General features: G+C 67.5%; 200 protein-coding genes, 1 pseudogene and 1 riboswitch (1 of these 202 cut by a window edge). Of the genes and pseudogenes, 112 read left to right on the top strand and 89 right to left on the bottom strand.

The genetic code is table 11. From position 1 onward, the window contains the following. Positions 1 to 3: 3 nt before the first annotated feature. Positions 4 to 135, top strand: a riboswitch (guanidine-I (ykkC/yxkD leader). Positions 136 to 192: 57 nt separating this feature from the next. The 7 genes from CFB81_RS33430 (at position 193) to CFB81_RS33400 (ending at position 10,078) form a co-directional block, all read left to right on the top strand. After that, complete coding sequence (locus tag CFB81_RS33430; protein WP_089437990.1) at positions 193 to 948, top strand: urea amidolyase associated protein UAAP1; 756 nt, start codon at positions 193 to 195, stop codon at positions 946 to 948. An 11-nt stretch (positions 949 to 959) separates the two neighbouring features. After that, a complete protein-coding gene (locus tag CFB81_RS33425) occupies positions 960 to 1,616 on the top strand; it encodes an urea amidolyase associated protein UAAP2 (protein ID WP_089437989.1) in 657 nt (218 codons plus the stop codon). 88 nt (positions 1,617 to 1,704) lie between these two features. Continuing rightward, the gene (gene uca / locus CFB81_RS33420) at positions 1,705 to 5,331 is read left to right on the top strand and encodes an urea carboxylase (RefSeq protein WP_089437988.1); all 3,627 of its coding nucleotides are present in this window, start codon (positions 1,705 to 1,707) and stop codon (positions 5,329 to 5,331) included. Next, positions 5,328 to 7,199 (top strand): allophanate hydrolase, encoded by a 1,872-nt coding sequence (atzF, locus tag CFB81_RS33415; RefSeq protein WP_089437987.1) that lies wholly within the window; start codon positions 5,328 to 5,330, stop codon positions 7,197 to 7,199. Before uca ends, atzF begins: the two co-directional genes overlap by 4 nt. A gap of 64 nt (positions 7,200 to 7,263) precedes the next feature. Then, positions 7,264 to 8,238, top strand: a complete 975-nt coding sequence (locus CFB81_RS33410; RefSeq protein ID WP_089437986.1) for an ABC transporter permease — start codon at positions 7,264 to 7,266, stop codon at positions 8,236 to 8,238. A gap of 45 nt (positions 8,239 to 8,283) precedes the next feature. After that, positions 8,284 to 9,195, top strand: a complete 912-nt coding sequence (locus CFB81_RS33405; protein WP_069619902.1) for an ABC transporter ATP-binding protein — start codon at positions 8,284 to 8,286, stop codon at positions 9,193 to 9,195. A gap of 145 nt (positions 9,196 to 9,340) precedes the next feature. Beyond that, positions 9,341 to 10,078, top strand: coding sequence for a transporter substrate-binding domain-containing protein (locus CFB81_RS33400; protein WP_089437985.1), 738 nt, complete (start codon positions 9,341 to 9,343; stop codon positions 10,076 to 10,078). Between the two features lie 72 nt (positions 10,079 to 10,150). Here CFB81_RS33400 and CFB81_RS33395 read toward each other — a convergent pair whose 3' ends face one another. Genes CFB81_RS33395 through CFB81_RS33385 form a run of 3 tightly spaced genes read right to left on the bottom strand, consistent with a single transcriptional unit; the run spans position 10,151 to position 12,290 of the window. Then, entirely contained in the window at positions 10,151 to 10,747 is a 597-nt protein-coding gene (locus CFB81_RS33395) for an NADPH-dependent F420 reductase (protein ID WP_089437984.1), read from the bottom strand. A gap of 27 nt (positions 10,748 to 10,774) precedes the next feature. After that, positions 10,775 to 11,542 (bottom strand): SDR family NAD(P)-dependent oxidoreductase, encoded by a 768-nt coding sequence (locus CFB81_RS33390; protein WP_089437983.1) that lies wholly within the window; start codon positions 11,540 to 11,542, stop codon positions 10,775 to 10,777. Positions 11,543 to 11,555: 13 nt separating this feature from the next. Continuing rightward, on the bottom strand, positions 11,556 to 12,290 hold the full coding sequence (locus CFB81_RS33385; RefSeq protein WP_069619906.1) for an SDR family NAD(P)-dependent oxidoreductase: 735 nt from the start codon (positions 12,288 to 12,290) through the stop codon (positions 11,556 to 11,558). 108 nt (positions 12,291 to 12,398) lie between these two features. Here CFB81_RS33385 and CFB81_RS33380 point away from each other — a divergent pair, with 108 nt between their 5' ends. Next, positions 12,399 to 13,322 carry a LysR family transcriptional regulator gene (locus CFB81_RS33380; RefSeq protein ID WP_089437982.1) on the top strand — a complete coding sequence of 308 codons (924 nt, stop codon included), beginning with the start codon at positions 12,399 to 12,401 and terminating at the stop codon, positions 13,320 to 13,322. A gap of 107 nt (positions 13,323 to 13,429) precedes the next feature. On the opposite strand, the gene CFB81_RS33375 is transcribed toward CFB81_RS33380, so the two are convergent. Then, the gene (locus CFB81_RS33375; RefSeq protein ID WP_069619908.1) at positions 13,430 to 14,347 is read right to left on the bottom strand and encodes a LysR family transcriptional regulator; all 918 of its coding nucleotides are present in this window, start codon (positions 14,345 to 14,347) and stop codon (positions 13,430 to 13,432) included. A 140-nt stretch (positions 14,348 to 14,487) separates the two neighbouring features. On the opposite strand from CFB81_RS33375, the gene CFB81_RS33370 reads away from it, so the two are divergent. Further along, complete coding sequence (locus tag CFB81_RS33370) at positions 14,488 to 15,252, top strand: SDR family NAD(P)-dependent oxidoreductase (protein ID WP_069619909.1); 765 nt, start codon at positions 14,488 to 14,490, stop codon at positions 15,250 to 15,252. A gap of 121 nt (positions 15,253 to 15,373) precedes the next feature. On the opposite strand, the gene CFB81_RS33365 is transcribed toward CFB81_RS33370, so the two are convergent. After that, on the bottom strand, positions 15,374 to 16,252 hold the full coding sequence (locus CFB81_RS33365) for an SDR family oxidoreductase (protein ID WP_089437981.1): 879 nt from the start codon (positions 16,250 to 16,252) through the stop codon (positions 15,374 to 15,376). A 196-nt stretch (positions 16,253 to 16,448) separates the two neighbouring features. On the opposite strand from CFB81_RS33365, the gene CFB81_RS33360 reads away from it, so the two are divergent. Beyond that, complete coding sequence (locus CFB81_RS33360) at positions 16,449 to 17,411, top strand: GlxA family transcriptional regulator (RefSeq protein ID WP_089437980.1); 963 nt, start codon at positions 16,449 to 16,451, stop codon at positions 17,409 to 17,411. A 119-nt stretch (positions 17,412 to 17,530) separates the two neighbouring features. Here the strand turns inward: CFB81_RS33360 and CFB81_RS33355 are convergent, their stop codons facing one another. Continuing rightward, a complete protein-coding gene (locus CFB81_RS33355) occupies positions 17,531 to 18,463 on the bottom strand; it encodes a LysR family transcriptional regulator (protein ID WP_069619912.1) in 933 nt (310 codons plus the stop codon). 209 nt (positions 18,464 to 18,672) lie between these two features. Between CFB81_RS33355 and CFB81_RS33350 the strand changes: the two genes are divergently transcribed. The 3 genes from CFB81_RS33350 to CFB81_RS33340 all read left to right on the top strand — a co-directional run bounded on the left by CFB81_RS33350 (position 18,673) and on the right by CFB81_RS33340 (position 21,154). Next, positions 18,673 to 19,539 (top strand): NmrA family NAD(P)-binding protein, encoded by an 867-nt coding sequence (locus tag CFB81_RS33350; RefSeq protein ID WP_089437979.1) that lies wholly within the window; start codon positions 18,673 to 18,675, stop codon positions 19,537 to 19,539. Between the two features lie 222 nt (positions 19,540 to 19,761). Continuing rightward, positions 19,762 to 20,169, top strand: a complete 408-nt coding sequence (locus tag CFB81_RS33345) for an MAPEG family protein (protein ID WP_069619914.1) — start codon at positions 19,762 to 19,764, stop codon at positions 20,167 to 20,169. Between the two features lie 46 nt (positions 20,170 to 20,215). Next, on the top strand, positions 20,216 to 21,154 hold the full coding sequence (locus tag CFB81_RS33340; protein WP_089437978.1) for a PLP-dependent cysteine synthase family protein: 939 nt from the start codon (positions 20,216 to 20,218) through the stop codon (positions 21,152 to 21,154). A 217-nt stretch (positions 21,155 to 21,371) separates the two neighbouring features. Here CFB81_RS33340 and CFB81_RS33335 read toward each other — a convergent pair whose 3' ends face one another. The 3 genes from CFB81_RS33335 to CFB81_RS33325 form a co-directional block, all read right to left on the bottom strand. After that, the gene (locus CFB81_RS33335) at positions 21,372 to 22,820 is read right to left on the bottom strand and encodes an aldehyde dehydrogenase family protein (protein WP_089437977.1); all 1,449 of its coding nucleotides are present in this window, start codon (positions 22,818 to 22,820) and stop codon (positions 21,372 to 21,374) included. Positions 22,821 to 22,823: 3 nt separating this feature from the next. After that, positions 22,824 to 23,927 (bottom strand): tartrate dehydrogenase, encoded by a 1,104-nt coding sequence (locus tag CFB81_RS33330; RefSeq protein WP_089437976.1) that lies wholly within the window; start codon positions 23,925 to 23,927, stop codon positions 22,824 to 22,826. Positions 23,928 to 24,229: 302 nt separating this feature from the next. Then, positions 24,230 to 25,150 (bottom strand): LysR family transcriptional regulator, encoded by a 921-nt coding sequence (locus tag CFB81_RS33325; RefSeq protein ID WP_089437975.1) that lies wholly within the window; start codon positions 25,148 to 25,150, stop codon positions 24,230 to 24,232. A gap of 396 nt (positions 25,151 to 25,546) precedes the next feature. On the opposite strand from CFB81_RS33325, the gene CFB81_RS33320 reads away from it, so the two are divergent. From CFB81_RS33320 to CFB81_RS33305, 4 genes are all read left to right on the top strand, one after another. Beyond that, positions 25,547 to 26,875 (top strand): MFS transporter, encoded by a 1,329-nt coding sequence (locus tag CFB81_RS33320; RefSeq protein WP_069619918.1) that lies wholly within the window; start codon positions 25,547 to 25,549, stop codon positions 26,873 to 26,875. A gap of 57 nt (positions 26,876 to 26,932) precedes the next feature. Next, positions 26,933 to 27,811: an NAD(P)-dependent oxidoreductase gene (locus CFB81_RS33315; RefSeq protein WP_089437974.1), complete on the top strand. Its 879-nt coding sequence runs from the start codon at positions 26,933 to 26,935 to the stop codon at positions 27,809 to 27,811. A 219-nt stretch (positions 27,812 to 28,030) separates the two neighbouring features. Continuing rightward, positions 28,031 to 28,957, top strand: coding sequence for a class I SAM-dependent methyltransferase (locus CFB81_RS33310; RefSeq protein ID WP_256976412.1), 927 nt, complete (start codon positions 28,031 to 28,033; stop codon positions 28,955 to 28,957). Positions 28,958 to 29,109: 152 nt separating this feature from the next. Then, positions 29,110 to 29,541 (top strand): NUDIX domain-containing protein, encoded by a 432-nt coding sequence (locus CFB81_RS33305; RefSeq protein ID WP_089438181.1) that lies wholly within the window; start codon positions 29,110 to 29,112, stop codon positions 29,539 to 29,541. An 860-nt stretch (positions 29,542 to 30,401) separates the two neighbouring features. On the opposite strand, the gene CFB81_RS33300 is transcribed toward CFB81_RS33305, so the two are convergent. The 6 genes from CFB81_RS33300 to CFB81_RS33275 all read right to left on the bottom strand — a co-directional run bounded on the left by CFB81_RS33300 (position 30,402) and on the right by CFB81_RS33275 (position 35,661). Next, on the bottom strand, positions 30,402 to 31,634 hold the full coding sequence (locus CFB81_RS33300) for an MFS transporter (protein ID WP_089437972.1): 1,233 nt from the start codon (positions 31,632 to 31,634) through the stop codon (positions 30,402 to 30,404). A gap of 173 nt (positions 31,635 to 31,807) precedes the next feature. Continuing rightward, positions 31,808 to 32,641, bottom strand: coding sequence for a shikimate dehydrogenase (aroE, locus tag CFB81_RS33295; RefSeq protein WP_089437971.1), 834 nt, complete (start codon positions 32,639 to 32,641; stop codon positions 31,808 to 31,810). Beyond that, positions 32,638 to 33,861, bottom strand: coding sequence for a CaiB/BaiF CoA-transferase family protein (locus CFB81_RS33290; protein ID WP_089437970.1), 1,224 nt, complete (start codon positions 33,859 to 33,861; stop codon positions 32,638 to 32,640). The genes aroE and CFB81_RS33290 overlap by 4 nt, the downstream gene beginning before the upstream one ends. Continuing rightward, positions 33,861 to 34,319 (bottom strand): MaoC family dehydratase, encoded by a 459-nt coding sequence (locus tag CFB81_RS33285; RefSeq protein WP_089437969.1) that lies wholly within the window; start codon positions 34,317 to 34,319, stop codon positions 33,861 to 33,863. The genes CFB81_RS33290 and CFB81_RS33285 overlap by 1 nt, the downstream gene beginning before the upstream one ends. 2 nt (positions 34,320 to 34,321) lie before the next feature. Then, positions 34,322 to 34,714 carry a VOC family protein gene (locus tag CFB81_RS33280; RefSeq protein WP_050015379.1) on the bottom strand — a complete coding sequence of 131 codons (393 nt, stop codon included), beginning with the start codon at positions 34,712 to 34,714 and terminating at the stop codon, positions 34,322 to 34,324. After that, positions 34,711 to 35,661, bottom strand: a complete 951-nt coding sequence (locus CFB81_RS33275) for a ketopantoate reductase family protein (protein ID WP_069619926.1) — start codon at positions 35,659 to 35,661, stop codon at positions 34,711 to 34,713. The genes CFB81_RS33280 and CFB81_RS33275 overlap by 4 nt, the downstream gene beginning before the upstream one ends. An 81-nt stretch (positions 35,662 to 35,742) precedes the next feature. On the opposite strand from CFB81_RS33275, the gene CFB81_RS33270 reads away from it, so the two are divergent. Continuing rightward, complete coding sequence (locus CFB81_RS33270; protein WP_089437968.1) at positions 35,743 to 36,663, top strand: LysR family transcriptional regulator; 921 nt, start codon at positions 35,743 to 35,745, stop codon at positions 36,661 to 36,663. A gap of 93 nt (positions 36,664 to 36,756) precedes the next feature. Here CFB81_RS33270 and CFB81_RS33265 read toward each other — a convergent pair whose 3' ends face one another. Continuing rightward, a complete protein-coding gene (locus tag CFB81_RS33265) occupies positions 36,757 to 37,338 on the bottom strand; it encodes a TetR/AcrR family transcriptional regulator (RefSeq protein WP_069619928.1) in 582 nt (193 codons plus the stop codon). A 255-nt stretch (positions 37,339 to 37,593) separates the two neighbouring features. Between CFB81_RS33265 and CFB81_RS33260 the strand changes: the two genes are divergently transcribed. Further along, entirely contained in the window at positions 37,594 to 38,697 is a 1,104-nt protein-coding gene (locus tag CFB81_RS33260; RefSeq protein WP_089437967.1) for an alpha/beta fold hydrolase, read from the top strand. 52 nt (positions 38,698 to 38,749) lie between these two features. Here the strand turns inward: CFB81_RS33260 and CFB81_RS33255 are convergent, their stop codons facing one another. Further along, on the bottom strand, positions 38,750 to 39,670 hold the full coding sequence (locus CFB81_RS33255) for a LysR family transcriptional regulator (protein ID WP_089437966.1): 921 nt from the start codon (positions 39,668 to 39,670) through the stop codon (positions 38,750 to 38,752). A 112-nt stretch (positions 39,671 to 39,782) separates the two neighbouring features. On the opposite strand from CFB81_RS33255, the gene CFB81_RS33250 reads away from it, so the two are divergent. Further along, a complete protein-coding gene (locus CFB81_RS33250) occupies positions 39,783 to 40,397 on the top strand; it encodes an NIPSNAP family protein (RefSeq protein WP_089437965.1) in 615 nt (204 codons plus the stop codon). Positions 40,398 to 40,435: 38 nt separating this feature from the next. Here the strand turns inward: CFB81_RS33250 and CFB81_RS33245 are convergent, their stop codons facing one another. Then, entirely contained in the window at positions 40,436 to 41,644 is a 1,209-nt protein-coding gene (locus CFB81_RS33245) for an acetyl-CoA carboxylase biotin carboxylase subunit family protein (RefSeq protein WP_089437964.1), read from the bottom strand. Positions 41,645 to 41,681: 37 nt separating this feature from the next. Continuing rightward, positions 41,682 to 42,626, bottom strand: a complete 945-nt coding sequence (locus CFB81_RS33240; protein ID WP_069619933.1) for a hypothetical protein — start codon at positions 42,624 to 42,626, stop codon at positions 41,682 to 41,684. Positions 42,627 to 42,790: 164 nt separating this feature from the next. Here CFB81_RS33240 and CFB81_RS33235 point away from each other — a divergent pair, with 164 nt between their 5' ends. After that, positions 42,791 to 43,666 carry a LysR family transcriptional regulator gene (locus CFB81_RS33235; protein WP_089437963.1) on the top strand — a complete coding sequence of 292 codons (876 nt, stop codon included), beginning with the start codon at positions 42,791 to 42,793 and terminating at the stop codon, positions 43,664 to 43,666. Between the two features lie 18 nt (positions 43,667 to 43,684). Here CFB81_RS33235 and CFB81_RS33230 read toward each other — a convergent pair whose 3' ends face one another. Next, positions 43,685 to 44,953, bottom strand: coding sequence for an ATP-grasp domain-containing protein (locus CFB81_RS33230; RefSeq protein ID WP_089437962.1), 1,269 nt, complete (start codon positions 44,951 to 44,953; stop codon positions 43,685 to 43,687). A 53-nt stretch (positions 44,954 to 45,006) separates the two neighbouring features. Continuing rightward, positions 45,007 to 46,458, bottom strand: coding sequence for an MFS transporter (locus CFB81_RS33225; protein ID WP_089437961.1), 1,452 nt, complete (start codon positions 46,456 to 46,458; stop codon positions 45,007 to 45,009). Positions 46,459 to 46,862: 404 nt separating this feature from the next. On the opposite strand from CFB81_RS33225, the gene CFB81_RS33215 reads away from it, so the two are divergent. Further along, positions 46,863 to 47,984, top strand: a complete 1,122-nt coding sequence (locus CFB81_RS33215; RefSeq protein WP_069619937.1) for a TauD/TfdA family dioxygenase — start codon at positions 46,863 to 46,865, stop codon at positions 47,982 to 47,984. Between the two features lie 97 nt (positions 47,985 to 48,081). Beyond that, complete coding sequence (locus CFB81_RS33210) at positions 48,082 to 49,032, top strand: ABC transporter substrate-binding protein (protein ID WP_089437960.1); 951 nt, start codon at positions 48,082 to 48,084, stop codon at positions 49,030 to 49,032. A gap of 106 nt (positions 49,033 to 49,138) precedes the next feature. On the opposite strand, the gene CFB81_RS33205 is transcribed toward CFB81_RS33210, so the two are convergent. From CFB81_RS33205 to CFB81_RS33180, 6 genes are all read right to left on the bottom strand, one after another. Further along, positions 49,139 to 49,678, bottom strand: coding sequence for an AidA/PixA family protein (locus tag CFB81_RS33205; protein ID WP_069619939.1), 540 nt, complete (start codon positions 49,676 to 49,678; stop codon positions 49,139 to 49,141). A 60-nt stretch (positions 49,679 to 49,738) separates the two neighbouring features. Continuing rightward, the gene (locus CFB81_RS33200; RefSeq protein WP_069619940.1) at positions 49,739 to 50,242 is read right to left on the bottom strand and encodes an inclusion body family protein; all 504 of its coding nucleotides are present in this window, start codon (positions 50,240 to 50,242) and stop codon (positions 49,739 to 49,741) included. Between the two features lie 294 nt (positions 50,243 to 50,536). Then, positions 50,537 to 50,920, bottom strand: a complete 384-nt coding sequence (locus tag CFB81_RS33195; protein ID WP_089437959.1) for a GtrA family protein — start codon at positions 50,918 to 50,920, stop codon at positions 50,537 to 50,539. A gap of 12 nt (positions 50,921 to 50,932) precedes the next feature. Then, complete coding sequence (locus CFB81_RS33190; protein WP_069619942.1) at positions 50,933 to 51,976, bottom strand: glycosyltransferase family 2 protein; 1,044 nt, start codon at positions 51,974 to 51,976, stop codon at positions 50,933 to 50,935. Positions 51,977 to 52,000: 24 nt separating this feature from the next. Beyond that, entirely contained in the window at positions 52,001 to 53,380 is a 1,380-nt protein-coding gene (locus CFB81_RS33185; RefSeq protein ID WP_089437958.1) for a glycosyltransferase family 87 protein, read from the bottom strand. Then, a complete protein-coding gene (locus CFB81_RS33180; RefSeq protein WP_089437957.1) occupies positions 53,377 to 54,615 on the bottom strand; it encodes a glycosyltransferase family 87 protein in 1,239 nt (412 codons plus the stop codon). The genes CFB81_RS33185 and CFB81_RS33180 overlap by 4 nt, the downstream gene beginning before the upstream one ends. Before the next feature lie 1,050 nt (positions 54,616 to 55,665). Here CFB81_RS33180 and CFB81_RS33175 point away from each other — a divergent pair. The 15 genes from CFB81_RS33175 (at position 55,666) to CFB81_RS33105 (ending at position 68,650) form a co-directional block, all read left to right on the top strand. Then, a complete protein-coding gene (locus CFB81_RS33175; RefSeq protein WP_069619945.1) occupies positions 55,666 to 55,857 on the top strand; it encodes a Flp family type IVb pilin in 192 nt (63 codons plus the stop codon). Between the two features lie 148 nt (positions 55,858 to 56,005). Then, positions 56,006 to 56,197, top strand: a complete 192-nt coding sequence (locus CFB81_RS33170; protein WP_050015343.1) for a Flp family type IVb pilin — start codon at positions 56,006 to 56,008, stop codon at positions 56,195 to 56,197. 82 nt (positions 56,198 to 56,279) lie between these two features. Next, positions 56,280 to 56,498 (top strand): Flp family type IVb pilin, encoded by a 219-nt coding sequence (locus CFB81_RS33165; protein WP_069619946.1) that lies wholly within the window; start codon positions 56,280 to 56,282, stop codon positions 56,496 to 56,498. Between the two features lie 28 nt (positions 56,499 to 56,526). Further along, on the top strand, positions 56,527 to 57,066 hold the full coding sequence (locus CFB81_RS33160) for a prepilin peptidase (RefSeq protein WP_069619947.1): 540 nt from the start codon (positions 56,527 to 56,529) through the stop codon (positions 57,064 to 57,066). 43 nt (positions 57,067 to 57,109) lie between these two features. Then, on the top strand, positions 57,110 to 58,510 hold the full coding sequence (locus CFB81_RS33155) for an ATP-binding protein (protein WP_069619948.1): 1,401 nt from the start codon (positions 57,110 to 57,112) through the stop codon (positions 58,508 to 58,510). 35 nt (positions 58,511 to 58,545) lie between these two features. After that, positions 58,546 to 59,385, top strand: coding sequence for a Flp pilus assembly protein CpaB (gene cpaB, locus CFB81_RS33150; RefSeq protein WP_069619949.1), 840 nt, complete (start codon positions 58,546 to 58,548; stop codon positions 59,383 to 59,385). Between the two features lie 104 nt (positions 59,386 to 59,489). Continuing rightward, positions 59,490 to 61,409 (top strand): type II and III secretion system protein family protein, encoded by a 1,920-nt coding sequence (locus CFB81_RS33145; protein ID WP_089437956.1) that lies wholly within the window; start codon positions 59,490 to 59,492, stop codon positions 61,407 to 61,409. 20 nt (positions 61,410 to 61,429) lie between these two features. Further along, positions 61,430 to 61,726 carry a hypothetical protein gene (locus CFB81_RS33140; RefSeq protein WP_069619951.1) on the top strand — a complete coding sequence of 99 codons (297 nt, stop codon included), beginning with the start codon at positions 61,430 to 61,432 and terminating at the stop codon, positions 61,724 to 61,726. A gap of 25 nt (positions 61,727 to 61,751) precedes the next feature. Beyond that, positions 61,752 to 63,023, top strand: a complete 1,272-nt coding sequence (locus CFB81_RS33135; RefSeq protein ID WP_089438180.1) for a pilus assembly protein TadG-related protein — start codon at positions 61,752 to 61,754, stop codon at positions 63,021 to 63,023. Positions 63,024 to 63,036: 13 nt separating this feature from the next. Continuing rightward, positions 63,037 to 63,570, top strand: a complete 534-nt coding sequence (locus CFB81_RS33130; protein WP_069619953.1) for a TadE/TadG family type IV pilus assembly protein — start codon at positions 63,037 to 63,039, stop codon at positions 63,568 to 63,570. After that, positions 63,567 to 64,010 (top strand): TadE/TadG family type IV pilus assembly protein, encoded by a 444-nt coding sequence (locus CFB81_RS33125; protein WP_089437955.1) that lies wholly within the window; start codon positions 63,567 to 63,569, stop codon positions 64,008 to 64,010. The genes CFB81_RS33130 and CFB81_RS33125 overlap by 4 nt, the downstream gene beginning before the upstream one ends. A gap of 22 nt (positions 64,011 to 64,032) precedes the next feature. Next, positions 64,033 to 65,241 carry an AAA family ATPase gene (locus CFB81_RS33120; RefSeq protein ID WP_089437954.1) on the top strand — a complete coding sequence of 403 codons (1,209 nt, stop codon included), beginning with the start codon at positions 64,033 to 64,035 and terminating at the stop codon, positions 65,239 to 65,241. 18 nt (positions 65,242 to 65,259) lie between these two features. After that, on the top strand, positions 65,260 to 66,627 hold the full coding sequence (locus CFB81_RS33115) for a CpaF family protein (RefSeq protein ID WP_069619956.1): 1,368 nt from the start codon (positions 65,260 to 65,262) through the stop codon (positions 66,625 to 66,627). A gap of 34 nt (positions 66,628 to 66,661) precedes the next feature. Next, on the top strand, positions 66,662 to 67,639 hold the full coding sequence (locus CFB81_RS33110) for a type II secretion system F family protein (protein WP_069619957.1): 978 nt from the start codon (positions 66,662 to 66,664) through the stop codon (positions 67,637 to 67,639). Positions 67,640 to 67,675: 36 nt separating this feature from the next. Beyond that, entirely contained in the window at positions 67,676 to 68,650 is a 975-nt protein-coding gene (locus CFB81_RS33105; RefSeq protein WP_089437953.1) for a type II secretion system F family protein, read from the top strand. Between the two features lie 266 nt (positions 68,651 to 68,916). Here CFB81_RS33105 and CFB81_RS33100 read toward each other — a convergent pair whose 3' ends face one another. From CFB81_RS33100 to CFB81_RS33080, 5 genes are all read right to left on the bottom strand, one after another. Then, positions 68,917 to 69,873 (bottom strand): transporter, encoded by a 957-nt coding sequence (locus CFB81_RS33100; protein ID WP_089438179.1) that lies wholly within the window; start codon positions 69,871 to 69,873, stop codon positions 68,917 to 68,919. Between the two features lie 37 nt (positions 69,874 to 69,910). Next, positions 69,911 to 70,438 carry a flavin reductase family protein gene (locus CFB81_RS33095; RefSeq protein ID WP_069619960.1) on the bottom strand — a complete coding sequence of 176 codons (528 nt, stop codon included), beginning with the start codon at positions 70,436 to 70,438 and terminating at the stop codon, positions 69,911 to 69,913. Positions 70,439 to 70,443: 5 nt separating this feature from the next. Beyond that, a complete protein-coding gene (locus tag CFB81_RS33090; RefSeq protein WP_069619961.1) occupies positions 70,444 to 71,682 on the bottom strand; it encodes a styrene monooxygenase/indole monooxygenase family protein in 1,239 nt (412 codons plus the stop codon). Positions 71,683 to 71,746: 64 nt separating this feature from the next. Beyond that, positions 71,747 to 72,535 (bottom strand): SDR family oxidoreductase, encoded by a 789-nt coding sequence (locus CFB81_RS33085; RefSeq protein ID WP_069619962.1) that lies wholly within the window; start codon positions 72,533 to 72,535, stop codon positions 71,747 to 71,749. Between the two features lie 40 nt (positions 72,536 to 72,575). Further along, positions 72,576 to 73,823, bottom strand: coding sequence for a dienelactone hydrolase family protein (locus CFB81_RS33080; protein WP_089438178.1), 1,248 nt, complete (start codon positions 73,821 to 73,823; stop codon positions 72,576 to 72,578). A 350-nt stretch (positions 73,824 to 74,173) separates the two neighbouring features. Between CFB81_RS33080 and CFB81_RS33075 the strand changes: the two genes are divergently transcribed. Both CFB81_RS33075 and CFB81_RS33070 read left to right on the top strand, forming a co-directional pair. Further along, on the top strand, positions 74,174 to 75,199 hold the full coding sequence (locus tag CFB81_RS33075) for an AraC family transcriptional regulator (protein ID WP_089438177.1): 1,026 nt from the start codon (positions 74,174 to 74,176) through the stop codon (positions 75,197 to 75,199). Beyond that, the gene (locus CFB81_RS33070) at positions 75,100 to 75,858 is read left to right on the top strand and encodes a GNAT family N-acetyltransferase (protein WP_256976411.1); all 759 of its coding nucleotides are present in this window, start codon (positions 75,100 to 75,102) and stop codon (positions 75,856 to 75,858) included. The genes CFB81_RS33075 and CFB81_RS33070 overlap by 100 nt, the downstream gene beginning before the upstream one ends. Positions 75,859 to 75,880: 22 nt before the next feature. On the opposite strand, the gene gcvA is transcribed toward CFB81_RS33070, so the two are convergent. Beyond that, on the bottom strand, positions 75,881 to 76,759 hold the full coding sequence (gene gcvA / locus CFB81_RS33065; protein ID WP_069619966.1) for a transcriptional regulator GcvA: 879 nt from the start codon (positions 76,757 to 76,759) through the stop codon (positions 75,881 to 75,883). Between the two features lie 127 nt (positions 76,760 to 76,886). Here gcvA and argH point away from each other — a divergent pair, with 127 nt between their 5' ends. The 7 genes from argH to CFB81_RS33030 all read left to right on the top strand — a co-directional run bounded on the left by argH (position 76,887) and on the right by CFB81_RS33030 (position 84,105). Then, positions 76,887 to 78,320, top strand: coding sequence for an argininosuccinate lyase (gene argH / locus CFB81_RS33060; protein WP_069619967.1), 1,434 nt, complete (start codon positions 76,887 to 76,889; stop codon positions 78,318 to 78,320). Beyond that, entirely contained in the window at positions 78,314 to 79,207 is an 894-nt protein-coding gene (locus CFB81_RS33055) for an amino acid ABC transporter permease (RefSeq protein ID WP_089437951.1), read from the top strand. The genes argH and CFB81_RS33055 overlap by 7 nt, the downstream gene beginning before the upstream one ends. Before the next feature lie 41 nt (positions 79,208 to 79,248). Next, entirely contained in the window at positions 79,249 to 80,016 is a 768-nt protein-coding gene (locus CFB81_RS33050) for an amino acid ABC transporter ATP-binding protein (protein ID WP_069619969.1), read from the top strand. 91 nt (positions 80,017 to 80,107) lie between these two features. Then, positions 80,108 to 80,941 (top strand): ABC transporter substrate-binding protein, encoded by an 834-nt coding sequence (locus CFB81_RS33045; RefSeq protein WP_089437950.1) that lies wholly within the window; start codon positions 80,108 to 80,110, stop codon positions 80,939 to 80,941. 7 nt (positions 80,942 to 80,948) lie between these two features. Beyond that, positions 80,949 to 81,821 carry a polysaccharide deacetylase gene (locus CFB81_RS33040; protein WP_089437949.1) on the top strand — a complete coding sequence of 291 codons (873 nt, stop codon included), beginning with the start codon at positions 80,949 to 80,951 and terminating at the stop codon, positions 81,819 to 81,821. After that, complete coding sequence (locus tag CFB81_RS33035) at positions 81,818 to 82,726, top strand: polysaccharide deacetylase (RefSeq protein WP_069619971.1); 909 nt, start codon at positions 81,818 to 81,820, stop codon at positions 82,724 to 82,726. The genes CFB81_RS33040 and CFB81_RS33035 overlap by 4 nt, the downstream gene beginning before the upstream one ends. Beyond that, a complete protein-coding gene (locus tag CFB81_RS33030; RefSeq protein ID WP_089437948.1) occupies positions 82,723 to 84,105 on the top strand; it encodes an MmgE/PrpD family protein in 1,383 nt (460 codons plus the stop codon). The genes CFB81_RS33035 and CFB81_RS33030 overlap by 4 nt, the downstream gene beginning before the upstream one ends. A gap of 78 nt (positions 84,106 to 84,183) precedes the next feature. Here CFB81_RS33030 and CFB81_RS36350 read toward each other — a convergent pair whose 3' ends face one another. After that, on the bottom strand, positions 84,184 to 84,354 hold the full coding sequence (locus CFB81_RS36350; RefSeq protein WP_006397039.1) for a hypothetical protein: 171 nt from the start codon (positions 84,352 to 84,354) through the stop codon (positions 84,184 to 84,186). A 172-nt stretch (positions 84,355 to 84,526) separates the two neighbouring features. Beyond that, on the bottom strand, positions 84,527 to 85,438 hold the full coding sequence (locus tag CFB81_RS33025) for a DUF72 domain-containing protein (protein ID WP_089438176.1): 912 nt from the start codon (positions 85,436 to 85,438) through the stop codon (positions 84,527 to 84,529). A 273-nt stretch (positions 85,439 to 85,711) separates the two neighbouring features. On the opposite strand from CFB81_RS33025, the gene CFB81_RS33020 reads away from it, so the two are divergent. Further along, positions 85,712 to 87,886: a TonB-dependent siderophore receptor gene (locus CFB81_RS33020; protein WP_089437947.1), complete on the top strand. Its 2,175-nt coding sequence runs from the start codon at positions 85,712 to 85,714 to the stop codon at positions 87,884 to 87,886. A 22-nt stretch (positions 87,887 to 87,908) separates the two neighbouring features. On the opposite strand, the gene CFB81_RS33015 is transcribed toward CFB81_RS33020, so the two are convergent. Continuing rightward, on the bottom strand, positions 87,909 to 88,724 hold the full coding sequence (locus CFB81_RS33015; RefSeq protein WP_089437946.1) for a response regulator: 816 nt from the start codon (positions 88,722 to 88,724) through the stop codon (positions 87,909 to 87,911). Positions 88,725 to 89,855: 1,131 nt separating this feature from the next. Between CFB81_RS33015 and CFB81_RS33005 the strand changes: the two genes are divergently transcribed. Both CFB81_RS33005 and CFB81_RS33000 read left to right on the top strand, forming a co-directional pair. After that, the gene (locus CFB81_RS33005) at positions 89,856 to 93,449 is read left to right on the top strand and encodes a YadA-like family protein (protein ID WP_089437945.1); all 3,594 of its coding nucleotides are present in this window, start codon (positions 89,856 to 89,858) and stop codon (positions 93,447 to 93,449) included. A gap of 346 nt (positions 93,450 to 93,795) precedes the next feature. Then, complete coding sequence (locus tag CFB81_RS33000) at positions 93,796 to 94,203, top strand: VOC family protein (RefSeq protein WP_179236139.1); 408 nt, start codon at positions 93,796 to 93,798, stop codon at positions 94,201 to 94,203. Positions 94,204 to 94,323: 120 nt separating this feature from the next. Here the strand turns inward: CFB81_RS33000 and CFB81_RS32995 are convergent, their stop codons facing one another. From CFB81_RS32995 to CFB81_RS32985, 3 genes are all read right to left on the bottom strand, one after another. Further along, the gene (locus tag CFB81_RS32995) at positions 94,324 to 102,927 is read right to left on the bottom strand and encodes an RHS repeat domain-containing protein (protein ID WP_143328661.1); all 8,604 of its coding nucleotides are present in this window, start codon (positions 102,925 to 102,927) and stop codon (positions 94,324 to 94,326) included. 114 nt (positions 102,928 to 103,041) lie between these two features. Further along, positions 103,042 to 103,365 carry a hypothetical protein gene (locus CFB81_RS32990; RefSeq protein WP_069619977.1) on the bottom strand — a complete coding sequence of 108 codons (324 nt, stop codon included), beginning with the start codon at positions 103,363 to 103,365 and terminating at the stop codon, positions 103,042 to 103,044. 121 nt (positions 103,366 to 103,486) lie between these two features. Further along, positions 103,487 to 103,792 (bottom strand): DUF3395 domain-containing protein, encoded by a 306-nt coding sequence (locus tag CFB81_RS32985; RefSeq protein ID WP_141723462.1) that lies wholly within the window; start codon positions 103,790 to 103,792, stop codon positions 103,487 to 103,489. On the opposite strand from CFB81_RS32985, the gene CFB81_RS35905 reads away from it, so the two are divergent. Then, a complete protein-coding gene (locus CFB81_RS35905) occupies positions 103,791 to 104,165 on the top strand; it encodes a hypothetical protein (RefSeq protein WP_124502920.1) in 375 nt (124 codons plus the stop codon). The genes CFB81_RS32985 and CFB81_RS35905 overlap by 2 nt on opposite strands. A gap of 182 nt (positions 104,166 to 104,347) precedes the next feature. On the opposite strand, the gene CFB81_RS32980 is transcribed toward CFB81_RS35905, so the two are convergent. Next, on the bottom strand, positions 104,348 to 104,734 hold the full coding sequence (locus CFB81_RS32980; RefSeq protein WP_089437942.1) for a MerR family transcriptional regulator: 387 nt from the start codon (positions 104,732 to 104,734) through the stop codon (positions 104,348 to 104,350). 85 nt (positions 104,735 to 104,819) lie between these two features. Between CFB81_RS32980 and CFB81_RS32975 the strand changes: the two genes are divergently transcribed. Then, positions 104,820 to 105,728 carry an alpha/beta fold hydrolase gene (locus tag CFB81_RS32975; protein ID WP_089437941.1) on the top strand — a complete coding sequence of 303 codons (909 nt, stop codon included), beginning with the start codon at positions 104,820 to 104,822 and terminating at the stop codon, positions 105,726 to 105,728. On the opposite strand, the gene CFB81_RS32970 is transcribed toward CFB81_RS32975, so the two are convergent. The 3 genes from CFB81_RS32970 to CFB81_RS32960 are packed head-to-tail and all read right to left on the bottom strand — an operon-like array spanning position 105,682 to position 108,409. After that, positions 105,682 to 106,551: an ABC transporter ATP-binding protein gene (locus CFB81_RS32970; RefSeq protein WP_089437940.1), complete on the bottom strand. Its 870-nt coding sequence runs from the start codon at positions 106,549 to 106,551 to the stop codon at positions 105,682 to 105,684. The two genes, CFB81_RS32975 and CFB81_RS32970, sit on opposite strands and share 47 nt — an antisense overlap. Beyond that, complete coding sequence (locus tag CFB81_RS32965; RefSeq protein ID WP_179236137.1) at positions 106,548 to 107,405, bottom strand: ABC transporter permease; 858 nt, start codon at positions 107,403 to 107,405, stop codon at positions 106,548 to 106,550. The genes CFB81_RS32970 and CFB81_RS32965 overlap by 4 nt, the downstream gene beginning before the upstream one ends. An 11-nt stretch (positions 107,406 to 107,416) precedes the next feature. Beyond that, positions 107,417 to 108,409: an aliphatic sulfonate ABC transporter substrate-binding protein gene (locus tag CFB81_RS32960; RefSeq protein WP_089437938.1), complete on the bottom strand. Its 993-nt coding sequence runs from the start codon at positions 108,407 to 108,409 to the stop codon at positions 107,417 to 107,419. Positions 108,410 to 108,741: 332 nt separating this feature from the next. Here CFB81_RS32960 and CFB81_RS32955 point away from each other — a divergent pair, with 332 nt between their 5' ends. Next, positions 108,742 to 110,169: an MFS transporter gene (locus CFB81_RS32955; protein WP_089437937.1), complete on the top strand. Its 1,428-nt coding sequence runs from the start codon at positions 108,742 to 108,744 to the stop codon at positions 110,167 to 110,169. 130 nt (positions 110,170 to 110,299) lie between these two features. On the opposite strand, the gene CFB81_RS32950 is transcribed toward CFB81_RS32955, so the two are convergent. Continuing rightward, a complete protein-coding gene (locus CFB81_RS32950; protein ID WP_089437936.1) occupies positions 110,300 to 111,700 on the bottom strand; it encodes an LLM class flavin-dependent oxidoreductase in 1,401 nt (466 codons plus the stop codon). Further along, a complete protein-coding gene (locus CFB81_RS32945; RefSeq protein WP_089438174.1) occupies positions 111,697 to 112,968 on the bottom strand; it encodes an acyl-CoA dehydrogenase family protein in 1,272 nt (423 codons plus the stop codon). Before CFB81_RS32945 ends, CFB81_RS32950 begins: the two co-directional genes overlap by 4 nt. A 292-nt stretch (positions 112,969 to 113,260) precedes the next feature. Between CFB81_RS32945 and CFB81_RS32940 the strand changes: the two genes are divergently transcribed. Beyond that, the gene (locus tag CFB81_RS32940; protein ID WP_089437935.1) at positions 113,261 to 114,499 is read left to right on the top strand and encodes an SfnB family sulfur acquisition oxidoreductase; all 1,239 of its coding nucleotides are present in this window, start codon (positions 113,261 to 113,263) and stop codon (positions 114,497 to 114,499) included. Positions 114,500 to 114,550: 51 nt separating this feature from the next. Here the strand turns inward: CFB81_RS32940 and CFB81_RS32935 are convergent, their stop codons facing one another. The 6 genes from CFB81_RS32935 to CFB81_RS32910 all read right to left on the bottom strand — a co-directional run bounded on the left by CFB81_RS32935 (position 114,551) and on the right by CFB81_RS32910 (position 120,097). After that, positions 114,551 to 115,378, bottom strand: a complete 828-nt coding sequence (locus CFB81_RS32935) for an ABC transporter permease (RefSeq protein WP_069619985.1) — start codon at positions 115,376 to 115,378, stop codon at positions 114,551 to 114,553. Continuing rightward, positions 115,371 to 116,561, bottom strand: coding sequence for an ABC transporter substrate-binding protein (locus CFB81_RS32930; RefSeq protein ID WP_089437934.1), 1,191 nt, complete (start codon positions 116,559 to 116,561; stop codon positions 115,371 to 115,373). Before CFB81_RS32930 ends, CFB81_RS32935 begins: the two co-directional genes overlap by 8 nt. A gap of 16 nt (positions 116,562 to 116,577) precedes the next feature. After that, positions 116,578 to 117,372, bottom strand: coding sequence for an ABC transporter ATP-binding protein (locus tag CFB81_RS32925; RefSeq protein WP_089437933.1), 795 nt, complete (start codon positions 117,370 to 117,372; stop codon positions 116,578 to 116,580). After that, positions 117,369 to 118,484: an acyl-CoA dehydrogenase family protein gene (locus CFB81_RS32920; protein WP_089437932.1), complete on the bottom strand. Its 1,116-nt coding sequence runs from the start codon at positions 118,482 to 118,484 to the stop codon at positions 117,369 to 117,371. The genes CFB81_RS32925 and CFB81_RS32920 overlap by 4 nt, the downstream gene beginning before the upstream one ends. Then, positions 118,457 to 119,023 carry a carboxymuconolactone decarboxylase family protein gene (locus CFB81_RS32915; RefSeq protein WP_069619989.1) on the bottom strand — a complete coding sequence of 189 codons (567 nt, stop codon included), beginning with the start codon at positions 119,021 to 119,023 and terminating at the stop codon, positions 118,457 to 118,459. Before CFB81_RS32915 ends, CFB81_RS32920 begins: the two co-directional genes overlap by 28 nt. Before the next feature lie 114 nt (positions 119,024 to 119,137). Further along, the gene (locus CFB81_RS32910; RefSeq protein ID WP_069619990.1) at positions 119,138 to 120,097 is read right to left on the bottom strand and encodes an AraC family transcriptional regulator; all 960 of its coding nucleotides are present in this window, start codon (positions 120,095 to 120,097) and stop codon (positions 119,138 to 119,140) included. 239 nt (positions 120,098 to 120,336) lie between these two features. On the opposite strand from CFB81_RS32910, the gene CFB81_RS32905 reads away from it, so the two are divergent. From CFB81_RS32905 to CFB81_RS32890, 4 genes are all read left to right on the top strand, one after another. Further along, positions 120,337 to 120,804 (top strand): hypothetical protein, encoded by a 468-nt coding sequence (locus CFB81_RS32905; RefSeq protein WP_089437931.1) that lies wholly within the window; start codon positions 120,337 to 120,339, stop codon positions 120,802 to 120,804. 130 nt (positions 120,805 to 120,934) lie between these two features. Next, a complete protein-coding gene (locus tag CFB81_RS32900; protein WP_089437930.1) occupies positions 120,935 to 121,408 on the top strand; it encodes a universal stress protein in 474 nt (157 codons plus the stop codon). A 76-nt stretch (positions 121,409 to 121,484) separates the two neighbouring features. Then, on the top strand, positions 121,485 to 121,760 hold the full coding sequence (locus CFB81_RS32895; protein WP_089438173.1) for a DUF1488 domain-containing protein: 276 nt from the start codon (positions 121,485 to 121,487) through the stop codon (positions 121,758 to 121,760). A gap of 179 nt (positions 121,761 to 121,939) precedes the next feature. Then, complete coding sequence (locus tag CFB81_RS32890) at positions 121,940 to 122,374, top strand: Hsp20/alpha crystallin family protein (RefSeq protein WP_069619994.1); 435 nt, start codon at positions 121,940 to 121,942, stop codon at positions 122,372 to 122,374. 104 nt (positions 122,375 to 122,478) lie between these two features. Here CFB81_RS32890 and CFB81_RS32885 read toward each other — a convergent pair whose 3' ends face one another. Beyond that, complete coding sequence (locus tag CFB81_RS32885) at positions 122,479 to 123,144, bottom strand: nitroreductase family protein (RefSeq protein ID WP_069619995.1); 666 nt, start codon at positions 123,142 to 123,144, stop codon at positions 122,479 to 122,481. A 230-nt stretch (positions 123,145 to 123,374) separates the two neighbouring features. Between CFB81_RS32885 and CFB81_RS32880 the strand changes: the two genes are divergently transcribed. After that, entirely contained in the window at positions 123,375 to 124,025 is a 651-nt protein-coding gene (locus CFB81_RS32880) for a BON domain-containing protein (RefSeq protein ID WP_089438172.1), read from the top strand. Between the two features lie 474 nt (positions 124,026 to 124,499). Here CFB81_RS32880 and CFB81_RS32875 read toward each other — a convergent pair whose 3' ends face one another. The 4 genes from CFB81_RS32875 to CFB81_RS32860 all read right to left on the bottom strand — a co-directional run bounded on the left by CFB81_RS32875 (position 124,500) and on the right by CFB81_RS32860 (position 127,246). Next, positions 124,500 to 124,724, bottom strand: coding sequence for a hypothetical protein (locus CFB81_RS32875; protein WP_089437929.1), 225 nt, complete (start codon positions 124,722 to 124,724; stop codon positions 124,500 to 124,502). A 138-nt stretch (positions 124,725 to 124,862) separates the two neighbouring features. Next, the gene (locus tag CFB81_RS32870; protein WP_256976409.1) at positions 124,863 to 125,852 is read right to left on the bottom strand and encodes a TIGR00730 family Rossman fold protein; all 990 of its coding nucleotides are present in this window, start codon (positions 125,850 to 125,852) and stop codon (positions 124,863 to 124,865) included. Positions 125,853 to 125,854: 2 nt separating this feature from the next. Continuing rightward, positions 125,855 to 126,196 (bottom strand): c-type cytochrome, encoded by a 342-nt coding sequence (locus CFB81_RS32865; RefSeq protein ID WP_179234997.1) that lies wholly within the window; start codon positions 126,194 to 126,196, stop codon positions 125,855 to 125,857. Positions 126,197 to 126,244: 48 nt separating this feature from the next. After that, entirely contained in the window at positions 126,245 to 127,246 is a 1,002-nt protein-coding gene (locus CFB81_RS32860) for a nitroreductase family protein (RefSeq protein ID WP_069619999.1), read from the bottom strand. A gap of 172 nt (positions 127,247 to 127,418) precedes the next feature. On the opposite strand from CFB81_RS32860, the gene CFB81_RS32855 reads away from it, so the two are divergent. Next, positions 127,419 to 128,408, top strand: a complete 990-nt coding sequence (locus CFB81_RS32855) for a zinc-dependent alcohol dehydrogenase family protein (protein ID WP_089437927.1) — start codon at positions 127,419 to 127,421, stop codon at positions 128,406 to 128,408. Between the two features lie 24 nt (positions 128,409 to 128,432). On the opposite strand, the gene fnr is transcribed toward CFB81_RS32855, so the two are convergent. Then, positions 128,433 to 129,206, bottom strand: coding sequence for a fumarate/nitrate reduction transcriptional regulator Fnr (gene fnr, locus CFB81_RS32850; protein ID WP_089437926.1), 774 nt, complete (start codon positions 129,204 to 129,206; stop codon positions 128,433 to 128,435). Positions 129,207 to 129,508: 302 nt separating this feature from the next. After that, the gene (locus CFB81_RS32845) at positions 129,509 to 130,156 is read right to left on the bottom strand and encodes a response regulator transcription factor (RefSeq protein WP_069620002.1); all 648 of its coding nucleotides are present in this window, start codon (positions 130,154 to 130,156) and stop codon (positions 129,509 to 129,511) included. Positions 130,157 to 130,479: 323 nt separating this feature from the next. Between CFB81_RS32845 and CFB81_RS32840 the strand changes: the two genes are divergently transcribed. Next, on the top strand, positions 130,480 to 130,950 hold the full coding sequence (locus tag CFB81_RS32840) for a universal stress protein (protein WP_089438170.1): 471 nt from the start codon (positions 130,480 to 130,482) through the stop codon (positions 130,948 to 130,950). A 46-nt stretch (positions 130,951 to 130,996) separates the two neighbouring features. Here CFB81_RS32840 and CFB81_RS32835 read toward each other — a convergent pair whose 3' ends face one another. The 3 genes from CFB81_RS32835 to CFB81_RS32825 form a co-directional block, all read right to left on the bottom strand. Further along, positions 130,997 to 131,830 carry a universal stress protein gene (locus tag CFB81_RS32835; protein WP_069620004.1) on the bottom strand — a complete coding sequence of 278 codons (834 nt, stop codon included), beginning with the start codon at positions 131,828 to 131,830 and terminating at the stop codon, positions 130,997 to 130,999. Beyond that, positions 131,827 to 132,330 (bottom strand): universal stress protein, encoded by a 504-nt coding sequence (locus CFB81_RS32830; RefSeq protein WP_089437925.1) that lies wholly within the window; start codon positions 132,328 to 132,330, stop codon positions 131,827 to 131,829. The genes CFB81_RS32835 and CFB81_RS32830 overlap by 4 nt, the downstream gene beginning before the upstream one ends. A 196-nt stretch (positions 132,331 to 132,526) precedes the next feature. Further along, positions 132,527 to 133,366, bottom strand: coding sequence for a universal stress protein (locus CFB81_RS32825; RefSeq protein ID WP_089437924.1), 840 nt, complete (start codon positions 133,364 to 133,366; stop codon positions 132,527 to 132,529). Positions 133,367 to 133,554: 188 nt separating this feature from the next. On the opposite strand from CFB81_RS32825, the gene CFB81_RS32820 reads away from it, so the two are divergent. From CFB81_RS32820 to CFB81_RS32805, 4 genes are read left to right on the top strand one after another with little or no spacing between them, the layout of a single operon-like run. Then, positions 133,555 to 134,091, top strand: coding sequence for a hypothetical protein (locus CFB81_RS32820; RefSeq protein ID WP_089437923.1), 537 nt, complete (start codon positions 133,555 to 133,557; stop codon positions 134,089 to 134,091). Next, positions 134,081 to 134,827 carry a beta-ketoacyl-ACP reductase gene (locus CFB81_RS32815; protein ID WP_089437922.1) on the top strand — a complete coding sequence of 249 codons (747 nt, stop codon included), beginning with the start codon at positions 134,081 to 134,083 and terminating at the stop codon, positions 134,825 to 134,827. Before CFB81_RS32820 ends, CFB81_RS32815 begins: the two co-directional genes overlap by 11 nt. After that, positions 134,824 to 136,644, top strand: a complete 1,821-nt coding sequence (locus tag CFB81_RS32810) for an alpha/beta hydrolase (protein WP_089437921.1) — start codon at positions 134,824 to 134,826, stop codon at positions 136,642 to 136,644. Before CFB81_RS32815 ends, CFB81_RS32810 begins: the two co-directional genes overlap by 4 nt. A gap of 14 nt (positions 136,645 to 136,658) precedes the next feature. Continuing rightward, the gene (locus tag CFB81_RS32805) at positions 136,659 to 137,699 is read left to right on the top strand and encodes a zinc-dependent alcohol dehydrogenase family protein (protein WP_089438169.1); all 1,041 of its coding nucleotides are present in this window, start codon (positions 136,659 to 136,661) and stop codon (positions 137,697 to 137,699) included. Positions 137,700 to 137,783: 84 nt separating this feature from the next. Here the strand turns inward: CFB81_RS32805 and CFB81_RS32800 are convergent, their stop codons facing one another. The 7 genes from CFB81_RS32800 to CFB81_RS32770 form a co-directional block, all read right to left on the bottom strand. Then, positions 137,784 to 139,187: an MBL fold metallo-hydrolase RNA specificity domain-containing protein gene (locus CFB81_RS32800; RefSeq protein WP_069620011.1), complete on the bottom strand. Its 1,404-nt coding sequence runs from the start codon at positions 139,185 to 139,187 to the stop codon at positions 137,784 to 137,786. Positions 139,188 to 139,316: 129 nt separating this feature from the next. Then, positions 139,317 to 139,502 carry a DUF2964 family protein gene (locus CFB81_RS32795; RefSeq protein WP_069620012.1) on the bottom strand — a complete coding sequence of 62 codons (186 nt, stop codon included), beginning with the start codon at positions 139,500 to 139,502 and terminating at the stop codon, positions 139,317 to 139,319. Positions 139,503 to 139,672: 170 nt separating this feature from the next. Then, positions 139,673 to 140,797 carry an ABC transporter permease gene (locus CFB81_RS32790; protein ID WP_089437920.1) on the bottom strand — a complete coding sequence of 375 codons (1,125 nt, stop codon included), beginning with the start codon at positions 140,795 to 140,797 and terminating at the stop codon, positions 139,673 to 139,675. 2 nt (positions 140,798 to 140,799) lie between these two features. Beyond that, positions 140,800 to 143,604 carry a ribosome-associated ATPase/putative transporter RbbA gene (gene rbbA, locus CFB81_RS32785; RefSeq protein ID WP_089437919.1) on the bottom strand — a complete coding sequence of 935 codons (2,805 nt, stop codon included), beginning with the start codon at positions 143,602 to 143,604 and terminating at the stop codon, positions 140,800 to 140,802. After that, positions 143,601 to 144,674 (bottom strand): HlyD family secretion protein, encoded by a 1,074-nt coding sequence (locus CFB81_RS32780; RefSeq protein WP_089437918.1) that lies wholly within the window; start codon positions 144,672 to 144,674, stop codon positions 143,601 to 143,603. Before CFB81_RS32780 ends, rbbA begins: the two co-directional genes overlap by 4 nt. Continuing rightward, positions 144,671 to 146,167, bottom strand: coding sequence for an efflux transporter outer membrane subunit (locus CFB81_RS32775; RefSeq protein WP_089437917.1), 1,497 nt, complete (start codon positions 146,165 to 146,167; stop codon positions 144,671 to 144,673). Before CFB81_RS32775 ends, CFB81_RS32780 begins: the two co-directional genes overlap by 4 nt. 182 nt (positions 146,168 to 146,349) lie before the next feature. Next, a complete protein-coding gene (locus CFB81_RS32770) occupies positions 146,350 to 146,538 on the bottom strand; it encodes a DUF2964 family protein (RefSeq protein WP_089437916.1) in 189 nt (62 codons plus the stop codon). Between the two features lie 265 nt (positions 146,539 to 146,803). Here CFB81_RS32770 and CFB81_RS32765 point away from each other — a divergent pair, with 265 nt between their 5' ends. Next, positions 146,804 to 147,451, top strand: a complete 648-nt coding sequence (locus tag CFB81_RS32765) for a BON domain-containing protein (RefSeq protein WP_069620123.1) — start codon at positions 146,804 to 146,806, stop codon at positions 147,449 to 147,451. 211 nt (positions 147,452 to 147,662) lie between these two features. Here CFB81_RS32765 and CFB81_RS32760 read toward each other — a convergent pair whose 3' ends face one another. Further along, positions 147,663 to 149,459, bottom strand: a complete 1,797-nt coding sequence (locus tag CFB81_RS32760; RefSeq protein ID WP_089437915.1) for an adenosylcobalamin-dependent ribonucleoside-diphosphate reductase — start codon at positions 149,457 to 149,459, stop codon at positions 147,663 to 147,665. 234 nt (positions 149,460 to 149,693) lie between these two features. Between CFB81_RS32760 and CFB81_RS32755 the strand changes: the two genes are divergently transcribed. The 3 genes from CFB81_RS32755 (at position 149,694) to CFB81_RS32745 (ending at position 151,980) form a co-directional block, all read left to right on the top strand. After that, a complete protein-coding gene (locus tag CFB81_RS32755) occupies positions 149,694 to 150,629 on the top strand; it encodes a 1-phosphofructokinase family hexose kinase (protein ID WP_089437914.1) in 936 nt (311 codons plus the stop codon). A gap of 250 nt (positions 150,630 to 150,879) precedes the next feature. Then, the gene (locus CFB81_RS32750) at positions 150,880 to 151,329 is read left to right on the top strand and encodes a CBS domain-containing protein (RefSeq protein ID WP_089438168.1); all 450 of its coding nucleotides are present in this window, start codon (positions 150,880 to 150,882) and stop codon (positions 151,327 to 151,329) included. A 321-nt stretch (positions 151,330 to 151,650) separates the two neighbouring features. Next, entirely contained in the window at positions 151,651 to 151,980 is a 330-nt protein-coding gene (locus CFB81_RS32745; protein ID WP_373452666.1) for a hypothetical protein, read from the top strand. A gap of 113 nt (positions 151,981 to 152,093) precedes the next feature. Here CFB81_RS32745 and CFB81_RS32740 read toward each other — a convergent pair whose 3' ends face one another. After that, positions 152,094 to 152,711, bottom strand: a complete 618-nt coding sequence (locus CFB81_RS32740; RefSeq protein WP_089437913.1) for a VTT domain-containing protein — start codon at positions 152,709 to 152,711, stop codon at positions 152,094 to 152,096. Then, a complete protein-coding gene (locus CFB81_RS36745) occupies positions 152,705 to 153,202 on the bottom strand; it encodes a hypothetical protein (protein WP_256976437.1) in 498 nt (165 codons plus the stop codon). The genes CFB81_RS32740 and CFB81_RS36745 overlap by 7 nt, the downstream gene beginning before the upstream one ends. Between CFB81_RS36745 and CFB81_RS32735 the strand changes: the two genes are divergently transcribed. Continuing rightward, complete coding sequence (locus CFB81_RS32735) at positions 153,102 to 155,264, top strand: heavy metal translocating P-type ATPase (protein ID WP_256976433.1); 2,163 nt, start codon at positions 153,102 to 153,104, stop codon at positions 155,262 to 155,264. The two genes, CFB81_RS36745 and CFB81_RS32735, sit on opposite strands and share 101 nt — an antisense overlap. Positions 155,265 to 155,372: 108 nt before the next feature. On the opposite strand, the gene CFB81_RS32730 is transcribed toward CFB81_RS32735, so the two are convergent. Together CFB81_RS32730 and CFB81_RS32725 are read right to left on the bottom strand one after the other, a co-directional pair. After that, positions 155,373 to 156,461, bottom strand: a complete 1,089-nt coding sequence (locus CFB81_RS32730) for an aldose epimerase family protein (RefSeq protein ID WP_089437912.1) — start codon at positions 156,459 to 156,461, stop codon at positions 155,373 to 155,375. Positions 156,462 to 156,488: 27 nt separating this feature from the next. Further along, a complete protein-coding gene (locus CFB81_RS32725; RefSeq protein ID WP_089437911.1) occupies positions 156,489 to 157,682 on the bottom strand; it encodes a DNA-binding transcriptional regulator in 1,194 nt (397 codons plus the stop codon). A 267-nt stretch (positions 157,683 to 157,949) separates the two neighbouring features. Between CFB81_RS32725 and xylA the strand changes: the two genes are divergently transcribed. The 13 genes from xylA to CFB81_RS32655 all read left to right on the top strand — a co-directional run bounded on the left by xylA (position 157,950) and on the right by CFB81_RS32655 (position 175,066). Continuing rightward, entirely contained in the window at positions 157,950 to 159,272 is a 1,323-nt protein-coding gene (gene xylA / locus CFB81_RS32715; protein WP_089438166.1) for a xylose isomerase, read from the top strand. 4 nt (positions 159,273 to 159,276) lie between these two features. After that, positions 159,277 to 160,755, top strand: a complete 1,479-nt coding sequence (xylB, locus tag CFB81_RS32710) for a xylulokinase (RefSeq protein ID WP_089437910.1) — start codon at positions 159,277 to 159,279, stop codon at positions 160,753 to 160,755. Positions 160,756 to 160,842: 87 nt separating this feature from the next. Further along, positions 160,843 to 161,871, top strand: a complete 1,029-nt coding sequence (xylF, locus tag CFB81_RS32705; protein ID WP_069620033.1) for a D-xylose ABC transporter substrate-binding protein — start codon at positions 160,843 to 160,845, stop codon at positions 161,869 to 161,871. 65 nt (positions 161,872 to 161,936) lie between these two features. Continuing rightward, positions 161,937 to 163,496, top strand: coding sequence for a D-xylose ABC transporter ATP-binding protein (gene xylG / locus CFB81_RS32700; RefSeq protein ID WP_089437909.1), 1,560 nt, complete (start codon positions 161,937 to 161,939; stop codon positions 163,494 to 163,496). Further along, entirely contained in the window at positions 163,493 to 164,704 is a 1,212-nt protein-coding gene (locus CFB81_RS32695) for a sugar ABC transporter permease (protein ID WP_089437908.1), read from the top strand. The genes xylG and CFB81_RS32695 overlap by 4 nt, the downstream gene beginning before the upstream one ends. Before the next feature lie 40 nt (positions 164,705 to 164,744). Beyond that, complete coding sequence (locus CFB81_RS32690) at positions 164,745 to 164,984, top strand: hypothetical protein (protein ID WP_256976408.1); 240 nt, start codon at positions 164,745 to 164,747, stop codon at positions 164,982 to 164,984. Positions 164,985 to 165,406: 422 nt separating this feature from the next. Then, a complete protein-coding gene (locus CFB81_RS32685) occupies positions 165,407 to 167,593 on the top strand; it encodes a LamG-like jellyroll fold domain-containing protein (protein ID WP_373452668.1) in 2,187 nt (728 codons plus the stop codon). Positions 167,594 to 168,099: 506 nt separating this feature from the next. After that, a complete protein-coding gene (locus CFB81_RS32680) occupies positions 168,100 to 169,590 on the top strand; it encodes a PAS domain-containing sensor histidine kinase (RefSeq protein ID WP_089437906.1) in 1,491 nt (496 codons plus the stop codon). Then, a complete protein-coding gene (locus CFB81_RS32675) occupies positions 169,572 to 170,954 on the top strand; it encodes a sigma-54 dependent transcriptional regulator (RefSeq protein ID WP_089437905.1) in 1,383 nt (460 codons plus the stop codon). Before CFB81_RS32680 ends, CFB81_RS32675 begins: the two co-directional genes overlap by 19 nt. A gap of 372 nt (positions 170,955 to 171,326) precedes the next feature. Then, entirely contained in the window at positions 171,327 to 171,899 is a 573-nt protein-coding gene (locus tag CFB81_RS32670) for a hypothetical protein (protein WP_256976407.1), read from the top strand. 43 nt (positions 171,900 to 171,942) lie between these two features. Further along, entirely contained in the window at positions 171,943 to 172,488 is a 546-nt protein-coding gene (locus CFB81_RS32665; RefSeq protein ID WP_089437903.1) for a hypothetical protein, read from the top strand. Between the two features lie 21 nt (positions 172,489 to 172,509). Next, positions 172,510 to 173,775 (top strand): MFS transporter, encoded by a 1,266-nt coding sequence (locus tag CFB81_RS32660; RefSeq protein WP_089437902.1) that lies wholly within the window; start codon positions 172,510 to 172,512, stop codon positions 173,773 to 173,775. A gap of 37 nt (positions 173,776 to 173,812) precedes the next feature. Beyond that, positions 173,813 to 175,066: an arsenic transporter gene (locus tag CFB81_RS32655; RefSeq protein WP_089437901.1), complete on the top strand. Its 1,254-nt coding sequence runs from the start codon at positions 173,813 to 173,815 to the stop codon at positions 175,064 to 175,066. 36 nt (positions 175,067 to 175,102) lie between these two features. Here the strand turns inward: CFB81_RS32655 and CFB81_RS32650 are convergent, their stop codons facing one another. Beyond that, positions 175,103 to 177,208 carry a TonB-dependent siderophore receptor gene (locus CFB81_RS32650; RefSeq protein ID WP_089437900.1) on the bottom strand — a complete coding sequence of 702 codons (2,106 nt, stop codon included), beginning with the start codon at positions 177,206 to 177,208 and terminating at the stop codon, positions 175,103 to 175,105. A 393-nt stretch (positions 177,209 to 177,601) separates the two neighbouring features. On the opposite strand from CFB81_RS32650, the gene CFB81_RS32645 reads away from it, so the two are divergent. The 9 genes from CFB81_RS32645 to CFB81_RS32605 all read left to right on the top strand — a co-directional run bounded on the left by CFB81_RS32645 (position 177,602) and on the right by CFB81_RS32605 (position 186,684). After that, entirely contained in the window at positions 177,602 to 179,182 is a 1,581-nt protein-coding gene (locus CFB81_RS32645) for an acetolactate synthase large subunit (RefSeq protein WP_089437899.1), read from the top strand. 48 nt (positions 179,183 to 179,230) lie between these two features. Next, on the top strand, positions 179,231 to 180,043 hold the full coding sequence (locus CFB81_RS32640) for an SDR family NAD(P)-dependent oxidoreductase (RefSeq protein ID WP_069620045.1): 813 nt from the start codon (positions 179,231 to 179,233) through the stop codon (positions 180,041 to 180,043). Positions 180,044 to 180,058: 15 nt separating this feature from the next. Further along, positions 180,059 to 181,096 carry a sialidase family protein gene (locus tag CFB81_RS32635; RefSeq protein WP_089437898.1) on the top strand — a complete coding sequence of 346 codons (1,038 nt, stop codon included), beginning with the start codon at positions 180,059 to 180,061 and terminating at the stop codon, positions 181,094 to 181,096. 12 nt (positions 181,097 to 181,108) lie between these two features. Continuing rightward, a complete protein-coding gene (locus tag CFB81_RS32630; protein ID WP_089437897.1) occupies positions 181,109 to 181,630 on the top strand; it encodes a VOC family protein in 522 nt (173 codons plus the stop codon). A gap of 48 nt (positions 181,631 to 181,678) precedes the next feature. Then, on the top strand, positions 181,679 to 182,284 hold the full coding sequence (locus CFB81_RS32625; RefSeq protein WP_027809147.1) for an amino acid synthesis family protein: 606 nt from the start codon (positions 181,679 to 181,681) through the stop codon (positions 182,282 to 182,284). Positions 182,285 to 182,309: 25 nt separating this feature from the next. Next, entirely contained in the window at positions 182,310 to 183,197 is an 888-nt protein-coding gene (locus tag CFB81_RS32620; RefSeq protein WP_179236135.1) for an alpha/beta fold hydrolase, read from the top strand. Continuing rightward, entirely contained in the window at positions 183,194 to 184,825 is a 1,632-nt protein-coding gene (locus CFB81_RS32615; RefSeq protein ID WP_089437895.1) for a bifunctional 3-(3-hydroxy-phenyl)propionate/3-hydroxycinnamic acid hydroxylase, read from the top strand. Before CFB81_RS32620 ends, CFB81_RS32615 begins: the two co-directional genes overlap by 4 nt. Then, complete coding sequence (locus tag CFB81_RS32610; RefSeq protein WP_089437894.1) at positions 184,815 to 185,147, top strand: NIPSNAP family protein; 333 nt, start codon at positions 184,815 to 184,817, stop codon at positions 185,145 to 185,147. Before CFB81_RS32615 ends, CFB81_RS32610 begins: the two co-directional genes overlap by 11 nt. A gap of 85 nt (positions 185,148 to 185,232) precedes the next feature. Then, the gene (locus CFB81_RS32605) at positions 185,233 to 186,684 is read left to right on the top strand and encodes an NAD-dependent succinate-semialdehyde dehydrogenase (protein ID WP_179236133.1); all 1,452 of its coding nucleotides are present in this window, start codon (positions 185,233 to 185,235) and stop codon (positions 186,682 to 186,684) included. A gap of 54 nt (positions 186,685 to 186,738) precedes the next feature. On the opposite strand, the gene CFB81_RS32600 is transcribed toward CFB81_RS32605, so the two are convergent. Continuing rightward, entirely contained in the window at positions 186,739 to 187,467 is a 729-nt protein-coding gene (locus CFB81_RS32600) for an IclR family transcriptional regulator (RefSeq protein WP_069620052.1), read from the bottom strand. Between the two features lie 320 nt (positions 187,468 to 187,787). Between CFB81_RS32600 and CFB81_RS32595 the strand changes: the two genes are divergently transcribed. Further along, entirely contained in the window at positions 187,788 to 188,843 is a 1,056-nt protein-coding gene (locus tag CFB81_RS32595; RefSeq protein ID WP_089438164.1) for a porin, read from the top strand. A 63-nt stretch (positions 188,844 to 188,906) separates the two neighbouring features. On the opposite strand, the gene CFB81_RS32590 is transcribed toward CFB81_RS32595, so the two are convergent. From CFB81_RS32590 to CFB81_RS32570, 5 genes are all read right to left on the bottom strand, one after another. Then, entirely contained in the window at positions 188,907 to 190,055 is a 1,149-nt protein-coding gene (locus CFB81_RS32590; protein WP_089437892.1) for a porin, read from the bottom strand. 196 nt (positions 190,056 to 190,251) lie between these two features. Beyond that, a complete protein-coding gene (locus tag CFB81_RS32585) occupies positions 190,252 to 190,815 on the bottom strand; it encodes a cytochrome b (RefSeq protein ID WP_089437891.1) in 564 nt (187 codons plus the stop codon). 151 nt (positions 190,816 to 190,966) lie between these two features. After that, positions 190,967 to 192,331 (bottom strand): aspartate aminotransferase family protein, encoded by a 1,365-nt coding sequence (locus CFB81_RS32580; RefSeq protein ID WP_089437890.1) that lies wholly within the window; start codon positions 192,329 to 192,331, stop codon positions 190,967 to 190,969. A gap of 62 nt (positions 192,332 to 192,393) precedes the next feature. Continuing rightward, on the bottom strand, positions 192,394 to 193,836 hold the full coding sequence (locus tag CFB81_RS32575) for an aldehyde dehydrogenase (protein ID WP_089437889.1): 1,443 nt from the start codon (positions 193,834 to 193,836) through the stop codon (positions 192,394 to 192,396). Positions 193,837 to 194,101: 265 nt separating this feature from the next. Continuing rightward, positions 194,102 to 195,541 carry an APC family permease gene (locus CFB81_RS32570; RefSeq protein WP_089437888.1) on the bottom strand — a complete coding sequence of 480 codons (1,440 nt, stop codon included), beginning with the start codon at positions 195,539 to 195,541 and terminating at the stop codon, positions 194,102 to 194,104. Positions 195,542 to 195,633: 92 nt separating this feature from the next. Here CFB81_RS32570 and CFB81_RS36925 point away from each other — a divergent pair. Further along, a pseudogene (locus CFB81_RS36925) lies at positions 195,634 to 195,834 on the top strand (RNA-guided endonuclease TnpB family protein); the annotation flags it as partial. Between the two features lie 125 nt (positions 195,835 to 195,959). Here the strand turns inward: CFB81_RS36925 and CFB81_RS32565 are convergent. After that, on the bottom strand, positions 195,960 to 196,904 hold the full coding sequence (locus CFB81_RS32565) for a helix-turn-helix domain-containing protein (protein ID WP_043887960.1): 945 nt from the start codon (positions 196,902 to 196,904) through the stop codon (positions 195,960 to 195,962). Positions 196,905 to 197,480: 576 nt separating this feature from the next. Between CFB81_RS32565 and CFB81_RS32560 the strand changes: the two genes are divergently transcribed. After that, on the top strand, positions 197,481 to 198,809 hold the full coding sequence (locus CFB81_RS32560) for an MFS transporter (RefSeq protein WP_069620058.1): 1,329 nt from the start codon (positions 197,481 to 197,483) through the stop codon (positions 198,807 to 198,809). Positions 198,810 to 198,860: 51 nt separating this feature from the next. On the opposite strand, the gene CFB81_RS32555 is transcribed toward CFB81_RS32560, so the two are convergent. Continuing rightward, on the bottom strand, positions 198,861 to 199,562 hold the full coding sequence (locus CFB81_RS32555; RefSeq protein WP_034209092.1) for a FadR/GntR family transcriptional regulator: 702 nt from the start codon (positions 199,560 to 199,562) through the stop codon (positions 198,861 to 198,863). Between the two features lie 233 nt (positions 199,563 to 199,795). On the opposite strand from CFB81_RS32555, the gene CFB81_RS32550 reads away from it, so the two are divergent. From CFB81_RS32550 to CFB81_RS32510, 9 genes are read left to right on the top strand one after another with little or no spacing between them, the layout of a single operon-like run. Continuing rightward, entirely contained in the window at positions 199,796 to 201,340 is a 1,545-nt protein-coding gene (locus CFB81_RS32550) for a sugar ABC transporter ATP-binding protein (protein WP_089437887.1), read from the top strand. After that, the gene (locus tag CFB81_RS32545; protein WP_089437886.1) at positions 201,333 to 202,364 is read left to right on the top strand and encodes an ABC transporter permease; all 1,032 of its coding nucleotides are present in this window, start codon (positions 201,333 to 201,335) and stop codon (positions 202,362 to 202,364) included. The genes CFB81_RS32550 and CFB81_RS32545 overlap by 8 nt, the downstream gene beginning before the upstream one ends. Before the next feature lie 38 nt (positions 202,365 to 202,402). Further along, positions 202,403 to 203,350 carry an ABC transporter substrate-binding protein gene (locus CFB81_RS32540; protein WP_069620061.1) on the top strand — a complete coding sequence of 316 codons (948 nt, stop codon included), beginning with the start codon at positions 202,403 to 202,405 and terminating at the stop codon, positions 203,348 to 203,350. Positions 203,351 to 203,379: 29 nt separating this feature from the next. Next, positions 203,380 to 204,396: an aldo/keto reductase gene (locus tag CFB81_RS32535; protein ID WP_089437885.1), complete on the top strand. Its 1,017-nt coding sequence runs from the start codon at positions 203,380 to 203,382 to the stop codon at positions 204,394 to 204,396. After that, entirely contained in the window at positions 204,393 to 205,268 is an 876-nt protein-coding gene (locus CFB81_RS32530; RefSeq protein ID WP_089437884.1) for an amidohydrolase, read from the top strand. The genes CFB81_RS32535 and CFB81_RS32530 overlap by 4 nt, the downstream gene beginning before the upstream one ends. 22 nt (positions 205,269 to 205,290) lie before the next feature. Continuing rightward, positions 205,291 to 206,301, top strand: a complete 1,011-nt coding sequence (locus CFB81_RS32525) for a zinc-binding alcohol dehydrogenase family protein (protein ID WP_089437883.1) — start codon at positions 205,291 to 205,293, stop codon at positions 206,299 to 206,301. Positions 206,302 to 206,332: 31 nt separating this feature from the next. After that, complete coding sequence (locus CFB81_RS32520; protein WP_089437882.1) at positions 206,333 to 207,514, top strand: D-mannonate oxidoreductase; 1,182 nt, start codon at positions 206,333 to 206,335, stop codon at positions 207,512 to 207,514. After that, on the top strand, positions 207,511 to 209,034 hold the full coding sequence (locus CFB81_RS32515) for a UxaA family hydrolase (protein WP_089437881.1): 1,524 nt from the start codon (positions 207,511 to 207,513) through the stop codon (positions 209,032 to 209,034). The genes CFB81_RS32520 and CFB81_RS32515 overlap by 4 nt, the downstream gene beginning before the upstream one ends. 55 nt (positions 209,035 to 209,089) lie before the next feature. Continuing rightward, the gene (locus tag CFB81_RS32510; RefSeq protein WP_089437880.1) at positions 209,090 to 209,368 is read left to right on the top strand and encodes a hypothetical protein; all 279 of its coding nucleotides are present in this window, start codon (positions 209,090 to 209,092) and stop codon (positions 209,366 to 209,368) included. A gap of 80 nt (positions 209,369 to 209,448) precedes the next feature. Here the strand turns inward: CFB81_RS32510 and CFB81_RS32505 are convergent, their stop codons facing one another. Then, complete coding sequence (locus CFB81_RS32505) at positions 209,449 to 211,410, bottom strand: phosphatase PAP2 family protein (RefSeq protein WP_089437879.1); 1,962 nt, start codon at positions 211,408 to 211,410, stop codon at positions 209,449 to 209,451. 181 nt (positions 211,411 to 211,591) lie between these two features. After that, positions 211,592 to 213,178, bottom strand: a complete 1,587-nt coding sequence (locus tag CFB81_RS32500; protein ID WP_089437878.1) for a methyl-accepting chemotaxis protein — start codon at positions 213,176 to 213,178, stop codon at positions 211,592 to 211,594. 356 nt (positions 213,179 to 213,534) lie between these two features. On the opposite strand from CFB81_RS32500, the gene CFB81_RS32495 reads away from it, so the two are divergent. Further along, on the top strand, positions 213,535 to 215,352 hold the full coding sequence (locus tag CFB81_RS32495; RefSeq protein ID WP_089437877.1) for a methyl-accepting chemotaxis protein: 1,818 nt from the start codon (positions 213,535 to 213,537) through the stop codon (positions 215,350 to 215,352). A 153-nt stretch (positions 215,353 to 215,505) separates the two neighbouring features. On the opposite strand, the gene CFB81_RS32490 is transcribed toward CFB81_RS32495, so the two are convergent. The 3 genes from CFB81_RS32490 to CFB81_RS32480 form a co-directional block, all read right to left on the bottom strand. Next, positions 215,506 to 216,684 (bottom strand): fumarylacetoacetate hydrolase family protein, encoded by a 1,179-nt coding sequence (locus CFB81_RS32490; RefSeq protein WP_089437876.1) that lies wholly within the window; start codon positions 216,682 to 216,684, stop codon positions 215,506 to 215,508. 32 nt (positions 216,685 to 216,716) lie between these two features. Beyond that, positions 216,717 to 218,498, bottom strand: coding sequence for an IlvD/Edd family dehydratase (locus tag CFB81_RS32485; RefSeq protein WP_089437875.1), 1,782 nt, complete (start codon positions 218,496 to 218,498; stop codon positions 216,717 to 216,719). A 188-nt stretch (positions 218,499 to 218,686) separates the two neighbouring features. Continuing rightward, the gene (locus tag CFB81_RS32480) at positions 218,687 to 219,724 is read right to left on the bottom strand and encodes a LacI family DNA-binding transcriptional regulator (RefSeq protein ID WP_089437874.1); all 1,038 of its coding nucleotides are present in this window, start codon (positions 219,722 to 219,724) and stop codon (positions 218,687 to 218,689) included. 298 nt (positions 219,725 to 220,022) lie between these two features. Between CFB81_RS32480 and CFB81_RS32475 the strand changes: the two genes are divergently transcribed. Then, on the top strand, positions 220,023 to 221,369 hold the full coding sequence (locus CFB81_RS32475) for an MFS transporter (protein WP_089437873.1): 1,347 nt from the start codon (positions 220,023 to 220,025) through the stop codon (positions 221,367 to 221,369). A gap of 177 nt (positions 221,370 to 221,546) precedes the next feature. On the opposite strand, the gene CFB81_RS32470 is transcribed toward CFB81_RS32475, so the two are convergent. Beyond that, positions 221,547 to 222,713 (bottom strand): pyridoxal phosphate-dependent aminotransferase, encoded by a 1,167-nt coding sequence (locus CFB81_RS32470; RefSeq protein WP_089437872.1) that lies wholly within the window; start codon positions 222,711 to 222,713, stop codon positions 221,547 to 221,549. A 52-nt stretch (positions 222,714 to 222,765) separates the two neighbouring features. Between CFB81_RS32470 and CFB81_RS32465 the strand changes: the two genes are divergently transcribed. The 4 genes from CFB81_RS32465 to CFB81_RS32450 all read left to right on the top strand — a co-directional run bounded on the left by CFB81_RS32465 (position 222,766) and on the right by CFB81_RS32450 (position 226,286). Beyond that, the gene (locus CFB81_RS32465; RefSeq protein ID WP_256976406.1) at positions 222,766 to 223,416 is read left to right on the top strand and encodes a GntR family transcriptional regulator; all 651 of its coding nucleotides are present in this window, start codon (positions 222,766 to 222,768) and stop codon (positions 223,414 to 223,416) included. 277 nt (positions 223,417 to 223,693) lie between these two features. Further along, entirely contained in the window at positions 223,694 to 224,260 is a 567-nt protein-coding gene (locus CFB81_RS32460) for a TetR/AcrR family transcriptional regulator (RefSeq protein ID WP_069620077.1), read from the top strand. A gap of 49 nt (positions 224,261 to 224,309) precedes the next feature. Beyond that, a complete protein-coding gene (locus tag CFB81_RS32455; RefSeq protein WP_089437870.1) occupies positions 224,310 to 225,278 on the top strand; it encodes a quinone oxidoreductase in 969 nt (322 codons plus the stop codon). A gap of 627 nt (positions 225,279 to 225,905) precedes the next feature. Then, positions 225,906 to 226,286 (top strand): hypothetical protein, encoded by a 381-nt coding sequence (locus CFB81_RS32450; RefSeq protein ID WP_256976405.1) that lies wholly within the window; start codon positions 225,906 to 225,908, stop codon positions 226,284 to 226,286. Between the two features lie 218 nt (positions 226,287 to 226,504). Here CFB81_RS32450 and CFB81_RS32445 read toward each other — a convergent pair whose 3' ends face one another. Next, positions 226,505 to 226,906, bottom strand: coding sequence for a hypothetical protein (locus CFB81_RS32445; RefSeq protein ID WP_089437868.1), 402 nt, complete (start codon positions 226,904 to 226,906; stop codon positions 226,505 to 226,507). Positions 226,907 to 227,401: 495 nt separating this feature from the next. On the opposite strand from CFB81_RS32445, the gene CFB81_RS32440 reads away from it, so the two are divergent. Next, positions 227,402 to 227,878 (top strand): GNAT family N-acetyltransferase, encoded by a 477-nt coding sequence (locus tag CFB81_RS32440; protein WP_089438163.1) that lies wholly within the window; start codon positions 227,402 to 227,404, stop codon positions 227,876 to 227,878. Between the two features lie 241 nt (positions 227,879 to 228,119). Further along, positions 228,120 to 228,495: the 5' portion of a GNAT family N-acetyltransferase gene (locus tag CFB81_RS32435; protein ID WP_089437867.1), read on the top strand. Its footprint extends 200 nt past the window's final position; 376 of the gene's 576 nt are visible here — the first part of the coding sequence; the start codon lies at positions 228,120 to 228,122; the stop codon falls past the right edge of the window.

Here is a 228,495-nt window from a genome sequence, read left to right as displayed (position 1 = left end):
CATCTTCAGGATCGCTAGGGTTCCGGTCGTGCGGCGTGCGCCGCGCGATGTCTGGTCCGAGAGCAATCCGGTCTTGCCTTCGCCTCGATGAGAGGAAACGGCGAGGCTCCACGGAGGGATAAAAGCCCGGGAGGTCGCGATGTCGTTCGGTCGCCCTCTCACGCCTTTTGTCCAACCGATCCCGGAGCCGCCATGTCGCCGAGCCCCCAAACCGTCCTTGCCCCGCCGCCACACGTCGCGTGGGAAACGCTGATTCCCGCCGGAACCCACTGGTCCGGCATCCTGCGCCGCGGTCTCGCGCTGCGCATCGTCGATGTCGACGGCGGCGCGAACCTGTCCGCCGTCTTTCATCGTCAGGAAGACCTGCTCGAACGCTACAACATGGCCGATACGCTGAAGGCGCAGCACACCGCGCATCTCACGCGCGGCCATGCGCTGTATACGGACATGGGGCGCGTGATCGCGTCGATCACGGCCGACACGCTCGGCTGGCACGACCCGCTCGGCGGCGTCGGCGATGCGCGGTTGTTCGCGCACAAGTACGGCACGTCGTCGTATCAGGCCGACCGCAACGCGATGATCCGCAACGGCCGAGACAGCCTCGTGCTCGAACTCGCGAAATACGGGCTGTCGGCGCGCGATCTCGCCGCGAACGTCAACTTCTTCAGCAAGCTGGACACGCGCGACGACGGCGCGCTCGATTTCGTCGCCGGACATTCGCCGGCCGGCAGCGCGTTCGATCTGCGCTTCGAGATGAATACGCTGGCGGCGTTCTCGACCGCGCCGCATCCGCTCGACCCGCGTCCGGACTACGCGCCGAAAGCCGTGAAGCTGATCGCGTACCGCGCGTATCCGGCCGACGGCGCCGCGCCCGACGACGACCCGTGCCGGCGCGCATGCGCGGAAAACACGCGCGGCTTCGCCAACACCGACCGCCTGTTCGCATGAGGAGCGACACCATGCCGATCATCGAAAGCCGACTCGACCCGCGCGACGCGATCCACGACACCACGCTGAACGCGGGCGACCCGTGGCTGCACGACCTGAAGCGCGGGCAGATCTTCCGCATTCTCGACCTCGAAGGCAACCAGGCCGTCGACACGCTGTTCTACCGCACCGACGATCCCGAGGAGCGCTACAGCGCGCAGGACACGATCCGCGCGCAGCGCAACCTGTACCTGAGCGCGGGCAGCGTACTCGTGTCGAGCCACGGCAACCCGATGGCGACGATCGTCGCCGACACGTGCGGCCGTCACGACACGCTCGGCGGCGCGTGCGCGGCCGAGAGCAACACGGTGCGCTATGCGCTCGACAAGCGCTACATGCACAACTGCCGCGACAGCTTCCTCAACGCGATCGCGCACTGCACGTGCGGCGCCGGCGCGCGGCTGACCAAGCGCGACCTGGTCGGCAACGTCAACTTCTTCATGAACGTGCCCGTCACGCCGCTCGGCGGACTCACGTTCGAGGACGGCATCTCCGCGCCCGGCAAGTACGTCGAGATGCGCGCGGAGATGGACGTCACGGTGCTGATCTCGAACTGCCCGCAACTCAACAACCCGTGCAACGGCTACAACCCGACGCCCGTGCGCCTCATCGTGTGGGAGGCGGAATGAACTGCCCCCACGCTCACTTGCTTTGCATGGGGCCGGAGTACGCGCTGAAGCGCTACTCCGGGCCGACACGTTCGCTGCGGGAGGCAACATGAGATTCGCCAAAGTCCTCGTCGCGAATCGCGGCGAAATCGCGTGCCGCGTGATCCGCACGCTGAAGCGCCTCGGCATCGCATCGGTCGCGATCTATTCGGATGCCGATCGCGATGCGCGCCACGTGGCGCTCGCGGACGAAGCCGTGCGTGTCGGGCCCGCACCGGCCGCCGACAGCTATCTGAACGTCGCGGCGATCCTCGCCGCCGCGCGCGAGACCGGCGCGCAGGCCGTGCATCCCGGTTACGGCTTCCTGTCCGAGCACGCGGGCTTTGCCGACGCATGCGAAGCGGCGGGCCTGCGCTTCATCGGGCCGCTCGGCGATCACATGCGCGCGTTCGGACTCAAGCACACCGCGCGCGAACTCGCGGCCGCGCACGGCGTCGCGCTGCTGCCCGGCACCGGGCTGCTCGACGACGTCGCGACGGCGCTCGCCGAAGCCGATGCGATCGGCTATCCGGTGATGCTGAAGAGTACGGCGGGCGGCGGCGGGATCGGCATGTCGCTGTGCCGCGATGCCGCGCAGCTCGGCGCGGCGTTCGAATCCGTCGTGCGGCTCGGTGCCGCGAACTTCGCGCATGCGGGCGTCTATCTCGAGAAGTTCGTCGAACACGCGCGGCACATCGAAGTGCAGATCTTCGGCGACGGCCGCGGCGGCGCGATCGCGCTCGGCGAACGCGATTGCTCGGTGCAGCGCCGCAACCAGAAGGTGATCGAGGAAACGCCCGCGCCCGACCTGACCGACGCCGAGCGCGATGCGCTGCACGCGAGCGCGGTGCGGCTCGCGCGCGCGGTGGGCTACGCATCGGCCGGCACGGTCGAATTCGTGTTCGACGCGACCGCGCGGCAGTTCTATTTCCTCGAGGTGAACACGCGGCTGCAGGTCGAACATTGCGTGACCGAGGCAGTGACGGGCGTCGATCTCGTCGAATGGATGATCCTGCAGGCCGAAGGGGACCTGCCGCCGCTCGACACGCTCGCCGTCGCGCCGCGCGGCGCGAGCATCCAGGTGCGGCTCTATGCGGAGGATCCGAACAAGCAGTTTCAGCCGAGCGCCGGGGTGCTCACGCACGTCGCGTTTCCCGACAACGTGCGGGTCGACGGCTGGATCGACGCGGGCACGGAGATCAGCGCGCATTACGATCCGCTGCTCGCGAAGCTGATCGTGCACGGCGACACGCGGCGCGACGCGCTGGGCGCGCTGCGCGCCGCGCTCGACCAGACCGAGCTGTACGGAATCGAGACCAACCTCGACTACCTGCGTGCCGTCATCGGTTCCGACACGTTCGCGCGCGGCGCGCCGACGACCGCGTTCCTGTCGCGCTTCGCGTTCGCGCCGCACACGATCGACGTGCTCGACGGTGGCGTGCAGACCACCGTGCAGCAGGCGCCCGGGCGGGTCGGCTACTGGAGCGTCGGCGTGCCGCCGTCGGGGCCGATGGACGATCGCGCGTTCGACCTCGCGAACGCGCTGCTTGGCAACGCGCGCGACGCGGCCGGGCTGGAATTCACGATGGTCGGCGCGACGCTGCGCTTCAATACCGCCACGCTGTTCGTGCTCGGCGGCGCGCCGCTCGCGGCCACGCTCGACGGCGAAGCGGTGCCGTTCTGGGAGGTCGTGCGCGCACGAGCGGGTGCGGTACTCAAGCTGGGTGGCGTGACGGGCGCGGGCGTGCGCGCGTGTCTCGCCGTCAACGGCGGGCTGCAGGTGCCCGACTATCTCGGCAGCAAGGCGACCTTCACGCTCGGCCAGTTCGGCGGCCATGCCGGCCGCGCGTTGCGCAAGGGCGACGTGCTGCATCTGCACGCGGACGCCGGGCGCGGCAACGCCGGTGCGACGCTGGCCGCGGCCGATATTCCCGCGCTGACGCATGCGTGGACGCTCGGCGTGCTCGACGGTCCGCATGGCGCGCCGGACTTCTTCACGCCGGACGACATCGCGATGCTTTACGGCACGCAGTGGACCGTCCATTACAACTCCAGCCGCACCGGCGTGCGGCTGATCGGCCCGAAGCCGCAATGGGCGCGCGCGGACGGCGGCGAGGCGGGGCTGCATCCGTCGAATATTCACGACAACGCGTATGCGATCGGCGCCGTCGATTTCACGGGCGACATGCCGGTGATTCTCGGCCCGGACGGGCCGAGCCTCGGCGGCTTCGTGTGTCCGGTGACGGTCGTGCGCGACGAGCTGTGGAAGCTCGGACAGTTGCGGCCGGGCGATACCGTGCAGTTCGTGCGCGCGAACGTGTCGGTCGGGATATCGACCGGGAAACCCGCTGCCGCGATCGCTGAGGCGACGCGTGACGTTGCCGCCGTTGCTGCTGCATCCGGCTCATCCGACGATTGCGTGCTGCATCGCGACCCGTCGGCCGGCGGCGGCATCGGCGTCGTCTACCGGCGCTCGGGCGATCGCAACGTACTGGTCGAATACGGGCCGCTCGTGCTCGACCTGAACCTGCGCTTTCGCGTGCATGCGCTGATGGGCTGGCTCGACGCGCACCGGCTGCCCGGCATGCTCGACCTGACGCCGGGCATTCGCTCGCTTCAGGTGCAGTTCGATGCACGGACGCTGCCGCTGGACGCGCTGCTCGCGCATCTGCAGGCCGCGGAGCGCGAACTCGCCGACGTGGCCGACATGCGCGTGCCGAACCGCATCGTGCATCTGCCGCTGTCGTGGGACGACCCGTCGACGCGCGTCGCGATCGAGCGCTACATGCAGTCGGTGCGGCCCGACGCGCCGTGGTGCCCGAGCAATATCGAGTTCATCCGGCGCATCAACGGCCTGGCGAGCATCGACGACGTGAAGCGCATCGTGTTCGACGCGCGCTATCTGGTGATGGGCCTCGGCGACGTCTACCTCGGTGCGCCCGTCGCGACGCCGCTCGATCCCCGGCACCGGCTCGTGACGACGAAGTACAACCCCGCGCGCACGTGGACGCCGGAGAACGCGGTCGGCATCGGCGGCGCGTATCTGTGCGTGTACGGAATGGAAGGGCCGGGCGGCTATCAGTTCGTCGGCCGCACCGTGCAGATGTGGAATCGCCACCGCACCACACGCGAATTCGAAGCCGGCAAACCGTGGCTGCTGCGCTTCTTCGACGAGATCCGCTTCTACGAAGTCAGCGAGGCCGAGTTGACTGCGCTGCGGGCGGATTTCATCGCGGGCCGCGCGACGCTGAAGATCGAGGAATCGGTGTTCGATCTGCGCGAATACAACCGCTTCCTGCACGACGAGGCGGAGTCGATCGCCGCGTTCAAGGCGACGCAGCAGGCCGCGTTCGACGCGGAGCGCGAGCGCTGGCGCGCGGCCGGCCACGCGGAATACGTCGGCGACGGGGAGCCGGGCGATGCGCACGCGGACCGCGTAGCGGGCGCGCTCGACGACACGCAGCGCGCGATCGCCGCGGACGTGTCGGGCAGCGTGTGGAAAGTGCTGGTCGAAGCGGGCGAGCGCGTGACCGAAGGGCAGGTCGTCGCGATCGTCGAGTCGATGAAGATGGAGGTGGCGGTGACGGCAACGGAAGACGGCACGATTGAGACGATCGATTGCGCGCCAGGCGCTGCGGTGGTGGCTGGCCAGCGGTTGATGGTGATGAAGGCGGGCGCCGCCGAGGAGGTCGCATGAGCACGACGAAACGCCCGGTTTTGCCGGGGCGGCACTCGATTGCCGCGCTGCGCGCGCGCTACGCGGCGGGCGACCTGACGCCGCATGCGCTCGTCGACGCGATCGCCGCGCACTTCGACGCGGGCGATCCGCACCATGCGTGGATCCGGCCGCTGACGCGCGACGAGATGATGCCGTACGCCGACGCGCTGGCCGGACGCGACATCGCGTCGTTGCCGCTGTACGGCGTGCCGTTCGCGATCAAGGACAACATCGACGTCGCCGGCATCCCGACGACGGCCGGCTGTCCCGCCTACGCATACACGCCGGCACGCAGCGCGCCCGTCGTCGAGCGGTTGATCGCGGCCGGCGCGATTCCCGTCGGCAAGACCAATCTCGACCAGTTCGCGACCGGGCTCTCGGGGCAGCGCTCGCCTTACGGCGCATGCCGCAATGCGCTCGACCCGCGCTATGCGTCGGGCGGGTCGAGTTCCGGGTCGGCGGTGGCGGTCGCGCTCGGCGTCGCGACGTTCTCGCTCGGCACCGACACGGCCGGCTCCGGGCGCGTGCCGGCCGCCTTCCACGGGCTTGTCGGGCTCAAGCCGACACGGGGCGTGCTGAGCACGCTCGGCGTGGTGCCGGCCTGCCGGTCGCTCGACTGCGTGTCGGTGTTCGCGCGGTCGGCGGACGACGCGCGCACCGTATTCGCCGCCGCGCACGGCGTGACGGAAGGCGACCCGTACGGGCGCCCGTGGCAGCCGCTGTTGGGTGCGGACGGATTGCGCGCGGACCCGGCGCGGCCGCTCGGGCAATTGCGTTTCGGCATGCCGCGTGCCGATCAGCTCGAATTCTTCGGCGACGAATCGTATCGCGCGGCGTGGGGCGCGGCGCTCGAACGGCTGCGTACGACCGGCGCGCGGATCGTCGAGATCGACTTCGAACCGTTCCTGGCGGCCGCGCGGCTGCTGTACGACGGCCCGTGGGTCGCCGAGCGGCTCGCCGCGATCGGCGCGTTCGCCGCGCGCGAGCCCGATGCGCTGCATCCGGTGATCCGCGAGATCATTGGCGGCGCCGCGCGCTTCAGCGCCGCCGATGCGTTCGCCGCATTCGACCGGCTTGCGGCGCTGCGCGTCGAGGCGGCCCGCGCGTGGGACGGCCTCGACGCGATCGTGATGCCGACCTCGGCGACGACCGCGACCGTCGAGGCGCTCGACGCCGATCCGATCGCGATCAATTCGCGCTTCGGCTACTACACGAACTTCGTGAACCTGCTCGACCTGTCGGCGATCGCGGTGCCTGCGGGCACGTGCGCGACCGGGCCGCATGCGGGCTTGCCGTTCGGGATCACGTTCGTGGGCCGCGCGCACGACGATGCGCGGCTGCTCGATCTCGCGCACGCGTGGGGCGACGGCGCAGCCGCGCTCGACGACGTTCGGCCACCCGCGGCCGCGACGCCGGCGCGTGCCGCAGCCGCGGGCGTCGTGCGGGTGGCCGTCGTCGGTGCGCATCTGCGCGGCGAACCGTTGAACGGGCAGCTCACGCAGCGTGGCGCGCGCTTCGTCGCCGCGACCACGACCGCGCCGGCCTATCGTCTCTATGCGCTGTCCGCCGACGCAAGCGGCGGCGTCGCCAAGCCGGGCCTCGTGCGCGTGCCGGACGGCGGCGCGCCGATCGCGGTCGAGGTCTGGGAGATACCGGTCGACGCGTACGGCAGTTTCGTCGCCGGTATCGCGGCGCCGCTCGGCATCGGCACGCTGGCACTCGCCGACGGTGCGCGCGTGCAGGGCTTCCTGTGCGAAAGCGTGGCGCTCGACGATGCGCAGGACATCACGCGCTTCGGCGGCTGGCGCGCTTACCGCGCGCAGGCGGCCCGCGACGCACTGCAATGAACGCACGGTCGCGCGATGCCGCGGCATCCGCGCGACCGGCACCCGAAACGATACGGAGATTCCGATGACAACGACCCGCAACACGACCGGCTGGCTCGCGGTGCGCCGCGAGCTGACCACGCGCGGCAAATGGACGCTCGGGCTGGCGTCCTTCCTGCTGCCGTTCGCCGTCTGGTGCCTGATCAGCTATGTCCCGTTCGTCTGGCATCCGCAGATGCGCATCACGAATCCGGGCAGCGTCGACTATTTCCAGACCGGCATGCAGATCGACCGCGACGTGTTCGACGACGAGCGCGCGCATGCGCGTGCGACACAAGCGGCGGTGCCCGAGGGCGAGCGCGCGAATCCGGTGTACCTGCCGGCGCCGCACCAGGTATTGCGCGCGTTCTACACGGCGTTCACGACTCCGCCCGCGTCGCGCGACGGCGTGTGGCTGCACGAAAGCCTGTGGCACAGCATCCGCATCATCTTCTGGGGCTTCGTGATTTCGTCCGCGATCGGCGTGCCGCTCGGCATTGTCTGCGGCACCTTCAGTGCGCTCGCGCGGCTGCAGGAGCCGTTCCTCGAGTTCTTCCGCTATCTGCCGGCGCCCGCGTTCGGCGCGTTGATGGTCGCGATTCTCGGCATCTACGACGCGCCGAAGATCGCGATCATCGTGATCGGTACGCTGTTCCAGCAGGTGCTGATCGTCGCGAACACCACGCGCAAGCTCGAATACGGACTGTTCGAGGCCGCGATGACGCTCGGCACGAAGAAGCTGAAGCTGCTCACGCACGTCGTGATTCCGGGCGTGCTGCCGGACCTGTATCGCGATCAGCGGATCCTGCTCGGCTGGGCGTGGACGTATCTGATCGTCGCCGAGCTGGTCGGCACGAGTTCGGGCATCACGTGGTACATCAGCCAGCAGGCGCGCTACCAGCATTTCGACAACGTGTATGCGGCGATCCTGATGATCGGGATCATCGGCCTCGGCACCGACATCGTGCTCGGGCTGCTCGGCCGCCGGCTCTTTCCGTGGGACCGCACGCTGAAAGCGTGACGTTCGCCCGCCCGTACCCATCGACCGATTTCCGCAGAGGGCATCATGCAGAACCCGCAAGCCGTCCCCGATTACCTGATCCAATCCGACGCGGTGCGCGAGCGCTTCGCGCGACTGAAGGCCCGCGACGTGATACTCGACGTGCGGCACGTCGGCAAGCGTTTCGCGACGCCGCAGGGCGAGTGCGTCGCGCTCGACGACATCAGCTTCCGCACGCACCGGCGCGAGTTCGTGTGCGTGATCGGCCCGTCCGGCTGCGGCAAGTCGACGTTGATCCGGATCCTCGCCGGGCTCGACGCGCAGACGAGCGGCGAAGTGCTGCTGGACGGCAAACCGGTGGACGGGCCGGGCGCCGATCGCGGGATGGTGTTCCAGGGCTATACGCTGTTTCCGTGGCTCACGGTCAAGAAGAACGTGATGTTCGGTCTGCGAATGAACGGCAGCAGCAGCGGCGTGGCCGAGCGCGAGGCGCTGCAGTGGCTCGATCTCGTCGGGCTGACGCGTTTCGCCGACGTGTATCCGCACCAGTTGTCGGGCGGCATGAAGCAGCGCGTGGCGATTGCCCGCGCGCTCGCGAACCGTCCGCGCATCCTGCTGATGGACGAACCGTTCGGCGCGCTCGACGCCCAGACGCGTGCGAGGATGCAGACGCACCTGCTCGACATCTGGCGCAACATCGACGTGACGATCCTGTTCATCACGCACGACCTCGACGAGGCGATTTTTCTGGCCGACCGGATTCTGGTGCTGAAGGCGAATCCGGGCGGGGTGCAGGAGCTGATCGAGGTGCCGGTGCCGCGGCCGCGCGATTATTCGCAGGTCAATACGCCCGAGTTCATCGCGACGAAGGCGCGGCTCGAAGCGCTGATTCATCCGAAGGAGGCCGCGACGGCGGAAGACGACGGTATCAAGCCGCACATGATCCGGATGACGGATGTTGCGGATAACGTCGAATAGCCGGCGACTTCACACACGCCTGCACCAAAATGATGTCGCCAACTGGCTTACACCCGGATTAATTTTGTCCACGCTTCGTGGACCTCGACTTCCCACGGTAAGCTGATGAATTCCCGATCGATTCTTCGGCTTGCGAGAGAAAGCGATGAAGGTGACCATTGCGTACATCGAAGAACCGCCATTCGGCTGGACCGAAGCGGAGGGCACGGCTACCGGCGCCGATCTCGAACTCGCGGCGATGATTCTCCGGCAGATCGGCGTCACCCGGATCGAGTATTGCGCGACGACGTTCGGCGAATTGCTGCCCGGCGTTGCGTCAGGTCACTGGGACATGAATGTGCCGCTCTTCGTGACGCCGCAGCGAGCCCATACCGTCGCGTTCAGCGTGCCGGTGTGGGGGATCGAGGACGGTTTCCTGGTTCGGCCCGGCAACCCGAAGGCGCTCAAGAGTTATGCGTCGATCGCCCAACGTCCCGATGCGCGCCTCGGCATCATTGCCGGACAGGTCCAGCATGATTCCGCGATGGCGTCAGGCGTGAGCCGGCGGCAAATCGTCGTCTTCGAACAGCAGGCCGACGCGATCGCGGCCGTTCTCTCCGGCGTGATCGACGCGTATGCGAGCACCGCGTTGGGGAATCGAATCGTGGCGGGCCGGATAGGCAGCGCACTGATCGAGGCCGTCGCGCACGAGCCGGATGTCGACGGCAGACAGCGGACGCCTCCGCTGGGCGCGTTCTCGTTCAACCGGGAAAACCGGGGTCTTCTCGACGCGTTTGATCGGCGACTTCGTGCCTATCTCGGCTCGCCCGACCATCGCGCCCGCATGGCGAGATTCGGGCTGACGGCGCGCGAGATCGATCCAGCCGTCTTGCAGGCAGGATAGGCCGGCGCCCGGCCGCGCCGGGCAACCGACCATTCGTCTCGTCCCGGCGGAATGCCCGGACATCGAGCTTGATCAGTCAAACCTGATCAAGTCCTTGAAGATCAGGCGTCCCCAGCTTTTTCCGCGCGCGTGCACCAGCCATCCGCCTTCCGACAGCCCGCCGAGCTGGATCGGCGCGAAGCCGAGTTTTTCCGCAAGCGCGCTCACGTCCGCCGCGGCCTCGTCGTCGTCGCTCGCCAGAAACACGACTCTCCTGCCGCCGTGGACGGCCGGGTCCTGGCCAAGGACGGCCGCGACCAGATGGTTGAAGCCTTTCACCAGCCGGGCTCCGGTGAACGCTTTCGCGACGAAGGCCGAGGACGGGAGACCGTCCAGTTCGTCCAGCGGGGCCTGCGTGTTCATCGTGTCGATGACGGTCTTCCCGTTCCAGTCGGCCAGCGCTTTGGCGACCGCGGGGTGCGACTCGAAACGAACCGCCAGAAAGATGACGTCTGCCTTGACGGCTTCCGCCAGGCTCGTGGGCGTGATCGTCGGTCCGATCGCGGCCGCATCGGCCGCAAAGCTTGCCGGGTCGCGCGTGGTTGCAACGGCCACGTCGATACCGTTGCGGGCGAACGCGCTGGCAAGCGCGTGGCCGATCTTGCCGAAGCCGATGATGGCGTAACGCATGGGTTTCTCCTTCGTTTTCCGGTGTGCTCAGAGCTTGTAACCGCCGCTCGCCTCGATCGTCTGGCCCGTCACCCAGTGGCCGTCGTCGGACGCGAGAAACGCGACGACGGCCGCGATTTCCGAAGGCTCGCCAAAGCGGCCCAGCGCGATTTGCGCCTCGACCGCCTTGACGAGTTCAGGATTCTCGCGAAAGGCGGCGTTCGCATCCGTTCGCGTGAAGCCGGGCGCGACGGCGTTCGCGGTGATGCCGCGCGGCCCGAGCTCGATGGCGAGCGTCCGGGTCAGCGTGTTGATCGCCGCTTTCGCCATCGAGTAGACGGGCGCCGCCGTGACGGGCTTCGTGGCGGCAGCGGATGAAATGTTGACGATGCGCGCGCCATCGGCGAGGCGATCCAGCGCGGCCTGGACGATGAAGAAGGGCGCGCGGGCGTAGACCGCCATCAGCGTGTCCCAGCTTTTCGGCGTCGCGTCCTTGAAGCCGACCCAGCCGGAATTGCCTGCGTTGTTGACCAGAATGTCGAGGGTCTTGCTGCCGGTGCGCCGGGTGAGTTCGTCGTCGAGTCTTTCGAACAAGGCCGGCACGCTCGCCGGGTCGACGAGATCCGCATGGATCGCAAACGCGGTGCCGCCCGCTTTTTCGATCGCAGCGATCGCCTCGTCCGCGCCGGATTGGCTGGCGTTGTAGGTCAGTGCGACTGTCGCGCCGTCCCGGGCGAGACGTTCGGCGATCGCACGGCCAATGCCGCGTGACGCGCCGGTCACGAGCGCCGTTTTGCCTGTTAGCGATTGGGTCATGTGGTGCCTCTCCTCAGAGTTGCGCCAGGCCGCCGTCGACGGCGACCTCGCTGGCGGTCATGAAGCTGCTGTCCGACGACGCAAGAAAGGCGGCCACCGCGCCGATCTCTGCCGGATCGGCCATGCGCTGGAGCGGCGTCATCGCGCCGTAGGCTTTCTGGCCTTCTTCGCCGAGCGCTTCCTTGGCCAGTTCCGTCGCCGTCGCACCGGGCGACAGCACGTTGACCCGGATGCCGGTGCCTTTCAGCTCTTCCGCCCAGGTCCGGGCGAGGTTGCGCACCGCGGCCTTGCTCGCGCTGTAGGCCGTGAACCCCGGGGCTCCCGTGGTGCCGGCGCTCGAGCCGGTCAGGATGATCGACCCGCCCGCGCGCATCAGCGGCAGCGCCTTCTGGACCGTGAAGATCGTCCCCTTCACATTGGTATCGAACGTGTCGTCGATGTGCCCGGTGGTGATCTGGCCGAGCGGAAGCGGGCTGCCCGTCCCCGCATTGGCGAAGACGATGTCGAGGGTCCCGCGCTCCGCCTTTACCGACGCGTAGAGCCGGTCGAGGTCGGCCGGTTCGGCCACCGAGCCCTTCATCGCGCGGGCATGGGGCCCCAGGTCGGCCACTGCCGCGTCGAGCGCCGCCTGCCGGCGACCGAAGAGGAAGACGAACGCGCCTTCCTCGATGAAGCGCTTTGCCGCCGCCCGGCCGATGCCGGTTGCGCCGCCGGTGATCACGGCGGTCTTTCCATTCAGTCTGTTCATGTCATGCGTCCTTCGAAACGAAATCGACGAGCCCGATTCTGGCGCGCTTGATTCATGAAGAAAACTGACTGAATATCTATAAGTGCCATCTACTTTTTAGATAGATATATGCTGGACAACGTCACCATCAATCAGCTTCGCGCGTTCGTCGCCGTGTGCGACCAGGGAAGCTTTTCCGGCGCCGCGAGGGAACTGAGGCGTGCGCAATCGGCGATCAGTCATGCAATCAGCGCGCTCGAGAGCGCATTCGACGTGGTGCTGTTCGAGCGCAACACGCGCAAGGCGACGCTCACGGCCGCCGGCCGCAGCCTGCTGCCCGATGCGCGCGGGGTGATCTCACGCACCGAGGAAATGAAGATGCGTGCGGTTGCGATCGCCGAAACCGGCGTCCCGCAGGTGTCGATCTCGATCGACACCTATTTCCCGCGTGCGCATCTGATCGAATGCCTGCGCACGCTGCAGGCGGAATTTCCAACGATTGCAATCAATCTGCGCATGACGACCATGCAGGGCGGCGAGCGCCTGGTTCTCGAGGGCACGTGCGCATTGGCGGTGACGATCACGGACGTGCCCGAGCTGAGCCCGGGCACCATCGAACGGCATCATTTGCTCGATGCGCAAATGGTGACCGTATGTGGGCCAGCGCATCCGCTGGCCGCATGGGCGAAGCCGATTCCGCGGGAGGAATTCGGCCGGCACATCCAGCTCGTCGTCACCGACAATCAGCCCGATGCGGAAAAGACCCAGCAAGGCGTCGCCAGTGAACGCCAGTGGTGGGTGAACGATCTCGGCGCGAAGCACGACCTGCTCAGAGGAAACCTGTGCTGGGGGCACATGCCGCGCCATATGGTCGAGGCAGACCTCGCGAACGGAACGCTGGTCGAGCTCCAGCGGCGTGCGTGGCACATGCGTCCGCTGACGTTCATGATTTCGCAGCGGCGCGGGTACGCGTTTTCCGGATGCGAGACACGGCTGGTCGAGCTCCTTGGCAGTTGTCCTTCGCAAAAGGCGGGAAGCGCGAGGTCGACGTGACGTGCGGCCGCTTTCGGGCGGCAGCGGTCTTGATGGAGCGGGGCCGGGGCATCAGGTGACAGCGCGGTCATGGGGCAGGGTGCCCGACTCCGCCACCTGCCGGACCATCACTTCGGCCATCGCCAGACGGGATTGCCCAGATGTTCGGCGAAATAGTCGGACAATGCCGTCACCTTCGCCGGGCGTGCCCGTGCCGACGGCGTAACGAAATAAAGACCGCCCTTCGTCAGCGACCAGTCGGTGAGAATGGCTTCGAGGCGGCCATCGGCCAGATATTCATGGGCGATGAACTCCGGCAACTCGGCGATCGCCAGCCCGTCGAGCAGCGTCGGCAACAGCGCATCGGCGTTGGTGACGCGCAGCGGGCCCGTCGGCATCACCGGCTCCTCGTCGCCCGCGTCGTTCGTGAAGCGCCATACGGCACTCCGCGCGCGATACGCGTACGAGAGGCACGGGCGATCCGCCAACTCGCTCGGATGCGTGGGTCGCCCTTCGCGCCGCAAATATTCCGGCGATGCCACCACGAGTTGCGTGACCGCGCACAGCCGACGCGCGACCAGCGACGAATCCGGCAGCGCGGCGATCCGCAACGCGGCGTCGAATCCATCGGCGATCAGATCGACCGACGCATCCGATAAATGCAGGTCGATCGACACTTCCGGATACGCGCGAAAGAAGCCCGGCAGCAGTGGTGCGACCCAGCGCAGCCCGAATGACATCGGCACGGCCAGACGCACCAGCCCGCGCGGCTGCACCGACATCTCGCGCGCCGAGCTTTCCGCCTCCTCGGCCTGGCGATAGATCTCGCCGGCTTTCTCGCTGATCGTCCGGCCAAACTCGGTCAGCGACAGCTGGCGCGACGTGCGGTTGAACAGCCGCGCGCCGAGCCGCTCCTCCAGACGCGCCACCCCGCGCGAGACGGTGGCGACCGACACCCCGGTCGCGCGCGCCGCGGCGGCAAACGACCCGTGCTCGGCCACTTTCGCGAACATCGCGAGCCCTTCGAAATCAGGTAGGTGCGCCATTTCTCTTCATCTTTTCATTTCTGCAACGTTTGTTTGCGATTGATTCTATTTCGAAAAGATCAGCCCGTCGATATTCTCCTCACATCGCAGCACGTAACACCGAACCCAAACACTGCTGACCCACTGAAAGGAGCAATACCATGGCACGCAAACTCGACAACAAGATCGCACTCGTCACCGGCGCAACCAGCGGCATCGGGCTGGCCACCGCTCAACGCTTCGCGGCGGAAGGCGCTCACGTCTATCTCACGGGCCGCCGCCAGGCCGAACTCGATGCCGCCGTGAAGCGCATCCGCGAAGCCGGCGGCAACGCGACCGGCGTGCGTTCCGATTCCACGAAGCTCGATGAACTCGATGCGCTGTATGCGCAAATCAACGAAGAACAGGGGCGCCTGGACGTGCTGTTCGTGAACGCCGGCGGTGGTTCGATGCTGCCGCTTGGCAGCATCACCGAAGCGCACTACGACGAAACCTTCGACCGAAACGTGAAGGGTGTGCTGTTCACGGTGCAGAAGGCGCTGCCGCTGCTCGCCGATAGCGCATCGGTGATTCTGACCGGCTCGACGGCGGGTAGCGCGGGCACCGCTGCGTTCAGCGTGTATTCGGCTTCGAAGGCGGCGGTGCGTGCCTTCGCACGCAGCTGGATTCTCGACCTCAAGGAGCGTGGCATCCGCGTGAACACGATCAGCCCGGGCGCGACCCGCACGCCCGGCCTGCTCGATCTCGCCGGTGACGATGCGGCTCAGCGGCAGGGGCTGGCCGATTATCTGGCGGCGCAGATCCCGATGGGGCGGCTCGGCGAGCCGGAAGAGATCGCGAGCGCGGCGCTGTTCCTGGCGTCGGACGACGCGAGCTTCGTGAACGGCATCGAATTGTTCGTCGACGGCGGCCAGCAGCAGATTTGAGGGGGATCGACGCGACGTGGGACACGCGTTCGCGTCGATCGTCGTCAGTGCGCGCAGGAACGCGTTGGCGTGTGTTGTCGCCGTGGCGCCGGCCGGCGTTGTTTCTGCCGCGGACGTATCTTCAAGCCGCCGCGGACCGCCCTTGTGGCTGGGCGAGGTGCGCCAGCCCGAGGCTCTCCAGCGTCTGCGCCTGGATCGATGCTGCCTGGGCGTTGAGGGCGTCGGCGCCGAACGACTGGCCCACGACCACACGGGCGGGCCGCGTGCCGTTTGCCTGTTCGACGAGCTGCACGATTGCGTCGGCGACGTCGTGCGGGTCCGGCGCGTGGTCGCTCGCGAACAACGCCATCAACCTCTCCACCATCTTGTTCGGAATCGCACCGGCTTCACCGTAGCCGGCGGCGCGCGCGGCGTCGGCGGGCCGCTGCGCGCTGGCGAAGATATGCGTTGGATAGTTGCTGGGTTGAACGAGAACGACGTCGATGCCCAACGTCGACAATTCATAGCGGTAGCTGTCAGTCAACGCTTCGATCGCAAACTTCGATGCGCCGTAGAGACCGAAGAACGGAAACGTCACGCGGCCGAGTATCGAGCCGATGTTCACGATCAGGCCTTCACCCTGTTTCCTGAAGGTCGGCAATACCGCTCTCGACGTTCGCTGGATACCGAATACGTTCACGTCGAAGAGTGCCTGTACCTGCTTGGTCGTGAACGCCTCGGAAACGCCGGCCGACCCGATACCTGCGTTGTTGACGAGGACGTCGAGACGCCCGGTATTGTCCAGCACGGAAGCGACGCCGCGCTCGACGGACGCATCGTCCGTCACGTCGAGTTCGACGACATGCGCGCCGCTCGCCCGGAGGGCATCGGCATGAGGCCAGTTGCGGCCGGCGACGTCACGCATCGAGGCGAATACCCGGTGCCCGGCACGCGCGAGCGTTTCCGCGGTGTCGCGGCCGAAGCCGCTGCTGGCGCCGGTGATCAGAATGGTTCTGGACATGTCGAGTGTTTCCCAGCAAGAAGGTTGGAGGACCGCAACCGCATCCGTACGTGCAGGTCCGATGCGGTCGAGATGAAACGTGCGATGTCGTTGAAACCCCGGGCGGCCGGTGTCTTCATCGCGTTGCCACGCAGTCTAGGCTTCGCCCGGAAACCGGGCTATAGTCGTAAATGACATTAATAGTGGTATTTGCGACATGAGATTGACGATCCTGGCCCTCGAGGGCCTGTTCGATACCGGGCTGACGGTACTGCTGGATACCTTCGCGATGGCCAACGAACTGGCTGCCGCCCAAGGCTTCGCCGCACCGCCCTTCGAGGTGACGGTGGCTGGCGTGCGCAAACGCATTCGTACCGCGCATGGATTGTCGATGCTGGTGGAGCCGGCAAGCAGCGTACGCCACGCGGACTGGGTGGCCGTGCCCGCGCCCGGTATCAGAGAGCCGGAGCGCCTGATCGAGACGCTGCGGCGTCGGGACGTGTGCGATGCGATGGCGCACCTTCGTGCGTGGCATGCCGATGGCGTCGGCGTCGCCGCCGCTTGTATCGGTACGTTTTTGCTGGCCGAAGCCGGGCTGCTGGATCATCGCGAGGCGACAACGACCTGGTCGCTGTCGCCTTTTTTCCGTCAACGTTATCCGGCAGTCGATCTGAACGATTCGCGGATGGTCGTCGCCGCGGATCGCGTGGTCACCGCAGGATCGGCCATGGGCCATCTCGACCTTGCGCTGTGGTTGCTGCGTCAGGCCAGTCCCGAACTGGCGACGCTCGTGGCTCGCTTCATGCTGATCGACAAGCGTTCGTCACAGGCCGAATACATCATTCCGGATTACCTTGCGCACGCCGATCCGTTGATCGCGCGATTCGAGCGCTGGGCCCGCGAGAATCTTTCCCTCGGTTTCTCGCTGCAGACGGCGGCCGCCGCACTCGCCGTCGGACCGCGCACGTTGCAGCGCCGTACCGAGGCGGTACTCGGGAAGTCACCTTTGGCGTTCTTCCAGGATCTGCGAATCGAACGGGCGCAGACACTCGTGTCGATGGGTTACGACCTGGAGACGATCGCAAGCGAGGTGGGCTACGCGGATTCGGCGACGTTGCGGGCCTTGTTGCGTCGCAGGCTCGGCCGTGGGGTGCGGGAATTGCGTGCCGACAATCGGTAGCGAATCGGTAGCGCCCCCGGTACGGATCGGCATGGCTTCGTCAATGGCGAGCGCTTCGGCTTCGAGGACCGTCGCTGCGAATGCCGAAGCGAGGCTCCGTGGGTTCCGCCGGAACAGCACTAGCGCGCGCCGACGCCCCCGTGAATGCCCGTCAGTTCGACCACGAAATCCAGGAACGCGCGCGTCTTGGCCGGCACGTGATGCCGGGACGGGTAGTACGCGTATAACGGATACCGCTCGTCGGCCCATTCGGGAAAGAGATTGATCAACCGGCCGTCGGCGATCAGCGGCTCGGCGCCGAGCAGCAGCATCTGCGCAATGCCGGACCCGGCGAGGCACGCATTGAGCAGCGCGCCCGGATCGTTGACCGTCAGGCGTCCGCGGGTGTCGACCACGATGCGTTTGCGCCGGCGATGGAATTCCCACGTGAACGGCTTGCCTGTCTCCGGATTGCGAAACTCCAGGCAGCGGTGGCTGCGGTTTTCGAGGTCCTGGGGTTTGGCCGGCCGCCCCCGGCGTGCGATGTACGAGGGCGCCGCGACCGTCACGACGCCGGTATCGAGCAGCTTTCTCGCGATCAGGCTGGATGCGCGCGGTTCGCCGAATCGCACGGCGAGGTCGAAGCCGTCCGTGACGAGGTCGCCCAGGCTGTCTCGCGCGATGAGCTCGATTTCGAGGTCGGGATGCGCGTCCATGAACGCATCGAGCCGTGGCCCGAGAATGGCCCGGTAGACGACCGGATCCAGATTGATCCTCAGCCTGCCGCGCACGGCGGAGACGCCTCCTGCCGCCGCCGCCGCGGCTTCCTCCAGCCCGGCGAGATGGGGCATCACCTGCTCGTAAAAGCGGCGCCCTTCTTCCGTCAGCGAGACGGACCGCGTCGTTCGGTTGAAAAGCCGGATGTTGAGCCTTTTTTCCAGCCGCGCAATCGCTCGACTGACGCCCGGCGGCGTCATGCCGATGACGTCGGCGGCAGCCGAGAACGTCCCGGCATCGACCACGGCGGCGAATACGCTGATGCTGCCGGACAGTTTCTCGCTATTGGATCTCATGGTTGTTCGAGTGAATACGGATGGCGAATCGCGCGCGACCCACTGAAGGCCGGTACGCCAACGCCGCACAGCGCAGCCATTCGGGCGTCGGTGTCGATCATGCCGAATTGATGACGCGTTGTCACTTATCTGATGCCGTCCATGTCGTTTTGTTTTGGTCGGCATTTGTCGACAATGCGATCCGCGTATTCACACACGGAGAACGAGCAATGTATGCAATCACGGGAATCACCGGTCAGGTCGGCGGCGCGCTGGCGCGCGAGCTACTGGCCTCGGGTCGGTCGGTGCGCGCAGTGGTGCGCGACACGACGCGGGCAGCGGTGTGGGCGGAGCGCGGGTGTGAGATGGCGACCGCCTTCATGGAAGATCCTTCGTCGCTCGCCGCCGCGTTCGCCGGCGCGACGGGCGTTTTCATCCTGCTGCCGCCGGTGTTCGATCCGGCGCCCGGGTTTCCCGAAGCGCGGAAAGTGATCGAGGCCGTATCCGCCGCGCTTCTGAAAGCGCGCCCCGAAAAGGTCGTGTGCCTGTCGACGATCGGCGCGCAGGCCGACGAGACCAATCTGCTCACGCAACTCATGCTGATGGAGCAGACGCTGCGCGAGATGCCGATGCCGGTGACGTTCCTGCGGCCCGGCTGGTTCATGGAGAACGCCGCGTGGGATGTCGCGTCCGCGCGCGACGAGGGCGTCGTCGCCAGTTACCTGCAGCCGCTCGACAAGCCCGTGCCGATGGTCGCGACCGCGGACGTGGGCCGCGTTGCGGCGGAACTGCTGCAGCAGACGTGGAGCGGGGTGCGCGTCGTCGAGCTCGAGGGGCCGCACCGGGTGAGCCCCAACGATCTCGCGCAGGCCTTCGCTCGCGTGTTGGGCCGTGACGTGCGCGCGGAGGCCGTCGACAGGCGAACGTGGGAAGCACTGTTCCGCTCGCAGGGCATGAAGCATCCTCTCCCGCGCATGCGCATGCTGGACGGCTTCAACGAAGGCTGGATCGATTTCGAAAGTAATCCTGACGGCATCTTGCGCGGCCGTGTCGAGCTGGACACGGTTCTGGGCGAGCTGGTGTCGCGTACGGTCTGATTGAATGCGGCGGGCGACGCGTGGCGCGCTTGCGCTACGCCCGCCCATGCAGCGGATTTCCCGTCGGACGGATAGCGGCTTCCGTGTCGAAGGGATGTCGTAAATATCGCCATTAATGTCATTTATGACTATGGCGAACGACCTCGTCCCGCGTCTAGACTGCGAAGCATTTCCGGCATCCGCAGGCCCCTCCTGCGGCTCGGTCCGACAGAGGCCAATCCGATGACATTTTCGCCAGAACTTCACCTGCTGACGCTGACCGCGATCGCGACGCTGCTGATGTGGATCCCCTACATGCTGGCGAGAATCGTCACGCGTGGCCTGATGGCGGCCTTGAGCAATCCCGATCCGTCCTTCCCGCCTGATCCGCCGTGGGCGGAGCGCGCACGGCGCGCGCATGCGAACGCGATCGAGAATCTCGCCGTGTTCGCTCCGCTCGTATTGATGTGCGCAATGACGGGAGCGAGCAGTCCGGCGACGGTGTTCTCGGCCAGGCTCTATCTGGGGGCGCGGCTGGTTCACTACGTCGTCTACGCCGCAGGCATTCCGGTGGTTCGCACGATCGCTTTCCTGACCGGTTTCGCGGCAACGCTCACGTTCGCTGTCGCGCTGCTCGGCCATGCGACCTGACCGTTCCCCGCCTGGTCTTGCCCGTTCGCTTACTTAAGAGGTCAATATGAAATCGACTCCCGGCAGCATCCTCGACACGATCGGCAACACGTCGCTCGTCCCGTTACGACAGGTTGTCCCGAAGAACGGTGCGCGTCTGTTCGTCAAGCTCGAAAGTCAGAATCCGACCGGCAGCATGAAAGACCGGATCGCGCTCGCGATGATCGAAGCGCCTGAGCGCGATGGGCGTCTGAAGCCCGGCGGCGCGGTGGTCGAGTACACCGGCGGCAGCACGGGCGTGTCGCTCGCGCTGGTGTGCGCCGTCAAGCGGCATCCGCTGCATCTGGTCTCATCGGATGCGTTCTCGAAGGAGAAGCTGGATCACATGCGCCTGCTTGGCGCGAAGCTGACGCTCGTCCCGAGCGACAACGGCAAGCAAACCGAAAAGCTGACGAAGGACATGATTCGCGAGGCGCATCGGATTGCCGGCGAGACGGGCGCATACATCACCGCGCAGATGGAAAACACCGATCAGCTCGACGCTTATACGAAGATGGCCGACGAGATCTGGGAGCAGACCGGCGGCCGTCTCGACGGTTTCGTCCAGAGCGTCGGCACGGCTGCGTCGCTGCGCGGGATTTCGCGGCGCTTGCGCGAGCATGACGCACGCATCCGGATCGCCGGTGTCGAGCCGGCCGAATCGGCGGTGCTGTCGGGTGGGCCGACCGGCGCGCACAAGATCGACGGAATCGGCGCGGGCTATGTCGTGCCGCTTTGGCGCGACGGCATCGCGGACGAGCTCGAGCGCGTCACGACGGAGGACGCGAGAGCCATGGCGTTCCGACTGGCCGCCGAGGAGGGGCTGTTCTGCGGTATGTCGACCGGCGCCAACGTAACCGCCGCCTTGCGACTCGCCGAACGGCTCGGCCCGGACGCCACGATCGTGACGATCATGTGCGACACGGGCATGAAGTATTTGAAGTCGTTTGCGCAAACGATCGGTTGATGGCTTGGCGATGGATCGTAGGCCCCGGCTTTTTACGCGTGAACCTGCCCGTTCTTCGCGAGGCGCGTGGCGAGTATGGACAACGTGTCATACGCGTCGCGCGCGGCAGGATCCCACGCGCCGATCGCGCGCAATGGCGCCAGTGGTCACGATGATCAGTCGAGACATGGCGATTCTCCGGCGGCGGCCCCGCACGACCGTCGCACCGTTGCGACGCTCAGTCGTGCCTGATCGCGATGGTCTTCAGCGCGGTAAAGCCGAGCAATGCCTCGAAGCCTTTCTCGCGGCCATATCCGCTTGCCTTCACGCCGCCGAACGGCAGTTCCACGCCGCCCCCGGCGCCGTAGTTGTTGATGAAGACCTGTCCGGCCTGCAGCTTGCGCGCGAGCCGCAGCGCGCGAGCGCCGTCGCGCGTCCACACGCCCGCGACGAGGCCGTACTGCGTGCCGTTCGCGAGTGCGACCGCCGCGTCTTCGTCGTCGAACGGCATGGCTGCGAGCACGGGGCCGAATACCTCTTCCTGAGCGAGTTCGCTGTCGGGCGGCACGTCGCGGAACAGGACCGCTTCCTGGTAGTAGCCGGCACCCGATGCGCCGGCCGCGATGGTGCCGCGCGCCGCCACGCGAATGCCGTCGCCCTGCGCGCGCTCGACGATGGCCCGGACCCGGGCATGCTGCTTCGCATTGACGAGCGGCCCCATCTCCAGATTCATCGACGGCGGCCCCGAACGCAGCCGCGCAAATTGCTGAGCGAGACGATCGAGCACGCGCTCGTAGACGGCGCGCTGGACGAGCAGGCGGCTGCCGGCCGAGCAGGTCTGCCCCGCGTTCTGCACGATCGCGTTGACGATGACGGGCAGCGCCTGGTCGAGATCGGCATCGTCGAACAGTAATTGCGGCGACTTGCCGCCCAGCTCGAGCACCGCCGGGCAGTGACGCTGGGCGGCCGCGCGGCCGACCAGCGCGCCCGTTCCGGTCGATCCGGTAAACGAGATGTGGCGAATGCCGGGATGGGCCGACAGGGCCGCGCCGGCTTCGCCGCCCAACCCCGTGACCACGTTGACCGTGCCCGCCGGAAAGCCGACCTCGGCCGCGATTTCGGCCAGCCGCAGAATGGACAGGCTCGCATCCTCCGCCGGCTTGACCACGCACGCATTGCCGGCGGCGAGCGACGCACCGACCGAGCGACCGTAGATCTGCATCGGGTAATTCCACGGAATGATGTGGCCGGTCACGCCGATCGGTTCGCGCACCGTCAATACCGTGAACCCGGCGGTGTAGGGCAGCGTGTCGCCGTGCAGCTTGTCGACGCATCCGGCGTAGTACTGGAGGTAGCGCGCGAGCACCGCTGCGTCGGTACGTGCGGTGTTCAGCGCCTTGCCCGTGTCGCGCGCTTCGAGCTGCGCGAGCTCGTCGGCATGCCGCGAGACGGCCGCGGCGTACGCGAACAGCAAGTTGCCGCGCTCGACCGGCGACAGCTTCGCCCACGGGCCGTCGAGCGTGTCGCCCATCGCGCGCTGTGCGGCGGACACGGCGTGCTGCACGTCCGTCGCGTCGCCGCGCCCGATCGTCGCGAACGGTTCGCCGGTGCTCGGGTCGACGACGTCGATCCGCGCGCCGGTATGCGGCGCGACGCGGGCGTTGTCGATGTAGTGATCAAATTGCATGGGTCATTCCTCGATCGATGCGGGATTCGCGACGGTGTGCGCAATCGCGGCGCCCAGTTCTTCGGTGCTGGCCGTGCCGCCCATGTCGCGGGTGCGCGGGCCGGCGACGAGGACGGATTCGATGGCCGCCACGATTTCGGCGGCCGCGGCTTCGTAGCGCGATTCGCCGCGACCGAGGTGTTGAAGCAGCAACGCGGCCGACCAGATCTGGCCGATCGGATTCGCGATGCCGCGGCCCGCGATATCGGGTGCCGAGCCGTGCACCGGCTCGAACAGCGACGGGAAGCGCCGCTCCGGGTTCAGGTTCGCCGACGGCGCGATGCCGATCGTGCCGGTACAGGCGGGGCCGAGGTCGGACAGGATGTCGCCGAACAGGTTCGACGCGACGACGACGTCGAAGCGATCCGGATTCTGGACGAAGTGCGCGCACAGTATGTCGATGTGATATTTGCGCGTTTCGATGTCCGGGAACGATCGGGCGATCTCCGCGACGCGCTCGTCCCAGAACGGCATGGTGATCGAGATGCCGTTGGATTTCGTCGCCGCCGTCAGTTGCTTGCGCGGGCGCGAGCGGGCGAGTTCGAATGCGAACCGGAGCACGCGATCGACGCCGACGCGCGAGAAAACCGATTGCTGCACGGCGATCTCGCGGTCGGTCCCGGTAAACATCCGGCCGCCCACCGACGAATACTCGCCTTCCGTATTCTCGCGCACGACGATGAAGTCGATGTCGCCCGGCTGGCGCCCGGCGAGCGGCGCGGGCACGCCCGGCATCAGGCGAACCGGCCGCAGGTTCACGTATTGATCGAACTCGCGCCGGATCTTGATCAGCGATTCCCATACGGCGACGTGGTCCGGCACGATATCGGGCGCGCCGACGGCCCCGAAGAAAATGGCGTCGTGCGCACCGATCTGCCGTGCCCAGTCGGCCGGCATCATCGTGCCGTGGCGAACGTAGTGATCGGTACACCAGTCGCCGAATTCGTCGAACACGAGCGGAATGTCGAAGCGGTCCGCGGCAGCGCGCAGCACGCGCAAGCCTTCGGGCATCACTTCCTTGCCGATGCCGTCGCCGGCGATGACCGCGATGCGGTGCGGGTTCTTCATGTTGCGGGAAGCCTCCATGCCGAAGCCGGCGCCCCGCACGGCGGGGGCAGACACGGGGACGGTGCGCGAGCCGGACCGCATCGAACTGCTGCGCGGCGGCCTTCGATACGCGACGCTGCATCCGGTCACCCCGGATCGCGTCGGCATGTCTCCCGTGTCTCTTCCGTTGCGGTAACCGGCGGACTGTTGAATCTGTCCGTCGAATCTACTGCGTCGCAGGCGCCGGAAGGAAGTGCGGATCCGTGAACGGGACCTTCGAAAATCTGCAACACGCCGGCGCGCGCGGACGTGGGGCGGCGCGGTCAGTCGTTCGACTGCCCGGCTTCACCGGCGACGAGCGAAGGCGGCGCGAACGATGCGAGGAACTCGAACAGCTTGCGCGTCGGCAGCGGCACGGAGCCGGCGCGAATGCCGACCGACATGACGCGGTTCGCCCATGGATCGTTGAGGCGAATGAAACGCAGGCGCATCGGTTCGCGAAACAGCGCGACCGCGCGCTCGGGCAGGATGCCGATGCCTTGCCCTGCGGCGATCAGCCGGCACATGGCTTCGAAGCTCTGCACCTGCACGCGGAAACGGACCGACTTGCCGAGCAGCGCCGCTTCCCTGACGAGCGAACGCGTGAGTTCCGAGCGGTCGTCGAGCGCGACCAGATCGTGGTCGAGCAACGCGCTGAAGTCGATCGAATCGCCGGCGAGCGGGTAGTCGTCGGGGACGACCACGCTGGCGCGGTCCATGCAGTAAGGAGCGAGGTGGATGCCCTCGGGCGCGGTGCGCGACGTGACGATGCCGACGTCCGCGCGGCCTTCGCGCAGCGCCTGCAGGATGTCGGAACTTCTCAGCTCGCTGATCTGCAGCTTGATGTCGCGATAGCGTTGCGAGAAGGTACGCAACTGATCGGGCAGATCCTGGCTGATCGCCGAGATGTTCGCGAACACGCGGACGCGGCCGACCGCGCCTTTCGTATAGTCGGATAGTTCGCTGTAGATCGCATCGGTGCGCAGCAGCAGGTCGGTCGCGTGGCGCAACAGCGCTTCGCCGGCGGGCGTGAGTTCGACGCCGGCCACCGTGCGGTTCAGCAGCACCACGCGAAAGTGATGCTCGAGCAGCGCGATCCGGCGGCTCGCGGTGGACAGCGACATGTGGGACTGCTGCGCGGCGCGCGACAGGCTGCCCAGCTCGGAGGCACGGACGAACAGGGCGAGGGACGTGAGATCGAACAAGCGCAGGCTCCGATTGAAACTGCGGCAAGTATGTCATCCATCGCCGCGCGCGACGGCATCGGGCGAAGTGGTGCTAACCCTGACTGGCTCTGACCGGCCGCGAATGGTGCGCCGCACACCGCGACGCCGCCGTCATGCCGCGAAGGCCCGTGTCGTGCGGGCGGTCAACGGGCGGAATCCGTTTCCGATGGCTTGTGCGTTGCACGGTACGATAGCTGCCCGCGCGTGCGTTCGAGATATTCGAAGTGCCGCTTGAAGGATTTCGCATATCGGGTGGGCGGGGCAGCCGGGTAGATTCGAACCGTCCCCTGTCGCACACACCTATATCGACAGCGACTGCACGCGTGACGACGCAAGCATGCACGCGGGGCCATCCATGAACTTTCGGAGACAAACGTGGAAATCGACGCGACCTGCAACCCGGGCGAGCTCGCGGCCCCGGCATCGGCGCACGACCTCGCCCAGGAGGACCGGATCTTTCGTCGGCTCGCCGTGCAAATCCTTCCGATCCTGATGTTCGCGTACGTCACGTCGTACATCGATCGCGTGAACGTCAGCTTCGCCAAACTGCAGATGAGCCAGCATCTGGGCTTTTCCGACGCGGTGTTCGGCTTCGGTGCGGGGATATTCTTTCTCGGTTACGTGATCTTCGAGGTGCCGAGCAACATGCTGCTGGTGCGCGTCGGGCCGCGCCGCTGGATCACGCGGATCGTCGTGTCGTGGGGCGTCGTGTCGGGATTGACGGCGTTCGTGTCCACGCCGATGCAGTTCTACGTGATGCGCTTTCTGCTCGGCGTCGCCGAGGCCGGCTTCATCCCGGCCATCGTGCTCTACATGGCCCGTTCGTTCCCGGGGCGGCGGCGCGCGCGGATCCTGTCGATGTTTTATGCGGCGCTCGCGCTGGCCGGGTTGATCGGATCGCCGTTGACCGGCTTCATTCTTCAGTATTTCGACGGGGCGATGCAGATACCGGGCTGGAAATGGATCTTCATCCTCGAGGCGCTGCCGGCATTCCTGGCCGCTTTCTACGTATGGAAGGGGCTCGACGACGACGTCACGCGCAGCGAGCGCTTCTCGCCCGCGGATCGCGCCGTCCTCGCGCGCGTGCTGGCGGAAGATCGTGCGACGACCGAGTCGACCGATCACCGCGGTCTGTTCTCGAGCTGGCTCGTGTGGGCGTTCTGCGTGATCTACTTTCTCGACGTGTTCGCGATTTACGGCTATACATTCTGGGCGCCGACGATGATCAAGCAGATGGGCATCGGCAGCGATTTCGTCATCGGCTTGCTCGCCGCGCTGCCGAACGCGGTGGCCGTGGTCGTGATGGTCTTGTTCGGACGCAGCGCGGACCGGCGCGGCGCGCGGCGGCTGCACGTCGCCGCGCTTTTGCTGATGGGCGCGACCGGGCTCGGGCTGTCGGTCGTCTGGCACGATCAGCTGTGGCTCGGCATGTTCGCCCTCTGCATCGCGAACGCGGGGCTCATCTCGTTTCCGCCGCTGTTCTGGAGCATGCCGACCGCGGCGCTCGGCACCGCGTCGGTATCGATGGGCATCGCGGTGATCAGCTCGTTCGGGAACCTCGGCGGCTTCTTCGGGCCCTATGCGGTCGGCTACCTGAAGCAGATGTCGGGCGGTCTCGCCGCGCCGCTGTTCGTGATGGTGGGGTGCCTGTTGCTGGGCATCGTGCTCACGATGCTGCTGCCGGCGCGGCTGGTCGAGCGGTAACGGCAATCCATTTCGCCGCGGTGCTGCGCCGTGGCGCCATCTTTTGACGGGAATGAAATGAAACAGCAGATTGGCCTGATCGGCGTGGGTTTGATGGGGCATGGTATTGCACGCAACGTGCTGAAGCACGGTTATTCGCTCACGGTCGTCGAGCATCCGGGCAACCAGCCGCTCGACGAACTGCTGCGCGGCGGCGTGCGGACCGTGCGGACCGCGCGCGAACTGGCCGCGCAAGTGGACGTCGTCATCCTCTGCGTGACGGGTTCGCCCGAAGTGGAGGCGGTGCTCACTGGTGAAGACGGCGTGTTGGCCGGGTTGAAGGACAACGCGATCGTCGTCGATTGTTCGACCGCCGTTCCGGAGTCGACGGTCAGAATGGCGCGGCTCGTCGAAGCGGCAGGCGGGCGCTTCGTCGATGCGCCGATGACGCGCGGCGCCAGGGAGGCGCACGAGGGCCGGCTGAACCTGCTGGTCGGCGCGACGCCGGGGTTGTTCGCGGAGATCAGGCCGGTGCTCGCGTGCTTCGCGGAAAACATCACGCATGTCGGCGATGTCGGGGCCGGCCACAGCATGAAGCTGCTGCACAACTATGTTTCGCTCGGGACCATCGCGCTGCTGTCGGAAGCCGTTGCGTGCGCGAAGCGCTCGGGCGTGGACGTCGCGGTGCTCGCCGACGTGCTCGCAAACGGCGGTGGCGGCGGCGCCGCGCTGAACCGGATGCGTCCGTTCCTGGAGACCGGCGACACGTCCGCGCTGCCGTTCCATATGGCGAACGCGCTCAAGGACCTGTCGTACTACTCGGCGATGGCGGAAGGCGTCGACGCGGCTCGTGCGATCGCGGCGGCTGTTACGGAGACGTACCGCGATGCCGTTGCGGGCGCGGGGGCGCATTGTCCGGTGCTGAAGTTGTCGGATGTGTTGGTGGCGGGGGGCTAGGCGGGACGAGGGTACGTCGCGTTGATGGGCCGGGCGTGCAGGGCAGGATCGATGCCGAGAGGGGTAGCGCCGCGGCACGCTCAGCGCATGATGAGCCCCGCCGTCTGGCGAAATCCACTGTTCCGTCACATAGCTCGACGCCGAGCTGCACAGCCACGGTCCGAGGTTGTCGGTCGAACGTCGCAGGGGCGGTGGGGGGCGGCCGCCGGCCATTTTGAGATGTTCGACATCGTGATCTGGTTCGTCGACAATCCGCTCGGGGTTCAGCCTTTAGAGTCACGAGTGCTCCCAACTAGCGAACAATCGAATGGCGCAAGAATGACCTCGCACACAGAAATATATTTGAAAGACTTTCACCGCCGCCGGGCAGGAGCAACGCGTCGAGCCTACGGTAATCGACCTGCACGATCTGCGCAGGCAGCATACCCGTCCTCCTATCACGCGCTGGCGAATCGTGTACCGAATGACGCGATGTCGCGGACTGTGCTCGATCTGGCGTGTGGTGATGGGCCATTGCTGCAAATTCTGAACGACAGGGGGCATGCAGCAACGAAGCTAATTGGTATAGACATCAGCGATGGCGAGTTGAGCATGGCTCGGAGAATATTGCCGCACGAAGTACGATTGCTCAACGAGCGTGCACAAGAAGTGTCGCTCGATAGCGGCTCGGTAGACTACGTGCTGTCGCACATGGCTCTCATGTTGATGGACGATATCGAACAAGTTGTTCGAGAGATTCGCCGGGTATTGCGTGACGGCGGCAGCTTTTCCGCTATCGTCGGGCGGAGCTTTTTGACTGGCAAGGTCGGCGAAGTCTTTTTGGACATCTTCAAGCCAATCGCGAAGGATCAGCTCACAGAGTTGCGGCTCGGTGATGCGCGCACACGCAGTGAAGCGGGGTGGCAAGAACTACTAAAGCCCGATTTTGTTGATGTGGCTTTTGAAGACATCGAAATCGACTGGGCACCTACACCCGAGCAGCTGTGGTTGGACATGCTGGACACCTACGATGCCGACCGGATGTCGGAAGCGGCGCGCGCACAGTTCAAAAGTGAACTGTTGTCGGCGTTCGCGCCCATGCAAAGCGAAGACGGTACGTTGCACACTGGGTGGGGTCTGCGTCTTGTTCAGGCCACTGCTGCCTAGATGCTCGTTCGCCCAGCGATGCAAGACGCATGATTCCGCTGACGGCCATTTTGAGACATTCGACAAAGTTGCTGGGATCCCAGACAATCGGACCGGCCACAATCTCATTGTGGGGGGGGGAGGTGTCACAGCAGATCGATAACGAAAGCTACATGAGTCGGCTGAGAAAGAAGGTTGGAAGCGATCTGATTTTGAGTCCGTCCGTTGCAGCTGTGATTCACGACCATGAAGGCAAATTGCTGCTTCAGGAGAAGTCGTCTGGAGAGGCGTGGAGTCTTCCCGCTGGTGGAGTTGAACTGGGCGAAAGCCCGCAAGAGGCCATCTTCCGTGAGGTCATGGAGGAAACCGGATATGCAATCCGCATTCACGGCATTCTCAGCGTGTTTGGCGGACGACTGTTTCGATACACGTATCCACGTGGCGACCGCGTCGAATACGTAGTGACTCTGTTCCAATGCAAAATCATTGATGGCTCAGGAATACCAAGCGATCCTGAAACCACGTCAACTCGATATTTTGGAAGGCATGACATGCCGGAACTGGCGCTGCCGTATCCGAAGGACGACTTGTTTCTCCCTTTCTAAGATCACGGCGGATGCCGTTGCGGTTTCACGTGCGGCCAATTTCAGACGTTAGACGCGACCACTTAATTGGTCGACAATTGGATCTACCTCCTACTTGCGCAACATGCTCGGGTACCGACATGAAATCGCTGTCCCCTTCAGATTGTTCGACGTGGCTGAAAAACGAAGAATGTATTGAAGCGCCGTACGGGAAGGCCGGACTAGGCCGCACATCGTATTTGCAATTCGCAGTGCCGGAAACCGATGGGGCAGCTTCCGTGATTGTCGACGGCATTCGCAGCTATCTTGAGCCGCCGAGAACCTGTTTGCTCCAGGTCACGGATTGGTCGAGGTATGGGGAGCTTGAGAATTCACTATTGGAGGAAATGGAATCGACATGCTCCGGCAAGCTAAACCCGTGGGGCGGCTTTGGCCAACTCTTCGAGGCCAGCGAAGCAGATGACGTGCTTGGGTGTTGCGCCACAGTGCTTCGTTGCGGCATGAGCGCATACATCTACATACCGCTAAGAGCCACATTTCTTCTTTGGGAGGGGGAACTTGTCAATCTTTGGGCTAGCGCATCTGTGGCACGGAATCAGTTTCTGCAGCGCTTAATAAGCGCAGGAGTACGAATTACAAACAGCTAAATGGTGACTGCGCAGATGTTTAGAAGTGAATGAACGACGGCTATCGGTCGATACCACTGACCGCAGCGGCTCGGCAGCGGTCGATCCGAAAAAGCGCGAGCGCAGGTTCGCTCGCGTCGCCTGTCGGACTGGGTGCAGGTACTGCTGCATCACCGGATGGATGCGCCGATGATGGTAGCGTTCTTGCCGAGCGTCACGTTCGGCAAGTCCATTTGATTACCGCTCCGCCCCAACTCACCGCCCGTCCACCGCCCGCGCCGGAACCGCTGCCACCCCCAAATTCGCGTCACCAATTCTCGGCAACCACGCAAACGCGATCGTAACCAGCGTGACGCCGACGCCAAGCATCGGCGCCACCATCGGCCACGCGCCCGACAGATAGCGCGGATCGGTGAAAACCGCCGCTGTCTGTCCCACGCTGAAAGCGAAGAACATCATGATGAAGCCGGACCACGATACCGCGCGGCCGGCAAGGTGAGGCAGGCCGCTGACCGCGCCTGCCTGCCCGCACGGCTGATGAATCCCGTGGCCGAGGCAATACACGCCATGCCCGACGAGTAGCGGCCAGATGTTGCCGGGAAGCAGCGCACACCCCAAAGCCTGGATCACAGCCCCGGAAAGACTCAACGTCGCCCCCTGGCGCACCGTTCGCAGCATGCTTTGACGTCGCAGCAACTGCCGGCAGCCAAAGGTACTCAGCACATAGACGAGCGTCCCGCTTGCCGGAATCCAGCCGTATCGCTGCGGCGAGATGCCGAACTGCCGGATGTAAATCGTCGGAGAAAGCAGCAGAAAACAGAACATGCCGGTGTACGTCGACGCGGCCAGCAGCGTCCATACCCTGAACGGGGCATTGCCGAATATCTCGCGCACGTCCCCGGTCGAATTCCGGCGCGGCGCGATTCTGGCGGCGCTTTCCTCGAAGCCGTACCAGCACATGACGAGCAAGCCGAACGCGTAGAGGCTCATCCCCGCGAGTACCCATCGCCAGCCGGCATGCTGCGTGACATACGCACCGACGATCGGGGCGAGGAACGCCATCATCCCCATTCCCATGAAACCGCGCGCCATCACGTACGGGCCGTCGCCCGCCGAATACCGGTCGCGCACGGTTGCACGGGCGCATACCAGTATCGCGGCCATGGCAAAGCCCTGCATCGCCCGCGCGGCCACCAGCATCGCGGCGGTCGACGCGAGCGCCGCCGCCAATGCGGTCAGCGCATAGAGCGCCAGGCCGGTCAGCAAGACGGGACGACGGCCGAACCGGTCGGACAGACTGCCCATCGGCAACTGTCCGACACCGAATATCAATGCGAAAACGGTGAGGCTGACGCTGGCGGAGCCCAGCGTCGCGGCGATTTCAGGCAGTGCCGGCAGGTAACTGTCGGTCGCCACCGGCTGGGCCGCCAGCAGCAGCGGCAACATGAACGCGAAGTTCAGGCGAGCGGGGCGCGTGGTGTCCGGCATGACGGTGTTCGGCACGGTCTCGGGCGTGGGAAGAGGGCGGCGGCAAGGCACGGTTGCTCGGCGCGGCGCGTTCGTATGGACGCGCCGAGTCTACCCGATCGCGCCTGCCGCCCCCGTCGCGCTCGATGCCGTCGTGCATCGGGATCGCCTGCATGCCGATCCCCATCGCGTGTTCAGTCGAACGGCACGGCCAGCCGGTCGATCACCGAACTGGTCGCGGGGCGCACGCCGCGCCACCATGCGAACGCCTCGGCCGCCTGCTCGACCAGCATGCCGACGCCGTCGGCGATCCCGTGCACGCCCGCGTTTTTCGCGAGCCGGAGAAACGGCGTGAGTCGCTTGCCATACGCGAGTTCGTAGGCGGTTCCCGTCGGGCTGAACACGCTCGGCGGGACCGGCGGCAGGTCGCCGGTCAAACTGGCCGACGTCGCATTGACGACCAGGTCGAAACGTCCCATCCGCGCGAGGTCCGCGTAGCTGCCGGCCACGAGCGGGCCGCGCCCGGCGACCTGCGCGGCCAGTGCGCGCGCCTTGTCGACGTCGCGATTCGCGATCACGAGTTCCGCCGGGCCGGCTTCGAGGAACGGCAACAGCGCGCCGCGCGCCGCGCCGCCCGCACCGAGCACCAGCACACGCTTGCCGGCCATCGGCAGATGGAGGTTCGCTTCGATATCGCGAACCAGTCCGATGCCGTCGAAGTTGTCCGCCAGGATGCGATCGCCGTCGAACTTGAGCGCGTTGGCCGCGCCCGCGAGCTGCGCACGCTCGCTGCGTTCATCCGACATCGCGAACGCGTCGAGCTTGAACGGCGCGGTGACGTTGATGCCCTTGCCGCCGCCCTCGAAAAACGCACGCACCGCGGCAGCAAAAGCGCCTGCCGGCTCGAGCGGGCCCTCGATCGCCGTATAGCGGAGGTCCTGCCGCGTCTCTTGCGCGAAGAGGCCGTGAATCAGCGGGGATTTCGTATGCCCGATCGGATTGCCGATCACCGCGTATTGATCAGTCATCGTTGGCTCGCTTTCGAATAGAGGACGCCGTCGGCCTGCATCGCATCGATTTCGGCCGCATCGAACCCGAGAGAACGTGCGACTTCCGCGTTGTGCTGCCCGAGATCGGGCGCGACGTCGCGAATCGTCGTATCGCAATCGGAAAACCGGAACGGCAGGTTGGGCAGGCGCAGCGTCCCGTAGCGCGGATGCTGTTGCTCGACGACCATGCCTCGGGCCTGGATCTGCGGATCGTTCAACACCTCGTCGATGCGCTGCACTTTCGCGCAGGGCACGTCGATGCCGTCCAGCAGGTCGAGTACCGACGCGACGGAACGCGCGGCCACCCACGGCTCGACCACCGACAGGATCTCCGCGCGGTGCGCGTTGCGTCCGGTGCTGTCGTGAAACCGCGTGTCGGCGCCGAAACCCGCCGGGCCGCCGTGCGCCGCGATCAGCGCGGCGAAGCGCTTCCACGCGTCGTCCACCTGCGCGGCGATCACGAGATCGCCGTCCGCGGCGCGGAACACGCCATAGAGTGTCGACGTCGGCATGTCGTGCCCGGTCTGCTCGGGCAGCACGCCCTTCAGCGTGTAGCACTGCACCGCGTATTCGTGCATCGACACCAGCGTGTCGTACAGCGCCATGTCGACGTGCTGCCCGCGGCCGCTCTTCACGCGCCCGAGCAGTGCGGCGTTGATCGCCGCGACCGCATGAATGCCGGTGTACATGTCGCCGAGCGAAATACGCAGCAGCGGCGGGCGCTCGCCCGGCGTACCGACCATCTGCATGATCCCGCTCTTGGCTTCGGCGATCAGCCCGAAGCCTGCGCGATGCGCATCGGGACCGGTGTGGCCGTACGCCGAAATGGAGCAGTAGACGAGGCCCGGATTGCGCGCCGACAGTTCTTCATAGCCAAGCCCGAGCTTGTCCAGCGCGCCCGGCCGATAGTTCTCGATGAAGACGTCGGCGGAGTCGCACAGCCGCTGCATGAACGCCTTGCCGCGCGGGTCCTTCATGTTGACGCTCACGCCGCGCTTGCCCATGTTGAGCTGCAGGAAGTAGCCGCTTTGCTGGTCGTCGAGCACGGTCGCGTGCTGGCGTCCGGCATCGCCGGCGCCGGGACGCTCGACCTTGATCACTTCGGCGCCGAGCGCCGCGAGACAGCGCCCGACATACGGGCCGGCGAGGAAATGGCTGTAGTCGACGACGCGAATGCCTTCGAGGGGACGAGCCTGCATCACGGTGCCTCCGGACGGCGCGGCACCATCAGCCGATGTTCGCCGCGTTGAACGACCTGCCCGTCCTGATTGATCAGTTCCGACGGCAGCACGACGATGCCCCAGTCCGGGCGGCTCTTGCTGGCCCGCATCGAGCCGACGCGGAACGTCACGTGCAACACGTCGCCGACCTTGATCGGCAGCAGGAAATCCCAGGTCCAGCCGAGCGACATGCCCGGCAGGAAGCGGTAGTCGCTCTGGGTCTTCAGGCCGTCGGCCACGGACAGGCCGAACAGCCCGTGCGCGACGAGGCAGCCGAAATGGCTCGCGTTCGCGTATTCCTCGTCCACGTGAACGGGCGTATGGTCGCCGGTGAGGTCGGCATACGCGAGAATGCGCTCCTTGGTCACGACGTAGGTCGGGCTCGTGCACGTGTCGCCTTCGCGGGCATCGTCCCAGTATTTCTCGACGATCGCCATGGTCATGCCTCCGCGCGCGGGTTGATCGCCAGCGCCTGCGCGACGCAGGAAGCCGGCCGGGCCTGAATCAGTTCGACGGCGAGCCCGTCGGGCAGGCGAATCCAGTTGCGCCCCTGCGGCATCTCGGTCACGTCGAATCGCTGCGCGGCGGCCAGCGCGGCCTCCAGGTCTTCGCACATCACGCCGAGATGGGCGAGCCGGCCTTCCGGGCCGTCATGTTCCGGCGCGTGGATGAACTGCAGGCCGCCGAGCGTCCAGTACTGTCGCGGCGCGTCGAGCGTGCCGTCCACTTCGCGCAGCGTCATGCCGAGCACGTCCTCGAAGAAACGGATGTGCCAGTGGATGTCCTTCACCCAGATCGCAACGTGTTCGAGATAGGCTTTCGTGGCGCTCATGCGGCTGCCTCCTCGCGTTGGCGATCGGCCATCGCGCGCTCCAGCCCCTTGATGCAGGCGACGAGCGTGGCATTGACGGGGGTCGGCACGCCGTAGCGCTGCCCGCAGCGCACGACCGAACCGTTGATGAAGTCGATCTCGGTGATCGAGCCTTTCTCCAGGCTTTGCAGCATCGAGGTCTTGAACGCGGCCGGCAGCCCCTCGGCAGCGAGCGTCCACGCCTGTTCGGGATCGGTCATCGACAGTTTCACGCCGGCCGCCTGCGCCGCCGCGATCGCCTCGGCGACCGCCGCGAGCGACGTCGCCTTCAACAGCGGCTCGTCGTAGAGCTGCCCGTAGGTGAGGCCGGTGAGGCCCGTCAGCGCGCCCGTCGCGACATTCACCAGCAGCTTGTCCCACATCGTGCCGACGATGTTGTCGCTGATCGTCGTCGCGAGGCCGGCCGCATCGAACGCGGCGGCGATCGCCTGCACGCGCGGCGTGATGCGGCCGTCGAGTTCGCCGATGTAGGTGTATTTGCCGATCACGCCGGATTCGATATGACCCGGCCCGCGCAGCACGCCGCCGACGTAGGTCTTGCCCGCGAGTACGCGCTCGCGGCCGACGGCGTCGCTCAGGATGTCCTCGTGGCCGAGGCCGTTCTGCAGCGACAGCACGACGGTATCGGGCCCGACCAGCGACAGGGCGCCGCGGATGGCCGCGTCGGTGTGGAACGACTTGACCAGCACCACCACCAGGTCGGCCGCGCCGACTTCGGCAGCCTGCGTCGTCGCGTGCACGCGTACCTGCCGCGTGCCGCGCGCGTCGTCGACCCGCAGGCCGTCACGGCGCATCGCATCGACGTGCGCGGGCGAGCGGTCGATCAGCCAGGTCTCGTGACCGCCTTCGGTGAGGGTGGCGCCGATCGCACAGCCCAGTGCGCCAGCTCCCAGAATCGCGATTTTCAATGGTGTCTCCTTGACGTATGGCCTCACGATAGGAGCCGTCGCTCATGCCGACAATGCAATGGATACAATGACGTCATTGCCATGGACAATAATGCGACGATGCCCGCCGATCTGCCGGACCTGAAGCTGCTTCAGTTATTCGATCTCCTGTACGACGTGCGCAGCGTCACGCGCGTCGCCGAGCAACTCGGCCAGAGCCAGCCGACGGTCAGCATCTGGCTCGGCCACTTGCGGGAACACCTGCACGATCCGCTCTTCATCCGCACGCCGGGCGGCATGGCGCCGACGCCGCAAGCCGACGCGCTGATCGGGCCATGCCGGGAAATCCTCGAATCGCTGCGGCGCTTCACTGCATGGGAGATCGCGTTCGACCCCGCGACCGCCCAGCGACGCTTTCGCATCTGCATGACCGATGCGAGCCACGTCACGCTGTTGCCGCGGCTACTGGCCCATGTCCGGGCGCAGGCGCCGGGCGTCCGGCTGGAAGCTGCACGGATCGACGGCAATACGGAGCGGGCGCTCGAATCCGGCGAAGCCGATCTCGCGATCGGCTATGTGCCGTGGCTGGGCGGTGGCATTTACCAGCAGAAGCTGTATGACCAGGACTGGATTTGTCTGGTCAATCGGCACCACCCGCGGATTCGCGGCCGGCTCGGGGTAAAGCAATATCGGGCGGAAGGGCATGTCGCGATTACGGCGGGAACCGGGGCGCAACTGCTCGAACAGGCGTTGCGGCAGGCGCGCATCGAGCGAGACGTGGTGCTGGAATTGCCGGGGTTTCTCGGGTTGGGGGCGATCGTTCAGACGACCGACCTGATCACGACGCTACCGCGTCATATCGGCGAGACGCTGGCCCAGGCCGGCGATCTGGCGGTTCATGCGTGCCCGATCCCGGTCGACGGCTTCGCGGTGCGGCAGCATTGGCACGCGCGCTATCACCACGAGGCCGGCAACCGGTGGCTGCGCGGCGTCGTGATTCGACTATTCGGTCATTCGCATTGATCTGTGGCTTCGGCGTTCGCGAGGGAGGCTGGAAGTCTCGTGGCTTTCGGGAGGGGCGGAAGGCACGGCTCGTCACGACAACATCGGGGCGGATCACCCTTCGGAAGCCCCCCACCTTTGGCTGCTGACGTCTGCCAGCGCGTCGAATACAGCCGGCGAGCGTTCCAGGCGCGCGATCGTGCGTGCACCCTCGAGCGCGGCGACCAACGCTGCCGCAGCCGACGATGCGCGCGCGGAAGCAAAACCGCATCCCCTGAAATGCGCCGCGATCACCTCGGTCGAATCGGCAAACCCCCGCGCGACCCGCTCGGTCAGCTCGGCGTCGAGCGCGGGCAGTTCGTTGGCCAGGTTTTGCATGAGGCACCCGTACTGGAAATCGGCAGCGACCATTTCAGCCGCAAACGTGCTGAAGAGCCGACGCACGAAATCCAGCGCATGACCGGTCGTTTCGGCCGAGATGTTCTGCAAGACGGCAATTCGATTCGTGACGTACTGATCGATTGCTTCTTCCGCGAGTTGTGCCTTGCCGCGTGGAAAGTGGAAGTAGAACGATCCCTTGGGCGCACCGCTTTCTTCGAGGATCTGGGTCAGTCCGGTCGCGGTGTAGCCCTGGATGCGAAACAGCCGTTCGGCCGTGGCAATCGCGCGAGCGCGAGCGTCAGTCTTGCGTGTCATGCCGGAAAAGTATCACGTTTGCCTTGACCCGGCTATGGCGATCGCCATACTATGGTGATCACCATATTCCGGAGTGCCGCGATGCCCGTCGACAAGAGCAAGCCATCGGCGCCGAGACGAACCGTTCTGGCGATGGGCGCGGCCGGACTGATTGCGGCTTTGTTTCGACCTGCCCGCGCAAACCCGACAGGAGAAGGTGATCCGGCCATGCCAACCTACGCCGCAGGAACGCTTCCCAAAGGGGTGCGTTCGCGCATGGTCCCCGGGGTGAACGGCCTCGATGTCCATATTCTCGAGGCCGGTCATGAAAGCGCCGGCCGGCCGCTCGCGTTGCTTTTGCACGGCTTTCCGGATTTGGCCTACGGCTGGCGGCATCTCATTCCCATCCTGGCCGACGCGGGATACCACGTCGTGGCGCCCGACCAGCGGGGGGTTGGCCGCACCACCGGCTGGGTGAACGACTATGACGCCCCGCTCGCGCCGTTCAGCCTGTTGAATATGACGCGCGACGCGCTCGGACTGGTTTCGGCGTTGGGGTGTCGGCAGACGTCGATGCTGGTAGGACACGACCTCGGCTCGCCCGTGGCGGCGTATTGTGCGCTCGCGCGACCCGACGTCTTTCCGTCGGTGGTGTTGATGAGCGCACCGTTCCCTGGCCCGCCTGCGCTTCCGTTCGACACGGCGCGAAGCGAGGCATCGTCGGCTCGACCGAACGATGACGCTCGGAAACTGGCGGCGGCGCTTGCGGCGCTCGATCCGCCGAGGGCGTATTACCAGCAATACCTCAGTACACGAAACGCCAACCGGGACATGTGGCATCCACCGCAAGGTTTATCCGCGTTTCTTCGCGCATTTTTCCATGTCAAGAGCGCCGACTGGCCGGGCAACAAGCCGCATCCGCTCAAGGCGCTCACGGCTGCGGAGCTGGCGCAAATGCCCACGTACTACGTGATGGATCTCGGCAAGACGATGCCCGAAACCGTCGCGCCATTCCAACCGTCCGCCAGCGAAACCCTTGGCTGTACATGGCTGACCGATGCGGAACTTGGCGTGTACACGGCGGAGTACGGCCGCACCGGGTTCCAAGGCGCGCTTCAGGCTTATCGTGTGTTGTCCGATCCTGACCTGAACGCCGAGTTGCGCCTGTTTTCGGGCAAGACGATCGACGTCCCCTCGCTCTTCATTGGCGGCACGAGCGATTGGGGCACTTATTCGGCGCCGGGCGCGCTCGATCTGATGAGAACGAAGGCGACGACGAGAATGCGTGGCATTGAGCTGATCGATGGCGCAGGCCACTGGATCCAGCAGGAGCAACCGGCCAGACTTGCCGAACGCTTGCTCGCTTTCGCGAAGGCGTGAAGCGGGGCGCGGTGGAAGAGGGCGTCTTTCGCGACCGGCGGCGGTAGCCGTATCACATCCGGGAGGCCGTTTCGGCGCCGAACCGGTCGACCACGAATTCGGTAAAGCTGCGAAGCTTCGGTGATTTCTGCTTCTGTTGCGGATAAAGCAGATTCATCGATCGCTCGGGGGCGGCGAAGTCCGGCATGATCTCGACGAGGCGCGCGTCGCGAATGTCCTCGTGGATCAACATCGAAGGCAGCATCGCGATACCGAGCCCGCTCAACGTCGCCCGGCGCAACGCTTCCGCGCTGTCGATTTTCAGTCGGCCGTCCACGCAGATGCTCATCGGCCCACCCGGGCCTTCCAGCATCCAGTGGGCGTGCGCCGCGTGCCATTCCGATCGGGGCGGATACGCATACGTCAGGCAGTGATGCTCGCGCAGCGCGTGCGGCGTAGTCGGCGCGCCATGTTCGTGAACGTAAGCGGGCGACGCACAGAGCACCAGCCGGTACGGCGCCAGCGGACGCGCGACCACATCCGGACTGGCGAGCGTGCCGATGCGAATGGCGGCCTCGAAACCTTCGTCGAACAGATCGGCGAGCGAGTCGGTTGCGACGATATCGAGCTTGATCTCGGGGTAGCGCTGGTAATAGTCCGCGAGCGCGGGAATCAGGCACTCGTTCGTAAACACGACAGGCGCAGTCACGCGCAGACGCCCGCGCGGATGCTTGAGGTGATCGAGTGCAAGCTGTTCCGTGTCGTCGACCAGCCCGAGGACTTCGACGCATCGCTCGTAGTAAGCCCGGCCGAACGCGCTGACTTTCTGCTTGCGCGTCGTGCGGTGAACGAGGACCGCGCCCAGCCGGCTTTCCAGCGCCTGAAGGTAGTTGCCGACCATGGTCGGCGACAGATCGGACGCCTGCGCGGCCGCCGTCAGGCTACCCGTTTCCACGATGCGGACGAATACGGCCATCGCCTTGAGGAGATCCATTGCGCAATGGTACTGGATTCTGTTTCAAGGTGCGGCGCGTTTATCCGCCGCCGGTTTGGAAATACATTGCGGTGGAAATGCATTGCGACAGGCGAGCGAAAGGAGGGCAGACATGCTGTATGAACTCACGACGTTGTCGTGTCCGCTTCTGGACCAGAATATCGTGTCCCACCGTGCGCATCACTGGGTATCGGATGCCGGCGCGCTAGGGCGGCTGCTTGGCGCATGGCGCACGGAAATTGGCGAGCTATCGCGGGTCGTCGTGCTGCGTGGCTTCGAGACGATGGATGAATTGCAGCATGAACGCAATCGGGCATTGAGCGCCGAGCAACCTTTCGGGATTGAAAGCGCGTCCGTTCGATTGAACATGGAAAGTTACGCACTTTTTCCTTTTCTACCCGATATCGAACCGGCGGTATTGGGCGACTTCTATGAGATTCGTCGCTACTGGCTGAAGGCCGGCGGTGTGGCGCCGACCATTTCCGCGTGGGAACGCGCGGTGGGCCCGGCCCAAGCCTATACGTCGCATCTCGTTTGCAACATGTACGCGCTCGATGGACCGCCGCGCATCACGCACATCTGGGGATTCTCGAGTCTGGAAGAACGCATGGCGTTGCGAAAGCGGCACTACGCGGAGGGTCTTTGGCCGCCGGCAGGCGGCCCGGAACAGATCGAAAGGGCGACGTCGACGATCGGCTTGCCGGAGGCGTGGTCGCCGTTGCATTGAATGCGCCGCCGGCGCAAGCAAACCGCGCTTCCCCGAAGTCAGGCCGACTCGGTAGTGGATTTCAATTCACCGCGCTCAGCGGCCAAACCCACGTCGCGCGCCGAATCGTGCCCCGTCGGCAACGCCACCCGCACATAAAGAAACGCACGCCGTTCACGATCGGGCAGCACCTGCGGCCCGTAGCTGATCCTGACCGCGCCATCATCGATCTCGCCCGCCTGCTCGAAACGCCACGCACCGGGATCGCTGTCGAGCAGGAATTCGGCGCGCGCATATGCGTGCGGCTCGAACAGCTCGGGGATCGTCACCGCCTTTCCGTCGAGCTTGTCGAGCAACGCTTCGACCACGTTGAAGCCATAGCCGTCGCGCACGATGTCGCAGATGAAGCTGCCCGCGATGCGCGGATTAAGTTCGATCACGTGCGGCACGCCGTCATGCACGATGCAGTCGAGATGCACGGGCCCCCACGTGAGCCCGGCGGCGGCCGTCGCACGCGTGCCGACGTCGATCAGCGCGCGCAGCGTGTCGGCGTCGAGATCGAGTTCCGACGTATAGCCGCGTTCGAGAAAACCCGCGCCATGCCGCTTCAGCTTGCGCAGCGCGCCGACGTAGTGGCCGTCGAAATACTCGACGCAGTATTCGCTGCCGTCCAGGAATTCCTCGATGACGACGCGTTCGGTCGCAAGCGACGGTGCATCGGCCTGCGCGGCGGCGAGCGCGTCGAGCTGCGCGCGCACGGCGGCGATGTCCTCGCAGCGGCGCACGCCGTCGCTCGCGGAGCCTTCCGACGGCTTGACGACGACCGGAAAGCGCAACGGGGCCGCGGCGGCCGCGAGCGCCGCCGGCGCGGTGAGCGTACCCGCGACGAATTGTGCGGCCGGGATCCCGTGCGCGGCGAGCAGCGCCTTCTGGTTCGACTTCGATACCGCGTGCGCGACATGCCGCGCATCGGGGCCGGGCAGGCCGAGCGCATCGGCGACCCACGCGGCGGTGCGCGCATAGCTGTCGTGCGCGGTCGTCACGCGCAGCGTGTCGGGTTCGTCCGGAAAGCGCGCGCGCAGCCATTCGACGAGCTGGCCGGCGTCGGGCGCGAGATTGACCGTCTCGACGCCGTCGGGAAACACGTCGTCGACGCGATGGCCGGGCGCGGTGATGACGGTCACGGCCACCTGGCGTGCGACGGCGGCGCGCACCAGTGCGACGCTGCTGCCAGTGGCGCGTGCGCCGATCACGATGAGTCGCTTCATGATGAATCCTTGATCGAGGACGGAAGAGGGATACCGGCTAGCGTGCGCGCCTGCGCAGCCGCTGCGCTTCGAGGCGCGGCAGCAGATGCTGGACGACGCGCGGCAGCGTATAGATCGGCAATTGCGCACACGCGAACACGAGCGCCATGGTCGGCGTCGCGGCCAGCCCGAGCGCGGCCCACATCAGCCCGACGTTGCGATTGGCGACGATCAGCGCGACGTTCAGGCGCGTGCGGACGTCGCCGGGCGTGAGCCCGTACGCGACGATCTGGAAGCCCGCGTTGACGGCGAACGCGAGCGCGATCGCGGTCAACGCGCGGTGCGGTGCGTCGATGATCGACTGCTGCATGCCGGCCATCGTGCCCAGCGCGAATATCAGCAGCGCGACGACGACGGTTGCGTCGATCGGCGTCGCATGGCGCGCGAGCCGCGCGCCGGCAAAGCGCCGCACGAGCAGCGCGACGCCCTCGGCGCTGCCGATCAGCAGCGCGAGCCGCAGCGCGAGGCTCGACGGCGAGATCGATACCGCCGCGTCGTGGCTGAACCAGGCGGTCAGCAGCGGCGCGGTCAGCGGCACGAACACCATCGACGCGAGGGTCGCGACGAGTGCGACACTGGCGTCGAGCGACAGCATACGCGCGATCGTCGACGTGCCGCTCGACGGCGGCGCGCAGTAGGCGATCACCAGCGCGACGACCCAGTCGTACGGCAAACCCGCGAGCCGCGCGGCGATGCCGAGCGCGACCGGGCACGCGATCATCGTCACGGCGGGCAGCAGCAGCGACACGGCGGGCCGCCGCGCGACCGCGCGCACGGCGCTCGGCTCCACGCGCAGCAGCGTGCCGAGCACGAACAGGAACACGGTAACGGGCATCAGCGGCCGCGCGAGATCCGCGAGCGGCGGCGCCAGCAGCCCGAGGCCGACGCCGCATGCGAGCACGGTCGGGCCGCGCCGCACCAGTGCGGCGATCACTGTGCGCACGGACGAACCTCGGGCTGGCGGCGAACGGGAGTGAAGCCGAAGCAGGCAGCGGATGGCATGCGGATTCCTTGGAGAGGCGGCCGGCAGGGAATACCCGCTAGGCTAATCCGGATGATGAGCGAAGTAAAATGATATAAGATGAATCAGTAACAAGAGAAACTGATATGAACATCCCTCTGCTCGAAACTTTCCGGGCGGTCGTGCAGGAAGGCAGCGCGTTGCGCGCGGCCGAACGGCTCGGCTGCACGCAATCGAACGTCACCGCGCGGCTGCGTCAGCTCGAGGAGTCGCTCGACGCGCCGCTGTTCGACCGGCGCGGCAAGCGGCTGGTGCTGAACGATGCCGGGCGCCGGCTGATGCCGTATTGCGACCGCATCTTGCGCCTCGTCGACGAAGCGACGCAGGTGGTGCGCGAAACGCCGGTTGCCCGCAGCGTCCGGCTCGGTTCGATGGAAAGCACGGCCGCCACGCGGCTGCCGGCGCTGGCCGCCGCGCTGAAGGAGCGCGATCCGGCGCTCGGCCTCGCGGTGCAGATCGGCAGCGAGCCGGATCTGGCCGACGCGCTGCTGCGCGGCCGGATCGACGCGGCGCTCACCGCACGCGCGGTCGTGCGGCCCGGGCTGCATTACGAGCCCGCGTTCGCGGAAGACATGGTGCTGGTGAGCGCGGCGACCGTCACGCGCCGGCAGTTGCTGGCCGACAACACGGTGCGCTTGCTCGCGTTTCACGACGGCTGCCCGTATCGCGCGGTCGCGGAGCACTGGCTGAAGGCGCGCGGCGTCGCGATCGAATCGGTGTCGTCGTTCGGTACGTTCGGCGCAATCCTCGGCTGCGTCGCGGCCGGGATGGGCGTCGCGATCCTGCCGAAACGGATCACGACCGAACACGTGGCGCGCAAGGAGCTGCGCACGCACGCATTCGACGATCTCGACAGCGTGACGACCTACCTCGTCACGCCCGACGAAGCGCCTGCGTTGCCCGAACTCGACGCGTTGCGCGCGGTGCTCGGCCGGCAGGCGGGTGCGCTGCTCGCGCGCTGACACCAGCACGCTGCGGCCCTAAGCCGGCACGACCGCACGCTCGTCCGCGAAGAAATCGGCCTCGATTTCGCGAATGCGCGCGCAGTCCTCGAGCAGTCGCTCGAACGTCGGGCTGTACAGGCCGACCGTGCCGAGCGCCGTCTGCAGGTCGGTGGTCACGCGTAGCGTATCGCCCACCTTGATCCATTGCTTGAGCCCGACGAACGACGGTAGCGCCTGGATCGCCTGCCACGTGAAATCCTGCCGCAGCACGCCGTTGCGCGACGACAGCAATAGCACATGCCCGCAGTATCCGCGAAAATCCGCCGGCGTGGCGACGTCGCCGAACAGCCGCTCCGGATGCAGCACGGCTTCAACGGTGGCCGACACGTGATTCTCGCCGCTGACCGCGCTCGTCAACCGCGGGTCGAGGCTGCCGTGCAGCCGCGCGTTCAACTCGACGATGGTCGGGCCGTCGGCCGTATCGAACAGCTCCAGATGAGTCGGCCCGAAGCGCACGTCGAGCGCGTCGAGTACGTCGGCCGCGTAGTCGAGCAGCGGCGCGTAGCGCGGGTCGGCGTGGTTCAGCACCAGCATCTTGTCGAGCCGCGGCGCGTGCGTGCGGTCGCGATGCACTTCCCACAGGCTGACCACGCGATGGCGGCCTTCGAACGACACCGAATCGACGATGTATTCCTGCCCTTCGGAATAGCTCTGGATCACGATGTCGTCGTTCGGCTGGTTGTACAGCGAACGGGTGGCGAGCACGTCGCGCGCGGCGGCCTCGACCTGCGCGAGCGTCCGGCAGATCTTCACGCCGGCCACGCCCGCGCTGCGCGCCGGCTTCACGACGAGCGGCAACGTGCCGTGCGCGCGCGCCCAAGCGAGCGCTTCATCGACCGACGTGCTGTGGAAATGCGCGGGCGCGCGCAGCCCGGCCTGGCGAATGCGCTCGTTCATCGCGAACTTGTCGCGTCGAGCGGCGGAGGTCGCGAGCGGGTTGCGTGACGGCACGTCGAGCCGCTCGGCCAGCGTGTCGGCCAGCTCGAGCGCCGCGTCGAGACCGTGCAGCACCGCGCCGATTCGCAGGTCGCTCAGCTGTGCGAGCGTCGCGTCGATGTCGCCGCGATGCTGGACCTGCCGGATGTAGTCGGACGGCACGAACTGGTTTCGGTAGATGGCCGGCAGATCGGGGTCGCTGATCACGTGCACGCAACGGATGCCGTATGCACGAAACGCGGGGGCCAGGTACGCGGCGGTCGACGCGCCGTCGACGATCAGGACGGTATCGATGAAGCGATGCTGCATGGATTCCTCGCTCGGATGGGGGATCGGTTGAAGGATGTCGTGCGGCAAGGTGTTCAGGCCCGGGTGCCGTCGCCGCGTGCGTCGCCGGGCCAGCGCACGGCCAGCACGATACAGAGCGCGACGAGCGCGGCCGCGATCGCAAACGCGCGCGACGCGCCGGCCACGATTGCCGCGCCTTGGCCGGCAACCAGCGCGCCGAGCGCCGCGACGCCGATCGCGGCGCCGACCTGGCGTGCGGTGTTGAGAATCGCGGACGCGGTGGCCGAGCGGGCGGCCTCGACGCTGCCGAGCATCGTCGACGTCAGCGCGGGAATCGCGATGCCGCCGCCGATCGCCATCGCCGCAAGCCCCGGCGCCAGCAGCGCGTACGGCGTATACGCGGCGAGGGTCTGCCACAGCCACACGTAGCCGGCGAGCGATATGGCGAGGCCGACGATGACGGTCGCGCGGAACCCGTAGCGGACCGCGAGCCGGGCGCTCGCGATGTTGGCGAGCATGATGATCGTGAGCGGCGCGAGCGCGAGCCCCGATTCGGTCGCCGTGAAGCCGCGCGCGTTCTGGAAATAGAGGCTGAGCGAGAAGATCAGCCCGTAGAACGCCGCATTCGTGATCGCGCCGATCGCAAGCACGCCCGGCACGCGGGCGATCCGGAGGAGCGCGAGTTGCAACATCGGCGCGGCCACGCGCCGCTCGATCGCGACGAACAGCGCACCGAGCACGACCGACGCGATCAGCGCGGCAGCCGCATACGGGTCGCCGATTCCGTGCGCACCGGCCCGGATGATGCCGCTCGTCAGCAGCCCGAGCACGAGCACCGCGACGATCTGGCCGGCCGGGTCGAACAGCCGCGGGCGCGCGGCGGCGGAATCCCGCACGTGACGCAGCGTGAGCCATAGCCCGAGCGCGCAGATCGGCAGGTTGATGAAGAAGATCGCGCGCCAGCCGAGCGAATCGATCAGCAGGCCGCCGAGCGTCGGCCCGGCCGCGCTGATCGCGCCGCCCGTCGCGCTCCACCACGCGACGGCTTTTACGCGCGCGGCAGCATCGTTGGCGCACGCATGCGTGATGAGCGCGAGCGACGTGGGCAGGATCATCGCGGCGCCGACGCCTTGGGCGATGCGCGCGGCGACCAGCGCGGCCAGCGACGGCGCAAGCGCGCAGCCGAGCGACGCGAGCAGGAACAGCGCGAGACCGTAGGCGAACAGCCGGCGGCTGCCGAAACGGTCGGCCAGCGTGCCGGACGTCAGCAGCAGCGCGGCGAACGACAGCGTGTACGCATCGACGATCCACTGCAGCCCGTGGACGCTCGATCCGAATGCGTGGCCGAGGCTCGGAATCGCGACGTTGACGACGGTCACGTCGAGCTGGACGATCGCGAAGCCGAGGCTCGCGGCCGCGACGGTCGGGAAGATCGCGCGCAGCGACGCGCGGGGCGGAGCCGCTGCGGCGGTCGGCGCGCGGTCGACCGGGGCGACGTGGTCGAGTGCCGGGGCACGGTCGCTCATCGCGGCTCCCGCGGCATACGGAACGTGCGGGACATAGGGCGCAACAGGCGGTATCGAGTCATCTGGCGGGTTCCCGTGTGGAGATGAACGGAGCCGGCTTCTCGTCGCGAGCCGGCCGCATCGTCGAATCCGACAGAAAACTAGCATCGACCCGTTGGAGAATACAAATAATAAGCAACGATTTTTTAACAAGTATTCGTGTTAAGGAACGGCGCACACACGGTGAACCGGTTCCGTCCGCATTGCTGAACTTATATCGATAATTTTTGTTTGCAATCGAATTAATATCATTTCGAAATGCAATGACGGTCTCCTAGTCTTGTCGAGCGCTTCGCACCGAGGACGGCGGAGCGCGGCGGCGATGCCACGCCGCTCTTCGAACCAGATCTTTATTCGAGAGACCTATGACCTATCTCGCAGATGCACGTATTGCCTTGACGGCAGCGGAATCCGCTCACATCCGCAAGACGCTCGGCACGCTGGATTACGACCCGGCCGGCGGCGCAGGCTATATCAGCGCAGTCCGCAAGCTGGCCTACAACGCGTTTCCCGACCGGATCGTCGACGCATTCGATCGGGCGAAGGCGCCGACCGCGGACGCGCACGGCTCGATCGAGCTCGACAACCTGCCGATCGACGACGGCGTGACGGGCAGCCCGCGGTTCGAGGAAACCGGTCGCTCGTTCAAGGCCGGCGTGCTGAGCGAGAACGTGCTGGTCGCGTTGAGCACGCTGGCCGGCGAACCGTACTCGATCGCGCACGAAGGCCGCGAGCTGGTGAACAACCTGACGCCGCACAAGGCGACCGCGCGCGACTACACGGGCCTCGGCTCCGAGGTTGAGCTCGACTTCCATATCGAGAACGCCGCGCAGGCGCACATGCCGGAAGGCGACACGTCGCCGTTCGCGCTGCTGCTGCTCGGCGTGCGCAGCGAGGCCGGCGGCGGCCCGTACACGCGCGTCGCCGATGCGCGCCGCGCACTGCAACTGCTGTCGGCGGACGATATCGCGCAACTCTACGGCGAGCACTACATCATTCGCGTGCCGTACCGGTGGCGCGGCGCCGCGCCCACGCCGCGCGACAACACCGACCTGAGCGCCGTGCTGTCGGGGCCGCTCGATGCGCCGCGCGTGACGGTCGCGTTCTATCCGGACATGGTGCTGGCGGTCAACACACGTGCGCAGGAAGCGCTGGCCAACCTGTATCGCGCGGTGCGCGAGGTGTCGTTCGGCGTGCAGGTATCGCCGGGCAAGCTGGTGCTGATCAACAACCACTTCACGCTGCATTCGCGCGACCGCTTCGATCCGCAGTACGACGAGAACGACCGCGCGTTCCGCTGGGTGCAGCGCGTGTTCGTCGCGCGCAGCCTGTGGAACTTCCGTGCGTTCACACCGCTGCAGGCGCGCGTGTTCGACCCGAAGGCGGTGTATGCGGGCGAGTCGGCGCACACGAGGCGTCCGTCGCCCGTCGTGCAACCGGCGACGCAGCGTGCGGCCGCGGTCGAACTCGAAGCGACGCCTGCGTGATCGACGCGACAGGGGCAGCGACTGGCGCCGAACGTTGCCAGCCCGCTGCCCGCGCTCGCTCCGAGCATCCGCGAATAAAAACAGGAATCCACAAGACATGAGAAGAACCGCCTTTCCCGTTGGGCGCATCGTCCGCGTGCTGGCCGTCGCGCTGATCGCGGCGAGTGCCGGAAGCGCCGTCACCGCGCACGCTGCATCGTTCGACCTGAGCCCCGAGCAGCCGGCCCGACAGCGCGGCACGCTGAACCCGGCGGTCGAGCAGGCGCTGCCGGCCGGTTTCCGGTTTGCCGAAGCGAATACGCTGACGATCGGCATCGCGCCGAACCTGCCGCCGCTCAGCACCTATGCGACCGACGCGCGCACGGTGGTCGGCTTCGATCCCGATCTCGCGCAGCTGATCGCGGACAGCATCGGCCGCAAGCTGAAGATCGTGCCGCTCGCATGGGCCGACTGGCCGCTCGCGCTGCAGTCCGGCAAGGTCGACGCGGTGATCTCGAACGTGACGGTGACCGAGCAGCGCAAGGAGAAGTTCGACTTCTCGACCTACCGGAAGGACCAGCTCGGCTTCTACGTGAAAACCAACAGCAAGCTTGCCGCGATCCGCGAACCAAAGGATGTCGCCGGGCTGCGGGTCGTGACCGATTCGGGCACGAACCAGGAAAAGATCCTGCTCGAATGGAACCGGCAGAACGTCGCGCGCGGCCTCGCGCCGGTCGAGATCCAGTACTACGCGGATGCGGCCGAACGCTGGGTCGCGCTGCAGTCGGGCCGCGTCGACACGATCTTCAGCGTGAATTCGATGCTCGCGTATCAGGCATCGCTGCGCGGCGATGCGAAGCTGATCGGCACCGTCAGCGGCGGCTGGCCGCGCACCGCCGATATCGCGATCACGACCCGCAAGGGCAGCGGCCTCGCCGATCCGCTGACGCTCGCGATCAATGCGCTGATCGCGAACGGCAGCTATCGGAAGGCGCTCGATCACTGGCGGCTGGACGCCGAAGCGATCGACCGGTCGCAGACCAATCCGCCGGGGCTGCCGCGCACCTGAGTACGGCGTGCGGCGGGGCTCGCGTGAGCATCGTCGTAGTCGTCCTCCGCCCGGTCGCGTTGAAGCTGCCAGCCGGCGGCTGCTTGAAATAATCGTCGCGATCCGGCTACGGCTTGGCGCCGGGCGGTTTCGTGTCCGGCCGGCGGTCGGCGATCTCGATCGTCGTTTCCCAGCGGAAATAGCCCGACACGGCGCCGTCGCGATCGAGCACCGCGAAATCGGCCGTGCACGAGGTGGCGCCCGCGGCCAGCACCTCGCTGCGCCAGAAATGGTCTTTCATCGGCTGGCACGACGGATGCAGCAGATCGTCGCCGTCCGGCACCGGCATGGCGGCGTCGCGGATTTCCGCTTCGATCGGCGCGACGATGCCCGCGTCCTTCAACGCGAACCGGACGAACAGCACGGTCACCTCCGCACGCAGCGCGAGCGCGGTTTCGCGCAGATGAAGCTGGTCGCCCGGCGACAGGCCGGCGAAGAGCCGGTTGTCGTTGTGGCCGGCCTGCCCGGCGTCGCCGGGGCTCAACACGTAGATGTGCCGGCCATCGATCACGGTCGGCGCGTCGGCGTCCCGGCTCGCATCGGGGTAGGCCGACAGCAGCGTGACGGCGTCGACGATCGCCAGGACATCGTAACGAACACCAGACATGAGCACGCCCTCCGCAACAAGGGAGCGGCCGGACGGCCTGCGGCCGCCCGTGTGCCGCGATCAGTTATGGATCGAGATGAACGGATCCCACGAGAAGCAGCCCTGGCTCTGGCAATTGCGATCGATGATCTGGAACTGGAAGTGGTAGGTCACACGGCCGACCTTCAGGCATTCGGACGACCAGTAGTAGTTCGCGACCTTCTGGCACGTCGGCACTTCCGGTTTGCTCGTGTTCGGCACCGGGATCGATGCTTCCGCGACGCGCGGCGTCGGCGTCGAGATCAGGTCGTTGCCGGCGTTGGCGACGAACTTGTAGAACACCACCTGGTTTTCGAAGCCCAGCGACAGGCTCGTTTCGCGCCAGCGGATCAGGTCGCCGACCTGCGCCTTCAGGTCGAGCTCGCCGCCCGCCTGCCCGGAGATGACGTTGTCCTGGTTCGTCACCATATAGACGTAATGCCAGTCGATCAGCGTCGGCGCGGCCGGATTCTTGCTGGGATTCGGATATTTCTTGAGAATGGTTTCGGTATCGAACGAGACGAGCACATCGGTAACGCGTGACATAGAAGCTCCCGTTTCAAGTAATGGAACTTATCGTTGCGCGAATTGCTTCGTGCGGCCGCCATCGCGTTGTGCTGCAAGGGTTTTCGCCGGGTTCGACGCATGCAGAAGCGACGGCGAATGCAGATTATCCCGTTTGGTTAATCGTGGAAGCTGTAAAAGTAAACAGGTCTGCAAATGATTTGTCGGGTTAATTTTGAAATCGGAATCAATCGAATCGATGCGTTACATAAATATCACGACATTGAATCTGTTAATTGATTGACCGATTATTGGCAGAACTGGGAAGCGGGCCGCTTACCGGTACGTCCAGAGCCGGTGCAGCACGAACGTCGTCGGCGGGATCAGCAGCGCGATCGCGACGACGCTCGTCGCGCGTGACGCATCCAGCGCCTCGGCGGCGCGCGCAAGCAGCATCGTTTCGACGAACCCGACGAGCGTGACCGCGAAAAAGCGCGTCGCGTTGCGGGTGCGCACCGTCGACGAGAAGCTCCACAGCGTATTCGCCAGATACGAGAACGCGGTCGCGCAGAGGAACGCGACCCCATTCGCGGTCACCGGCGTCGCATCGAGCAGCGCGAACAGGGCCGCCGCGACCAGCGAGTGGATCGCGGTCGAGCAGAGCCCGGACACGCCGAAGCGCACGAGCCGCGTGCGCTCGGCCTGGAGCAGCGCGATCATGGCGCCCGCACGTCAGCGCGCGCCGATGCGCGCCCGGACCGGCTGCGCGCGCCGGCGTGCGGGCTGGCGGCGTGCGTCGCGCGCGACCGGCAGTTCGATCACCTTGCCGTGCGTCTGGTAGCGGCGGCGGATCAGGTACACGGGCCGTTGCTTCGATTCGTCGTAGATCCGCCCGACGTATTCGCCGACGACGCCGATCCCGATCAGCTCGATGCCGCCGATGAACAGCGTGACCGAGATCAGCGACGCGTAGCCGAGCACCGGATTGCCGAACAGCAGCGTGCGCAGGATGATGAACGCGCCGTACACGAACGCGAGCGCCGCGATGCCGATGCCGATGTAGGTCCAGCTGCGCAGCGGCACGGTGCTGAAGCTGGTGATGCCCTCCAGCGCGAAATTCCACAGCTTCCAGCCGGAGAATTTCGAGTGTCCGGCGCTGCGCGGGTCGCGCTGGTACTCGACGATCACGGTCTTGTAGCCGACCCACGCGAACAGGCCCTTCATGAAGCGGTGCCGCTCGGGCAGGTTGCGCAGCGCGTTCACGACCTTGCGATCCATCAACCGGAAATCGCCGACGTTTTCCGGCAGCTTCACGTCCGACAGCAGGTTGTGCACGCGATAGTAGATCGCGGCGGCGGTGCGCTTCGCGAATGAATCGCAGGCGCGGTTGCTGCGCTTGGCCGCGACGACCTCCGCGCCGTCGCGCCAGTGTTCGATCAGCACTGGAATCAGGCTCGGCGGATCCTGCAGGTCGGCGTCGAGCGGGATCACCGCATCGCCGGCGGCTTCGTCGAGGCCGGCCGTCAGCGCGGCTTCCTTGCCGAAATTGCGGGTGAGATCGATGACGCGCACGCGCCGCTCGGCGGCGCCGATCCGGACCAGGCGTTCCAGCGTGTCGTCGCGGCTGCCGTCGTTCACGCAGACGATCTCGAAGCGGATCGCATCGATCGCGCTCATCAGCGGAATCACGACGTCGAAGAAGCGCTCGACGGCTTCGCCTTCGTTGTAGAACGGCACGACCAGCGAAACGAGCGGCGTGTAGATGGACTCCCGCATGATGATTCCCCTTGTGATGTCGTTTTACCGGTGGGCGCCGAGCGTCAGGCGGCCGGTGCGGCGCATGCCGTGCGCCGGGCGGTGGTGCGGTCGGACCGGGTGTGCGAATTCGGTCTCGGTCGAGATGTCGCGCGCGTCCGGCATCGACGGCACGTCGCGTCTTTCCTGGGCGATCCGGCTGACGAGCAGCGCGAGCGACGCGAGCGTCACGAGCGGCATGAACTGGAACGACAGATGCGGCACGATCGCGAGGCTCGCGAGCGGCATCGGCCACAGCAGCATCAGCCATTCGCGATCGAAGCGCCGCCAGCCGTGCGTCCACGCATAACGTGCGTACCACGCGATCACGATGCCGTACCACGTCAGGTCGTAGTCGTACAGATAGGGGCTGACGAGCAGGCATGCGCATGCGAGGGTCGCGGCGCGTAGCGCGTACGAACACGCGCCGCGCCACGCGTAGACGACGGCAATCGCCGCGCCCGCCGCCGACAGCAGTTGAAGGCCGCGCGCGACGAGCGCGGGCCAGCCGGCCATCGTCGCGAGCGCGAACAGGGTGGGCATGCGCGCGAGCTTGGCGTGGCCGGTGCCGACGATCGTATAGACGTGGGCGATCAAGTGCATGAACGCGATCCACGGGCCGACGCCGAACGCGAGCGTCGCGAGCAGGGCGCTGACGGCGATCGTCGCGGCCCATGCGCCGAGTGCGCGCCATTGCCCGGCACACAGCAGCGCGAGCGGGAACAGCACCGCGAGCTGCGGCTTCATCGTCAGCAACCCGAAACAGATGCCGGCGGTGACGGGGCGGCGGTTCAGCGCGAGCAGCCCGAAGGCGACGAGCGTCGCGGTGAAGAGACTCGTCTGCCCGACGATCACCGTGAGGAATGCGCCGGGGAACGCAAGCGCGCACAGCCACGCGGCGTCGCGCTGCACGGTCGCGCGCATCGCCGCGGCGAACAGCGCGTACGTGATCGCGAGCCACAGCACGAGCGCCAGCGTGTACGGCAGCCAGCCGAGCGGCAGCACGAGCAGCAGCATCGTCGGCGGATAGAGCCACGGCAGTGTGCCGTCCGCGAGGGTCATCGTCGGGATAGCCAGTTGCTGGACCGCGAACAGCGTGGAGTAATGCCACGCGTCGCCACCGTGCCCGTGCGCGGCAAGCCATGCGGCGCTCCAGACCGGCGAGAAATCCTGCGACAGCGGGTCCAGCGCGCCGTCGTGCGACAGGTGCACGCGGATCAGGTAAATGACGATGAACAGCAGCTCCGTCAACAGCACGCCGGCGGCATAGAGCCGCACGCGATCGCGGTTGAGCCAGTGCGGATGGCGGCGCGGGCCGGCGATCGGGAGTTCCGGATGCACGTCGGCGGCAGGGTGCGCGTGGCGGGCGAACGACGGCGTTTTCATCGTGCGCTCCGGGAGGCGAGCGCCGTGCGGCGCACCACGACGAACAGCACCGCAAGCAGCACGAGCGGCCCGATTTGCGGCAGCTTCATCAGCCGGTTCAGCATTTCGAAAATCGGCAGCAGCCACGCGAGCACGAGGATGCCCTGGTCGCAGGGCAGCCAGCCTTCGTCGAGACCGTGCGCGATCAGGCAGAACACCGCGATGCCGAGCCACGTCAGTTCGTAGTTCCACAGGTACGGCGTCGTCAGCAGCGTGGCGACCGCCAGTACCGCGCCGCGCAGCCGCATGTCGCGCGTGCGGCGCCATACGTCGACGGCCGCGGCGAGTGCGACGAGCGCGACCGCCGCCTGGGCGGCCAGCGCGGCCGCCACCGGCGCGCCCGCGAGCCGCAGCGCGGCGAACGGCGTCGGCGACGCGAGCCAGTACGACGCGAGCATGAAGTGCTGCTCGCGTACCGTCGACATCGCATGACTCAACCCGTGCAGCGCGGCGGGGCCGGCCAGTGCGACGCCGGCGGCCGCGAACAGCGTCGCGCTGAGCGCGGCCGCCGCGAAGGTGCGCCAAGCGCGCGTCGCGATCAGCACGAACGGGAACACGATCGCGAGTTGCGGCTTGATCGCGAGCAGCCCGATCAGTACGCCCGCCACGACCGGGCGCTTGCCGAGCAGATGCAGTGCGAGCGCGGCGAGGCCGGCGGTCAGGATGCTGTTCTGGCCGAACAGCGCGGACATGCACACCGCCGAATACGCGACGACGACGAGCGCCGCGGCGCGCGGCACGGGAAGATGCGCGCGCAGCCCCGACAACCGCGAGACGGCGAACGCGTAGCATAAAAGACTGCCCGCGAAAAAGAGGAAGTAAGCGGGCAGGAAAGGCACGAGGGCAACCGGGGCGATGAACAGCAGCATCGTCGGCGGATAGAGCCAGGGAAGCGGCCGGTTTTGCAGATACGCACCGAAGTGCGCGAACTCGGCCTGCAGGAATGACGACGTGTCGTAGGCCGCCGCGGCATGGCCTTGCAACACGAGATGCGATGCGGTCCAGAAGACCGAGAAGTCGGTACCGGGGCGGGCGGTGGCGTTCGACGTGAAGCCGTCGGTCACGACACCCCACACGATCAGCAGCGCAACGAAGAGCATCAGCATGATGCAGCTGTACGGAATGATCCGGTCGGCCGTCAGCCATTGAGCACAGCGTATTGCGCGATCGCGCGTTTCACGATTGGCTGTGTACATGATGCCCCGTCTGTGGTGTGGCCGCGTGGTCTGTCGCAGCCGTTTGATGTTGTCGTGCCTGCGGATCGATCGCTCTGAAATGGCGTTGTCCGGTGAATTCATTGTTGAAGAAAAAAACGCGTGATGCAAACCAGGCACGGCCGGACGGCATTGAATGTGTTCAGCGATTCGGGCGAAAACCGCCATTTCTGGTATGAAAAAACGCCGCCGCCCGGATTCGTGTTTCTGACCTGAAACATTCCGCGATTCTTGCCGGCTGTGCATGCCGCCGAACCCGTCTCGCGCGAACGCCTCGCCGCGTTCGGGAAAATCCCGAGAAAATTTTTTTGGCCCTTTGTGCAGCGCGGCGACGGACGTCCGGGCGGGCGGCGCTCGCCCGGACCGCATATATCAAAGTTGAAACATTTCGGTAGCCGGGCGTTTGACGGGCACGCGTGCGAATCGCCGGAACCCTTGGTACGCCTCGATTCCGCCCGGGATGGTCCGCTCTTTGCGTAAGCGTTGGCACGGCAGTCGACGACGGGGCGACCGGGCGGTTCAGGCAACAGGCAGTGGAACCGGCTCGCGAATCGCCTGCGGAAACGATGGTCCGGAGCGCGTCGGGGAACACGCCGCTCCCGTCCGATCAACCGCGGGAACCGTCGTCGAACGACCCACCAGACCTGGCAGCTTCCGGGCAATAAGAAATCGGCATGGCAGTACATGGGGAATAAAAATGAATGACCACAGCACATCGCGGATCGCAAGCCGCGTTAAAGACACATTGCAGCTTTGCCGGGAGTTCCTCTCCCGTTCAACCGGATTCCATGCGTCGAATGGCCGCCGTGCCGTTCCGGTCGCTCGAGCCGCCCGATTCGTCCGGCCGGTCGCACCGTACACGCGTTTCTCATGTTCCGTCTCGCCGATACCCGTTCGCACGGACCGCGGTAGTCCGCCCCGTTTCCGCGACTGATCGTCGGCTTCCGATTTCTAGCGTAGTGCCGGTGGTGCCCACCCCCGACGTCTTGATCGACGAAGGGTATTTCATAGCAGTCCGAAAGGAGAGTGCTCATGTCAAGAATCATCGAAAAGGTCGCGTGGTTCGTCCAGGATCAGGACGGCGTGACGGCCATTGAATACGGCCTCATCGCCGCCTTGATCGCGATCGGCATCGTCGCCGCGCTGGCGACGGTCGGTACGGATCTGAAGACCGTGTTCAGCACGATCGCCGCGGATCTGGACTCGGCGGTAGCAGGCCTCTGATGGATGGTACGACGAACGGTTTGTCCGATCGTTCGAATCGTTCGTCGGCGCCACACGGCATCAACGATATTCCTCGACGTATCGATGCACGGTCATCCGACCAGCCGGTGCGCGAGGGTTTTGAAAGTCACCACGCAAGGAGAACATCATGTCCAAGTTCATTCAACAAGCCGGCCGTTTCATTCGCGACGAAGACGGCGTGACCGCCATCGAATACGGCCTGATCGCCGCGCTGATCGCCATCGGCATCATCGCCGCGCTGTCGACCATCGGGAAGGACCTCAAGACCGTGTTCAGCACGATCGCGGCCGACCTCGATTCGGCGGTTGCAGGCATCTGATGCACCGCGCCGCGGGCGGCTCGGCTGGTGCAGTGTTCGAGCCGTCCCCGGCGATTCCGTCACCCGGAAACCGGAGACCATCATGCAAGCCATCACGCGTGTCGCCCGTCGCTGGATCGCCGACGAACGGGGTGTGACGTCGATCGAGTATGCATTGCTCGCGTCGATGTTCGCCATCGCGGTGCTGGGCACCGTCGTCACGCTGAAGGGCTCGCTCGCCGATGCCTACGAGATGATCGCCGCGGCCGTGACGGCCGCCGTGGCCACCGCCGTGACCACCGCGTTGTCCATGGTTTCCTGATCCACCGATTCGATACGCGAGGTTCGCCATGCTTCCCGTTGCGCCGCCTTATCCGGTTCCGTTGTGCGTGACGCTGCTCGCGGTCGCCGCGGCCAGCACGGACATCGCGAGCCGTCGCATTCCGAATCGCCTCGTGTTGCTCGGCCTGGCCGGCGCGCTGGTTGCGCAGTGCCTGTTGCACGGCGTACTGGCAGGCGTGCTCGGATGGCTCGCCGGGGCCGCGACCGGTTTCGGCCTGCTGCTGCCGTTCTACCTGTTGCGCGGGATGGCGGCGGGCGACGTGAAGCTGATGCTGGCGATCGGCGCATGGGTCGGCGCGGAAATGACGTTTTACATCGTGCTGGCCACGTTCCTGGCCGGCGGGATCGGCGCCATCGCCTACGCGCTGCTGCGCGGGCGGGTGCGCCAGATGTGGGCGAACGTGCGCACGCTGATCGTGCGGCGCTCGCAAGCGGCGCGCGCCGAGGCCGACGACGGCCCCGCCGAGATCGCGTCGGTCGGCACGCTGCCGTACGGCGTGGCGATCGCGGTCGGCACGCTGGGCATGCTGTTCGCGTCGTGCGCATAGCGCGACGGATCCGCAACGAGGACGCAACGAGGACGCAACGATCATGAACACGAACCACACCGAACGGGGACGCGACGCGCAGGTGGCACGGCTGCCCGATCCGCCGCCGTCGCGGGAGATCCATACGAAGCTGGGCGCGCAGCTGCCGCCGGCGCCGCGCTCGCTCGCCGACACCGGGCTGAGCATGGCGTTCGTCGCCGGGCTCGTGCTGAAGTCGACGCTGGTGCTCGGCCGCCCGTCGTACGGCGACCTGATCGAGCGGCACTGCCTGCCGCTCGCGGTGCTCGACGACGTCTTTGCGTTCCTGGTGCGCGAGCATCTCGTCGAGTTGACCCATCGCGGCGCGACCGATCTCGACGTGACGTTCCGCCTGACCGATGCGGGCCGCGTGCTCGCGCTCGAGGAGCGGGAACGCAGCGGCTACAGCGGGCCCGCGCCGGTGACGCTCGACACGTATCTGGCGAGCGTGGCCGCGCATTCGGTGCGCAAGCTGCACATCGGCCAGAGCGACGTGTGGGCGGCATTCGAAGGCATCGTGATCGACACGGCGGTGCTCGATGCGGCGGCCGCCGCGCTGAACGCGGGCCGGCCGCTGCTGATCTACGGCCCGGCCGGCAGCGGCAAGACCTTTCTCGCCGAGCGGCTCGGCGCGCTGATGCACGGCCGCGTGCCGGTGCCGCACGCGATCTGCGCGGCCGGCGAAGTGATCCAGGTCTACGACCCGCTCGTGCACGTCGACGCGGAGGCGCCGGGCGGCGGCCAGTCGGTCGATCGCCGCTGGCGCCTGTGCCGCCGGCCGGTCGTGATGTCGGGCGGCGAGCTGACGCTCGACGAACTCGACCTGCGTCGCGACGAAGCGGCCGGCTTCTACCAGGCGCCGCCGCACATGAAGGCGAACATGGGCATGTACGTGATCGACGACCTCGGCCGCCAGCGTGTCGAGCCGCGCGACCTGCTCAATCGCTGGCTGCGTCCGCTCGATCGCGGCGTCGATTTCATGACGCTCGAATCCGGCAATCGCTTCGTGCTGCCGTTCGACGTATGGCCGGTGTTCTCGAGCAACCTGGCGCCGGAGCAGTTCTGCGACGACGCGTTCCTGCGCCGTCTCGGCTCGAAGCTGCACGTCGGCGCGATGTCGATCGACGACTACCGCTCGGTGTACGACGCGGCTTGCACGTCGCTCGGGCTCGTATCGGCGAGCGATGCGTTCGACTTCCTGCTGCATCGGCTGCATCTGCCGACCGGCAAGGCGTTTCTCGCGTGCTTTCCGGCGGACCTGCTGCGCCTCGTGGCCGCCGGCGCGCGTTACCGCGGCGATCCGCCCGAGGTGACGCACGACGCGCTGTACGACGCGTGGGCGAGTTACTTCGGCGCGGCGCCTGAACGGGACGGCAGCCACCCGCCGCCCGTCGAGCGCGGGGGCCGTACGTTCATCACCGGTTGAGCGGTTTCTTTCACGATTCGTCGAGGAGCATTGCCATGAAAAACAGTCGAGCAGTCATGATGCTGGTCGTCGCGATGATCGCGGGTCTCGCCGCGGTCGTGTTCGCGTCCCGCTGGCTGATGCAGACATCCACGAGCTCGGTCACGTCCGTCGCGGTGGCCACCACCGACCTGAACCTGGGCGAGCCGCTCGGGCCGAACCAGATCCACATGGTGAGCTGGCCGTCGGGCAGCGTGCCGACGGGCGCGTTCACCGACACGAAAGCGCTCGAAGGGCGCGTCGTGCGCACCAGCCTCGCGCGCGGCGAGCCGGTGATCGAATCGAAGCTCGCGCCGGTCGGCACGAAGGGCGGGTTGTCCGCGGTGATCGCCGACGGCAGCCGCGCGATCACGGTGCGCGTGAACGACGTGGTCGGCGTCGCCGGCTTCGCGCTGCCGGGCAACTACGTCGACGTGATCGTCAACACGCAGGAACAGCAGGGCAAGACCGACGGGCAGAGCATCTCGAAGATCGTGCTCGAGCACATCCTCGTGCTCGCCGTCGCGCAGCAGGTCAGCCGCGACGACACGGCGCCGAAGGTGGTCAACGCGGTGACGCTGGAAGTCACGCCCGACCAGGCCGAACGGCTCGACCTCGCGCGCAGCGTCGGCACGCTGTCGCTCGTGCTGCGCAACCAGGTCGACCAGAAGACGCTGACCACCGGCGGCGCGACCAAGATGACGCTGCTCGGCAAGGAGCCCGCACCGGCCGCGCCGCCGGCGCCCGTCCAGGTACGGCCGGTCCGTGTGCACGTCGCGTCGCACGCGGCGCCGGAAGTCCGGCGCGACTGCGTCGGCGTGCTGACGGGCGTGAAGGGCAGCGTCGAGTGTTTCTGAAGCCAAACCAACCAGCCATACAAACAAACCGGCCGCCGGCAACGCGCGGCGGCCTTGGAAGTCGATAACCGGCACGGCGCCGGTCTCTCGGGGGATCAGACGAAATGAAGATCAAACCGCAACGCACAGGTACCGGCCCACTGCGCACACGCGTCGCACGGGGCACGATGATGGCCGCGATCCTCTGTTCGGGATGGCTGACCGTATATGGCGCACTCGCCCAGGAAGGCATCGAATCGGCGGTGCTGACCAAGGGCGGCGCCAGCGCACCGGCCGCGGTCGGCAAGGGGCCGATGCAGATGACGATCAGCATGACGCCGGCGCCGGCCGCCGCGCCCGCCGCGTCGGCGGGGCCGCTGCGCGGGCCGAACTGCGTCGGCGCCGTGCGCGAATCGACCAGCGTCGCGGTGCCGCTCGGCAAGTCGCTGCTGGTGCCGATGCCGGAGCCGGTACGCAACCGGACGATCGGCAATCCGGCCGTCGCGCAGGCGACGATGGTGTCGCCGCAGACGCTGTACATTCTCGGGCTCGCGGTCGGCACGACCAACATGATCGTGCAAGGCAGGAGCGGCGCATGCCGGGTGATCGACGTCGCGGTCGGCGCGGACGCCGGCGGGCTGCAGGCGTCGCTGCTGCAACTGATGCCGAACGAGCGCGACATCCACGTGTCGACCGCGGCCGGCACGATCGTGCTGGCCGGCACCGTGTCGAGCTCGCAGGCCGCGCAGCAGGCCGTGCAGATCGCCCATGCGTACGGCGACAGCGCGGGTGACGGCAAGCAGGGCGGCGGCGTGCTCAACATGCTGAACGTCACGTCGCCGCAGCAGGTGATGCTCGAGGTGAAGGTGGCCGAGGTGTCGAAGACGCTGATCAACCAGATGGGCAGCGCGTTCAACATCCAGGGCGGGTTCGGTTCGTGGAGCGGCGCGCTGGTCAGCAACCTGCTTGCCGGCGTCGCGAGCGGCGCGGTGTTCAACAAGGCGAACAACAAGCCGTTCAGCATCGCGGCCGACGCGCAGAACACCGACAACCTCGTGAAGATCCTCGCCGAGCCGAACCTCGTGACGATCAGCGGCCAGGAAGCGACGTTCCTCGCGGGCGGCAAGATCTTCATCCCGATCCCGCAGAGCAGCGGCAACGGCACGTCGTCGATCACGCTGCAGGAAGAGGAATTCGGCGTCGCGCTGAAGTTCACGCCGACGGTGCTGGCCAACGGCCGGATCAGCCTGAGGGTCGCGCCGGAAGTGTCGGAGCTGTCGCAGACGGGCGTCACGCTGAGCGCGACCAACATCGGCGGCACGTCGATCCTGCCGCTGATCACGACGCGGCGCGCATCGACGACGGTGCAGATGAGCGACGGCGAATCGTTCGCGATCGGCGGGCTGATCAAGGACAACGCGACCGGCGCGCTGAAGGCGATCCCCGGCGTCGGCGAAGTGCCAGTGCTCGGCGCGCTGTTCCGCAGCACGTCGTTCCAGCAGGACCGCACCGAGCTGATCTTCCTGATCACGCCGCACCTGGTGAAGCCGCTGCAGACGGCGGACGTCGCGCTGCCGACCGACAGCTTCTCGAAGCCGAACGAAATCGACGTGTATGCGACCGGCAACATGGAAGGCCGCCGCGGCGTGCGCAAGGCAGGCGCCCAGCCGATGCAACCCGCGAACGGTGCAGCCGCCGCGCCGCAGACGCCGGCCCAGGCGCCGGCGCCCGCTCCGGCGCCGAAATCGGAAGCACCGGTCGTGCCGGCCGCGCTGCCCGCGCCGCGCGCGCCGCAAGCCGACGTGCAGCCGTCGATGCCGGCCGAGCCGCCGAAAGCGCCGGCGCCGGTCGCGGCCGCCGCTCCGCAGCCCGATGCGGCCACCGCGGCGCGCGTCGCACGCATCGAAGCCGCCGCCGCGCGTCTTGCGGCCGCCGGCGCCGAACCGTCGGCCCAGCCGTCGACGCGCACCAAGCACCGGATCGCGGCGGCGCCCAACGCGCAGATCGCGCGTACGGGCGCGGAACCCCAGTCCACCGATCGTTGAAGCCATCCAAGGGGAAGCTCATGAAATCCGCCTACCTCGTATTCGTGCGCCGCGCGGCGCTCGCCGTCCCGCTCGCGTTCGCGCTTGCCGGCTGCATGTCGTCGACTCCGGTGTGGGACAGCCGCTTCGGCGACTCGGTCCGCACCGTGATGCACGCCCAGATCATCGATCCGCATGCCGGCGAACATCCGGCCTCGGCGGCCGGGGTCGACGGCGCCGCCGCCGCGGCCGCGCTCGACAACTACGACAAGTCGTTCAAGCAGACCGTGCCGCCCGCCAACGCGTTCGTGATCGGCATCGGCAAGGCCACCCAATAACGACGGCATGCTCAGGGAGAACGCCATGAACCGCGCAGCCCGCTATCCGAAACTCACGCGTCGCAGCCTGCATCGCCAGCGCGGTGCCGTCGCGATCATCGTCGGCCTCTCGCTGGCGGTGATGATCGGGTTCGTCGGGCTCGCGCTGGATCTTGGCAAGCTGTACGTCACGCGCAGCGAACTGCAGAACAGCGCCGATGCCTGCGCGCTGTCGGCCGCGCGCGACCTGACCTCGGCCATCAGCCTGTCGGTGGCCGAGGCCGACGGCATCGCCGCCGGCCACCTGAATTTCGTGTTTTTCCAGAAGACGTCGGTGCAGATGTCGACGAACGCGAACGTCACGTTCAGCGATTCGCTGACCAATCCGTTCCTGACCAAGGACGCGGTCACGAAGCCGGCGAGCATCAAGTACGTGCAGTGCACCGCGACGCTGAGCAACATCGCGCACTGGTTCATCGAGGTGCTGAACGTGCTGCCGGGCACGAAGCTCGCGAATGCGGCGGAAGTGTCGGCGAGCGCGATCGCGACCGTCGGCGGCGGGCAGACGACCTGCGCGATTCCCGTGTTCGTGTGCCGCGGCCCGTCCGATCCGCCCTACAAGGTCGGCGACTGGATCTCGTCGCCGTCCGGGTCGTCGTCGACCTACGGGCCCGGCAACTTCGGCTGGGCGGCGCTCGACGGCTCGACGAACGAGACGACGCTCGCGAGCGAGCTGTCGGGCAATACCTGCAACATCACGAGCCCGCCGGACCTGGCCACCACGGGCCTGAAGTCGGCGGCGCTGCGGGCCTGGAACACGCGCTTCGGCATCTATACGAACGGCGCGAACGGGTCGAGCGGCCAGCCCGACTTCACCGGCTACGCGTATGTCGGCCCGAACTACGGGCCGCCCGGAACGCCGGGCATCAAGGGCGACGCGTACACGCAGTTCGTGGCCGACCGCGCGAGCTTCAAGCCTTACCAGGGCGACGGCGCACCGCCGTCGGGCAGCGGCATCTCGACCAACGGCACGGCGACGGCGAGCAACTACGCGACCTACGGCAGCGACCGGCGCCTCGCGCTCGCGCCGGAGGGCGACTGCTCGACGCTGTCCGGGAGCAGCGGCAAGGTGCACGTCACGCAATGGGATTGCGTGCTGATGCTCGATCCGCTCCCGTTCAGCGCCGGCAGCGGCGCCATCGTCGCGCACCTGGAATACCTCGGCTCGTCGGTGTCCGGCAACAACCCGTGCGCGACGCACGGCCTGCCCGGCAGCGGCAGCGCGTCCGGAACCCAGGTTCCGATGCTCGTTCAATAGCGGAGAGACGATCATGAAGAAGCCGTCGATTCGTCGTTCGCGCACCCGCGGCGCCGTCGCCGTCGAGTTCGCGCTCGTGCTGATGCCGATGATCATGCTGGCGACCGGCGTGGCCGAATTCGGCCGGGCGATCTACCAGTACGAGACGCTGACCAAGGCAACCCGCGACGCGGCGCGCTACCTGTCGGTCTGGTTGCCGACCGACAGCGCGTATCCGGTGGCGCAGGCGCAGTGCCTGGTCGTCTACGGCAGCACGACGTGCGGCACGTCGGGCACCGAGCTGGTGCCCGGGCTCACGACGTCGATGGTCACGATCTGCGACGCGCAGCACACGACCGGCTGCAGCGATGCGTCCGATCCGGCGCAGTTCGCGAACCTGCCGACCTACGATTCGAACAACAACGCGGCAAGCGGCACGGCCACGGGCGCGATCAACGTCGTCGAAGTGAAGATCAGCGGCTACAAGTACCAGCCGATCCCCGCGTACCCGGGGCTGCCGTCGATCACCTTCGGCAACATCGTCACCGTGATGAGGCAAGTATCATGAACGTGCGCCATGTTCCGCTGTCCCGCCGGCGCGCCCAGCGCGGCGCGGCGATCGTCGAATTCGCCCTCGTCGCGATGGTGCTGATCATGCTGCTGATCGGCATCTTCGAGTTCGGCCGCGTGCTGTTCTACTGGAACACCGCGAGCGAAGCCGTGCGCCTCGGCGCACGCACGGCGGTGGTCTGCGACGTGAACGCCGCGGGCGTCGTGAAGCGCGTGCGATCGCTGCTGCCGCTGCTGTCGAACGCGAACGTGTCGGTCAACTACACGCCGTCGAGTTGCGACATCAACACGTGTTCGTTCGTGACGGTGAGCGTCACGAACGTCACCGTCAAGACCATGATCCCGTTCATGAACGTCACGCTGAAAATGCCGCCGTTCACGACGACGCTGCCGCGCGAAAGCCTGAATTCCGCGACGGGCGGCTCCGCCTGCAACTAATCGACAAGACGAGGCACACGACATGATCAATATCCTCGTAGCTTCCGACGATACCGCGCGGCTCACGCAGATCGCGCGTCTCGTGGCCGACTGCGGACGCTATCGGACGACACGCGCCACCGGCCGGCCGTCGCAGATCGAACATCGCACCGACGGGCTCGACGCGTTCGACATCCTGCTGGTCGACGGCACGTCGCTCGAACCGTTCGAGCTGTCGGCGATCGAGCGCATCTGCCGCGCGCATGCGGGCCTGACCTGCATCCTCGTGACGTCCGACGCATCGCCGCACGTGCTGCTCGATGCGATGCGTGCGGGCGCGCGCGATGTGCTGCAATGGCCGCTCGATCCGCAGGCGCTCGGCCACGCGCTCGGCCGGGCCGCCGCGCAGAGCACGCGGCGCGATACCGACGACACGCGAATCGTGTCGTTCATGTCGTGCAAGGGCGGCGCCGGCACGAGCTTCGCGGCCAGCAACGTCGCGTTCGAGATCGCCGAGGGTTTCAAACGCCGCGTGCTGCTGATCGACGTGAACCAGCAGTTCGCCGACGCGGCGTTCCTCGTCAGCGACGAAACCCCGCCGTCGACGCTGCCGCAGCTGTGCGCGCAGATCGAGCGGCTCGACAGCGCGTTTCTCGATGCGAGCGTCGCGCACGTGACGGAAAACTTCCACGTGCTGGCCGGCGCCGGCGACCCGGTCAAGGCCGCCGAGATGCGCGAGGACGCGCTCGAATGGATTCTCGGCGTGGCCGCGCCGCGCTACGACTTCGTGATCTTCGACGTCGGCGTCGGCATCAATCCGCTGTCGATGGTCGCGCTCGATCGCAGCGACCAGATCCAGCTCGTGCTGCAGCCCGCGATGCCGCACGTGCGCGCCGGCCGCCGGCTGCTGGAGATCCTCGTGTCGCTCGGCTATTCGACCGACCAGTTGCGGCTGATCGTGAACCGCGCGACGCGCGCGAGCGAGCGGACCCGCACCGCGCTCGAGGAAGTGCTCGGGCTGCAGGCGGCCTGCACGATTCCCGACGACGCCGACACGGTGCTCGAAGCGATCAACCAGGGCCACCCGGTGTCGCGGCTCGCACGCGGCTCGGCGGTCGCACGGGCGTTGCAGGGCTATGCGAAACAACTCGTCGACGGCGAGGTGCGCGCGGGACGCAGCGCGACGCACAGCGAGCCGTTGATGTCCCGGCTGTTCGGCCGCAAGGCCACGCCGAAGCTCAAGTCGATGTAATTCTTACGGGGAACCATCATGTCATTGCGCGAACAGATGTCCTTGCACCGGGCCCAGCCGGTGGCGACAGGCAGCGAGACGGCCGGCCCGGCGCATTCGTCGGTGCGCGACGCATACCAGAAGCTGCGCCGCGAAATTCACCTGGCCGTGCTCGAGCGCGTGGAACTCGAGCGCCTGTCGCGGCTGCACCCGGACCAGGTCCGCATGGAGATCGGCTCGCTGATCGCGCGGATCCTCGACGAGGAGCGGATGCCGGCGAACGACATCGAGCGGCGCCAGCTCGCGATCGACGTGTACGACGAGATGTTCGGCTTCGGCCCGCTCGAAGCGCTGCTGCGCGACCCCGGCATTTCCGACATCCTCGTGAACACGTACCGGCAGGTCTACGTCGAGCGCTGCGGGCAGCTCGAACTGACCGACGTGACGTTCTACGACGATGCGCACCTGATGAAGGTGATCGAGAAGATCGTGTCGCGCGTCGGGCGCCGCATCGACGAATCGAGCCCGATGGTCGACGCGCGGCTGCCGGACGGTTCGCGCGTGAACGCGATCATCCCGCCGTCCGCGATCGACGGGCCCCTGATGTCGATCCGTCGTTTCGCGGTCAACCCGCTGAAGATGGACGACCTGGTGCGCTACCACAGCCTGACGCCGCCGATGGCCGAGCTGCTCGACGCGCTGTCGCGCGCGAAGGTGAACGTGCTGGTGTCGGGCGGCACCGGCAGCGGCAAGACGACGCTGCTCAACATCCTGTCCGGCTTCATTCCGCGCAACGAGCGGATCGTGACGATCGAGGACGCCGCCGAGCTGCAACTGCAGCAGCCGCACGTGCTGCGGCTCGAAACGCGCCCGCCGAACATCGAGGGCAAGGGCGAGATCACGCAGCGCACGCTGGTGCGCAACGCGCTGCGGATGCGCCCGGACCGGATCATCCTCGGCGAAGTACGGGGCGCCGAAGCGCTCGACATGCTCAACGCGATGAACACCGGCCACGAAGGCTCGCTCGCGACGATCCACGCGAACACGCCGCGCGACGCGCTGACGCGGCTCGAGAACATGGTCAGCGTGTCCGGCCTGACGCTGCCGCCGAAGACGATGCGCCAGCAGATCGCGTCGGCGATCTCGGTGGTCGTGCAGGCGGCGCGGCTCACGGACGGCAAGCGCAAGATCATCAGCATCCAGGAACTGACCGGGATGGAGGGCGACATCATCAACATGCAGGAGATCTTCACGTTCAAGCGTACGGGCGTGGACCGCGACGGCTCGGTACGCGGCCACTTCTGCGCGACCGGCGTGCGGCCGAAGTTCGTCGAGCGGCTGCAGGCGTTCGGCATCAACCTGCCGGATTCGCTGTACGACCCGTCCACGCGGTACGAGGCGGACTGACGCCAGGGCGTCGTGTGCTGCCGGGGAGAGGCTCATGAATGCGATCTTTTACGGTTTTGTGATTCTTACCTTCGTCGCGGTCGTGCTGTCGATCGAAGGCATCTATCAATGGTGGAACGCGCGGCACGGCGCCGCCGCGCGCCGGATCGAATCGCGCATTCGCGCGATGTCGGCCGGCGGCAACGTGCAGCAGGAGCGGCTGTCGATCCTGAAGAAGCGCATGCTCGACGAGTCGAAGCCGTTCGACCGGCTGCTGCTGCGCCTGCCGCGCGTGCATGCGCTCGATCTCGTGATCCAGCAGTCGGGCCTCGACTGGACGCTGCCGAAGCTGATCACGCTCAGCGCGACGTTCGCGGCGCTCACGTGGTTCGCGGCGAGTTTCGCGCGGGCGCCGCAGCTCGCCGCGGTGCCGATCGCGCTGTTCGTGGGGTGGGGGCCGATGATGTACGTGTTGCGCCGCCGCGCCCGGCGGATGCGCAAGCTCGAACGGCAGCTGCCGGAGATCTGCGACATGATCGCGCGCGCGCTGCGCTCCGGTCATTCGTTCACGAGCACGCTGGGGATGGTCGGCGACGAGTTTTCCGAACCGATGGGCGGCGAGTTCCGCGTCACGTTCGACGAGGTCAACTACGGCGTGTCGCTGCACGACGCGCTGATGAACCTCGCGACGCGCGTGCCGGTGCAGGACCTGCGCTACTTCGTGATCGCGGTGCTGATCCAGCGCGAGACGGGCGGCAACCTGGCCGAGCTGCTCGACAGTATCGCCGGGCTGATCCGCGAGCGCTTCAAGCTGTTCGACAAGGTGCGCGTGCTGTCGGCGGAAGGGCGGCTGTCGGCGTGGATTCTCGGGCTTTTGCCGTTCGGCACCGCGGCGGTGATGGCGCTGCTGAACCGCGAATTCCTGTCGGTGCTCTGGGAGGATCCGGCCGGGATCCGGATGGTCGGCACGATGCTGGTGTCGATGCTGTTCGGCCTGTTCTGGATCCGCCGAATCGTGCGCATTCGCGTCTGACGCGCGAGCCGAATAACGAACCGTTGCGAGGTTGTCATGCAAAACCTGAGCGTGGTCCAGGCCGTGATGCTGGGCGGCTTGTTCATCTTCGTGGCCGGCGGCGTGCTCGTCGCGATGCTGCTGTTCGCGCCGCGTGGGATCCAGCGCCGGCTGCAGCAGGCCGGCGGGACCGGGGCGGGCGCCGTCGCCGGTCCGGGCGACGCCGACGACACGGCGTCGCGCTGGGTCGCGAAGCTGGTCGAGCTGTCCACCCCGATCTCGAAGCTGTCGGTGCCGAAGGAGGGTTGGGAGAATTCGCCGCTGCGCATCCGGCTGATGAATGCCGGCTGGCGTAACCAGAGCGCGGCCGCGCTGTATTTCACCGCGAAGACGGTGCTCGCGCTCGGCCTGCCGTGCGCGGCGCTGCTGGCGCTGATCACGACGTCGCTCGGCGACGAGCGCGCGCTGCTGTCGCTGATCCTCGTGGCGCTCGCCGGCATCGGCTACTACATCCCGAACGTCGTGCTGTCGCAGCGGGTCAAGGTGCGCCAGCAGAAGATCTTCGAGGATTTCCCGGACGCGCTCGACCTGCTGACGGTGTGCGTCGAGGCGGGGCTCGGGCTCGACGCGGCGCTGATGAAGGTGAGCGAGGAGCTGCGGTTTCGCAGCGAGGTGGTCGCGAGCGAACTCGATCTGCTGCTGCTCGAGATGCGCTCCGGCTTCACGAAGGAGACGGCGCTGCGCAACCTCGCATTGCGTACCGGCGTGGAGGACATCGAATCGTTCTGCGCGATGCTGATCCAGGCGGACCGGTTCGGCACGAGCATCGGCGAATCGCTGCGCGTGCTGTCGGACATGCTGCGCACGCGGCGCCGGATGCGCGCGGAGGAACGCGCGGCGAAGATCGCGCTGAAGCTGCTGTTTCCGCTGATCTTCTGCATCTTCCCCGCGCTGATGATGGTGCTGCTCGGCCCGGCGATGATTCACGTCTATCGCGTGCTGCTGCCCACGTTCGTCGGCGTCGCGCCGTGAGCGGCGCGCGGACGCGGCTTCGCGCGCATCGATTCAGACTCGACGTGCCGGCCCCGGGGCGATTCGGCGGCCGGCGCGGCAACAGGCTTCATGGAGGCTCCCTCCCCAGGCGGCGCCGCGAGACAGGTCGACCATAGCGGCGTCAATGCATCCTGGACCCATGGTCGATCATGGAACGAGCCGTAGTCCACCGCCTTCACGGCTGCCCCCTGCGGCTAACCCTCGAAGCGGCATGCGCCGGATCGGGACGGCCGGCGCGCAGTGCGTCACTGAAAGTGATGCACGTAGCGCAGCACCATCCGCGTCCCTTGCGGCCGGTTGCGCGCATGGGTTTCGAAATACGTGTTGAACAGCAGGTGATCGTGCGGCGAGAAGCTGACCATCGCCCCCGGCCCGATCGCGAACACGGCTTCCCGCGTGCCCGGCACGTCCTGGCCGTTGGCCTTCATGTCGGTGGTCTGGCGCAGCCAGTAGCCGTTGAGCCCCAGCCGCAGGCCGGGCCGCACTTCGTACTCGGTCGCGAAGTTCACGTGGACCGCCTGGCCGGCCTGCGTCGACGCCACGTCCGGGCCGAGTGCCGTGGCCGGCTGATGGTTGGTCGCGTTCCACAGATAGTGCAGCCGCCACGATACGGTCCATTTCGGCGTGAGCCACAGCGTCGCGGCCCAGTACGGATCGAACGACCAGAAATGGCTGCCCGGATTGATCGCGCGCGATGGATCGTACGCGCCGGTCGGCACGATGAACTGGAATTCGACGCGCTGCGCGAAGCGTGGGCCCTGCGTACCCATCACCGGCTCGAACTGGACGAATGGGCCAATCAGCAGATCGCCGAAGCCGGCGCGTGCATTCAGCGCGACGTTGCCGATGCCGTCGTCGGTCCGCGCGGACGCGATCCACGGCAGGATCACGTCGAGGCCCGGATGCATGCCCGCGAACGTCAGCGGCGACTGGTAGACGAGCTGGCTCAAGCCCGCGAACAGGTCGATGTCCTGCTTCGGCAACCCGACCTTGTTGCCCGCATTGTCGTTGACGCGGCCGGCCGTGTAGTACTGCAGGTACTGCGTGCCGTACCAGCCGGCGCCGGCCGGTGGCATGCCGTCGAGGAAACTGGTCATGCCGAGGTTGACCGCAGGCAGGTCGGCCGCATGGGCCGGCGCATGGCCGGCGAGGCCGGCGATCGTGAGGCCCGCGGCGACGAGCAGGCGAGAGCCGAATTTCATGTTCACCACCTCCTGAAGTTTTACTTGTATGTACTAATCAAATAGTGCGTGAAAGATCGGGATGATCGGCGATCGCACGATACTGGCCGGCATGGAACACGAGCGGCGCCTTGCCGAATGTGTCGAACTGCTCGATCTCGCCGATGAAGAGCAGGTGGTCGCCGCCTTCGTAATGGCCGACGTTGCGGCAGACGAAGCGCGCGCTCGCGCCGTCGAGGCACGGCACGCCGCCGCTGCCCGAATCCGCGTGCGGCACGCCGTCGAACTTGTCGGCGCTGGGCGTCGCGAAGCGGCGCGACAGGTCGATCTGGTCGTGCGCGAGGATGTTGATCGCGAAGTGGGTCGCCGCGACGAAATCCGGGCGGCTCGGCGCGAGCTTGCGCAGGCTCCACAGCACGAGCGGCGGATCGAGCGACAGCGACGAGAACGAATTTGCGGTGAGGCCCACCTTGCGCCCGTCGGCCGCGCACGTGGTGATCACGGTGACGCCGGTCGGGAACTGCCCGAACGCGGCGCGCAACTGCATCGGGTCGAGGGCCGTACGTTCGGTAACGATGGTTTCCATGACGATTACTCCACCCGCACGCTGTGTTCGCGGATCAGCGCCGCGCACGCCGACGGCTCGAACCACCACGGCGCGAACCGGCGCGGATCGTCGAAACCGTCGACGATCGTCTTCGCGAGCGACGGCAACTGGCCGGCCGCGCCGAGCAGTTCGAGGATGTGCGGCGGCGGCGGGGTGAGCAGCGAGTTGGTCCAGCGCACGACATGCTGCGCATACGCCCAGTAGCGTTCGAACGTCTGGTGCATCCAGTCTTCGCCGAACGGTGCGGCGTCGCGCGCGACGATCGCATCGAAATACGCGCTCGCGCATTTCGCGGCGTTGTTCGAACCCTGGCCGGTGATCGGATCGTTGACCACCACCGCATCGGCCATCCCGAACACGGTGCGGCCGGACGGCAGCCGGAAGAACGGCTTGCGCACGGTCGGCGCGAAGCGCCCGGCCAGCGTGCCGTTCGGATCGGTGAGCGCGACGTCGCGACAGCGCTCGAACTCCCACGGTACGTACTGCTGCAGGAACGACAGGCTGCGGTCCAGATGCTGCTCGGGCGTCTTCACGTCGGCCCAGCAGTCGAGCGGGCCCCCCGGGATGCCTTCGAACACCATGATTTCGCACGGGCCGGTGGTGGTCAGCGCCGGAAACACGAAGTACTCGCCGATGCCCGGCAGCAGGTTGAAGCGCACGCGCGAATACGGCTCGCTCGGCGTCATCCCTTTCACGTAGGTCAGCGCCAGCGCGCGCTGCGGGCGATCGAACGGGCTGCGCGCCTCGTCGCGGCCGAGCAGGTTCACGATGTCGCCCTTGCCGGCCGCAAGCAGCACGAGGTCGTGGCTGCGCGCGAGTTCCTCGAGTTCGGGCACGCCGATGTCGCCGATGCGTACGTCCGCGCCGCGGCGGCGCACGCCGTCGAGCCAGTCGGCCATCTTCACGCGCTGGTCGACCGACTGCGCGTAGCGGGTCAGCCGCGACGACCAGTCGATCGCCTTGCGGCCGTGGCCGTCCGGGTGCGGCACCGCGATGCCGATGCCTTCGATGGACGGGCACGCTTCCTCCCACGTATTCAGGCCGAGATCGCGCTCGATCTGCAACGACGTGTGGAACATGCACTGGCTCGACATGACCTTGCCCGAGCGGATCTGCTCCGCGTCGCGGTTGGTCGCGAGCGTGACGTGGTAGCCCTGGCCGAGCAGGGCGAAGGCGAGTTGCAGGCCGGACTGGCCGGCGCCGACGATAGCGATGCGTCTCATGGGAGTGTCCTTGGTTGGCCGCGTGACGGCCGGAATGATCGAGGGAAACAGTGCGGCAGCGCGGTCACTCCGCGAGCCGCGGAATCGCCGGCACCGCCTGTTCGGGGCCCATCGCGGCGTAGCCGCCGTCCACCGCGTAGTCGGCGCCCGTCACGAAGCTCGCCGCGTCGCTGCACAGGAACGTGACGACCTGCGCGACTTCCGACGGATCGCCGACGCGGCCAAGCAGATGAAACGGCGCGGCGACGCGATCGGTCTTCGCGCGGTCGCCGTGCGTCAGCTCGTCCATCACGCGCGACCAGGTCCACCCGGGCGACACCGAGTTGACGCGAATCCGGTCGGGCGCGAGATCCATCGCCATGCTGCGCGTGAGCTGGCGGATCGCGGCCTTGGAGGTCGGATACAGCCAGCGGCCGGTCTGCGCGCACTGCGCGGAGATCGAGCTGAAGTTCACGATCGCGCCGCCGCCGCGCCGGGCCATGTGCGGATGCACGGCCTTCGCGAGCATCGCCGCCGACACGACGTTGACGTCCATCGCCGCGAGCCAGTCGTTGCGGGTCGCTTGGATGCCGTTGTCGACATAGCTGCACGCGAGGTTGACGAGTACGTCGATCGCGCCGAACCGTTCGACGATCGTCGCGATCGCACGCTCGATCGCGCGGTCGTCGGTGATGTCGAGCGCGATGAAGAGCGCCCGTTCGCCGAGCGACGCGGCCACGCGTGCGCCGTTGTCCGCATCGAGATCGAGGATCGCGACGCACGCACCGGCGCGGCTCAGGTCCTGCGCGACCGCGGCGCCGATCAGCGTGGCGCCGCCGGTGACGAGCGCGACTTTGCCAGCAAGGGCATTCATGGGGTGTCTCCGTGAATCATGGGGTGAGGGTGGGGCCGCGTCAGCGCGCACCGGTGGACGGCGCGCTGTCGCGCCAGCGGCGCATCAGGCCGTTCGACGGCACGGTGACGTCGAGCAGCTTGCGGGCCGTGTCGACGCCCGCGACCGGCAGGCCGGACGGGTCGAGCAGCCCGATCTGCACGAGCACGCTCGCCTGATCCCAGTAGATGTGCTCGTGATAGAGCTTGTCGCCGCGAAACTTGACGATCGCGACGAGCGGAATCTCGACGCGCTTGCCGGTCGGCGCGACGCCCGGCAGCATCCAGTCGATCTCGGTGGTATGCGTGAAGCAGAACAGCAGCTCGTCGACGATCTGGCTCGCGCCGATCGTGCGCGAGATCGGCGTGATCGTCGTGTCGGGCGGGTTCGCATGCACGAAGTGATGCGTGTAGAAGCGCTTGAGCTCGTCGTGGCCGACGCCGCCCGTCAGCGTCGGAATATGGTTGACGTACGGCTCGGCGACCATCGTGGCCATCGTTGCGTCGACGTTGCGCGTGTCGAACTCGTGCTTCAGATGCGTTTCCCACAGTGCGGACAGGTCGTAGTGCGGGCCGAGCGCGGCGCGGAACGCGGCGATCGCGCGCTGGTGGGCCATGACCGCGGCGGCTTGGTCGTAATGATCGCCACCGGCGCGGGCGAACGCGTGGTCGACGCCGGGGTAGACGTAGACTTCGACGCCGTCGCGGCCGGACAGCGTATCCGCGATGCGCTGCTGCGCGTCGGGCGGGCAGAAGCGGTCCTGCGCCGCGATCTGCAGCACGAGCCGCCCATGCAGGTGCGCGGCTTCGTCCAGCGCATGCTCGATGCCCACGCCGTAGTAACTGACCGCCGCGGCCGCGCCCGGCAGCCGGCACGCGGCGAGGTACGCGAGCTTGCCGCCGAGGCAGTAGCCGAGCACGCCGGCCTTGCCCGTGCATTCCGGCCGCTGGCGGAGCGCGTCCAGCGCGGCGCCGACGTCCTCGACACCCTTGTTTTCGTCGAATTGTCGATAAAGGGCCATCGCGCGCTCGAAATCGGCCGCCGCATACCCGAGCTCGATGCCCGGCGACTGGCGCCAGAACAGGTCCGGCACGAGCACCGTATAGCCTTCCTCGGCGTAGTAGTCGGCCACGTCCCGCATCGTCGCGTTCGCGCCGAAGATCTCGTGACAGAGCACGATGCCCGGCCCGGTGCCGCCGGCCGGCGTGCTCAGGTACGCGCGGAACGCGCCGCCGTCCGGCGATGGAATCTCGATGTGACGTCCGTTCATGTGTCCCTCCGTGCGGTTGGTTTCGGTGACGGCCCAGTATTGGCGGCCGAAAAGCACGCTTCTATCCGCTTTCTTCGGCCGGTATCCACGAATTCCGGAAACCTGCGGCAGCGGCCGCCGCGGGCCGACGTGCCGCGGCCGACCGCGGGTATGTGCGGATGCGGACAGCCCGCACAGTTTTCTACGATGCGCGAACGGTCCGCTTCTTGCATGGCTTGCGCGGGACTTGCGTGTTTCGCAGGACGGACTATCCGGATACTCCGGGCGCTGTCCGGATCGTGCGACGCCTTCCCCGATATCGGGAATGCATGCACGGCGCGAGTGCGATCGAGCACGACGGGAGAACTTCGATGGCGCAATTTTCCGAAACCGGCTGGCTGGCCGACGCCGCCTGTTTCAATCACGACACGCTGCTGCTGCAGTCGAACGACGTCGACGAGGTGCGCGCGCGCGTCGCCGACGTGTTCAAGCCGCACCGGCTCACGCCGACCGGCGAATCGCGTGCGCTGCACAGCTGCATGCATCATGCGCGCTGGGGCAACCTGTCGTTGAACCTGCTCGATTACGGCGGCGAGGTGTCGATCGAACCGGGGCCGCTCGAACATTTCTATCTGTTGCAGATTCCGCTGCGCGGCGACGCAGAGATCGAATGCGGCGCGACGCGCTTCGTGTCGTCGCCCGACACGGCGTCGCTGCTGTCGCCCACGCTGCCGCTCCGGATGCGATGGGGCGAAGCGTGTCCGCAAGTCATCCTGCGCATCGAGCGCGACGTGATGGAGCGCCACGCGCAGCGGCATTTCGGCGACGACCGGCGCATGCCCGTGGAATTCGAACCGGAATTCAGCCTGTCGTCGCCGCAGGGCGCCTGTCTCGCGCAGATGCTGCCGGTGCTCGCCGGCGCGATCGCGACGGACGCGCATCCGCTGCGTCATCCGCTCGCGTTCGAGCAGCTCGAATCGACGTTGCTGAACCTGCTGCTGTACGGCCACCCGAACACCGCGCGCAACGGCACCCGTTCCGCGCCGGCACCGCTCGCGCCGTTCTACGTGCGACGTGTCGAGGAATACATCCGCGCACATCTCGACGAGCCGCTGACGATCGAACGGCTCGCCGATCTCGCCGGCGTCAGCCCGAGCACGCTGTTCGCCGGCTTCCGCAATCGCCACGGGATCACGCCGATGGGCTTCGTACGGCAGTTGCGTCTGCAACATGTGCGCGACGAACTGCTGGCCGACGACACGCCGGGGCTCGCGTCGGTCACCGACGTGGCGCTGAAATGGGGCTTCGCGCACCTTGGGCGGTTCGCGATCGAGTACAAGCGGGCGTTCGGCGAATCGCCGTCGGCGACGCTCAGGATGCGGCGCGGGCGTGGGTAAAAGACGCCGCGACGGACCGACCGCTGGATCGCGCGGCCGCGAAGGTCGTTCGACAGCGTTGCACGGATCGTCCACAATCCGTCGTGCACATCGCGCCCGTCGGCGCGATGCCTCCGGGAGCGTCCTCAATGACTGGCCTATCCATCCGGTCCGCAACGATCGGCGATGCGCGGGCGATCGCCGATTTTCATGTCAAGGTCTGGCGGCATACCTACCGGGATCTCGCGCCGGCCGAAGCGCACGCCGTTCTCGACGAACACTATCGCCACAAGCAATGGAATGAAAAGCTGTCGTCGAACGACGGGAACCGGCTTGTGCTGGTGGCGGAGATCGACGGCAGGATCGTCGGCATCGGCGCCGCCGGCGCACCGTCCGATCCGATATTCAACGGCCGGGGCGAGATCAAGTTCCTGTATGTCGATCCCGGATTCAAGCGTCGCGGCATCGGCCGCCAGCTGCTCGCCCGGCTCGCGACGCATCTGGGCCGATTGCGGTATCGAGGCGCCGCGTTGAGCGTCGTCGACGGCAACGACGCGGCGATTGCGTTCTATGCGGCGCTGCACGGCCGGCCCGCCGGCGAATACATCGATCCGGGGCCGGTCTGGCGATCGCGCAACATCGTCATCGTGTGGGACGACCTCGCGAGCCTCGGTGCGTGAGCACGCCGCGCGGCGACGCGCATCACGCGAGGCGTGCCCGCAGCCACGACGTGAACGCGGTCACGAGCGGCGACTCGGCCAGTTCATGACGCGTGACGAGATAGTATGCGTGGCGTGACGGCACCGTGGCGCTGAACGGCCGCACGAGCGTGCCGTCGATCAGGTCGTCGCGCACCGACAGGCTGTCGCCGAGCGCGACGCCTTGCCCGTGTACCGCGGCTTCGACGCCGATGTGCGCGTTGCCGATTTCGAGAATGCGGATGCCCGGCAGCTTGTCGGCGTTCGCTTGCGCCAGCCACCGCGTCCACGAGCCCGCATGCTCGCAGAACAGCGTCCGCCCCGCGAGATCCTGCACCTTGCGGATCGCATCGGGCCCGTTCATCAACGCCGGGCTCACGACCGGGAACAGCGCCGGATGCGCGAGCAGCTCGACGCGCCGGTTGCGCCAGTTGCCTTCCCCGTAGCGAATGCAGACGTCGACGTCTGCCGAATAGGTTTCGCGATCGTCGTTCGACGGAATCACTTTCAGATGGATACCCGGATAACGCTCCAGAAAATCGCCGATGTGCCGGGCGAGCCAGCGCGACGTCAGCGACAGCGGCGTCGACACGACGAGATCGCCGGCGGCGGCCGGCGAATCGAGCCTGACGGTGGCGTTCGCGATCATGTCGAACGCGGTACCGACCGGTTCCAGCAGCGCCTCGCCTTCGGGCGTGAGCTTCACGCGGGCCTTTGATCGGACGAATAGCGCGATGCCGAGCGTGTTTTCGAGAATGCGGATCTGGTGGCTGACCGCGCTCGCGGTCACGTGCAGCTCGTCGGCGGCGGCCGACACGCTGCCGCACCGGGCGGCGGCTTCGAATGCGCGAAGCGGGTTGAGCGGGGGCAGGCGGTTGCGCATCGGCGGGGCGCGTCGCGGGCGACGATACTGAGAAAAATTTCATTAAAACGGATTCAATTTCTCGCTACAACAAAAAAAATTGAATGCCTACAGTAGGGCTAATCCAACCGAGTCGAGGTCGACCGCAATGAGCCTTACCGAACCGATCGAACGCCTGTGGGGCGGCCGCTTCCAGTCGGAGCCGTCCGACGCGCTGCAGAATCTGTCCCGCTCGGATCCGAGTTTCTTCCGTCTCGTGCCGTACGATCTGGCAGGCTCCCGGGCCCATGCGCGCGAACTGAACCGCGCGGGTATCCTGAACGACGACGACCTCGCGCAACTGCTGGACGCGATGGACGGCATCGCGCGCGACTATGCGGCCGGCGCGATCGCGCCATCGCTCGCCGACGAGGACGTGCACACGTTCCTCGAGCGCGTGCTCACGCAGCGGCTGCCGGCGCTCGGCGGCAAGCTGCGCGCCGGGCGCTCGCGCAACGACCAGGCGGCGAACGACCTGCGCCTGTACCTGCGCGACAAGGCGCGTCAGCTCGTGCGCGGCGTGCTCGACCTGCAGGATGCGCTGATCGGCCAGGCGAGCCGGCATGTCGACACGGTGACGGCCGGATTCACCCACCTGCAGCCCGCGCAGCCGATCGTGTTCGGCCATCAATTGCTCGCCCACGCGCAGTCGCTGTATCGCGACGCCGATCGCCTGGTCGACTGGGACCGTCGCACCGCGCGTTCGCCGCTCGGCGCGGCCGCGCTCGCGGGCTCGGCGATCTGCGTGCGGCCCGAGCTGTCGGCGCGGGAGCTGGGTTACGACGCGCCGTGCGAGAACTCGATCGACGCGGTGGCCGCGCGCGACCACGTCGCCGAATTCGTGTTCGTCACGAGCATGCTCGCCGTGAACCTGTCTCGCCTGTCGGAAGAAGTGATCCTGTGGACGTCGCGACAATTCCGCTGGGTGGAACTCGACGACGGCTACGCGACCGGCAGCTCGATCATGCCGCAGAAGAAGAATCCGGACATCGCGGAACTCACGCGGGGCAAGGCGGGGCGCCTGATCGGCAACCTGACGGGGCTGCTCGCGACGCTGAAGTCGCTGCCGCTCGCGTACAACCGCGATCTCGCGGAAGACAAGATCGCCGCGTTCGATTCGATCGACACGCTCGAACTCGTGCTGCCGGCGATGGCGGGGATGATCCGCACGATGCGCGTGAACGTCGACGAGATGCGCCGCCAGGCCCCCCTCGGCTTCACGCTCGCCACCGAGGTCGCCGACTGGCTCGCGCTGACGGGCGTGCCGTTCAGCGAGGCGCACGAGATCACCGGCACGCTCGTGCGCGCGTGCGAGCGGGACGGCATCGAGCTGGCCGACGCGAGCGCCGAACAGTTGCAGGCCGTCGACACGCGCCTCGCACCGGCGGTACGCGCGCATCTGACGCTCGACGCGGCCGTCGCCGCACGCGGCGGCGCGGGCGGCACCTCGCCTGCACGGGTGCGAGAACAGATCGAGCGCCTGAGCGAGGCAATCGGGCGCCAGGTCGCGTGGGCAGCCGATTACCGGGGGCCGTCATGCTGAGCGCATCCGATTCTCGTCGCCTCGACGGCGCACCGGCGACGGCCGACGCGGCGGCGGACGACACGGCCGCGCTCGTGCGCGTACGCCGGCGCTACTGGGGCCGCTACGTCGCATCGGTCGCGATCGTTGCCGCGCTCGCCTATATCGCCGCCGCGTTCGCGCGCGGACAGATCGAGTGGCGTGTCGTCGGCCAGTTCCTGACCGCGCGGTCGATCCTGACGGGGCTCGCCAACACGATCGTGATGACCGTCCTCGCGATGACGCTCGGTGTCGTTCTCGGGGTCGTCACCGCGGTGATGCGGCTGTCGTCGAACCCGGTGCTCGGGGCGATCGCGCAGGGCTACATCTGGCTGTTCCGCGGCACGCCGGTGATTCTGCAGTTGCTGCTGTGGTTCAACCTGGCGCTGGTGTTTCCGACGCTCGGCATTCCGGGCATCGCCGAATACCGGACCGTCGACGTGATGACGCCGTTCCTCGCGGCGGTGCTCGGACTCGGCATCAATCAAGGCGCGTACACGTCGGAAGTCGTGCGGGCGGGGCTGCTGTCGGTCGACGTCGGCCAGTACGAGGCGGCGAAATCGATCGGCATGCCGCGCCTGCAGGCGCTGCGCCGGATCGTCCTGCCGCAGGCGATGCGCGTGATCGTGCCGCCGATCGGCAACGAACTGATCGGCATGGTCAAGCTGACGTCGCTCGCGAGCGTCGTGCAGTACGCGGAGATGCTGCACAACGCGCAGAACATCTACTACGCGAATGCCCGCGTGATCGAGTTGCTGATCGTCGCCGGCATCTGGTATCTCGCCGTCGTCACCGTGCTGTCGCTGGCGCAGGCCCGCGTCGAACGGCGCTTCGCACGCGGCGCGGGGCGCGCGGCGGGCCGCAAATGAACCTCACGACCCTCACGACCCTTACCCATCGGGAGAACGTCATGCCGAATGCAGTCGTTCGCGCGGTCGACGTGCGCAAATCCTACGGCGATTTCCAGGCGCTGCACGGCATCACGCTCGACGTCGAACAGGGCGAAGTGCTGTGCATCATCGGGCCGTCGGGTTCGGGCAAAAGCACGTTCCTGCGCTGCATCAACCAGCTCGAGACGATCAGCGCGGGCGCGCTGTGGGTCAACGGCGAACTGGCTGGCTATCGCCGCGCCGGCAACCGGCTCCACGAGTTGTCCGAGCGCCAGGTCGCGCGCCAGCGGCTGGCGACGAGCATGGTGTTCCAGCGCTTCAACCTGTTTCCGCACAAGACCGCGCTCGAAAACGTGATCGAGGGGCCCGTGCAGGTGCTCAAGCGCCGCCGTGCGCAAGCGGAAGAGGAGGCGCGCGCGCTGCTTGCCCGCGTCGGGCTCGCTCACAAATGCGACGCGTTTCCGGTCGAGCTGTCGGGCGGCCAGCAGCAGCGCGTCGCCATCGCGCGAGCGCTCGCGATGCATCCGCAACTGATCCTGTTCGACGAACCGACGTCGGCGCTCGATCCCGAACTCGTCGGCGAAGTGCTGGCCGTGATGCGCGATCTCGCGAAGAGCGGGATGACGATGATCGTCGTCACGCACGAGCTCGGCTTCGCGCGCGAGGTGGCCGACCGCATCGTGTTCATGGACGGCGGCCGGATCGTCGAAAGCGGGCCGCCGGACCAGGTGCTGTCCGCACCGACACATGCGCGCACGCGCGACTTCATTTCGGCCGTGATTGCATGAGCGGGCGGGTCCGTTGCGCAGGGCCCGAACGACCGCGCCGCCGATACGAGCGGCGCAGCCCACCATTACTCCACCAAGAAGGCGACATCCCATGAAAGCATCCGTCCTGACCCGCACGCTGGCCGCCGTCGCATTCGGCGCGCTCGTGCTTCATGCACCGTACGCCACCGCACAGGCCGCGAGCGCGAAACGCACGCTGAACGTCGCGATCGTGCCGAACTATCCGCCGTTCGAATACAAGGATCCGGCGACCGACAAGCTCGCGGGCTTCGACGTCGATCTCGGCGAGGCGCTTGCCGCGAAGATGGGCGCGAAACTCAACTGGGTCGAGACGAGCTTCGACCAGATGATGAGCGCGGTCGCGACGCAACGCGTGGACATGATCCTGTCCGGGATGACCGACCTGCCGACGCGCCGCGATGCGGTGACGTTCGTCGACTACATCGAGACGGGCCCGCAGTTCTACGTGCTGAAGGCACGCGCCGGCGAGTTCGCGCAGATGAGCGCACTGTGCGGCAAGCGCGTGGGGTCGAGCCGGCGCACGTCGTTCCCGGACAATACGACCGCGTGGAGCGCGGAGAACTGTGTGAAGGCCGGCAAGCCGGCGATCGTCGTGGTGGGCACCGATGGCTCGTCGGATGCGCGGATGCAGCTGCGCCAGAACCGCATCGACGCGGCGGTGCAGGGCGGCGAGACGCTGCCGTACCAGAACAGCCTCGAGCAGAACGCGTATGCGCCGGTCGGCAAGCCGTTCCTGTCGCAATACACGGGCATCGGCGTCGCGAAGAGCAACACGGCGCTGAGCAGCGCGCTGACGACCGCGCTCGACCAGCTGATCGCGGACGGCTCGTACCGGAAGCTGCTCGCGAAATGGGGGCTGCAGGAACACGCGGTGGCGAAGGCGATGATCAACGGCACCCGCTGAGCGCGCGATGACGGACCAGGCGCCCCGCTGGCCCGACGCGAAGCGCGCATGCGTCGCGCTCGCGTTCGATCTCGACGGCCCGACCGGCGACGCGATGCTGAACGGGTCGATCTGGCGCAACCCCGCGTATTTCACGCTCGGCAGCTACGGGCCGTGGCGCGCGCTCGGCCGGCTGCTCGACATGCTCGCGTCCTTCGCGCTGCCCGCGACGTTCTTCGTGCCCGCCTGGGTCGCGCGAACGTGGCCCGCGCAATGCGCGGCGATCGTCGAGCGCGGCCACGAGATCGGCTATCACGGCTACCGGCACGAAGCGTTCTGGACGCTCGAACCCGATCGGCAGCGCGAGATCATGGCGCAATCGGCCGATATCTTCGCGCGCACGCTCGGCGTGCGGCCGGTCGGGTTCCGCACGCCGTCCGGCGACTGGAGCGCCGCGACGGTGGCCGTATTGCGCGAAGCGGGCGTGCGCTATTCGAGCTCGATGCGCGGCGACGACCGGCCGTACCTGCTGCACGGCGAGAACGGCGAGCCGCCGCTCGTCGAGATTCCCGGTCGCTGGGAAACCGACGACTACGCGTCGCTCGCGTATCACCGCAATCCCGACTACCCGGCCGGACTCGACCGGATCGCGGGCTACGGCGCGACGCTCGACAACTGGACGCGCGAATTCGACGGCGTATATCGTGAAGGGCTGTGCCTGACGACGCTTCTTCATCCAAAGGTATGCGGCAAACCGGGACGCATCGCGCTGTTGGAGGCCTGGCTCGACCACATGTGCGCGCAGGACGGCGTATGGTTCGCGCGTTGCCGCGATGTCGCCGACTGGTGGCTCGCACAGGCCGCGCGGGATGCGGCGCCCACGCAACGGAGCGGTACGTGACCCACCTTCCTGCATGGCCGGGCGGTGCGCGATACGCGGTCGCGATCACGGTCGACTTCAACGACGTTCATGGCATCCAGACGCGCGAACCGCGTATCGTCGGCCGCGAGAAATCGCTGTCGGTCTGGCGTTACGGCGCGAAGCGCGGTGTCGACCGGCTGCTTGCGGCGTTCGATGCGTTCGGCGTGCCGACGAGCTGGTTCGTGCCCGGCGCCGTCGCCGACACGCATCGCGGCACGGTATGCGAGATTGCCGCAGCCGGCCACGAACTCGGCGTGAGCGGTTATCGCTGTGAAGATTTCGATGCGTTGCCGCTTGCCGCGCAGGTCGACGCGTGCCGCGCGGGGCGTGCGGCGCTCGCGGATGTGACCGGTCGCGACGCGCACGGCTTTCGCTCGTTCACCGGCAACTGGGCCGACGGCTTCGCCGAATTTCTCGTCGCGGACGGTTTCACGTGGTCGTCGTCCTGGCGCGGCGACGATCTGCCTTACGTGCATCCGCGTAGCGGCGGCGACGCGAACGGCGCACGGCTCGTCGAACTGCCGTTGCACTACGAACTCGAGGACGAACCGTATTTCGAGTTCAACCTGTCGCCGCCCGTGCCGGCAGGCCAGCCGCGCATCGCCGCGTATCGCGACGTGCTCGACAACTGGCGGCGCGACGTCGACGGGTTCAGGCGTTTCGGGCTGTGCTGCGTGTTGCGCCTGCATCCCGAGATCATCGGCACGGCCGGGCGAATCGATCTGCTGCGCGCGTTGCTCGCGCACCTGCGCGGCACCGGCGATGCGTGGTTCGCGACGGGGCACGACATCGCGCGCTGGTGGCGTGCGCAGGCACCCGTCAACGCCCCGGGCCATCCGGTCGACGTGTTCGCACGCTGCGTGGCGGAGGAGGCGGCACGATGACGACGGACACGCACGCGCGCGCGACGCGGCTCGCGGCATTCGTTGCGCGGACTTCCGCCGATGCATTACCGGACGACGTCGTCGCGAAAGCCAAGCGCCATGTCCTGGACACGTTCGGTGCCGCGCTGGCGGGCACGTCGGCCGTCGAGACGCGCAGCGCCCGCGCGCTGACCGGCGCCGTCGGACGCGGTGCGTCGCTATGGGGCACGCGACGGCGTGCGAGTGCGCGCGACGCGGCGTTCGTCAACGGCATTGCCGCGCACGCGCTCGAGCTCGACGATGCCGGCGGCTGCGATCATTCGGGCGCGGTCGTGCTGCCCGCCGTGCTGGCCGCGCTGTCGTGCGCCAGTCAACCCGTCGCGGGCCGGGAATGCGTGCTGGCAATCGCGCTCGGTTACGACGTCGGTCGGCGCGTGCTCGAGGCGGCGGGCGGCTACGCGGCCCATAACGGCGCGGGCTGGCATTCGACGCTCAGTTGCGGCGTGTTCGGCGCGGCCGCCGCGAGCGCGCGCGTGCTCGGGCTCGACGCCGTGCGCACGCGTCACGCATTGGGCCACGCGGCGAGCTTCGCCGGTGGCCTCTGGAGCTTCATTCACGACGGATCGCAAACCAAGCGGCTGCACGCCGGGCGGGCGGCCGAAGGCGGCGTGCTGGCGGCATTGCTCGCCCGGGAAGGCGTGAGCGGGCCCGCCCGCGTGTTCGACGACGTGTGGGGCGGCTTCTTCAATACGTTCGCCGCGCCATCGCATGCGCCCGACGCGTTGACCGACGGCCTGGGCACGCACTGGAAGCTGATGCGCTGCTCGATCAAGCCGCACGCGTCGTGCCGCAGCGCGCATGCGGCGGTCGACGCGGCGCTGCAGCTCGCGGACGGCCGCACGTTCGCGGCGGGCGAGATCGAACGGGTGACGGTGCGTGCAAGCGCGTTCGTTGCGCGGATGTGCGGCGGCCGGGACCTGTCGACGCTGTCGTCCGCGCAGATGAGCCTGCCGTACGCGGTTGCGGCGGCGCTCGCGTTCGGCGACACCGGGATCGACGCTTATCGTGCGGACCGGCGCACCGACCCAAGCGTGACTGCGCTGCTCGCGCGCATCACGGTCGAAGTCGACCCGGCGCTCGGCGATCTCGACGAGCCGACCGTGATCCTGCAGCGCGCGGACGGGACGCGGGAATCGCGGCACGTTCCGATCGCCCTCGGCGATCCGCGCAATCCGTTGCCGGATGCGGCGCTGCTCGCGAAATATCGTGCGCTGGCAAGCACGGCGTTCGACGGTGCGCGCGTCGACGCGTTGAGCGACATGTGCCTGTCGCTGGACCGGCAGGCCGACGCGCGCGTGCTGAACGAGCGGCTCGCGGGCGATTCGGCACACCTCGATTGACGGTGCCGATGGGCTCCGGCGTACCGATCGCATCCGGGCGCACGCTGCTGTCGGCACGATCGCGGCATTCGCGCCGCGCTACGACCGGTCGCGATTTCGGGCGCGCGTCGCGCCGGTGATGACCGCGATGCCGAACAGGATGACGGCGACGATCTCGATGATGTGCTGCGAGACGTGCAGCGTCATCAAGCCCCAGGCGACGCCGCCGATGAAAATGATCCATCCGACCAGGTAGATAAGCAGGGTCATCGCTTTTTCTCCTTGCTGAATTGGCCCGTGGCGTCGGGTATCGGCTGTGCAAAATTTACCGGGCGCGCCGTGAGCGCGATGAGGGTACTATCCGGGCGTGCACGAGCATATTCCGGGCCTGGCCTTGCGATGCCGGACAGCATTCCCGATGGTCGCAGCTTGCGGAGCGTCTTCATTCGGGCGCCGCATCGTGCGCATGCAGCCCGAGCCGCGCCATGAGCCGCCCGGCATCGAACGGCGCCTGCGTTTTCGTGTCGTTGTCGAAATAGCAGTACACGTCGCGCGTCGCCGCACGCGGCGGTTTCAGCGCCGGTGCGGCGAGACGCGCATCGTCGGGCTGCGCGCCGCGGCTCCATGCTTCGATTCTGCGCGCCCATCGTTCGAGCGCCGCATCGGCGTATTCACCCGAATACTTCGTTTCAGTGCCGTGCAGCCGGATATAGACGAACCGCGCGCTTAGATCCTCGAACTGCGGCCACGCCTCGGTCGAATCCGACACGACGAGCGCGACCTTGTGGCGGCGCAGCAGCTTCACGAACGCCGGATCCATGAAGCTGTCGTGCCGTACTTCCACCGCATGACGCAACGCGCGCTTGCGGTCGATCCGCAGATACGGCTCCCGGACCCGCGCATCGTGCCGTCGAGCGAGCGTGAGCGCGGCTTCCGTGTCGTGCGGGAGCAGGCTCAGGAAGCGTTCCATGTGAGCCGGATCGAACCGCAGCGACGGCGGGAATTGCCACAGCAGCGGGCCGAGCTTGTCCTTCAGCGCGAACAGCCCCTGAGCGAAAAAATTCGCGCACGCGGTCGTGGCCGTTTCGTCGCGAAAGCGCAGCATGTGCGTCAGGTAACGCGAGCCTTTCACGCTGAACACGAACCCGGGCGGCGTGTCGGCGTACCAGCGCCGCCAGCTGTCAGGTGCTTGCAAGCTGTAGTGCGTGCCGTTGATTTCGATCGTCTGCATGTGGCCCGATGCATACCGCAGCTCGTTGGCCTGCTTCAGGTCGGGCGGGTAGAAGGTCCCCCGCCAGCCGGGGTAGCGCCAGCCCGAAATGCCGATGTGAATCCTACCGGATGTGCGTGTCACGTCGATGCCCGGCCGCGCCGGTCCCTGATGCGGTTCGGGCGACGAGCAATCCGCGTGCCGCCGCCGTCGCCGATTTGATTTTTTAAAGACCGCGCCACGTTCGGCCGGTATGATCGCTGCGCTCGCGAACGATGCCATGGGCCGGTGCATCCGGCCGATGGCGTCACAGCCTTCGCCGGCACGGCAATCACGACACAACCGGACGGGCCCGGCGAGACGCGGTCCGCCGATCCGGCCGAACGGGCCAACCCAGCACGACGGAGTATCGACACGATGTGGACGGAGACAGGGGCGGGACGGCGCGCGACGGTGATCGCGGCCGGCGGAGCGTTGTGCGTGGCCGCCGCGGGCGGCGCGTACGCGCAGGCATCGGCGCCGGGGGCGACAGCGGCCGTGCTGCCGCCCATCGACGTGCGAGGGCCGGCCGATGCGTCGTCGGTCGGGCTCGTCGGGCGGCGTACCGCCACCGGCACCAAGACCGACACGGCGATCGACGAGATTCCGCAAACGGTCAACCTCGTGACCGCGCAACAGATCGACATGACCGGCGCGACCGACCTGAACCAGGCGTTGCGCTACGTGCCGGGTTTCGCGACGTTCGGCGCCGACAGCCGCACCGACTGGTATGCGGCGCTGCGCGGCTTCACGCCGACGCTGTACGTCGACGGCCTGCCGGCGCCGGACACGGCCGTGATCGCGAACTGGCGCGTCGATCCGTACACGATCGATTCGATCGCGGTGCTGCGCGGGCCGACGTCGGTGCTGTACGGCGCGGGCGAGCCGGGCGCGATCGTCGACGCGCACACGAAGCTGGCCGATGGCGAGCGGGTACGCGAAGCCGGCGTGCAGATCGGCAACGATGCGCGCAAGCAAGCGATGCTCGACGTCGGCGACACGCTGGACCCCGATCGCAAGTATGCGTACCGTTTCGTCGGCGTCGCGCGCGACGGCAATGCGGTGACCGGCCCGAACGGTAACCGGCGCGTCGCGCTCGCGCCGTCGTTCCGGTGGCGGCCGAACGCCGACACGTCGCTGACGGTTTCCGCGACGTTCCTGCAGGACAGCGGCGACATCTCGTCGAACTTCCTGCCCGCATCGGGCACGGTGCTGCCGAACCCGAACGGCCGCCTGTCGCAGGATCTCTACATGGGCGACCCGTCGTTCAACGACTACCGCAAGAAGCAATGGTCGCTCGGCTACGCGCTGGAACACCGCGTGAACGCGATCTGGACGCTGCATCAGGACGTGCGCTGGTCACACCTGTCGCTCGACGATGCGACGGTGTTCGGCAACGGCCTCGCGCCGCGCAGCACGACGAACATGATGCGTTTCGCGGGGCTGTTCCAGCTCAACTACAGCCGGCTCGACGTCGACAACCACGCGCAGGCGCGCTTCGGCGCGGGGCCGCTCGAACACACGCTGCTGTTCGGCGTGCAGTTCGACCGGCAGACGACGACCAACAGCGTGTACCTCGCGCTCGCGCCGTCGCTGGACCTGTACCACCCGGTGTATCGGCCGGTGACGGCCGCGATCTTCTCGGGGCCGACGTCGCTCGGCCACGTCGACCAGTACACGGCGATGAACGCGGTCGGCGTCTATGCGCAGGACCAGATCCGCTGGCAGCGCTGGACGCTGACGCTCGGCGGCCGCGAGGATGTCGTGAATGCGCGGTTCGACGACCGCACGGCCGGCACGCACGCCCAGCAGGACGTCAGTGCGTTCTCCGGGCGTGTCGGGCTCACCTATCGCGGCGACGCCGGTTTGTCGCCGTACGTCAGCTATTCGACGTCGTTCGATCCGGTCATCGGCGTGCGGATGTTCGGCGGCGGCCTGCCGAAGCCGACCCGCGGCGCGCAGACGGAGGCCGGGCTGCGCTGGGAGCCGGCCGGCCGCAACCTGATGCTGAACGCGGCCGTGTATCAGATCGACCAGACCCACGTCGTGACGCCGACACCGGTCAATCTCGACCCGACCGGCACGACGTCGGTGCAGACCGGCAAGGTGCGCTCGCGCGGCGTCGAGCTGAGCGCGGTGGGCAAGCTGACGCGCGAGCTGTCGATCGTCGCGTCGTATGCGTATCAGGACGTCAAGAACGTGCAGGCGAACGACGCGTCGCTGAACCACTGGCCGGTGTCGGTGCCGCTGCCACGGCAGATCGCGTCGATGTGGGCCGACTGGACCTGGCATACCGGCGCGCTGGCGGGCCTCGGCGTCGGCGGCGGCGTGCGCTACCAGAGCGCATCGGCGGGCGCGCCGGACAATTCGCTGACGGTGCCGAGCGCGACGCTTTACGACCTCGCGATCCACTACGAGCTGCCGCACTGGCGTTTCGCGGTGAACGTCGCGAACCTGTTCGACCGGCGCTACGTGAGCGGCTGCCAGTCGTACGCGGTGTGCGTGTTCGGCAACGAGCGGACCGTGCTGGCCAGCGCGAAATACGACTGGTAGGCGGGAGCGCGTCGCATGCGGCCTACGCGCGGCGTTGCGGTTCCCGGGCCGCGGTGCGCGCGCTGGCATGGGCCTGGCGCCGCCATTCGGTCGGCGTGATGCCGAACCGTTCGCGAAAGGCGGTCGCGAAATTGGCCGGCGTGGAAAAGCCGATTTCCTTCGCGATGCTGGCGATGCTGAGCGACGTGGAATCCAGCAGATCCTGCGCGATCCGCAGCCGCTCGTAGCGCAGATACTCGAACACGGTCTGGCCGAGATTGTCGCGAAACGCGCGCGACAAGCGCTTTTCGTGCGTGCCGACCGCGCGCGCCAGTTCCTCCACCGTCGGCGGATCGTTCAGCGTGCGCGACAGGTGGCGGATGGCCGCGCGCACGATGATGTCGTCCTCCTTGCCGCCCGCGGGCGGGCGTTCCGCCTGCTCCGTCACGGCCGGCCGTTCGCGCTTCGTCCGCGACAACTGCACGCGAATCCGCGCGATCACCTCCGCCGGCTCGAACGGCTTCGCCACATAGTCGACGCCACCGATCTCGAGCCCCTCGAGCCGTTCGTGCAACGCGTCGGCCACGGTGAGGAAGATGACCGGGATCGCGCTCGTCAACGGATCGGCGGCCAGCAGGCGGCATGCGGTGAAGCCGTCCATGTGCGGCATGCGCACGTCCATCAGGATCAGGTCGGGCATCAGCGCCTGCGCGCGCTGGCACGCTTGCGTGCCGTCGAATGCGATGCTGATCCGGCATCCCGTGCTGCGCAGGATCTCGATCAGCAAACGGAGCTGGTCGGGTTGATCGTCGACGATCAGGATATGCGCGTCGCTCAACGCGGAGATCGGTGAAGACATCGTGCACCTGTGATGAAAAGGCGGTTGGCTGCGTTTCCGCGGGTGGCCTGCCCGGTGCGGTGGAAACGTCGGAAGCCGCTCTGTGGCGACGCATCCATGGCATCGCACGCTCGCATCGATGCCGGGCAGCCCGGCGTCGCGTGGCATGCAACCGTTCGACGCATCGCACGGCGTGCGTCGTTTTAATGACGGAGCCGGTCGACACGCGACGGATTGCCGTGATCGCGTGGTGAACGATCGCGACTGCCGGAATCGATGCGAGCGGAATTGTAGGAGCATATTTCGAATCCGGCCAGACATGACGGCTCTATTCGCATCATTCAATCTTCGCGATTATCGAAAATGGCGGTTTGCAACAGGAACGTAAGGCGGCGATGTGCGTCAATACTCATGGTTTACGCGTATATCCAGTGATTATTCGCGCGGCCGGGCGGCTCCCCGATTGTTTTTTGAAGAAAAATATTATTGGAATCCGCTTTGGCAAAGTATTTATCCGCTCGGTAAAAGATTTTGAATAACGGCGTTGGCGCGAAATCGTTTGCGTAATGGCTGTATTTTGTGTAAGTCATTGAATATTTGGAATTTTACAATCTATAAAGAATGCCGGCTTTAATAATTCAGGCTCGTGTCTCATAATTCGTCCGAACTTTGAATGACGGGTGGAGCAGGGCAGCGAAAGCGCCGCAAGCGGTGACGGACGTTGCCCGACCCGGCGCCGGCGCATCAATTGATGACTGTCCAGGCACGTGCTCGCTGCACCGAAATGAAACCCCGGTTGCCGGGGATGAAATAAAAGAAGCGTGGTGGGTCGCGGTCAACGCGACGGCGAATCGGGAATGGTCATGACGACGGGTTGAATCTCCGGATTCAGTCGGGGGAAAACTCGTCCATAAGAATCAATACGCATTCCTAATGCAATTGCCGAATTAACGGAACGGGACGTCAGGACGACGACATGCCCGCGGCTTTCGAACGCCCTGCCGAAACGGGTGCTCGATGCGCGTCGTGTCGATATGGCCGGCCCGGCCGCGGAATCCGCTTCCGAAACGAAGTCGTAATCGAAGTCGAAGCTGTCAATAAAAGTAAGTAGTCCGTATTCAAACCAGACGCTACACAACGGAGCAGAAGACCATGAAGAGGAAGCAGATTTCGGCGCTCGCCGCCGCGATGTTCACCGGCGCGGGGGTGTTGATCGCCGGCGCCGCTCACGCGGACAACTTCGTCGACCGAGGCAACCCGGACAACGCACTGAGCGGCCAGTGCATTGACGGCACCAACCCGCTATGCGTGGCGACCAAGAACGGCAGCTACGTGGCGGTCAGTACCACCAACGTGACGCAAGGAACCAATGCGAAGGCCGGTGCCAGCGGCATCGCGATCGGCGACCAGTCGAATGCGAGCAGCAAGGGCGGCAGCGGCAGCGGCGGCGCGATTGCGATCGGGGTCGGCTCGCAGGCGCTGGCGAATTCGGCTACCGCGATCGGCACGGTGGCGGTCGCGCAGGGCAACACGGCGCTGGCGATCGGCCGCCAGTCGGCGGCGGTCGGCGATTTCTCGATGGCGCTCGGTAACGTCGCGGACGCGCACGGCACGAGTTCGATCGCGCTCGGCCACTCGGCGCTCGCGAGCGGCGACCGCTCGGTCGCGATCGGCGGCGCGAACCCGACGTCGAGCGACGGCGTGTCGGCCGGCGCATCGTACGACGCGGCCACGCAGACGCGTGCTGGCGGCACCCAGTCGGTGGCGATCGGCGCCGGCGCGCAGACGAACGACAACAACCAGGTGGCGATCGGCTCGGGCAGCGTCGGCGCGAACAACGGCGGTACGCCGGTGTTCGGCGGCACGGCCGCGCCGGTCGGCGGCGCGGTGTCGTTCGGCGCGCCCGGCAGCGAACGCCAGCTCAAGAACGTCGCGGCGGGCGCGGCCGATACCGACGCGGTCAACGTCCAGCAGCTGAAGAACGTGAACAGTACGCTGAGCACGGGCATCGGCAACGTCGACGCGCGCGTGACGTCGGTCGGCAATTCGCTGTCGACCACGATCTCGAACGTCGACCAGCGCGTGACCAGCGTCGGCAACAGCTTGAGCACGAGCATCGTCACGGCGACGCAGAACGTCGTCAAATACACCGACGACTCGCATGCGGCGATCGCGCTCGACGGCGCGACCGGCACGACGATCGGCGGCGTGGCTGCCGGCGTCGCCGATACCGACGCGGTCAACGTCGGCCAGTTGAAGGGCAGCGTCGCGCCGTTGCAGACGTCCCTGTCGACGGCGGCATCGAACATCACGAACCTGCAGAACAGCGTGACCGGCATCAACGGATCGTTGAGCACGGCGGCATCGAACATCGCCGGCCTGCAGGCGGCCGATACGCGCAACGTCAAGTACGACGGCGCGAGCGGCTTCGATTCGGTGACGTTCGCCGGCCCCAACGGCACGACGCTGCACAACGTCGCGGACGGCAAGGATCTGCACGACGCCGTGAACGTCGGCCAGTTGACGGGCGGCCTTGCATCGCTGAGCACGAGCGTGACGAACAACCTCGGCACGGCGCTCGGCAACCTGAGCACGTCGATCACCAGCCAGATCGGCAACGCGACGAAGAACGCGGTGCAGTACGACGACGATGCGCACGGCGGCGTCACGCTCGGCGGCACCGGCGCCACGGCGCCGGTCGGCCTGCACAACGTCGCGGATGGCGTGGCGGCAGGCGATGCGGTGAACGTGGGCCAGCTCGGCAAGGTGACCGACACGCTCAACCAGTCGATCACGGCCGTCGGCAACCAGGTGACGACGAACACCGGCAACATCGCGGCGCTTCAGCAGGACGCGCTGCAGTGGAACCCGGGCCTCGGCGCGTACGATGTAAGCCACGGCGGCCACGGCCCGCAGTTGATCAGCAACGTCGCGGCCGGCAAAAGCGGCACGGACGCGGTCAACGTCGATCAGTTGACCGCGGCGATTCACGACGGGACGAGCCAGCTCGACGCGCTCGCCGTCAAATACGACGATGCGAGCAAGCAGCAGGTATCGCTCGGCGCGGGCAACGGCGGCAGCCCGGTGCGCGTGACCAACGTCGCGGAAGGCAACGTGGCGGCCGGCAGCACCGACGCGGTGAACGGCGCGCAACTGCGTCGCGCGACCGACGGCGCGGCGGCCGCGCTCGGCGGCGGTGCGACGGCGAACCCCGACGGCTCGATCGGCGCACCGAACTACAAGATCGGCGGCAGCGCGTTCAACAACGTCGGCGACGCGCTGACGAACCTCGACGGCCGTGTCGGCAGCAACACGACGACGCTCGCGAATCACGAAACGCGCCTCGGCAATGCCGAAACGAATATCGCGGGCAACACGGCGGCGATTGCCGGGCTGCAGCAGGATGCGCTGCAATTCGATCCGACGCTCGGCGCGTTCAGTGCCGCGCGCGGCGGTGCGCCGACGAAGCTGACGAACGTGGCCGACGGCAACCTGGCCGCGGGCAGCACGGATGCGGTCAACGGCGGCCAGTTGTCGGGCGTGAAGACCGCGCTCGAACAGCAGATCACGAACGTGTCGAACCAGGCCGGCGAAGCGGTGAAGAACGTCGTCAAGTACGACGTCGACCCGAGCGGCAACCGGCTGAATTCGGTATCGCTCGTCGGCGGAGACGCCACGTCGGCGGTCGTGCTGAAGAACGTCGCGGCAGGCACCAGCGATACCGACGCGGTGAACGTGAAGCAGTTGAAGGACGTGCAGTCGAACCTGAACCAGCTTGGCGCGCTCGCGGTGCAGTACGACGACAGCTCGAAGAGCACGATCACGCTCGGCGGCGCGGGCGGCACGCGCATCACCAACGTGCAGGCCGGCACGCTCGGCGCGACCAGCACCGACGCGGTGAACGGCTCGCAGCTCTACGCGACCAACCAGCAGGTGTCGAAGAACACCACCGACATCTCGAACCTGCAAGGGAGCGTGACCAACATCGCGAACGGCAAGGCCGGCCTCGTGCAACAGCAGGACCCGAACGGCGCGATCACGGTCGGCAAGGACTCGGGCGGCACGAGCGTGAACTTCTCCGGTACGGCGGGCGACCGCGTGCTGACCGGTGTCGCGGCGGGCGTGAACGCCAACGACGCGGTCAACATGGGCCAGTTCAACGCCGCGCTGCAGAACGTCGCGGCCAACGACAGGATCCGCGCGACCGCGACCGACGCGAACACCACGTGGATCGCGCGCGCCGATGCGGGTGCGATCGGGTCGACGGCGACCGCGACCGGCAAGAACGCGGTGGCGGTCGGCGCGGGCTCCGTCGCCGATCGCGACAATTCGTTCTCGGTTGGCGCGAAGGGCAGCGAGCGTCAGGTCACGAACGTCGCGGCCGGCACGGCGCCGACCGACGCGGTGAACGTGCAGCAGCTGAACGACAACCTCGCGACGGCGTCGACGCAGGCGAAGGGCTATACCGACCAGCGCATCGGGCAGGTGTACAACGCGTTCAACGACCTGAAGAAGGACATGTACGGCGGCGTCGCGTCGGCGATGGCGGTGGCCGGCTTGCCGCAGCCGACCGGCGCGGGGCGCTCGATGGTGTCGGCGGCGACGTCGAACTATCACGGCCAGCAGGGCTTCGCGGCCGGCTACTCGTACGTGACGGAGAGCAACCGCTGGGTCGTCAAGGCATCGGTGACGGGCAACACGCGGTCGGACTTCGGCGCGGTGGTCGGCGCGGGTTATCAGTTCTGATGCAGGCCGCGTCGCGTTGAGCGATGCGCGGTGCCGGGCAATGGATGCACAGCCCGGCGCCCGCTGTCGATCGAAGGCCCGGGGTTCGTTTGCGAATCCCGGGCCTTCGTCGTTTGCTGTCGCCCGCCGATCGGGCATTTCCCGTCGACGATGCCGTCGCGAATGCGAGTCACCCCATCCGCCGCGATCGTCGCCCTTCCGCAACCGACGGCGCGGCAAGGGTTTCACGCGCCGCCGGCGGAACGTCCAATGCGAGTTGTGGAATGCGAGCCCGCGCCCGTATTCTGAAGTCCTCGGGCGGCATGGCATGGCGCCTTCGCCCATCACCGCATCAGAGAGTCCGACAATGACCGACACGACACACACGATGAAGCTCAACCACCTGAGCTTTCCTTCTGCCGACACGCTGGCGACGGCCCGATTCTTCGAGCGATACCTCGGCTTCACGATCGCGGGAAGCTGGGACAAATCGTGGATCCTCAAACGCCCGGGCTTCGACGTCGTGATCGATCACGTCGGCGACGGCGTGCCCGCGTGGCCGGCCAACTTCCACGTCGGCTTCGAACTGCCGAGCCTCGATGCCGTGCATGCGCTGTTCGCGCGTTTCAAGGAAGAGGGCGTCGCGATGGAGACGGACGTCTTCAACAACGGGCGCGGCTCGCGTTTCTTTTGCCGTGCGCCGGGCGGCGTGATGTTCGAACTGAACACGCGCGCGGATGCCGCGCCGGAATATCAGGGCACCTTCGACGATTGACGTCGGAACAAGCGGATCGGGGAAATCCATCCCACGGGCAGAAGGTGAAGCCGCGTGTTGTGCCCCGATGCGCGACGGCCGCCATGCGGCCGCCGTCGCCTGTCGCGATGCGTCGCGCCGTCAGCGCGGCTGAAAGCGGATCCATGGCGTCGCATTGTTGGTCGGATAGACCACCCACCAGTGCGCGTACACGTCGACCTGCAACTCGTTGGCCAGCGCCTGCGCGAAACTGAAGCGGCCGGCCATCCCGGCGAAGCAGGTGACGAGCTTGATTGGCCTGCCCGACGCGGCGGGAAAGTTCGTATCGGCCGCGCCATAGCCCTGTGCGCGCAGGAACCGCGCCAGCGTGGACGCGGAGGTCGGCCGGTTGATCGGCACGCCGTTCGCGCCCGTCCACTCGACCATCGCGCTGCGCGAAATGCCGTGCGTCGCGACGACGTCGACGTCGAGGTTGCCGACCCGCGTGAGATTCTCCGCGAACTGCTGCCGCTGCAGATCGGTGGTGAACGCATCCCACGTGGCTTTCACGCTGGTCGTGACCGGATCGTTCGGCATCAGGATCCGCACCTTCCCGACCAGACCGTTCTGGCCGGGTTCGCTCGGCAAGCCGGGCGTGTTCGGCGGCGGATAGTTCGGGATTTCGCCGGCGTTCTCCAGGGGCGTCGGGTTCACGCCGAGCGACGCCTTGCCGGTGAAGAAGGTGAGGTGCGCGCCCGCCGCCATCAGCCCGGCGCCGCCGCCGGCCACCGCGCCGATCGCGATGTTCAGCGCGGTCGCCCGGCTGAAGAACGGCTGCCCGGTCATGCCTGCCGTCACGCCGGCCCCGGCCGCGCCGCCGGCCACGCCGCCCGCGATGCCGGAGACGAGCGACACCGACAGCGTGGTGGCCACCTTGCTCGCGCTCAAGCCGAGCGCCGCGCGCGCGGTCAGTGCGCCGGCGCCGCCGCCCGCGAGCGCGCCGGCCGCGCCGGCCGCCGCACCGGCCAGCGCATCGATGCCGAACTGTTTCCAGCTGATCTGGTCGCCGGTGGCCATGCTCATGAGGTCGCCGGCCATCGACCCGACCGCGCCGGCCACGACGCCCACCAGGATCGCCGCGCCGATGCCGGTGCCGAGCAGCAGCACGCCGGCCACGCCCACCGCCAGCGTGACCAGCGCGCCGACGATGATGCCCCACACGTTCATGCCGCTCGGATCGGTGAAGACGAGCGGGTTGTTGCCGACATAGACGTACGGCGACGGCGTTTCCAGCATCGGATCGACGCTGAGGTAACGGCCGTAGCCCGGGTGGTAGAAGCGCGCGTTGCAGTCGTAGAAACCGGAATCCGCGTCGTAGTTGTGGCCGGTGAACAGTCGCGGCCACGCGAACGGCGCGGCCACCAGCACGGTGGGCTGGCCATACACGTCGTACTGCCACGCACCGACGGTCTCGCCGCTCGCGTCGAGCAGCACGCGTACGCTGCCGAGATGGTCGAGCAGCGCGAAGTAGAAGCGTCCGTCGTGCCACGCCACCTGGACGTCGAGCGCGGCGATGAAGCGGGTCGATGTGCTCGCGCCGTTTGCCGCGTCGATCACGAGTTCGCCGTCGGGCATCGACGTCTGGAACCGCTGCGTGGTCGCGCCGCCGCTCGTACGGGTAAGCGCCGCGCGATTGCCGTCCGCGTCGCGCAGGATCGACAGCGACGCACCGGGGCCGGCGTAGCTGACGGGCCGCCCGGTGCCGGCGTCATAGCCGATCTGCCAGCGCGTCGCACCCGTGCCGTCGCTCGCGCCGACGATGCCGCCCGCATGGTCGTACGCGAACGTGGTGGTGTCCTGCGCGGCCGTATAGCCGGTCAGGCGGTTCGTGCCGGCCGCATACGTGTAGCCGGCCGAATCCGCGCCGCGCGTGTGCCGCTCGAAGTTGCCGTTCAGGTCGATCTCCCAGCGTTGCGCGTCGGCGCCGGAACCGAACGCGGTCAGCTGGCCGAGCGAATCCATCGTGGTGCAGGCCGGCCCGACCGACCCGCCGGGCACGTCCGACGTGACGGTCTGTCGTGCGATTTCGCCGTTGTAATAGCCGCCGCCCTCGCAAGCGCCGGTGTCGTAGGCGAGCGTTTCCCTGAGCACCGCCCCGGCATCGCTGACGGTGGGCCAGCCCGGCGGTGTGTACGCGAAGCGTCGGGACAGCATCGACGCGCCTTTGCCGTCGGGCAGCAGGCGGGTGAGCGTCGGTTTGCCGTTGGGCGCGTACTCGTGCGCGATCAGCACCGTCGTCGTGCCGCCGGTATCGGCCGCGACCTCGAGCACGCGGCCGAGCGCGTCGTAACGGCGCAGGCTGACGAGCCCCGTGGTCGAATCCGTGCTCGACAGCAGGTTGCCGCCGGCCGACCACGTATTCGCGATGACGCAGTCGCCCGCCGGCATCCCGGCGAATTGCCGGCGCCGCGCGAGCACGCGCCCGGCCCGGTCGTACGCGACCGTCTCGGTCAAGCCGGCCTGCGCGGCGTCGCCCTGGTTGACCTCCACCTTCCAGAGCCGGCCGACGAGATGGTCGTCCTGGGTCGCATCCGACCCGTCGCCGTCGTAATGGCGGCGCACGCTCCAGGTGGGCGACGATGGCGGCCAGTCGGGGTCGTCGGCATGCTGCTGAAGCTGCGCGCGGTCCCACGCGACGGCACAGGTGCCTTCCTCGATCACGCGGCTCAGCGTGTCGTATTTCCGATAGGCGATGTAGCCGCCGTTCAATGCGTTGCCGTCGGCGAGGAAGCGCATCAGCCCGGCGCTGCTGTAGACGATCTGCGTGGTGCCGCTGTCGGGATCGGTCGAGCTGAGCCGATGCCCGGCGAAGTCGTAGTCGGCGGTGCTGCTGCCGGCCGGCACGGCTTTCGTGCCGGCGCCGCCTGCCGCGTACGACGCGGGCGGCACCGACGCGACGGTGCGGCCCTGCGCGTCGTAAATCTGGCTCATGCGCCAGTCGAGGCTGTCGTCGGTGAGCGCGTTCTGCACGACGCGGCCGATCAGGTGCTCGGCCGTGTCCGACCAGCTTTGCGTGACCGCGCCGTTGGGATCGACGTCCGTCGTCAGGTGATACTCGCCGATCGGCAACGGATAGGCGAAGCGCCCCGCGTCGGCGTTGACGCCGTAGGCGCGCGTCGCGTAATGCGTGCTGCCGGGCCGGATCGCATAGTCGTAGCCGGGCTGACCGAACGCCACCGGCCGGCCGAGCGGCGCGTTTTCGTAGACGGTGCGCGCGAACGGATAGCCGCCGGCGTCGGGATGCCAGGCGGCGAGCGCGCCCTCGAGCGGCGCGCCTTGCCAGAGGCTGCCGTCGGCGCCGCCGTTGGTCACCAGCCCGTCCTGGTAGACGAACAACGCCTGTGCGCCGGACACGGTGACGCGGCTCGTGAGCGCCCGGATCGCGGTGTTGCCGCGATCGTCGTACACGCCGGTGTCGAGCACCGCGCTATCGGCCGATTCGAGCTTCAGCGTCTGCAGGCTGCGCGCGAGGCCGTCCCGATACTCGACGCTCAGGCCGACGTCCTCGGCCACGGCCAGCGCCGAGAAGCTGCCGGGCTGCGTCATGCCGAGCTGGAGGCCGAACGGGGCGGCGACCGCGGCGTCCGCATATTCGAACACCTTGCGCCCGTCGGCGAAGAACAGCACGCGGCCCGTCACGGCCACCAGCAGCCATTCCCGGGCGGCCGGCGCCACGCTGTCGGATTGCAGCAGCACGGGGTTCGCGCCGTCGAGCCGCCACAGGCGCCAGCCCTGCGCCGGGCTGAAGCCGACGAACCAGGTACCGGTGCCGAGCACCGCGTCGCCGAGGCTGGCGCGGTCGACCAGCACGCGCGCGGCGATGCTCGCCGCCGCGAAACCGGTGCGCTCGAGCCGCGCGCCGAGCGGTCCGGCCGCTTCGCCGTGATAGCTGAGCAGCCCGCCGCCCGCGGTCCAGTCGGCCGCATTGCCCGACGCGGCCGTGTAGAACGCCAGCGCGCCGTTGCAGAAGCCGTCGTACACGCCGATCCCCTGGCCGTTGACGTTGATCGCCGCGTTCGGCGTGGCGCGCGGAAACGGCGCGGCGGGGCCGATCGTCGTGTCCTGCGCGGCGAACCACGTCATGCTGATCAGGCTCGGATTGTCCCAGGGGCCGACCGTCACGGACGGCTCGGCGAACGGGTTGTAGAGCGTGCGCGAGCGCACGCCGTTCGGCGCGGTGGTGCCGAGCGTGCGCAGCTGTGCGCCGTCGTAGGCGATCGACTGGAACTGGCAGTCGAGCGGCGTGAAGAACACGTCGTCGAGCCGCAGCCACGCCGCGCCGCCCGTCGGCAGTTCGGCCCGAATGCCGAGCGTGACGGTGGCGTTCGCGCCGAGGCCGAGCGACGACGGATCGACGGTCCATTGCTGCGGTTGCCACTGGCCGGCGGTGGGCGCGAGGCGCCGGCTCAACTGCGCGCCGCCCGGCGCGGTGAGCGTCAACGTCACGGTGAAGTCGCTCGCCGTCGCGCCGGTCGGGCTCTTGAACCACAGGCCGAACACCTGCCGCGCGCGACCGTCGGTCAGCGTCACGGCGCGGGTGAGCGTCGCCGACGCGGTGATCTGCAGGCAGGCGGTGCCGCTGGCCGCGTCGTCGCGATAGACGGCCGCGCCGGCCGGCAGGCTCCAGGTCGGCCGCTGGTAATCCTCGAAACTGTCGTATGCATTGCCGCCCGCCGAATTGACGAAGCCCGCGATGCGAAAGCGCCCTGCATCGTCGAACAGCGAAGCCATCGGGCGGCCGGTGACGTCGTGAGAGAGCAGCACGTTGCCCTCGCCGTCGCGCGTATCGATACGCTCCTCCAGCAGCCAGCCCGCGCCGGGCTGACCGCCGTTCCACGCGGCGAACGGCGGCGCATTCTCGTCGACCGCGACCCAGCTGTCGGCTTCCGCGAGATAGGTGGTGCCGTCGTCGTGATCCCAGCTGCGGAAGGTCTGCGCCTTCGCGGCCTGCAACAGCCAGCCGCCGTCCGCCTGCACCCGCGTCGATGCACTGGCCACCGGCGCGAGGATGTGCGCGCTCCACATCGCCGGGTAGACCTCGAAACCGAACAGCGACGTGCGCTGCGTGACGTTGAGCTCGCCCCGGCTGTCGTAATAGGCGGTTTGCACCGTGGCCGGATAGCCCGACGCCGCGTTGTACGCATAGGTCATGGTGCGCGCGACGCCCTGCAGGCTCTCGACCGACGTCGCGATCTGCGGCACGGCGTCGTAGAGATTGCGCAGCGTGGCGCCGTTCGCGTCGCTCGCGACCTGGTCGGTGTAGGTCCACTCGCTGGTCGTGGACGACAGCAGCGTGCCGTCGCGGTCGTACACCGAGGTCGACAGCAGCAGGCCGGCCGCCAGCGAATACGCGTCGTCGACCGGCGCGGCCGTACCGCGCACGCCGGCGCGGATGCGGCAATCGTCCGGCAACTGCAGCGTCCGCGCGGGCAGGCCGTTGTAGAAATGGCTCGTGGTCCAGCCGTAGCGCTGCGCCTGCGGCGTCGCGCACGCCTGGTATTCGGACACCTTCGAGAATTGCACGATGCTGCCCGACGGATCGGTATTGGCCGACACGTCCGCATACGCGTAGCAGCGCAGCATCGAGTCGTAGCCGCTGTCCATCGCGAGCGCGGTCACGACGAAGGCCGCCAGCGGCGCATGCAGCGAGTGATTCGCATAGCGGTGCAGCGTGATGTGGGTCGACGCGTCGATCTCGTTGCCCGACGGGAAGGTCACGAACCCCGACGGAATCGCCGGCAGCTTGCCCGAAATGGCCGTCTCGTAATGCAGCGTGCTGTTGAGCAGGCGGAACATCTGCTGCCCGGGGAAACGCTCGACGACCGGCTCGCCTTGCGCGTCCCGCAGCAGCCCGCCGTTGCAGAAGAAGCGCACCTGCGTGTCGAGCGGCGCGCCGTCGGCGTCGAGCGTCATGAACGCGAGGAAGTCGGGCGCCTGGTTGATGACGGTCGTGCTGTCGAAGCGATCGACGGTGATCTCGCCCAGCCGGAAGCCGGCGAGCGGGTTCCACGCGGGCCAGACCGACCGGCCGTAGAGGTCGCGGTTCTGCGACAGGAAGGCGCCGGCCAGCGTGGGGAAGCCCTGCGTCTCGCGATCCGCGGGCGCCGGGTCCTCGTCCTGCAGCACCTGGGTGACCCAGGGCGTGTCGGCGTCGGGATCGAAACTGTCGAGCGCGGCGTAGAGCGCCGACGTCGTGTTCTCCGTCTTCAGCACGCCGAGCTGATCCCACGCGTACCAGTAGAACTGGCGGTTCGCGTCGCTGCCCGGCGGGTACTGGATGCCGGCGAAGTGGTAGGACCAGCTCACGCCGTCGAACACCAGCACGTTCGGGCCCGAGCCGATCAGGCTGTTGCCGGTGATCACCGGGCCGAGTGTCTGCATGAACGCCGGCGACAGGTTCGTGAAGCCCGGGCCGTCGAATACGTCGGGCAGCGGGTGCAATGCGAGGTTGCCGTAGTCGTCGTCCCACGCGGGCACCGCGAGGCGGTAGTCGAAGGCTTGCACCACGCCGCCCGACGATGCATAGCGGTCGATCCACGCGGCGGCCGCGAAGCCCTGGCCCATCGACAGCTGGAAATACGATGTGGCGCCGACCGCCGGAATCGTGATCGCATCGGTGTCCAGCGTGCTGCCGAGCCGCCACGCCAGCGTCGCCGCATCGCGGACCATCAGGCTGAAGCGGCCGCGCGCCGTGTCCTCGTCATAGCAGAACACCAGATAGTGGTTCGTGGCCGCCGCCACGTACGATTGCGTATTGACGCTGCCGGACGGGCAGCACGCGCCGCTCGCGAGCGCGGGCGCGACGTCCCAGCCGCGCGTCTGCCAGTTCAGCGCGTAGCGGTCGATGCGGCGATCGTCGTCGTCGACCACGACGAAGAAGTCGGCGCCGTTGGCGATCCGCAGCCGGGTGCTGTCGTAGCGGTACGGCGTGGGCGAGCCGGGCTCGCCCGCGAAATGCCAGTCCGCGTTCGCGACCGGCCGGCGCGACGCGAGATAGAGCGTCGATTGCGTATCGTCGAGGTTCGCCAGCAGCAGCATGAAGCTGTCCGCGCTGGTCGTGGCCACCGTCCGATCGAGATCAAGCGCGCCGTCGAAACGCTGCCAGCCCGTCCAGGCCGGAATCCAGCGGCCCAGCCACGTGTAGACGTTCACCAGCAGCGCGTTCTCGCTGGCCTCGTACCAGGCGACGACCACGTAGTCGCCGCCGTACCAGATGCGCGGCGCGCCCGGCCGGCTGGCGCCGAACGGATTGTCGACGGTGAGGTTGCGCGAGCCCGGATCGACGTTCTCGTCCGCGCCCACGTCGATCTCGGCGTACGTGTAGCGCAGCACGCCGCCGGTGGGCAGCGTCATCGACGTCATCGCGCCCGGGTTCGGCGTGCCGCCGGCATCGAAGTTGTAGTCGAATGCGATGCCGGGGCGGGCAGCGCCGCCGCCGAAGGTATCGGTCACGCCCTTCAGATAGCGTTTGTAGCAGGCGCCGGTGGCGAGCGGATTGGCGGCGTCGCGCGGCGCGAGCAGGGTCAGGTCGTACCAGTCGAAATCGAGGCGGGTCTGCTGCGCGCCCGAGCCGTCGATCACGTCGACGTGGTCGAGATAGCGCGTCTCGTAACGGTCTTGCCACGCGTTCGGCGTGTCGCCCGGCACGCGGGTCGGGTCGCCGTGCGCGGCCAGGTATTCCTTCGGCGCGTCGAGCGAGCGGGTGTCGTAGGTCATCGGCTGCCACGCGAACCGGCACGACCAGCCGAGATCGTTTTCCATGCTCGCGATCTGGCATTCGCGCGTGTAGGTCAACGTGCCGTCGCCGACCGCCTGCTCGATCGTGCTGTACGAAAATTCGATCCAGTGCCCGAGCGTGTTGCGCAACTGCGCGAGATTCCACGCGAGCGCGTAGCGCTGCTGGTTTTCCGCGCGGCGGCTCGGGCCGACCCAGTTGCCCCAGCGGATGCCCCACTGGATCAGGCTGCGCGCGGCGGCGGCCGCATCCGAGCCGCCGTAGGTGGCGACCGTGCCGTCCGGGCGGACGACTTCCCAGCTGTCCCAGGCCGGGTAGTGCGTGATCTGCCAGAACTGGTAGGGCGCCGTTTCATAGGACTCGCCGTCGGTGGTCACGGCGATCGTGCCGTCCGGTTGCCGGCGCAACAGGTGCGAGCGGCGCAGCGGCGCATCGTCGACGCGCCACTCGTCGGGGCGGCCGGTGGACGCGATACGCGCGTCGCCGGACGGTCGCCAGCCGTGTCGTTCCAGCGCGGACGCGAGCGGCGCCGGCACGCGGTCGCTCGAGAACAGCGCCGCATTCGCGGCGTCGTCGAAGGCGTCAGCGGGCAGCGTGCCGCGGCTCCACGCCGTCGGGATCGGCACGAGCTGCATCGCCTGGCCCTGGCTCATCAGGTAATACTGGACGTCGAGCGGGCTGCCCGTCCCCTGCGTTTCCGCGACGATGCGCTCGAGGGGCATGCTCCAGCCGACGCCGAGCGCGCCGCTCGGGTTCGTGAGGTTCCATTGCGAGACCTGGTCCGCGACGTTGCTCTGGTACAGCAGGGTCAGGTCGAACGCCAGCCCGCCACGCGCGGGCAGCGTCAGCAGCTTGAGCGGGAAGGCGAGATTGCCGCGGAACAGGTTCACGGCGGAACCGAAGCTGCCGGCGTCGAACTGGAGCACGCCCAGGGCGGGGATGTCGGCTTGCTGGCTGGCGCTGGTGGACATGGCGACTCCTCGAGAAAATGGTCCTCGACCCGAACGGCGGGCGGAGGACCATGAAAGGCACGACTGCAAACCGGACAATGGAACGACGCCGCGCATCGCGGCGGCGAACGTCGCTTATTGCGCCCAGGCAATGACCGACGCGGTCAACGAGCAGCTGCTCGGGTTGAGCTCGTTGCTGCTGTTGTCGATCAGCTGGAGCGAGCCCGTGATGGTCACCGTCGGCGAATTGTTCTGCGTCTGTACCTGCACGCTCGCGCCTACCGTGCGCAGGTGGTGGTCGGTGTTGCCGAACGAGGCCGAGTAGCTGGCCACCGACGCGCCGGCCGCAATCACGTTGGTCGGGAAACTGTAGGTGGTCTGGGCCGTGATGACGCCCGAGTCGGACGGCGTGGCGGTGCTCACGGGAATCGAGATGTTCTGCACGTAGACGGACGGCATGAAAGACTCCTGTCGATCGGTAGGGTGGGGAAACACGCTGCGCGCCGGATGACGCGCATGGGCCGTACGGCGACTGCAAGCTGCCGCGACGCGGCGACCCGTCCCGCGCGCGGAATACGGTTCAGGGCAGGGTCACGCCGTGAGAATCGTTCTCGCCGGTCACGCCCGACTGCGATTCGCTGTTGCGGGTCCAGAAGATGTACAGGTACTTGCGCTCGCCCGGCGCCGGATCGCCCCATTGATTGCTGGCCGTGAATACGCGCTGGCCGTTCTTGTAGGCCGCCGCCACCTGGGTGGTGACATCGATGGTCGAGTTGTAGACCCCGTAACCGGCATTTTCGATCGTCGTGGTACTCATTTTCATCCCTTCATCAATATGTGAAATATCGACGCGCATGATTAAAAAAATCCCGAATTGGTAATGCATGGCCGGTGAAATTCGGGATTCACCGGATTTTGAAAATGGATATTCCGCGAACTTGCCGTCTCGCATTGAAACCCGACGCATGCGCGATGCGATGCGGGTGGACGACGCACGTGACGGCGCCGCCCCGGTTCTATCGAAAAACCGGCGGCGGACCTGCGTGGTCGGATGGCTGAATGGCGGGAATCAACCGCCAGGCGGCGGTTTGCTGGTAGCGGACATGGATGTGGCCCCCGTTCGGATCACGCCTGTTTTACTTCTTCGTCTTGCATTTCGCCGACACGCATTCTTTTTGCATGCCGATGCAAATGCAACTCTCAGTCCTGTTGTTTTTTCGCGCTGCGATTTCGTATTGCGTCGAGTGCAATGGGAGTAAATACCACGCGATTCGGCATGTCAAGGATGCGCTTATAAAAAGCGTTTGTAATCGACCGTCATTGAATCGGCGCGTTTTTCGTGGCGGCGCGGCGGCCGCGCATCCTGGCGCGATTTCGATATGGAGCAGGGGCCGGAAGGGCAGCGAGGGGCCCGATCCGGGCCGGCGAACCCGCGCCTCGATCAATCGAGCGGCGGCACCGCGCCATCTCGCAACATCTTGACGAGCCGCGCGCGCCGCTTCTCCAGATCGGCGATCTGGCGGTCGATCGCTTCGAGCCGTTCGCGCTGGACCTCGGTGATCTGGTCGCACGCACGCGCGCCGTCGATCAGCAGCATGCAGTCCGGAAAGCCGCGAATGTCGTCGAGCGTGAAGCCGGTCGCGATCATGCGCTGAATCTGCTTGACCTGCGTCACCGCGTTGTCGGCGAACAGCCGATAGCCGTTGGCCGCGCGCGCCGACGCGAGCAGGCCGTGCTCGTCGTAGTGCCGGATCGAGCGCACGCTCGCGCCGGTGAGCTGCGCGAGTTTGCCGATGGTCAGCAGGGGTTGAGCAGGCGATTTTTTCATGGACGGCAGGTTAGCACGATCCGCTTGACTCTCACATCAGTGTGAGGGTTGAGACTGGGCGTCCTTTCACCCTGGAGGAAAAATCGTGACTACCCGAGTGCTGATCCGCTGGCTGATCGCCGTGATCTGGTGGGCGACGCCGTTCGCGTTGGCGTATGACGCGGCCGCCGCACCGCTCAGCTATACCGTGACGTCGACGGATGGCGTGAAGCTGGCCGTGCAGGAAAGCGGCGACCCCGACGGCGTGCCGGTCATCCTGATCCACGGCCTGCTCGGCAGCCGCCTGAACTGGGACGCGCAGGTCCGCAGCCCAGACCTGCGCGGGTTCCGGATCATCACGTACGACCTGCGCGGCCACGGGCTGTCGGACAAGCCGTCCGGCGCACAGCCGTACCGCGACGGAACCCGCTGGGGCGACGATCTCGCCGCGGTCATCGACGGTGCGCATGCGCGCAAACCCGTCGTGGTCGGCTGGTCGCTCGGCGGCGTGGTGATCTCGAACTACCTCGCGAAGTACGGCGACCGCGCGATCGCAGGCGCGGTGTACGTCGACGGCGTGGTCGAGCTTGCGCCGGGCCAGATCGTCGATCATCCGGACGTGTACCGGGACATGAATGCGCCGGACCTGAAAACGCATCTCGACGGCGAGCGTACGTTCGTCGGCCTGTGCTTCAACCGTCGGCCGGAGGCCGCCACGTTCGAGCGCTTGCTCGCGCACGCCGCGATGGCGTCGTGGGACATGCAAAAGGCGATCCCGACGATGTCGGTATTTGCCGCCGAGGGCCTCGGCAATGCGCGCGTGCCGCTGCTTTTCATCTACGGCGGCCGCGACGCGCTGGTCGATACGCACGCGACGCTGGCTCGCGCGGCCGCGCTGAATCCGCGCATCGCCAGCAAGGTGTACGCGGCGTCCGGGCACGCGCCGTTCCTCGAGGAAGCCGAGCGGTTCAATCGCGATCTGGCCGCGTTCGTGCGGTCGGCGTCGGCGCAGTGAGGTGGCGAGGTCGGGCCGGCGTGACCGCGATGCCGGCCGTGTCGCCCGCCGCACGATCGTGAAAGCGCTGGAACGCATCGAGCAGCCGCGCGCGCTGCGCGGCCAGCGCCGGATCGCGCCGATCGCGCGGCCGGGCGACGTCGACGTGGATGTCGTCGTCGACGCGGCCCGGGTTCGGCGCGAGCATCAGCACGCGATCGCCGAGATACAGCGCCTCGTCGAGATCGTGCGTGACGACGATCGCGGCCGTCCGGTGCCGGTGGACGACGTCGAGCAGCAGCGTCTGCAAGCGCATCCGCGTGATCGCGTCGACCGCGCTGAACGGTTCGTCGAGCAGCAGCAGATCCGGCTCGCCGAACAGCCCGCGCGCGATCGCGGCGCGCTGCGCCATCCCGCCCGACAACGTGGCCGGCAGTTGCCGTGCGACGCCGGCCAGGCCGACCTCGTCGAGCAAGCGCGCGACGCTCGGGTCGCGTCCGCCCCGCGCGCCGGACGCGAAGCCGACGTTGTCCGCGATCGACAGCCACGGCAGCAGCCGCGGCTCCTGAAAGATCACGCCGACGCGCGCGGACGGCCCGGCGAGCGCGCTGCCGTCGAGCGTCACGCTGCCGCGGAAGTCCGCGTCGAGGCCGGCGACAATCCGTAGCAGCGTGCTCTTGCCGCAACCGCTCGGGCCGACCACGCAGACGATCTCGCCGCGTGCGACCTGCAATGCGATGTCGGTGAGGATCGTGCGATCACCGTAAAGTTTGCGGGCGATCCGCAGGTCGAGCAGCGGCGTCGCGCTGCCGGCGGCCGGGCGGACGGAAGGGGAGGCACTCATTTCCCACCCTCGCGCGACGCGCCGTCGAACGCATCGCGCCAGCCGAGCCAGCGCGACTCGATGCGGCGCATCGCGCCGTCGGTCAGCTTGCCGAGCAGCGCGAGCAGCAGGATCGCGCCGAACACGAGATCGGGCCGCCCGGTTTCGCGGCCGTCGCTCAGCAGGAAGCCGAGGCCGCGCGTGGCCGCGATCAGCTCTGCGGCGACCATGAACATCCACGCGAGACTGAGGCCGGTGCGCAGGCCGGTGACGATCTGCGGCAGCGCGGCCGGCAGCAGGATCCGGCGGAACAGCGCGAGCGGGCCGAGCCGGTACACCGCGCCGAGTTCGACGAGCTTGCGGTCGACATCGCGAATGCCGGCGACCACCGCGAGGTGAACCGGAAAGAACGCGCCGATCGCGATCAGCGTGATCTTCGGTGCTTCGTCGATGCCGAGCCACAGCAGCAGCACCGGCACCCACGCAAGCGACGGAATCGCGCGCAACGCCTGGAACGTCGGTTCGAACAGCGCGTCGATTCGCCGGCTCAGGCCCATCGCCGCGCCGACGACGAGCGCGAGCCCGGCGCCGGCCGCGAACCCGGCCGCGACGCGCAGCGTGCTCGCGCCGACATGGCGCGCGACCCGCGTGACGCCCATCCGCGCCAGCGTATCGAGAATCTCGCTCGGCGCCGGCACGAGATGATCGGGCAGCCAGCCGCGCCGCACCGCGACCTCCAGCAGCACGAGCGCGGCGAACGGCAGCGCGAGCCCCGCGATGCGCCAGGCGCGCAGCGGGTCGCGTCGCGCCGCGCGGGGTGGCGCAGCAGGTTGACGCGATGCGAGCGCGTCGCCGCGCGCGGTGGTGTCCGTCATCGGCGGCACGCTCAGTGCGATGCGGCGACGATCGGACGCGCGAACGACGGATCGAGCAGCGTATCGACGATCTTCGCGGGATCGACGCCCGGCTTGGTCAGTTGCTCGGCCGTCAGCACCGGCGCGGCAGCCTTCAGCGCCGCGCGCTGCGTGTCGCCCGGCACCGGGTCGCTGAAGTCGTTGCGCTGAAGCTGCAGCTTCGCGACCGGCAGCGACACCTTCGATTCGTCGGCGACGATCTGCGCGGTCTCGGCCGGATGCGCGACGATCCACTGGCGCGCGCGGTCATACACTTTCAGCACGCGCTCGACCGCCTGCGGATACTGGCTCGCGAACGCGTCGCGCACGTTCAGGAACCCGTACGTATTGAACGTGACGTTGCGGTACAGCAGGCGCGCGCCGTCGTCGAGCTGGGCAGCCGCCATGTGCGGATCGAGCCCGGCCCATGCATCGACCTGACCGTTCGCGAGCGCGGTGCGGCCGTCCGGATGCTGCAGGTTGACGATCTCGACGTCGTCGCGCGTCAGGCCGACCGTGTGCAGCGCGCGCAGCGTGAACAGGAACGGATCGGTGCCGCGCGTCGCGGCGATCTTCTTGCCTTTGAGGTCGGCGAGCGAACGGATCGGCGAATCCTTGCGCACCACGAGCGCCGTCCATTCGGGGCGCGAGAACACGTAGACGGTATGGATCGGGTTGCCGTTCGCACGTGCGAGCACCGACGCGAGTCCCGCGGCCGAGCCGAAATCGACCGCGCCGCTGTTCAGGTATTCGAGCGCGCGATTGCTGCCGAGGCTCAGCACCCAGCGAATCGCCGTCCCGTCGGCCTTGAAGGCGTCGTCGAGCCAGCCGAAGTGGCGGATCACGAGACTCTCGGGCGAGTAGTACGCATAGTCGACGCGGATTTCGGCGGGCGTCGCCGCGTGCGCTTGCATCGACGCGAGGCCGACCAGCGCGGCAACGACGACGGCCGCGGATTGCCACACGCGGGACCAGAACGGCTTCATCGGGGATTCTCCGGAAGAGCGGCAACGCGCCGCGAACAGGCAGGTGACCGGCTAATGTAACGAACCGCCGGCAATCCGTTAACGAAGGAATTCGCGATTGCACATGCGTGCCGCTGCTAAGCGCCGCCCGCGCAACTTTATGACGCACGCCGATTAATTTATCGGTTTATATCGCTTGGGATTGGCGGATCGAGGGAACAGAATTTCCGCTGCCGGAACCCGGCGGCAGCGGGCCGCATTCGCTCGGCGCCGCGATGGTTGCGCAGGCATCAGCCCGGTTCCCGGCTTCACGACGACCTTGCCGCGTGTTCGGCACCAAATTAAGGAATCCGATGAGTTCGATCGATCTGAGCCCGGTCACACCGGTTTCTTCTCCCATCCGCTCGGCCAGCGACGTCGCGCGCCTGATCAATACGGTGGACAGTTCGGTGAGCCACGCACGGATGATCGTGCTGCTGGCGCTCGGCGGCGTGTTTCTCGACGCGTACGACCTGACGACGCTGTCCTACGGCATCGACGACGTGGCGCGCGAATTCGGTCTGACGCCCGCGCTGACCGGGCTGGTCGGGTCGGCGATCATGATCGGTACGATCTTCGGCAGCCTGATCGGCGGCTGGCTGACCGACCGGATCGGCCGCTATCAGGTGTTCATGGCCGACATGCTGTTCTTCGTGGTCGCGGCGATCGCGGCCGGGCTCGCGCCGAACGTCTGGGTGCTGATCACCGCCCGCTTCGTGATGGGGCTCGGCGTCGGCATCGACCTGCCCGTCGCGATGGCGTTTCTCGCGGAATTCTCTAAGTTCAACGGCCGTGGCAACAAGGCGTCGCGGCTCGCCGCGTGGTGCCCGATGTGGTATGTCGCGTCGTCGGTGTGCTTCCTGCTGATCTTCGGCCTGTATTTCTTGCTGCCGGCCGAGCATGCGGGCTGGCTGTGGCGCGCGTCGCTGATTTTCGGCGCGGTGCCGGCGCTCGTCATCATCCTGTTCCGCAACCGCTTCATGAACGAATCGCCGCTGTGGGCCGCGAATCAGGGCGACCTGGCCAGCGCCGCGCGCATCCTGCTCAAGTCGTACGGCATTCACGCGCACGAGGCGGAGGACGCGCAACGCGAGCCGAGCCCGCCGCCCGTGCGGATTCGCGTGCTGTTCCAGCGTCCGTATCTGGGGCGCACGATCGTCGCCAGCGTGATGAACCTGTGCATCCCGTTCGAATACACGGCGATCGCATTCTTCCTGCCGTCGATCCTGTCGCAATTTCTCGGCGCGGGCGTGTTCGAGACGATCGCGGCATCGCTCGCGTTGAACGTGCTGTTCGCGTTCACCGGCGGCTTGCTCGGCATGCGTCTCGCGTATCGGTACGCGTCACGGCATGTCGCGATCGCGGGGTTCGCGCTGCAAACGGTCGCGCTCGTCGCGCTGGCGCTCGCAGGGCATCCGCATGGTGCACTTGCGGTCGGCGTCGTGCTGCTGATGCTCGGCACGTGGCTGTTCGCCGAAGGTTTCGGGCCGGGTGCGCAGATGATGATCTATCCGACGCTGTCGTATCCGGCCGCGATCCGCGGCACCGGCGTCGGCTTCGGGCGATCGCTGTGCGGCATCGGCCAGGCGCTCGCGCTGTTCGTGCTGCCGATCCTGCAGGCCCGCCTCGGCACCGACATGTTCTGGGTCGTCGCGGTCAGCGCGGTCACGCCGATCGTGTTTCTGCTGATCGTGCGGTATGAACCGACGGCGCACGACGTCGACGACGAAAGCGCCGCGTAAGCCTTGACCCGGGGGCGCTCGCCGCTCCCCGAAAACACGAACGGCTTCGTCAGACTGCACGAAGCCGTTCCTACGGAATACTGAAGCCGGTCACGCGTACGCGGACAGACCGGCTTCGACATAGTGCGCGTTACGCGCTGACCGCTTCCCGCTCGGCCGCGCGCTTGACCTGTTCGATATCGCGAAACTGCGCGGCCGGATGTTCGTCCGGCAACCGGGCCGACCCGCCGAACAGTTTTTCGCGCAGCGTGCCCGGCGCATACGCGGTCGGATACACGCCGCGGCGCTGCAACTCCGGCACGAGATAGCGCACGACGTCCTCGAAGGTTTCATGCGCGACTGCATACGCGAGATTGAAGCCGTCCACGTCGGTCGCGGCTACCCATTCCTGCAGGATGTCCGCGACGGTCGCCGCCGACCCGACGAACACCGGGCCCATCCCGCCGATGCCGCCCCACGCCGCCAGCGCCTCGATCGTCCACGCGGTGTCGCCGCCCGACAGGTGCTCGACGGCGGACACGATCGCATTCGTTTCGACGCGCCTGACGGGATCGGTCGGCGCGTACTGGCCGAAGTCGATGCCGGTCCAGCCGGACATGAACACCAGCGAGCCGTCGTACGACACGTAGCGCCGATACTCGTCGAACTTGGCCTGCGCCTTCTCGTCGGTCTCGTCGACGATCACCGTGACGAGGTTGTAGATCAGCACCTTCGCCGGATCGCGCCCGGCGGCCGCGGCCCGCGCACGCACGTCGGCGACGTAGCGCGCGAGCTGGTCGCGCGTCGGCGCGGCGACGAACACGCATTCGGCGTGCTGCGCGGCGAACGCCTTGCCGGGGCCCGACGCGCCGGCCTGGAACAGCACCGGCGTGCGCTGCGGCGACGGCTCGCACAGGTGATAGCCGGGCACGTCGAAGAAGCGGCCCTTGTGGCCGATCTCGTGCACTTTCTCGGGATGCGTGAACACGCGGCCGTCGCGATCGCGCACCACCGCGCCATCTTCCCAACTGCCCTCGAACAGCTTGTACAGCACCTCGACGTATTCGGCCGCGACCGCATAGCGGTCGTCGTGCGTGCGCAGCCCGTGATCGCCGACGTTCTTCGCGCCGCTCTCCAGGTACGACGTGACGATGTTCCACGCGAGCCGCCCCTTCGTATGATGATCGGCGGTCGACAGCCGGCGCGCGAACGTGTACGGGTGTTCGAACGTCGTCGACGCGGTGATGCCGATGCCGAGATGCTCGGTCGCCATCGCGATCGGCGCGGCCAGTTGCAGCGGATCGTTGACCGGGATCTGCGCGGCCTGGTGCAGCGCGTGATAGTTGCTGCCCTTGTACACGTCGTAGTAGCCGATCACGTCCGCGATGAAGATTGCATCGAAGATCCCGCGCTCCAGCACGCGCGCGAGGTCGGTCCAGTAATCGAGATCCTTGTACTGCCACGAGCGGTCGCGCGGATGCGCCCACAGGCCCGGCGACTGATGGCCCACGCAGTTCATCTCGAATGCGTTGAAGCGGATGGTCTTGCTCATTGCGCGGCCCCCGTTTCCGCGCCGGCCTGCGCATGGGCGCCCGCACCGTTGCCGACACGCCAGACGAACGGCGGCGTGCGGCCGTTGATGATCCAGTCGCCGACGATGCGCGCCTTGTACACGAGCGGGTTGTGCGACGACACCGTGCGCGCGTTGCGCCAGTGGCGATCGAGCGCGGTCGTGCTGCGGGTCGCGGATGCGCCGAGCGCGTCGAACAGGCGCGTCGCCGCGCGCAGCACGAGTTCGGACACGACGAGCTGGCTTTGCGCGGATTCGATTTCGGCCGCGACGTTCGCGGCCTGCTCGGCCGCTTCGTCGCCGCCGAAGCGCGCTTCATAGGCTTGCTGAAGCGGTTGCGCGGCGCGCAGCGCGAGCGCGTCGGCCGCGTACGCCCATGACGCGATTTCGCCGATCACCTGCTGTAGCTGCGCGTCGTCGCCGGCACGCTGCGCGTTGCCGTGGCTGTACACGCGCGTGCGGTTGCGCACGAGCTCGCCCGCGTCGCGCACGATCGCGTGGCCGATGCCGGCCAGCGTCGCGACGTGGAACAACTGGTAGAACGCGGTCTGGTACTTGAAGCGGCGCGCGAAATCGATCACGTTGTCCGCGTCGACCGCCGCATTCTCGAAACGCGTCGTGCCGCTGCCGGTGGTGGTCTGGCCGAAGCCGTCCCAGTCGTCGTCGCGGATCACGCCGGGCTGCGCGGTCGCGACGGCGACGATCACGTCGCTGCCGTCGTGCGCGCGCTGCGCGAACACGTCGATCCAGTCGGCGAACAGGCTGCCGGTGCTATAGAACTTCCTGCCGTTCAGCACGAGCCGGCCGTTCTGCTCCGACACCTTCGTGACGGTCTGGCCGAGCGGTACGTCGCCGGCCTCCGACCATGCATTGCCGACGAGCTGGCCGCTCGCGAAGCGGTCGAACCAGGCCGTGCGCTGCGGCCCGGCCGGCGCGTTCAGCCAGTCCTCGACGAACGCGAAATGCCCGCGCAACGCCTGCGGCAAATTGGAATCGGCTGCGGCGAGCTCGGTCAGCAGCCGGAACAACTGCGGCAGCGATGCGCCCGCGCCGCCGGCGCTGGCCGGCAGGCGGATCGCGCCGAAGCCTGCGGACTTCAGCCAGCCGATCGCCTCGTGCGGCAATTCGCGGTTGCGTTCGCGCTCGGCGGTGCCGGCGGCGATACGCTCGAAGATCGGCCGGAACCGGCTCGCGAGCGCGTCGTAATCGGTACCGGTGGAAAGGTCGAAAGCTGCGTGCGACGAAGTCATGCGGATTTCCTCGAAGGGCGTGGCCGTGTGCGCCGGGAGCACAGTATAGGAAGCGCGACGCGGGCGTTCCAATAACGGATTCTCGGATCGTTATCGTCGCTACGTATTACCGACGCCGCGCGGGCACGCATCGACGTTCTCGCGTCCATTGCGACGTCGAAGCGCCGATTCGCGTGCATCCGTTGCGACGTCGTTTGTTCTCCCAAGGAATATCGTTTCGAGAATCGCTCGGTTTTCCGGCCCGCGCGGCGCTGCTAGATTGAATGCTTTCGCCATTCGACAGGAGAACCCGATGTCAGACACGAGCGCGACGATTCAGGAGCGGCCGGCCGATGCGCAACCCCAGCTGGCCCGCGTGATTGCGGACGATGCGGAAGCGATCGCGGTCGCGCATGCACTGGCGCAACGCCTCGCGCAAGGGGCCGCCGAGCGCGATCGCGAGCGCCGGCTGCCGCGCGAGGAAATCGAATGGTTCTCGCAGTCGGGGCTGTGGGCGATCACGGTGCCGAAGGCATACGGCGGCGCGGGCGTGTCGCACGTGACGCTCACCGAGGTGATCAAGATCGTCGCCGCGGCCGATGCGTCGCTCGGGCAGCTTCCGCAGAATCATTTCGGGTTGATCGACGTGATCACGCTCGTCGGCACCGACGCGCAGAAGCGTCATTTCTTCGCCGAAGTGCTGAGCGGCAAGCGGTTCGGCAACGGATTCTCGGAGAAGGGCACGAAGCACGTGCTCGACCTGAAGACGCGCGTGCGCCGCGACGGCGACGACTATGTGGTCGACGGCACGAAGTTCTATTCGACCGGCGCGCTGTTCGCGCACTACGTGCCGGTGCTCGGCCTCGACGACGCGCAGCAGGCCTGGCTCGCGTACATACCGCAACCGACGCCGGGGCTGACCGTGATCGACGACTGGTCGGGATTCGGGCAGCGCACGACCGCGAGCGGCACGGTCGTGCTCGATGCGGTGCGCATCCCCGCGTCGCACGTGCTGCCCGCGCAACGCGTGTCGGACGTGCCGACGCTCAACGGCCCGCTGTCGCAGATCATCCAGGCGGCGATCGACGCGGGCATCGCGAAGGCGGCGATCGACGATACGCTCGCATTCGTGCGGACCCGCACGCGGCCGTGGGTCGACAGCGGCGTCGAGCGGGCGGTGGACGATCCGCTGACGATTCGCGAAATCGGCCGGCTGCACATCCAGCTGCATGCGGCCGACGCGTTGCTGGAACGCGCGGCGCGCACGCTCGACGAGATCGCGGCAAAGGGCGACGTGACGGAAGACGATGTCGCGCGGGCGTCCGTCGCGGTCGGCGAGGCGAAGGTGCTGACGACCGAGGTCGCGCTGCTCGCGGGGGAGAAGCTGTTCGAGCTGGCCGGCACGCAGTCGACGCTCGCCGAGCACAACCTCGACCGGCATTGGCGCAACGCGCGCACGCATACGCTGCACGACCCGGTGCGCTGGAAATATCACCTCGTCGGCAACTACTATCTGAACGGCGCACGCCCGGCGCGGCATGCGTGGAATTGAGCCGCCCGCGGCACACGGTTCGTCCGATTGCCGCGTATCGCGTGAGCGGCGCTAGCGGTCGGACGCCAGCAGCGCGCGGGTCAATAACCGCGCGATGCCGTCCAGCGTGAAGCCGAGCGCACCGATGACGACGATCACCGCGGTCAGTTCGGCATACGCGAGCCGGTCGCGCGTGTCGAGGATCAGGTAGCCGAGGCCCGCGTTGACGCCGAGCATCTCGGCCGGCACCAGCACGATCCACAGAATGCCGATCGCGAGCCGGATGCCGTTGAGCAGCGGCCCCGCGATGGCGGGCAGCACGATATGCACCAGCAGCTCGCGGCGGGTGGCCGCGAGACTGGCGCCGAGTTGCAGCCAGCGCCGGTCGATCTGCATGACGCCGGCCGCCGTGCTCATCAGCACCGGCCACAACGCGGCGAATCCGAGCAGGAAGTAGATCGCACGATCGCCGATGCCGAACGACATGACCGCGAGCGGCATCCACGACAGCGGCGACACCATGCGCAGGAACTGGAACGTCGGCGACAGCATCCGCTCGACCCATTGCACGCGGCCGATCAGCAGCCCGAGCGGGACGCCGGCCAGCAGCGCCGCCCCGAGCCCGACGCCGATGCGTCGCAGGCTGACGAGCGCGTGTTCGACGAGATGATCGTCCGCGCACAGCGACCGCAGGCTGGCGAACGCGCGGTCCGGCGCGAACTGCCGGCCGAGCGAGCCGGGCTCGGTCAACCCGTGGATCGCAGCCCACCACACGGCGACCGTCGCAACGAGCCCGGCGACGCCGAGCCAACCCGCGGCCACGCGTGCCGGCAAGCGGGAACCGACGTCCCGGTGCGTGTCGGGTGCCGATGAGCGGCGGGTGGCGAGCGCATCAGACAACGATGATCTCCTCGCGCTGGAACGCGCCTGCTTGACCGAATGCGCTCAGCCCGCCGACTGCCTCGATGCTCTTGCGCACGAAGCGGGTGTCGACGAGATCGCGGGCCGCGAACGCCGGGTCGAGCGACGCGAGGAAGCCGCTGTCGCCGTCGACCACCGTGCGCTTCAGGCGTTGAACCAGCGCCTCGGTATAGCTCGGGAACGGATACGGCTGGAAGTCGATCCGCTTCGCGTGCCAGTCGGCATGGCGGATCGCGCCGCTCGCCCGGTAGGCGTCGGCCAGCGACGCCGACGGCACCAGCACGCGCTCGAGCGACGCGAGCGTATGCGGCGAATAGCGGTGCGCGCCGTCCTTCGACAGCAACTGCGCGGTGTCCTGCGGATGCGCGCGCGCCCACAGCTGCGCCTTCACGATCGCGTCGACGACCTTTTGCGACCACGCGGGCCGCTGCGTCAGATCGTTCTCGTGCATGAACACGACGCAGCACGCATGGTTTTTCCACACATCGCCGGTGAAGCGCAGAATCTTGCCGATCTTCATCAATTCCGCGGTCGCGTTGAACGGCTCCGCGACGATATACCCGGCGATCTGGCGCGCGGCGAGCGCGGGCAGCATGTCCGACGGCGCCATCACGACCAGGTTGACTTCGTTCGCCGCAGGCGTGCCGCGCCGCTTGAGCACGGGTGTGAGCCCCTGCTGGCGCAGCATGTCCTGCAGCACGACGTTGTGAATCGAATACCAGAACGGAATCGCGACGGTCTTGCCGCCGAGATCGCGCAGCGAATCGATGTCGGGCGCGACCGTCAGCCCGGAGCCGTTCACGTGGTTCCACGCGACCACCTTCGCCGGCGCGCGGCTGCCGTAGCGCGCCCACAGCGTCATCGGCGACAGCAGGTGCACGACGTTGACCTGGCCGGACAGGAATGCTTCGACGAGCTGCGCCCAGCTGCGCAACAGCTTCGGCGGTTCGACCGTCAGCCCTTCGGACGCGAAATAGCCGTTGTTGTGGGCGACCAGCAACGGGGCCGCGTCGGTGATCGGCAGATAGCCGATGCGAACCGGCGCATCCGGTTCTGCCGCGGCGTGCGCGTTCGTCATCGACAGCAACGGGGCGGCCCCCGTCGCGGTGAACAGGGCCGCAAGCTTCAGCCATTCGCGGCGCGACATCGGAATCTGGCACATGGATAGGCGGGTCGGGTCAGTTCAGGGAGGGGAGTTCGGACGCGTGCGGACGCTTCATGCCGGCCTGCAACGCCTTCAGGATGTCGATGCGCATCGTGCCGAGTTCGGTGACGAACGCATCGCGCGGGTGCGGGAAATCGACGTGCCATGCATCGATGAGGCGGCCTTGCGTGCCGAGCAGCACGATGCGATCGGCCACGAGCAGCGCCTCGTCGATATCGTGCGTCACGAGCACCGTCGCGCAGCGTGTCGTCGACACGACGTTGACCAGCAACTGCTGCATCGCGGCGCGCGTCACTTCGTCGAGCGCCGAGAACGGCTCGTCGAGCAGCAGCGCGTGCGGCTGACGCGCGAGTGCGCGCGCCAGCGCCGCGCGCTGCGCCATCCCGCCGGAAAGCTGGGCCGGACGCAGCGACGCGGCGGCTTCGAGCCCGACCGCCTGCAGCGCCGAGCGGACGCGTTCGCGTTGCTGTTCGCGCGTGAGGCGCTCCTGATGTTCGAAGGCGAGCCCGAATGCGACGTTCTTTTCGGTCGACAGCCACGGCAGCAGGCATGGGTCCTGAAACGCGATCGCGATCCGCGGGTGCGGGCCCTGCAACGTCGTACCGTCGACCGACACGGTGCCGGATTGCGGCCGCTCCAGCCCGGCCAGTGCGCGCAACAGGCTCGACTTGCCGGTGCCGCTCGGGCCGATCAACGCGACGATTTCGCCGCGATCGACCGACAGTGACACATCGGCCAGGACGGTATTGCGCCGCTCGCCGTCGTAGCCGAGCGTCAGATGGCGAGCGTCCAGCAGCGGCGGCGTCATGCGGCGATGCTCCGCGCCTGCGCGGCGAGTTGCGCCTTCAACTGCACGACGCTCGGCGTGACGATCGGAATGAACGCCGCTTCGCGCCAGCGTCGTTCGAAGCCGAGCCCCGCATCACGCAGATAGCCGCGGCCGCCGCTCGCCTCGAGTTCGAGGTTCACGGCGGTGGCCACGTGCGTCGCGAGCGCGATGCGCAGCTCGAACAGGCGGTTCGGATGCGCGCGCAGGCTGCCGTCGGCGAGGCCGGCCGACAGGTGCGCGCAGGCGGCGGTCAGTTCGGCCGCGCAGGCTTCGACTTCGGGGCCGAGAATGCCGCGCGTCGTTTCCGCCGCGCGCCGCGCTTCGGCCAGCGCGCGCCGCGCGAGCCCGATCGACAGCCCGCACTGCAAGCCGAGGAAGGCCGGTCGCACCGCCGGCAGGAAGGTTTGCGCGTCCGGATGGATCAGCCACGCGGCGTCGGTCGCTACGCCGTCGAGATGCAGCGCGGCGGTGTTGCTGCCGCGCAGCGCGATCAGGTCGAGATCGGCGCTGCGGGTCAGGCCCGGCGCGTCATCCGGAATCGCGACGATCGCGGACGGGCGCTCATCGCCGAACGTGACGGCGGCCGCCACCACGAACCGTGGCGCGCGCAGGTTCGTCACCCACGCCATCCGGCCGGTCATCCGCCAGTCGTCGGCGCCTTCTGCGTGCGGCGTCGCGTCGATCTGAAGCGACTCGATGCCGGACAGGTATTTCATCGCGTTCGACAGGCCGCTCGCGCCGGCGCAACGGCCGTCGAGCAGCGCCGGCAGCCAGCGCTCGCGCAGCGCGGCATTCGGGCTTTGCAGCAGATATTCGATGAAACTGCGCTGGCCCCACAGCACGAAGGCGGCGGTCAGCGAATGCTCGGCCACCGCGGCGATGCCGGCGATGGCGTCCGTGGTGGCGCCGCCCGCGCCACCGAGGCTCGCGGGCACGCCGGTCCGGAACAGGCCGGCGGCCGCGAGACGCGGCACGACCTCCGCCTTCAGCGCGGCGCTCGTGTCGAGCTGCGTGGCGTTCGCGTCGAGCCAGTCGACCAGCGACGCGTCGAGTGCGGGCGCCGTCAGGCGGCTTGTGTCCGGGGTTCCCATCGGTATGCCGCCAGTTCGGGGTTGAGTTCGTTACGCGACAGATTGTTCGCGAAGTTGCACAGCGTCGCGAGGCTCACGCCCAGCACCACTTCGAGCGCGTTCGCTTCGGTGAAGCCGGCGGCCAGGAACGCGTCGAGCGCGTCGTCGGTCACGCCGCCGCGCGTCGCGATCACGGCGCGCGTGAAAGCCGCGACGGCTTCCAGCCGCGGCTCGGCGACCGGTTCGCCGTCGCGCAGTGCGTCGACGTCGGCGCGATCGACATGGGCTTTTTTCAGCGCGGCGGCGGTGTGTCCGGCCACGCAGAATGCACAGCCGTGGACGGCGGCCGCGGTGATCTGCACGGCTTCGCGCTCGGCGAATGTGAGGCCCGCGCGGCCGTTGATCTCCGCGACGGTCAGGTAGGTTTCGAGCGCGACCGGCGCGTTCGCGAGCGAGCGCACGAGGTTCGGCAGGAAACCGTTCGCGCGCTGCGATTTTTCCAGGAACGGCTGGCTGGCCGCGGGGGCGGTTTCGACGGTAAGCAAAGGCAGGCGGCTCACAGGATTCTCCGGAGGGGCAGTGAGATCATTGTCGAGGCGCCGCCGCCGCCGGACAATGCGCGAACATCCGCGATTCCTGTGCGTTCGTCCCGCGCCGCGCGCCGCGACGGCCGGCTAGTGCAGGCGGGCTGCCGATGGCGACGCGTCGTCGCGGTCGCGGCGCCATGCGCCGGGTTGCATGCCCATCGTGCGCTTGAACGCATGCGCGAACGCCGACTCCGACTGATAGCCCACCAGTTCGCCCGCCCGTGAAATCGGCAAGCCTTGTTGCAGCAGGTCCGCCGCGAGCCGCATCCGCACCATCGTGACGAACTGCATCGGTGGATGGCCGGATGCTTCGCTGAAATGCTTGCAGAACGCGGTGCGCGACATGTTCGCGAACGCGGCCATCGATTCCGTGGTCCATGCGTCGGCCGGCGCGTCGATGATCGCGGCGACGAGCGTGCCGAAACCGGTCCGCTGCATCAGCGACGCGAGCCCGCTGGCGACGGTATCGTGCCCCGCGGCGTCCCGCACCGCGTAGAACAGCAGCAGTTCGACCAGCTTGTCGATCAGCGGGGACGGCGCGTCGACGCCATGACGCCCTTCGGCGCGAATCAGATCGAACAGCCCATGGATGCCGCGATAGGCGTCGTCGCCGCGCCGTACGATCAGGTATTCGGGAAAGAGCGACACGATCGCGCGCGACACGGTGGACTGGAATTCGATGAAACCGCAGGCGAGGCCGACGCTGCCGTCGATTGACGGGTCGAGCGGTTGCATCGACCCGCGTCGCTCGAGCGGATGGCTGCCCGCGACCGCACAGGCGTGCGGATTGACCGGGCTCGGCGACAAGCCGTGCGGCACGTCGCGCAGCAGAAAGACGGCTTCACCTTCGGCGACCGGGATGCTGTCGCGGCCGTCGGCGAAGTGCAGCCACGCCGATCCGTGAAGGAGGATGTGGAAGCTCGCTTTCGCACGGCCGGCGGTGGATGCCTGCCAGTCGCCGCAATACTGGCCGACGTGGAAAAGCTGGCTTTTCGGCTCCAGGCTGGACAGCAGCCAATGGACGACCTTGTCTGTTTGCGCGGACATTCCGATGCTGGAGGATGGGTGACGCGCCCATGCTACGGGCTGCGCCGCACCGCTCAAACCAAGGAATGGTGGAAAGCATTTTCTCGTGGCGACGAAGGGCAGTCCGCGATCGGCAACGCAGGGCGGCGATTGACGCAGGTCAATCGCATTCGCGCTGCCGGCAATACAGTGGACGCCGGCGCTCGCACAAGGCGGCGCCCGATGGCACGCGCGAGTCGCCGCGTGATGAGGCATGGGCAATGAAACATCTGACGTGGATCATCGGCGCCGCGCTCGCGCTGGGCGCTTGCGCCGGTGTAGGGCAGGGGGCGGCGTTCCGGTCGACCGAAACGCAATTGCAGGCGGCACGGGAGGCTGCCGCGCTGCAGTGTTCGACGCCGCCCGAATGCGACCGTGCATGGCAGCTCGCACGGGGCTACATCGACGCGCATTCGTCGACCCGTATCACGCGATTCAGCGCGGACAGGATCGAAACCGCGCAATCGCATTTCGCCGGAGAAGTGTATCTATGGGCGTCGCGCACGGTATCGGGCGACGGCGGCGCGGTGATCCGGCTCAAGGCGATGTGCAAGGGCATGTACGGCACCGATGGCGGCCCCGGCTGGCAATACGATGCATGCGCGTCGAAGATCCTTGAAATCGAGCGCGGTTTCGCGACGTACGAGCGCCCAACGGGCACGCCGACGCTGCCGGTCGACCCTCGATAACGGAGCGCCTCCCGCGTCGGCTCATATCGCTTCAAACCGTTGACTTCGGTCAACGCCGGTTTCCAGCGAGCGCTGATGATGAAACAACGCCGAACGCCACCGGCGCGTCCAGTCATCCAGCGAGGTCGGTATGTACACGAACATCATGGTCGCCGTCGACGGCAGTCCTTCTTCGAATCTGGCGCTTGAAGAGGGCTTGAAGGTTGCCCGGTCATGTGGCGCGCGCCTGTTCGCCGTTTTCGTCGTCGACCAATCGCTTCTGATCACGTACGCCGGACGCATGGACCCGGGTGCCCTGCTCGACGAGGTTCGGCGCGATGGCGCGGCCGTGTTGCGAAGCGCGGAGCGGGCCATCTCGCATGCGGCCGTCAACGGCGATACCGAAATCATCGAGACCGAACCCGGCGTGGATATCGCCGAGCGGCTGCAACGCTATGTCGTCGAACGGTCGATCGATCTCGCCGTGGTCGGCACGCACGGGCGGCGCGGCGTCCGCCGGCTGGTCCTCGGCAGCGTAGCCGAACGTTTCCTGCGCGGTTCGCGTTGTCCGGTCCTGCTCGTACGCGGCGACGATGCCGCGCCGGCTGCCGTCGCGGCAGCCTAGCGTCGCCGTGCCCGATAACGGGTCCGGCCGCCCGGGTCGGGCGACGGTCGGCACGCAACCTGCCCAGGGGATCGTCATGCAGATAACTTTTCCTTCCGAACCGCCGACGTATTGCGGTCAAGACCCGGCACTGGCCTTTCCGGCCGTGGTCGAAGGCCGACGCGTGCGCTGCGCGATCACCGCGGAAGCGCTGGAAGATCACTTTCGGGCGGCATCGCCGCGCGAACAGGATCTTGTCGACGCATTCGCGCACCATCGCTCCGCGATCGAACGCGCGGCGCGCTGCCTGCTCGAGGAAATGGACGGCAGGCCGATCCTGCTTCACAGCGGATTTTTCCGGTTCTGTACGTGATCGCCGTGGGTCATTGACGCGTATCAAGCGCGTGACGGTGTGAGCGGATACGCTGATTTCGAAGGGATCCTTCGTCCGTTGCGCGGCACGCGATGCCGCGCCAGTCCGATCCGCATCACGGCACCGCGCTGGCCGGACGAAAGCGCTGCTGCATGTCAACCGTACGAGGAGTGCGAACCATGACCCACCTCACGCGTTACGATCCGTTTTCGATCGAACCCGTCTCCGACCTGTTTCAGGGGCTGTTCAGGCCGCTGCGCGGCGTGGCGACGACGGACGAACCCGATCTTGCGTCGATGAAGATCGACGTGACGGAAAGCGACAATGCCTACAAGGTCAATGCGGAGTTGCCGGGCGTCGCGAAGGAGGATATCGATGTCCAGGTGACGGGCCGAACCGTCACGATCAACGCGAAGGTCGAGCGCAACAACGAGCAGAAGGATGGCGAGCGCGTGATCCGGCGCGAGCGCTACAGCGGCGCGATCGGCCGGTCGTTCTCGCTGTCTGGCGAGATCGACGACGCGAACGCGACGGCGACGTATCAGGACGGCGTGCTGTCGCTGACGCTGCCGAAGAAGGCGCCGGTCGGGCAGAAGAAGCTGACGATCAGCTGATCGGGAGGCAGACGCCGGGCGACGCGGGGCACGCGTCGCTCGAAGGGAGGATGACGGCGCGCGGAGCCATCCGCGCGCCGTTTCTTTCAACCGTCCACGTGCGCTCACGCCGCCGATACCGTCCCGCCGGCACGGTATCCGACGGTCTGCGCGAGGATCGGCAGTTCGTCCTCATTCAGCCGCAACGCGTCGGCGAGCACGCGATGATTGATCCAGCCGCGCACGACCGTGCCGAGGCCGGCTGCCGCACAGTAGAGCGAAACGTTCTGTGCGATGGCGCCCGCCGCGATGGCCGAGAACACGTCGCGTTGCGGCGGCGGCATGTCGAGGATCGCGGCGGTCCGCACTACGTAGACGAGATCGAGTGGCGCGCGGCCCACGAAGTCCTGGTACCCCGTCAGGTTGCGTGCATCGGCCGCGTGTTTCAGCACGAGCCGATGCGCGGGCGCGTCGTAGCGGTAAACGCCGTGCGGCAGCGCGACGTAGAGGTCGATTTCATTGAACGCGTGCGCGGACGGCGCCGTACGACCGCCGCTTGCCGGCCGGTTGATGCCGTCCGCGGCCCACAGCAATTCGCCGAGCGTCGCAGGCGAGAGCGGCGTGGCGGTGAATTCGCGTGAACTCATTCTCGTTGCGAGTGCCGTCATCAACGGCGTGCCGCCGTCGAGGGTCGGGCGCGGCAGATCGATGATGGCCGGCGACGCCCCTTGCGGCGGCGCCGGCAGCGCCGGAGGCGCCGGCGAATAGGCCAACAGTTGCTGTTCCGTCATGTGAATCTCCTTCGGGCATCGCTGCGCGAGCCGGACACGTCGCGCATCGGCGATCTCACGATAAGACGGCCGGGCCGCACCGGCTTGACCTTCGTCAAGCGACCCATGCACGAGCCGCGAAGCCCGGCACAGGGCATCCGTTGACCTGCATCAGCAACGCGGGGCCGCGCGTGTGCAAATCTGGCCGTGTACGGCGGACAAGCGCGCCGCGGCTCACGGGAGTGCAGACGATGAAAACCGACAAGCAGTTGAAACAGGACGTTCAGGACGAGCTGGAATCCGACCCGGCAATCGACGCGACACGAATCGGTGTCGAGGTGTCCGACCGGATCGTGACGCTTTCGGGTCACCCGCCGAGCTATGCGGAGAAACTCGCGATCGAGCGTGCGGCGAACCGCGTGGCCGGTGTCAAGGCGCTCGTCGTCGACATGACCGTGCATCTGCCGAACGACGACGTCCGCACCGACGAGGACATCGCGAATGCCGTGCGCTCGGTGCTGCACTGGACGGTCGGGCTGCATGACGACGCGGTCAAGGTGCAGGTCGAGCACGGCTGGATCACGCTGTCCGGCCGGGTCGAATGGGCATATCAGAGCCATCTGGCCGTGCGCGCGATCTCGCAGATGCGCAGCGTGACCGGCGTGACCGACCGCATCGTCGTGCAGGGGGCGGTCGGCTCGGCCGACATCGGCGGCAGCATCAAGCGCGCGATCATGCGCCACGCGGAGCGCGAGGCGAAACACATCGCGATCGAGGTGCGTGACGGCACCGTCCGGTTGTCCGGCAAGGTCGGCTCGTTCTCCGAACGCAAGGCCGTGCGCGGCGCCGCGTGGTCGGCGCGGGGCGTGCGCGCCGTCGTCGACGACCTGGTCGTCGAGTAAGGTTGTCGGACAGAAGCCGACCGCTTCTCCCGGCTCGACGCGATGCGCGTGGCGGCCGCCCATCTTCAAGCGTCTAGCCGCCCATCCTTTTCCGCGCGGGCGGCGATGACGCGGAACGCATGCCGTGCTCGCCATTCCGCTGGACGTGATGCGCAACGGCATCGGTCACGGTCGGAAAGAAGCTGGCCGCGCCGAACACGTCGAACAGCCCGTAGGCGCGCAGGCGATCCTTCACCGGCCCCTACCAGCACGGCGGAAAGCGCGATGCCCGCATAGAGATCGCGCGATAACCATGCACACCGATAGTTCGCGAGCAACGCCCCACCGGGAACATGCGTGCGATGCGTCCGGAGCGGAGCAGGTTCATCGCCGCTTCATTCAGCGGATATCCGGGCAAAAGGGGCGGCCCGATCCGTGAGGGCCAGTTCATCGGCATTGAGTCGGCGCGCGGCACGGCTTCGATCGCGCCCGGTTTCATGCAGCCTTGAGCGCCGAACGTTGCAGCGCCTGCGCGAAGCGGGCGAGCGTGGCGATCGATCCCGTCACGCTTTCGTACCGTTCCCGTCCGATCTGGCCGTCGAGGATCACGAGCATGCCGGCATCGCGGGCGAGGGTGACCAATGCCGGCGTGTCGAGCGCTGCTGCATCGGACCGACCGGACGGATTGCCCGAATCGGCAGGCTGGGTAGCGTGTGACATGACGTCTCTCCTGAGGGCTCGCGATCGGTATGCCGGGAGCCGTTATCCGTGATTTCAGTATCGTTGGCGTGCATGCGCGATTCAATCGGCGTGTCCCGAAGTTGTAGTAGGAATCGAGCGGAGGCCGTCGGCGGATTCCTACACGGCGGACGGCTTCGGCGAAGGGCTTCGTCGGGCCGCCCGCCCGGCGCGGCACCGTGCATACCAGGATCCGATCGCGTGCCAGATATCGGCGGCGGATTCGCAGTAGGTGAACAGTTCGAGGTCGCGGCGGTCGATCATCCCTTCGTCCGCGAGAAACGCCAGATCGACGGCACGCCGCCAGTACGCTTCGCCGACCAGGACAACCGGCAGCGGCGCGATCTTGCGCGTCTGCAGCAGCGTCAGGACCTCGAACAGTTCGTCGAACGTGCCGTATCCGCCGGGGAAAAACACGGCTGCCTTGGCGCGCTCGAGCAGGTGAAGCTTGCGAATCGCGAAGTAGTGGAACCGGAAGCACAGATCCGGCGTGATGTACGGATTCGGCGCCTGTTCGTGCGGCAGCTCGATATTGAAGCCGATGCTCGGGGCGCCGCGCTCGTAGGCGCCGCGATTGGCGGCCTCCATGATGCCGGGGCCACCGCCCGTGACGATTGCGAGGCGCGCCGTACGCGCGCGCCGGTCGGCATGACCGACGATACGGCCGAATTCGCGTGCGACGCGGTAGTACGCGCTGTGCTCGAGGAGACGGCTGGCGACCGCGACGGCACGACGCCGGCCCGGGTCACGCGGACGCAGCGCGAGCAGGCGGTTCGCTTCGGCGAGCCGTGCGTTCGCGACGGCGGGCGCGACGATGCGCGTGCTGCCGTAGATCACGACGGCATGGCCGATACGCTCGTGTTGCAGGCGCGCTTCGGCGTTCCAGTAGTCGAGCTGCAGCCGGATACCGCGCATGGTCGCGCGATGCAGCAACGACGTGTCCGCGTCGCCGGGCGTGCAGTCCGGATGGCTGGCGAGATGCCGCCCTCGACGAGACGGCCGCGGGATGTCGTCGAGGCTGGCGGGCGATTCGGGCCGGGCGCGTACCCGCTTGCCGCGCGCGCCGCCGCGCGCCATGCCGGCAGGAGCGCGTTTGACTATCGTGCGCACGGTCACTGACTCAACACCCATTGGACGAGCTGATGCGCGTCGTCGGCAGACAGCGGCCCGCCGCGATCGATCGCGGACGGCATCGGCGTGTCGCCCCAATGCGCGGGGCCGCCGACGCGCAACTTGCGTTCCAGTTCGGCGGCCGCGTGAGGATCGCCGCGGTAGCGCGCGGCGATGTCGTGGAACGACGGCCCGAGGAACGTCATGTCGGGCGTGTGGCAGAACATGCAGTGCTGCGCATTGACGAGCTCGGTCGGCTCGGGCACGGTCGTTTGCGCGACCGCCGTTCCGGCCATGGCAGCGAGCAGAAAGAAAGAGAAAGCGGAGCAGCGCGTGATGTTCATGTTTTCCTCGTCCGGAGCGGAATGCGCGCGGCGCGTCGCCGGTTGCGCTCAGGAGATCACTTCGCCGAGCGGGCGACGGGGCGAATGCGGCGTGTGCGGGCCGCGGCCCACCCGCAGCAGCAACTGCGGCTCGCCGTGTAGCCCGAGCATCCGGCCCAGGTCGGCACGCAGCGCGGCCGTCTCGATCGGCTGGTTCAGGTACGACGCCGTATAGCCCGCGCGCGCCGCGACGAGCAGGATCCGCTCCAGCGCCTGGCCCGCGGCCAGCCACGCTTCGCGGTCGTCGCGCACGGTCGACAGGCACACGATCAAAGGCGATGCGCCGACGAGCTGATGATGGAGCGCGGCCAGCCCGTTGCCGAGATCGAACGTTCGCACCGCCATCGTCACGACAGGCGCCGCGAAGTCCAGCAGCGTCGGCACGCCGGCCGCGAATGCCGGCATGCCGTCGACGCGCCGGCGCGGATCGATCCAGCTCGCCAGTTCGCGGCGGAAGCGCGGATCCGCGAACTGCTGCTGGTCGGCCTGCGCAACCAGTTCGGCGACCCGTGCGCGGCGTGCGGTCGAGTCGATGCACGCGACCTCGGCGCCTTCCGCGACACCGGCCGCGATCAGCTCGCGCTGAATCTCGTCGGGCACCGCGGTAGATTCGAACGGCGCGCGCGTCGTGACGCGGTCCTGGATCGCGTCGAACAGCCCGCCGAGAGACGGATCGGAATAGCCGTCGTCGCAGACGCGGACCAGCGCAAGGAGATCGGGGTCGACCTCGGACGGAAACGTGCTGATCGTGTGGGCGAGGCCGGCGTGATCGAGCGCGACGCGCAGGTTGAGCAATGCCGCGCCGCAACTGATGATCAGTTCGCGGTCGAACGGATCGACCACGGGCAACGCGCGGACCCGGTCCGCACAGACAGCGATCGTGGCGCCGTTGACGATGAACCGCCACGGCTGCGAATTGTGGCTGGACGGAGCCAGCACCGCGTACGCCAACAGCGACTTCAATTGATCGTCGACATGGGCGCTTGCGGCAAGCGGGGGAACGGATATCATTCGATCATCTCCTGGCACGCCGCGCGGGCGGCGTCATGCCACCTCATCGTGTCAGCAACCGTCCGGCAGCCGTTGACCCACATCAAGCGCCCGTCACCGGGCCATGCGCGCGCGATGCGCCGGGATTAGCCTTGGACAGCGAAGCACGAAGACGACCGAGCGGGAGGCGAGCATGCTTGCGATGATGTTTGACGGCACGACACCGTATTTGCGCGAGGCGCACATGCCGGATCCGCTGCCGGCGCCGGGCCAGCTGCTGATCGACGTGCACGCATGCGGTGTCTGTCGAACCGATCTGCACGTCGTCGACGGCGAGCTCGCGCACCCGAAGCTGCCGCTGGTGCCGGGGCACGAAATCGTGGGAACGGTGCGCGTGCTCGGCGAGGGCGTGACGGGGTTCTCCGTCGGCGACCGGATCGGCGTTCCGTGGCTCGGCTCGACATGCGGGCATTGCGCGTATTGCGTATCCGGCCGAGAAAACCTGTGCGACAGCCCGGGTTTCACGGGCTATACGATCGACGGCGGGTATGCCGAGTGCACGGTCGCCGACCACCGGTATTGCGTGCACCTGCCGCAACGCTATTCCGATCTGGAAGCCGCGCCGTTGCTGTGCGCGGGCCTGATCGGCTATCGAACCTTGCGCATGGCCGGCGACGCGCGTCGCATCGGCATCTACGGCTTCGGCGCGGCCGCTCATCTCGTCGCGCAGGTCGCGCATGCCGAGGGGCGCAAGGTGTTCGCGCTGACGAAACCGGGCGATACCGCGGCACAACAGCTCGCGCTGTCGCTCGGCGCCGCGTGGGCCGGTGGCAGCGACGAAACACCGCCGGAAACGCTCGACGCCGCGCTCATTTTCGCGCCGGCGGGCACGCTGGTGCCGGCCGCGCTGCGCGCCGTCGGCAAAGGCGGGATTGTCGTATGCGGCGGCATTCACATGAGCGATATCCCGAGCTTTCCGTACGCGTGGCTGTGGGGCGAGCGCCGGATCGCATCGGTCGCCAACCTGACGCGTGCCGATGCGGTCGAATTCATGCGGATCGCCGCCGCGATGCCGCTGCGGGTCGAGGCCGTGCGCTACGCGCTGACCGATGCGAATCGCGCACTGGACGATCTGCGCAGGGGCCGCGTGTCCGGCGCCGCCGTGCTCGGCATGCGCGATTGATCCCGCCCGGTTCGCGCGATCCACTCAGATGCGCCCGAGGCCTTCCGGATCGACGATGCGGATCTGCTTGCCTTGCGCGGCGACGAGCCCGTCACGCTGGAACTTCGACAGCATGCGGCTGACCGTTTCGAGCTTCATCCCGAGATACTCGCCGATCTCGTCGCGCGTCATCCGCAGCACGAATTCGGCGGCCGAGTAGCCGCGCGCCTTGAAGCGGGTGGACAGGTTCAGCAGGAAGGCGGCCACGCGCTGCTCGGCGGTCATCGTGCCGAGCAGCACCATCAGCGCCGATTCGCGGACGATTTCGCCGCTCATCATCTGATACACGTGATGCTGCATCGGCCGCACTTCGCGACACATCTGCTCGAGCTGGCCGAACGGAATGATGCAGACCGTACTGTCCTCGAGCGCGATCGCATCGCCGTTGTGCCGTCCGGTATGCACGCCGTCGAGCCCGAGCGCTTCGCCGACGATCTGGAAGCCGGTGATCTGCTCGTCGCCGTCGCGATGCATCATCACGGTCTTGAACGATCCGGTTCTGACCGCATAGATGCTGTGGAAAGTGTCGTCCGCGCGAAACAGCGTTTCACCGCGTTTGACGTGGCGCGTCGTGCAGATCATCGCGTCGACCCGGGCGAACTCGTCGGGCGTCATTTCCCGCGGCATGCAAACGGTGCGCAGCGTGCAGGACGAGCAGCGGGACGACGTGCGCTTCGGCTGGTCCGCCCGCGCGACGGGATGCAGCGGAATGAACGGGTGCAACGGCGCCGTCGTCGTGGTTTCGGCATGGCTCTGCATGATCTGCTCCGGTTGGGGCGGCAGCGGATCGCGTCGTCGCGGTTGCGCTGGCCGTCGTACAGGCGGACAGGCACGTCGCCGCCTGGTTGGTCGAATCGGCGCCCACCGGATCGGCGGGCCGACGATGCAGTCGCGACGGGACGGCAAGGCCGGGCAGCTCCGGAAGGCACGCCGGTGTGTTGTTCTTGATCGGAGTATGGACAGCCGGACGCTTGATTGAAATCAGCGGAAATTGAAGATGCGGTAGGTGATAGCGAAGGTTTGTAGGACGATTCCTACAACGGTGCGGCGGGTTGTCGCGGTCAGAGTTCGTCAGGATCGTCGAACAGCTTGTGGCGCATCGCGTACCGGACGAGCGCCGTATCGTTGGCCATCTGCATTTTCTCGAGGATTCGCGTCTTGTAGGTGCTCACGGTCTTGACGCTCACGCACAGCGCCCGCGCGATCTCGGAAATGGACTCGCCGGAGGTCACGCGCCGGAACACGTCGAATTCGCGATCGGACAGCCGTTGATGCGGCAACAGGTCGGTCGGCTCGTTGAGGCTTTGCGCGAATTGCTCCGCCATCGACAGGCTGACGTACACGCCGCCGCCGGCAATTTTCGTCAGCGCGGCCACCAGCTCCGCGCTTGCGCTTTCCTTGGTCATGTAGCCCGATGCGCCGGCGCGGAACGCACGCACCGCATATTGCTGCTCGGCATGCATCGTCAACACCAGGATGTGCAGCGCCGGTTTCTCGTCCTTGATCTGCTTGATGAGTTCGATGCCGTTGCGGCCGGGCATCGACAGGTCGAGCACCAGTACCTCGGCCTCGGTGCCGCGCGTCAGCGCGATCGTCGACGCACTGTCGCTGGCTTCTCCCGCCACGACGAAGTCGCGCGCGTTCTGCAGGATGTGCCGCAGGCCGTCCCGGACGAGCGTGTGGTCGTCCGCAATGAGTACCCTGATCATGGCGTGCATCCTTTGCCGGCTCGCGCGGGGCAGGCGCCCGCCGGCGTTCGTCGATCCGGCTCCGACCGGAGCGTTGCAATCGTCCGATTCCGGACGGCGGACAGGATGGCGGCCGTCGATGACCGGACGATGTCTCTTCAAAGGGTCGCATCGAAAGCATGTCCGATGCGCCGAAATTGTGCGCGTTTTGCCGGTATTCGCCAATCGGGACCGATGCGTACGTCCGTTGCCGTGCGGGCTTGACCGACGTCAACCGGACGATGTGCGTCGCGCCCAGACTGGTGGGCATGCCGATCGACACCGAACGGCAACAGGGAGGCTTTATGTATGCACGAATCTTTGCGGCCCTCGACGGCAGCCGCGGCTCGCGGCTCGCGCTCGACGAGGCGATCGCGCTCGCCCGCGCGTCGGGCGGCTTGATCGTCGCCGTGTGCGTGGTATCGGACGCGCCGCGGCTGATGGACGTCGACAGCGGCTATATCGGCCGGCGCGACCCGGCCGGGCTGGACGCGGACAAGGCCGCGGTCGCGGTGGCGGATGCCGAGACGGCGTTCCGGCTGTGCGGCGTGCGCGGCACGGTGCATGCGATCGACGCGTGCGGAGAGGACGTGTCGTCGGTGCTGGCGCGAGCGGCCGCCGAATGCGACGCGGACTTGATCGTGATGGGCACGCATGGCCGTCGCGGCATGCGCCGCGCGTTGCTCGGCAGCGTCGCCGAGTCGCTGGTGCGCACCGCCGACCGGCCGGTGCTGGTCGTGCGGGAGGGGCTGGGCGCGGGTGCGGCCGTGTTGTGACGAAAGCGGGCAGCCTCGACCGGCTGCCCGATACCCGCCCGCCGGTTCAGTGAGACAGCAGCACCGGCACCGTCATCGTCTCGAGGATCGTGCGCGTGGCTCCGCCCAGCACGCGCTCGTGGGCGCGGGTATGGCTGTACAGGCCCATGACGAGCAGGTCCGCATGCACGTCGGTCACGCGGTTCAGCAGCGTCCCGCCCACGCCGACCGACCGCTCGCGCGGCGTCGTCGAGAACGACGCGCGAACGCCGTGTCGTTCGAGATACGCGGCGACGTCGACGCCGGCAGGCGTGCTGTCCGGATCGGGTTGTCCGCGGACGACCGTCTCGACGTTGACGAAGCGAGCGCGGGCGAGCAGCGGCAGCGCGTCGGCCATCGCACGCGCGGCCTCGCGCCCGCCGTCCCAGCCGATCAGCACGTTCTCGCCGAACGTGCGCACGTCGCCCGCATACGGCACGACGATCGCCGGACGGCCGCTGCCGATCACGACATCCTCGACGAAATGGCGCGCCACGTACGTCATGCGATCGTCCGGATCTTCCTGGCCGAGCACCAGCAGATCGGCGTGGCGCGCGTGCAGGATCGCGGCATCGATCGCATTGCCCGCCGGCGCCTGCCATTCGACGCTGCGTCCGGCGCGTTCGGCGGCCGTCAGGAAGCGTTCTTCCGCCTCCTTGCGCCGCTGGTCGCAGAGGCGCTCGTAGACGGCCAGCTTGAGCGGTTCGTCGGGCCGGCGCAACGGCTCGAAGAGATCCTGGCAGACCAGGTAGAGGCCGATCAAGTGCGCGTTCCAGCGTCCCGCGAGCTGGAGCGCGAGGTCGACGCGCGTCGCACAGCGATCGCTGTCGTCGAGGTGGACGAGCAGGGTCTTGTAGCTCATGACGGCTCCTTTGCGGTGAAAGCGGCGGTGACGTCGGCGGATGCCTTCGCTGCGCAGCTCGCCGGAATCATCAGGACCGGGCATCGGGCCTGGCGCAGCACGCGTTCGGCCACGCTGCCGAGGAAGAGGCGCCGAAAGCCGCGCCGGCCGTGCGTGCCGATCACGATCAGATCGGCACCGATCTCGCCCGCGACGCCGACGATCCGGTGCGGGACGTCTTCGCCTGCCGGCGCGACGTTGGAGATCTGCGGCGTGCCGGCCACGTCGCGCGCCTTCATGCGCCGCGCGGCGTCGTCGATCACGCGCAATCCTTCTTCACGGAATGAATCGACCAGGATCGACGGATCGTATCCGTACATGTCGTAGGCCGGCGCGAGGAAATCGACGACGTAGACGGGTGTGAGCCGCGCACCCGTTTGCGCCGCGAGCGCCAGCGCGGCGTCGAGTGCACGGGACGACGTGTCGCTGCCGTCGAGTGCCACCAGAATGTTCGAGTACATGGCATGTCCCTTGAACGGATGTGGATGAAGCCATCATCGGCGCATACACGCCGATGGCGCTGATCTGGATCAAGCGTCCGGGCTGCCGCGCAGCACGCCCATCGCGGCGCGTGCCGCGATCCACGCTTCGTTGGTCGGCTCGACGACCAACGTGGCCGCGCTCGACGCGGACGACATGACGTGTGCGTCGGACGCGTCAGTGCGACATCAGTACCGGCAGCGTCATCGACGCGAGCACCGTGCGTGTCGCGCCGCCCATCAACAGCTCGCGCCAGCGCGGATGGCCGTACGCGCCCATGACGAGCAGGTCGGAGCCCGTGTCGTACGTGCGCGACAGCAGCGTTTCGCCGACGGACGAGCCAGCGCCGGTGTCGATGTCGAGCACGTTCACGTCGTGCGCATGGCGCGCCAGCATCAGCGCGGCATCGGCGGCCGGGATCCGCGTGGCCGCGGCCTCCGACTTGCCGTCGACCACGGCGACGACCGTCGTCCGCTTCGCGTGTTCGAGAAAGGGTAGCGCGTCGTGCGCGGCGCGGGTCGCTTCGCGGCTGCCGTCCCATGCGACGAAAACCCGTTCGCCGACCGACGGGAATTCTCCGGTGTACGGCCAGAACAGCACCGGGCGGCCGGCGGTCAACACGAGATTTTCCGGAAACTGGTCGTCGATATAGGTTTCGGGATCGTTCGGGTCGCTCTGGCCCGCGATCACCAGGTCGGCGAGACGGGCAGCGCGCGGTACGGCCACGTTCGCCCGCTCGTCGGTGCGAATCCAGGTTGCGGGCACTTTGGCGCGCGCCGTCTCCGCATGGAACAGACGCTCCAGCGCGGCAAGCCGCTCGTCGCGCCGTTCGCGTTGCGCGCGGAAATAGTCGGCGGAACCGGCCATCACGTAGAACGAATGTGGCTCGGGCGTGTAGATGGCGAACAGCCCGGTGAGATGCGCACCGAAGCGCCGGGCGAGACGCAATGCGAACTCGAGACGCGAATGCGCGCGGGCGCTCGTATCGAGGTGCACGACCATGCTTTTGTAGCTCATCGGAATCGCTCCATCGACGGGTGATCCGCCGGTGCAATCCAGTCTACGAAGCAGGGTTTCCACGCGGTTGACTCAGATCAACGGCAGCCGTGCGCGATACCCGCACAGTGAAGCGGTCGCGACGCCGAGGCCGGGCAGGCGGCGCGACGCGGATGCCAGCCCATGGATACGATCGAAAGGGGAAGCCGATGAGTAGCGATGCTTTGACGACACCGAACGACGCTTGGCGCGCGGGCTGCGATCTCGCGTTGCGCATGGTCGCGCTGAACCGCGACTGGCAATACGAATGGCATGCGCTGGCAGGGCGGCGCATCGAGCGCGACCGCACCGCGGTGCGGCGCCTGCAGCAGGCGCTGGCGGAAACGAACGAGTGGACGGCCTTCGCCGAGGCTGGCCGGCAGGTGACGAGCGACTACGCGATCGCGACCGTCGAGATCTGGCAGGACGCCGCCGAGCTGTGCATGCGTGCGCAATTCGAGCGCGCCAGTGCGTGGCGTACCTGGTTGCGCGAATACGGCTCGGGCGCGCTGTCGCGTTATCAGACCGACTGGTTGCCTGACCTCGAGCGACTCGCGGTGGTCAACGAAGCCAGCATGCCGTGGGCCGACTGGATGGCCGCGCTGGAGCGCGGGATCGAGGAGGCGGGCGGTGCGACGAACGGGGCGCTCGCCGCAGGCCGCCTGAACGGCATCGCAGACGCACGGGAGAGCGATCATGTGCGCTGACCGCGTCGCGTTCGTCACGGGCGGAATGGGCGGGCTCGGCGCCGCGATCGGCCGTCGCCTGCACGACGCCGGCATGACGGTGGCCGTGTCGTACACGGAGCGCAACGACCACGTCGCGACGTGGCTCGCGCACGAACGCGACGCGGGCCGCACGTTTCATGCGTTCGAAGTGGACGTGGCCGACTACGATTCGTGCCAGCACTGCGCGGCACGCGTGCTGGCCGAATTCGGGCGCGTCGACGTGCTCGTCAACAACGCCGGCATCACGCACGACGCCACCTTCGTGAAGATGACGAAGAGCATGTGGGACGCGGTGCTGCGCACCAATCTCGACAGCATGTTCAACATGACGAAGCCGTTCGTGCCGGGCATGATCGACGCCGGTTTCGGGCGGATCGTGAACATCGGCTCCGTCAACGGGTCGAGAGGCGCGTACGGGCAAGCCAACTACGCGGCCGCGAAGGCCGGCATCCACGGCTTCACGAAAACGCTGGCGCTCGAACTCGCGCGGCATGGCGTGACGGTCAACACGGTGTCGCCCGGCTATCTGGCGACCGCGATGCTCGAGTCGGTGCCGAAGGAGGTGCTCGACACGAAGATCCTGCCGCAGATCCCGGCCGGGCGGTTGGGCGACCCCGACGAAATCGCCGCGTTCGTCGCGCTCTTGTGCTCCGATGCCGGTGCGTTCGCAACCGGCGCGGAATTCGACGTCAACGGCGGAATGTACCTGCGATGAACGCGTCCGTGCTGCGCGCGCGTCGCGCGCCGGCATCGCTGCCCACGCCGGCCGACGATGGGCACGCGCCGGCGGCGACGCGATGCGCGCCTGCCCGGATGAGCGCGGCCGAACAGTGGAACCGTGCCGCGCACGCGAATGTGGCCGCGCTGACGTTCGGGCTGTCGCCGGTATCGCTGGCGCTGGCCATGCTCGACTGGAGCGCGCATCTGGCGGTAGCGCCGGGTAAAGGCTTCGAGCTCGCCGCACAGGCGTGGCTGGGCGCCGTGGCGCCGGCGGCAAGCGGACGCGACGGCGAGGCCGACGATGCGGAGTCGGGCAGCCTGGCCGTACACGCTGGCGACGCCGATCCGCGCTTCGCCGCGCCCGCGTGGGGCGGCTGGCCGTTTTGTGTGTATCGCGACGGTTTCCTGGCGATCCAGCGTTGGTGGCGCGACGCGACACGCGGCGTGCCGGGTGTCGAACGCCATCATGAGGAACTGGTCGGGTTCGCCGCACGCCAGTGGCTCGATGCCTGTTCGCCGGGCAATTTCCTGGCGACCAATCCGGTCGTGCTCGACGCGACGATGCGCAGTGGCGGCGCGAACCTCGCGGCAGGTTTCCGGCACTGGCGGGACGACGCGAACGCGTTCGTCGAGCGCGCGAGCGGCACGCAGGCACACGATGCGCGCGCCTATCTGCCCGGTCGCGACGTGGCGATCACGCCGGGTCGCGTCGTCTGGCGCAACGCGCTGTGCGAGCTGCTGCAATACGCGCCGACGACGGCCCGCGTGGCGCACGAGCCGATCCTGATCGTGCCGTCGTGGATCATGAAGTACTACATCCTCGATCTGCAGCCGCACAATTCGCTGATCCGCTTCCTGGTCGATGCGGGCTATACGGTGTTCGCCGTGTCATGGCGCAACCCGGGCGCGGAGTCGCGCGACCTCGGGCTCGACGACTATCTGCGGGACGGCTGCATCGCGGCGCTCGACGCCGCCCGGTCGATCGGCGGCGAGGCGGTCCACGCGGTCGGCTATTGTCTGGGCGGCACGCTGCTGGCGATCGCCGCGGCTGCGCTGGCGCGCGACGGCCAGCAGTACGAGGCGCTGCGCTCGATCACGTTGCTCGCGGCCCAGACCGATTTCAGCGAACCCGGCGAGCTCGGCCTGTTCATCGACGCGAGCGAGCTGTCCGCGCTCGACGCGCTGATGTGGCGGCAGGGCTACCTGGACGGCGCGCAGATGTCCGCCGCGTTCGAACTGCTGAACGCGCGCGACCTGATCTGGTCGCGGATGATGAGCGAATACCTGCTCGGCACGCGCACGAAACCCAACGACCTGATGTCGTGGAATGCGGATACCACGCGCATGCCGTATCGCATGCATTCGGAATACCTGACGCGGCTCTTTCTCGACAACGATCTCGCGGCCGGCCGGTATTGCGTCGACGGGCGGCCGGTCGCGCTGTCGGATATCGACGTGCCGACGTTCGTGGTCGGCACCGAGCGCGATCACGTGTCGCCGTGGCGGTCCGTCTACAAGCTCCATCTGCTCACGCACCATGCGCTGACGTTCGTGCTGACGTCGGGCGGGCACAACGCGGGCATCGTGTCCGAACCGGGCCATCCGGGGCGCCACTATCGGTGCGGGACGCGCGACCCCGGCGTGGCTTACCGCAGCCCGCACGACTTCGTGCGCGATACGCCGGCGGTCGACGGATCGTGGTGGACATGCTGGCGCGACTGGTTGCACGCGCGCTCGTCGGGCGACGTGCCGGCCCGTACGCCGCCCGACGGCTTCGCGGCGGCGCCCGGCGCCTATGTACTGGAAACATGAACGGAGAAACAGCGATGAAAGCACTCGTCTACCACGGGCCGGGGCGCAAGGCGCTCGAGGAACGGCCCAAGCCGGAACTGCAGTCGCCCACCGACGCGATCGTCCGCGTGACGCGCACGACGATCTGCGGCACCGATCTGCATATCCTCAAAGGCGACGTACCGACGTGCGAGCCCGGCCGCATTCTCGGCCACGAGGGCGTCGGCATCGTCGAACAGGTCGGCGCCGCGGTCGATTCGCTGACGCCGGGCGATCGCGTGCTCATTTCGTGCATCTCGTCGTGCGGCCGCTGCGAATACTGCCGCCGCGGCCTGTATTCGCATTGCACGACCGGCGGCTGGATTCTCGGCAACCGGATCGACGGTACGCAGGCCGAGTACGTGCGTATCCCGCATGCGGCGACCAGCCTGTACCGGATTCCGGCCGGCGCCGACGAGGACGCGCTCGTGATGCTGTCCGATATCCTGCCGACCGGGTTCGAATGCGGAGTGTTGAACGGCAAGGTGCAGCCCGGGTGCTCGGTCGCGATCGTCGGCGCGGGGCCGATCGGGTTGGCCGCGTTGCTGACCGCGCAGTTCTACTCGCCTGCGCAGGTCATCATGATCGACCCGGACAGCAACCGGCTCGAGATCGCGCGGCACTTCGGCGCGACGGATTGCGTCGACGGCCGCACCGGCGATCCGGTGGCGGAGGTCATGAAGCTGACCGACGGCATCGGCGTCGATTGCGCGATCGAGGCGGTCGGCATTCCGGCGACGTTCGAGATGTGCACGGCGCTCGTGGCGCCAGGCGGTGTCGTCGCGAACGTCGGCGTGCATGGCGTGAAGGCCGACCTGCACCTCGAGAAGCTGTGGGATCGCAACATCTCGATCACGACGCGGCTCGTCGACACGGTCAGCACGCCGATGCTGCTGAAGACCGTGCGCGCCGGGCGTCTCGATCCGACACGCCTGATCACGCACCGGTTTTCGCTCGACGACGTCGAGCGTGCGTACGACACGTTCGGTCGCGCGGCGCAAACCCATGCGCTGAAGGTGATCATCGAAGTCGGCTGACGGGCCGGTGGCGCGTGACGGGGACCGGTACGCAACGTCGTTCGGTTCCCGCCGCGCCCGACCGGTGTTTCGCCGGCGCCGGAGTCAGGACGAAACGGCGGCCGGCTCGCGCGCATCGCCCGATTCGACTGCATCGAGATCGACGGTCTGCGCGTAGGTCGGGACTTCGCACGGCCAATGCAATCGCTCCGAAATACGCCGCCGCAGTGCGTCCGCCGATGCAGGTTCGCCATGCGTGATGAAGGTCCGTACGGGCGCGGGCTGCATCGTACCGAGCCACCGGAGAATCTCCTCGTAGTCGGCATGCGCGGACAGCGCGGCGATCGACTCGACCTGCGCGCGCACACGCACGTATTCGCCGTGAATCTTGACCGTCGGTTCGTGCGCGGCCAGCGCCGCGCCGCGTGTACCGGCTGCCTGATAGCCGACCAGCGCGATCGTGTTGCGCGCGTCGGGCGCGTAGCGGCTCAGGTGATGGAGCACGCGCCCGCCCGTGGCCATGCCGCTGCCGGCGATGATGACCATCGGCCCGTGGTGTTCCGCAATCGCCTTCGACTGCTCGACCGTCCGGATCATCGTCGCCGCGTGGCCGAGCGCGTTCGCTTCCGAAAGCGTCAGCCGGTGTTCGAGGATGTGGTGGCGATAGATTTCGGTCACGTCGGTCGCCATCGGGCTGTCGACGAACACGGGGACGCGCGCCATGCGGCCGGACGCCTTCAGCCGCGCGATGTAGTGCAGGATCTCCTGCGCGCGGCCGACGGTGAAGCAGGGCATCACGACGACCCCGCCGCGCGCGAAGGTCGTGTCGAACAGCGTGGCGAGCGCGTTCTCGGGATCGGATTCCGGATGCAGCCGGTCGCCGTAGGTCGATTCGACGACGAGATAGTCGGCATGCGCCGGCGGTCGCGGCGGCTGCATGATCGGGTCGTGATAGCGGCCGAGGTCGCCCGAGAACGCGAGCACCTTGTGATCCCAGTGCATCACGACGCTCGCCGCGCCGAGGATGTGCCCGGCCGGCAGCAGGCGGAACGCCAGGCCGTCGCCGAGCGCCGTGCATTCGTCGAAGGCGACGGGCTTCAGCAGCCGCAGCGCCCGCTGCGCATCGTCGAGCGTATAGAGCGGCTGCGCCGGATGATGCTTCGAGTAGCCGTGCCGGTTCGCGAAGTCGGCTTCTTCCTCCTGCAGCCGCGCGCTGTCGCGCAACATGATGTCGCAGAGTTCGGCCGTGGCCGCCGTGCAGTACACCGGCCCGCGATAGCCTTCGCGCGCCAGCACCGGCAGATAGCCGGTGTGGTCGATATGCGCATGCGTGAGCACGACCGCGTCGAGCGTGTCGGGCGCGAGCGGCAGCGGGCTCCAGTTGCGCAATCGCAGGTTTTTCGTGCCCTGGAACAGGCCGCAATCGACCAGCACGCGCCGGCCGCCGTGCTCGACCAGATACTTCGAGCCGGTCACGGTTTCGGTCGCACCGAGAAAAGTCAGTTTCATCGTTCGCCTTCTTGAAAATTGACGGGTTCAGTGCGTCGATTACATCGCGAAGCGGCGCGCGGCGATTGACGGAAATCAGCGATTCCCGCCTCGAGCAGGATGTCGAATGCGACGCGTCCGGATGTCTCGCTAGCGCTCGCCCGGTGCGGGATCGAGCTGCGCGACGAATGCGACGCCGCCCGACACCAGCGTGACGATCGCGTAAGGCAGCACGTGCGCGTCGACCAGCATCGCGTGCACGACGCCCAGTAGCGATGCGAGTGCGATGAACACGCCCAGCGTGGCGAGCGCGGTCCGGTACGAATGGCGAATCATGACGGTCTCCCGGGGAGCGGCTGGCGTTCGTCCGCGTTGGCGCGCAGCGGCAGTTTGCGATTTCGCAAGGTAGGGCATCATGATCGCGTACCGGCTTCCGGCGCGGTTGATCTGTATCAACAGGCGAATCCCGGCCTCGCGTGCGATGGGGCGATGAGGCCGTGGAACGATCAAGTCATCTGACCAATGGTCTTGCGGAACCGCATCAGCGACAGCAGGAACAGCACGCCGCCGATCGCGAACAGCGCCGCGAACTGCGGCCACACCGCATCGAAGCCGGCGCCCCGGTACAGGATGCGTTGCGCGAGCTCGACGAAATGGGTCGTCGGCGCGGCCAGCATGATGTCCCGCACGGCCACCGGCATGCTTTCGCGCGGCGTCAATCCGCCCGACAGCAGTTGCAGCGGCAGCAGCACGAGCACGAGCAACATGCCGAACTGCGGCATGCTGCGCACGAGCGTCGCGAGAAAGATCCCCATCGACGTCGTCGCGAACAGGTGCAACGCCATCCCGGCCACGAACAGCGGGATGGAGCCGGGAATCGGCACGTGCAGGGCGCCGCCCACGACGCACGTCAGCGACGCGACGGCCGCCACCGTGACGACGAGCCCCATCGACCAGACCTTCGCGAGCATGATCTCCGCCGCGGTCACCGGCATCACGAGCAGATGCTCGATCGTGCCGTGTTCGCGCTCGCGAATCAGCGCGGCGCCGGTGAGGATCATCGACAGCATCGTCACGTTGTTGATCAGTTCCATCAGCGCGCCGAACCAGACCTCGTCGAGATTCGGGTTGAAGCGCATCCGCATCGCGAGATCGACGGGCGGCAATGGCGTGCCGCGGTAGCGCCGCACGAACGCGTCGATCTCGCCAGACACGATCTGCTGGATGTAGGTGCTGCCGGTGAAGGCTTGCGTCATGCGGGTCGCATCGACGTTGAGCTGGATCGTCGCGTGACGGCCGGCCAGCACGTCGCGCTGGAAGTCCGGCGGAATGTCGAGCGAGAACGTGTAGTCGCCGTTGTCGAGGCCGCGATCGGCCGCGCCGGCGTCGACGATCGGGGGCGGCGCGAACTGCGGCGGAAAGAACGCCGCCGCGATCCGCGCCGACAGCGGCGACGCGTCTTCGTCGACGAGCGCGATCGGCACCTTGTGCAGCGTTTCGGGGCGTGCGGTCGCGGCGACGTAGATCGACGCGCTGAACGTATAGATGATCAGCGCGAGCAGGATCGGGTCGCGGGCGAGGCTCCAGAGTTCCTTGATCCCGAGCCGGTAGATGGCGAGCAGGCGCGACACGATCAGCGCTCCTGTTTGCGCAGCAGGATGCCGGTCGTCACCATGATCACCGGCACGGCCGCGAGCAGCGGCCAGAACTGGGACGACAGGTCGGCCAGTCCGAGCGCCTTGTTGTACACGCCGCGGCTGATCGCAAGCATGTAGGTGGCCGGATAGATCGTACCGATCCACTTGCCGCTGCCTTCCAGCGACGACAGCGGCGTGAGCAGGCCCGAGAACTGCACGACGGGGATCAGCGTGCCGACGATCGTCATGAAGATCGCGGCGATCTGGCTGCGCGTGAACGTCGACGCAAACAACCCGATGCCGGTGGCGACGACATTGAAGATCAGCACCGCGGCCGCCAGCGTCGCGAAGCTTCCCTTGATCCGCACGCCGAACACGACGTCGGCCAGCACGACCATCAGCAGGAAATTCAGCATGGCCAGCATCACGTACGGCGCCTGCTTGCCGAGCAGGAATTCGGCGCGGGTCACGGGCGTCACGTACAGGTTGACGATCGATCCGAGCTCCCGTTCCCGGACGACGGCGAGCGCCGTCAGCATCGCGGGCAGCATCAGAAGCAGCATCGGCATGATCGCGGGGATCATCGCGGGCAGGCTCTTGACGTCCGGGTTGTACCGATAGCGGATCGCGACATCGACGGCAGGGACGAGCGACACGCCGAGCCGGCGCTTCGCCTGATCGCGCAGCCAGTTCTCGTGCATGCCGGCCACATAGCCGCGGATCGTTTCCGCACGCATCGGCATCGCGCCGTCGACCCACGCGCCGATCTCCACGTGCCGGCCGCGGGCGACGTCGCGTGCGAAACCGGGCGGGATCTCGATCGCGAGCGACAGCTGGCCGTTGCGCATGCGGCGATCGATGTCGCGGTCATCCACGAGCCGCGCGCGCGGCACGAAGTAGCGGGAGCCCGCGAGATTCTGCGCGTAGTCCTGGCTCAGCATCGATTGATCGCGATCGAGCACGGCGAACGTCAGGTTGTCCACGTCGAGACTGATGCCGATGCTGATCACGCACATCAGTACGAGCGAACCGAACAGCGCCAGCGTCGCGCGCAGCGGGTCGCGTCGCAGTTCCAGCACTTCGCGCCACAGGTAGCTGCCGGCGCGCGCCGGACTGAACCAGGCAGCGCCGTGGGCGGTATCGCTCGCGGCGGGCGATACGGCCAGCCAGCCGGCGCCCGGTGACGTGTCCGCGGGTGCGCCGTCCACGCGTTGCGCGTCGGTCAGGTAGCCGATGAACGCGTCCTCGAGCGTGGCGGCGCCGCGCAGGCGAACCAGTTCGTCCGGCGCGGCGCTCGCCAGCACGCGACCCGCGTGCATCAGCGAGATGCGGTCGCAGCGGGCGGCCTCGTTCATGAAGTGCGTCGAAATGAAAATCGTCACGCGATCGTTGCGCGCGAGCTCGATCATCAATCGCCAGAAGTCGTCGCGCGCAACCGGGTCCACGCCGGACGTCGGTTCGTCGAGGATCAGCAGTTCGGGCTTGTGCACCATCGCAACGGCAAGGGACAGCCGCTGCCGCATGCCGAGCGGCAGACGTTCGGGCAGCGCATCGAGTACCTCGGCGAGCCCGAAGCGTCCGACCATTTCGTCGATGCGTGCTGGCAGGTCCGGTTCCGGTACGCCGAACAGGCGCGCATGCAGCACGAGGTTCTGCCTGACGGTCAGTTCGCCGTACAGCGAAAACCCTTGCGACATGTAGCCGACCCGCCTGCGCGTATCGATATCGTTCGCGGCGACCGGACTGCCGAACAGCGTTGCCGTGCCTTCGGACGCGGCGAGCAGGCCCGTGAGCATCTTCATGGTCGTCGATTTGCCGCAGCCGTTGGAGCCGAGAAAGCCGAAGATTTCGCCGCGACGGATTTTCAGGCTCACGTGGTCGACCGCGACGAAATCGCCGAACCGCATCGTCAGCGCGTCGGCCTCGATCGCGTAGCCGCCGGCCGCGTCGGGCTGGAACGGCGTTATCCGGATCGGCTGGTGCCCGTGACGGCGCGCTTCCGGCAGCAACGCGATGAACGCGGCTTCCAGCGTGTCGCAGCCGGTGCGGGCGAGCAGGTCGCCGGGGCTGCCCGTCGCGAGCACGCGGCCGGCGTCCATCGCGATCAGCCAGTCGAAACGCCGGGCCTCGTCCATGTACGCGGTGGCGACGAGTACGCTCATTGCGGGGCGGGCGGTGCGAATACGTTCGATCAATTCCCAGAACTGGGCGCGCGACAGCGGATCCACGCCGGTCGTCGGTTCGTCCAGGATCAGCAGATCGGGATCGTGGATCAATGCGCAGCACAGGCCGAGTTTCTGCTTCATGCCGCCCGACAGTTTGCCGGCGGGGCGGTCGAGAAACGCATGAAGGCCGGTGCTGTGCGTGAGCGCGTCGATGCGGCGGCGTCGCTCGGCCGCATCGTGGCCGAACAGTCTGGCGAAGAACTGCAGGTTTTCCTCGACCGACAGCGTCGCGTACAGGTTCCGGCCCAGCCCTTGCGGCATGTAGGCGATACGCCGGCATACGCGTGCGCGATGGCCGCGCGACGACAGATCGCCATCGAGCGTCCATACGCGGCCCTGCTGGATCGCACGCGCGCCGGAGACGAGCGCGAGCAGGCTCGACTTGCCGACGCCGTCCGGTCCGATCAGCCCGATCATGCGGCCGGCCGGAATATCGAGCGTCACGTCGTCGAGCGCGCAGGTATCGCCGTAGCGCAACGAGACGCGCGACAGCCGGGCGACCGCGCCCGATTGCATGGAAGCCGGCGGGCCTTCGGTCCCGCCCGCGTCGGCATCGGCAGGCAACGTTGCCTTCATTGCGGCACCTTGATCGCGAGGCGTGCCGGCCACACTGCGTTCGGATCGGTCTTCAGCCACGCGACGCCGGGCAGGCCGGTCTTGACGAGCTTCAGGTGGCGCTGCAGCAGATCGCGGTCGATGCGCGCCTTGACCCGAAACATCAGTTTCTGCCGTTCGGTGGCCGTCTCGACCGTCTTCGGCGTGAATTGCGCCGTGCTCGACACGTACGACACGCGTGCCGGAATCACGTATTCCGGCGCCGCATCGAGCACGATCCGCACGTCGGCGCCGAGCGGGACTCTGCCGACGACCGTTTCGGGCAGAAAGAACGTCATGTAGACGTCGGACAGGTCGACGACATTGAGCACCTTGCCGCCTGCCGGCAGGACTTCGCCCGATTCGGCAATGCGATACTGGACCCGCCCGTCGCGCGGCGACGTCAGCTCGCTGTCCGCGAGGTCGGCCTGCACGCGTGCGACGGTCGCCTGCGCGGCCGTCACGGCCGAGCGCGCGGCGACGAGCTGGGCCCGGGTGGCGTCGATTCCGGCCTGCGCGGCTTCTACCTGGGCGCGCGCGGCGTTCACGGTCGCGCGCAGGCTGCCGGCGCGCGCGCGATCGTCGTCGAGTTCCTGCAGCGACGACGCGCCGTCCCGCGACAGCGTTTCGGACCGCGCCAGCCGGCGCGTGGCCGCGTCGAGCTCGCTTTCGCGCTGCACGACGAGCGCGGCCGCCGCGGCCTTGTCGCTGCGACGCTGGGCCACCTGCGCGTCGATGCTCGCCGCGGTGTTCACCGCCTGTTGTTCCCGGGCCTGCGCCTCGTCGAGCTGTGCCCGCAGGACGACCACGTCCATGCGGGCGAGCGGCTGACCGGCGCTCACGAAGTCGCCTTCGTCGACGAGCATGGCGGTAACGCGCCCCGGCAGCTTGGTCGCGACGTCGATCTCGGTCGCCTCGATGCGGCCGTTGCCGCTGACGAGCCCGGCGTCCGTCCGAGCGTCGCGCCAGCGGGTCCAGCCGTAGTAAACGAGGCCGACCGCGAGCACGGCCGCGCCGGCACCGATCAGAAGAGGGCGCTTGATGGTCTTCATGGTCTGGAACCCGAATCGATGGAAAGGTGGTTCGATGCCGCGGCGGCGCTGTCGGTGTCGGTCGTCCCGCCGCCGAGCGCGCCGTACAGCGCGACGCGGCTCGACAACAGCGCACGGCGCGTCATCACCCATTGCTGCTCGGCGTTCATCAGGTCGCGTTGTGCGTCGAGTACTTCCAGGAAGCGGGTGGCGCCGCTGTCGTAGCGCAGTTTCGCCAGCCGCGCGCGCTCGGCCTGGGACGCGAGCGTCGCCCGTTCGATCGCGACCTGGTCGGCGAGCCAATAGCGTGCGGCGAGTGCATCGGACACGTCGCGAAATGCGCGCTGCATGGTCTTCTCGTACTGGGCGAGCGCCTCGTCGCGCTGGGCGTGCGCGAGGGCGAGATTCGATCGATTGCGGCCGCCGTCGACGAGCGGCAGCGTGACATTGGGAATCACCGACCACACGCCCGTTCCGGACGACAGCAGGTCATGCAGTGCGCTGCTTCCCGAACCGATCGCGCTCGTCAACGCGATACGCGGAAAAAACGCCGCGCGTGCCGCGCCGATGTTCGAGCGCGTGGCCTGCAGTTCGTGCTCCGCCGCGATCACGTCCGGACGCCGGGCGAGCAGCGACGACGGCAGGCCGGGCGCGAGCGACGGCATCACCGCGCCGTCGTCGAGCGTCAGCGGCGTGTCGGCCAGCGCCGGCGTCGCGCCGACGAGCAACGCCAGCGCATCGGCCGCCGATGCACGCGCCTGCTGCAACTGGACGCCAAGCGATTCGGCCTGCTGCAGCAGGATCTCCGATTGCGTCAGGTCCAGCCGCGAGATCGCGCCGGCCGCGTGACGCAGCCGGAAAATCCGCAGCGATTCGCGCCGCGTGTCGATCGCCGCGCGCGTCAGCGCGATCCGTTCATCGAGTTCGCACAGGGTCAGATAGGCGTCCGCCACGCCGGTGATCACGCTCAGCGTCACCGCTTGCCGCGCGGCATCGCTCGCGAGATAGCGCTGCAGCGCCGACGCTTTCAGGTTGCGCACGCGGCCCCAGAAATCGATCTCCCATTGCGTCTCCGCCAGCTGGATCTCGTAGACCTGGCCGATGACCGGCGCCGGGGTCAGGAAGCCGCCCGGCGTGCGAAACCGCGCATAGGCCGCGCCGGCGCCGATCGTGGGCCACTGATCCGCGCTGCGAATGCCATAGACGGCGCGAGCCTGTTCGACGCGTGCAACGGCTGCGCGCAGATCCCGATTGTCGGCGAGCGCCTGCTCGATCAACGCGCGCAAACGTGCGTCGACGAAGTAGTGTTGCCAGGCAGGCGGCGCCTGCGCAATGACGGCGCTGCGAGCGGCAGGGTCGGGGAACGCGGCGGGGATCGGCGCGGCGGGACGTTCGTCGGGCGGCGCGAACGACAGGCATCCGGACAGCAGGCCCGCACAGGCTGCCAGCGCAACGAGACGAACGCGCCGCGCGGCGGCAGGCTGAAACAGCGGCGGAAGCGCGACGGCGCGCATGGGGTCCCTCATCGGCTATACGAACACGGGATGGCGCCGCCCGCATGGCGACGCCGCTTCGGGTTCACTTATATCCGACGAATGCCGCGTGCTCCCTTGATCTGCATCACTGCGGCCGTCATGCGTTTCGAGTGAAGCCTCGCTTGACAGGCATACGGCCGATCGTCCAGCCGATGTTCGATTTACGGGCGGTCGCCGGGCGCGAGATTCAGCAGCACGACGAACGACAGGATGCTCAGGATCAACGCGACGATCGAATACCTGAACACCCGCTCGTCGAACAGCATGCCGTGCACGATGCCGGCCAGCGACGCCAGCGCGATGAACACGCTCAGCGTCGCGAGTGCGATGCGGTACTGCTTTCGGTTCATGACGGTCTCCCGGGAAGCGGCTCGGTCATCTCGGCGCGACATGTTCGCGGCGTCTGTCGCCATGATCGAGTCGCGTTCCGGCGGCCCGTTGATCTGCATCAACGGACAAATCAGCCGGTTACTCACCGTGCCGCCGACGCCGCAAGCCTGCGGTTGGTTGATCCTCGTCAAGCCGCCGGTGCCGCCATGCGCGATCCTGAATCGGCTACGGCACACGTCCGGTCGCACGCTCCGCGACCGGCACGCGCCGGGACGGGAGACCGACATGAAGTCCGATGCAGCACTCAAGCAGGATGTCGAGCAGGCGCTGTTCTGGAATCCGGCGATCGATTCGCGCCGGATCGACGTCGACGTGCGCGACCGGATCGTGACGCTGCGCGGCACGGTCGACAGCTGGGCCCAGAAGCTCGAAGCGCAGAAAACCGCGCTGCATGTCGCGGATGCGCGCGCACTGGTGCTCGAACTGAACGTCGAGCCGCCGGAGGATGCCTGCGCCGACCACGAACTGGCGATCGCGATCACGTTCGCGCTCGGCTGGCAGGAGGCATTGCGCGATCACCAGATTCGCGTCGAAGTCGATCACGGCTGCGTGACGCTCGACGGCGAGGTCGATCATGCGTTCCAGAGCCGCGCAGCGGAAAAAATGGTGAGCCGGATGAAAGGCGTCGTCGGTGTCGCGAATCGCATTCGGGTGCGGGCCGACCAAACGGTGCCCGACGTCGGCACCCGGATTGCCGAAGCGCTGGCCCGTCGCGCGCAGCGCGAATCCGCCGGGATCGCGATCGATGCGGACGACGGCGTCGTCACGCTGACGGGCACGGTCGCGTCGCTGGCGGAAAGGCGTGCCGCGTGCGGCGCGGCGGCGTCGGTCAGGGGCGTGCGCGAGGTGGTCGACCGGTTGACCGTCGCGTGACCGTCGCGCCTGTCATTCAACTGTCGCGACAGCGAGGACATGCTGCGCGCGGACTGGACCCGTGACGCGGCCTGAGCGGTCGCGGGTCCGGCGCACAGCCTCGACGTCATGAAGAAGACATTCGACTACTCCGGGTTGACCACGGACGCTCCCGTCTGAACGAGCGATCGCCGCGTTGCGCGCGCGTCGGCCGCTGGTCTGCGTGCATCGTTCAACAGCCGATGCAGACCGGGCGCTCGCGCCGCGCCTGCGTCGCATCGGCGGTCACGACCGACGGGAGCCGCGGATCGGGCCGAAACACCGTGATTCCCTTGAGCCCGTCACGCCATGCCTGGAAGAACAGAGCGTCGACATCCGCGAGGGAACACTGCGCCGGCAGCGTCACGGTCTTGGAGATGCCGGCGTCGACGCACGGCTGCAGCGCCGCGAGCATCGCGACATGATCGACCGGCGCGATGTCCGCCGCCGTGACGAAATAATCCGGCAGCCTGACGGTGCCGCCATGCAGGTCGCGAAACAGCCGGTAAGCGTGATTCTCGACACGAAACGGCCGCACCCGTCCGTCCGCGGTGCGCACGAGGCGCCGCTGGGTCCAGCCGAGCGCCGGCTCGATCCCGTTCGAACAGTTGTCGCAGAAGGCGAGACTCACGCTGCCGGCCGGCGCGAACGACAGCAGGTGGCTGTTGCGCAGCCCGTGCCGCGCGATCGCGTGGTGCACCTTCAGCGGCAGCGGCATGCGGTGCGCGGGGCCGGACAGATAGGCGGAGGAATCGTACGCGGGAAACGCGCCGCGCTCGGCGGCAAGCGCGGCCGAGGCGGCGAACGCATGCTCGCGCATCGTCAGCACGATCCCGCGTGCGAACGCCCGCGCTTGCGCACCGTCGTAGCGCAGCCGCAGCATCGTCAGCGCGTCGCCCAGGCCGGTGACGCCGACTCCGATGCGGCGCGTGCGCCGCGCCTCGTGGGCGTGCGCGGCGAGCGGCCACGCGGTCAGGTCGAGCACGTTATCGAGCATGCGCACCTGGATGCGCACCGCGTCGGCGAGCCCCGGGAAATCGAAGCGCGGCTTGCCGTCGACCCCGAACGGGTGATGGACGAAACGCGACAGGTCGATCGGCCCGAGCACGCAACTGCCGTACGGCGGCAGCGGCTGCTCGCCGCACGGGTTCGTCGCGTCGATCCGTTCGTGTTCGCGCAGCGGATTCGCGTCGCGGATCGTGTCGAGGAACAGCAGCCCCGGCTCGGCGCTGTCGCGTGCCGCGCCGACGATCTCGTGCCAGAGCGTGCGTGCCGGAATCGTCGCGTAAAGATACCGTCCGTCCGGCCGCCGGGGCCGTGCGCCGGCCCTGGAAGGGGGCCGCGCGTGATGGACGAGCGCCCAGGGCAGGTCCTGCCGGACTGCCTCCATGAACGCATCGGTGACGCCGACCGACAGGTTGAACGTCGGCCAGCGCGCCCGTCCGCGCTTGGCGGCGACGAATGCCACGAGATCCGGATGATCGCAGCGCAACACCCCCATTTGCGCGCCCCGGCGCGGGCCGGTGAACGGCAGCGCCCGGCACATCGCGTCGAAACGGTCGATCGCGACGCATGCGCCTCGTTCGGACGACACGCGCCGTTCATATGCGCCGGCAGGCGGCACCGGCGAGAAGTCGTAGCCGATTCCGCCGCCCATCAACAGTGTGAGCCGTGCGTCGTCGAGCGCATGCGCGAGTGCTGCGTCGATGGCGGCCCATGGCGCGCCCGGCGGCATCGAGAGAGGATGGACGAAGCAGTTGATCATCGTCCCGCCGGTATCCGCGCCGGCGTTCGCGAGGATGCGGCCCGCGCCGATGGCGCCGCGCTGCAGGTTCCGGAAGAACGCGCGCGCCGCCTGCGCACGCAGCTCGGCCGGCTCGGCGAGCGACAGCGCATGCGCGACGCGATGGAAGAGGGCCTCGCGAGACGTTTCGCCGGGCCGCGCATAGCGTTCGGTGAACACGGTGGTGCAAAGCGGCTGCTCGTCCATGGCGGGGCTCGGCAACGATGAATGACTCACTGTAGGAGTCCGCCCGGACGCGTCGTTGATCGAGCGCAAGCGGGCGCCTTCGCGGCGTGGCTTGACGGCGGTCAACGCGGTGGCCGGCATCGAACGTAATGTGGAGCCACGGCCGGCATGCATCGGTTGCCGGGCGTCGCCGCGCCGGCGTCCGTCGCGAGAAGCCGGCGGGGCGCCCCAGCCATCGACCGAGAGCCACTCACCATGACCGACATCGTTACCGTCACATTGAATCCCGCCGTCGATGTTGCTACGTCGGTCGAGCACATCGTCGAGTCGCACAAGCTGCGCTGCGCGCGGCCGCGGCGCGACCCCGGCGGCGGCGGAATCAACGTCGCCCGGACCGTTCACCGGCTCGGCGGCGATTGCGTCGCGCTGTACCTCGCCGGCGGGCCGACCGGCGACGTCCTGACACGGCTGCTCGAAGCCGAGCATCTGCCGAGCGAGCGCATCCGGATCGCCGGCGAGACCCGCGAGAATGTGTGCGTGACCGAGACCGCGACCGGGCGCGAATACCGCTTCCTGATGCCGGGGCCGACGCTCACGCAGGCCGAGTGGCGCGACTGCGCGGCGCGCATCGACGCGATGCAACCGGTGCCCCGCTATCTCGTCCTGAGCGGCAGCCTGCCGCCCGGCGCTCCCGACGATCTCTATGCGACGTTGGCGCGGACGGCGAAAGCGAGGGGCAGCCGCGTGGTGGTCGACGCAGCGGGCCGGGCGCTGCAGGCGGCCCTCGAGGCCGGCGTGCATCTCGTCAAGCCCAGTATCGGCGAACTGAGCGCGCTGGCCGGCGAACCGCTCGACGACTCGTCGGCATGTCGGAAAGCGAACGAACTCGTGGCGCGCGGCCAGGCCGACATCGTCGCGTTGACGCTCGGCGCGCGCGGCGCATGGGTCGTCACGCGCGATCGCACGCTGCGCCTGCCCGGCAGGCCGGCGGCGGTATGCAGCACGGTCGGCGCCGGCGACAGTTTCGTCGGCGGCATGGTGTGGGCGCTGGCGCGCGGCGTGCCGTTCGACGACGCGTGCCGCTACGCGCTGGCGGCATCGGCCGCTTCGGTCGAGCATCCGGGGACGGCACTGTGCACGCGCGACGACGTCGAGCGGATTCATGCCGAGCTGGTTGTGCAGGCAAGCTGACGGGCGGGCGGCGCGAACACATCAGAGTCGTTCGACGTGTGCGAGGATTGCTTCGGCGTGGCGTAACGGGCACGCGAACCCGCGGCGTGGAATGGCATTGCGTCAGCCGAATCGCCGGTTGTTTCAGGTGCATGCGTGCGCTTGATGACCTGCGTCAACACCGCTCGTGCCGCAAGAGCGAAGATCGATGTTCGCGCGGGTCGATCACGAGTCGACCGACGGCCCGCGTCGCCCGGGCAGGGGAGGGAACATGAATGCCGCGATGCTTTGCACCCGCGATGTCGCCATGTGTTCCGCGCAGATGACCGTCGTCGAGGCGGCCGCGATGATGCGCGATACGCACGCCGGCGATCTGGTCGTCGTACGTGAAAGAGAAGGACGATGCGAGCCGGTCGGCATGCTGACCGACCGGGATATCGTGCTCGCCGTCGTCGGCCCCGACGCACCGGCCGGTTCATTGTTCGTCGGCGACATCATGTCGGCCCCGGTCGCCGTCGCGGACGTCGACGACGATCTCTGGCTGCTCGCGAAGCGGATGCGCCAGCATGGCGTGCGCCGATTGCCGGTGGTGGGCGACGGCGGTGAGCTGGTCGGCATCGTGTCGCTCGACGACCTGCTGCGCGCGGCCGCGGCGCTGCTCGACGAACTACGCCTCGTGGCGGCACGCCAGCCGTATTTCGAGGAGAAACAGCGTGGATGATGCGGTGCACGTCGGGGGTGGTTGCGACGTGCCCGCGGCAACGGCGTGCGCGAGCACGGCCGGGAAGAGGGCGTGACGATGGCGATTTCGGGCGAACAGGGGCTGGTTCTCGTAGCCGGTCGGGTTGCCGAATCGCCGGGTTAGCCGGTCGGTTTCGACGACGGGCGCGGGACGTGCGGCGCCGCGGCGCGGTTGCGGCCCAGCGCACGGTTGCCGAGTGGCGCGCCGGGTGCCGGCACTGCGGGACGGTTGACGCAGGTCAACCCGGCTGGCTCCCCTGCCCCGGAAGATGAACCGCCATCATCGGCGGGGAGGGGCACCGTGGAGCACCATGCGGAGGTATTGCGGGGCGGTCGCTGGACGCTGCCCGCACCGGGCTGGCGGGATCTCGCCGCGATGCTGATCGTCACCAGCGTCCTGCTGCTCGCCGGGATCTCGGCGCACCAGATGGCAGGCCCGCTCGCAGTCGCGCATCCTCCGACCATCTCGCTGTCTCCCGCGGCGTTGCCCGGCTATACGCTGCGTACCGTCTCGCGCATGTTCGCGGCATTGCTCGCGTCGATCGTCTTCACGTTCGTCTATGCGACCGCGGCGGCCCGGAGCCGGTCGGCGGAGCGGGTGCTGATCGACGCACCGATCCTTCACCCGTAGGGGCCGCGCGTGGCCCGGCTAGTCGGTTATCGACGCCGACGAACAGACTGTGCGACGAGCTGCAACGGTCGGTCGGCCGGCGCAGGCGATCGCCAGGGCGCGCATGCGGGGTGTCACTCCGCGCGATGCGGAGGATGGCCGCGCCGGAACGTCAACCGGCGTTCGTTGAGCAGCGCGCGCCAATCGAGCTTCATCAACGCGAACACGATGCCGAGCAACGCCAGTTGCGTGACGACGAAGTATCCGCCGAGGTAACTGCCTTCGAGTCCGGATTCCACGTCCAGACTGGTCGACGCAAAGCGGCCGAGGTGTGCCCAGATCGCATAGGTCGTCGCGCGCCCGACGAAGAACGCCGCGGCGATGATCCTGAGCGGCAATCCGGAAAGGCCGTATGCGATGAACAGGTAGTTCGACGGAAGTGGGCTCAGCGCATAGAAGAAAAACGCACCGACGGTGAGCGTCCGATGCTTGCGCAGCCAGTGCGTGGCGACGTCGATGTTCTCGCGATCCGCGTCGCGCATCCAGCGGGAGCGCACGAGCGACCTGGCGAAGGTCGCCAGGATGACGCGTCCGAGGGTCGCCGCGGCGGCCGCCACGACGGCAAAAACCAGCGGATTGCCGTCGGGCAGGTTGAACCCGACCCACGACATCGCCATCCACGTCGGCGGGGCGAACGCCGGCATGAGATTCAGTAGAAGAATCAGCACGAAGAGTACGGCCAGCGTCAGCACGATATCGATCCCAGGCGCTCCGGCGTCATGCTTCGATTGTGCTGACGAAAGGCGCCGGCCGCTTGACTCACGTCAAGCAACGCGCCATGCCGGCCGTTCGCGTGACGCGCTTCGCCGTGACGCAGGTCAACGGTCGAACCGCGGTGTTTCCTAGACTGATGCCACGCCGTCCGCAACCGGCCGTCCGCAACCGGCCGTCCCCGACCGCAACCGGAACCGAAGGCGGCGAACCCGCCATGCGCGGCAATTGGAAAAATGGTCATGTCTCGTATCCGCTGGTCGATCGATCTCGCGTTGCTGGTTCTGGCGGCCGTTACGCTCGCGGCAGGCGGCATGTGCGTGGCCTTCGGTATGCCTTCGCTCGCGAGGGTCGTATGGCTGCTGGGAACGGTGCCGGTCTTGCTCGCGTTGACGGTCTCGCTTGCAAGGGCCGTGGTGAAACGGCAGGCCGGCATCGACGTGCTCGCATGGCTGGCAATCGGCCTGGCCATCGCGCTCGACGAGACGCTGACGGCTGCGGTCGTCGCATTGATGCTGGCGAGCGGCCGGACGCTGGAGCGGTATGCGCAAGACCGCGCGCAACGCGAGATGACCGCGCTGCTCGGTCGCGCCCCCCGGCAGGCGACCCGGTTCGAGAACGGCGAATGGCGTTCCGTTGCGCCGGACACCATCATTCCGGGTGACAGGCTGCTCGTGCGTAGCGGCGAATGCGCGCCGGTCGACGGCACGTTGACCGGCGACGCGGAGCTCGACGAATCGATGCTGACCGGCGAGTCGTCCACCCAGCGGCGACGTTCGGGGGAAAACGCCTGCAGCGGCGCGGTCAACGCAGGCGCACCGTTCGAAATGGTCGCCCGCACCACGGCGGGCGACAGCACGTTCGCAGGCATCGTCCGCATGGTCGAGCGCGCTCAACACGAGCGCGGTCCGTCCGTGCGTCTCGCGGATCGTTACGCCGCATTCTTCGTGCTCGCCGCGCTGCTCGTCGCCGGCATCGCGTGGCTGCTGACCGGCGACGTCGCTCGCGCGCTCGCCGTGCTCGTCGTCGCCACGCCTTGCCCGTTGATTCTCGCCGTGCCGGTCGCCATCGTGTCCGGCCTGTCGCGCTGTTCGAAACGCGGCATCCTCGTCAAAGGCGGGGGCGCGCTCGAACGTCTTGCGCAGGCAACGATCCTGTTCTTCGACAAGACCGGCACGCTGACGGGCGGGCGCGCACGCATCGTGGCGATCGAATGCGGCGCCGGTATCGGAACGGACGACGTGCTGCATTTCGCGGCATCGTTGGCCCAGGCGTCGGGCCACGTCATTTCCGACGCGCTGACGGTCGCGGCGCGAGAACGCGAAATCCACCTGTCGCCGCCGTCGGCTGTCATGGAAACGGCCGGCGAGGGCGTGACCGGCCGGGTCGACAACCGGACCGTCAGGATCGGCAAGTTCGGGTACGTCGGCGCCGGCTCGGCGGATGCCCCGTGGAGCGAAGCATTCCTGAAGCGGGTCGGCAACGAGGGCGGGGCCGCCGTGTTCGTCGGCGTCGATGGCGTCATGGTCGGCGCGATCCAGATGGCCGACCAGGTGCGGCTGGAAACGCCGCGGGCGTTACGGCTGCTCAAACGCGAAGGCGTCGAGCGCCTCGTCATGCTGACCGGCGACCGGCGCGACATTGCCCGGGCCGTCGGCGAACTGCTCGGGGTCACCGACGTGCGCGCCGAACAGACGCCGGCGGACAAGCTCGCCGCGATCCAGGCCGCACGCAAGGAGGGCGTGACGATCATGGTCGGCGACGGCGTGAACGACGCGCCGGCGCTGGCGGCGGCCGATGTCGGCATCGCGATGGGCGCGCGGGGCGCGGCCGCGTCGTCCGAAGCCGCCGACGTGGTGTTGCTGGTGGATCGGCTGGATCGACTCGTGGATGCGATGCGCATCGCCCGTCGATCGCGCCGGATCGCGCTCGAGAGCGTGGTGATCGGCATGTCGTTGTCGACCGTCGCGATGGCGATTGCGGCGGCGGGATTCCTGCCGCCGATTGCCGGTGCGGTCATTCAGGAAGTCGTCGACGTCGTCGTGATCGTCAATGCGCTGCGCGTGTTGCTTGTGCGCCCGCGGCCGCCGGAAACCCGGCTGGCCGATGTCGACGTCGAGCAACTCAAGCGCGAGCACGCGGCATTGTCGCCGTTGCTGGACCGGATCAGGGCGCTCGCGGGCCGCTTGCCGCAACTATCCGGAGCCGGCATCGCCAGCGAGCTTGCCGATGTCGTCGACGCGCTGGATCAACGGCTGCTGCCGCACGAGCGCGCCGACGACCTGGATGTCTACGCGCGTCTTGCGCCGTTGCTCGGCGGCGAGGATCCGCTCGCGGCAATGAGTGGCGCACACCGGGAGATCTTCACGTTGGTCCGGTCGCTCAGGCAGATGGTCGCGGACCTGCCGCGCGACGGAGCCGACGCCATGCAGGTTCAGGCGATACAACGCGTGCTGTACGGGCTGGAGGCGATCGTACGTCTGCATTGCGCGCAGGAGGAGGAACTGTTCCACGCCGTCGGCGCGGATGCGTGACGACGGCGTCGAAACGCGTCGCGCACGCGCTGCGCGACGAAAGCCGGATCATGCAGCAGCGGTCGATGTCGGCGCGGCCCCCTGTGCCGACGATGCCGCTTGCCCGCACTATGCGTGAACCGCGACCCGATACCGCGTGGTCTGCCGATAGACGTCGCCCGGACGAACGATCACGTCGTCGCGCAGGCCGTCCATGTTGACCTGATCCGGAAAACCGCCCGCCTCGACGCACAGCGCCGCGTGTTGCACGCAGCGCGTGCCACCGCTCACGCGCAGGCCGTCGAGATAGTTGCCCGTATAGAGCTGCAGCCCGCGCTGATCGGTCGACACGATGAGTTCGCGGCCGCTTTCCGGATCGTAGATCCGTGCGACGGGCCGGACCTCGCGCGCGCCGTTGCCGACGACGTAGCAGTGATCGAAGCCGCGCGCCCGCGCCAGTTGCGCATGCGGCCAGTCGAGGCGCGCGCCGAGCGGCGCGCTTTGCCGGAAATCGAACGCGGTGCCCGTCACGTCGGCCGTGCCGGTCGGGATCAGCGCGTCGTCCACTTCGAGGAACGCGTCGGCGTCGATGTGCAGCAGATGGCCGCGCACGTCGCTGCCCGCGCGCCCGTTCAGGTTGAAGTAGCTGTGGTTCGTCAGGTTAAGCGGCGTCGGCGCGTCGGTCCACCCCGAATAGTCGATCGTCAGCGTGCCGTCGTCGTCGAGCGTGTAGCGCACCTGCACGCTCACGTTGCCGGGAAATCCCGCATCGCCTTCCGGCGTATCGAGCCGCAGCGTCAGCCCGCCGCAATCGTCGAGCACGTCCCAGCGCGCGCGATGAAAGCCGTTCGCGCCGCCATGCAGCAGGTTGCCGTTCTCGTTGCGGTCGAGCAGATAGTCGACGCCGTCGAGCGTGAAGCGCGCGCCGGCGATCCGGTTCGCCCAGCGGCCGACCGTCGCGCCGAGATAGGCGCCGGAGTCGAGATACTCGGCCGGCGTGTCGTGCGCGAGCACGATATCGGCCAAGCGCCCCGTGCGGTCGGGCGCGAGCCACGACACGACGGTCGCGCCGAGGTCGCTGACGACGACCCGCATCCCGTGCGCGTTGCGCAGCGTATAGCGCCGCACGGGCTCGCCGTCGGGCAAGGCGCCCCACGGCTCGGCGAGCACGCGCGTCACGCCGGGTGTCAGAGGGGAGGAATCGGTATCGATGTGCATGAGTGGATGTCGAGTGGGCGGCGCGCGTCAGTTCGTGGCGGCCGCGCGGTCCTGATATTCACGCGGCGTGCAGCCGAGTTCTCGCCGGAACACCGCGTACATGTATTGAAGCGACGTGAACCCGCACCGGATCGCGACTTCGGCGCTCGACGCCTGCCGGCTGGCGAGCAGCGCCTGCGCGGCCTCGAGTTTGTGACGCAGGATCTCCTGGTGCACGGTGCGCTGCAGTTCGCGCCGGAAGTGCTCCTCGAGCAGCGAGCGCGACACGCCGACATAGTCGGCGACCTGTTCGGTCTTGATGCCCTGGCACGCGTACTGGCGGATGAAATGCCGGGCGCGCATCACGTGCGGGCTCGCCAGCGGCTGGTGGCGCGTCGATTCGAGCACGTTGATGCCGACTGGCGGCACGAGAATGCGCTGCCCGGGAAAGCGCGCGCCACGCAGCATCCGGTGCAGCAGGTGCGCGGCGGTGCGGCCCATTTCCTCTGTGCCCTGGATCACCGACGACAGCGGAATGCGCGTCAGCGTGCGCGTGAGCGGATCGTTGTCGATGCCGATGATCGCGACCTGTTCCGGCACCGCGATGCCGGCGATCAGGCACGCCTGCAGCAGATGCCGCGCGCGCGCATCGGTCACGGCGATCACGCCGACCGGCTTCGGCAGCGCGTGCAGCCAGCCGATCAGTTGCTCGATCGCATGATTCCAGCCCGACGCGCTGGTCGACAGCCCGCGGTAGATCGGCGCGTCGAGCCCGTCCGCGCGCGCGAGCCGGTCGAACGCGAGCTCGCGCTGCTGCGCCCAGCGGTTTTCCTGCGCGACCGGCAGGCTGTACATCGCGAAATGTGCGAGGCCGGCCCCGATCAGGTGCGTATAGGCGAGCGACACGAGCTTCGGGTTGTCCGTCGCAATATATGGGACATCGTCCGGGTACTGCGCCGGGTTCTCGTACGACGATCCGATCGCGACGATCGGCAGCGGCGAGCCGGCGAGCGCGTCGGCGACGGCCGGGTCGTCGAAGTCCGCGATGATGCCGTCGCCGTCGAAGCGCTCGATCCCGGTGAGCCGGCAGCGGAAATCGTCTTCGAGGAACAGGTCCCACACGACGCGCGTCGTGTGCAGGTACTGGCCGATGCCGCTGATGATTTCGCGGTCGTAGACCTTGTTCGCGTTGAACAGCAGCGCGATGCGGTGCGGTGTCTGGGCGGATGGGGCGCGTGTCATCTCGGTGTCGGGGCGCGCGCGTGGCGGGCGCGGTGCCGTTGTCTCCGGGGGCGCGCTCGCGGAGGCGGCGCGCGGTGTCTGGTGTACGGCGATTGTAGGACGGAACGCGCGCCGCACGCGTACGACTGGCAAGAAACATCAAGCGCGCTGCGCAATTTCGCAATTGCCGGCCGGCAGGCGCGGGGGCACGATCCAGCCAACCGAATTCGGCCGCGTGCGTCGCCGCGACGCGCGTTGCGCTGCAACAAGAACCTGCACGGAGACACCATGTCGTATTTCGAACATATTCCCGCGATTCGCTACGAAGGCCCGCAGTCGGACAATCCGCTCGCGTATCACCATTACGACCCCGAGAAGCGCGTACTCGGCAAGACGCTCGCCGAGCATCTGCGGATCGCGGTCTGCTACTGGCACACGTTCGTGTGGCCGGGTCACGACATCTTCGGGCAGCCCGCGTTCCAGCGGCCGTGGCAGCAGCCGGGCGATGCGCTCGAACGCGCGCGGCAGAAGGCGGATGCGGCATTCGAGTTCTTCACGAAGCTCGGCACGCCGTTCTATACGTTCCACGACACCGACGTCGCACCGGAAGGCGACAGCCTGCGCGAATACACGGCCAATTTCGCGCGGATGGTCGACTATCTCGGCGAGCGCCAGCAGGCGAGCGGCGTGCGGCTGTTGTGGGGCACCGCGAACCTGTTCTCGCACCCGCGCTTCGCGGCCGGCGCCGCGACGAATCCGAACCCCGACGTGTTCGCCTGGGCCGCGACCCAGGTGTGCCATGCGCTCGACGCGACCCACCGGCTCGGCGGCCAAAACTACGTGCTGTGGGGCGGACGCGAAGGCTACGAGACGCTGCTCAATACCGACCTGAAGCGCGAGCGCGACCAGTTCGCCCGCTTCCTGTCGATGGTGGTCGAGCACAAGCACCGGATCGGCTTCAAGGGCGCGCTGCTGATCGAGCCGAAGCCGCAGGAGCCGACCAAGCACCAGTACGACTACGACGTCGCGACCGTGCACGGCTTCCTCGTGCAGTACGGACTGCAGAACGAGATCCGCGTGAACATCGAGGCGAATCACGCGACGCTCGCCGGCCATTCGTTCCATCACGAGATCGCGAACGCGTTCGCGCTCGGCGTGTTCGGCAGCGTCGACGCGAATCGCGGCGATCCGCAGAACGGCTGGGATACCGACCAGTTTCCGAACAGCGTCGAGGAGCTGACGCTCGCGTTCTACGAGATCCTGCGCCACGGCGGCTTCACGACCGGCGGGATGAACTTCGACGCGAAGGTGCGGCGCCAGAGCATCGATCCGGAAGACCTGTTCTACGGCCACGTCGGCGCGATCGACGTGCTCGCGCTCGCGCTCGAACGCGCGGCGGTGCTGGTCGAGAACGACCGGCTCGACGCGCTGCGCCGGCAGCGCTACGCGCAGTGGGACGATGCATTCGGTCGCAAGATCCTGTCGGGCGGCTATACGCTGGAATCGCTGGCGGCCGACGCGCTCGCGCGCGGTGTGGACCCGCGGCATGCGAGCGGTGCGCAGGAGCGGCTGGAGAACATCGTGAACCAGGCGATCTACGGGCTGCGCTGACGCCATGTACATCGGACTCGATCTCGGCACGTCGGGCGTGAAGGCGGTGCTGCTCGACCGCGACGGCGCGGTGCGCGCGAGCGCGAGCCGCCCGCTTGCGGTGAGCCGGCCGCAGCCGCGCTGGTCCGAGCAGGCGCCGCGTGACTGGTGGGAGGCCGCTTGCGGCGCGCTCGCCGCACTGGTGGCGGATGCGCGTTCGGCCGGCATCGATCCGCGCGACATCGACGCGCTCGGGTTGACCGGCCAGATGCACGGCGCGACGCTGCTCGATGCGCATGGCGACGTGCTGCGCCCCGCGATTTTGTGGAACGACGGCCGGGCCGACACCGAGTGCGACGAACTCGAACGGGTCGCGCCCGCGCTGCGCGCGGTGGCCGGCAACATCGCGATGCCGGGCTTCACCGCGCCCAAGCTGCTGTGGGTGCGTCGCCACGAGCCCGACGTGTTCGCGCGCATCGCCTACGTGCTGCTGCCGAAGGATTATCTGCGCTACCGGCTGACCGGCGCGTTCGCGACCGATCCGTCGGATGCCGCGGGCACGCTATGGCTCGACGTCGCGAAGCGCGATTACGACGACACGCTGCTCGCCGTCTGCGGGCTGTCGCGCACGCAGATGCCCGCCGTATTCGAGGGCAACCGCGTCACCGGCACGCTGCTGCCGGCCGTCGCACGGGCGCTGGGCCTGCGCGAGATCCCGGTGGTGGCCGGCGGCGGCGACAACGCGGCCGGCGCGGTCGGCGTCGGGATCGTGCGGCCCGGTGACGCGCTGCTGCCGCTCGGCACGTCGGGCGTGTATTTCGCGGTGTCGGACGGGTTTCGCGCGAATCCCGAATCGGCAGTGCACAGCTTCTGTCATGCGCTGCCCGATACGTGGCACCTGATGTCCGTGATGCTGAACGCGGCCGGCTGCGTCGACTTCACCGCGCAGCTGGCCGGTTACGACGGCGTCGCGGCGCTGCTCGACGATGCCGAGCAGAACGCACGCGCGAGCCGCCCGTGGTTCCTGCCGTACCTGAGCGGCGAGCGCACGCCGCACAACGACGTGAACGCGAAGGGCGTGTTCTATGGGCTCACGCCGGACACGCGGCGCGCGGATCTCGCGAACGCGACGCTCGAAGGCGTCGGATTCGCGCTGCTCGACGGCATCGACGCGCTGCATGCGGCCGGGCTCGCCCCCGACAGCATCACCGTGATCGGCGGCGGCTCGCGCAGCGCGTACTGGACGCAGATGCTCGCCGACCTGAGCGGCCGCGCGCTGACGTTGCGCGAGGGCGGCGAAGTGGGGCCGGCGCTCGGCGCCGCGCGCCTTGCGCATCTCGCGCTCGAGCCCGATGCGCGGCTCGACGACGTGTGCCCGCAGCCGCCCGTCGTCGCGGTGCGCGAGCCCGATCCCGCGCGGCACGCGTGGTATCGCGATGTGCGGCGGCCGACGTTTCGCGCGCTGTATCGTGCGCTCGAACCGGTGTTTGCGACGGGCGCTTGACATGCACGTTGCAGTGAATCGATGCGGGCGGTGCAATCCGGCGGCCGCCCGCGGTTCGTGAGTGGTTCCATAACAAGGAGTGGAGACATGAAATCCGTGACGCGTCGTACCGTATTGAGTTCGCTTGCCGGCGCCGCCGCGCTGGCGATTCTCGCGCTGGGCACGCCGCTCGCTCACGCGAGCAAGGACAAGCCCGAGATCGGCTTCTGTATCGACGACCTGCGCGTCGAGCGCTGGTCGCGCGATCGAGACTATTTCGTCGCGGCCGCGACGAAGCTCGGCGCGAAGGTGTCGGTGCAGTCGGCCGACGCGAGCGAGGCGCGGCAGATTTCGCAGATCGAGAACCTGATCTCGCGCGGCGTCGACGTGATCGTGATCGTGCCGTTCAACTCGAAGACGCTCGGCAACGTCGTCGCCGAAGCGCGCAAGGCCGGCATCAAGGTCGTGTCGTACGACCGCCTGATTCTCGACGCGGACGTCGACGCGTATATCTCGTTCGACAACGAGAAGGTCGGCGAGCTGCAGGCGCAGGGCGTGTTCGACGCGAAGCCGAAGGGCAACTATTTCCTGCTGGGCGGCGCGCCGACCGACAACAACGCGAAGATGCTACGCGAAGGACAACTGAAGGTGCTGAAGCCCGCGATCGACCGCGGGGACATCAAGGTCGTCGGCCAGCAGTGGGTGCCCGAATGGAGCGCGTCGACCGCGCTGCGGATCGTCGAGGACGCGCTGACCGCGAACAACAACAAGATCGACGCGATCGTCGCATCGAACGACGGCACGGCCGGCGGCGCGATCCAGGCGCTTGCCGCGCAGCATCTGGCCGGCAAGGTGCCGGTGTCCGGGCAGGATGCGGATCTCGCGGCGGTCAAGCGCGTGATCGCCGGCACGCAGACGATGACCGTCTACAAGCCGCTGAAGCTGATCGCGAGCGAAGCCGCGAAGCTCGCGGTCGATCTTGCGAAGGGCGCGAAGCCCGCGTTCAACGCGCAATACGACAACGGCAAGAAGAAGGTCGACACGGTGCTGCTGCAGCCGACGCTGCTGACCAAGCGCAACGTCGACGTCGTCGTGAAGGACGGCTTCTATACCCAGGCCCAATTGGCGAGCCAGTAAGCGGACGACGGACGCGACGCGCGGCCGCCGCGACGGCGGCCGCGCTTACTGCGAGGCATGAACGAATGACGGAACCCTTGCTGACGATGCGCGGCATCGTCAAGGCATTCGACGGCGTGAAGGCGCTCGACGGCATCGACCTGACCGTGCGCCCCGGCGAATGCGTCGGGCTGTGCGGCGAGAACGGCGCCGGCAAGTCGACGCTGATGAAGGTGCTGTCGGGCGTGTATCCGCACGGCACGTGGGACGGCGAAATCCGCTGGGAAGGCGCGCCGCTCGTGGCGTCCGGCGTGCGCGACACCGAGCGCGCGGGCATCGCGATCATCCATCAGGAGCTGATGCTCGTACCCGAGCTGTCGGTGGCCGAGAACATCTTCCTCGGCAACGAGATCACGCTGCCGGGCGGGCGCATGCACTTCACGGCGATGGTCCGGCGCGCGGAGGAGCTGCTGCGCGAACTGCGGATCGACACGATCAACGTCGCGCAGCCGGTGATGAACTACGGCGGCGGCCACCAGCAGCTGATCGAGATCGCGAAGGCGCTGAACAAGCAAGCGAAGCTGTTGATCCTCGACGAACCGTCGTCGTCGCTGAGCGCGTCGGAAACGCGGATCCTGCTCGACATCGTGCGCGACCTGAAGCGGCGTGGCGTGGCATGCGTCTACATCTCGCACAAGCTCGACGAAGTGGCGGCCGTGTGCGACACGGTCACCGTGATCCGCGACGGGCGCCATGTCGCGACCGAGCCGATGGCCGCGCTGACCACCGACCGGATCATCGCGATGATGGTCGGCCGCGAGATCCGCGACCTGTATCCGCGCGAACCGCACGAGATCGGCGACGTCGTGCTCGACGTGCGCCACGTGACGTGCCGCGACGTGACGAACGCGCGCCGCAAGCGCGTCGACGACGTGTCGTTCAGCGTGCGGCGCGGCGAGATCGTCGGCGTGGCGGGGCTCGTCGGCGCGGGCCGCACCGAGTTGATGCAGGCAATCTTCGGCGCGTATCCGGGCGCGTGCACGGCAACCGTGACGATGAACGGCCGGCCGCTGTCGATCCGCTCGCCGGCCGACGCGATCCGCGCCGGCATCGCGATGGTGCCGGAGGACCGCAAGCGCCACGGCATCGTGCCGCAGCTCGGCGTCGGCCACAACATCACGCTGGCGGTGCTGCAGCGCTTCGCGGCGCGCGGGCGGATCGACGCGGCCGCCGAGCTCGACGCGATTCGCACCGAGATGCAGCGGCTGTCGGTGCGCGCCGCGCATCCGTTCCTGTCGATCGCGAGCCTGTCGGGCGGCAATCAGCAGAAGGCGGTGCTCGCGAAGATGCTGCTGACCGAGCCGCAGGTGCTGATCCTCGACGAACCGACGCGCGGCGTCGACGTGGGCGCGAAGGCGGAGATCTACCGGCTGATCTTCGCGCTGGCCAAGCGCGGCGTCGCGCTGATCGTCGTGTCGTCGGAGCTGCCGGAGGTGCTCGGCCTCGCCGATCGCGTGCTGGTGATCGGCGAAGGCGAGTTGCGCGGCGATTTCGTCAACCGGGACCTCACGCAGGAACAGATTCTCGGCGCCGCGCTGAAGCCCGCGCGGCTGCCCGCCGAACCCACCGCAGCGAGTGCGATATGAATTCCGAACTTTCTTCCTCGACCCCGGCCACGCCGGATACCGATGCGCGTCGTCCCGACGGGCGCGCGCCGCGGCTGGCGTTGCGCCACGTCTTCACGCGCTACAAGGTGCTCGCGCTGCTGTTCGCGGTCGTCGCGATCTGGGCGTTCTTCTCGGTGCTGACGGACGGCGCGTTCGTCACGCCGCGCAACGTATCGAACCTGCTGCGGCAAATGTCGATCACCGGCATGCTCGCGTGCGGGATGGTGTTCGTCATCATCGCGGGCGAGATCGACCTGTCGGTCGGCTCGCTGCTCGGGCTGCTCGGCGGCGTTGCCGCGATCCTCGACGTCAACCGCCACTGGCCGGTCGCGGCGACGGTCCCGGCCGTGCTCGCGCTCGGCGTGCTGATCGGGCTCTTCAACGGCTGGTGGTCGACCTATCGGCGCGTGCCGTCGTTCATCGTCGGGCTCGGCGGGATGCTCGCGTTTCGCGGCATCCTGCTTGGCATAACCGGCGGCTCGACGATCGCACCCGTGTCGGACGGCTTCGTGTTCATCGGGCAGGGCTATCTGCCGCGCGTCGCCGGGGATGGCCTCGCGGTGCTGCTGTTCGTGGTCGCGACGCTGCTGGTGGTGCGGCAGCGCGGCACGCGGCGGCGTTACCGGCTCACGGTCGCGCCGTTGTGGCAGGACGTCGCGAAGATCGTCGGCGCGGGCGCCGTGCTGTTCGCGTTCGTCGCGACGCTCGACCGTTACGGCGGCATTCCGGTGCCCGTGCTGCTGCTGCTCGTGCTGCTCGGCGTGTTCTCGTGGATCGCGACGCAGACCGTGTTCGGCCGGCGCATCTATGCGGTGGGATCGAACCTGGAGGCGACGCGGCTGTCGGGCGTGGATACCGATCGCGTGAAGCTCGTGATCTTCGCGCTGATGGGGCTGATGTGCGCGTTTGCCGGCCTCGTCAACACGGCGCGGCTCGCGGCCGGGTCGCCGTCCGCCGGCTCGATGGGCGAACTCGACGCGATCGCCGCGTGCTTCATCGGCGGCACGTCGATGCGCGGCGGGTCGGGCACCGTCTACGGCGCGCTGATCGGCGCGCTCGTGATGGCGAGCCTCGACAACGGGATGTCGATGCTCGACGTCGACGCGTACTGGCAGATGATCGTCAAGGGCGCGGTGCTGGTGCTCGCGGTGTGGATCGACGTGGTGTCGCGGTCGAACCGGCGGTGACGCGCCGGCCGGGCCGTTCGCGATGCCGAATGCCGGTTCCGTGCTGGACCTCGATGACCCGCGCGACCGCCAGGTGATCGCGGATGCACTGCGCGCGCTGCTGCGCGAGCGTTCCGAAGCGCTCGCGTTCGCGATGCGCATGGCCGACCAGTGCGGCCGGCCGCGGCCCGATGCGGCCGATTTCGCGCTGACCGACATCATTCGGCTCGCACGCGTCGTCGAGCGGATCGAGCGGGACGGCGCGTCGCAGCGCGCCGCCGTGCCCGCGGGCGGGCGCTGAACGGCGAGGCGACCCCGCGCGCCGGCCGCGGGGCGAAAGCGCCACGCGTGCCGCGCGGTCGACGTTCAACGCGGCGAATCCATCGAATCGCACGCCGATCGGAGGACGAGGATTCCTCGAGTCGCGTGTGACGCGGCCGTTTCCTTACAACACGTAATTGACCCACCCGGTCCTGACGCGCACCATGCGCGGTTGCCGCCGCTTCCCGCCACTGTCATCGTTTGCGTTCAGGATGGCATGACGTGTGGCGGCCGGAGCCGCCGGTGCGGGCGAAGCAGGGACGCTGCGGCAGATGCCTGACCGACGGCCCTCCGCTTCGCGGTGCCGGGACGCCCGGCGACAGCGGCACGCTTTCGATGAAGTTCGAACCCAGGGCCGCGCGCGGGCGTGGCCGCAACGACCAAGGGAGACGCATGAGCGGCATGAAACGGATGAAGGACAACGCGGGCGACGCTTCGCGACCCGAGTGGATGTCGGACGATGCGCTCTCGCGGCGCACGTTTCTCCACAGTCTGGGCGCATTGGCGATGCTCGCCTGCGGCGGGACGTTCGGCGGTGCGAGCGCCGCATTCGCCGCGGTATCGCAGGGCTCGACGGCGGCCTTCGTCCATCCGGGCCTGCTGCATACGCAGGCCGATTTCGATCGCGTCGCGCAAAAGGTGATGACGCACGCGCAGCCGTGGTTCGACGGCTGGTCGGTGCTGATCGCGAACAGCCACGCAAGCCGGTCGTGGCAGCCGCGGCCGCAGGTCGAAATCGATCGCGGCGGCAGCGGGCCGCAGAACTATGGAATCCTGTACAACGACGTCGCCGCCGCCTATGCGTGCGCGTTGCGCTGGAAGGTGACCGGCGACAAGCTGTATGCGGACACGGCCGTGCGGATCATGAACGAATGGGCGGCGACGCTGAAGCGCCTGGGCGGCGATTCGAACGTCGACCTCGCGGCCGGGCTGTACGGCTACGAGTTCGCGAATGCCGGCGAAATCATGCGCGGCTATCCGGGCTGGGCGGCGGCGGATTTCGCCGCGTTCCAGCGGATGATGCGCACCGTGTTCTACCCGATCAACACCGATTTCCTGCATCGCCACAACAATACCGAGATCACGCACTACTGGGCGAACTGGGATCTGTGCAATATCGCGTCGATCCTCGCGATCGGCGTGCTGTGCGACGACCGTCCGCTGTTCGACGAGGCGATCGACTATTTCCGCGCGGGGCCGGGCAACGGCGCGATACCGCAGGCGGTGTATTACCTGCATCCGGGCCATCTCGGCCAGTGGCAGGAGAGCGGCCGCGACCAGGGGCACAACACGCTCGGCATCGCGCTGGCCGGCGCGATCTGCGAGATGGCGTGGAACCAGGGCGTCGATCTGTACGGCCATGACAACAACCGTTTTCTTGCCGGCGCCGAATACGTCGCGAAAGCGAACCTGCGCCAATCGCCCGACGGCCCGTTCTTCGACGTGCCCTACGTGACCTACTCGAACGTGAACGTCACGCAAACGCAGTTCGCGACCGGCGGCCAGGGCGGGGTCCGGCCGTGCTGGGCGCTCGTATACAACCACTACGTGAACCGCAAGGGGCTCGCGGCGCCGTGGTCGAAACGCTTCGCGCTCGCGGCGCAGCCCGAGGGCGGCGGCGGCAACTACGGGCCGAACAGCGGCGGCTACGACCAGCTCGGCTACGGCACGCTGATGTACACGCGCGATCCGGCCGCGCCAGCGTCCGCGCCGAGCGGGCTGACCGCCCATGCGAGCGCCGGGCGCGCGGTGCTGTCGTGGTGGGGCGTGGCGAACGGCACGCACTACACCGTGAAGCGCGGCGCGGCGTCGGGCGGCCCGTACACCACCGTGGCGACCGGCATCGTCGACCCGCTGACGTGGACGGACAGCCCGGCCGCGGGCACCTGGTATTACGTTGTGAGCGCAACCACATCGACCGGTGAAACGCAGCATTCCGCGGAGGTGCGCGTGGTGACCGGCCAGCAGTTGCAGATCTGGCTGCCGTTCGACGAATCGCGCGGCGTCGCCGCCGCCGATCGCAGCGGCAACGGGCACCCCGGCGCGCTGGTCGGCGGGGCGGCGTTCGCGCCGGGGCGCAACGGCAATGCGCTGTCGCTCGACGGTGCGGGCAGCCATGTCGCGCTTGCGGCGGGCGTGCTGGCCGACGTCTCGGATTTCACGGTCGCGGCATGGGTGTGCGCGCGCACCGTGCGCAAGTGGTCGCGGGTGTTCGACTTCGGCGCCGGCACCGGGCGCTACATGATGCTCACGCCGCTGGCCGACACCGGCGCGCTGCGCTTCGCGATCACGGTCAACGGGCCGCATGGCGAGCGGCGCATCGATGCGAAGGCGCCGTTGCGTGCCGCGCAGTGGACGCACGTGGCAGTCACGCTGGCGGGGACGACGGCCACGCTCTATGTCGACGGCGCAGCCGTCGGCAGCGCGACCGACGCGTTTCTCGCGCCGTGGCGGCTTGGCCCGACCGCGAACAACTGGATCGGGCGCTCGCAGTTCGCGGCCGATCCAGCCTTCGACGGCCTCGTGAGCGATTTCCGCGTGTACCACGGGGCGCTGACGGCGGCGCAAGTCGCCGCGCTTGCGCGGTAGGCCCGCCGCACGCTGTGATGGGGCGAGACGCCCGACGCCGGATTTCCGGCGTCGGGGCGCCTTCCTTTGGCTCCCGTGCGATTTTCCGGTCAGGTATCTTCAAGCCTGATCACGGTCGACGATCATGGCGATAGCCGGGGCCGGCCGAGGGCTTTCCGCGAATCGCTCGCGCTCGTATCGAGGGCGTCAACTGGCGCGGCCCTTTCGACTTTCCCGTGGCACTGCATGCAGAGGATCTTGTCGAGCATCGAGGCCGACCCTCCCTTTCCGTCAGCGAGTCCGCGCGCCTGACGACGTGTGGACTGGCACTGGCGGGCGACGGGCACGCGTCGGGCAGCAGCGGCGGGGCCCGGCGCAAGGGGTGACTGCGAACGCGTATGTCGATGGCGGCAAGGCGCCCCAGGCGCTTGCGATCGTCGGGATTCGCCACCGTGCATGGCGATCGTGACGGCTTCGCATGACATGCAATACGCTATTCTGTCGTCCTCAACCGCCAGCCCGATCCGATGAAGCGTCCGTCGTTTTCCACCCAACTCGTCATGCTCTGGGCACTCGTCGCGGCGCTGTGCGCGACGCTGGTCGCGGTCGTCTGGGTCACGGCGAGTTCCGCCGAGAGTCAGCAGGTGGCCAGCGCGAAGGCCGCCGGCGCGTCGGCATGCGAAGCAGTCGCGTCGCGTTACGGTGCGTCTTCCGCGTCGGCAGGCGCCGGGCCCGCTCCGGAGCTGATGCACGCGATCCTCGACATGGTGCTGTCCCGTGCGCCCGACATGGAGGGCGGGTTCTGGACGCCCGGCGCCGCCCCGGCGGCGAGCGGCTTTCTCGCGTATTCCTTTCCCACCTATCAGGGCAGCGGCGTCAAGCACGACGTTCCGGAAGCGGAAACGCCGCTGATTCTCCGCACGCTGCGCGCTGCGGCCGCGACGCATGCCGCGACGGCGAACGTCGTCGAAGGCGCGCAGGATGCGGTGATCGCGGCGGCCTGCCCGGTACGCGGCGGATCGGGGCTCTACGTGTGGATGCTGACGCGTGCGCGCCCGCCGCTGGGCCGGCACGGGGAATTGCTGGCCACGGGCCTCGCGGCCGTGCTCGCGGTGATTCTGGCGATCGCGGCGGCGCTGGCCGTGGCGCTGCGCCGATGGAAGCGCAATCTCGCACGGATCGAGAGCGGGCTGGGGCCCGACGGTCGCGAGCATCAGCTGCCGTACGTCGGCGAACCCGATCTCGACCGCGTCATCGATGCGTTCAACGAGCGGGCGCGGCGCGCCGACCAGCTGCAACAGCAGGCCGACGAGCTCCGGACGCGCCTCGCGCAGGCCGAGCGCTTCGGCATGCTGGGCAAGCTGGCCGCGCAGGTCGCGCACGAAATTCGCAATCCGATGGGCGCGATGCGGCTGAAGGCGGAAAACGCACTGGCGGGCGACGGCCGGCGGCAGCAGGACGCACTGCGCGTGATCCTCGCGCAGATCGAGCGCGTCGATGCGCAATTGTCGAGCCTGCTCGCGCTGACGCAGCCGGTGCGCCCGCATGCGGCACGTGTCGACGTCGACGCGTGGCTCGCGCAGGTCGTCGACGCGCATCGCGAGCTCGCGCAGCGGCAAGCGATCGACCTGACGTTCTCGCTCGCGGGGCAGGCCGAACGGCTCGCGTGGCCGTCGGATCGTCCCGCTTTCGATCCCGACCAGATGCGGCGGGCGCTCGACAATCTGCTGCTCAATGCGCTGTACCACGCGGGCGACGGCGGTGCGGTCACGCTCGCCGCCGAGCGGCGCGCGTTCGCGGGGCGTGACTGGCTGCGCATCACCGTATCGGACAGCGGCCCCGGCGTGCCGGCCGCGCAGCGCGAGCGGATTTTCGAGCCGTTCGTGACGGGCCGCGCGGACGGCACGGGTCTCGGCCTTGCCGTCGTCCGCGAAGTGGCGGCGGCGCACGGCGGGCACGCGCGCCTCGACGGGGGCGCCGCATTCGTGATTGAAATTCCATGGCAAACATCCTCATAGTCGACGACGACGCGGCCTTTCGCGACAGCCTCGCCGAAACGCTCGCCGATCTCGGTCATCGGGTCGTCGAGGCCGCAACCGGTCGCGCCGCGCTCAGCGCGCTGCGCGACGGCGGCGGCAACGGTATCGAATGCATCTTTCTGGATTTCCGCCTGCCGGATCTGGACGGGCTGGCCGTGCTCGCGCAACTGCGTGACGACCCTGCGCTGGCCGCGATTCCGGTCGTCATGCTGACGGCCCATGCGACCAGCGATAACACGATCGAAGCAATGCGGCTCGGCGCATTCGATCACCTGACGAAGCCGATCGGGCGTCGCGACATCGCGCAACTGCTCGAACGCATCGTGTCGGCGAATCAGCCGCCCGCGCTCGCGCCGTCCGACGACGGTTTCGCGGGCGAACCTTCGGCGGACCGACCGCAACTGCTGGGCGTGAGCGCCGCGATGCGCGACGTGCAAAAGCAGGTCGGCCGCGCCGCGATGAGCGACGCGACCGTGCTCGTGACCGGCGAGACGGGCACGGGCAAGGAGGTGGCGGCCCGCGTGCTGCATGCCGCATCGGCCCGGCATGCGGGGCCGTTCGTCGCCGTCAACTGCGCGGCCATCCCGGCCGACCTGCTCGAAAGCGAGTTGTTCGGGCATCGTCGCGGCGCGTTCACGGGGGCGCATGCCGATCGCGCGGGGCGGCTCGTCGAAGCCGACGGCGGGACGCTTTTTCTCGACGAGATCGGCGACATGCCCGCCGCGATGCAGGCGAAGCTGCTGCGCGCGCTGCAGGAGCGCGAGGTGATGCCGCTCGGCGCGGATCGCCCGACCGCGATCAACATTCGCGTCGTGGCCGCGACGCACCGCGACCTCGCCGCGGCCGTCGCGAACGGCACGTTCCGCGAAGATCTGTTCTATCGGCTGAACGTCATTCCGCTGCACCTGCCGCCGCTCGCGGAGCGTGTGGCCGACATCCTTCCGCTCGCCGCGCATTTCCTCGGCAGCGCGGCGGGCACGCGCGCGCTGCATCTGACGAACGACGCGCAGCGCGCGTTGCTCGATCACCGCTGGCCGGGCAACGTGCGGGAACTGCGCAACGTGATGGAGCGCGCGGCCGCGCTCGCCCCCGGGCCGGCCGTCAGCGCGGCCGATCTCGGCCTGGCCGCCGTGCCGGCGCGCGAGCCGGGCGCCGGGGCGGTGCCGGCGCACCTGCTCGACATGCCGCTGCCCGATGCGCTGGCGACGGTCGAGCGCGCGGCGATCCTGCACGCGCTCGAGCGCGCGAACGGCAATCGTGCGGAGGCCGCGAGGCAGCTCGGCGTCGGCCGCCAGTCGCTCTATGCGCGCATGGCGAATCTCGGGATCGAGCGCGACGACTAGTCGCGCCGTTTCGACTGTCGGGAACGCCGACATCCGGTGAAGCGACGTGTCGGGAAATCCGACATGTTTCGCGCGCGTCGTCGTTCGGCGCATGGCAGAGCGGTGCATCGCAGGTTGGCACGGGTATTGCGGATACCGATGCATCGCAATCCATTGCCGGAGCCCGTCATGAAGCCGTACCCGTCTGTCGTTCGATCGCGGTCGTCGCGCCGTGTCGCCGTTCGCCGGTCATATCGTGCGCTTTGCGCTGCCGCACTCGTTGCCGTCGCAACGGTCAGCGCGGCGCAGGTGCCGCCCCCACCGCGTGCGGAAGACCCGGCCGACGCCATGCCGCCGCCTGCCGCCCCTGGGCCTCGCGCGCTTTTGCCTGCCGTGCCCGGAAACGCCATCGCCCCGGATGCGCTGGTTTCAGGCACGCTGTCGCGGCTGACGATCAATCCGGAAGGCGCCGTCGACGGCTTCGTGCTGACCGACGGCACGCTCGTCCGCGTGCCGCCGCATCTCGGTTCGCAACTGACGGCGCTCGTGCGGTCGGGCCAGCGCGTCACGGTAGCCGGCGAACGACGCGTCGACGATGAAATCCATGCACGCGTGATCCGCAACGACGGCACCGGCGCGTCGCTGCCCGATCAGCCGCCCGCGCCCGTCGCGCCCGTGCCGCCCATGCTGCGCGGCGTCAACCTCGCCCGCCTGAGCGTGTCCGGCGTCGTGCGCCGCGTGACGCACGCGCCGCGCGGCGAGCCGGACGGCGTGATGCTCGACAGCGGCGCGATCGTCAAGCTGACCGTTCCGGCCGCGCAGCAATTCGGCGCGTTGCTCGTCCCCGGCGAGCGCGTGGCCGCGGTCGGTTACGGCACGCGCAACGCATACGGCGAAGCGCTGCAGGCGACGGCGTTCGGCGCGCCGGGCCATGTCGTGAATCTCTACGACGATGCCGCGCGCTGATCGCGCGACGCCTGTTCCCCCATCCATCGAAAGGAGTCCTGTCATGCACTGGATCGATCCCGCCTGCCTGCCCGAAACGCGCGGCCGCGTCACGCAGTTTCTGCTCAATCCGCACGGAGAAATCGACGGCCTGATCCTGAACGGCGACCTGCAGGTGCACGTACCGCCGCATCTGGGCCGCGAACTGGTGCGCCATGTCGCGGTCGGCGACCGCATCCGCGTGCGGGGCGTCAAGCCGCGTCGCGCGGCGATGATCGCGGCCGTGCAACTGACCGGTCGCGGCGGCATCGACATCATCGACGCCGGCCCCGAGCACGCTGTCCCGCGGCCGCCGCGGCCGGCTCGGCAACCGATGGAATTGAGCGGAGAAGTCGCGTTCGGGCTGCATGGACCGAAAGGCGAGCTGAACGGCGCGTTGTTGACGAGCGGTGTCGCGCTGCGGTTGCCGTCGCATGCCGCGGAAGCATTGCACGACTACCTGCAGGCCGGCATCCATGTGCAGGCGTGGGGGCACGGCGTCGTCACGCCGCACGGCACGACGCTCGACGTGACCGACATTGCCGAGCTCGTCGATGCGGATGCCGAATGACCGTGCGATGGTGAGACGCCCATGAGACCGGCACGCGCGCTCGAGGCGCTCAACTTCTTCCTGGCCGACGTGCAGGCCGGCATCGGCCCGTTCATCGGCGTCATCCTGCTGTCGCGAGGCTGGGGCGCCGATGCAATCGGCTCGGTCATGACGCTGGCCGGGCTCGCCGCGATGGCCGCGACGCCGTTGGCCGGCGCGCTCGTCGATGCGGTGCGCGCGAAGCGGGCGCTGATCGTCGTGGCGACCGCGGCGACGGCGCTTGCGTCGCTGGCGATGATGTTCGTCCACAGCTATCCGGCGGTGGCGGCGTCGCAGATCCTGGCGGCGGTCAGCGGCGCGGTGCTGGCGCCGGCCGCCGCGGGCGTGACGCTCGGCATCGTGCGTCGGCAGGGTTTCGACCGGCAGTTCGGGCGCAACCAGATGGCGAACCACGCCGGCAACGTCGCCGGTGCGGCGCTCGCCGGGTGGCTCGGCTGGCACGTCGGATTCGACGCGGTGTTCGCGCTCGTCGGCGTGTTCACGGTCCTGGCGATCGTGAGCACGCTGGCGATTCCCGGGCACGCGATCGATCATGCGTCCGCACGTGGTCTCGATCCTGCCGGCGCCGCGCCGAAAACGGATGCGACGCATCCCGATACGTTCACCGTGGCGTCGACGTCGCGCGTCGGCGGCCTGCGCACGCTCGCCCAAAACCGGCCGCTGGTGCTGCTCGGTGGGTCGCTCGCGCTGTTTCATCTCGGCAACGCCGCGATGCTGCCGCTCTACGGGATGGGCGTCGTCGTCACGCATCGCAGCAACGCGAGCGCGTTCACCGCACAGACGATCGTCATCGCGCAGTGCGTGATGATCGTGGCCGCGTGGCTCGCGCCCCGGCTGATTCGATCGCACGGCTACTGGCGGGTGCTGCTGTTCTCGTACCTCGTGCTGCCGGTGCGCGGGCTGGTCGCCGCGGCGTGGATGAGCGAAGCGGGCGTATGGCCGGTGCAGGTGCTCGACGGCATCGGCGCCGGACTGCAAAGCGTGGTCGTGCCCGCACTCGTGGTTCGCCTGCTGCATGGCTCCGGCCGCGTGAATGCCGGGCAGGGCGCGGTCGCGACCGCGCAGGGTATCGGCGCGGCGCTCAGCCCGGTGCTGGGCGGCGTGCTCGCGCAGCACTTCGGCTATCCGGCCGCGTTCGTCGTGCTGGGCGCCGTGTCGACGGGCTCGCTCGCGCTATGGCTCGGCCATGCGCGGTCGCTGAGCAGCGTGTGCGGCAAGCCCGCCGATCTATCGGCGACATCGTCGTGACGGCGATGTCGATTCCCATGCCTCCGTCCACTTGCCCATGAATCCTGTTTCGCTTGCCTGGCTGATTTCCGCGCTCGCCACAGCGGGCGTCATCACGCGCCCATTCGGGTGGCCCGAGGCCACGTGGGCCGTGAGCGGCGCGCTGCTGCTGGTCGTGTTGAACCTGTTGCCCGTCGCCCAGGCGCTGGATGCCGTCGCGAAAGGCGGCGACGTCTACCTCTTTCTGACGGGCATGATGCTGCTGTCCGAGGCGGCCCGTCGCGAGGGGCTGTTCGACTGGGTCGCGACGCACGTCGTCAATCTCGCGCAGGGCTCGCCGCGGCGGTTGTTCGCGCTGATCTACGGGGTCGGCGTCGTCACCACGGTGTTCCTGTCGAACGATGCGACCGCCGTCGTGCTGACGCCCGCGATCCTCGCCGCCGCGCGCCGTGCGAAGGCCGATCCGATGCCGCTGCTGTACAGCTGTGCGCTCGTCGCCAATGCCGCCAGTTTCGTGCTGCCGATTTCGAATCCGGCGAACCTGGTGCTGTACGGCGCGCACATGCCGGCGCTCGGCGTATGGGTCGCGCACTTCGCGGCGCCGTCCGTCGCGTCGATCGCGTGCACGTTCGTCATGCTGTGGATCGTGCAGCGACGTGCGCTCTCCGGGCGTTGCGCGTCCGGGCTGCCGGTGCAGCCGCTGACGGGCGGCGGACGCATCGCGTTGGCAGGCATCGCCGCAACGGCCGTCGCGCTGATGGCGGTATCGGTCGCCGATCGCCCGCTCGGGTTGCCGACCGCGCTGGCGGGCGTCGTCACGGTCGCGTGCGTGGTGATGCGGGATCGCGCGGCGGGCGTGCCGATCGTTCGCGCGATTTCGTGGAGCGTGCTGCCGCTCGTCGCGGGGTTGTTCGTCGTCGTCGAGACGCTCGACCGGACCGGCGCGGTGCGCGCGCTGGCGGGCCTGCTGCAGATGCTGATGCAAGGCGGCGAGCACGTCGCCGCGGCCGTGGCCGGCGTCGCGGTCGCGCTGGGGTCGAACGCGGTCAACAATCTGCCCGCCGGGCTCATCGCGAGCTCGACGATCCACGCCGCGCACAGCCCGCAAACAGTGGTCGATGCGATTCTGATCGGCGTGGATCTCGGTCCGAACCTGTCGATCACCGGATCGCTCGCGACGATTCTGTGGCTGGCGGCGATCCGGCGCGAAGGGCTGCAGGTCGGGTTCCGCGCGTTCCTCGCGGTCGGCGCGTGCGTGATGCCGCCGGCGTTGCTGCTCGCGCTGGGCGCGCGGTTCGTGGTCGGCGGCTGACGCGCGATGCGCGTCGCGTCAGCCGTCCCGGCCGGCCTAGAACGAATAGGCGAGCGACGCGAACAGGCTGCGCGGCGCGCCCGGCGTGACCCACAGGCTGTTGTACGAGCTGACGTAGGTGGTGCGATTGAACAGGTTGTTCAGCACGACCGACGCACGCAGGTGCTTGTTGACCTGAACGTAGCCGTTCAGCTGCACGGTCGCGTAGGCCGGCAGTTCGAAGCCGTCCTGCGTGTTGGCCGTGTTGCCGGCGCGGCGCCCGACGTAGATCACGCCGGCGCCGGCGCCTGCCTTGTCCGCGAACGGCAGGGTCGTCTCGTACATCAGCAACGCGCTGCCGCTCAGACGCGGTACGTCGACGAGGCGTGAGCCGGGCGCGAGCACGGTATCGCGCGTGACCTCGGCGTCGACGTACGCGAAGTTGGCGATGCCGCGCAGGCCGTGCCCGAGATCGCCGCTCCATTCGAATTCGACGCCGCGGCTGCGCACTTCGCCGGCCGCGCGCGAGAAGCCGGCATTCGCCGGATCGGCGGTGAGCACGTTGCGCTTGGTCACGTAGAACGCCGAGACGGTCGTGAGCGAGCGCGCACCCGCCCATTTCGCGCCGGCTTCGTAGCCGTGGCCCTTTTCGGGATCGAACGCGTTGCCGCCGACGTCGGCGCCGTTGTTCGGCCGGAACGAATACGCGGTGTTCGCATAGAGCGACCACGCGGGGCTCATTTCATACACGACGCCGATACGCGGGCTCACCGCGGTCTGCAACTGGCTCGTCGTCACGCCCTTCAGGCGGTTGTCGATCGATTGATGGAAGCGGTCCCAGCGCAGCCCGGCCAGGATCTTCCAGTGCGGCCCGAACGCGAGCGTGTCCTGCGCGTAGACGCCTTGTCCGTTATCGCGTTCGAGCAGGTTGGTCGCGGTGCGCGGCGTCGGCGCGGGCTGGCCGTAGACCGGATCGAAGATGTCGATCGCGTACGGCGCCGCGGCGCTCGGCGTGGAGCGCGCGACGAACTGGTCGTAGTTGAAGCGGTACGCATCGACGCCCATCACGAGCGTATGGCCGATGCCGCCCGTGCGGAACGTGCCGGTGGTTTCGAGGCGGCCTTGCAAATCGTTCGAGTGAAACGCGACTTGCCGGTAGCGGCGCCACAGCGTGCGGCCGTCCGGCTGCAATGCGAAGGCCTCGGACGAGCGCCCCGACAGGTCGGTGTTGCGTTGCGCGACGCCGGCATTGATCGACCAGCTTGAATCGAAGCGATGCTCGAGCGTGAACTGATGGCCCGTGTTGCGCACGTCGTAGTCGCCATCGCGCGGCTCGCCGAGAAAGCGCGACGCGGGGATCGCGCCAAGCTGGCCGTTGACCGCCAGCACGCCGCGATCGAGCGGCGCACGCTGACGCGCGCTCTCGAATTCGTAGTGCAGTGTCGTGTCCGCGCCGATGTCCCACGTGAACGACGGCGAGAACAGGTAGCGTTTGCTCGACACCGTGTCGCGAAAGCTGCCGTTGTTCTCGTTCATCGCGACGAAGCGGTACGCGAGCGATTTCGTGACGGGGCCGGTCGAATCGAGGGTCTGGCGCAGTGCGCCGTAGCTGCCGGCCGACACGCCGATGGTGTTCGCGCGTGCGAACTGCGGCTGCTTCGTCGTATAGCTGATGATCCCGCCCGGATCGCCGCGGCCATACAGCGCGGACGCCGGCCCCTTGAGCACTTCCATGCGCTCGAGGTTGACGGTGTCGCGCGGCACGCTCATCCCGCGATTCCACGAGAAGCCGTTGACCAGGTAGTCGGTGCCGGACGTGTTGCCGTCGCCGGCGAAGCCGCGCACCGCGTAGTTGTCCCACAGGCCGCCGAAGTTGTTCTGGCGCGAGACGCCTGCGACCCAGTCGTAAAGATCGTCGCCGCGGGTGGCGGCCACGGTCTGGATCAGCGTCGTATCGACGCTGCTGACCGCGAACGGAATCTCCATCACGTCCGCCTCGCTGCGCGTCGCGCTCGTCGATTCGCGCGTGCGGAACGGCGCCGTCGCGCGTTGCGCGGACACCTCGATCGTGGGCAGCGACGTCTCCTGCGCGTCGGCCGCGCCCATGCCGGTCGTGCCGACGACGATGGCCATCGGTGCGGCCGCCCAGTTCCTCCTGCTCATACATCTCCTCTTTGTGTCGTTCGCGTTCGGGCACGGTGGGCGGCCTCGCGCCGACATCTGTGTTCCAAACAGTACATTTGCGCGGCAATTTAATGCAAATGAGAGGCATTTGCAATCGTAATTTTGAGAAAGGATGCGGGAAGGGAAACGGTGCACGGCGCGGACGCGGTCGATCTGGCGTGGGCGTTTCGTGAAATTCCGAATTGTGGGAAATGTGTCGTGTCGTGTTGACGATCGAATGGCGCCTTGACCTCCGTTGTGCCGAATATTTGCGAGAAATTCAGGGTAAACGTGGAACCTGATGAATTGAAAAATACGAAGCAGGAAGTTTGACAAATCCCGTAATTCGAGATTACAGTAAAAGCACTTCAGTCAAACCCGTCGAGCAGCCGCATGAACATCCCACAGTTGGACAGCGATACCGAAGCAAGGAGCGGGGCGGGCGTCGTGCTCGCCACCGCGCGAGACGCCGGCGTCGACGTCTGTTTCGCCAATCCCGGCACGACGGAGATGCCGTTCGTCGGTGCGCTCGACGCCGTGGCCGGCGTGCGGTCGATCCTCGGGTTGTTCGAGGGCGTGTGCACGGGCGCGGCCGACGGCTACGGCCGCATGACCGGCAAGCCCGCGATGACGTTGCTGCACCTCGGGCCCGGCCACGCGAACGGCATTGCCAACCTGCACAATGCGCGCCGCGCCCGCACGCCGATCCTGAACATCGTCGGCGATCACACGCGCGAGCATCTGAAGCACGACGCACCGCTGACGTCGGACATCGAATCGCTCGCCCGTCCGGTGTCGGTGTGGTATCGCAGCGTGGCGCGCGACACGGATCTCGCGACCGATACGGCCGACGCGATTTCGGCCGCGATGGGCGCGCGGCGTGGTGTCGCGACCCTCGTGCTGCCCGTCGATCTCCAGTCGGCCCGGGTGCGCGGTGCGGCGTGGCCCGCCGTCGTGCGGCCGGCCGCGGTGACGTTCGATGCCGCTCGGGTCGAACAGGTGGCCGACCTGCTGCTCAGCGGTCATCGCGCCGTCCTGCTGATGGGCGCCCGCGCGCTGTCGGCGCGCGGGCAGCGGGCGGCGGCACGCATCGCGGCGGCCACCGGCGCGACCTGTTTCAGCGAAACCTTTCCTGCGCGGGCGGAGCGCGGCGGCGGCCTGCCGGACATCGACCGCCTGCCTTATTTCCCCGAGCCGGCGCTCGCGGCGCTGGCCGGCCGGCGTGTGGTGCTGGCCGGCGCGCTCGCGCCCGTCACCTACTTCGGCTACGAGGGCATTCCGGGCGAACTCGCGCGGCCCGAAGACATCGTGACGCTGGCAACGCCGGGCGATGCGGCGGACGACGCGCTGGAGGCGCTGGCCGATCGCATCGGCGCGGCAACGAACGACGAGGGCGTGCGCGTCGAGCGCTGGCGCGTGGAGGACGGGCCGCTCACGCCGCAGGCCGTCGGCCGCGTGCTCGCGAATGCGCTGCCCGACGACGCGATCGTGTCGATCGAAGGCGGCACGTGCGGCTACCCGTTCGTGACCGCATCGGCGCGCGCGCGTCGTCACACCATTTTGACGAACACGGGCGGCGCGATCGGCCAGGGCCTGCCGGTGGCGCTCGGCGCCGCCGTCGCGTGCCCGGACCGCCGCGTGTTCGCGCTGCAGTCCGACGGCAGCGCGCAGTACACGATCCAGTCGCTGTGGACGATGGCGCGCGAGCGTTTGCCGATCGTGATGCTGATCGCATCGAACCGGCGCTACGGGATCCTGCAGACCGAACTCGCGCGCAGCGGCCTGCCGGCCGACACGCCGCACGCGAGCCGCCTGACGCAACTGGACGACCCGCCGATCGACTGGCTCGCGCTGTCGCGCGGCTACGGCGTGCCGGCCCAACGCGCGAGCGACGCGCATGCGCTGGTGCAAGCGCTCGACGACGCACTCGCGCATACCGACGGGCCGACGCTCATCGAAATGCAGTTGTCCTGATCGCGGACCGGCTCCTTTCTTCAATCCCGACTCTCACCTTTCATCGACATGGATCTGCAACTGCACGGAAAAGCCGCGTTCATCACCGGCGGCAGCATGGGCATCGGCAAGGCGGTCGCGCTCGAACTGGCGCGCGAAGGCGTCAACGTCGCGATCGCCGCGCGACGCATCGAACACCTCGAAGCGGCTGCCGCCGAGATTCGCACGGCGCTCGCGCCGCTCGGCGACGCGGCCGGCGCGATCCTCCCCGTCACGGTGGACACGACCGACATGGCGTCGATCGAAGCGGCGATGGCCGCGAGCGTCGAGCGTTTCGGCCGGCTCGACATCCTGCTGAACGGCGCCGCGCATCCGGGCGGGCTCGTGCGGACCGAACTCGAACACGCCGACCCGCAGGGACTGCTGCAGGACATCGACATCAAGGTGGTCGGCTACCTGCGCTGCGCGAAGGCCGCCGCACCCCACATGCGGCGCAACGGCTTCGGCCGGATCGTCAACATCGGCGGCCTGACGGGCCGCGGCAGCAAGCAGCTGTCCGGCATGCGCAACGTGGCGATCGTGCACCTGACCAAGACGCTGTCCGACCAGCTCGGACCGTTTGGCATCACGGTCAACACGATTCATCCGGGCGTCGTCGAGACGCCGCATATCCACGAGCTCTACGAGAAGGAAGCGCAGAAGCAGGGGCTGACGGCCGCGGAGGTCGAGGCCAACTACGTGAAGGTCACGCCGATCCGCCGCGTGCTGCAGCCGGAAGAAATGGGGTGGATCGTCGCGTTTCTCGCGTCGCCGAAGTCCGGCTCGATCACCGGCGAATCGATCGGCTGCGACGGCGGGCTCACGCGCGGCATTTTTCTCTGACACAAGGAGCACTTCATGACCGCAACCGTACTGGTCGCCACCGCCGGGCAAGGCATCCTGCGCTCGAACGACGACGGCAAGACCTGGCATCGCCTCGGGCTCGCCGAACCGATCGAATTCGACGGCATCGTGCGCGCGCTCGCGGTGTGCCCCGCGACGCCGTCGCGCGTCTATGCCGGCGCCGATTCGGGGCTGTGCATCAGCGACGATGGCGGCGCGCACTGGTTTCGGCCCGACAACCTGCTGAACGGGCAGACGGTCTGGTCGATCGCGATCGATCCGGCCAACCCTGCGGTGCTCTATGCGGGCACCGGCGCGCCGTCGCGCGCCGCGCTTTACAAGTCGAACGACGCGGGCGCGACGTGGGCGCGAACGGCGTCCGAGCTCCCGGAGTTTTGCTCGGGCGTCAATCGGCCGCGGCTGCTGACGATCTGCGTGGACCCGGACGACAGCCGCAACGTCTGGTACGGCGTGGAGGAGGGCGGCGCGTGGCGCAGCCGCGATGCCGGCGCGAGCTGGACACGCGTGGACGGCCCCGGCACCGCGATCCGCAACAGCGACATTCACGCGATCGCCGTCCTGTCCGCCACGCAAGGCCGGCCGAAGACCACGGTGCTGCTGACGGTCAACGCGGTGTACGTGAGCGAGGACGACGGCCTGACGTGGGACGGCAAGCTGTCGCGCGACCGCTTCGACGGGCTGTACTACACGCGCACCGTCGTGCAACTGCCGGAGCCGGAAGGCGACCTGCTGATGGCGATCGGCGACGGCACGCCGGGCAGCCGCAGCCGCATCTACCGCTCGACCGATCGCGGTTACGCGTGGCACGAGACGGATCTGCACACGCCGCCGAACTCCACGTTCTGGGCGTTCGGCGTGCACGCGGCCCAACCGGCGCTCGTGTATGCGGGCACCAAGTACGGGCACCTGTTCCGCTCGCGCGACGGCGGCCGGAGCTGGACCAAGGAATGGCGCGATTTCAGCGAGATCACGGCGGTCGCGTGGACGCCGTTCGAGGCGCCGCTGGCCGCCCACGCGCAGTCGACCCACTGAGCGGAGCGAACGATGACACCGTCCGATATCCGCCAACGCGCCGAACGTGCGAACGCGAGCGGCCTGCCGTTGCCGACGCCGCGCGTGCAGCGCACCCACCTGTCGCTGTTCGTACGCGATCCCGTTCGCTCGAGCATCTGGTACGCCGAGGTGCTCGGCATGACGGAAACCGCGCGCGGCGAGCAGTGGGTGTTCATGTCGTTCGGCCAGAAGCACCACGATATCGCGCTGATTCGCGCGGCATCCGATGCGGAACTCGGCACGATCGGCCTGCAGCACTACGGCCTCGAAATCGCCGGCGGGCTGACCGAATTGCGCCGCCTGTACGGGATGCTGATTCGCCGCGACGTGCCGATCGTCAAGATCACCGATCACAAGGTCGGGATCGGCGTGTATTTCACGGACCCGGACGGCAACCGGCTCGAATTCTTCTGCGAAATGGTCACGGACGACGAAGAGGGCAAGCGCGTGCTGCATCGATACAACGCGCCGAGCGATCCCTTCCAGCTCGAACCGCTGTTCGACTTCGACTGAGCCGCCACCTTTCCATCCGCATCATCGACATTTTATATAGGAATGCAAATGAGCAAGACCGCCAATTTCGAAGGCTTTCACATCCGCAAGTGGTACACGCAGATCGAGGATTCGCTCGCGAACGAAACCGGCCAGCTCGCGGACGGCGAGCCGTTGCGCAAGATCGTGATCGCCGCGGCCGTTCACAATCCGTATGCAGGGCGATTCAGCGAAAACCTCGACGACCTCGTGCGCCCGTCGCCCGCGCTCGGCAAGGAGTTTGCGCGACGCATCGAGTCGCTTGCCGACGGGCGCGCGATCGAGAGCTACGGCAAGGCGTGCCTGGTCGGTTCGGCCGGCGAATACGAACACGGCAACGCGTTCCTCACGTCGATCTTCGCGGAGCCGATCCGCGCGGCGCTGGGCGGCGGGAAATCGTGGGTGCCGTCGAGCGGCAAGCGCGGCCCGATCAATACGGTGATCGACGTGCCGCTCGCGCACAAGGATGCACTCTACGTACGTTCGCACTACGACACGGTGACGTGCCTGTTTCCCGACGCGCCGAACGACGACGAAGTGCTGGTGATCTTCGCGTTCGCGACGCGCGGGCGGCTGCATGCACGGCTCGGCGGCCTGAAGGCGAGCGAGATCGTCGGTCGCGACGGTCTGGTCTGAGCGCATGCCGGACGAGGAGCACATGATGAACACGGCGTCCGCCAAGGATGGTTGGATCGACAACGATGGATTGCGGCTGCACTACGTGAGCTGGGGGCGCGACGATGCGCCGACCGTGGTGATGCTGCACGGCTTGCGCAGTTACGCGCATACCTGGGCGCCCGTCGCCGCTGCGCTGGTCGACCGCTACCGGGTCGTCGCGCTCGATCAGCGCGGGCGCGGGCTGAGCGACTGGGATCCGCGGCGGGATTATTACGCGGCGGCCTACGTGCGCGATCTCGACGCATTGGTGCGTGAACTCGATCTGCGACGATTCGTGCTGGTCGGGCACTCGATGGGCGGCGCCAATGCGTTCGTCTACGCGGCATCGAATCCGGACCGGCTCGCCGGCCTCGTGATCGAGGACATGGGCCCGGGCGCGTCGGCCGGTTCGCAAGGCTCCGAGCGCATCAAGCGCGAGCTGAAGGAAACGCCGGACGCGTTCGCGTCGTGGGACGACGCGCGCGCGTTCTGGCGACGCCAGCGGCCGAACATCACGGAATCCGCGCTCGATTCGCGCCTCGAGCACTCGCTGAAAGAAGGCGAGGCCGGCCGGATCGTCTGGCGGCACGACGCGAAAGGGATCGCGGCCGCACGGCTGGCTGCGACGCCGGAGCAGCTCGTCCATCTGTGGCCGCTGATCCTCAACCTGCACGTGCCCACGTTGCTGTTGCGCGGCGGCGACTCGGATTTCCTGTCCGCAGACGTGGCGGCGGAAATGGCGGCAGCCAATGCGGAAATCGAACGGATCGACATTCCCGGCGCGACGCATTACGTCCACGACGATCAGCCCGATGCGTTCAATCGTGCATTGCGGTCGTGGCTCGATCGTCTCGACGATCCTGCATGGCGCAGCGGAGGCGTGGGCGAATGAAAGCGAACAACCGGAACCGGACGTCGGTCGCGATCGTCGGCGCGGGGCCGAACGGCGTCGCGATGGCGAATCTGCTCGGCCTTTACGGCGTCGCGACGGTGATCATCGAGAAGGCGGCGGACATCGTCGATTTTCCGCGCGCGGTCGGCATCGACGACGAAGCATTGCGGATGTTTCAGACCGCGGGGCTCGCCGACGAATTGAGCCGCGACATCATCCAGAACGTACCGTTGCGCATGTTCAAGGCGAACGGCGAATGCTTTGCCGACATCCGCCCGTCGATGCGCGAATTCGGCTGGTGGCGCCGCAACATCTTCATGCAGCAACTGGCCGAACACACGCTGCGCGCCGGGCTGGCGCGCTATCCGCACGTCGCGCTGCGGACCGGCGAGGAAGTGGTCGGCGTCGAGCAGGACGACCGATGCGTCACGTTGCAGGTGCGCGACGCCGACGGCCGGCAGTATGCGCTCGACGCCGATTACGTCGTGGCGGCCGACGGCGGGCGCAGCCCGATGCGCGACTGGCTCGGCATCAAGCTGGCCGGCACGACGCACCCGATCAAATGGGTCGTGGTCGACGTGAAGAACGCCGGGCTCGACCAGCCGTGCACGGCGCTGAACTGCGACCCGCGCCGCCCGAACGTATGCATCTATCTGCCGTTCAATTTCCGGCGCTGGGAGTTTCTCGTATTCCCGCACGAGGACGCCGAGGCGATCGCCCGGCCGGAATCGATCCGCGCGCTGATCGCGCCGTACGTCGACGACGTCGATCGTATCGAGATCGTGCGCGCACGAACCTATACGCACCATTCTCGCGTGGCCGAGCGTTTCGTGGCGGGCCGCGTGGCGCTCGTCGGCGACGCCGCCCACCTGAGCCCGCCGTGGATCGGCCAGGGCCTGAATGCGGGCTTGCGCGACGTCGGCAATCTCGCGTGGAAACTGGCAGGCGTCGTGAACGGCACGCTGGATCCCGGCGTGATCCCTACCTACGAATCGGAACGCCGCGACCACGCGAAGGCGATGATCGATCTCGCCGACACGTTCGGCGCGATGCTGATGCCGACCAACCGGGCCGTCGCGTTTCTGCGCGACCGGTTCCTCGGGCTCGCGCGATATGCGCCGGGCCTGAAGGACTACGTGCTGCAGATGCGCTTCAAGCCGATGCCGAGCTATACGCGCGGCGTCGTGCTGCCGGGCGCGCCGGGCGACGCGGCGGGCAGGATGATCGCGCAGCCCGACATCGAAACCGCCGATGGCGTGCGCCGCAAGCTCGACGACGTGCTCGGCCCGCGGTTTTCGATCGTCGGCTGGCAATGCGATCCGCAGGCGTGCCTGAGCGACGACGATCGCGCGTACTGGACGGCGCTGGGCGCGACCTTCGTTCAGGTCAACCGCTCGCGTAGCGGGACCGGCCGCGCACGGCGTGTGACCAGCGCGCACGGCAGCGTGTGCGTCGAGGACGTCGACAACGTGCTGGCGACGTGGTTCGACCGGCATCGCGGCCCGCTCGTGGTCGTGCGCCCCGACCGCTACGTGGCCGCGCAGACGGATGCCGGCGGCATCGCAGGCGTCACCGCGGCGTTTCGGACGTTTGCACCGCGTCAACGGGAGACCGCGGATGTTTGTTGAGCAACGCACCTACACGCTGGTGCCGGGCGGCGTCACCGAGTATCTGCGGCTCTATGCGGAATGCGGCCGCGTGCCGCAGGAGCACGCGCTCGGCACGATGGTCGGCTGTTTCGCGACGGAAATCGGACCGCTGAACCAGCTCGTCTATCTGTGGGCCTTCGATTCGCTGGACGATCGGGCCCGGCGTCGTGCCGTGCTGATGGCCGATCCCGAGTTCAGGACGTTTCGCGGCAAGGTCCGGCATCTGCTCGTCCGGCAGGAAAACCAGATCCTCCGACAGGAGATCGGCGGCCTGCTGCGCGCACCGCCGCCGGCCGCGTGACGCGATCGTCGCCCTGGCCATCATGCATCGTGCAGTTCCTACCGAGGTATCCGTCTTGATTCCGTTTACGCCGCTGACTTCCCGCATGACGCCTGATGCGCAACGCGATTACGCGTCCCTCCATCTATATATCGACGGCCGGTTCCTTCAGGCCGACGGCCGCCGCATGCAGCCCGTGCTCGATCCGGGAACCGGCAGCGTGCTCGGCGACTTGCCGCATGCGACGCCGGACGATATCGACGCCGCCGTGCGCGCCGCGCATCGCGCGTTCGCGACGTGGCGCCGCGAGTCGCCGCTCGCGCGCTCGGACATCCTGCGCCGCGCGGCTGCGCTGGTGCGCGAGCGGGCCGACGCGATCGGCCGTCACATCACGATGGACCAGGGCAAGCCGCTTCGCGAGGCGATCGCCGAGGTCGCGTCGTCCGCCGAGCAGCTCGAATGGCATGCGGAGGAGGGGCGTCGTACCTATGGCCGCGTCGTGCCGTCGCGCTCGCCGGACGTCGCGCAGACGGTGCTGCGCGAACCGATCGGCGTGTGCGCGGCGTTCTCGCCGTGGAATTTTCCGTTCAGCCAGGCGATGCACAAGATCGCGGCCGCGCTTGCGTCGGGCTGCACGCTGGTGCTGAAAGGGCCGGAGGAATCGCCGAGCGCGATCGTCGCGCTCGCGCGCATCTTTCACGATGCCGGCTTGCCCGCGGGCTGCCTGAACATCGTCTGGGGCGTGCCGGCCGACGTGTCCGCGCAGCTGATCGAGTCGCCGCTCGTGCGCAAGATCTCGTTCACGGGTTCGGTGCCGGTCGGCAAGCAACTGGCGGCGCTCGCCGCGTCGCACATGAAGCGCATGACCATGGAGCTGGGCGGGCATGCGCCGGTGCTGGTCTGCGCGGACGCGGAAATCGAGCGCGCCGCGACGATGCTGGCCGCGTACAAGTTTCGCAATGCCGGGCAGGTTTGCGTGTCGCCGACGCGTTTCTTCGTGCAGCGCCCGGTGTTCGACCGGTTCGTCGGCGCGTATCTCGAGGCGGTCGGCAAGATTCGCGTCGGCTATGGGCTGGAAGAGGCGACCACGATGGGGCCGCTTGCGCATGCGCGACGCGTATCCGAGATCGACGCGTTCGTTGCCGACGCGAAGGCAAAAGGGGCGGAGATCGCGTGCGGCGGGACGCGCGTGGGCGGGCCAGGGCACTACTTCGCGCCGACGGTCGTACTGGGCCCGACGTGCGATACGCGGCTGATGAACGAGGAGCCGTTCGGCCCGATCGTCGGGATCGTGCCGTTCGACGCGCTCGACGAGGCGCTCGACGAGGCGAACCGCTTGCCGTTCGGCCTTGCGTCGTACGCATTCACGACGTCGGCGCGCAATGCGCACCGGATCGGCCGCGCGCTCGAAGCCGGCATGGTCAACATCAATCACTTCGGGATGGGGCCGGCGGAGATTCCGTTCGGCGGCGTGAAGGACAGCGGTTTCGGCAGCGAGGGCGGCACGGAGGCGTTCGACGGCTATCTCGTCACCAAGTTCATCACGCAGATGAACTGATCGTGCGCACGTGGGCGGCCGGGCATGGCATCGTTCGCGATGCCGTGCGCATGCTCAGGTGGCGTCGCCGATCCGGGCGGTGGCGTCGATGAGGAGCTTGCCGAGCACGTGCTCGTCGAACAGCGCGAAGTGTTCGGCGCGAAAGACCAGCGACAGGCTGCTGTTGACTTCGCCGCTGCTGGCGGTGCGAATCGGCGCGGCGATACCGACGAACCCGGCGTCGAGTTCGCCGCGCGAGATCCAGTATCCCGCGTCGACGATCTGCTGGCAGGCGCGCCAGAACTGCGTCCAGTCGGCCGCGAACTCGCCCAGCTCGGCGTTGTGCCGTTCGTGCAGGCGCTTCAGCCGCGCACGCGACATCGCGGCGACGATCACCTTCGACGAAGCGCCCTGGAACAGCGGCATGATGCGGCCGCGGCCGAAGCCCAGTTGCAGGTTCTCGGCGCCGGTTTCGTGCATCACGTTGATGATCTGCTCGTCGAACAGCGTCGACACGAGCGCATCGCCGCCGGTGACCTGGACCAGCTTCTGGATGACGGGCTTCGCGGCGGTGAGCGTCGGGTCCGACTGCCGCATGTTGTAGTCGAGGTGGATGATGCGCGGGCCCAGCGTATAGCGGCCGTTGGTGCCGACGAGCAGGCCGACGGATGCCAGTTCCTTCACGTAGCGATAGCACGTGGTGCGCGAAAAGCCCATGTGCTCGGCGATTTCCTCGGCGGTCATCGACGTCGCGGACGAAGAGAAGACGTCGAGGATGGACAGCATTTTGGTGAGGCTCGACATGACGTAATCCGGGATCAGACGGCTTGCGGCTATGGAACGTGAACGACGAATGCGGTTTCGGGTTGCCGCGCTGCGGCACGGCATGCAGCGCCGCGGGCCGCGGGCGACAGGCCGTAGTCTAACTTAAGTCGTGCGGGCGGCTACCGGAGCCGCATCCGTGCATGCGCGGCAAGCGTGCGGGCCGCGTCGACGTGGTTCGTTTCGACATCCATTGATATGGATTCCTATTTTAAACGATGAAATAACACTGGATCGACGTTGCTGCCGCGCCGGTCGGTTCACGCGCGCATCGGCCGGTGAAATTCGATGAGGAGAAGCAGATGAAAGGGTGGTTCCGGATGGTGGCATGGTGCGGCTGCGGTGCCGTCGCACCGGCGTTCGCGCAATCGAGCGTGACGTTCTACGGCTCGCTGGACACGGGCGTGACCTATACGAGCGACGTGGCGTCCGCGCCACGTGGCGGGCGTCAGCTCGCGTTGCAGGCCGGCGTGTCGCGCAACGACGTGTGGGGCCTCACAGGCAGGGAGGATCTCGGCGGCGCCAATTTCGCGGTGTTCCGGCTCGAAAGCCAGTTCCAGACCTCCGACGGCGCGCTGACCGTGCCCGGCTCCGCGTTCAGTTCGCAAGCCTACATCGGGCTCGGCGGCGACTGGGGGACCGTGACGCTCGGGCGCCAGTTCGATTTCGTCGGCGATCTCATGCCGACCTTCGCGACTGGCGCGAACACGCCGGCCGGCCTGCTCGCGTGGGGGTTGCCGGCGAACGCGTCGGCGGGCGGTGCGCTCGACAACCGCGTGTGGGGCGTCCAGGTGAACAATGCGGTTAAGTACGTGAGCCCGACATTCGGCGGTGTGGCGTTCGGCGGCCTGTGGGGGTTCGGCAACGTGCCCGGCACGGTCGCGCGCAGCAGCGTGCAAAGCGCGATGCTGTCCTACACGCAAGGCGCGTTCAGCGCCGCGCTCGCTTATTTCGGCCAGCACGACGTGACGGCCGGCGGCAATCTGCGCAATGTCTCGGGTGGTGCCGGCTACAACGTCGGGCCGTTTCGCGTCTTCGGCATGGTGTCGGACGTGCGGATCAGCGCCGCCGCGCCGCTGCGGGCCACGACCTACGACGCCGGGCTGACCTATTCGGTCACGCCGTCGTTGCAACTGGGTGGCGGCTTCCAGTACCAGCAGCGCGGCGGCGACATCGGCTCGGCCAACCAGATCACGTTGAGCGCCGACTATTCGCTGTCGAAACGGTCCGGCCTTTACGTGGTATTCGCACGCGGGCACGACAGTGCGTATGGCGCGCAGGTCGAGGCGGCGCTCGGCGGGGCGGCGACCGGCTCGACGCAGACCGCGGTTCGGCTCGGCCTGCGGCATCAGTTCTGACGACGCGCGAAAAACACGGGCTGCCGGGTACGCCGCGCGCGAGCCCGTGTTTTTCCGCCACGTTCAGAACCGATGCATCATCCCGACGCGCAACGCCAGCTGGTTGCGGCCCGACGATTGTCCGGCCGTGCCGAGCACGTGCGCGTAGTCGAAGTCGGTGCCGGTATGGCCGGTTGCATGCTGGTACGCGCCCTGGATGTACGTCGAGGTCCGCTTGCTCAGATCGTAGTCGAGCATCATCGATGCCTGGTGCCAATTCGGCGACGCATCGCCCGCCGCCGTCGCGACATGCGCATGCGTGTACGTATAGGCGGCGCCGAGCCAGAGGTCCGGCCGGAAGAAATACTGGCCGCTGACCTCGAAGTTGTCGAATTTCCACGCGTTCTGCGAGCCTGCCGCCGGCTGGTTCGCGAAGTACAGATTCGACTCGGGGTTGGTCACGTCGACGTGCGAATACGCGGCGGACAACGTCAGCTTGTCGCTGAACTTGTACGATGCGCCCGCGTCGATGTTCTGCTGCGAGCGGCCGCTGAAGACCGTATCGTCGCTCGACAATGCACCGCCCGCGGTTGCGCCGCCGTTGTTGGCCTTCAGATATGCGACGGCGGCGGAGAACGCGCCCGCCTGGTACTGCACGGCGGCGCTGTAGACGCGGTTCCGCGCGAAGCCGCCCGCCTGGTTGGCGAGCCCGTAGAGCACTTCGCCCTTGAAGCCGGCGTAGGAGGGCGACACGTACTTGACGCTGTTCTGGATGCGGTAGTCCCAATCGGCGTTGTCGTTGTCGTACGGGTGCGCGCCGAAGTCGCCGAGCCAGTTGCCGGTGGCCGTGAACGGGCTCCACATGTCGAGCGTGGGGTCGTACTGGCGGCCGAACGTGAGCGTGCCGAACCGGTCGGAATCGAGCCCGACGTAGGCTTGCCTGCCGAACATCCGCGACGTCACGCCGAGCGCGCCGGTGCTCGCATTGAAGCCGTTCTCGAGCTGGAACAGCGCTCTCAGCCCGCCGCCGAGATCCTCGGTGCCTTTCAGCCCCCAGTTGCTGCCGACGGTATCGCCGCTGACCATCTGGTAAGCCTTGCTGCCGCCCGCGTTGCTCGTGAAATTGACGCCTTCGTCGATCAGGCCGTACAGCGTCACGGTGCTTTGCGCATGGGCCGTCAGGCCGAATCCCATGGCGCTCGCGGCCGATACGGCCGCCATCATCTTCTTCATCGTCGATCTCCAGGTGTGGACGGCCCACGCGGCGCGGCACGGTTTCCGACGGCGTGCGTCGGCACCGGACGCGTGCAGCGTGTCCGCTTGTAGTTAGTAAAACGAAATATGAAATTTGAAGAAAGGAGGCCCGCCGCGATCGCGGCGGACCGAATACGGAACCTCGCCGGGCGCGCGGTTCCGCGTGGCGGCGGCGTTACAGCATCCGCCGCAGCACGTCGTTTTCCGGGTTGCGGTCGAAGAACCGATGTTTCAGCGCGCCAAGCACATGCAGCACGATGAGCGCGAGCAACGTATAGGCGAGCGTTTTGTGCAACCACTGAAACGCCTCGAACCAATGGTCGTTCTTCGGCAACAGCTCGGGTACGCGGAAAAAGAAGAACGGCACGCCGTCGCTCTGCGTATACGTGCTGGACATCGAATAGCCCATCAGCGGCACCACGATCGCCAGCGCGTACAGCAGGTAATGGCCGATCCTGGCGAGCTTGCGATCGAGCGTCGGCAGGGTGGACGGCAGCGGCGGCAACGGCTTCATCGAGCGAATTGCCAGTTGCGTGACGACCACCAGCAGCGTGAGCACGCCGAACTCCTTGTGGGTCGGATAGTACCAGTCGAACCTGGCCGGCAGGTTGTCGTCGAGCCGGACCATCGTCCATCCGGTCCAGAGCTGCGCACCGATCAGGATCGCCCTGACCCAGTGCAGGAGCCGAAGCGCGAGCGGGTATTTCTCCACCGTGTATGCAATGGTCTGGTTTTCCATTTGACTTGTCTTCCTTTGAAACGACACTGCGACAGGCGGGGCGCCGACCGTCTATTTCGACGTACCGCACCGATCTTCGTCGAACCGAGGCCGGATGGCGACGCGCACGAGCCTTCGGCGAAAAGTCCGTGCGCCGGGCGGGTTCGCGCGCTCAGGCGATCGCCAGCGAATCCGCGCAGCATTCCTGCAGCGCTTCGCGCAGGGTCACCGCGATGAAGTCGGCTTCGTCCTGCCGCAGTGTCAACGGCGGCGACATCACCACCTTGTTCGCGATCGCCCGCACCAGCACGCCGCGCCGGCGTGCGGCATCGGCCACGCGGGCGGCGAACCCCTGGCCCGGATCGAGCGGCGTGCGGCTGGCCTTGTCGGTCACCAGATCGAGCGCCAGCATCAGCCCCTTGCCGCGGACGTCGCCGACGGTCTCGAAGTCGGCCTTCAGCGGCAGCAACTGCTCGAGCAGGCGCTGGCCGACCCGCGCCGCATTGCCCGGCAGATCCTCGGCCTCGACGATGTCGAGCACGGCGAGCGACGCGGCGCACGCGAGCGGATGCCCGCTGTACGTATAGCCGTGCATGACCACGTGCGAGAAGCCCGCGCCATGCTCGATCGCGTCGGCGATGCGCCCGTTGTACAGCGTCGCGCCAAGCGGCACGTAGCCGGCGGAAATGCCCTTGGCGACGCACAGGATGTCGGCGGCGACGCCCCAGCCGCGGCTGCCGAGCAGGCTGCCGGTGCGGCCGAAGCCGGTGACCACCTCGTCGGCGATCAGCAGGATGCCGTTGCGGTCGCATACGGCCCGCACGCGCGGCCAGTAATCGGCTGGCGGGACGATCAGGCCGCCCGCGCCCTGCACCGGCTCGGCGACGAACGCGGCAATGGTCTGCGGGCCGTGGAACGCGATCGTTTCCTCGAGCTGCCGAATGCAGTGCTCGACGAGCTGGTGCGGATCTTCGCAATTCCACGGATTGCGATAAAGCCACGGCGTGTCGAGCAGCACGCAGCCGGGCAGCAGCGGACCGTGATTGTAATGGTAGACGCCGTTGCCGCCGATCGACGTGCCGCCCATGTGCACGCCGTGATAGCCGTTGCGCAGCGACAGGAATTTCGTGCGCGACGGCTCGCCCGCGGCGACCCAGTACTGGCGCGCCATCTTGAGCGCGGTCTCGATCGCGTCGGAGCCGCCGCTGCCGAACATCACCCGCTGCATGTCTTCCGGCGCGAACATCGCGCACAGGCGGTCGGCCAGGTCGTAGACGCGCGGATGGGCGACGCCGTCGAAAGTCTGGTAGTACGACAGCTCGTCCATCTGGCGCGCGATCGCGCTTTTCACCTCCGGCCGGTTATGGCCGACGTTGACGTTCCACAGTCCGCCGACGCCGTCGAGCATGCGGTGGCCGTCGACGTCGTACACGTAGTTGCCGTCGCCGCGCGCGATGATCACGGTGGGGGTCGTATGTCCGGCGGCCGCCGAGCTCATCGGGTGCCAGAATCGCTTTTGACGCTTTTGATAGTCCATGGTGTCTCTCGTCTCTCTTACGAAGTGCTTGAACAGATGGCGGCGCGGTGTGCGCCGCGGGATCACAGGGCTGCGGTGACGATCTTTTCCTCGAGGTACGAATCGAGCGCGGCCTTCGACAGGTCGCGCCCGATCCCGCTTTGCTTGGTGCCGCCCCACGGCAGGCGTGCGTCGATCGGGCTCCATGCATTGATCGCGACCGCGCCGACGTCGAGCCGCTCGGCGACGCGGTGCGCGGTGCCGACGTCCTGCGTCCACACCGAAGCGGACAGGCCGAACGGCGTGTCGTTGGCGATGCGAACGGCGTCGTCCTCTGTCTCGAACGGCATGACCATGCCGACCGGGCCGAACACTTCGTCGCGGGCGATCCGCATGCCGGGATGGACGCCACCCAGAATCGTCGGGCGCATGAAGCAGCCGCGCGGCGGCACCTGTTCGTCGCCGGCGAGCATGACGGCCCCTTCGGCGAGCGCGCCGTCGACGAGCGCACGCACGCGCGCGAGGTGACGCGGGTTGATCAGCGCGCCCATCTGCACGCCGGGCTCCGACGGCGGACCGATGCGCATCGCCCGGGCCGCGTCGGCAAGCCGTTCTTCGAGTGCCTGCGCGATCGAGCGGTGCGCGAGCACGCGCGAGCCGGCCGCGCACGTCTGCCCCTGGTTCGCGAACATGCCGGCCACCAGCGACGGAATCGCACGGTCTAGATCGGCATCCGCGAACACGATCTGCGCGGCCTTGCCGCCGAGTTCGAGCGTGACGCGCTTGAAGGTCTTCGCTGCCACGCCCGCGATCGCGCGGCCGACTTCGGTGCTGCCGGTGAAACTGATCTTGTTCACGAGCGGGTGCGCGACCAGCGCGGCGCCGACTTCCGCGCCGACGCCGTGGACGATGTTGACGACTCCGGCGGGAAGGCCGGCTTCGCAGACGAGCTCGCCGAGCCGGGCGACGGCCAGCGGCGCGTCCTCCGACGGCTTGATGACCACCGGGCAGCCGGCCGCGAGCGCCGGCGCGAGCTTCCACACCGCGATCATCAACGGCGCGTTCCACGGGATGATCTGACCGGCGACGCCCACCGGCGCACGCCGCGTGTAGCTGAGCGTCGGGCGGCCCATGAAGCCGTCGGTCGGAATCGTGCGGCCCTCGAGCTTGTCGGCCCAGCCGGCGAAGTAGCGCAGCGTGTCGATGCACATCGGCAGGTCCATCATCCGCATCTCGGCAAGCGGGCGCCCCTGTTCGACGGCCAGGCATTCCGCCAGCGCGTCACGGTCGCGCTCGACCAGGTCCGCCAGCCGAAGCAGCCAGCGAGCCCGGGCCGAGCCGCCCGCGCGTGCCCACGCGTCGCCGTGCAGCGCGGCGTGCGCGGCACGCACCGCGCGATCGACGTCTTCGGCGGTCGACGCGGGCACGGCGGCAACGTAATCGCCGGTCGCCGGCGCCAGCTTTTCGAAGGTACGGCCGGGCGCTGCGTCGCAATGCCTGCCGTCGATCAGATTCTGAATTTTCATCGTGGTGTTCCGTGTTTCCCAGGGGCGAATCGTCGGGCCGAACGGGTGAGGGCGATGGCAACTGCCCGTGGTCCGGCTTCGACGTCGCATTCACTGTATGTCGATGAAAACGCGCGCCTTGTCCGCTATCGGCAATCGTTGAGGCGCGATCGGGATAGGGAATACCCGTGCCGGCGCGACGCATGGCGCGTCGCGTCGGCAGCGGGAAATGCGCGGGGAGTGAACAACGAGACGACGGTGCGGCGCGGCACCGTCCGGGCAGCGACTACTGCGCGGCGCGCCCGAGTTCGCGATACAGGTCGGGGTCGCTGCGCTTCAAGCGCAGCGCGGCGCGGATGCCGAGCGCGCCGACGGCGACGAGGAAATACGGAAACATCGCGACGAAGGTCGAATCCGATCCGCTCAGCACGGACAGGTTGCGCACGACGAGCACGAGGCACGCGCCGAGCGCGATCACGCTGACGAGCGGCGCGATCAGCCGGTGCACGACGCCGGCGTCCCGATGATCGCGCGCGAAGAACACGATCACCGACGCCGCCACCAGGATCTGCACCGCGATGATGCCGATCGTGGCCAGTGCGCTCATCCACGAGAACACGACCGCGAACGGATCCAGGCGGAACGCGGCCGATCCGGCGATAGCCGCGAGCGCGATCAGCGTCTGCACCTTGCCGGCGACGTCCGGGCAACGATGCACGGGGCACGTATGGCCGAGCTTGCGCCACAGCACGCGTTCGCGACCCATCGCGTAGAAATAGCGCGTGATCGTGTTGTGGAACGACAGGATGGCCGCGAACAGGCTCGTGACGAGCAGCACGTTCATCGCGTCCGTCGCGATGCCGCCGAGCAGCCGGCCGCTGACGGCAAACCAGAGATTGGCCGGATCGCGCGCGGCCTGCGCGGCGATCGCGTGCTCGCCCCAGGCCTCGACGATCGCCCACGACGACAGCGCGTAGAACGCCATGATGAGGATCACGGCCAGGTAGGTGGCGCGCGGAATCGTGCGCTTCGGGTCGCGCGCCTCCTCGGAGAAGATCGCCGTCGCCTCGAAGCCCATGTACGAGCCGAGCACGAATACGAGCGCGGTGCCGAGCCCGGGCGCGAACACCGTCGCGGGGCTGAACGGTTTCGCGCTGAAGCCGCCGGCGCTCGCGCCGTGCACGACGATCGCGAGATCGAGCAGCATCACGATCGCGATTTCGCCGATCATCAGCATGCCGAGCAGCCGGCCGCTGAACTCGATGCGTCGCGCGCCGCAGAAGTGGACCGCGACGACGCACGCGAGCGCGAATGCCCACCACGGCACGTCGACGCCGTAGTGCCGCTGGATGCTGTCGTTCAGGAAGAAGCCGAACATGCAGTAGATCGCGATCTGCACCGCGTTGTACGCGACGATCGCGACGAACGCGCCGCCCACACCGGCGGGGCGTCCGAGCCCGTTCGCGATGTATGCATAGAACGCGCCCGCATTGGAGATGTGTCGGCTCATCGCGGCATAGCCGATGCTGAAGATCAGGTACATGACGCCCGCCAGCACGAATACGCCGGGCACGCCGGGGCCGTTGCCGAGCGAGAACGCGGCGGGCGTCGCGCCGACCATCGCGGTGAGCGGCGCGGCCGCGGCAACGACGAAGAAGACGATGTGGGAGAGTCCGACGGCGTTCTTGCTGAGCCCCGCTTCGGACCGGGGTGACGATTCGTTCATCAGAATTTGCTCCGGGAAACTCCGCCATTGATGGCGGGAAGGAAAGGCGTGCGGTTGACAGGCAGCGTCTTCCACGGGTCGGGATCACCGGCATGATCCTTGTCTGCCGCTACCGGGTGAAGTCGCTCAACGGACTGCTCAACAAGCAGAGCCGTGCGGTGAACTACGTCCGGAACTGCTGCAATGACACGCAGAAGCACGCGCGCAAGTGGAGCAAGAAGTAGCCGCCGGGATTCGATCTGAACACGGGTGTGCGCCTGGACGGCCGCTCGATGCGGTGCAGCGCGCATGCGCGCAGGGCCGACGACAAAAATTTACGGTGCCGAAAAAACGGGCGTTGTCCGTAATCGGCAATCCGCATGCGCGGGAGCGGCAGGGGATTACCCGGATGCGACGCCGCCATGCGGTTGTCGCGCACTCAGCTCAGGCGCGGCGTGTGCGACGGCAGCTCGTGGAAATGCTGCTGGTAGTACGCGGAGAAGCGCCCGAAGTGGCAAAAGCCGAATTGCGCCGCCGCGTCGCCGATCCGCATCGTGTCGGGCGTCGTCATCAGGAAGCGGCGCACGGCGTTCAGCCGGATCGAGCGGAGGTAGGCGGTCGGCGTGGTGCCGACCACGTTCTGGAAGCTGTATTGCAGCGTGCGGCGGCTGATCCGCAGGTGGTGACAGAGATCGATCACCGTCGGCACGTCGTCGGATTCCAGTGCGATTTCCTGGCTGCGGCGCACGATGTAGCTTTGCGTCGATGCCGACGGCAGTGCACCCGCATCCGGATCGTCGGACTGCACGAGATCGAGCAGGATGCCGACGACACTGTGCGCGAGCACGCGTTCGTCGAACGCATCGCGCGCGGTGAGCGAACCGCTGTCGAGCGCCTGGCCCAGCACGCGTTCGAGGCCGTCCAGTGCGCTGCGGTAGCGCGCGGGCGAGATCGGCAGCACCGGCTGCTTCAGGATGCGGGCGGGCAGGTTCGCGAGTTCGTCCAGCTCGCGATCGGCGGTGAGCGTGCGGTCGATCGTGAACGCGAGCACCTCGGTGTCGCACGGCAGATGGGCGACGAACTCCTCGCCGCCGCGCAGCGTCAGCAGGCTCGGGCGCTCGACGGTGCGCCCCTGGACCACCGGCGCGACCGCACTGGCGATCGGCAGCGCGAAGCAAAGCCGGTCGCGCGGCGCGAGGCCGTGCTGCATCACGCGCTGGTTGATGCGTTCGCGAAAGACGTGAAAGCGCTGGGCGGCGACCTGGCGCAGCGTGGTCGTCGCGGTGCCCGGACTGATCTGGTCGTAGTGCTGCGACCAGTTCACGATCGCCTGGGAATGGAGGAACACATCCGAGAAGCACAGTGTTTCAGCGCGCAGGTTCATGGCGTGGCGAATGCATTCCGTTTCAAATTCGATGCCGGCCGAAGCCGGCTCATGCTGCGGGCGCGGGCAACGCGACCGCACCATGCGCGCGCCACCCGGACGGCTTTCCGAAGGCGCGTGCGACACGGTCAGTCCTGCCGACGATCATATCCAGAAAAAAACACTGCGTGACGCGATCGAAAAGCCCGCGGGTGCTTGTCGAGCGAGCACCGTGCGGAAGGCGACGGAGCGTAACCGAACCGAAAGAAATTCGGGGGCAGCTATGTCGACAAACGACTGTTGTTGGCAATCGTATTTTTATGAATCTCATTATAAGGGATTAAGTTTATTTTTGAGGTGGGGTTTACACATGGCGTCGCGCGTGACCTGGTAACGCGGGCTGCATGGTCAAGGCGATCGAGCAAGATCGAGGTTTGATTACAAAACTGACGAATGAAGGCCGGCAGCATGGCGCAGGCGACACACAAAGGCTTCTCTCATGTTAACTACCAATAAATCCCGAAATACGGGATTTGTATAATTGCCTCGCAACGCCTCGCTTGTTCGTGACGCATGTCCACATACCGGGAGCGGTCCATGTCCGAGTCACCCCCTGCCTTGTTGTATCGTCGGATCGCGCTGCGCGTGATTCCGTTTCTGTTCGTCTGCTACGTGATCAACTTCATCGATCGCGTCAACATCGGCTTCGCCAAGCTGCAGTTCCTGCAGGACCTCGGCTTGAGCGAAGCCGTATTCGGCTCCGCGACGGCCATCTTCTTCATCAGTTACGCCGCATTCGAGGTGCCGAGCAACCTGGTGCTGGCGCGCATCGGCGCGAGCCGCACGCTGATGCGGATCATGGTGCTGTGGGGCCTGTGCACGGTGGCGCAGATGTTCGTGACCGGCAGCGTGTCGCTGTACGTGGTGCGCTTTCTGCTCGGCGCCGCCGAGGCCGGCTTCTTTCCGGGCCTGATCCTGTACCTGTCTTACTGGTTTCCGGATGCGGTGCGCGCCCGTGTCAACAGCGTGCTGCTGCTCGCCGTTCCGGTCGCGGGGATGATCGGCGGGCCGCTGTCCGGCTGGATCATGGCGCACCTGCAGGACACGATGGGGTTGCGCGGATGGCAGTGGCTGTTCCTGATCGAGGGATTGCCGGCGATCGCGCTCGGGCTGGTTGCGCCGCTGATGCTGAGCGACCGGCCGGAACGGGCGGCATGGCTGTCGCCTGCGGACCGGCAGGCGCTCTTGCGCGATCTGGACGCGGAGCGGGCGTCGGCCGTGGTCGGCCATGACCGGGCGGGCGTGCTCGACATCGTTCGCAACGCGCGTGTGCTGGGGCTTGCGGCGATCTATTTCTGCGTCTACGTCGGGATGGGAACGGTGACGTTCTGGTCGCCGACGGTGCTGAAGGCGGCCGGGGTGGCGAGCGTCAGCGGAATCGGTTGGTTGTCCGGACTGATTTCCGTCTTCACGATGATCGGTAACGTGGCGATCGCATGGAGTTCCGACCGATCCGGCGAGCGCCGCTGGCATACGGTGGCCTGCATGCTCGTCACCGCGTGCAGTCTGCTGCTCCTGCGCTTCTCGGTCGGCCATGTAGGGATCACCGTGGCCTTGCTTGCGATTGCGCAGCTGTGCGCGTTCACCGTGCCGATCGTGTTCTGGACGATTCCGGCTGCCCAGCTGACCGGCCGGGCGGCGGCCGCGGGCATCGCGGTGATCAGCATGCTGGGTTCGCTTGGCGGCGCGTTCAGTTCGTGGCTGGTCGGCGTCCTGTTCGCACGTACCGGCGCGCCGTATGCCGGGTTCGCGGTGGTCGCGGGGCTGCTGGTGGTCGGCTCGGTGCTGGTGACCAGCCTGGTGCCGCGCACGCTGCCGTCGCGCCGCACGGCGAGCGAGCGGGCGGCGTTGCAGGGCGTCGAATAGCGCGTGGGCGGGGCTGCGCGCTCGCCGGCGCGTGCCCGCGCCCGCGCACGCTCAATCCGGATCGGCTTTCAGCCCACCCTCGATCCACCGCGCTTCGGACGCGCGAAGGTGCGCGCGAATGGCCGTCTGGGCCGCGATCGGATCGCCGGCCTGCAACGCGAGGAGCACGTCCTCGTGCTCGCGCACGGCGGCGGTCCACGTCTGCGGATTCTCCGCGTGGCCGCGCATCGCGGTCGCGATCGGGTCGTGGCGGCTGTCGAACAGCTCGCCGACGAAGCGGGTGAGCACCGAATTGCCGGCGGCTTCCGCGATCAGCATGTGGAACTGCCGGTCGGCTTCGACCGGCGATTTGCCGGCCTCCGCGAGCCGCTTCATGCGCTGCACCGTGCGGCGCAGGCGCTCGAGCATCGCGGCCGTCATCCGTGCGGCGGCCAGCGCGGCGACGCTGCCTTCGACGGCCGCGCGAGCCTGCATCAATTCCGACGGACTGTCGCCGAGCGTGGCCATCGGGCCGACAGCGTCGGCCGCCGTGTCGCGGACGTACACGCCGGAGCCCATCCGGATCTCGATCTGGCCGCCGATTTCCAGCGCGATCAACGCCTCGCGAAGCGATGGGCGCGATACGCCGAGCGTCAGCGCCAGCTCGCGCTCCGGCGGTAGCCGCTCGCCGATCGCGAATTCGCCCTGACGAATCAACGCGACGATCTGGGCCGCGACCGATTGGTAAAGCCGCTTGGGTTCTGTCGATTTCATCCGATTGATAGGGATCAATGCGCTTTCGGCGCAAGCGCGTGTCGCGGAGTCTATCACGCCTCCGGCTTTGCCCCGTGTGGCGGCGGGTTCATCCGGATGTCGGGGTTTTCACTATTGGTAAGATCGGATGAGAATAGCTAAATTGGCTTGACCAAAATGGGTTTGATTGCTGTAATTCATCCAAATTGGACTGACCGGATAGTGCCGCGGTCGATCCATCCCAAGGAGACGCAATGGCAATGCCTCGCAATCTGCCCGGTCAGGCCGCGCACGACGAAGCGGACCGGGAGATCCTGCGCCTGGACGGAATTCGCAAGCGCTTCCCGGGCGTCCTCGCGCTCGACGGGATTCGCCTCGACCTGCGCCGCGGCGAGGTGCATGCGGTGTGCGGCGAGAACGGCGCGGGCAAGTCGACGCTGATGAAGATCATCAGCGGCCAGTACCTGCCCGACGACGGCGTCGTTCACTATCGCGGCGCACCGGTGCGGTTTCGTTCGGCATCCGAAGCGCAGGCGGCGGGCATCGCGATCATTCACCAGGAACTCAATCTCGTCCCGCACCTGAGCGTGGCGGAGAACCTGTTCCTCGCACGCGAGCCGCGGCGCGGGCCGTTCGTCGATGCGAAGCGCATGAATGCGGATGCGGCGCGCTGCATCGCGCGCATCGGTCTGAACGTGGCCCCGACGACGAAGGTCGGCGTGCTGTCCATCGCGCAGCAGCAAATGATCGAGATCGCGAAGGCGCTGTCACTCGACGCGCGCGTGCTGATCATGGACGAGCCCACGTCGTCGCTGACGGAAGCGGAAACGGCGCAGCTCTTTCGCATCATCGCGGAACTGCGCGCCGACGGCGTGGCGATTCTGTATATCTCGCACCGGCTCGACGAAATGGCGCAGATCGTCGATCGCGTGACCGTGCTGCGCGACGGGCGCCACATCTCGACGGACGATTTCGCCGACGTGAGCATCGACGACATCGTCGCGCGCATGGTCGGACGTACGCTCGACGACGCCTATCCGTCGCGGCAGTCGGTGCCGACCGACGACGTGCTGCTCGACGTGCGGGACCTGCGCCGCGATGGCGTGTTCGGGCCGGTGTCGTTCGCGCTGCGCCGCGGCGAGATCCTCGGTTTCGCGGGATTGATGGGCGCCGGGCGCACCGAGATCGCCCGCGCGATCTTCGGCGCGGATCGTCCCGACGGCGGCACGATCGCGCTGCACGGCCGGCCCGTGACGATCCGCTCGCCGCGCGAGGCGATCCGGCACGGCATCGCGTATCTGTCGGAGGACCGCAAGGAGGAGGGGCTCGCGCTGTCGATGCCCGTCGCGGCGAACCTCACGCTCGCGAACGTGCGCGGCATTACATCGCGCTTCGGGTTCCTGCGCTTCGACGACGAGCTCGACGTCGCGCGCCGCTACGTGCAGGACCTCGCGATTCGCACGCCGTCCGTGCACCAGCGCGTGCGCAACCTGTCCGGCGGCAATCAGCAGAAGGTCGTCATCGGTAAATGGCTGTACCGCGGCTCGAAGATCCTGTTCTTCGACGAGCCGACGCGCGGCATCGACGTCGGCGCGAAGTTCGCGATCTACGGGCTGATGGACCGGCTCGCCGCCGACGGCGTCGGCGTGGTGCTGATCAGTTCGGAATTGCCCGAACTGATCGGCATGACCGACCGGATCGCCGTGTTTCACGAAGGTCGATTGACCGCGGTTCTCGACACTCAACACACCAGTCAGGAGGAGATCATGCACTACGCGTCGGGGCGTTCCCATGCTTGAAATGACATCCGATCGAAGCCGGGCCGACGAGCGGGCGGCGCGACAGCGGCGACGCGACCTGATCCAGAAGTTCGCGGCGCTGGGCAGCCTCGTCGTGCTCGTGTTCGCGTTCTCGATATCGAGCGCGGCGTTCTTCTCGGTCGACAACCTGATGACGGTCGGCCTGCAGGTCACATCGATCGCCTATCTGGGCGTGGCCGCCACCTGCGTGATCATCACGGGCGGCATCGACCTGTCGGTCGGCTCGGTGCTCGCGCTGGCCGGCGTGTGCGCGGCGCTGCTGGTCAAGGCCGGCGTGCCGGTGCCCGCGGCGATGGCGGCCGGCATCCTGGTCGGCGCGCTGTGCGGGCTCGTCAACGGCGTCTGCGTGACGCAGATGGGCCTGCCGCCGTTCATCGCGACGCTCGGCATGATGCTCGTCGCGCGCGGCATCGCGCTGCAGATCACCGGCGCCCGGCCGGTATCGGATCTCGGCGACGCGTTCGGCGCGCTCGGCAACGGCGCGCTGCTGAGGATCTCGCGCATCGGCGCGGACGGGTTCCCCGATACGACCTTTCCCGGCATCCCGTATCCGGTCGTGATCATGGTCGTGCTGTTCGTCGTGGTGTCCGTGCTGCTGTCGAGAACGTCGCTCGGCCGTCATATCTACGCGGTCGGGTCGAACGCGGAAGCGGCTCGGCTGTCGGGCGTGAACGTGCAGGGCGTGAAGCTGTTCACCTACGTGCTGTCCGGCGCGCTCGCGGGCGTGACCGGCTGCGTGCTGATGTCGCGGCTCGTCACCGGGCAGCCGAACGAAGGCGTGATGTACGAGCTCGACGCGATCGCCAGCTCGGTCATCGGCGGCACGTCGCTGATGGGCGGCGTCGGCACGATCTCCGGCACGGCGATCGGCGCGTTCGTGATCGGCGTGCTGCGCAACGGCCTGAACATGAACGGCGTATCGAGCTTCATCCAGCAGATCATCATCGGCGTCGTGATCCTCGGCACGGTGTGGATCGACCAGTTGCGCAATCGCCGGCCCTGACCGGCAGCAGTCCCTACCCACGAGAAGCGGAGCGAGACATGAACAAATCCATCCTGCCGGCGGTATCGGCGTGCGTGTTCGCGGTATGCAGCAGCGGCGCGTATGCGGCCGGCGGCGAGATCGCGGTGATCGTCAAGACGGTCAATTCGAATTACTGGCAGAACGTGCAGAAGGGCGCGAAGTCGGCGCTCGACGGCGCCAAGGGCTACACGATGACGTTCCAGGGCCCGGCGGCCGAGTCCGACATCAGCGGACAGGTCAACATGGTCGACAACGCGGTCACGCGTCACGTGGCGGGCATCGTGCTCGCGCCGTCCGATCCCGATGCGCTCGTGCCCGCGATCAAGAAGGCGTGGGAAGCGCACATTCCCGTCGTGCTGATCGACTCGGCGATCGCGGACGCGGGCAAGCCGTACTACCAGGCGTTCCTGTCGACCGACAACGAGAAGGCGGGCGCGCTGTGCGCGAAGGCGCTGATCGACCGCGTCGGGCAGTCCGGCAAGATCGCGATCATGTCGTACGTGCCGGGCGCGGGGTCCGAGGTCAGCCGCGTCGGCGGGTTCCGGAAATACATCGAGAGCCATTCGAAGCTGCAGATCGTCGGCCCGTACTACTCGCAATCGCAAATGGCGACCGCGCTGAACCAGACGACCGACGTGCTGTCGGCGAACCCTGACCTGAAGGGCATCTTCGGCGCGAACGAGCCGACCGCGGTCGGGATGGGCCGTGCGCTGAAGCAGTCGGGCAAGGCGGGCAAGGTGGTGGCGATCGGGTTCGACGGCAACGAGGACCTGCAGGGCTTCGTGCGCGACGGCACCGTGCAGGCGATCGCCGTGCAGGGCTCGTGGCAGATGGGGAATCAGGGCGTGCGCACGGCGCTCGACGTGATCGAGCGCAAGCCCGCGCCGAAGCTGATCGATACCGGCGTCGTGATGGTCGACAAGCAGAACCTCGATTCGCAAGCGGCGAAGAACGTCCTGTACTGATTCCTTTTCCCCGCATCCAGTCACGCCTCATGAACGCAAACGATACGCGCACCTTGCCGCGCAGCGGGCTGACGGTGTCCGCGCTCGGCCTCGGTTGCTCGCAACTCGGCGGTCTTTATCGGCCGATGTCGGGTGCCGACGCCGCCGCGCTCGTCGACGCCGCGTGGACGGCCGGCCTGCGCTATTTCGACACCGCGCCGTATTACGGCTACACGCTGTCCGAGCGGCGCGTGGGGGCCGGGCTCGCCGCGCGCGAGCGCCGCGCCTTCACGCTCAGCACGAAGGTCGGGCGGCTGATGCGCGCCGACCCGAGCGTACAGCCGGGCGACGACGGCTGGGCCGAGCCGCTGCCGTTCCGGCCGGTCTACGACTACAGCTACGACGGCATCATGCGTTCGCACGACGACAGCCGGCAACGGCTCGGGCTTGCGCGCGTCGACATGCTGTACGTGCACGACATCGGCGCGATGACGCATGGCGATCGTCACGCGCACTACTGGGAACAGTTGACCCGCGGCGGCGGGTTTCGCGCGCTCGACGCGTTGCGCTCGGATGGCGAGATCGGCGCGTTCGGTCTCGGCGTGAACGAATGGGAAGTCGCGGCCGACGCGCTGAACGAAGCGGCGCTCGATGCGGTGCTGCTCGCCGGCCGCTATACGCTGCTCGAACAGACGGCGCTCGCACCGCTGCTCGACGCGTGCGCCCGTGACGGGACGGCGATCGTGATCGGCGGCGTGTTCAATTCCGGCCTGCTCGCCGGCAACGGCAAGTTCGACTATGCGGACGCGAGCGCCGACGTGATCGACAAGGCGACGCGGCTCGGCGCGCTGTGCAACCGCTTCGACGTGCCGCTTCCCGCCGCTGCGTTGCAGTTTCCGTTCGGCCATCCGGCCGTCGTGTCGTGCGTGGTGGGCGCGCGCAGCGTGGCCCAGTTGAAGCAGAACATCGATTGGTTCGAGCGCCCCGCGCCGGCCGAGCTGTGGGATGCGCTGCGCGACGAAGGTCTGATCGACGCGCACGCGCCGGTGCCGGGAGCACGCGCATGACTACACGGATCGACGCTCATCAGCATTACTGGCGAATCGGTGCGCGAGCCGGCTGCTGGCCGCCGGCCGAACTCGATGCGATTCACCGGGACTTCGGCCCGGCCGATCTCGCGCCGCTGCTCGATGCGGCGCGCATCGATACCACCGTCCTCGTGCAGTCGCTGCCGAGCGAAGCCGATACGCGCTTTCTGCTCGATCTCGCGGATGAAACGCCGACCGTCGGCGCGGTGGTCGGCTGGGTCGACCTGAAGGCCGACGACGCACCGGCCCGAATCGCGGCGTTTGCATCCGCGCCGAAGGCGCGCGGTTTGCGACCGATGCTGCAGGATCTGCCCGACGACGCGTGGATCGACGATCCGCGGCTGGATCGCGCGGTCGCCGCGATGCGCAAGCATGCGCTGGGTTTCGATGCGCTGGTGATGCCCCGCCATCTCGATGCGCTGCATGCGTTCGCGCGACGCCATCCGGATCTGCCGATCGTGATCGACCACGGCGCGAAGCCGTTCATCGAGCGCGGCGAATTGCAGCCGTGGCTGTCCGCGATGAGCCGGCTCGCGCGCCTGCCGAACCTTCACTGCAAGCTGTCCGGCCTCTGGACCGAAGCGGGGCCGACGGCCGGCCCGGATGCGGTGCGCGCGCGCACGCGGCCGTATGTCCACGCGCTGGCCGAGTTGTTCGGGCCGACGCGCTTGATGTGGGGTAGCGACTGGCCGGTGCTGCGGCTGGCGTCGGCGTGCGGCGGCTATGGCGAATGGCTGGCCGCGTGCGAGGACGATTGTGCGCGGTGGCTCGGCGCCGCGGCGCTGGACGGCCTCTTCGGCGGCAACGCGCGCCGCTTCTACCGGATCGACACCGCACGCCACGACGAATGAACCAGAACGAAAGGAAACCGACATGCTCAGCGTGATTTGCGAATCCCCCGGCGTGCTGCGCGTGCAGCATCGCGAACCGCCCGTGCGCGGCAGCGGCGAAGTGCTGTTGCGCGTGCAACGGGTCGGCATCTGCGGCACCGACCTGCACATCTTCACCGGCAACCAGCCGTACCTCGACTATCCGCGCGTGATGGGTCACGAGCTTTCCGCGGTCGTCGTGGAGGCCGAGCCGGAGTCGGGGCTCGGCGCCGGGGACGCGGTATACGTGATGCCGTATCTGTCGTGCGGACACTGCGTCGCATGCCGTCACGGCAACACGAACTGCTGCGTGAACATCAAGGTGCTCGGCGTGCATCGCGACGGGGCGCTCGCCGAATACCTGAGCGTACCCGCGCAGTTCGTTCACAAGGCCGACGGCATTTCGCTCGACCAGGCGGCGATGCTGGAATTTCTCGCGATCGGCGCGCATGCGGTGCGGCGCGCGGACGTCCGCGCTGGACAGCGCGTGCTGGTCGTCGGCGCCGGGCCGATCGGCATGGCCGCGATGATCTTCGCGAAGCTGCGCGGCGCCGATGTCACGTGCCTCGACACGCGGGCCGACCGGCTGGCGTTTTGCCGCCAGCATCTGGCGGTCGATGCGGCGGTGGAGGTGGGGGAAGACGACGCGGCGCGTCTCGCGGCGTTGACGAACGGCGAGTATTTCGATGCGGTGTTCGACGCGACCGGCAACCTCGATGCGATGAATCGCGGTTTCGAATTCGTCGCGCACGGCGGCAAATACACATTGATCTCGATCGTGCGCGGGCACGTCGCGTTTTCGGATCCCGAATTCCACAAGCGCGAAACCACGCTGCTCGCGAGCCGTAATGCGACGGCCGAGGATTTCGCGACGGTGCTCGACGCGATGCGTGCAGGGCACATTCCGGATCGCGCGCTGAACACGCACCGGATGCGGCTCGAAGAGGTGCCGGACGCGCTGCCGCGTTTGCTGGATGCGGGGCAGACCGTCGTGAAGGCGCTCGTCGAATGCTGATCCAGCGAATCAGGCACGCGGGGCACCCACGATGACGCTGCCGATCCTGCAGTTCGGCACGAGCCGCTTCCTGCTCGCGCACGTCGATCTGTTCGTCTCCCAGGCGCTGGATGACGGCAACGCGATGGGCGGCATCGGCATCGTGCAGACGACCGGCAACCCGGCCAGCCGCGCCCGCATCGACGCGTTGCGCGCCACCGGCCGCTATCCGGTACGGATTCGCGGGCGCGACCGCGGCGGCGTGGTCGACGAAGTCGTCGAGTGTCACGCCGTGCATCGCGCATGGGACGCCGAGCGCGACTGGGCGGAGATACGCGGCGCCGCGATCGAGACGGTGCGCGTCATCGTGTCGAATACCGGCGACGCAGGCTATCGCGCCGATCCGCGCGACACCGTGGACCTGCTGGCCCAGCCCGGGCACGCGCCGCACGGTTTTCCGGCGAAGCTGCTCGCGCTGCTGCATGCGCGCTGGCAGGTGCGGCCTGATGACGGCGTTTCCGTCCTGCCTTGCGAACTGGTGACGAACAACGGCGATACGCTGCGCGACATCGTGCTGGGCCTCGCACATCAGTGGCGGCTGCCCGACGCGTTCGCCGGCTATCTGCGCAACCGCTGCATCTGGGTCAACTCGCTCGTCGACCGCATCGTGTCCGAGCCGCTCGATCCGGTCGGCGCGATCGCGGAGCCCTACGCGCTATGGGCGATCGAGCGGCGGGCGGGCATGGCGCTGCCGTGCCGGCACGCGCAGATCGTCGTCACCGACGATTTGCGCAGCCACGAGCGCCTGAAGCTGTTCTTCCTCAATCTCGGACACAGCTGGCTCGCGGAGCAGTGGCTCGCGGCCGGGCGCGATGCGTCGGAAACGGTGCTGGACGCGATGAACGATGGGCGGCTGCGCGACGGTCTCGAGGCCGTGTGGCGCGACGAAGTCGCGCCGGTATTCGTTGCGCTGGGCTTGCGGGAAACGGCGGAACGCTACGTCGACAGCGTGCGCGAGCGCTTTCTCAATCCGTTTCTCGCGCATCGCATTGCCGATATCGCGGTCAACCATCGCGAGAAGGTGGCGCGGCGGATCGAGCCGTTGCTCGCGCTCGCGGATTCGCTGGCGCTGCCGGCCGAACAACCGCGGTTGCGGCAACTCGTCGCCCGCTATGAGCCGGTGGTCGGCACTTCGGCGGCCGGCATCGCAACCACAGGGAGAAGACCATCGTGAAGCAACCGGCAATCGTGATCCTTCACGGCAACGACAACGTCGCCGTCGCGCTCGACGCGCTGGCGCCGGATGTGCCGATCGACGTGCGCGGTGCACCGTTGCGACTGGCGGATGCGGTGCCGGCCGGGCACAAGGTCGCCACAGCGCCGATCGCGCGCGGCGGCTCGATCATCAAATGCGGGCAACCGATCGGCGTCGCGCTGCGCGACATCGCCGCGGGCGAGCACGTGCACGTGCACAACGTCGGGATGCCCGATCGGCATGCGCACGGCGACGGGCCTGTCGGCGGCGCGCACGACGTCGCGACGGATCGCCGCGATACCTTCGACGGATTCGTGCGGACCGACGGCAGCGTGGGGACCCGCAATTACGTCGGCGTGATTGCGAGCGTCAACTGTTCGGCGAGCGTCTGTCATGCGATCGCCGATGCATACCGGCACGGCGCGCTCGATGCGTTCGGTCACGTGGACGGCGTCGTCGCGATTACCCATCAGAGCGGCTGCGGGATGTCCGCGACCGGGGACGGCATCGAACTGCTGCGGCGCACGCTCGTCGGCTATGCACGGAACCCGAATTTCGCCGGCGTGCTGCTCGTCGGCCTCGGCTGCGAGGTCAACCAGGTCGGCGCGCTCGCGGAACGGCTCGACGCGGCGGCGCCCGACACCGTGCGCACGCTGGTGATCCAGGACGAGGGCGGCGTGCGCGACACGATTGCCAAAGGCGTGTCGATCGTGCGCGAATTGGTGAACGCGGCCGACGGCGCGCGTCGGAGCACCGTGCCGGCAGCGCGGCTGACGGTCGGCCTGCAATGCGGCGGCTCCGACGGCTACTCGGGCATCACCGCGAACCCGGCGCTCGGCGCGGCCGTCGACTTGCTGGTCCGCAACGGCGGCACCGCGATTCTGTCCGAGACGCCGGAGATCTACGGCGCCGAGCATCTGCTGATTGCGCGGGCGGCGTCGCGCGACGTGGCCGAGCGCCTGCTCGGCCGGTTGCAGTGGTGGGCGCGCTACGTCGCCGACCACGGCGGCGAAATGAACAACAACCCGTCGCCCGGCAACCTCGCCGGCGGCATCACGACGATTCTCGAGAAATCGCTCGGCGCGGTGTCGAAGGGCGGCCGCTCGCCGCTGCGCGCGGTCTACGACTATGCGGAGCCGGTGCGGCAAGCCGGACTCGTGTTCATGGACACGCCCGGTTACGACCCGGTGTCGGCCACCGGGCAGATCGCCGGCGGCGCGAATCTCGTGTGCTTCACGACGGGCCGCGGTTCGGTGTTCGGCTCGAAGCCGGTGCCGACGATCAAGATCGCGACGACGAGCGGCCTGTTCGAGCGGATGCAATCGGACATGGATTTCGACAGCGGCGGGATCGTCGCCGGTTCGCTTTCGGTCGGCGAAGCGGGCGAGCGGCTGTTCCGGCTGATGCTCGACGTCGCGTCAGGACGCAGATCCCGCAGCGAGGACAACGGCATCGGCGAACGCGAGTTCGTGCCGTGGCTGCGCGGCGCGGTCATGTGACGCTCGACGCGGCATGCGGCCGCGTGCGCAATTGGACAGCGAAGGAGAAGCCGCGATGGAAACCCGCATGAGCGAGCCGACGATCGGCGAAACCGGTCACGATGGCGTGCTGTCGGAACTGGAGAAGGGCTTGCTGGGCGAGGCGCTGAGGTTGCTCGCCGAGACGCGCGCGCGTGCGCTGGAACTCTGTGTCGAGGTCAGCCGGCGGCAGGGCGGCGCCGCGCCGGACGTCCACGATTTCAACCTGCCGACGATCATCGAGCTGCAACGGCGCTTCGGTACACGGCCTCGCCCGGACGGCGCCGGCAGGGCAGCCTCCGGCCGCTTCGCGTAGCGCAAGCCGAAGCCGAAGCCGAAGCCGAAGCCGAAGCCGCCCGTGGGCGGCGCCGTCGCAGGATCGATCTTCGCTGCCGGTTACGCTGCCGACAGCGTGATCGACACGCCCGTCGCGGTGTAGACCGGCGTGGCCTTGAACCCGTCGACCGTCACCGTCGCGAACTTCGCGGCAGCCGCCGCGCCGTCGATCAGCGCGATCGTGTCGCCGGCCTTCGGCGCGTAGCCGTTCACGAATTTCACGTGCAGCGTGCCGCCCGCGACGGTGAGCGGCCCGCCCACGCGCAGCCGTCCGCCCCCGTTGCCGTCGATGTCGAGTTCGAGCGTCGTGTTGTCGAGCTGCGTGTAACGGGTGGCGATCGTCACCGGCGCGGCGGCCGCGATCCGCACGCTGCCGCCCGAGCCGACGTACACGTCGCCTTTGCCGAACGCCGTCGGCGACGCGGCCGCCAGCGTGCCGCTGCTCACCTGGGTGCCGCCCGTGTAGGCGTTGTTGCCCGCCAGCGTCAGCGTGCCACTGCCTTGCAGCGTCAGCTTGCCGGCGCCCGCGACGTCGTTGCGCCACAGGTCGGCGGCATTGAGCCCGCCCTGCGACGCATCCATCGACACGATCACGTTGCCGTTGAACGCGCCGTAGCCGTCGGCCGCCGCGAACAGGTTCAGGCGGCCCCAGCCTTCCGCGTCGTCCATGACCGGATAGCCGGACGGCAGTTCGGTCGTCTTCAGCACGACGCGCCGCTGGTCGGCGCTCAGGTACGGAAAGCGCGTCTGCAGCAGAATCTCCGCGCCCTTCGGCACGACCGGCGGCGCGTTCGTCGATTCGATCGCGCCGAAGCCGAACGTCATGCGGCGCAGGAACGCGGCCTTGTTCGTCGTGTAGTCGGCGAACCGGTCAGTGGCCGCCGTGCCCGAGTGCGCGAATGTGGAGAACGTCGTCGCGCTCGTTCCCGTCAGTTGCTGCAGCGTCTGATGGGCTTGCGTGTAGGCAGCCTGCGCATCGCCGGCGTACGCGGTCAGGTTCGCCGCGCTGACGGCCAGCGCGAGCATGCGGCCGCCGATCACGTCGAGCGGCGAGTGCATGCCGGCGAGAATCCGGTTCTCGCCCAGTTCGAGGCCGCGGCTGACCATTTCCTGGAAGCGTTCCGGCACGAGCCACGCCATCGTCGTCGCATCGCGCACAGCCTCGGCCGTGTGGCCGCTGATGAAGCCGCCGTCGGTCGCGGGCGTCGTGCTTTCGGCCGGCACGAGCGTCGGCGCGACGACCACGCTCGTGCTCCAGCGGTACGGGCGTGCGTATTTGAAGAAGCGCTTCGACGGTTCGGTCGACGCGTTGTTGCCCATTTCGTTGAGCAGGTCGACGACCTTCCCGAAGCCGGCGTTGCCGCTGCTGCTGCCGACGCCGACGTTGTTGCCGGTGTCGTTGTACAGCACGGTGGTTGCATCGGCGGGCACGCTGGTGATGCTGGTCGTCTGCTGGGCCGCGGTGCGCCACGCGGCGGTGAGCGGGCCCATGCCGTCGGTCACGCTGTATCCCTTGCCGCGCCGGTCGTCGTAGTACGCGGCATCGGCCTGCTGCGGCGTACGGGCAGTCGTCGCGTTGATCACGTACTGCACGTTGGCCGACAGCACCGCATCGTTCAGGATCGTGCCGCACGCAACGCCGCTGTTCGGCAGTCCGGAGCAGGTCGACGGCGAGATGGCCGGGAACGGGCCGTTCGCGGGCGCGGTCACGCCCGCGTCGACCAGCATCGTCGACGGTTGCCACAGATCGAGGAAACGGCTCAGCACGCGCACCGCGGCGTTGGTCGACAGCGTCGCATAGCGCGCATCGCCGCGCTGGTTGGTCGCGACGTTGTCGACGAAAGCGGGCGCGCTCGGGATCGGCGCGCTGTCGACGAAGCCTGGGTCGGCGGGCGGCGCCGGAACGGCCGCGGCGATCGTGGCGGTCGACGCGACGTCGTCGCCGCCGCCGCACGCGGCCAATACGATCGCACTCGACAATGCCGCGACGTGCAGCGGGAAACGGCTTCGTGACGCAAACATGCAAGACTCCATCCTGAGGTAGAAGATGGAGGATTGTGGTGAGCGATCGTGACGTGGTCGTTACGGAATTGTTTCGCGTCGTATGAGGATGGTGGAAATTCCCACTATTTGGTTAATTTCCGGTACTGAACATGACGGACGCCGGAATTCATGTGTCGTCCGTCATCGTCAGGAGGGCGGCCTACGCGCCCACCGTGCGCGTATCCAGCCGGAACAGCGAGACGGCATCGGCAAGCCGGTTTCCCTGTTCCTCGAGCGACTTCGACGCGGCGGCCGCCTGCTCGACGAGCGCCGCATTCTGCTGGGTGACCTCGTCCATTTGCGTGATGGCGAGATTGACCTGCTCGATGCCGCGGCTCTGCTCGCTCGACGCCGCGGCGATCTCGCCCATGATGTCGGTCACGCGCGAGATCGCATGCGTGACCTGGCTCATCGTGTCGCCCGCGTTGTTCGCGATATGCGAACCGTCCTGGATTTTCCGGACCGATTGCGAGATCAGCTCGCGAATTTCCTTCGCGGCGCTCGACGAACGCTGCGCCAGGCTTCTGACTTCGCTCGCCACCACCGCGAAGCCGCGACCCTGTTCGCCGGCGCGGGCGGCCTCCACGGCCGCGTTGAGCGCGAGAATGTTGGTCTGGAACGCGATCCCTTCGATGATCCCGGTGATCTCGGCGATCTTGGCGGAGCTCGCGCTGATGTCCGTCATCGTGTCGACCATCAGGCCGACGGCCGTGCTGCCGCGCTGCGCGACCTCCGATGCGTTGTTGGCCAGGCCGCTTGCCTGTTGCGCATTGTCGGCGTTCAGGCGCACGGTGGATGTCAGTTGCTCCATGCTCGACGCGGTTTCCTGCAACGACGCGGCCTGCTGTTCGGTGCGGGACGACAGATCCTGGTTGCCGGACGCGATTTCGCCGGCCCCTGTCGCGACGTTGCCCGATGCGGTACGGACTTCCGAGATCAGGCGGATCAGGTTCGCCTGCATGTCGCGCATCGAAGCCAGCACGCTGCCGGCCGGCGCGGCGCCGGTCGTGGATTCGGCGCCGAGATCGCCGGCGGCGATATGCCCGGCGATGTCGCTGAGCACGGCGGGCTCGGTGCCCAGCGCGCGCAGCAGGCCGCGGGTGATGAAGAGGCCCGAGATCGCGGCCGCGGCGGCGGCCGCGATGCAGATGGCGATCAGCATCAGTCGGCGCGACGTATAACGGTCGTCCGATTCCTTCACCAGTTGGTCGGCCCGCGAGCGCGAGTACTTCGCATACGTGTCGGTGGCCGCGACAAGCTGCGCCAGCAGCGGTCGACACTGTTCGTTGATCATCGTGATCGCCTGATCGCGCCGGTTGTTCGCCGCCGCGTCGACGATGGCGCGCGCCACGGGGCCGTACTGCGTCTCGACCGCCCCGATTTGCCGAACCAGTTCGCGAGACTTGTCGGACGCGCCGCTTCCCTCGCGGACCGCATTCGTCAGTTCGCTCATCAGCATGCCGACTTCGCGGTCGGCTTGCAGCGCCGCTTCCTTCTCGATGTCCGCATCGCGCGGGCTGGCCGCGAGGACCTGGTTGCGGGCGGCGATCGCGCGCCGGTCGACGGCGAAGCGAATCTTGTCCGCCAGGTTCGCGCGGGCGTTGGTGCCGTTGACGTAATTCTCGAAGGCATCGTTTGCGTTGCCGAGCGAGATGATGCCGAGGAGCGAGACGAGCACGACCAGGCACGTAAGAATCCCGAAAGCCATGATCAGCTTCGTGCGAACCGTTAATCGTCGATCATTCATAGGAGGAATCTCGTTGTGAATATAAAATAGATTTCCTGATTAACGGAATGGTGAACGAACAGTTTAGGACCGGCTCTCCGGGGCAATCGTTTGCGGGTTGCCTGACGTCAAAAAAAATCCGGCAGCGCTCCGCATTCGTCACGCCGAACGGACCAACGGCTCCGTTTTCGCATGCCGCGACCGGTTCCGCGTTCGCGCTTCGCGCGACAGCGCGCCTTGCGGCCCCCCGCGTGCCCGTGCCGGTCGCCGTCCTTCCGGCATCGCTCAACTTCCGGCCGACGCTGCCGTTAAACGGATCAGGGTCGCTCTTTTCAGCGATCCATTTCAATCACGCGGTAACGGAGACCGAAGTCATCATGCTGTCATCAATTCGCGCACGGATACTGGCGACGTGTGTCGCCATCGTAGTGACGGCGCTGGCCGTAACCGGGGGGCTCGTCTATTACGTCGTCAAGACCCACAACGACGAGGCCATCGACCAGAATCACAAATCGATCCTTGCCGGCCACGCGCTGGCGATCGACGAATGGGTGGCCAGCCGGTCGCGCGAAACCCAGGCGCTCGCGGATACGATCGCGATCGGCGAGGGCGACCCGGTCCCGGCGTTGAAGCTGCTCGGCAAGTCGGGCGGCTTCGAGGTGCTGACGCTCGGCCTGCCGGACAAGACCGCATTCTCGAACGTACCGCTTGCCCCCGGCTACGATCCGACCGCGCGGCCCTGGTACAAGCAGGCCGTCGGCGCGGGCCATCTGGTCGTGACGGCGCTCTACCGCGATGCGACGAGCGGCAAGCCGGCCGTCGCGTTCGCGGTGCCCGTGGTGCGCGACGGCGCAGTGAAGGGCGTACTGGCAGCCAGCCTGTTCATGGAGAACGTGAGCTCGATCGTGACTTCCGTTCACCCGACACCGGCGAGCTTCGCGTTTCTGGTGGACAAGGGCGGCCGCGTGATCGCGTCGGCCAAGACCGACCTGATCATGAAGCCGGCCACCGGTCTGTCGCCCGAACTCGATGCCGATCGCCTCGGCGCGCTGCAGGCGGCGTCCGCGCCGGTCGCGGTCGACATCGACGGCGCCGCCAAGCTGATGCGCGCACGACCGATCGCCGGCACTGACTGGTCGCTGGTGCTCGCGCTCGACAAGGGCGACGTGACGGCCGGCATGCGCGCGGTCGGGACGACGACGCTGCTGGCGATCGTGATCGTCGCCGGCATCGCGGCCGCGCTCGTCGGCGCGATGACGAACGCGGCCTTCAAGCGCATCCTGATGGTGCGCGACGCGCTCACGGACGTCTCGAGCGGCAGCGGCGACCTGACGAAGCGCCTGCCCGCCGACGGTGCGGACGAAGCCGCGCAGATCGCGCGAGCGTTCAACGCGTTCGCCGAGAAGATCAGTGCGATCCTGCTGCAGATCCGCGCGTTCAGCACGTCCGTCAACCTCGCGAGCGCCGAGATCGCCCAGGGCAACCAGGATCTGTCGGCCCGCACCGAACACGCTGCGTCGAGCCTGCAGGAAACGGCCGCCGCGCTCGAGGAGATCGCCGGCACGGCCCGCAATTCGGCCGATGCGGCGAGCCAGGTGAACCGTCTGGCGGAATCGGCGTCGGATGTCGCGCTGCGGGGCGGCACGGTCGTGCGCGACGTCGTGTCGACGATGAACGACATCACGCAGGCGTCGGCAGAGATCGCCAACATCGTCGGCGTGATCGACGGCATCGCATTCCAGACCAACATTCTCGCGTTGAACGCCGCCGTCGAGGCGGCCCGCGCGAACGAGCACGGCCGCGGCTTCGCGGTCGTTGCCGGCGAGGTGCGCGCGCTCGCGCAGCGCAGCGCGCAGGCCGCGCGCGAAATCAAGCAGCTGATCCACTCGTCGGTCGAGAAGATCGAGGGCGGCTCCGGGCTCGTCCAGACGGCTGGCGCGACGATGGACGAAATCGTCGACGGCGTGCGCAACATCACGAGCGTGATCGCGGAAATCAGCGTCGCCGCGAAAGAGCAGAGCACGGGGCTCGAACAGGTGAATCAGGCGGTGTCGCAGCTCGACGATACGACGCAGCAGAACGCGGCGCTCGTCGAGCAATCGGCGGCAGCCGCGACGTCGCTGCGCGAGCAGGCGGCCCGGCTCGCGCAGACGGTGGGCGAGTTCAAGCTGGCGGAGCGTGCGGTGGCGGCGTGATGGTCGGGTTAACCGGGCCGGCGAGCGGCGGCTTCGTCCGCCGCACCGCGGGAGCAGGATGGCGCCGCGCGGCCGATCCGCGGAGGCGCCGCTCACGCCGTGGCCGACTGCGGTCGATCACGGGCGGGCAGGCCGGTATCGCTGCCGTTCCGTTCAGGCAAGCAGCCCGCGTGCCGCCAGATTCGCATACAGCGCGCGCACGCCGAAGGTCCACGGCGCGATCTCCGTGCAAAGCCGCACGGTATTGACGAGTGCGCCGAGCGCGGGCGTGGAGATCGTCACGCGGTCGCCGAGGTGATGTGTGAATCCGCCGCCGGGCGCGTCGCGATCCTGGATCGGCGAGAACATCGTGCCGAGGAACAGCATGAAGCCGTCCGGATACTGGTGATGCGCGCCGCAGGTCTGCGCGACGAGGTCGGCGGGGTCGCGGCTGATCTCCCGCATGTGGCTGATGCCGTCGAGCACGAAGCCGTCGTCCGCGCCGTCGACGCGCAGCGACACGCTGCATTGCCGCACGCTATCGAGCGTGAAGCCGTCGTCGAACAGCCGCACGAACGGGCCGATTGCGCACGAGCCGTTGTTGTCCTTGCATTTGCCGAGCAGCAGCGCCGAGCGGCCTTCGATGTCGCGCAGGTTCACGTCGTTGCCGAGCGTCGCGCCCACCGGCCTGCCGTCGCTGGCGACCGCCAGCACGATCTCCGGCTCCGGGTTGTTCCATACCGACACGGGCAGCAGCCCCACGTCCGCGCCGAAGCCGACCGCGGACATCGGCTGCGCCTTGGAGAACACCTCGGCATCCGGGCCGATGCCGACTTCCATGTATTGCGACCACGCGCCGCGGCGCTCGAGTTCCGCCTTCAGGCGCAGCGCGGCTTCCGAGCCCGGCACGATCTTCGACAGATCGGTGCCGATGGTCGCGGCGATGGTGTTGCGTACTTCCCGCGCTTTGGCCGGATCGCCACCCGCCTGTTCCTCGATCACGCGTTCGATCAGGCTGACCGCAAAGGTCACGCCGCACGCCTTGATCGCCTGCACGTCGCACGGCGCGAGCAGGTGCGTCGCACCCGGCCTGCCGTCGAGCGCCGCCTGCAACAAGGGCTCGACGCGGCCGAGCGATTCGCCGGCAGCGGTGCGCGCGACGGCGAGTGCATCGGCGCGGTCGAACAGGTCGGCGGTGGTCGGCACGGTGCGCGTGATGTCGAACACTTCGCCGCCGCGTACGGCGACGACGCTCGGGCCCGCGTGGGCGCCGTCGTGCCGCCAGACACGGCCGATCAGCAGCGCGTGGTCGAGGTCGTGCGGCAGGCAGTCGAAAACGGAAGGAGTACGCATGATCAGCTCGGCAAGAGTCGGGGGCGGTAGGGTCAGTGCGAATGGCGCGGATTGCCGCGCTGCTCGATCACCTTCAGGTACAGCGTGGCCGGTTCGAGGCAGCCGCCGGTGGACAGCTGGCCGACGAAGCGGCGATAGAGTTCCTGCCACGGCGTTTGCGCCTGCGGCACGGTGAAGCTGGCGGTTTCGCGGCGGCGCGCGAGTTCGTCCTCGTCGACGAGCACGTCGACGCTGCGGCGATTCAGGTCCACGCGCACGCGATCGTTCGTGCGCAGCAGCGCGAGGCCGCCGCCGACCGCCGCCTCCGGCGACACGTTGAGAATCGACGGGCTGGCCGACGTACCGCTCTGGCGTCCGTCGCCCAGGCACGGCAGCGACGTCACGCCGCGCTTCACCAGCTCGGCGGGCGGCGCCATGTTCACGACTTCCGAACTGCCCGGGTAGCCGACCGTGCCGCAGCCGCGGATGACGAGAATGCAGCGCTCGTCGATGTTCAGCGCGGGATCGTTGATGCGCGCGTGGTAATCCTCGGGGCCGTCGAACACGATCGCGCGCGCCTCGAACGTATTCTCCGCGCCCGGCTCGGAAAGATAGGTGCGGCGGAACGCGTCGCCCACCACCGACATCTTCATGATCGCGCTGTCGAAGAAGTTACCCGACAGCACCATGAAGCCGGCGCCGTGCTTGAGCGGCGCGTCGGGCGTACGGATCACGTCGCGGTCGGCGTCCTGCGCGGTGTCGGCGATCTCGCCGATCGCGCGGCCCGATACGGTCAGGCAGTCGCGCCGCAGCAGACCGGCCGCATCGAGCTGGCGCAGCACCGCGGGGACGCCGCCGGCGCGGTGGAAGCTTTCGCCGAGGTATTCGCCGGCCGGCATGCAGTTCACGAGCAGCGGCACGGCTTCGCCCAGGCGCTGCCAGTCGTCCAGGCTCAGTTCGACGCCCATGTGGCGTGCAATCGCGATCAGGTGCGGCGGGCAATTCGTCGATGCGCCCAGCGCGGAGGCCACGACGATCGCATTCTCGAATGCCGCGCGCGTCATGATTGTCGACGGGCGAAGGTCTTCGCGAACGAGCTCGACCGCGCGCTTGCCGGTCGCGTAAGCCATCTGGCCGCGCTCGCGATAGGCGGCGGGAATGCTCGCGCAGCCGGGCAGCGACATGCCCAGCGCCTCGGCGAGGCTGTTCATCGACAGCGCGGTGCCCATGGTGTTGCAATGGCCGATCGACGGCGACGAAGCCGTGGTCAGCTGCATGAAGCCTTCGTAATCGATCTCGCCGGCCGCGAGCAGGTTGCGCGCATGCCAGATCACCGTGCCCGAGCCGACCCGCTTGCCGTCGTGCCAGCCGTCGAGCATCGGGCCGCCCGACAGCACGATCGCGGGCATGTCGACGGTGGCCGCGGCCATCAGGCACGCGGGCGTGGTCTTGTCGCAGCCGGTCGTCAGCACAACGCCGTCCAGCGGAAAACCGTGCAGCACTTCCACCAGCCCGAGGTAGGCGAGGTTACGGTCGAGCGCGGCGGTGGGCCGGCGGCTCTGTTCGGCCAGCGGATGCACGGGGAACTCCATCGGAATGCCGCCCGCGTCGCGGATGCCTGCCTTGGTGCGTTCGGCCAGTTCGATGTGGTGGCGGTTGCACGGCGCGAGGTCGCTTCCTGTCTGCGCGATCCCGATGACAGGGCGGCCCGACTGCAGTTCCTCGCGCGTCAACCCGTAGTTCATGAAGCGCTCGACATAGAGCGCGGTCATGTCTGCGTGCGCGGGGTCGTCGAACCATTCCTGGCTGCGCAGGCGGCGAGGGGTGTGTGACATGGCAGGCTGTCTCCTGAGGGGCCTTTTTCATTTTGCGTGCCGGATGATACCGGTAACATCGCTTGGATGTTAGCACGGGTTTTTTGCGTCGCGGAAGGGATTTCGTGCGCGCGTGGCGAAGGCGTGGAGTACGGGCCGGTACGAAGCCGCGCGCGACGCACCCCGGGGTGCGCGCGGCCGTCGGCTTGTCAGGCGCTTTCCCGCGCGATGATCGTGTAGTCGATGCGAATGCTTTTCGACTCGGTTCGCTCGCCGCCGTTGCGCGCTTGCAGCGCCGCCAGCAACGCTTCGCCGGTGCGCAGCCCGATGCCGTACGCGTCGACCGACACGGTCGTGATGGTCGGGTGGCAGCATGTCGCCACCTCGAAGTTTCCGAAGCCGGCCACGGCGATGTCGGCAGGCACGGCGAGCCCGCGCCGGTGACACTCCATGATCGCGCCGAATGCCGACATGTCGCTCACGCACATCACCGCGTCGGTATCGGGCCATTGCTCCAGCAGCGCCGCCATCGCGGGGCCGCCGTGGCTCATCGTGATCGGCGATTCGCCCAGCCGCACGACGCGCGGTTCGCCCAGGCCCAGCGCCTTGATCTCCGCCTGGTAGCCCTTGAGCCGGTCCAGGCCGCGGCGATCCAGTTCGCTCGCGCCGACCAGAAAGCCGATGCGCCGGTACCCGCGCTCGGCCAGGTGGCGCACCATCGCACGGGCGGCGCGCACGTTCGAGAAGCCGACGGCGGTGTCGATCGGGCGCGTGGGCAGGTCCCACATCTCGACCACCGGAATCGCCGAGCGCTCCAATACCTTGCGCGTCGCATCGGTGTGCTGCGATCCCGTCAGCGCGATGCAGCGCGGCTGGTGTCGCAGCATCGACCGGACGAGCCGTTCCTCCCGTTCCAGGTCGTAGTCGGTATCGCCGAGCAGCAGTTGCAGACCATGCGGCTCGAGCGCATCGGTCAGGCCGCGCACGGTGTCCGAGAAGTTGGAGCTCGACAGCGACGGCACCAGCACCGCGACGAATTCCGAGCGCCCCGACGACAGCGCACCGGCGGCGGCATCCGCCACGTAACCGAGCTGCTCGATGGCCTCGCAGACCCGTGCGCGCGTCTCGGCGGCCACGCTGTGGCCGGCGAGCACGCGCGACACCGTCATCTTCGATACGCCGGCGAGGCGCGCTACGTCTGACATGCGGGGCGGCCCGGCGGGCCGGACGGCGGTGGGACTGGGCATCGGAATCGCGATCGGGAGAAGGCCGGAAAGGCTACATCATACCGGTGCGGCATACCGCGCAGGCACGGTCGCGGCGCGCCCGTCGCCGTGATGGCCGCACTAGGGAAACCACGCGTCCGGCGGGACTTGTATGCGTGTATCGCCGCATGCTACCTTCGAATTTGTTACCGGTATCAGCGTGCCGATCGCTCCCGTCGCCTCGTCGGCTTTTTTTTGCCACGGAATGTTATCGGTAACATCGATGCGTCAAGCGCACTCGCCGGTACGAAGAAGATCGACACAATCAGGAGACAGACCGATGCCATCCCTTACGCAGGCCGCTGCCGCACCGGCCGCGGCCGACTCGTCCGAAGACGCCCTTTACCGCAAGGTCATGCGGCGCATCCTGCCGTTGCTGCTGCTCTGTTACGTCGTGGCCTACCTGGACCGCGTCAACGTGGGCTTCGCGAAGCTGCAGATGCTCGACGACCTGAGTCTGAGCGACGGCGTCTATGCGCTCGGCGCCAGCATTTTCTTCTGGGGCTATTTCCTGTTCGAAATGCCCAGCAACCTGCTGCTGCACCGCTACGGCGCGCGTTTCTGGATCGCGCGGATCATGATCACGTGGGGCATCGTGTCGTCGTCGATGGCGTTCATCGTGCCGCTCGCGCAGTTCTTCCACGTACAGACCACCACGATGTTCTACACGCTGCGCTTCCTGTTGGGGCTGTGCGAAGCGGGGTTTTTCCCGGGCGTCATCCTGTACATGAACTACTGGTTCCCGGCGCGGCGCCAGAGCGTGGCGATGTCGGGCTTCCTGGTCGCGATCCCGCTGAGCCTGACGCTCGGCAGCGTGGTGTCCGGCTGGCTGATGGAGCAGACGCACGGCCTGTCGGGCATGAGCGGCTGGCAATGGATGCTGCTGCTCGAAGGGCTGCCGTCGATCGTGGTGGCGTTCATCGTGCTGGCCTGCCTCGGCGACGGCCCGCAATCGGCGAAGTGGCTGTCCGCCGACGAAAAGGCGGTGCTGTCGCGCAACCTCGAATCCGAGGCCGTGCACAAGTCGCACAGCATCGGCGCCGCGCTGCGCAGCCCGCGCGTCTGGTTGCTCACCTTCATCCTGCTGACGTTCAATACCGGCTTCTACGGGCTCGCCTTCTGGCTGCCGTCGATCATCCGCGCGTCGGGCGTGCACAGCCCGCTGCACATCGGTGTGCTGACGGCCATTCCGTACCTGACGGCGATCTTTGCGATGGTGTGGAACGCGTCGCACTCGCGCAAGACCGGCGAACGCCGCCTGCACGCGGCGATTCCCGCGCTGATCGGCGGCGTCTTCCTGATCCTGAGCGCGGCGTTTGCACAGAACGTGGCGCTGTCGATCGTATTCCTGACCATCGCCACGTGCGGCATCCTCGCGCTGATGCCGATCTACTGGACCTTTCCGGGGCAGATCCTGTCTGGCACGGCCGCGGCCGCCGGCATCGCGCTGATCAACTCGGTGGGGAACCTGTCCGGCTTCACGGGCTCGATGATCACCGGCGTCGCCAAGCAAATGACCGGCAACATCAACAACGGCACCTATGCACTGGGTGCTTGTCTGCTGGTCAGCTGCGTGCTGATCGCGTCGATTCCGCGCGATATCCTGCGGCCGCCGGGTGGGCGGTAGGGCGTTCGCGCGACGTTACGTCCGGCCGGGGCTGCGACATCGCGCTGCCCCGGCGGCGGATGCATCACGTCATTTGGATTGATCTCGCGTGAGTTCGCTCGACCATCACGGACGGAATTCCGGATACGTCCCGCCCGCGACGACCTATGCGTGGCTCCGCTTTCTCGTGAGCAGCCCTCAGGCGTCTTCCAGCGCGAAGCGCACCTTGTCCCCGAGCGTGCGCAATCGCTCGACCGGTTCGTTCGCGAACACGAAGCGGATATACGCGTCGCCGTGGGCAACGCCCCATCCGGTCATCGCCGTCGCACATACGCCGTGGCGCAGCAACCGCTCCGACATCCGCGATCCGGTCAGGCCGAAATCGGAGACGCGCAGCAGCATCGACCAGCCGCCCGCCGGCATGCCGAACGGGAGCCCCGACAGTTCGGCGGCGACCGTATCCCGCCGCCTCTCGAGTTCGCTCACGTAGCCACGCAGATCGGCTGCGGAATGTTCGAGCGCAACCGCCGCAGCCTCCTGGGCGATGCCGACCGGCACCACGACGTTCGCGAGCGACACGGCCACGAGATCCGGAATCAGCCATTCCGGCGCGACGATCCAGCCGACCCGCCAGCCAATCATGCGCAATTCTTTCGACGCCGCGCCGACCGTGACCGTACGCTCGGCCATGCCGGGCAGGCCGGCGGGATGGATGACCGTGCGTCCGTCAAAGAGCAGCCGTTCCATCGCGCTGTCGAGGATCAGCATCAGATCGTTCTGCACACAGAGGCTCGCGATCAGTTGCCAGTCGGACGCATCGAAGAAGCCGCCCGAAGGCATCGAAGGGGACATCAGCAGCATGGCTCGCGTTTTCGGGCCGATTGCTGCCCGCAGCGCGGCGTGGTCCAGCTTCCATTCGCCGCCCGGCGTGAACGCGAACGGGACTTGCCTGGGCACACCGCCGGCGAGGCGGATGCGGTTCAGCAGACCCGCGTACGTCGGATCGGTGACGATGACTTCGTCGCCGATCTCGACGGTGGCGAGCAGCGTGTTCAGAATGCCGGAGAGTCCGCCCGCCGACACCACCACCTGGTCGGCAGTGAAGCGCTGCCCCGACAGCGTCGACACGTGGGCGGCAGCGCTCGCGCGTAGCCGATCCTGGCCGACGAATGGCAAATAGGAATTGGCCGAGTCTCGCAGGATGGCCTCTCGGGTGAAGGCGAGCGCCTCTGCAGTAGGTGGGATGTCGGTGTCGAGATTTTCGAGTCGCAAAAGGTCGACGTCGGCGTGATCGGCGATCGAACCCATGCGATCGACGCCAATCCCGGCAATGTGCTGCAGACGGACAGGGCGGTGGTGGCGCATCGAGCCTCCGGTTTGTTACAATTTAATAGATAATATATGCATGGTGGTCGGCATGAACTTTGAAGTCAAGGACGATCGCTCGCTGGCCGATCGGATCGCCGTCGCATTGGCGGACCGCATCATCTCGGGCGTCATCGCACCGGGGGAGTGGCTGCGTCAGGACCACATCGCAGCAGAGTTCGGCGCGAGCCATGTGCCTGTACGCGAGGCGTTCAGACGGCTGGAAGCGCAAGGGTTGGCCGTGGTGGAACCGCGACGGGGCGTGCGGGCGGCGCCGCTCGAGCCGGCGGACGTGCTTGAAATGGCGAAGATGCGTGCGGCTTTCGAGGCGCTGGCGCTCCGTGAGGCGATTCCCGCGCTCGACGCAAGGGCGCTGGAGGAGCTCGATGCGATCCTCGATCAGGAAGCGGCGGCGCATGGGATAGCCGTGCTCGGTACGCTGAACCTGAGGTTTCATCGCGCATTGACCGCGCGGTGCGGGATGCCGCGCCTCGTCGCCGCGATTGGGGACATGCATCGGGCCAGTTCACGGCATCTGTATGCGACGTGGCAGCAACTTGATTGGCAGGGGCGCTCGAATGACGAGCATCGGAACATCGTTCGGGCGATACGCGAGGGTGATGTGGACGCAGCGTGTGCGGCCTTGTCAGCGCATATTCTGGCCGCGGGAGATGCGCTGGCTCAGGCGTTGGATAGGCGGTAGGGAGGCAGGTCGGGCCGGGGCGCATCAAGCGGTTCAAAAGGCCGGCTTTCGGAATGGCTGGCGTTTTCTCCTCGGTGGCTATAGTCGACCGCGTCCGGCGGCATTGGGCCAGTAGTTGTTGCCCCACTTCTCACCGCCATCGAACGGATCTACGTCACGCGGGAGTACGGGCCACGCGGCGCAAGGTTAGCCTGCCATTGCCCGAAACATTACCTTATTTGACTGTTTGTTCCAGTATCGATAGAATGGTTCACGGCTATAAACAAAGAGTCCGATCATGGCTAGAAATAAAGAGTTCGATATTGACCACGTCCTAGATGCCGCAATCGACGTCTTTCGCTCGCATGGCTATGCAGGCACCTCAGCCGGCATGTTGGTCGAAGCAATGCGGATCGGTCGACAAAGTTTGTACGACACATTTGGCGACAAGTGGGGACTCTATTGCGCTGCAGTAAAGCGATATGGCGATATCGAACGTCAGGCACATCTTGACGCGCTGAACGAAGGTCACAAGGCCATCGATGGCTTGCGCGCGATGATGAATCGCGTCGTGCGTGAGGCCCGTCAGTCCTGTTTGGGTGTGGTTTCAATCTGCGAGTTCGGAGACTCGGACCCGGAACTGACCAAATTGCGCGAAGGGGTCGGCAAATTTTTGCTTGAGTCGCTGACACAAAAGGTGCGGGAAGCTCAGGCACAAGGGGACGTTTCGCGGGACGTAGACGCCAAACAAGCTGCAAGCTTCCTGTTTGCAAGTATCGCGGCTATTCGGTTGTCGGCGCGTGGAGGCGCCACCGATCCGGAATTGGCATCACTGGGCCAGTTGGCGATGCGGGTCTTGATGTAAAAATTTTTTGCCTTTTAATGGAACGATCATTCTAGTATTGGAGGGTGTCATGAGAGCGGTGGTGATGAATGGCGTCGGCGACGTAGACATGCTCGAGTATGTCGAGCGAAATGATCCGATTCCCGGTCCGGGTGAAGTGCTGGTCGGCATCGCTGTGGCCGGCGTGAATTTCATGGATATTGGAATTCGCCAGGGAATGGCCTGGACCAACGTGCCCAATCCTAAAATAATTGGCGTGGAAGGCGCGGGACGTGTGCTGGCACTAGGCGAAGGCGTGTCCGATCTTGAGGTCGGTCAGCGTGTGGCCTGGGCATATGCACCAGGCAGCTATGCGGAAAAGGTCGTGCTGCCGGCGGCAGCGTTAGCACGGGTGCCGGACGACATTGACGACCGTGTCGCGGCGTCGCTCATGATGAATGGCTTCACTGCCAGTCATTTTGCCACCGACTTCTATCCGATCCAGCAAGGCGATATTGCACTGGTGCATGCCGCCGCCGGTGGCGTAGGTTCGTTGCTGGCTCAAATCATCAAGTTGCGTGGTGGTACAGTCATTGGCCGTGTTTCGTCGGAATCCAAGGTTGCGGTAGCTAAAGCAGCTGGTGCGGATCATGTAATTGTGGATCGCGCGGGCAATTTCGTTGATGCCGTGATGGACATTACTGGAGGCGACGGCGTGCATGTGGTGTACGACGGCTCGGGACCGACGACATTCCAGGCGTCGCTTGATGTGTTGCGCTATTCAGGTACCTTGTGCTGGTACGGACCGGTTCTAGGAGCTGACACGGCGATAGAGCTGTTCCGGCTACCTAAGAGCATCAAGATCGGTTATGCCTCTTTCGCGGACCATATTCGAACCCCGGAGTTGCTGCGTTCGCATGCAGCGCAGCTGTTCAGTTGGGTGCGTGAAGGGATGCTCAATGTACACAATGGCGGCGTATATGCATTGGCAGATGCGGCGCAAGCTCAAGCCGATATGTGGAGCCGTAAGACCTCTGGCAAATTGCTGCTTATTCCATGATGTGACCGGCATGAGACCCCCGAGCAGCGCGCATACTGTCCGGGGTGTCTGCGAAACGTCAATTCGTTGACTCGCAACGGCATCTGACATTCGACGCTAGGGTGGTGCGAAGGGCGACAACGCGCCTATGAGCTGCCTCACAGTCGCCAACATCCCGACGGCAGAAGAGCCGATGACTTGCCGTCGAGCAACGATACTGAATGATCGTTCCGCTTTGCGGATTCAACCCGTCATTGCAACACTCCTTGCTGCTATGCAGCCTCAAGTGTGTTGCATCGACGGGTTGAATCCGCATCCGAGAGCGGTCGTTCAGTCGCCCTCTCAAGTTTCACGCTCAGTTGCCGTAGAACCGGTGTGATCGCCCTATGTTCGGGTACGGGGGCATCCAACGTATCCGGGAAAAGCTGCAATGTTAGAAGCGAAGATTGGGGCATCGAGGTCGCAATCGCTTGGCATTTCAGGATGAAGTCGAGGCTTGGTCGGCTCTCGCGAGAATCTCAGCATCCTGACCAAAACGCAATCGGCTGAGACAGTAATTCGATCCGCTTGCGGCGCAGCTCAATTCAGGCGTTATAGCTCTTCTCCATTAGTAAAATCGCTACTATGAAATACATAACTCGAAATTTCTTGCTCGTTGCAGTTCTTCTCTCGGTGTCCAATCTCGCTTCGGCTCTCGATGGCCGTATGGTTGGTAACTGGCAGGGTCAGCGGGACAAGGATGGAAAATGTTCCTATATGGCGTGGACTATGAAAAGATCATCGAACGGAAAGTTCGAAATTGCATTCTATAAAAATCCTGAAAAGACTCAGCTTTTGAATGAGGCGCGGGGGCAGTGGGAAACAAATGGCGACAAGATTTCCCTCTTCACTGAGGGCATTCCTGCACCCGATGTCTACACCTACACTTTTATAGACAACGATACCGTTCATGTTTCGGCTGTTGAGCGAGACCCTTCGGCCGATTGCATGTCCGACTATGAATTCACGGATCATCGGGTTAAACCGTAAAGATCGCCGATACCGCTCGGGTTGAGCGGTATACGTCCAGCAAGAGACGCTGGCCGGTCGTGTGCCGAACGCCCGTTTCGGGTCGATCTGCGCCGGTCATGCGTCACAGAGCGGCGGCCGGCCGCGTTCGGCCACTTTCAGACATCCGGCATCACCGTCTAGATTCTCATCAATCGGGCTTCGGTCAGCTTCTCGAATAATTGCCGTGATCGCTCCGATCAAGATGCCACCAAGGTGCCATCGTCGGCGACCCATATCACTGCGGGGATACTGTAGAAGTAATCGAGCAGTAACAGATCGTGCTCATGGCATGCAGCCTCTGGCCACCTGTCTCGGAGGTAGGAGATGATCTCGTCAGGCGAAGCGTGCCACTGCGCTTGGTGATCGTCGATCGTAAATCGAGGATTCGGATGTTCGGGCGAGACATAGCAATCCGCTCCCGGGGCAATGAACTTGATCCTTCCCGTCTGAAGCAGATGCTCGACGACTCGAAAGAATGCATCTCTATGGCTATGGAAGGCCATACCCGGTGAATTGCCGCTGATCGCGCTGAAAAGACCCGTAATCCAAAGGCCAAACGAATCTTCCACGATTTTGTCGATTTGATCGGAGTCATCCATGACAAAACGGGCTCGAAAGAAAGCTCGATAGGGGAAGGTAAGTCATAGGCCAAGTGTAATGTTGAATGGTTGCTTCCGGCAAACCGGACCGTCTCTTCAGGGTCGATGTACGCCGGTCGCGCGTCATGGGGCCGCGGCCGGCCGCGTTCGGCCATTTTGAGACGTTTGCCTCGGCTACTTACGACGTTGACAATCGTTGAATGGCAGTTGACGCCAAAGTCGTCGGGCGGCAATATGTCTGTATGAACTCCGACGCGCTCAAATCCATGATGTGCACCATGACCGCCAATGGCGAGTCGTGGGAATCGTGACGTTCATAGATCGCACACAAATTTCCTCTACGGCCCCGCCAGTCATGACGGGGCCGTGTCTTTTCAGCCGCTCCGAGTTGCATTGGCGCAGATAGGAGTGGTTGCATGCATTACAGAGTACCTGTTTCCGTCCCTCGGGACGTTGCTGCGTGTCGACTCGGTGGTTCGAGCCGAGGAGCGTGACATGCTGACGATACGAAAAGCGAACTGCTACGACGTCTTCGACGCGTGGGAAATCCGTAAAACATCAGTGCATGCTGCATGCGCTGGGTACTATCCCGAAGCAACTCTTTCGGGATGGGTCGATGGCACGCCCACCGACAAATGGGCAAGCATTGTCGAGCGTGACTTTTACGTTGCCGTTGATAAAGGACTGATCGTTGGTACCGGCATGCTTACAGTCGCAAATGGGCAAGTTGACGCTATCTTCGTCCGGCCTTCTCACATGGGAGGAGGAATTGGCCGCAAGATGCTGAAATTTCTCGAAGCGTTGGCCGACGATCATGGCCTTGTCGAAATGCACCTCGACGCGACGCTAAACGCAGCGCCGTTCTATCGTCATTGTGGTTGGACGGGCGATTCAGTTTCGACGTATCGTACTTCGCGTGGATTGGAATTAGCCTGCGTACCAATGACAAAACGCGTACCACTCAGTGCATAGATTGCCCCCGGGCCGGCTACTGCCACCCGTATTTGGCGACAGTCGGCCCTGATTCATACCCGCCATACCGTAATCTCTGAGCGTTACATCGAACGACCGAAATTGGGAGAGTTGATAGTCTTCTTCGAGGCGGCTACAGCACACCGCTTCGGGTTGAATCCGCAGCCAACACCGGACATTTGGTCGGCGGGACTGACGACAATCTATTGAAACCAAATGGAACATCGACATAGGGGCGCATGTGCCCATCAATGGAAGCGAAACGGAACGCACGTTTCCAACACTGACCACTTGCCGGTTGTCACTGCGGGAGCTTTTGCCCAGCGATGTACCGTCGCTGTTCGCGGTGCATGGCGACGCTGAGGGTATGCGCTGGTTCGGTACCGATCCTATGACCGATATAGGAGAGGCTGACAAGTTGATTCGGGCATTTGCCGACTGGCGGCGCAGTGGCTCTGGCGTCCGTTGGGCCGTCGAGAGACTTTCGGACGGCCTGTTCCTTGGTACGTGCGGCTTTTTCCGATGGAATCGAAATTGGCGAAGCTGCGCCGTCGGCTATGAGCTCGCTACGTTTGCCCGTGGCAAGGGATACATGAACGAAGCGCTTTCGGCCGCGA

It is taken from the genome of Burkholderia sp. AU28863 (assembly GCF_002223195.1).
GTDB classification, from domain to species: domain Bacteria; phylum Pseudomonadota; class Gammaproteobacteria; order Burkholderiales; family Burkholderiaceae; genus Burkholderia; species Burkholderia sola.
Note: the sequence above shows the minus strand (reverse complement) of the source record. Positions and strands in the feature narration are given on the sequence as shown.

Excerpts from the sequence above, each read along its gene's own strand:
- CFB81_RS33425 (WP_089437989.1), top strand. The coding sequence starts at position 960 with ATGCCGATCATCGAAAGCCGACTCGACCCGCGCGACGCGATCCACGAC.
- CFB81_RS32560 (WP_069620058.1), top strand. The coding sequence starts at position 197,481 with ATGTCCGAGTCACCCCCTGCCTTGTTGTATCGTCGGATCGCGCTGCGC.
- CFB81_RS32635 (WP_089437898.1), top strand. The coding sequence starts at position 180,059 with ATGACCGCAACCGTACTGGTCGCCACCGCCGGGCAAGGCATCCTGCGC.
- cpaB (WP_069619949.1), top strand. The coding sequence starts at position 58,546 with ATGAAAAACAGTCGAGCAGTCATGATGCTGGTCGTCGCGATGATCGCG.
- CFB81_RS33135 (WP_089438180.1), top strand. The coding sequence starts at position 61,752 with ATGAACCGCGCAGCCCGCTATCCGAAACTCACGCGTCGCAGCCTGCAT.
- CFB81_RS33190 (WP_069619942.1), bottom strand. The coding sequence starts at position 51,976 with ATGCGGGAGTCCATCTACACGCCGCTCGTTTCGCTGGTCGTGCCGTTC.
- CFB81_RS32820 (WP_089437923.1), top strand. The coding sequence starts at position 133,555 with ATGAGTAGCGATGCTTTGACGACACCGAACGACGCTTGGCGCGCGGGC.
- CFB81_RS32580 (WP_089437890.1), bottom strand. The coding sequence starts at position 192,331 with ATGGACTATCAAAAGCGTCAAAAGCGATTCTGGCACCCGATGAGCTCG.
- CFB81_RS32920 (WP_089437932.1), bottom strand. The coding sequence starts at position 118,484 with ATGGGAACCCCGGACACAAGCCGCCTGACGGCGCCCGCACTCGACGCG.
- xylA (WP_089438166.1), top strand. The coding sequence starts at position 157,950 with ATGTCGTATTTCGAACATATTCCCGCGATTCGCTACGAAGGCCCGCAG.
- uca (WP_089437988.1), top strand. The coding sequence starts at position 1,705 with ATGAGATTCGCCAAAGTCCTCGTCGCGAATCGCGGCGAAATCGCGTGC.
- CFB81_RS32765 (WP_069620123.1), top strand. The coding sequence starts at position 146,804 with ATGAAGTCCGATGCAGCACTCAAGCAGGATGTCGAGCAGGCGCTGTTC.
- CFB81_RS33340 (WP_089437978.1), top strand. The coding sequence starts at position 20,216 with ATGAAATCGACTCCCGGCAGCATCCTCGACACGATCGGCAACACGTCG.
- CFB81_RS32600 (WP_069620052.1), bottom strand. The coding sequence starts at position 187,467 with ATGTCGAGCCTCACCAAAATGCTGTCCATCCTCGACGTCTTCTCTTCG.
- CFB81_RS32805 (WP_089438169.1), top strand. The coding sequence starts at position 136,659 with ATGAAAGCACTCGTCTACCACGGGCCGGGGCGCAAGGCGCTCGAGGAA.
- CFB81_RS32885 (WP_069619995.1), bottom strand. The coding sequence starts at position 123,144 with ATGACGGAACAGCAACTGTTGGCCTATTCGCCGGCGCCTCCGGCGCTG.
- CFB81_RS32680 (WP_089437906.1), top strand. The coding sequence starts at position 168,100 with ATGAAGCGTCCGTCGTTTTCCACCCAACTCGTCATGCTCTGGGCACTC.
- CFB81_RS33270 (WP_089437968.1), top strand. The coding sequence starts at position 35,743 with ATGGACAATAATGCGACGATGCCCGCCGATCTGCCGGACCTGAAGCTG.
- CFB81_RS32965 (WP_179236137.1), bottom strand. The coding sequence starts at position 107,405 with ATGACGGACACCACCGCGCGCGGCGACGCGCTCGCATCGCGTCAACCT.
- CFB81_RS33045 (WP_089437950.1), top strand. The coding sequence starts at position 80,108 with ATGAAAGCATCCGTCCTGACCCGCACGCTGGCCGCCGTCGCATTCGGC.
- CFB81_RS32865 (WP_179234997.1), bottom strand. The coding sequence starts at position 126,196 with ATGAACATCACGCGCTGCTCCGCTTTCTCTTTCTTTCTGCTCGCTGCC.
- CFB81_RS33375 (WP_069619908.1), bottom strand. The coding sequence starts at position 14,347 with ATGGCGCACCTACCTGATTTCGAAGGGCTCGCGATGTTCGCGAAAGTG.
- CFB81_RS33430 (WP_089437990.1), top strand. The coding sequence starts at position 193 with ATGTCGCCGAGCCCCCAAACCGTCCTTGCCCCGCCGCCACACGTCGCG.
- CFB81_RS33100 (WP_089438179.1), bottom strand. The coding sequence starts at position 69,873 with ATGAAATTCGGCTCTCGCCTGCTCGTCGCCGCGGGCCTCACGATCGCC.
- CFB81_RS33015 (WP_089437946.1), bottom strand. The coding sequence starts at position 88,724 with ATGTCTTCACCGATCTCCGCGTTGAGCGACGCGCATATCCTGATCGTC.
- CFB81_RS32610 (WP_089437894.1), top strand. The coding sequence starts at position 184,815 with ATGTTTGTTGAGCAACGCACCTACACGCTGGTGCCGGGCGGCGTCACC.
- CFB81_RS32950 (WP_089437936.1), bottom strand. The coding sequence starts at position 111,700 with ATGAGCAAGACCATCCGCTTCAACGCATTCGAGATGAACTGCGTGGGC.
- CFB81_RS33200 (WP_069619940.1), bottom strand. The coding sequence starts at position 50,242 with ATGTCACGCGTTACCGATGTGCTCGTCTCGTTCGATACCGAAACCATT.
- CFB81_RS32470 (WP_089437872.1), bottom strand. The coding sequence starts at position 222,713 with ATGCGCCACCACCGCCCTGTCCGTCTGCAGCACATTGCCGGGATTGGC.
- CFB81_RS33125 (WP_089437955.1), top strand. The coding sequence starts at position 63,567 with ATGAACGTGCGCCATGTTCCGCTGTCCCGCCGGCGCGCCCAGCGCGGC.
- CFB81_RS33040 (WP_089437949.1), top strand. The coding sequence starts at position 80,949 with ATGACGGACCAGGCGCCCCGCTGGCCCGACGCGAAGCGCGCATGCGTC.
- CFB81_RS33070 (WP_256976411.1), top strand. The coding sequence starts at position 75,100 with ATGGGGCTTCGCGCACCTTGGGCGGTTCGCGATCGAGTACAAGCGGGC.
- CFB81_RS33255 (WP_089437966.1), bottom strand. The coding sequence starts at position 39,670 with ATGGATCTCCTCAAGGCGATGGCCGTATTCGTCCGCATCGTGGAAACG.
- CFB81_RS36745 (WP_256976437.1), bottom strand. The coding sequence starts at position 153,202 with ATGGCCAGGCCGATTGCCAGCCATGCGAGCACGTCGATGCCGGCCTGC.
- xylF (WP_069620033.1), top strand. The coding sequence starts at position 160,843 with ATGAAATCCGTGACGCGTCGTACCGTATTGAGTTCGCTTGCCGGCGCC.
- CFB81_RS32780 (WP_089437918.1), bottom strand. The coding sequence starts at position 144,674 with ATGAAGACCATCAAGCGCCCTCTTCTGATCGGTGCCGGCGCGGCCGTG.
- CFB81_RS33350 (WP_089437979.1), top strand. The coding sequence starts at position 18,673 with ATGTATGCAATCACGGGAATCACCGGTCAGGTCGGCGGCGCGCTGGCG.
- CFB81_RS32520 (WP_089437882.1), top strand. The coding sequence starts at position 206,333 with ATGACGCTGCCGATCCTGCAGTTCGGCACGAGCCGCTTCCTGCTCGCG.
- CFB81_RS33145 (WP_089437956.1), top strand. The coding sequence starts at position 59,490 with ATGAAGATCAAACCGCAACGCACAGGTACCGGCCCACTGCGCACACGC.
- CFB81_RS32575 (WP_089437889.1), bottom strand. The coding sequence starts at position 193,836 with ATGAAAATTCAGAATCTGATCGACGGCAGGCATTGCGACGCAGCGCCC.
- CFB81_RS32970 (WP_089437940.1), bottom strand. The coding sequence starts at position 106,551 with ATGAGTGCCTCCCCTTCCGTCCGCCCGGCCGCCGGCAGCGCGACGCCG.
- CFB81_RS32655 (WP_089437901.1), top strand. The coding sequence starts at position 173,813 with ATGAATCCTGTTTCGCTTGCCTGGCTGATTTCCGCGCTCGCCACAGCG.
- CFB81_RS33080 (WP_089438178.1), bottom strand. The coding sequence starts at position 73,823 with ATGAACGGACGTCACATCGAGATTCCATCGCCGGACGGCGGCGCGTTC.
- CFB81_RS32665 (WP_089437903.1), top strand. The coding sequence starts at position 171,943 with ATGCACTGGATCGATCCCGCCTGCCTGCCCGAAACGCGCGGCCGCGTC.
- CFB81_RS32555 (WP_034209092.1), bottom strand. The coding sequence starts at position 199,562 with ATGAAATCGACAGAACCCAAGCGGCTTTACCAATCGGTCGCGGCCCAG.
- CFB81_RS32685 (WP_373452668.1), top strand. The coding sequence starts at position 165,407 with ATGAAACGGATGAAGGACAACGCGGGCGACGCTTCGCGACCCGAGTGG.
- CFB81_RS32815 (WP_089437922.1), top strand. The coding sequence starts at position 134,081 with ATGTGCGCTGACCGCGTCGCGTTCGTCACGGGCGGAATGGGCGGGCTC.
- CFB81_RS32675 (WP_089437905.1), top strand. The coding sequence starts at position 169,572 with ATGGCAAACATCCTCATAGTCGACGACGACGCGGCCTTTCGCGACAGC.
- CFB81_RS32855 (WP_089437927.1), top strand. The coding sequence starts at position 127,419 with ATGCTTGCGATGATGTTTGACGGCACGACACCGTATTTGCGCGAGGCG.
- CFB81_RS32825 (WP_089437924.1), bottom strand. The coding sequence starts at position 133,366 with ATGAGCTACAAAAGCATGGTCGTGCACCTCGATACGAGCGCCCGCGCG.
- CFB81_RS32795 (WP_069620012.1), bottom strand. The coding sequence starts at position 139,502 with ATGATTCGCCATTCGTACCGGACCGCGCTCGCCACGCTGGGCGTGTTC.
- CFB81_RS33215 (WP_069619937.1), top strand. The coding sequence starts at position 46,863 with ATGACCTATCTCGCAGATGCACGTATTGCCTTGACGGCAGCGGAATCC.
- CFB81_RS33170 (WP_050015343.1), top strand. The coding sequence starts at position 56,006 with ATGTCCAAGTTCATTCAACAAGCCGGCCGTTTCATTCGCGACGAAGAC.
- CFB81_RS32845 (WP_069620002.1), bottom strand. The coding sequence starts at position 130,156 with ATGATCAGGGTACTCATTGCGGACGACCACACGCTCGTCCGGGACGGC.
- gcvA (WP_069619966.1), bottom strand. The coding sequence starts at position 76,759 with ATGCGCAACCGCCTGCCCCCGCTCAACCCGCTTCGCGCATTCGAAGCC.
- CFB81_RS33105 (WP_089437953.1), top strand. The coding sequence starts at position 67,676 with ATGCAAAACCTGAGCGTGGTCCAGGCCGTGATGCTGGGCGGCTTGTTC.
- CFB81_RS33175 (WP_069619945.1), top strand. The coding sequence starts at position 55,666 with ATGTCAAGAATCATCGAAAAGGTCGCGTGGTTCGTCCAGGATCAGGAC.
- CFB81_RS32535 (WP_089437885.1), top strand. The coding sequence starts at position 203,380 with ATGAACGCAAACGATACGCGCACCTTGCCGCGCAGCGGGCTGACGGTG.
- CFB81_RS32625 (WP_027809147.1), top strand. The coding sequence starts at position 181,679 with ATGAGCAAGACCGCCAATTTCGAAGGCTTTCACATCCGCAAGTGGTAC.
- CFB81_RS36350 (WP_006397039.1), bottom strand. The coding sequence starts at position 84,354 with ATGACCCTGCTTATCTACCTGGTCGGATGGATCATTTTCATCGGCGGC.
- CFB81_RS32565 (WP_043887960.1), bottom strand. The coding sequence starts at position 196,904 with ATGAACCTGCGCGCTGAAACACTGTGCTTCTCGGATGTGTTCCTCCAT.
- CFB81_RS33250 (WP_089437965.1), top strand. The coding sequence starts at position 39,783 with ATGCTGTATGAACTCACGACGTTGTCGTGTCCGCTTCTGGACCAGAAT.
- CFB81_RS32525 (WP_089437883.1), top strand. The coding sequence starts at position 205,291 with ATGCTCAGCGTGATTTGCGAATCCCCCGGCGTGCTGCGCGTGCAGCAT.
- CFB81_RS32660 (WP_089437902.1), top strand. The coding sequence starts at position 172,510 with ATGAGACCGGCACGCGCGCTCGAGGCGCTCAACTTCTTCCTGGCCGAC.
- CFB81_RS32640 (WP_069620045.1), top strand. The coding sequence starts at position 179,231 with ATGGATCTGCAACTGCACGGAAAAGCCGCGTTCATCACCGGCGGCAGC.
- CFB81_RS33120 (WP_089437954.1), top strand. The coding sequence starts at position 64,033 with ATGATCAATATCCTCGTAGCTTCCGACGATACCGCGCGGCTCACGCAG.
- CFB81_RS32760 (WP_089437915.1), bottom strand. The coding sequence starts at position 149,459 with ATGGACGAGCAGCCGCTTTGCACCACCGTGTTCACCGAACGCTATGCG.
- CFB81_RS33095 (WP_069619960.1), bottom strand. The coding sequence starts at position 70,438 with ATGGAAACCATCGTTACCGAACGTACGGCCCTCGACCCGATGCAGTTG.
- CFB81_RS32460 (WP_069620077.1), top strand. The coding sequence starts at position 223,694 with ATGGCTAGAAATAAAGAGTTCGATATTGACCACGTCCTAGATGCCGCA.
- CFB81_RS33055 (WP_089437951.1), top strand. The coding sequence starts at position 78,314 with ATGCTGAGCGCATCCGATTCTCGTCGCCTCGACGGCGCACCGGCGACG.
- CFB81_RS33110 (WP_069619957.1), top strand. The coding sequence starts at position 66,662 with ATGAATGCGATCTTTTACGGTTTTGTGATTCTTACCTTCGTCGCGGTC.
- CFB81_RS33285 (WP_089437969.1), bottom strand. The coding sequence starts at position 34,319 with ATGGCGATCGTCGAGAAATACTGGGACGATGCCCGCGAAGGCGACACG.
- CFB81_RS32800 (WP_069620011.1), bottom strand. The coding sequence starts at position 139,187 with ATGAAACTGACTTTTCTCGGTGCGACCGAAACCGTGACCGGCTCGAAG.
- CFB81_RS32590 (WP_089437892.1), bottom strand. The coding sequence starts at position 190,055 with ATGAAGAAGATGATGGCGGCCGTATCGGCCGCGAGCGCCATGGGATTC.
- CFB81_RS33265 (WP_069619928.1), bottom strand. The coding sequence starts at position 37,338 with ATGACACGCAAGACTGACGCTCGCGCTCGCGCGATTGCCACGGCCGAA.
- CFB81_RS33030 (WP_089437948.1), top strand. The coding sequence starts at position 82,723 with ATGACGACGGACACGCACGCGCGCGCGACGCGGCTCGCGGCATTCGTT.
- CFB81_RS33390 (WP_089437983.1), bottom strand. The coding sequence starts at position 11,542 with ATGACCCAATCGCTAACAGGCAAAACGGCGCTCGTGACCGGCGCGTCA.
- CFB81_RS32895 (WP_089438173.1), top strand. The coding sequence starts at position 121,485 with ATGCAGATAACTTTTCCTTCCGAACCGCCGACGTATTGCGGTCAAGAC.
- CFB81_RS33335 (WP_089437977.1), bottom strand. The coding sequence starts at position 22,820 with ATGCAATTTGATCACTACATCGACAACGCCCGCGTCGCGCCGCATACC.
- CFB81_RS32940 (WP_089437935.1), top strand. The coding sequence starts at position 113,261 with ATGTCAGACACGAGCGCGACGATTCAGGAGCGGCCGGCCGATGCGCAA.
- CFB81_RS33050 (WP_069619969.1), top strand. The coding sequence starts at position 79,249 with ATGCCGAATGCAGTCGTTCGCGCGGTCGACGTGCGCAAATCCTACGGC.
- CFB81_RS32900 (WP_089437930.1), top strand. The coding sequence starts at position 120,935 with ATGTACACGAACATCATGGTCGCCGTCGACGGCAGTCCTTCTTCGAAT.
- CFB81_RS33315 (WP_089437974.1), top strand. The coding sequence starts at position 26,933 with ATGAAACAGCAGATTGGCCTGATCGGCGTGGGTTTGATGGGGCATGGT.
- CFB81_RS32860 (WP_069619999.1), bottom strand. The coding sequence starts at position 127,246 with ATGATATCCGTTCCCCCGCTTGCCGCAAGCGCCCATGTCGACGATCAA.
- CFB81_RS33160 (WP_069619947.1), top strand. The coding sequence starts at position 56,527 with ATGCTTCCCGTTGCGCCGCCTTATCCGGTTCCGTTGTGCGTGACGCTG.
- CFB81_RS33280 (WP_050015379.1), bottom strand. The coding sequence starts at position 34,714 with ATGAGCGCCACGAAAGCCTATCTCGAACACGTTGCGATCTGGGTGAAG.
- CFB81_RS32545 (WP_089437886.1), top strand. The coding sequence starts at position 201,333 with ATGCTTGAAATGACATCCGATCGAAGCCGGGCCGACGAGCGGGCGGCG.
- CFB81_RS32840 (WP_089438170.1), top strand. The coding sequence starts at position 130,480 with ATGTATGCACGAATCTTTGCGGCCCTCGACGGCAGCCGCGGCTCGCGG.
- CFB81_RS32650 (WP_089437900.1), bottom strand. The coding sequence starts at position 177,208 with ATGAGCAGGAGGAACTGGGCGGCCGCACCGATGGCCATCGTCGTCGGC.
- CFB81_RS32645 (WP_089437899.1), top strand. The coding sequence starts at position 177,602 with ATGAACATCCCACAGTTGGACAGCGATACCGAAGCAAGGAGCGGGGCG.
- CFB81_RS33355 (WP_069619912.1), bottom strand. The coding sequence starts at position 18,463 with ATGAGATCCAATAGCGAGAAACTGTCCGGCAGCATCAGCGTATTCGCC.
- CFB81_RS32465 (WP_256976406.1), top strand. The coding sequence starts at position 222,766 with ATGAACTTTGAAGTCAAGGACGATCGCTCGCTGGCCGATCGGATCGCC.
- CFB81_RS33400 (WP_089437985.1), top strand. The coding sequence starts at position 9,341 with ATGAAGGTGACCATTGCGTACATCGAAGAACCGCCATTCGGCTGGACC.
- fnr (WP_089437926.1), bottom strand. The coding sequence starts at position 129,206 with ATGCAGAGCCATGCCGAAACCACGACGACGGCGCCGTTGCACCCGTTC.
- CFB81_RS32755 (WP_089437914.1), top strand. The coding sequence starts at position 149,694 with ATGACCGACATCGTTACCGTCACATTGAATCCCGCCGTCGATGTTGCT.
- CFB81_RS32990 (WP_069619977.1), bottom strand. The coding sequence starts at position 103,365 with ATGCCGTCCGTCTACGTGCAGAACATCTCGATTCCCGTGAGCACCGCC.
- CFB81_RS35905 (WP_124502920.1), top strand. The coding sequence starts at position 103,791 with ATGGCCGGTGAAATTCGGGATTCACCGGATTTTGAAAATGGATATTCC.
- CFB81_RS33305 (WP_089438181.1), top strand. The coding sequence starts at position 29,110 with ATGAGTCGGCTGAGAAAGAAGGTTGGAAGCGATCTGATTTTGAGTCCG.
- CFB81_RS32750 (WP_089438168.1), top strand. The coding sequence starts at position 150,880 with ATGAATGCCGCGATGCTTTGCACCCGCGATGTCGCCATGTGTTCCGCG.
- CFB81_RS32550 (WP_089437887.1), top strand. The coding sequence starts at position 199,796 with ATGGCAATGCCTCGCAATCTGCCCGGTCAGGCCGCGCACGACGAAGCG.
- CFB81_RS33225 (WP_089437961.1), bottom strand. The coding sequence starts at position 46,458 with ATGAGCGACCGTGCCCCGGCACTCGACCACGTCGCCCCGGTCGACCGC.
- CFB81_RS32830 (WP_089437925.1), bottom strand. The coding sequence starts at position 132,330 with ATGTACTCGAACATTCTGGTGGCACTCGACGGCAGCGACACGTCGTCC.
- CFB81_RS32930 (WP_089437934.1), bottom strand. The coding sequence starts at position 116,561 with ATGTGCCAGATTCCGATGTCGCGCCGCGAATGGCTGAAGCTTGCGGCC.
- CFB81_RS32775 (WP_089437917.1), bottom strand. The coding sequence starts at position 146,167 with ATGCGCGCCGTCGCGCTTCCGCCGCTGTTTCAGCCTGCCGCCGCGCGG.
- CFB81_RS32770 (WP_089437916.1), bottom strand. The coding sequence starts at position 146,538 with ATGAACCGAAAGCAGTACCGCATCGCACTCGCGACGCTGAGCGTGTTC.
- CFB81_RS33140 (WP_069619951.1), top strand. The coding sequence starts at position 61,430 with ATGAAATCCGCCTACCTCGTATTCGTGCGCCGCGCGGCGCTCGCCGTC.
- CFB81_RS32620 (WP_179236135.1), top strand. The coding sequence starts at position 182,310 with ATGAACACGGCGTCCGCCAAGGATGGTTGGATCGACAACGATGGATTG.
- CFB81_RS32605 (WP_179236133.1), top strand. The coding sequence starts at position 185,233 with ATGACGCCTGATGCGCAACGCGATTACGCGTCCCTCCATCTATATATC.
- CFB81_RS32540 (WP_069620061.1), top strand. The coding sequence starts at position 202,403 with ATGAACAAATCCATCCTGCCGGCGGTATCGGCGTGCGTGTTCGCGGTA.
- atzF (WP_089437987.1), top strand. The coding sequence starts at position 5,328 with ATGAGCACGACGAAACGCCCGGTTTTGCCGGGGCGGCACTCGATTGCC.
- CFB81_RS33155 (WP_069619948.1), top strand. The coding sequence starts at position 57,110 with ATGAACACGAACCACACCGAACGGGGACGCGACGCGCAGGTGGCACGG.
- CFB81_RS32980 (WP_089437942.1), bottom strand. The coding sequence starts at position 104,734 with ATGAAAAAATCGCCTGCTCAACCCCTGCTGACCATCGGCAAACTCGCG.
- CFB81_RS32730 (WP_089437912.1), bottom strand. The coding sequence starts at position 156,461 with ATGCACATCGATACCGATTCCTCCCCTCTGACACCCGGCGTGACGCGC.
- CFB81_RS32890 (WP_069619994.1), top strand. The coding sequence starts at position 121,940 with ATGACCCACCTCACGCGTTACGATCCGTTTTCGATCGAACCCGTCTCC.
- CFB81_RS33085 (WP_069619962.1), bottom strand. The coding sequence starts at position 72,535 with ATGAATGCCCTTGCTGGCAAAGTCGCGCTCGTCACCGGCGGCGCCACG.
- CFB81_RS32995 (WP_143328661.1), bottom strand. The coding sequence starts at position 102,927 with ATGTCCACCAGCGCCAGCCAGCAAGCCGACATCCCCGCCCTGGGCGTG.
- CFB81_RS33165 (WP_069619946.1), top strand. The coding sequence starts at position 56,280 with ATGCAAGCCATCACGCGTGTCGCCCGTCGCTGGATCGCCGACGAACGG.
- CFB81_RS33395 (WP_089437984.1), bottom strand. The coding sequence starts at position 10,747 with ATGCGTTACGCCATCATCGGCTTCGGCAAGATCGGCCACGCGCTTGCC.
- CFB81_RS33230 (WP_089437962.1), bottom strand. The coding sequence starts at position 44,953 with ATGCAGCATCGCTTCATCGATACCGTCCTGATCGTCGACGGCGCGTCG.
- CFB81_RS33260 (WP_089437967.1), top strand. The coding sequence starts at position 37,594 with ATGGTCCCCGGGGTGAACGGCCTCGATGTCCATATTCTCGAGGCCGGT.
- CFB81_RS32985 (WP_141723462.1), bottom strand. The coding sequence starts at position 103,792 with ATGCATTACCAATTCGGGATTTTTTTAATCATGCGCGTCGATATTTCA.
- argH (WP_069619967.1), top strand. The coding sequence starts at position 76,887 with ATGAGCCTTACCGAACCGATCGAACGCCTGTGGGGCGGCCGCTTCCAG.
- CFB81_RS33410 (WP_089437986.1), top strand. The coding sequence starts at position 7,264 with ATGACAACGACCCGCAACACGACCGGCTGGCTCGCGGTGCGCCGCGAG.
- CFB81_RS33245 (WP_089437964.1), bottom strand. The coding sequence starts at position 41,644 with ATGAAGCGACTCATCGTGATCGGCGCACGCGCCACTGGCAGCAGCGTC.
- xylB (WP_089437910.1), top strand. The coding sequence starts at position 159,277 with ATGTACATCGGACTCGATCTCGGCACGTCGGGCGTGAAGGCGGTGCTG.
- CFB81_RS32475 (WP_089437873.1), top strand. The coding sequence starts at position 220,023 with ATGCCATCCCTTACGCAGGCCGCTGCCGCACCGGCCGCGGCCGACTCG.
- CFB81_RS33385 (WP_069619906.1), bottom strand. The coding sequence starts at position 12,290 with ATGAACAGACTGAATGGAAAGACCGCCGTGATCACCGGCGGCGCAACC.
- CFB81_RS33345 (WP_069619914.1), top strand. The coding sequence starts at position 19,762 with ATGACATTTTCGCCAGAACTTCACCTGCTGACGCTGACCGCGATCGCG.
- CFB81_RS33115 (WP_069619956.1), top strand. The coding sequence starts at position 65,260 with ATGTCATTGCGCGAACAGATGTCCTTGCACCGGGCCCAGCCGGTGGCG.
- CFB81_RS33075 (WP_089438177.1), top strand. The coding sequence starts at position 74,174 with ATGGCGCAATTTTCCGAAACCGGCTGGCTGGCCGACGCCGCCTGTTTC.
- CFB81_RS32510 (WP_089437880.1), top strand. The coding sequence starts at position 209,090 with ATGGAAACCCGCATGAGCGAGCCGACGATCGGCGAAACCGGTCACGAT.
- CFB81_RS33300 (WP_089437972.1), bottom strand. The coding sequence starts at position 31,634 with ATGCCGGACACCACGCGCCCCGCTCGCCTGAACTTCGCGTTCATGTTG.
- CFB81_RS33290 (WP_089437970.1), bottom strand. The coding sequence starts at position 33,861 with ATGCAGGCTCGTCCCCTCGAAGGCATTCGCGTCGTCGACTACAGCCAT.
- CFB81_RS33360 (WP_089437980.1), top strand. The coding sequence starts at position 16,449 with ATGAGATTGACGATCCTGGCCCTCGAGGGCCTGTTCGATACCGGGCTG.
- CFB81_RS33000 (WP_179236139.1), top strand. The coding sequence starts at position 93,796 with ATGACCGACACGACACACACGATGAAGCTCAACCACCTGAGCTTTCCT.
- CFB81_RS33365 (WP_089437981.1), bottom strand. The coding sequence starts at position 16,252 with ATGTCCAGAACCATTCTGATCACCGGCGCCAGCAGCGGCTTCGGCCGC.
- aroE (WP_089437971.1), bottom strand. The coding sequence starts at position 32,641 with ATGACTGATCAATACGCGGTGATCGGCAATCCGATCGGGCATACGAAA.
- CFB81_RS32615 (WP_089437895.1), top strand. The coding sequence starts at position 183,194 with ATGAAAGCGAACAACCGGAACCGGACGTCGGTCGCGATCGTCGGCGCG.
- xylG (WP_089437909.1), top strand. The coding sequence starts at position 161,937 with ATGACGGAACCCTTGCTGACGATGCGCGGCATCGTCAAGGCATTCGAC.
- CFB81_RS32925 (WP_089437933.1), bottom strand. The coding sequence starts at position 117,372 with ATGACGCCGCCGCTGCTGGACGCTCGCCATCTGACGCTCGGCTACGAC.
- CFB81_RS32490 (WP_089437876.1), bottom strand. The coding sequence starts at position 216,684 with ATGCGTACTCCTTCCGTTTTCGACTGCCTGCCGCACGACCTCGACCAC.
- CFB81_RS32695 (WP_089437908.1), top strand. The coding sequence starts at position 163,493 with ATGAATTCCGAACTTTCTTCCTCGACCCCGGCCACGCCGGATACCGAT.
- CFB81_RS32595 (WP_089438164.1), top strand. The coding sequence starts at position 187,788 with ATGAAAGGGTGGTTCCGGATGGTGGCATGGTGCGGCTGCGGTGCCGTC.
- CFB81_RS32630 (WP_089437897.1), top strand. The coding sequence starts at position 181,109 with ATGACACCGTCCGATATCCGCCAACGCGCCGAACGTGCGAACGCGAGC.
- CFB81_RS32500 (WP_089437878.1), bottom strand. The coding sequence starts at position 213,178 with ATGAATGATCGACGATTAACGGTTCGCACGAAGCTGATCATGGCTTTC.
- CFB81_RS32725 (WP_089437911.1), bottom strand. The coding sequence starts at position 157,682 with ATGACACGCGCCCCATCCGCCCAGACACCGCACCGCATCGCGCTGCTG.
- CFB81_RS32505 (WP_089437879.1), bottom strand. The coding sequence starts at position 211,410 with ATGTTTGCGTCACGAAGCCGTTTCCCGCTGCACGTCGCGGCATTGTCG.
- CFB81_RS33130 (WP_069619953.1), top strand. The coding sequence starts at position 63,037 with ATGAAGAAGCCGTCGATTCGTCGTTCGCGCACCCGCGGCGCCGTCGCC.
- CFB81_RS33195 (WP_089437959.1), bottom strand. The coding sequence starts at position 50,920 with ATGATCGCGCTGCTCCAGGCCGAGCGCACGCGGCTCGTGCGCTTCGGC.
- CFB81_RS32960 (WP_089437938.1), bottom strand. The coding sequence starts at position 108,409 with ATGAAGCCGTTCTGGTCCCGCGTGTGGCAATCCGCGGCCGTCGTCGTT.
- CFB81_RS33205 (WP_069619939.1), bottom strand. The coding sequence starts at position 49,678 with ATGTCTGGTGTTCGTTACGATGTCCTGGCGATCGTCGACGCCGTCACG.
- CFB81_RS32875 (WP_089437929.1), bottom strand. The coding sequence starts at position 124,724 with ATGTCACACGCTACCCAGCCTGCCGATTCGGGCAATCCGTCCGGTCGG.
- CFB81_RS32955 (WP_089437937.1), top strand. The coding sequence starts at position 108,742 with ATGAGTTCGATCGATCTGAGCCCGGTCACACCGGTTTCTTCTCCCATC.
- CFB81_RS32910 (WP_069619990.1), bottom strand. The coding sequence starts at position 120,097 with ATGTCCGCGCAAACAGACAAGGTCGTCCATTGGCTGCTGTCCAGCCTG.
- CFB81_RS33310 (WP_256976412.1), top strand. The coding sequence starts at position 28,031 with ATGTTCGACATCGTGATCTGGTTCGTCGACAATCCGCTCGGGGTTCAG.
- CFB81_RS33370 (WP_069619909.1), top strand. The coding sequence starts at position 14,488 with ATGGCACGCAAACTCGACAACAAGATCGCACTCGTCACCGGCGCAACC.
- CFB81_RS33380 (WP_089437982.1), top strand. The coding sequence starts at position 12,399 with ATGCTGGACAACGTCACCATCAATCAGCTTCGCGCGTTCGTCGCCGTG.
- CFB81_RS32810 (WP_089437921.1), top strand. The coding sequence starts at position 134,824 with ATGAACGCGTCCGTGCTGCGCGCGCGTCGCGCGCCGGCATCGCTGCCC.
- CFB81_RS32455 (WP_089437870.1), top strand. The coding sequence starts at position 224,310 with ATGAGAGCGGTGGTGATGAATGGCGTCGGCGACGTAGACATGCTCGAG.
- CFB81_RS32440 (WP_089438163.1), top strand. The coding sequence starts at position 227,402 with ATGCTGACGATACGAAAAGCGAACTGCTACGACGTCTTCGACGCGTGG.
- CFB81_RS32880 (WP_089438172.1), top strand. The coding sequence starts at position 123,375 with ATGAAAACCGACAAGCAGTTGAAACAGGACGTTCAGGACGAGCTGGAA.
- CFB81_RS33330 (WP_089437976.1), bottom strand. The coding sequence starts at position 23,927 with ATGAAGAACCCGCACCGCATCGCGGTCATCGCCGGCGACGGCATCGGC.
- CFB81_RS33005 (WP_089437945.1), top strand. The coding sequence starts at position 89,856 with ATGAAGAGGAAGCAGATTTCGGCGCTCGCCGCCGCGATGTTCACCGGC.
- CFB81_RS33180 (WP_089437957.1), bottom strand. The coding sequence starts at position 54,615 with ATGTACACAGCCAATCGTGAAACGCGCGATCGCGCAATACGCTGTGCT.
- rbbA (WP_089437919.1), bottom strand. The coding sequence starts at position 143,604 with ATGAAGGCAACGTTGCCTGCCGATGCCGACGCGGGCGGGACCGAAGGC.
- CFB81_RS33020 (WP_089437947.1), top strand. The coding sequence starts at position 85,712 with ATGTGGACGGAGACAGGGGCGGGACGGCGCGCGACGGTGATCGCGGCC.
- CFB81_RS33235 (WP_089437963.1), top strand. The coding sequence starts at position 42,791 with ATGAACATCCCTCTGCTCGAAACTTTCCGGGCGGTCGTGCAGGAAGGC.
- CFB81_RS32835 (WP_069620004.1), bottom strand. The coding sequence starts at position 131,830 with ATGAGCTACAAGACCCTGCTCGTCCACCTCGACGACAGCGATCGCTGT.
- CFB81_RS32570 (WP_089437888.1), bottom strand. The coding sequence starts at position 195,541 with ATGAACGAATCGTCACCCCGGTCCGAAGCGGGGCTCAGCAAGAACGCC.
- CFB81_RS32530 (WP_089437884.1), top strand. The coding sequence starts at position 204,393 with ATGACTACACGGATCGACGCTCATCAGCATTACTGGCGAATCGGTGCG.
- CFB81_RS32585 (WP_089437891.1), bottom strand. The coding sequence starts at position 190,815 with ATGGAAAACCAGACCATTGCATACACGGTGGAGAAATACCCGCTCGCG.
- CFB81_RS32495 (WP_089437877.1), top strand. The coding sequence starts at position 213,535 with ATGCTGTCATCAATTCGCGCACGGATACTGGCGACGTGTGTCGCCATC.
- CFB81_RS32445 (WP_089437868.1), bottom strand. The coding sequence starts at position 226,906 with ATGGATGACTCCGATCAAATCGACAAAATCGTGGAAGATTCGTTTGGC.
- CFB81_RS33405 (WP_069619902.1), top strand. The coding sequence starts at position 8,284 with ATGCAGAACCCGCAAGCCGTCCCCGATTACCTGATCCAATCCGACGCG.
- CFB81_RS33185 (WP_089437958.1), bottom strand. The coding sequence starts at position 53,380 with ATGAAAACGCCGTCGTTCGCCCGCCACGCGCACCCTGCCGCCGACGTG.
- CFB81_RS32485 (WP_089437875.1), bottom strand. The coding sequence starts at position 218,498 with ATGTCACACACCCCTCGCCGCCTGCGCAGCCAGGAATGGTTCGACGAC.
- CFB81_RS32905 (WP_089437931.1), top strand. The coding sequence starts at position 120,337 with ATGAAACATCTGACGTGGATCATCGGCGCCGCGCTCGCGCTGGGCGCT.
- CFB81_RS32945 (WP_089438174.1), bottom strand. The coding sequence starts at position 112,968 with ATGACTTCGTCGCACGCAGCTTTCGACCTTTCCACCGGTACCGATTAC.
- CFB81_RS32480 (WP_089437874.1), bottom strand. The coding sequence starts at position 219,724 with ATGCCCAGTCCCACCGCCGTCCGGCCCGCCGGGCCGCCCCGCATGTCA.
- CFB81_RS33210 (WP_089437960.1), top strand. The coding sequence starts at position 48,082 with ATGAGAAGAACCGCCTTTCCCGTTGGGCGCATCGTCCGCGTGCTGGCC.
- CFB81_RS33090 (WP_069619961.1), bottom strand. The coding sequence starts at position 71,682 with ATGAGACGCATCGCTATCGTCGGCGCCGGCCAGTCCGGCCTGCAACTC.